The organism is Pseudomonas sp. microsymbiont 2, from assembly GCF_054788395.1.
In genome coordinates this window covers 1,397,501-1,626,428 of the sequence record NZ_CM139112.1, presented here as the reverse complement: position 1 = coordinate 1,626,428, position 228,928 = coordinate 1,397,501, and the positions used below count along the sequence as shown (strand labels likewise).

Genomic DNA, 228,928 nt, shown 5'->3' with positions numbered 1-228,928 from the left:
CGGACGGGCGGAACCCCAGGGTGACCGGCAGGTCGAAATCCGGATCAGCTCCACCAGATCCCGAGGAATTCGAATGAAGCTCAAAGGCAGTTTCGATGCCAAGCGCCTGCGTCAACGCGAGCCAAGCAACTGGGGCGCGCGCATTGCCGCAGCGCTCTCCGTGCTGCTCGCCACCCTGGGCATATTGCTCGCCATGGCCGGTTTCGCCGGCCTGCTGGGCAATTACGCCGCGCTGGCCGAGCTCAATGCCAACCGCCCGCTGTCGGCGATTCTCGTCGTGGTCGGGTTGTTGCTGCTATGGATCGGTGTGCGCGTCTGGCGACGCAGCCGCATCCGACTGCGCCGTGGCCGCGAGTTGAACCTGTCGCCGCACCTGATGAAGAAGCACGACTGACAGATTTACACCTCCCCCTGTAGGAGCGGCCTTGCGTCGCGAAAGGGCTGCGCAGCAGCCCCCCGGTCTCAGCGTCGACGCAACAATCGCCGGGGCCGCTTTGCGGCCCTTTCCGACCGGTCCGACGCCTCGGCAAGGCCGCTCCTACACAAACCGCGCGCAGCTCAGGGCTTCACTCCGACGCGCAGTCGCGTAAACTACGCCGCCCACGTGGAGGCAGCATGCAAGACGACGATTTTTCCCTGTTCAGCGCCGAGGTGCGCGGCGTCAAGCCGATCAAGCACGACCGCGCCGAAGTCGGCAAACCCAAGGCCGACCGCAAGCAGTTGGCCGGCCTGCGCCAGGCGGCGACCGTGCGCAGCGACCAGACACTGGTGATCGACGGTCTTTCCGACCAGTTCGTCATCGACGTCGGTGCCGAGGATGAACTGATGTGGCGCCGCGACGGCGTCCAGGAAACCCAGATCCGCAAGCTCAAGCTCGGCCAGATCGCCTTCGAGGGCAGCCTCGACCTGCACGGCATGAGCGTCGAGAAGGCGCGCGAAACGCTGTGGGACTTCATCGCCGAGGCCACCCGCCTGGAAGTGCGCTGCGTGCGCGTCACCCACGGCAAGGCCGCGCGCCTGGACGGCAAGCGCCCGATGATCAAGAGCCACGTCAACACCTGGCTGCGCCAGCACCCGCAAGTGCTCGGCTTCGCCTCCTGCCAGGCCCGCCACGGCGGCACCGGGGCGGTATACGTGATGCTCAAGCGAACCATGCTCGAAGGTCGCGACGAGTGACATCGCGCTTGCAGCGCCGCCGCCGCCGCCGTACCCTTCGCCTTTGCGAAACTTTCCACAGGTAGATCCATGTCCCTGGAACAGAACTACACCGCGATCCTCAGCCAGATCGGCGAGGACGTCTCCCGCGAGGGCCTGCTCGACACGCCGAAGCGGGCCGCGAAGGCCATGAAGTACCTTTGCCGCGGTTACGAACAGACGCTGGAAGAAGTGACCAACGGCGCACTGTTCACCTCCGACAACAGCGAAATGGTGCTGGTCCGGGACATCGAGCTGTATTCGATGTGCGAGCACCACATGCTGCCGTTCATCGGCAAGGCCCATGTGGCCTACCTGCCCAAGGGCAAGGTGCTGGGCCTGTCGAAGGTCGCGCGGATCGTCGACATGTACGCCCGCCGCCTGCAGATCCAGGAAAACCTCAGCCGCCAGATCGCCGACGCCGTGCAGCAGGTGACCGGCGCCGCAGGCGTGGCGGTGGTCATCGAGGCCAAGCACATGTGCATGATGATGCGTGGTGTCGAGAAACAGAACTCGACCATGCTCACTTCGGTGATGCTCGGTGAGTTCCGCGAGAACGCCGCCACCCGTAGCGAGTTCCTCAGCCTGATCAAGTGATCGGCCTGTACCCCGAGCCGACCCCATGGGGTCGGCTTTTTCATTTCAGGAGTTGCCCATGATCGTCAAAGCCTTGCGAGTCGGCCTCGGCCAGCTCATCGTGTTCGGCGACTGGATCAGCCGTCCGGCCAAGAAAAAGCGCGATGCCTCGGCCCAGGCGCGCGTCGAGCAAGAGGCCAAAGGCCTGGCGCTGTATCAGTTCCATGCCTGCCCGTTCTGCGTGAAAACCCGTCGCGCCCTGCACCGCCTGAACGTGCCGGTGGCGCTGCGCGATGCGAAGAACGATCCGCAGCACCGCCAGGCGCTGCTCGAGGGCGGCGGCCGGGTGAAGGTGCCGTGCCTGCGGATCGAGGAGGACGGCAAGGTGACCTGGATGTATGAGTCCAAGGACATCATTGCCTACCTGGACAAACGCTTCGCGACGGTCTGACAGCACGTACACAACCCCTGTAGGAGCGGCCTTGTGTCGCGAAAGGGCCGCAAAGCGGCCCCGGCGATTTATGCTTCGACGCTGAGATCCTGGGGCTGCTTTGCAGCCCTTTCGCGACGCAAGGCCGCTCCTACACAAGGTGTGATGAGACCGGTCAATCCACCATCGGCACATGCCGAGGATGGCTGGCCACCCGCGCCAGCCAGGCCCGGACCGCCGGGTAATCGGTCAGGTCGAAACCGCCCTGCTGCGCCACGTGGGTATAGGCGTACAACGCCACATCGGCAATCGAGTACTGCTCGCCGACCAGGTAGGGCGTCATTTCCAGCTGCTTGTTCATCACCTTGAGCGCCTTGTAGCCGCCCTTGTGCAACCCCCTGTACTCCTCCAGGCGCTCGTCCGGCAGCCCCAGGTAGAACTGGATGAACCGCGCCACGGCGATGTACGGCTCGTGGCTGTACTGCTCGAAGAACTGCCACTGCAGCACCTGGGTGCGCAGGCGTGGCTCGCTGGGCAGGAACTCGCTGCCATCGGCCAGGAAGTTGAGAATCGCGTTGGACTCCCACAGGCAGGTGCCGTCCTCGAGCTTGAGCACCGGCACCTTGCCGTTGGGGTTCATCGCCAGGAACTCGGGGGTCTCGGTCTCGCCCTTGAGAATATCCACCGGGTGCCACTCGTACGGACGGTCGAGCAGGCTCAGCATCAGCTTGACCTTGTAGCAGTTGCCCGACTGGTAGTCCCCATACACCTTGTACATCGCCCCTCCCCCTTCACGCCGTTGTCGATCCGTGGCCAATAGTTGGGGACTGTACGGCTAAATGCAATGCCCGCTGTATGGCAAGGATCGCGCCGTGGCACGCTAGCCTGAAAAAACTGCTTACACCTGCACAAGGAATTCACCCCATGACCGATGCCACCTCAGCGCGCCTGCGGCCGCTGGCGGACAGCTCACCTTCGGCGGTCGTCGCCGGCTTCATCGCCATGCTCACCGGCTACACCAGCTCGCTGGTGCTGATGTTCCAGGCCGGACAGGCCGCGGGCCTGACCAGCGCGCAGATTTCCTCGTGGATCTGGGCCCTGTCGATCGGCATGGCGGTGTGCAGCATTGGCCTGTCGCTGCGCTACCGCACGCCGATCACCGTGGCCTGGTCCACCCCTGGCGCCGCACTGCTGATCACCAGCCTTGGCGGCGTGAGCTACAGCGAAGCGATCGGCGCCTACATCACCTGCGCCGTGCTGGTGCTGATCTGCGGCCTGACCGGCAGCTTCGAGCGTCTGGTCCGGCGCATCCCTGCCTCGCTCGCCTCTGCCTTGCTGGCCGGCATCCTGTTCAAGATCGGCAGCGAGATCTTCGTCGCCGCGCAGCACCGTAGCGTGCTGGTACTGGGCATGTTCTTCAGCTACCTGCTGGTCAAGCGCCTGTCGCCGCGCTACTGCGTGCTGGCCGCGCTGCTGGTCGGCACCGCGCTGTCCGGCGCCCTCGGGCTGCTGGACTTCAGTGGTTTCCAACTGGAAGTCGCGACCCCGGTGTGGACCACGCCCAGTTTCTCGCTGGCAGCGACCATCAGCATCGGCATTCCGCTGTTCGTGGTGGCCATGACCTCGCAGAACATGCCCGGCGTTGCCGTGCTGCGCGCCGACGGCTACCAAGTGCCCGCCTCGCCGCTGATTTCCGCCACCGGCTTGGCCTCGTTGCTGCTGGCCCCCTTCGGCTCCCATGGCGTCAACCTGGCGGCGATCAGCGCGGCGATCTGCACCGGGCCGCACGCCCACGAAGACCCAGCCAAGCGCTACACGGCGGCGGTCTGGTGCGGGATTTTCTACGGCATCGCCGGCATCTTCGGCGCCACCCTGGCGGCGCTGTTCGGCGCGCTGCCCAAGGAGCTGGTACTGTCGATTGCCGCCCTGGCGCTGTTCGGCTCGATCATGAACGGCCTGAGCGTGGCCATGGGCGAGGCTCGCGAGCGCGAGGCGGCGCTGATCACCTTCATGGTGACCGCGTCGGGGTTCACCTTGTTCTCGATCGGCTCGGCATTCTGGGGGATCGTGGCGGGGGTGCTGACCTTGCTGATCCTCAGCCCACGCAGGGACTGACAACCCTATCGCGGGGCAAGCCCGCTCCCACGCCAAATCCTGCAGCGGGCATGCGTGGGAGCGGGCTTGCCCCGCGATAGGGCCGCCACAGCCGATCACAGGCGGAAATGCCCCACCATGCCCTTCAAATCATGGCCCAGCTGCGCCAGTTCGATACTTGAGCGGGCATTGTCCTGCATCGCCAGCGCCGCCTGGTCGGCGCTGCCGCGAATCTGCGTGACGCTGCGACTGATCTCCTCGGCCACCGAACTCTGCTGCTCGGCCGCCGCGGCGATCTGCTGGTTCATCTGCTGGATCAGCGACACCGCCGCGGCAATGCTGCCCAAGGCGCTCTCGGTCTGCAGCGCGTCGGCCACCGCCAGGCGCACCAGCTCGGTGCTGCCGCGAATCTGCGCCACCGACTGCTGAGCGTTGCCACGCAGGCTGGCGACCAGGCGCTCGATTTCTTCGGTGGACTGCCGGGTACGCCGGGCCAGCGCGCGCACCTCGTCGGCCACCACGGCGAAGCCACGGCCCTGCTCGCCGGCCCGAGCCGCCTCGATGGCCGCGTTGAGCGCCAGCAGGTTGGTTTGCTCGGCCACGCTCTTGATCACCTCCAGCACATCACCGATGGTATGGATCTCACTACTGAGGCTGTCGATACCACTGCTGGCGGTCTCGGCGGCCGCCGCCAACTGCTCGATGCGCTGCATGCCCTGGCGCACCACCTGCTGCCCCGACTCGACCTTGTCGTCGGCATCCTGAGCCGCCTGGGCCGCCTGCTCGGCATTGCGCGCCACGTCGTGAACGGTCGCGGTCATCTGCTGCATGGCGGTGGCCACCTGTTCGGTCTCGTCCTTCTGGCTGCCGACTTCGCGGTTGGTCTGCTCGGTGACCGCCGATAAAGCCTGAGCGCTGCCGGCCAGCTGATCGATGCCCTGCTGCAAGCCGCTGACGATGCCGGACAAGCCTTCGGCCATGTGCTGCATGGCCTGCAGCAGCTGGCCGACTTCGTCGGCACGCGGTGGTTCGGCCTCGATGCCCAGCTCGCCCGCGGCAATGCGCCGGGCACGGCTGATCACGCGCTTGAGCGGCGCGACCACCGCGCGGGTGATCAACCAGGCCGCCAGCACGCCCACCAGCAACGCCAGGGCCGTGGCCGCGGCGATGGCCATGGTGTTGCCCGTCAGTTCCGTCTGCATGGCCTGTTCCTGGGCGGCATAAGCCTGGTCGACCCGTGCCGTGACCTGCTCGGCGCGGTCCTGCAGCTGGCGCTTGATGCCCTGCTCCTGCCCCAGCAGGTCGGTATATTCGTTGAGTTTCTCGGAGAAACTGGCGATATGCCCAGCCACCTCGCCCAGCACGCTCTGGTATCCGGCATCGGCCACGGCGGACTTGAGCTGCTCCACCAGCGTCGCCGCTTCCTGCGTCTGGGCAATGCGCCCCTGGGCAATGGCTTCGTCGCCCTTGCGGCTTTGCTCCAGGCGTACCCTGGCCTCGTCCATGGCCTGCAGCATCAGCCGCGCGACCTGCGCCACCTGCGCGGCCTGCTCGAGAAACTCGCCGCCCTGCTGGCCCTGGGATTGCTTGAGGGTGTAGGTGCCGTCGTCGGCCAGGCCAGCCTGCAACACGTCAAGGTTGTTGGCGACGCTGGACACCGACCAGCTGGCCATGTCCAGCGCCAGCTCCTTGGCCTGCACCGCCTGGACGAACTGATCGAAGGCTTGCCCATAGGCGCCAAGATCGGCCTCGGCCGCCGCCATCGCCGGGACCTCGCGAATACGCTCGGCCAGCCCCTGCAAACCACTGCGCAGCGCATCGGCTTGCTTGACGTCCGAGCGCAGGGCGAACGCCTGCTCGTGCTGGCGCAGCCGCGCCAGGTCGGTGTTGAACTGGGTCATCTGGCGCAGCCCGTCGAAACGCTGACCGATGCCGTTCAAGGCGTACACGCCAATGGCCGCCACCACCAGGGTCAGCAGCAGCACCAGGGCGAACCCCAGCCCCAGCTTGCGCGCCATGCCCAGATTGGCCAGTACACCGTGCTTGGTCACCGCCATCACCGATCCCCCGCCGTCGTCGATCCGGCAAGAGTGACAATGACCCGTACGCCGTCACAAGAGCCCGCCAGGCAAATGGTGTCATTTGGCTATGAACGTGTCGTTTTCAGACCGCCGAGGGTCGCCCTGCGTGGGCGAAGAACGCCTGCGCGCGGGAATCCTGCCCGTAAGCGACATTGATGCGCAGCCAGTCGCAAGCCCGTCCCTGGGGGTCGAACGCACTGCCAGGCGTGAGCAGCACGTCATGCTCCAGCGCCAGCCGCTCCAGCTCGGCAAAGCCGCGCCCCGGCACCCGCGCCCAGACGAACATGCCGCCGAAAGGCTCGCAGAACACCTCCCAACCGCACGCCTCCAACTGCCGGAGCACCTTGGCCATGTGCTGGCCGAGGCGAACTCTCAAGCGCTGCACGCTCTTGCGGTAGCTGCCATTGGCGAGCATCTGCCCGATCACCTGCTCGGCAAAGCGCGAAGTACCGATACCGCTGACCATCTTCAACTCGGCCAGGCGCGCCACCAAGGCCGGCTCCGCCACCAGGTAGCCGACCCGCAGCGAACTGCTGAGGGTCTTGGAAAAGCTCCCCATGTAGATCACCCGCTGCTCGCTATCGAGGGTCGCCAACCGGGTGGCCGGGCCATCCTGGAAATCCGCGTAGAGGTCGTCCTCGACGATCCGCAGGTCATGCTCGCGGGCCAGCTCCAGCAGGCGGTAGGCGACCTTGGGCGTCAGGCTGGTGCCGGTCGGGTTCTGGTACAGACTGTTGATGAACAGGCAGCGCGGACGATGCTCGGCCAGCAACCGTTCGCACGCCATCAGGTCCGGACCGTGGTCGGTGCGCGGCACTTCCAGCATTTGCACACCGTGCTGGCGCAGCAGGTTGTAAAGGTTGTAGTAGCCGGGGCGCTCCACCAGCACCTTGTCACCCGGTGACAGCAGCGTGCGCACCAGCAGGTCGAGGGCATGACTGGCGCCCTGGGTGGTGAGAATCCGCTCGGGCTCGGCGGCGATATCCAGTCGGGCCAGGCCCTTGTGCAGTTGCAGGCGCAGACTGGCCAGGCCCTGGGGCGGGCAGTAGTCGAACAGGGCCTCGGGCGCGCCACGGCTGACCTGGCGAATGGCCTGGGCCAGCTCGGCCTCGGCGCGCCAGGCCACCGGCAACCAGCCACAGCCGAGCTTGAGCAACTCGTCGTGCCCCTCGCGAAACTGCCGCCAGCTGCCGTCGATCCCCTCGCCCCACGGCGTGCCGACATCCGGCTGCAGGCCGCGCTTGCGTTCAGCAACGAAAAAGCCGGCGCCATGGCGCGCTTCCAGCCAACCGCTGGCCACCAGCCGGTCATAGGCTTCGATCACGCACGACGCGCTCACCGCCTGCTCCCGCGCCAGGGCGCGGATCGACGGCAAGCGCGCGCCGGGACGCAGGCGCTGCTGTTCGATCCAGGCTTGTAACTGGCAGGTCAATTGCTCGACCAAAGGCGAGGCGTGGTGGCGATCCAGAGTGAATTGCATGGCAAGTGTTCGCTGATTTCAGGCGAACAGTTAAGCACAAATGCCGCAATAGTGTGTCTTGGCGAGACCGCCCCCGGCGAACGATGCTGCGCGAAACCGACCCGATGGATAGCTTCGATGCCGACTCGTCACGCGCCAGCGCTGCTGGCTTTCGCCCTGTGCCTGATCACCCTGGCGGTGAACCTCCAGGCCCCGCTGTACATCACCTATGCCGACCTGTCCGGACGCGGCGCCGCAGCCACGGCAGTGGCCTTCTCCGGCTATGTGCTCGGCGTGCTGCCGGTGCTGCTGGCCCTTGGCGGACTGGCCGACCGGGTCGGACGACGCCCGCTGATCATCGCCGCCCTGCTCCTGTCGATGGTCGCCACGCTGCTCATGCTGCTGGCGCCAAGCCTCGAGATGCTGGGCGTGGCGCGGCTGTTCCTGGGGCTGGGCACGGGCCTGGCCTCGGCCACCGCCACGGCCTACATGAGCGAGCTGATGGCGCCTGAGGATGGCGGTCGCGCCGCGACCTGGGTCACCGCCAGCACATCGCTCGGTTTCGGCCTGGGCGCGGCGCTGACCAGCCTGTTCCTGTTGCGCGGACCGACCTTGACACCCGCGAGCTTCCATCTGCAACTGGCCCTGGCCGCCCTTGCCCTGTTGCTGGCCTGGCGCCTGCCCGACCCACGGCCGGCCCAGCGCAGCACCATGCTGCGCTTGCCCTTCTACCCGGCAGGCAGCCTGGCCTACGGCCTGGCGATCCTGCTGGCCTGGGCCTGCGTGGGACTGGTCATCGCCCTGCTGCCGGGGATCCTGCGCCAGCACGGCCTTAGCGCCTGGTCAGGGTTTTCGACCTTCTGCGTGATCAGTTGCGGCTTGCTGTTCCAGCCTCTGGCACGGCGCATGGCCAGTACCCAGGCGACCTTGCTGGGCCTGCTGATACTGCCGTGCAGCTACGGGCTGCTGGCCTGGGGCGCCGACAGCGGCAATCTGCCAGGCGTGCTGCTGGGCGCTGTCGCTGCAAGCAGCGCCTGCTATGGCTTCATCTACCTGGGCGGGCTGGCGGCGGTCAACCAGTTGGCCGGCCAGGAGAAAACCCGGGCCAGTGCCGGGTTCTTCCTGCTTGCCTACCTGGGGTTCAGCCTGCCGGTGATCTTCACCGGGCTGCTCAGCGACCAGCTCGGATCGCGCACGGCGCTGGAAGCGTTCGGCGGCGCCCTGCTGGCGGGCTGTGCCGTGGTGGCGCTGATGCTGTGGCTATCCGCGCGGGCCTCTTCGCGGGTGAACCCGCTCCCACAGAGGCAGAATTAGCCGCTCAGATCGCCAGCGCCCCGCCATCGACGGTCAGGCTGTGCCCGGTGGTGAACGCCGCGCCGTCGCTGCACAGGTAGAGCACGGCGCTGGCGATCTCCTCGACCTTGCCGATGCGCCCGACCGGGTGCATCGCCGCGGCGAACTCGGCCTTGCGTGGGTCGGCCTCGTAGGCGCGGCGGAACATGTCGGTGTCGATCACCGCCGGGCACACCGCATTGACCCGAATCCCCTTCTTCGCGTACTCGATGGCCGCCGACTTGGTCAGGCCGATCACCGCATGCTTGGAGGCGGCGTAGATGCTCATCTTCGGCGCCGCCGACAGACCAGCCACCGAGGCGGTGTTGACGATGGCGCCACCGCCCTGGGCCAGCAGCAGTGGCAACTGGTACTTCATGCACAGCCACACACCTTTGACGTTGACCCCCATGATCGCGTCGAACTCCGCTTCGCTGCCTTCGGCCAGGCGGCCCTTCTCGATCTCGATGCCGGCGTTGTTGAAGGCGTAGTCGAGCCGGCCATAGGCCTCGATGACCTGCTCGTGCAGCTGGCGCACATCGCTGTCGCGGGTGACGTCACAGGCGACGAACAGCGCCTGGCCACCGGCCTGTCGAATCAGCGCCACGGTGGCTTCGCCTGCGCTCGCATCCCGGTCGGCCACCACCACCTTGAGCCCCTCGGCGGCAAACGCCTGCGCCGTCGCCCGACCGATACCCGCCGCACCGCCGGTGACCAGGGCGACCTGGCCGGAGAAAGTCATGCTCATCACTGGCTCCTGCAAAAAGGATGGAAAGTCCGCGCTGAGTCTAGTCAGCGCGCCGTCGGGCTGGGCAGCATCATCAGGGGCGCGGTTGGACTACTATCGTTCGCGGTGATCTTGCGTGACGTCGCCCATCCAGCGGGTCGATCATCGTGCCCCTTGCCTCTATCCAGGAGAATCCGCCATGAGCTACACCAATCGCCGCTTCCTGCTCAGCAAACGCCCGGTCGGCGCCGTGCGCCGCGACGACTTCACCTACGAGCAGGTGCCCGCCAGCGAGCCGGGCGCAGGCCAGGTGCTGGTGAAGAACCTCTACCTCTCCCTGGATCCGGCCATGCGCGGCTGGATGAACGAAGGCAAGTCCTATATCCCGCCCGTGGGCCTGGGCCAGGTCATGCGTGCCCTGGGAGTCGGCGAGGTGGTCAGTTCCAATCACCCGGACTACAAGCCCGGCGACCATGTCAGCGGCGCCTTGGGCGTGCAGGACTACTTCACCGGAGAACCCCAGGGCCTGCACAAGATCGACCCCAGGCTCGCCCCCCTGCCCCGCTACCTTTCGGCCCTGGGCATGACCGGCATGACCGCCTACTTCGCCCTGCTCGACGTCGGCCAGCCCAAGGCCGGTGACACCGTGGTGATCTCCGGCGCCGCCGGCGCGGTCGGCAGCATTGCCGGGCAGATCGCCAAGATCAAAGGCTGCCGCGTGGTCGGCATCGCCGGTGGCGCGCAGAAGTGCCAGTACCTGCGCGATGAGCTGGGCTTCGACGGCGTCATCGACTACAAGGCCGAAGAGGTGCTGGCAGGCCTCAAGCGCGAGTGCCCCAATGGCGTGGACCTGTACTTCGACAACGTCGGCGGCGATATCCTCGACGCCGTGCTGTCGCGCCTGAACTTCAAGGCCCGGGTGGTGATCTGCGGCGCCATCAGCCAGTACAACAACAAGGAGGCGGTCGAAGGACCGGCCAACTACCTGTCGCTGCTGGTCAACCGTGCGCGCATGGAAGGCTTCGTGGTGATGGACTACGTCAAGGAGTACGGCAAGGCCGCGCAGGAAATGGCCGGCTGGCTGGCCAGCGGCAAGGTGAAGAGCAAGGAAGATGTGGTGGACGGGCTGGAAACCTTCCCCGAAACGCTGCTCAAGCTGTTCAGCGGCGAGAATTTCGGCAAGCTGGTGCTGAAGGTCTGATCATTGCGTGCTGCGCTCACGCGCAGACAGGTTTTGTGGGAGCGGCGGTGCGGCGCTCCCACAATCCCTCGGATCAGCCGCGGATCTCGGCCACCACTGCCGCCAATGCCTGGGCCGGGTCAGCCGCCTGGCTGATCGGACGCCCGATCACCAGGTAATCGGAACCGGCATCCAGCGCCTGACGCGGGGTGAGGATACGGCGTTGGTCATCCTGGGCACTGCCCGCCGGGCGAATCCCCGGGGTCACCAGTTGCAGCGCCGGATGCGCCGCCTTGAGCGCCGGCGCCTCCAGCGCCGAGCACACCAGGCCGTCCATGCCAGCCTTCTGCGCCAGCGCCGCCAGGCGCAGCACCTGCTCCTGCGGATCGACATCCAGGCCGATACCGGCCAGGTCCTCGCGCTCCATGCTGGTCAGCACGGTCACGCCGATCAGCAACGGCTGCGGGCCGCTGCGCTTGGCCAGCTCTTCGCGGCACGCCGACATCATGCGCAGGCCACCGGAGCAGTGCACGTTGACCATCCATACGCCCATCTCGGCCGCGGCCTTGACCGCCATGGCGGTGGTGTTGGGGATATCGTGGAACTTGAGGTCGAGGAATACTTCGAAGCCCTTGCTGCAGAGCGTCTCGACGATGCCCGAAGCGCTGCTGGTGAACAGCTCCTTGCCGACCTTCACCCGGCACAGCGCCGGATCGAGCTGGTCAGCCAGCTTCAGGGCGGCATCACGGGTGGGGAAATCCAGGGCGACGATCAGGGGCGTCTGGCAGGCGGACATGGGCAGGGTCTCTTGGCAAGTCGTGAACGGCGCGCATTGTAAACGAAGTGGCCAGGGGTTTGGGGGCCACGGGTCATGCAAATTGGCCCGGCCACTGGCGGCGTCTATAATTGAACCTACGTAGACGCAGACCACTCGAACCCTCTGCAAACGATGCTCTCAGGACGACGACAGGAGATACCCTATGCCTTGGTATGCGTGGCTGATACTCATCATAGCCCTAGGCTCGATCGTCGCCGGCCTGATGTTGCTGCGCGACACCGCGAAAAAACTGCCATTGACCGAGGAGCAGTTGAAGAAGGTGCACGAGCGAAACGCCGAAGCGGACGCCAAGGATGCACAGGATCGCTGAAGGCGGGCTTGACCATCGAACCGGTCGGCGCAATGCCGACCGGCGCGGCAACTGACTACTCCACGACCAGCCTGTCCCTGTTGCGCTCCAGCAGCGCATTGCCGATGCCTTTGATTTCCAGCAGTTCATCTACCGACTGGAAAGGCCCATGAGCCTCGCGGTAGGCGACGATGGCTTCAGCCTTGGCCTTGCCGATGCCGTTGAGATTCTGCTGCAGCGTGAGGGCGTCCGCGCTATTGAGATCAGTCTTGACCTGCGACCCAGCAACACCCTCGACCTGGTGAGTGACGCTGAGCGCCGCTGACGCGGCCTGGTTGGCTGGCGCGGCATTGAGCGTGAGCGGCAGGACTGCGAACAACGGCAGCAACAGCCAGGACATAACGATATTAGGCATTTTCAACACTCCTTGAAGTTGCGAATCAAATGCAGCTTTCCTCTAGCTGCAGGTCAACCCTAGTCGCTGATCACGCCCGGAAGAAGATAGGCACATCGGAAAAACGTTACCGAATTGAACAGCGCCAAAAACCTCTCCAGGCAGGCACAGGATTCGGACGCGCCGCACCGAATAGGCCTACCAGGCCCGCGCCAATCATCCGCTGGCCCCCTATGCGGTGGCGGCACTCGCAACCATCGAGTTCGCCACTTTCCAACCCAGGTTTCAGCCACTGGAAACATGAATTACCTGGCAGGCCATTTGGAACAGACAACTCAAGCGACTTAACAAGTTGCTCCGCCCAACTATCAATTGTCGGCAACGAGCGAAGCCCAAGGGATTTTTCCTTCACACGCGGCCAGGTTGCGGCTCCACCGTGCGGCACAGGATAATGCGCGCGCGGATTTTCCATCGAAGTGAGTTGGAGCTCATATGTTCACCCCCGTCATTCTGGCTGGTGGCAGCGGCACCCGGTTATGGCCGCTGTCCCGCCAAAATTACCCCAAACAGTTTCTCGCCCTGGATGGCGAGGGCCTGGGCACGATGTTCCAGCGCACACTTGCACGCCTTGATGGCCTGGAACATTCGCCTGCCCTGGTGGTGAGCAACGAGGAGTACCGCTTCGTCGTGGCCGAGCAACTGCGCCAGGCACGGCGCGACAGCCGCAGGATCATTCTCGAGCCGATGGCGCGCAATACCGCGCCAGCCATTGCGCTCGCCGCGCTGCAGGCGCGGCGCGATGCGCAGGATCCCATACTGCTGGTGCTGGCGGCCGACCACTACATCGAGGATCAGGCCGCCTTTCAGCGCGCCATCGAAGTCGCCCTGCCGCACGCCAGCCTGGGCCGGCTGGTGACATTCGGCATCAAGCCGGTGCGCGCGGAAACGGGTTTCGGCTATATCCAGTACGGCGAGACCTGCATCGAAGGCGGCTACCCACTGCTGGCCTTTCGCGAGAAACCTTCGCAGGACGTGGCCGAGGCCTATGTCGCCAGTGGTCGCCACCTGTGGAACAGCGGCATGTTCATGTTCCGCGCCTCGCGCCTGCTCGACGAACTGCAGCGCCTGCGGCCCGACATTCTCGATTGCTGCCGCAACGCCTTGCTCCACGCTCAGGAGGACAACTATTTCCTGCATGTGCAGGCCGAACAGTTCGCCTGCTGCCCGGCGCAGTCGATCGACCACGCAGTGATGGAACATGTCGACGATGCGCTGGTTGTGCCACTGGATGCAGGCTGGAGCGACCTGGGTAGCTGGGCGTCGATCTGGGAAGCCAGGCCACGCGACGCCGCCGACAACGCCATCGAAGGCGACGTGCTGGCGTTCGCCACCCGCAACAGCCTGATCCAGTCGCACCACCGCCTGGTGACGACGGTCGGCGTGGAGGATCTGGTCGTGATCGAGACCAAGGATGCCGTGCTGGTGGCGCGCAAGGAGGATAGCCAACAGGTCGGCGAGGTCGTCAGGCAGTTGCAGGCGGACCAGCGCAACGAGTATGCCAGCCACTCACTGGTCAACCGCCCCTGGGGCTACTACGACACCATCGACTGCGGCGAGCGCTATCAGGTCAAACGCATCACCGTCGAGCCCGGCGAAAGCCTTTCCCTGCAACTGCACTACCACCGCGCCGAGCATTGGGTGGTCGTCAGCGGCACAGCCAGGGTCGTCTGCAATGACGTCGAGATGATCCTCACCGAGAACCAGTCGACCTACATTCCGCTGGGGGCCAGGCACTCCCTCTCCAACCCGGGCAAAGTACCGCTAGAACTGATCGAAGTGCAGTCCGGGGCGTACCTTGGCGAGGACGATATCGTGCGGTTCGAGGATAAATACCAACGAATTTTCAGAAATCTCTCACAGCAAACCACTCATCGATCCGATTGAACTAATCAGTCATATTGTTGTAGCAATCGCTGGACGAAATGCCATCATTCGAATAGGATGCGCGCTTTAAAATTCAGCGGGGCAGGGTTGTGAGCTGGTTGCAAGGACGCAGAAGTATCTGGCCGATCGTGCAGATATCGTTGGAGCGCGCCCGCCTCGGGCTCAAGTCAGAGTCCACCAGAACCCGCCTGGGTTTTGCCTGGTGGATACTCGAGCCCCTTCTCCTGCTCAGCATCTACTACGTCGTGTTCGGCCACCTGCTGCAAATTCGGGTGGAGAACTTCGCCGTCTTCCTGATCATCGGCGTCACGTTCTGGACCTGGTTCAACAAGAGCGTGATGAACTGCGTCGACTCCATCTACGAGAAAAAGCACATTCTCGAACACTGTCGAATCGACCCTCTGATCTTTCCGTTGACATCGATATTCAAGGATCTGGTCAAGGAAGCGCTGGTCGTCGCCTTGCTCCTGCTGCTCCTGTGCCTGATCGGCGTCACGCCAAGCTGGTCCTGGCTCTACGTACCGCTGATTGCCATGGTGCAACTGGTGCTCACGGCGGCAGTGGGCGTCTTTGTCGCCGGGCTCATTCCCTTCATGCCCGACCTGCGCATCATCATCGCCACCAGCCTGCAGTTCCTGATGTTCGCCTCCGGCGTGTTCTACGACAAAGCCAACATTCCGGCGGAGTTCGGCTGGCTGCTCGACTTCAACCCGCTCGCCGCCCTGATTTCCATGTATCGCGACGCCTTGATGCATGGCCGCGCACCGCTGCCAGGCGACCTGCTGGCACTGCTGGGCGGGGCCGTGCTGCTGTTCGCGCTCGCCACGCTATTCCTGTCACGAAACAAGAACGCCTACGCCATGGCACTGAGCAAATGAGCACCCACGCCGCCCTGACGGCTGAATCCGTATCGCTGACGTTCCGCAATGGCCTGCGCCTGCTGTCGCGCAGCTCGACCACCGTGCTTCATGACCTGTCCTTCGCCATCGCCAAGGGCGAGACGTTTGGCGTGGTCGGCAGCAACGGAGCCGGCAAGAGCACGCTGCTCAAGGTCCTCGCCGGCATCTACCAGCCGACGCGCGGACGCCTGGTGCAGTCGGTCCCCAACGTATCGCTGCTGAATCTGCAGCTGGGCTTCGACGAGAACCTCGATGCCCGGGACAACATCGTCCTCAGTGGCATGTTGATGGGCATGAGCCGCAAGCGCATGCATGAGTTGAGTGACGCGATCCTCGACTACGCCGAACTGCATGCCAGCGCGCAGGTACCGGTGCGCAGCTACTCCACCGGCATGAAGGCGCGCCTGGGCTTTGCCATCTCCATGCACTCGCGCCCGGACGTGATCCTGCTGGACGAGGTGCTCAGTGTCGGCGACGGCCATTTCCGCGACAAGGCCGAGGCCACCATGCGAGACATGATGACGGGCAACCAGACGGTCGTGTTCGTTTCGCATGATTCGCCACGCATCAGGGAGCTGTGCACTCGAGTGTGCTGGCTCAAGGACGGACGGGTGCAGATGATCGGCCCGGCCAGTGACGTCGTAGACGCGTACGACGAGTACCTCGTACGCCAGTGAAGGAGTAGCAGATGCTTAATATTGTCGTTCCCATGGCCGGCGCTGGAAGCCGTTTCGCCAAAGCAGGCTACGCCGACCCGAAACCGCTGATCCCAGTACATTCGGTGCCGATGATCAAGGTGGTCATCGACAACCTGACGCCTGCCTGCGAGCACCGTTTCATCTTCATCTGCCAGGCTGCCCATGTACAAGCCTACGGCCTGAAGGAGAAGCTTGAAAGCTGGGCGCCGGGCTGCGCCATCGTCGAGCTGGACGGCCTCACCGAAGGCGCCGCCTGCACCGTCTATGCGGCCAAGGAACTGATCGACAGCAACGATCCGGTGATGATCGCCAACAGCGACCAGTACGTCGATGTCGACATCAATGACTACCTGCACGCCATGCAGGCGCAGGACGCCGACGGCCTGATCATGACCATGAAGGCCGACGACCCCAAGTGGTCCTTCGTCGGCTTTGCCGAAAATGGTCTCATCAACCGTGTGGTCGAGAAGGAAGTGATTTCCGACGAAGCCACTGTCGGCATCTACAACTTCCGCAGCGGTCGCCAGCTGATCGCAGCCATCGAATCGATGTTCGAGAAAGAGCTGCGCGTCAATGGCGAGTTCTACGTCGCGCCCGCCTACAACGAAATGATCGAGGACCAGGCCCGGGTCATTCACTACAACATCGGTTCCGAGGCCGCAGGCATGTACGGCCTGGGCATCCCGGCGGACCTGAACCTGTTCCTCGAGCTGCCGCTCAGCCAAAAAGCCTGCGCAGGACGCTGAGCCATCATGCAGATCATCAGTCACCGCGGCTACTGGCTGGAAAAGCCCGAGCGCAACCTGAAGGTGGCCTTCCAGCGCTCGTTCGACCTTGGGTTCGGCACCGAAACCGACGTACGTGACGTGGCTGGGCGCCTGGTCATTTCGCACGACATGCCCGATGGCAGTGAAATGTCCCTGGACGAGCTGCTGACCATCATGGCCGGGCGCAACCTGCCACTGGCCATGAACATCAAGGCCGACGGTCTTTGCGCCCCGCTCAAGGCCGCCTTCGAAGCCCACGGTCACAGCAACTGGTTCGTCTTCGACATGGCCGTGCCGGACATGCGCGCCTACCTGGCCAGTGGTGTGCGCACCTACACCCGTCAGAGCGACGTCGAACCCGTGCCGGCCTGGCTGGACGAGGCCGACGGCGTGTGGCTCGACAGTTTCGCCGCCGAGTGGTACTCGCCGGCTCAGCTCGCCGACCTTCTGGGCCTGGGCAAACAGGTCTGCGTCGTGTCCTCGGAGCTGCATGGCCGCGATCACCTGCCGCTGTGGCGACTGCTCGAAGCCTTCCAGGGCTCAGCCAATCTCACGCTGTGCACCGACCTACCTGAAACCGCTCATTCTTACTTCAAGGGACTGACATCATGATCAAAGCCGTTATCTTCGACATGGACGGTGTGCTGATCGAGGCGAAGGACTGGCACTACGAAGCGCTGAACAAGGCACTCAACCTGTTCGGCCATACCATCAGCCGCCACGAGCACCTGACCACCTACGACGGCCTGCCGACCTCGCGCAAGCTGGATATGCTCAGCGTCGAGCGCGACCTGCCAGTGGAGCTGCATGCCTTCATCAACGAGATGAAGCAGATGTACACGATGGAAATCGTCTACGCGCAGTGCAAGCCGACCTTCGTCCACCAGCGCGCCCTGTCGTCGCTCAAAAGCCAGGGCTACAAGCTGGCGGTAGCCTCCAACTCGATCCGCAACACGGTCGAAGTGATGATGGAGAAATCCCGCCTGGACCAGTATCTGGACCTGAAGCTGTCCAACGAGGACGTGGTCAACGCCAAGCCGGCGCCGGATATCTACACCAAGGCCATCGAGTCGTTCGGACTGCTGCCTGAAGAGTGCCTGATCGTGGAAGACAACGAGAACGGCATTCGCGCCGCCCGTGCTTCCGGTGCCCACGTCCTGGTGGTGCAGGATGTCGAGGATGTGAACCTGGACAACATCACCAGCCGCATCCAGGAAATCAATGCCCAAGCCACTCAGCAGGAGAGCCTACTGTGCGCAAGCTGAACATCATCCTGCTCGCCGCCCGTGAAACCAACTCCGTGGCAGTGGAAAGCAGCTACCCGGCCTACCTGGCCGAACGCGACGGCCTGCCGCTGATCGAGCACCTGGTCGAGAGCTGCCTGAAGCTGGAGCCTGCCAGCATCACCTGCATGCTGCCCAAGGCGGACGTTTCCAAGTTCCACCTGCGCAACATGCTGCACCAGATGAGCCCGATCGCCTCGGTGCTGCCGGTTCACGCCCTGACCATGGGCGCGGCTTGCACGGCACTGCTGGCGGCGCAAAGCATCGACAACGACGACGAGCTGCTGATCCTCAGCTGCAACGAACTGCTCGATGCCTCGCTCGAGGACATCGTCGCCCGTTTCCGCGGCGAAGAATGCGACGCCGGCGTGGTGGTTTTCAAATCGCTGCACCCGCGTTACTCGTTCGTGCGCAAGAACAGCGATGGCTGCGTGGTCGAGGCCGCCGAGAAGAACCCGATCAGCAACCACGCCGTCGCCGGCCTGTACTGGTTCGCCAAGGGCAGCGTGTTCGTCGAGGCGGTGAAAGAGATGATCCGCAAGGACGCCAAGGTCAACGATGCCTACTACATCGCGCCTTCGCTCAACGAACTGGTGCTGCTGCACAAGAAGATCGGCACCTTCCGTGTGGACCCTAGCCAGTACCACCCGCTCAAGAACTCTCACCAGCTCCATGCGTTCGAGAATGTAGGCCCACGATGAACTCCGCGAATCTGAAAGACATGGTCAAGGGCTGGTTCGTCGGTGGCTTCACCCCCACCGCCTTCAGCACCCAGGCCTGTGAAGTCGCCGTCAAACCTTACGTCGCGGGCGACGCCGAGGCCGCCCACTACCACAAGATCGCCACCGAGGTGACGCTGATCCTGTCCGGTGAAGTCGAGATGTGCGGCAAGACCTGGGGCGCCGGCGAGATCGTGGTGCTCGAGCCTGGCGACATCACCGCCTTCAAGGCCCTGAGCGACGCCGTGACCGTCGTGGTCAAGGTGCCAGGCGCCCTGAATGACAAGTACGTCGTAGAAGAATGAAGACGATTCAGTTCCAGCATGACCCGAAACTGGGCTACCTGCCGGCGAAGAACCTGCGCCCGATTCCGGCGGACCTGAGCCTGCCTGAAGGTGGCCAGACCCTGTTCTCCTTCCGCCGCTTCAAGCAGGCCGAACCGGCTGTCACCCTCAAGGGCATGCATGCGGCCAAGCGACCGCTGGATATCTACGGCGCTGGCTCGTACTGCTTCTACGGCGTACAGAGCGATTCGCAGCTGAGCCCGCTGTTACTGTGGGATGCCGTGCACTTTCTCGAAGTGGGCCAGAGCCTGACGCTGATCGAGGACGCTCCGTTCGACAGCTACCTGGACCGTGACTACTTCAGCGCCGCGCTGACCTGCGTGGAGCGCGGCGCCAACCGCGTGACCTATCGCAAGACCGGCTTGCTGCCGGCCCAAGGCGATGACGACCTGGACAGCTGGACCTTCGGCATCCCGGTCGGTCCCGAGGACGCCACGGTGCTCAATGCCGTGGTCGAGCGCATTCTCGAGCTGGACATCCCGCACAAGGAGATTCTGCTCTGCGGCACGCCCGGCAAGAACTTCCGCTACTTCGAGCAGGTGCGCATCGTCGGCGAGGACATCACCGCGCCGCCTGTGCAGATCTGCAAGAAGAAGAACCGCCTCGCCGACGAAGCGCGCTACAACAACCTGGTCATTCTCCACGACCGGGTGTTCCTGCCCGCGCACTTCGGTGAAATGGTTCGCCGCTTCGGGCCGCGCTATCCGCTGATGACGCTGCAGAGCATGTTCTTCGACAACGTGCGCAACTTCGGGCCGCGTCGCTATTCGGACTACGCCATGGCCATGGGCTCGATCGCCGAAGGCATGAAAGGCCTGCACCGCCGCGAAGATGCGGTGGTCAGCATCGCCTCGGCATTGTTCGCCGAAGTCGAGCGCACCGGTTTCTGCTTCGCAAGCCCCATGCGCTACACCAAGGATGCCAGCTACCCGACCGGCAGCCTGTATGTGTGCCGCAAGGAAGTGTGGCAAGCCTTCCCGCTGGACGAGTCGCTGCTATGGGCCGAGTTCGAGGATATCGAGCACGGCATTCGCGCCTCCAAGGGCGGCGTGCCGACCCGGGTCAACCCCCACGGCATCACCCAGACGGTCACATCCCGCGCCCTGCTCGGCACCGAAGCACCGGTCGAGTCGCGTAACGGCCGCTACAAGAGCATTGGCCCAGCGCAATTCTCGCCACTGCGCAAGAAGCCGCTGATTCGCATGTCCGCGGAGGATGCACTGATCCGTCTGCAGCGATTCGCCGACAAGTACGTCAAGTCCGACCTGGCACCGCACATCCCGACCGGCCTGAAGAGCATCAGCTCGCGCGCCTGGCTGAAGCTGGTCAATAGCGTGGTGCAAAGCTGCAGCTTCGGCAACGACCTGGAGTCGGTCACGACCTTCATCCGCGATTTCGAGAAGTGGGTATTGCTGGATCAGTTGCCCAATACCGTGGTCGAGTCGATCGCGCTGCAGTTCCTCGCCGATCCGGTCGCGGCGAAGCGCAACCTGGTCTATGGCAGCACAGAGTTCCGTAACATGGTGCGCCAACGTCCGATCCAGAGCTGGTTCTACAAGGACCTGGGCGAGTACTTCCATCCTCGGGCACTGGCGTTGCCGGGCATCGTGCTGTCCGCCTTCAAGCTGTATCGCAACAATGGCGGGATCTTCTACTTCACCAGCTTCCGGGAATGCGTGCGGGCGATCTACAACTCCACCCCTTTCCATCGCTATGTGGCGCGCCAAAAATGAATATTTTCCTGATTTCCCAGGAGGCGGTCCGTGGCCAGCAAGCACAGGTGGCCACCTACCTGTCGCAGGTGCGCCTGCAACCCTCGCTGCTGACCTCGGTGATCGTGATCGACGAGTGCAAGTGGACCACGCCCGAGGCTAGCGCCGCGCCGGCGCTGCGCCAGTTCATGCTGGACGACTTCCTGCATGAAAAGGGCAGCGTCAACAACGGCGCGTTCGTCGCCGACGCCAACGTGATCGGGGAAAAGCTGAGCGCGGCCTCCGAGTCGTGGCTGATCGTCGACTTCGGTCTGCACGAATATCAAATCGCCATGGACTTCATCCGCAAGATGGCAACCTTCACGTTCCTGTTCAAGGACTTGCGCGAGAAGAACATCATCCTGCTGATGCCGCGTCCCTACCTGGGCTTCATGGGGCGTCACGTCAATGGTGCGTTCAACAGCACATCGACTGGCTCCGACAAGGCCTCCGACGCCGATCGCTACCAGATGTTCCTGCTCTCGACGCTGATGGAGAAGCTGTACCTCAGTGGCCCGATCATCGCCTGGCCGGTGTCCAAGGTACGGCAGCTGACGCGCTTCTTCTACGAGCGGATCGTCCGCGTGAGAGCTTGATCGGATGAAGCGCAGAACGTTCGTCGCCGGGCTGTGCGTGCTCACCAGCGGCGTGCTGGGCTACAGACTCGGCCAAAGTTCGCGGGAAGAGCCACTCGATTTCCAGGCGTTGCTGCAAGGCAATCCGGATGTGAAGTTCCATCACATGCCGCCCGAGCTGCTGATCAAGCTGTATTCGCGCAATCTCGCGGAGCAGGACCGCCAGGCGATCCTGCAGCACCTGATCCATCACAACCGCTCCTTGTTCGTGGCCGAGCCCTACGCCCGTAGCCTCGGCACACCCGGCTTCTACAGAGTCATAGGCTGATGTTTGTTGAAACACTGATTATCGGCAATGGCTTTGCCGGACGCTCGGTCGCCCACGGCCTGAAGGGGCCTTGCCTGATCGTCGAGCGCGGCGAGAAGTTCAATATCTTCGAGCGTCGCGCACGCTTCAACGCCATGGAAAAGGCGGATCGACACGATGCGCTGATTCGCCGCTCCTATGAGTCGAAACACGCGTTCAACGTGCCCGAGGAGCTGCCGCCCGACTGCGCTTCGGACTATATCCTGGTCGATGGCGGCTGCTCCAATCACTGGGGCGGCCTGAGCTTTCGCCTGTCCCAGGCAATGTTCGAGCAGAAGGTCGAAGACTTCCGCTGGCCGTTCGACTTCCAGACGATGCAGCCCTACTACCGTGAAGCCGAGCAGCTGCTGCGCATCAGCGCCGATCCGCGCGACCCGGACGAGCGCAATCCGCTCACCGAGATCAAGGGCACCGAGCGCTGGCACGAGGCGCTCTCGCCCTTCTTCCCGCAGGCCTACATCGGCGCGCAGGCACACAACCTGTCCATGGAGCCGGTCGAAGGTCAAGGCCTGTGCATGGGCGCAGGTGACTGCGAGCTGTGTCCGATGGACGCCAAGACCCGATCGCTGCACATCCGCGCCCAGGCCCGCGTGCTCAACGAAGTCCTGGTCGAACGCCTGCGTTTCGAAGGCGGCAAGGCCGTCGAGGCGATCTGCCATACCCCGCGGGGACCACTGAGCATCCGCTTCGATCGCGTGATCATCGCCGCGCACGGTGTCGAGTCGCTGAAGCTGCTGTGGAAAAGCGACCTACCGGCCGAAGTGCCACAGGCGTTCATGGGCCGCTACTGCCAGGACCATGCCGTCGCCGAGCTGGCGTGCCGCCTGCCGCAGGCGAAGATTCCGTTCTTCCAGGTCAATACCGCCGCGCAAGTGGTGATCCCGGAGCTCAGTGGCGAGCTCGACGGCATCGAATACACCACCCTGGGCCTCATGACCCCGGGCAACGACGCCGCCCTGGCCGGTTCGCTGGATCTGGACAAGCTCAACGACTGGGCCATTCGCGAGTCGCTGGAGGACCTGGCCGGCACCCTGAGCCTGTACATCCTGCTCGAAATCCCGCCACAGTGGGATGTCTCGCTGTTCTACGAAGGCGGTGGCGTGCGCATGGATAGCGACGGCTATCACGGCAACAAGCACCGCTACGACGCCGTGATCGAAGCGATCTACACGAAGATGGAAACCCTCGGTGCAATTCCTGTGCGCGCCGCGGAGCAGTTGCATTATCGCGACGCGTTCGGCACCCACCACCTGGTTGGCATGCTGAACATGAGCGCCGGCGACAATGCCGTGGTCGGCGCGGACTTCCGCCTCAAAGGCAGCGACAACGTCTACATCGCAGGCTCCTCGCTGTTCCCGCGCTGCGGCTCGCGCAACCCGACAGTCACCGTGGTCGCCCTGGCCCGGATGCTGGCAGACCAGCTGAACGACCACGCATGAGCATCGCGTGCAGCAGGCTTTCGGTGGTCATCCAGGGTCCCCTGACAGAGGGCGGCCAGGCTATCGCCGAACGTGCCGTTCAAAGTGTGCGCCAATACCTGCCAGGTGCGCAGATCATCCTATCGACCACCGACGATTGCGCCCAATTGGCGCTGGAAGGCGTGCACTGCGTGACCGAGCGCGCAGCCAGGCACTTCGACGATGCCAACGGCAACATCAACAACGTCAACAAGCTCGTGGCCACCGTGAGCAATGGCCTGAGCCTGGCCGAGCGCGAGTACACCCTGAAGCTGCGCAGCGATCACGTGCTGTGCAGCGACGCCGTGCTGGCCTTGATGGGCGACGAGCAGCCCGCGCAATTGCTTGAAGCCAAGCTGGGTGTGTCGAACCTGTTCCTGCGCAACCCGGCACGGCTGTGCTACCTGTTCCACCTGAGCGACACCGTGCAGTTCGGCCGCACCGAAGATCTGCGCAAGCTCTGGAACACCGGCCCACTGACGGCCGACTTCCTGTACCTGGCAAATGGGCCGCGAACCAATCCGCTTGGCACATTCCAGGGCTACACCGAATTTCGCCTGCTGCCCGAACAGGCCATCTTGCTGCGCTTCGTCCAGGCATGCGGCCTGAAGCTGGATCTCGAGCATATCTCGCACACCCGCTTCGACCTGTTCTGCGCCTGGGAAGACCTGCTGCTGGACAACTTCGACGTTCACGACTGGCAGCGCCTCGGCATCGTCCCGCCCGCCCGTTTCCTCAGCGCCCCTTATGCGCCTGGGTCAATCATGACCACCGATGAGCTGCGCGTGATGCGCGCACGACGCGGCAAGGCGCACAGGGTGCGGCGCTACCTGCACGTGCTGCTCAACAAATACGCGTTTTGCTGGTTGCGCCGTCGCTGGCTGGTCTCGGTGGCGTCGCTGCTGCTGTTTTCGTTCTCACCGAACCTCGCCCTTGCGGCACGCGACGCCTACCGTCGCCTGACGGGCGCGCAACGCTCCTGAACCCAGGCGTGCCAAGACTTCCCCACCACCACCACCCGGAGTATCGTTTCATGAACAAGATGTTCTTCGTTGGCGCCGCCCTGCTGGCCCTTGCCGGCTGTGACAAGCCAGCAGCACCAGCGGCCCAGGCCACCGCCCAGGCAGCCAACGTGCCGCAGGAAGATGGCCAGTACCTGCGCTTCATCCAGTTGCCCGACGGTGAGACCCGCCTCGAAGCACATCGGGTCATCGGCAAGGTCTACAAGACGATCAGCGGCTACCCTGGCTTTGCCGTCAAGGCCGGCACCTTTGCCGACGTCAATCCACTGGTGGTGCGCATCAAGGATTGCGGCGTGATCAGCTTCAGCAACGTCGAAGGCAACGCCAAGGTCATGAAGGCCGAACGTACCGAGACCACGGGCTTCAACGCCCAGTGCCCGATCCAGAAGGTCGATGGCCTGTGGACCAAGCTGGCAGTCGACGCCTGATGGTCGCGGGGAAGCATTTGCCGTGAAAGTACTGCACTTCTACAAGACCTTCGGGCCGGAGCAATTCGGGGGGGTGGAGATGTTCATCCGCCACCTGACCCATGCCACATCGGCCCAGGGCTGCGAGAACACGGTGCTGTCCCTGGCCGATGAGCCCCTGCCGCCCCAGCAGACACCCAGCGTGCGGATGTTCCAGGCCAGGCAGAACTTCAATGTCGCCTCGACGGGGTTCTCCTGGTCGGTGTTCGCGGATTTCGCGCGCCTCGCACAAGAGGCCGACGTGATCCACTATCACTTCCCGTGGCCATTCATGGACCTTGTCCATCTGGCCAAGGGCCTGAACAAGCCCAGCGTGGTCACCTACCACTCCGACATCGTGCGCCAGAAGGTGCTGCTGCAGGTCTACCGACCCCTGATGCACGCCTTCCTCGGGCGCGTGGATGCCATCGCCGCGACCAGTCCGAACTATCTGCAGAGCTCCAGCGTGCTGCGCCGTTATCGGCACAAGGCCCAGTCGATCCCCATCGGCCTGGACCAGTCCCTGTACCCGGTCGCGGACGCCGAGCAAGTGGCGCAGCTGCGCAACCGATACGGCGGACGGTTCTTCCTCTTCGTCGGCGTGCAACGTTACTACAAGGGCCTGCACTTCCTGCTCAAGGCCATGCAGTCGGCCCCCTGGCCACTGCTGATCGTTGGTGTCGGCCCCATGGAGCAGGAGCTGATGCGCATGGCCGAGCGTCTCCAGCTGTCCAACGTGCACTTCCTCGGTCGGGTCGATGAGCAGCAGAAGATCAATCTGATGCAGGCCTGCTACTCAGTGGTTTTCCCATCGCACCTGCGCTCGGAAGCCTTCGGCATCGGCCTGCTCGAAGGGGCGATGCTCGGCAAGCCGCTGATCTGCTGCGAGATCGGCACCGGCACCAGCTTCATCAATCAGCACGCATCCACAGGTATCGTGGTTCCACCGATGGATGCCGATGCCTTGCACCGGGCGATGAAGACGCTGTGGGATGATCCCGCGCTGGCGCAGCGTTATGGCGAAGCCGCGCGCGCGCGTTATCTGGATGTGTTCACTGCCCAGGGCCTGGGGCAGGCGTATTCGGCGCTGTACCGTGAGGTGGTTTCACGGCCAAGCGCGTGAACGGGCAGGAGGGCTGCGCCCTCCCCCCTTCTCGGCCTAGCAACTGGAAACGCTGTACCCGGTCTTCTCGACCAGCAGGCCAACCAGTCGCTCGATCGCATGTGGCAACGTGCCGTCGGACAAGCCCCGCTCGATGTCGAAGTACGCCGGCAGAATCGCCTCGAGCCCCTCGAGCGCCTCGGGGCGCAGCCAGAACATGGAACCAGCAGGGAATCTGCCTCGGACGAACTCGAGCCCCAGCAGACGACTCGCATGGGCGATATCGTCGTGGTTGTACTTCATGTTCCAATCGGTGTGCTCTATCAGATACTTGCCCGGTGCGAGCAGGCCCAAAGCAGGGTCCGCCTTGAAGCGCCCCACGGCCTCGAGCACCTTGTCAGTGCTGCCAGCCAGCGCGGAAACGAGTTCGTTGCGAATCTCGTTGCCATCGGATCGATAGGAGCTTTTCTTACCGTGCAGTTTGCAGATCGCCTCGTACCCCAGGCTGCGGATGCTCGATAGCACCTTGATGAACGGAAGTACATCCCGCCCCCGGTTCTCCACCAGCAAAACAGCGGCATCAGGGTAACTCTCACGCACGCGCAAGGCCGCTTCCCGGCTGGTCACGGTGAAGTAGAAATCGCAGCCCACGCGCTGCAGGTTCTGCAGGTAAGGCTCAAGCTCGTCGAACACTTCCACATAATGCACGTGGATGATCGCGGCGATGGCATTCTTCTTCCCAGGCTCCGGCGCGACAACCATGGTCGAGGCCTGATCATAGTCAGACAACACATCGTAGGTAGCCTGCAGGTAGCCATAGCCATACTTGCGATCGGGTTCCAGGTGAGTACCCTCGGCCCACTCGTTCCAGGCATTGACGAACACCAGCTTCTCATCCGCCGCGTACTTCGGATTGCTGTGAGCGTTATTGCAGATGAACGACAACCATTGTTTATAGCGCAGCAGGCTGAAACCATGGAAAGTATGGCTGTTGTTCTGTTTCCTCGCCGTGTTGTCCCAGGACAGCATCGCCGTCCTGAACAATTTGTAATCCGGCTCCGCCGCCCGGACTACGTTGCCGACCACCTGTTCGTAGCTGAAAATGTTGCCTGCGTAATTGGCATTGGTCACCTGCAATTGCTCGTTGATGAGGTGACTCAGCGTGGTATGAGGCGGGAACTCGAGCGCGGCGTCGAAGCCAAACTCCTCCGGATCCTTGATGCCAAAGGTCTGGGCGCAGATCAAATACAGGCCAGGGAAGCCGTGCTTGAGCACTTCCTCGCGCCACAGCACTGCGGTTTCAGCCATCTCCGGAATGATGCTGGCTCGGTAGATGATAAGCACCGGCTTGCCATCGATCTTGATGTAGCGGCTGTCATTGAAGTACTTGATCAGATGCTGGATGAAAGCAAGCGAGTCTTCGGCACTGTGATCCTGGGCAATCAGTACATCGTGCTCCTGCCCGTCCCAGCGTCGCGTCCAGTTCTCGTTCGCCCAGGTCAGGCAGAACGGCATGTCGACATTGGGGTTGTTGAGCATCATCTCCAATGGCGTGTCCATCAGGATCTTGCCGGCGAACCAGTAGAAGTAGTAGTTGAAGCCGTGGATGCCATACTCTTTCGCGAGCCTGGCTTGCTCTTCCATGACCTTCGGCACACGCAGGTCATAGTACCCCGAGTGGATCGGCAGGTGAGGCTGGTAATGCCCCACGTAGTTTGGCGTGGCCTTGGTGACGTTGGACCACTCGGTGAATCCTTTGCCCCACCACTGGTCATTTTCGGCAAACGGGTGGAACTGCGGCAGATAGAACGCAATGAGTTTGACGTCAGGGTGGATAGAAGGATTTTGCTTGTACTCGACAAACCCCTCATTGATCGTTTCGAACTGAATGACCGGAATGTTCGAACGATCGATGGTCGAATCCTTGCCTCGACCGCTCAACGTCCTGGCGATCCCCACTACTCGGCGGGCAACGCCGCTGATCCCCTCGCGGCGATAGAGACCGATGCCATTGCTCAACGTGCCACGAATCCCGCCGCGGGCCCGTAGCGCATTTCTCACGCGCGCCAGAAGGTGCCTCGCTCGTGCGACGTTCTTTCTTGCGGGTGCCACATATTTGCCCGCCCAGCGAAGCGGCTTGGTAACACGCCAGCTGGTCGACTGGCGCATCTCTGCCAGAACCTGGTTTTCCCGAAGCAGACTTTCTTCTCGTTCATCGAGCGAGCGGATCAGATCAGCGATTTCACCATCGCTTTTCACGACATCGCTCTTGATCCGCGCAAGTTCACTTTCAAGATCGAGAATGACTTCACGGGTACGTTCCAGTTCGACCTCGTACTTGGCGGCCGCCGCCTGGTGCTCGACGGCTGCGGCCTCGTGCTCGGCGACGCAGGCGCCCAGTTCCTTGATGAGCATGAAGTCCTCGGTGAAACCTCGGGATTTGAGGTCCAGCAGAGGATTGTCGCAGGTGGCATTGGAATAGTTGGAATAACCGTAAAGGATTCGCTGTTTGTAGGAGGAGCCGTGGGAGGCATCCTTGACAAACACGGCAACGAAATCGTTCCAGGCGCTGGCTGGGTCGCTGTCGATAGTCCCTTCCGCTTTTCCAGCGACAAAGGACTCGAGCAGCGCTGGCTGGTAGCCATTTTTCTCTGCCCAGGCTACCAGGGCAGTCCCTGCATCGGGGTAGAAGCGCCAGCAGTCTACGGGATAGCGGTGAATGTAGCCGTTGCTCGGTGCGTTGAGGTACAGCACGCCCTCCGGCTTCAGGATCCGCATGAGTTCCAGGTAGAGCAACCAGAAAAACTGCGAATGCTCAAATACCGAACTGCAGACGATCACATCGACCGAAGTGTCTTCGAACGGCAGCTTGTACGGGTCGTCGAGGATAACATCGACACCGTCGCCCGCTACAAAATCGACACCAATGTACTCTACCCCCTCAGGGCAGACATCCCGAAGCGAGCCGTTGACATTCTGCGCACCGATATCAACAACCTTCTTGCCATGCACATTGGAAAGATAACTTTTAAAAAAAAGAGAGCCAAGATTTTTAGCGGAGGGATGCATATTCTACCTTTATTCAGGCCACACTAAGGCTTATATTTGTCAGAGGTATTCCGATAATACCTGTGGAAACCGGATCATGGTGAGAGCGTATCACCAGCCCTTCGTGAAACCAATGCAGCTGCCTATGCTCATGCTGGGTACCGTTGGCAACCGCTACTTGTATGATGTAATCGCCCTTGGCCAACCAAGGCATGAAGAACTCGAACTGGGCGGTCAGCCGGGCCCCAGCACGAGCAGCACAGGGCCTGTTCTGGTAGCTGAAGAACGTATTGTCACCGAACAACGTTTGCCCGAGACGGTCCTTGACAAAGAAGCCCACGATGGGTCGGTCAAGATCGACAGCGGTATCCACCTCGATCTTCAGGGCAACTTTCTCGCCCCCGACAACCCAGCTCAAACTGCCCCCCTGCGAGTCTGTCAGGCTGACATCGACAATTCTCGCATCGTTGCCGCCAAACGCGCCCTCTTCATTGGGTTCGAACCTGAATACTTCGATGTCGTTCCTGAGATTGCTGGCATTCACGAACGCAGCGCGCTGGTCTACCCAGTTCAACTCCGGCTCGCCTACTCGCGCGATTTTCTCGACCCGCGGGCCTGGAATATCATCGCTGCTCGACGCCTGATCGGACAGGTTGCTGAAAAGGTCGTTGAGGTAGTACTCACACACGGTCTTGGAGTCGCCCGTGCGGCGCTGCACGCCCCGATCGAGCCACACCACCCGGTCACAAAGGTTGATGATCGACGCGGTATCATGGCTCACAAAGATCAATGACTTCTCTTCACGAAACTTCCGAATGAATCGCATGCACTTCTGAGTGAAGAATGCATCGCCCACCGAAAGGGCCTCGTCAATCACCAGAATGTCCGCATCCACGTGGGCGACCACTGCGAAAGCGAGGCGAACGTACATCCCGCTCGAGTAGGTCTTGACGGGCTGCTCGAGGAAACTGCCGATGTCCGCAAACGCAGCGATATCCTCGAAGCGCGAATCGATCTGCTCTTTCGACAGTCCGTACAGAGAAGCCGCCATATAGACGTTTTCGCGCCCGGTGAACTCCGGATTGAAACCAGCGCCCAGCTCCAGCAGCGCGGCAACCCTGCCATTGACCTCGAGCTCGCCGCGAGTCGGGTTCAAAGTGCCGCAGATCATCTGCAACAAGGTGGACTTGCCGGACCCATTGCGCCCGATGATCCCTATCGTTTCACCCTTTTTGAGCGTGAACTCGACATCCTTGAGTGCCCAGAACTCCTGAAAGAAACTTCGGCGGCCACGGCACATCATCTGCAGCAAACGCTGATGAGGTTTTTCGTAGATGTGGTAGCACTTGCTCAGGCCACTTACCCTGATCGCAATATCAGACGACATCGGCGAACCCCTTTCTAGTTTTCTGGAACCAGGCAAAGCCCAACCAGGCGAATGCAAGGCTTGCCAGAAGAGAGACAAGCCAGTACCCGACTTCCGGTACCGTTCCCCAGACGAGTACGTCGCGGGTCTGCTCGATGAAGTGGGTCAGCGGGTTCAGGTTGATCAAGTAACGATAGCGCTCGGGTATCGCCGCAATCGGGTAGAAGATCGGTGACAGGAACATGAGGGCGGTGATCAGGATACCCACAATCTGCCCCACATCACGAAGAAATACGCCTAGCGAAGCGAGGAACCAGGCCAGACCAAGCACGAAGAAAATCAACGGTAGCAGCACAAACGGAAAGAGCAGGCTGGTGGCATGAGGCAGGCCGAACGAGATGATGTAGAAAACGAGCCAGACGGCCAGACTGATCACCAGATGAAAGAAGGCACCTGCCAGGGTGACGACAGGCAGCACTTCCAGTGGGAAAACGACCTTCTTCACATAGTTGGCATTGCTCACGACCAGGGAGGGCGCCCGGCTGATGCATTCCGAGAAGAAACCAAAAACGATCATCCCGGTGAACAGAATCAAGGCAAACTCTGTCTGCGAGCCGCTTCCGCTTGTTCCCCAACGCGCCTTGAACACGATACTGAAAACGAATGTATAAACAGCCAGCATGAAAATCGGGTTGAACAGCGACCAGAGCATGCCCAGATAAGACCCTCTGTATCTCCCGATGACCTCGCGCTTGGCCAGTGCGTAGACAAGGCCCTTGTTACGCCAGATATCGCCAAACATTGCCATTGGCGACGCAGAGAATCGTTGCATCAGTCATCCACCTTCGCAGCACCCGCCGCCCTGTCATTTTCATTCGCTGAGCCGAGTGTGAATATTCGAGCAACCGTACAATCGCACCAGACCTTCATAGAGCACACCACACCCTTGATTCCTCAGTCGAAAATAGAGATGGCTGAGCGCGCCTCCCCGAGCCAGGCGTCACCAGACGACCTGTGCCGTGCATGGTACTTGGGAGGAGCACCCAGCCTTGACGTACAGAACGATGCACGATCACTCGAACAAATCAGCCTGCGCCAACGTCGAACCGCGGATGTCCTTTTCAGACAGGATGGGTTCGCCCTGCAACTGCCAATCGATGGCAACCTGCGTGTCATTCCAGAGCAGGCAGCGTTCATGCGCCGGTGAATAGTAATCGGTAGTCTTGTACAAAAACTCCGCACTCTGCGAAAGGACATAGAAGCCGTGAGCGAAGCCCTCTGGCACCCACAGTTGTCTTTTGTTCTCGGCGGACAGTATGGCCCCGACCCACTGGCCAAACGTGGGCGATGAGCGCCTCAGATCGACAGCGACATCGAGCACCTCGCCTTGCACGACGCGCACCAGTTTCCCCTGAGCATGCTCGATCTGGTAGTGCAAGCCCCGCAACACACCTTTGGCAGAGCGGGAATGGTTATCCTGGACGAACTGTACCTTCCGGCCGATCTGCTCTTCAAACACTCGGTGATTGAAGCTCTCGAAGAAGAAACCTCGTTGATCACCGAACACCTTCGGCTCGAAGAGCACAACATCGGGTATCGCTAAGCGTGTTCCATTCATCAATAAATCTTCTCTTGCAGAATTCGCTGAAGGTACTGACCGTAACCATTTTTTGCCAACGGCGCCGCCAGCTTTCCGAGCTGCTCAGCAGTGATCCAGCCCTGGCGATAGGCAATCTCTTCCGGGCATGCCACCTTCAAGCCCTGGCGATGCTCTATGGTCGCGATGAACTGACTCGCTTCAAGCAGCGAGTCATGGGTTCCCGTATCGAGCCAGGCATAGCCGCGTCCCATGATTTCGACGGAAAGCTCGCCTCGATCCAGATACACGCGATTCAGATCAGTGATTTCCAGTTCGCCACGAGGAGACGGGCGAATGCTCTTGGCGAAATCGACGACCTGCTGATCATAGAAGTACAGCCCGGTCACAGCGTAATTGGACTTGGGCTGTGCAGGTTTCTCCTCGAGACTCTCTGCTTTGCCGTCTTTGTTGAACTTCACAACACCATATCGCTCCGGATCATTGACATGGTAAGCAAAGACCGAGGCACCGACTTCGCGACTGGCAGCATTGCGTAGCAGGTCCTGGAAGAGATGGCCATAGTAGATATTGTCACCCAAGACCAGCGCGGACAGATCGTTGCCAATGAACGACTCACCAATCAGGAATGCCTGCGCCAGGCCGTCCGGCGAGGGCTGAACCGCGTACGAGAGGTTCAACCCCCACTGCTCGCCAGTCCCTAGCAGTTGCTCGAAGCGAGGCGTGTCCTGAGGCGTCGAGATGATCAGAATATCGCGGATATCCGCCAGCATCAGGGTGCTCAGCGGATAGAAAATCATCGGTTTGTCGTAAACCGGCAGTAACTGCTTGGAAATCGCTAGCGTTGCAGGATGCAGACGCGTGCCCGAACCGCCCGCGAGAATGATTCCTTTACGTTTTTTCATCATTTTTTCTCAATGATTTCCGTGAGCATCCGAGCCACCCCTGCTTGCCATTCCGGCATTCTCAGTGCGAAAGCCTTTTGCAGTTTCTCTGTATTCAGTCGCGAGTTGCCAGGCCGTTGCGCGGCGGTCGGATACTCGTCGGTCCCCACGGCCTTGACCGTGGCGGCTGTCGCCTTGAGGGGCAGCCCGGCGGCGGCGGCCTGGTCGAGCACGTACCGCGCGTAGCGACACCAGGTCGTCTCTCCTGCCGCAGCCACGTGATAGAGGCCGCTCAACTCCGGCTGCCGGCGCACGGCGACAATAGCCAGAGCCGCGACATCGGCCAACAACTCGGCACTGGTCGGCGCCCCGAACTGGTCATCGATCACACTCAGCGTCTCGCGCTCCTGAGCCAGGCGCAGCATCGTCTTGGCAAAGTTATTACCGCGCGCGGCATAGACCCAACTGGTCCGCAGGATGAGATGCGCGCAGCCAGACGCTCGAATAGCCTCTTCACCCGCGAGCTTGGTCTTGCCATAGACGTTCAGCGGATCAACGGTATCGATCTCACGCCACGGGGCGCTCCCATGGCCTGGGTAGACATAATCAGTGGAGTAATGCACCAGGAGGCTTTTGGCCTTGGCCGCCCATTCGGCCATCACCGCGACCGCCTCGGCATTTACGCGCAAGGATTTGTCTGGCTCCGACTCGGCCTTGTCCACCGCCGTATAGGCGGCAGCATTGACGATGACGTCAGGGGCGTAGCGCTGCAAGGTGTCAGCGAGCCCTTCAAGATCGCTAAGGTCACCGCAATAGTCAGTACTGCGCGAGTCCAGTGCGAGCAGCTCGCCCAGCGGTGCCAGGCTGCGCTGCAACTCCCAGCCCACCTGACCATTCTTGCCCAGCAGAAGGATCCTCATGCGCCGCGCCCGTCATAGTTCTGCTGCACCCAGTCACGGTAACTGCCGGACTGCACGTTGCTGACCCACTCTTGATTGTCCAGGTACCACTCCACAGTCTTGCGGATACCGGTCTCGAACGTTTCTGCGGGCTTCCAGCCAAGCTCGCGCTCGAGCTTGCGTGCATCGATGGCATAACGCCGGTCGTGTCCTGGACGGTCCGTGACATAGGCAATCTGGGCACTGTACGCCTTGCCGTCAGCACGAGGCCGCAGCTCGTCCAGCAGCTTGCAAACGTGGTGCACGATGTCCAGATTGGTCTTTTCGTTCCAGCCGCCGACGTTATAGACCTCGCCCACCTGACCGGCTTCCAGCACGCGGCGAATGGCGCTGCAGTGATCTTTCACATACAACCAATCACGCACCTGCAGGCCGTCGCCATAGACCGGCAGGTCTTTACCTGCCAAGGCATTGACGATCATCAATGGAATGAGCTTTTCCGGAAAATGATAGGGTCCGTAGTTGTTCGAACAATTGGTCGTCAATACCGGCAGACCGTAAGTATGATGGTAGGCGCGCACGAGATGATCACTGGCGGCCTTGCTCGCCGAATAGGGGCTGTTAGGTTGATACTGGTGAGTTTCGCTGAACGCAGGCTCGTCGCGATCCAGAGAACCATAGACTTCATCGGTGGAAACATGCAGGAAGCGAAACGCTTTCTGTTCATCCGCGGCAAGAGAGTTCCAGAAGACACGAACGGCCTCAAGTAGCCGGAAAGTGCCAACTATGTTGGTTTGAATAAATTCTTCAGGCCCATGAATAGAGCGATCGACATGCGACTCGGCAGCAAAGTTGATGACGGCCCGTGGCCTGTACTTCTCCAGCAGCCCTTTAATGGCGGCCCCATCAGCGATATCCACATTGACAAAAACATGCTGCGGATTCCCGTCCAGACTGACGATATTTTCCAGATTACCAGCATAAGTCAACTTATCGACATTGATTACCGTCTCACCCGAAGCCGCAACCCAGTCGAGCACGAAGTTCGAACCAATAAAGCCAGCACCGCCAGTTACCAGAATAGTCATAGGGTCAGATCTTTTTCAGTATGATGGCAAAAAGCAATCCGAGATTGCCGAGAACGGTCTGTCGATACAAACCGGCCCTGAACATGTTCAGGACTCGCATAGGTAGACTTTGCAGGCGCGCAGCCTTGAACAGCAGAAGCGTCTTCTGATGCTCGTTGCTCAAACGGTGCCGCATGCCTTCCAGCGCCACGATATTCTGGGCGTTCCATTCATGAAAACGCCCACGCAGCAACATGACCAGGCGACGCACTCGGGCGCGCCAATCGGCATTGCTGCCAATGACATTATCGCCATGCTGCCGATAAAGGACTCTGGGCTCGGGGTCATAGCGAATCACACCACCTGAACCGGAGACGAGTTGATAGCACCACCAATCATGCGCCGGAACCGCCAGGTTCGCCCCTGCCTCCACGATCAAGGCACGCGCGGCCTGATTGAAAACCATGGTATTGCCGCCGGCAATACTCTGCACCAGGGCATTCTTGAAGTGAGGGGGATGGTGAAACCTCGGGGACAAGCCACGGCCCTGTCCATCTTGATCGATGAGCTGAGTACGACCGCAGTACAAAGCGGGCACATCAGCGGGGATGCTCCGCAGCCACTCAACGGAAACTGCGAGTTTCTCGTCACTCCACACGTCATCCTGATCACACCAGGCGAAGAACTCAGCCTGGATATCGGCCTGACAAGTCAATGAAAGAAAGTTCTGTACGAACCCCACGCCAGGACCCGCGATAGTTCTAACTTTATTTCTACCCCATACATCCGCAAACCGCTCAAGTAGCGCATGAGTCTGATCGGTCGACCCATCATCGGACACATGCAATGACCAGTTCTCATGTCGTTGCCGTGCAATCGACTCAAGCTGCTGGGACAGAAAAGCTGCGCCATTATAAGTACACATGAGGATGGCAACGTGCGCGATGCCCGGGACGCTATGCTGTTGTGAATGCGCCCCAGAATCCGACCTATCAACGTCAGGAGGCTGAGAATGCACGGTTACGGACCTCATCATTGGGTTGACTCTCCACATCCGCTTCTATGGTTTTGGGCGGATTCAAAAAAATCAGGCACATCAGAGGCTAGCACACCCCATCGTAAACCAGAAGGGTTCGGCCACTAGGCTGCAGACGCCGGTTTTCCACTATCCGAATGGCACTGCAAGAGTGAGATAGACGTAGCAATCGCCTTGGCTGACATCAAATAAATAGCGATAACGCACAGGCGTCGCCAAGACGAAGGGACTATGGAAAACATAAACCAGCGACAACAAAAATCAACTTTTAAAATCGCGATCCACTGCCGCGAAATAAAAATGTCACTGGAATGGCGGTCCATGCTTTGCTTGGCTAGCTAAGACCGCCATGGGCGGGAGAAGTTCAATGATGATGAAACGCTGGCGAGGGATCACGTCGCGGTTATCGGCCCAGCCCTCGCAGCCAGGCGCGCCCCGCCATGCTCAAGGCTCCTGCCGACGCTGCTGGTGAATCCAGTCGACGATCTCGCCATCCGGCGCATAGCCACTGACCAACTCCCGCAGCAGTTGCCGAACCTGGTTGTAGTCATCTGCGGCAATGGCCTTGAGCAGGCTGCCCAAGCGCTCCTTGAGCCGCTCCCAAGCCAGGTAGTCCTCTTGCGCGCTCATGATCATCGGATGCCGGGTCGACACCACGTTGTCGCCGATCAGCAGCTCTTCGTAGAGTTTCTCCCCCGGCCGCAACCCGCTGAACTCGATGGCAATGTCGCCATGCGGGTTATGCTCCGAACGCACGCTCAGGCCAGACAGGTGAATCATCTTCTCCGCCAGCTCGACGATCCGTACCGGCTCGCCCATGTCGAGCACGAAGACATCGCCGCCCTGCCCCATGGAGCCCGCCTGGATCACCAGTTGCGCCGCCTCGGGGATGGTCATGAAATAACGGGTGATCTTCGGGTGGGTGACCGTCAACGGCCCGCCCGCCTTGATCTGCTGATGGAACAGCGGGATGACCGACCCGGACGAGCCCAGCACATTGCCGAAGCGCACCATGGTGAAACGCGTCTTGTTGACCCGCGAGACATTGGCCGGATCATTGAACAACACCGGCGCCTGCTCACGGCTCAACGCCTGCAGCACCATTTCCGCCAGGCGCTTGGTGCTGCCCATGACATTGGTCGGACGCACCGCCTTGTCGGTGGAAATCAGCACGAAGTTGGACACGCCTGCCTGCAATGCCGCCTGGGCCGCGTTCAGGGTCCCCATGACATTGTTCAGCACACCCTCGGCGACATTGTGCTCGACCAGCGGCACGTGCTTGTACGCCGCCGCGTGATAGACCGTGTCCACCCGCCAGGCGCTCATGACGTCGAACAACTGCGCGGGATTGCGCACGGAGCCAAGGATCGGCAGGATGCGAACTGGCGACGACGTGCGCTGGGCGCAGGCCTCCAGTTCCGAAAGGATGCTGTAAAGGTTGAACTCGCCATGCTCCAGCAGCAGCAACGTGCTGGGCTTGAGCGCGAGGATCTGTCGGCACAGTTCCGAACCGATAGAGCCGCCTGCGCCGGTCACCATGACCGTCTTGCCCTTCACGCAATGCTCGAGGAGGTCGGCCTGGGCCGGCACGGCATCACGCCCCAGCAGGTCGGCGATATCCACCTCCTGGAGGTCGTCGACCTTGACCCGGCCACTGGCCAGGTCCATGAAGCTTGGCACACTGCGCACATGCAGTGGATACCCTTCGAGCAGGCCGAGAATCTCGCGCCGGCGTGTGCGGCTGATCGACGGCACGGCCAGCAGCAACTCCTCGGCACCGGTCTCCTCGATCATCCGCTGGATCTGCCGGGGCTTGTAGACATGCAGGCCAGCGATTACCCGCCCGGCAATGCTGCTGTCATCGTCGATGAAGGCCACTGGGCGCATCATCTTGCCCATGCGCAACGCCGCGACCAGCTGATTGCCCGCCGAGCCCGCACCATAGATAACGACTTTGAGCAGGCCGTCGTCACGATTGCTGAAGGGTATGTGCTGAGCCGCGGCAAACCAGTCGCCGAGAAAGTACTGGCGCATGGCCAGGCGCAGCCCGCCGATCAACACCAGGCTCAGCCACCAGTAGTTGAAGATGACCGAGCGCGGCACGAGATACTGATGATTGGCCGACCAGTAGACAATGAGGCCAAGAATCAACGCCGACAGCGTCACCGCCTTGGCGATGACCATCAGCGCGTCATTGCCGAAGTAACGCATCACCGCTCGGTACATGCCGAAACGGATGAACAGTGGAATCGAGACCAATGGCGCGCAGGCGAACAGCCAGAGATGATCCTGGGCCAGCTCGATGGACTCCGCGAACCCCAGGCGCACCACGAAGGCCAGCCACATGGCCATCCATACCAGCACCACATCGGCCAGTACCTGGATCATTCGTTTCTTGGCCCGCGGCAGCCCTAGCAGAAATGCTCGCATTCTTTCCCAACCCCTTTCGTACACCTTTCCTGTCCCTATCTGAGCAGATCTTTCTTGTTCGTCAGGCCGCACGCCTGCGCGGCCCCAACTGCGCGCATTACTCGACGCCGCCCGCGTTGTAGGCCACCGCCAGCCCTGCCAGCGGCACATAGGCGATGAGCAGCCCGACGAAGCCATCGATGCCGAACAGCATGACGCAGGCCGCCACCGGCAACAACCAGCACATCGTCAGCAACGCCACTGCCAGGGTCACCGGCAAATGCCCACCGACTCGCCGCGAGGCGAACTGATAGGCATGGCTGCGGTGTGCCTCGTAGACCTTGTCGCCACGCAGCAACCGCCGGATCAGGGTGAACGTGGCATCGACCACGAACACTCCCAGTAGAATCAGCCAGCACCAGAACAGCTGTGACGACACCCAGGCCGCCTGCAGGGACAGCAGGCCCAGCGCGATGCCGAGGAATCCGCTGCCGGCGTCGCCCATGAAGATCTTGGCTGGGGGGAAATTCCAATACAGAAAGCCGCCCACCGCCATGATCAGGATCACGGGCAAGACCATCAGTTGCTCGAAACCGCCCATCCAGTACAGCACGCAGGCGCCCAGGCAGACACAGATGGCCTCGACGCTGGCGATGCCATCGATGCCGTCCATGAAATTGTAGAGATTGAGCAGCCAGACGAGATAGACCGCCGCAAGCATCGCGCCCGCCCAGCCAAGATCGATCTCGATACCGAACACCGTCAACGGCGGCAGGCCGCCGAGCCAGAACAGCCCCCAGGCCGCTGCGATGAAATGCCCCAGCAGCCGCCAGCGGGCAGCGATATGCCCGTGATCATCCATGAAGCCGATGATCGCGATCAGGCCACCGGCACCGGCGACAGCGAACACCGTGCGCGAATCCAGCAGACCACTGGCACCGAGCGCCACCAGTGCCAGCAGGAACGAAACCACGATCGCCACGCCTCCGCCACGGGGCGTTGGCACCACATGAGAGCTGCGCGCATTGGGAATGTCGATGATGCTTCGGGCCAGCGCGTAACGGCGCAGGCCCGCGGTCATGAGCAGGGAGATCAGCAGCACCAGCGGTGCCAGCCACCATTGAGTCATTTGTTCATTTGTTCCTGGTAATGGCGGGCGGCTTTCGCCAACGCCCGGTCCACGCTCACCGGCGGCGTCCAACCGAGCAGCGAGCGCGTTTTTTCGATATCGACCTGCAGCGATCCGCACAGGCGCTGCGAGAGCGCGCGTCGACCGAGCAAGGTGGCGCCGAGCGCCAGCAGCGCGGCAGGCACAGGCAGCAGCCTGGCCGGCTTGCCCAGGGCTTTCGCCATGCGCTGCAGCAGGCTGGTGGTGGACAGGTCTTCGCCATCGCTGACCAGGAAGGTCTGGTTGGCGGCGGCCGGATGAGTCGTGCACAGACGCACCAGGTCGACGAGGTTGTCCAGGGCGACCAGGCTGCGACGGTTGTGTATCGCGCCGAACGGCAGGGGCACGCCTTTGTCCAGCCAGCGCATCATGGCCAGGAAGTTGGCCTTGACGCCCGGACCGTAGACCAGCACGGGGCGAATGATCACCACCTCCAGGCCTGTGCGCATGGCCAGCTCGCGCAGCCCTTGCTCCGCTTCCATCTTCGAGATGCCATAAGGATCGGCGGGCGCGGGCTCGTCATCGGCACGGTAGGGTCGCCCCGAAACGGTCCCTTCGCCATTGACCTTGATCGAGCTGATGAAGACGAAACGCCGAGCGCCCGCCGCCACGGCCTGCCGGGCAAGATTGAGCGTGCCCTCGACATTGACCTTGCGAAAAGCAGCCAATGGGTCGGCCTCGGTATCGTTCATCACGTGCACGCGGGCGGCCGAGTGGATGACCACCTCGACACCCTCAAGAGCGGCCCGCCAGTCAGTCTCGGCATCGATCGCAGCGATCGAGAAAGGCGCCGCCTCGAACTCGGCCGGGGCGGCACTACGGATCGCCGCGCGCACCGCATGGCCACGCCCCGCGAGATCCGCCAGCACCGCCTTGCCTACAAAACCGGTGGCGCCGGTCAACAACACAGTTGAACTCATCAGCAACTTGTCCTTCGCAGCGAAGCGTCACGGAACAGGGATTCCAGGCGCGACATCAGTTTTTCCTTGGCATAGCGCTGCTCGTAGTAAGCTCGCCCCGCTCGCCCCATGGCCACCCGCTCTGCCTCACCGGCTTCGGCCAGCGCGCAGGTGATGGCGGCCAGGCCGCCGGCGTCGCCGGAATTGCAGGCAAGCCCGGCGCCGGACTCCTCGATCACCCGCGCGGCCTCTCCATTGATCATGCCGAGCAGCGGCCGACCCGATGCCAGGTAGGCCTGGACCTTACCCGGGATGGTCTTTTCGAACACATCGTTGGTCTTGAGCGACACCAGCAGCGCGTCGGCCTGGGCGAACAGCCCTGGCATGGCCTCGAGTGGATGGCGCCCGAGCAGCTGCACATTGTCGAGCTTGCGCAGGGCGATCTGCGTGGTTATCCACTCGCTCATGCGCCCGTCGCCAACGATCACCCAGCGCACCGCTACCTTGTCACGCAGGGCTTCGGCCGCATCGAGCACGGCGGGAAAGTCCTGGGCCTCGCCCAGGTTGCCGGCGAATACAACGGTGAACAGACCGGGCACGCGCTGGATCAATGCCGGCCCGCAGAGCGACGCCTGTGAAAAGTCGTCCTCCGCCCAGCTCGGGAAATAGACCAGGCGCTCTTCGGCGATCGGGCGGCTGCAATACTGGCGCACGTTGTCGAAAAAGCCATGGGACTGCAGCAGCAGGTAGTCCGTGCGGTTGTAGATCCACGAGACCATCCTGCCCACCAGCCCCAGCAGGCGCGGGTGCTTGACCACACCGACCGCGCGCAGGGTCTCGGGCCACAGATCGAGCACCCAGACGAACACCGGCGCCCGCTTCAGACGGCCGATCACCAGAGCCGGGATCGCCGCCAGAATGGGCGAGACGGCATACACGAACACGGCATCGAAGCGTTGCCCACGCAGCTTGAACGCACCCAGCGTGGAGGCGCTGAGCAGGAACGACAGGTAGTTCAGCACCAGCGTGAAGCTGCGCTTGCCACGCGGGACCAGCGGCACGCGAACCACTTCGGCACCCTCATAGCGTGCGAAGGCCTCCGGATCTCGCCGGAAGCGCTCGAACACCTTGCCTTCCGGGTAGTTCGGCAACCCGGTCAGCACGGTGACTTGGTGTCCCTTGGCCGTCAGATCGCGGACCAGGTCATTGATCCGCATGTTCTCCGGCCAGAAGTACTGGGACACGACCAGTACCTTGAGTGATGTTTCAGCCATGGTTGCTCTATTGGTTCAGTACCGCTTCCAGACGACGCGATTCACGTAGTCGGTGTAACTGTGCAGGATCCGCACGACCTTGTCCGAGACGTTCGGCATGCTGTAGTCCTCGACCAGGCGCAGACTGCGCGTTTCGCCGCGAGCCTGGCTTTCGAGGATGCTCAGCCCTTGCAGCACACGCTCGGTTTCCAGCCCGACCATCATGGCCGCCGCCTCTTCCATGCCTTCCGGGCGCTCATGCGCCTCGCGGATGTTCAGCGCCGGGAAGTTGAGGATCGAGGCCTCTTCGCTGATGGTACCGCTGTCGGACAACACCGCCTTGGCTTCGAGCTGCAGCTTGTTGTAGTCCTTGAAGCCCAGTGGCTTGAGCAGGCGCACGTTGCCATGGAAGGTGACGCCCATGGCGGTCACGCGCTTCTGGGTACGCGGATGGGTGGAAACGATCACCGGCAGGTCGAACCGCTCGGCCACGGTATTGAGCACATCCACCAGCTTGAGGAAGTTGGTGTCCGAATCGACGTTTTCCTCGCGATGGGCGCTGACGACGAAGAACTTGCCAGGCTCCAGCCCGAGACGCTCGAGCACATCGGACGCGTCGATGCCGTCACGGTAGTGATTCAACACCTCGAACATGGGGCTGCCAGTCTTGATCACTCGGTCGGCCGGCAGGCCCTCACGCAGCAGGTAGTCGCGCGCGATAGTGCTGTAGGTGAGGTTGATATCGGCGGTGTGGTCGACGATGCGGCGGTTGATCTCTTCCGGCACGCGCATGTCGAAGCAGCGGTTACCGGCCTCCATGTGGAAGGTCGGAATCTTGCGGCGCTTGGCCGGCAGCACCGCCATGCAGCTGTTGGTATCGCCCAGCACCAGCAGTGCGTCCGGCGCGATCTCTGCCAGCACTCGATCGACGGCGATGATCACGTTGCCAATGGTCTCGGCACCCGTCGCACCCGCCGCGTTGAGGAAATGGTCCGGTTTGCGAATACCGAGATCGCTGAAGAAGATCTCGTTCAGTTCATAGTCATAGTTCTGGCCGGTATGCACCAGGACGTGGTCGCAGTGCAGGTCCAGCGCCGCCATGACGCGCGACAGGCGGATGATTTCAGGGCGCGTGCCCACTACGGTGACGACTTTCAGTTTCTTCATTTCTGACTTCTACCTTGAAACGCCGGCTCAGGCGTGGGTACCCACGGGCCGGGCATATGTATCCGGGTGATCACGATCGAAAATTTCATTGGCCCACAGCATGACGATCATTTCATCGTCACCGACGTTGGTGATGTCGTGCGTCCAGCCCGGGACCGTTTCCACAACCTGCGGCTTGTCGCCAGTGGTGAACAGCTCGTGGAACTCGCCCGAGACCACATGCCTGAAGCGGAAGCACGCCGAGCCCTTGATCACCAGAAACTTCTCGGTCTTGCTGTGGTGATAGTGCCCACCGCGCGTGACACCTGGATGCGCGGTGAAATACGAGAACTGCCCGGAATCCCGGGTTTTCAGCATTTCGACGAAGACACCCCGTGGATCGCCGTACTTGGGCACCTCGTAGGTGAACTTTTCTGGCGGCACGTAACTCAGGTACGTCGAGTACAGCGCACGCACAAGGCCGGTACCGACCGGCTCGGTGATCATGGTCCGGCGGCTGTCGCGAAACGCTTGCAACTGCTCGGCCAGTTGGCCAACCGTGATCGCGTATACCGGCTGAACCTCGACGAACGCGTCTGCGCCGCCCTTGCCGTCCATCAACTCGATGAAGGTAGCGATCACATCATCGACGTAGGTCAGATTGATCTGCGCATCAGGGTCGTTGATGCTGATGGCCAGGTCACGCGCGATATTGTGACAGAAAGTCGCGACCGCCGAGTTGTAGTTGGGCTTCGCCCATTTACCGAACACGTTGGGCAACCGGAAGATGTGCACGGGCACGTCAAGCTCTTCGCGCAGGGCCAGCAGTTCATCTTCCGCGTCACGCTTGCTCTTGCCATAGGGATTGTCGAGCTTGGCCTGGGTGGAGGAGCTGTAGACCACGGGGATCTTGCGACCGCTGGCGCGCACCGCCGCGCACAGCGCACGGGTCAGGTCGGCGTTGCCGACATGGAACTCTTTCGGATCCTGCGGCCTGTTCACACCCGCCAGATGGAAGATGAAGTCGGCCTGCGCGACCATTCCCGGCAACGCGTCCAGCGCATGTTCACGGGTGAATCCCATGACCTCGACATCACTGCGCTCGCCAAGATGCACAAGCAGGTTCTTGCCGACGAAACCATTGATTCCGGTGATCAGGACACGCATGGCTTATTCCTCGGGCGCCGCGTTTTCGCCACGCTTGATGGCACGCATGAAGTCGAGCTTGAGCAGCAGTTCCTGCATGCCGTCGACATCCAGGCGCTCAGTGTTGTGCGAGTTGTAGTCTTCCGTGCGAGAGATCTTGGTTTCCCCTTCCTCGACGAACTTGGCGTAGTTCAGGTCGCGCAGGTCCGGCGGCACACGGAAGTACTCGCCCATGTCTTCGGCGCAGGCCATCTCTTCGCGGCTGAGCAGGGCTTCGAACAGCTTTTCACCGTGACGGGTACCGATCACCTGGATCGGGTGATCCGGCTGCCCAACGAGTCTGGTCAGCGCCTGGGCCAACGTTTCCACGGTCGCCGCCGGCGCTTTCTGCACGAACAGGTCGCCGTTGTTGCCGTGTTCGAACGCGTACAGCACCAGATCAACGGCATCGGCCAGGGTCATCATGAAGCGAGTCATGGTCGGATCGGTGATCGTCAGCGGCTTGCCGGCACGAATCTGGTCGATGAACAACGGAATGACCGAGCCACGCGAAGCCATCACGTTGCCATAGCGGGTGCCACAGATGACGGTCTTCTTCTCGTCCACGTTGCGCGACTTGGCCACCATGACCTTTTCCATCATCGCCTTGGAGATACCCATGGCGTTGATCGGGTAGACGGCCTTGTCGGTGCTCAGGCAGACCACACGCTTCACTTCGTTCTGGATGGCCGCCTCCAGCACGTTCTCCGTGCCAAGGACGTTGGTCTTCACCGCTTCGAGCGGATGGAACTCACAGGAAGGAACCTGTTTAAGCGCCGCGGCATGAAAGATGTAATCGACACCGCGGCTGGCGGCCAGAATACTTTGATAATCACGCACGTCGCCGATATAAAACTTCAGCTTGTCGCTGGCATAGCGCTTGCGCATGTCATCTTGCTTTTTTTCATCGCGGCTGAAAATACGGATCTCGCCAATATCCGTATCGAGGAAGCCTTTAAGCACAGCATTACCAAACGACCCGGTACCGCCTGTGATCAGGAGGGTTTTACCTTTGAAATTCATACTTTCTCGCATGCTGATAAAATGTTGCTGGTAGCAGATTCGACTTTCATTTCCTGCTCATAATAGTGCCGGCCGTTTGACGCGCAGCGCGCCAAAAATACGCTATCCAGGCGCATTTTTTCAAGGGCCTGGCCAAGCGTCACGGGGTCACCGGCCTCTACCCACAAGCCTGCTTTCATGTCATCGACCAGAATACTCCCGAACTCGGTGTATCGATCGATGGAGGCAAGAATCGGCAAGCCCACTTTCAGATAATCAATGGATTTCGAAGGAAAACTCGGCACGGCATGCTGGCCGGACAACGACACGATTCCCACATCACAAACCGCCACCACGTTTTCATACTCGTCACGCGGCACATAATCAATAAACAGAACGTTGTGCAGTCGCTCCTCGAGGGCACGCGCCTTGAGCCGTGGCAGCTCGCTGCCACGGCCGATGAATACGAACTGATACGCGGGATCACCCTTCAGGCTCGCGGCCAGGTCGAGAATATTGTCCAAGCCCTGGACGACGGACATGGCACCACCGTAAATGGATACGAACGCGTCCTGCTCGATAGCGTACTTGGCTCGAATGGCCTTGCGCTGCTCCGATGACATCTCCACTCGGGGCAGCTGCTTGGTCCACAATGGCAACAAGCTGACCCGAGCGGCATCGACTTCATAGTTGCACCGCAGGAATTCGGCACTGCCCTTGGTCATGCAGCCGATGGCATCGAACTTGTTGTACAGACGATTCTCCCAGCGCACGAAGAAGTTGAACAACTTGCTGCGCCCACCGGACCAGAGATCACGCATGTAATAGGGGAAAAAATCCCAGAGAATCAGATACTTCTTGGCTTTCGGCTTGACCCGGAAGAAATCCAGCAGCCCCCATATCACGATGCAGGGCGTGGTGGCCACGATCACATCGGCCTCGAGGATCTTCTGCTTGTAGCGCAACCTGACCAAGAGCGAGAACAAGAAGATCTTCAGCATCGCGCATATGAAGTTTTTCTTGTAGAAAAACTTCCAGAGGCGCTGGCGGTAAACCTTCACGTCATTCAGGTCGATGACCGCGTTGCCACCGTCCGCGTACTCCCAGCTCAAGGCAAGCACGGAAACCTGCTGCCCCTCGCGAGAGAAACACTCGGCCAATTCATTGGTCAGCCACCCCTCTCCCGCACCGCACGGGTACTTGGTCGTCAACAACAAAACCTTACTCATTCGAGCCTCGCCATAGCCTACGCAATTCTTCATGCAATTCGTCCACTCTCTGCGCGCCGGTACTGCGAACCTCGATCCGCTCGGAAAAAAGGCTCTGATAGGGGAAGTAGACCATTGCAAGATGGGTCAAGACAAATTTCCCATACAGGGCGCCACTCACCACGCATACGACACCGCACAACAACGAGCGATTGACCCACGTGGAAAAATCGAAAGCCCGCCATATATAAGCCAATAAAAAAAACAAAAAGAACGCCTGAAATCTCGACAAAAATGTCGGATAAGCCCAAAAGAAAAAACTGATAACCACGGCCATACACGCCAACGCAAACTGAAACTGTTGCTCTGGGGTATACTCGCCCGCGCGCAACTGCATGCGTCGACGATACCCGGCAAGATGAAACAGCGCCAAAAACAGCATGGTAAACAACAACTTGTACAGCACACTGACACTGGGTGTATCCAAGCCTTCGTAGATCACATACTTCTGTAAAAAAGGCAGGGCCGCCAGCACGCTGATCAGGCCGCCAGGCACATTGACCCCGATCAAATAACAGGCCGCCAACCCCCACACGCACCACTTGGACAGCGTGTAATTGATTCCGACCAGGCGGACCGCAAAAAACACCCCGATCGCAAAGATGCTTGAAGTATGAAACATGCTGGCTGCCAGGAAAAACAGGCCGCACGCCAGCCACTTACGCTCAAAACAGTAAACAGCGCCACAGAGAAACAACGCCAGTGCGAGCCCCTGACGCATCAAGGAGAAAGAGTTTATCAAATAGAGATCAGGCACCGTGTAGTAAACAGCTAGCGCCAACAGCGCAAAGGTCTTGAAGAACTTCTTGATGAACACGGCAACCAGAAAAACCTGCAATGCACTGACGAAGAACTGGAACGCTGTAAAGTCCAACGCCCAATATCGAAACAAACCAGCCAACAACCTGAACCCAAGTTCGAACTGATACTTGCCTTCGAGCCGATCGCCCATGACATAGAATTCTTCGTAGGCAGGCCAGTCATAGCCCGTCTCGTAACGCGTTGCGGAAAAAACAATCAACATCAACGAAAGCACGGCAAACACCGCCTTTTCCGCGCGTGGATTCAGCCCTCCGAGAGCCCACGCCCACAGCGCGCCCCCCCATACCGCAAGGAGCACGATCGTATACACATCGAGGAAGCGGCTTGCCAGCTCCATCAAGCTTCTGTCTTGGCTTTCAGCTTCAAGGATCTGACCATCATCAGGATGATGGCCGCCACAAACACTGCACCAACCAGGCCAGTCAGCATCAGGCGCGCGTAGAGTTCCCACTCTTTGATCACGCTATAACCCCCCAAGACAAGCAAGACGCTCGCCGTCAACAGGGCAAAGCGCTTGATGAACGAAACGTTCAGCTTTTCACAGGCGAGATACAACAAGATCCCCGTGTCGAATACTGCCCTGGCCACCCAGACCCATGCGGCCCCGACCACTCCGAACTTGAGCGTGAGCCCCCAAAGCAAGAGCAGGAAAACCGGCACCTCCAACACCTGCAGCAGAGCGACGGCCCTGGCGTTTCCCGCCCCCTGCAGCAATGTGAGGGGCACGTGCGCCATGCAGTTGATCAGGATTGCAAAAGCGAAGATGACCAGAAGCTCCTGACCCTCGCGGGCAAACTCCACCCCGACCCAGAAATCCAACAAGTCGTATGAAAATGTCGCCAGCGTCAACGACAAGGGAGCGATCACGATGAAAATGGCCGCACTCGACAGGTCGAACAGCTTGACGGTGCCGTTTCGAGACGCGGCGGAACTGGAAAGGCCACCGGAAAACATCGGAAACAATACTGCGGTCAATGCCCCCGGAAGAATCCATAGCTTGGTCACCAGTTCGTTGGGGGTCACGTAAAAGGCAACCGCATTGGCCGAAACCAGAGCCCCCAACACGAACCGGTCGGCATAGGCCATGATCGGGCCGACGACACTGGCAACCGACAACCACCCGCCGCTGGCACAGAGTGATTTCACATGACGGCCATCCCATGCCAATGACCGATGCTCGATCGGCGCCACATGCGCGCGAGCGTAGTACCAATAGACGATACAGGCCACAAGCCTGCCAAGCGCAAGCACCGCGGCGATGAGGTCCAGCCGCGGGCCAAAGACGCCACACACCAGCACCGGCCCAATGAACGTATAGATCCCCAAAGGCAAACGCACGGCATTGACCCTGCCGAACGCCTGACGCGCTTCCAGCACGCCCCTGAAGCCGGAGGCCAAAATGATGAACGGCACGGACACAGCCATTATCTGAAAGGCAGCGGTGGTTTCCTGCAGGTCCGTCACGCCCTTCACGAAACCGACGATCTCGCCGCTGAGCACGAACATGCAAGCGCCGACGACGACGCCAACCCCGACCATGAGCGCATAGGCCGTCCCCATGACGGCCCCCAGCTCTTGAGGTGCGGGCTGAGCATCCAGCCTGGCAACCTGCAGCGTCAGCGCCCGCCCAAGACCAAGATCAAAAATTCCCGCATAGCTGACGACGGCCCACATCAATGCGAGCAGGCCAAATTTTTCAGCGCCCAGCAGTTGAATGAGGTAAGGGATGGTGAAAACCGCAACAACCATGGGCAAGCCCAGTCCCGCAAGATTCAGGACCGCGCCTTTTACAACTTTCGACATCGAGCTCATAGGGGTCTATCAAATTGTTCAATCATTTGCGCCGCTACCACGGCTCGAACCCATGCCAGGGACTCATTCTCAAAAGCAGCCGATCCCATGCGGGCTCGAATCGGCGAAACGCAGGATGATACCCGAACGACGGAGTCAAGGCTGAGTTCGTCCGCTTGAGTCGGGCTCGCCTGGCGGCAGGGCACGGATGTCGCGACGGCTATTTTCACCGAAAAGTGCCGAACACTGGGGGACCGTACATGGCAGGGGCGACATGATGGCGCAAAAACTCATCGAGATCACCCTTGCATGGCAAACTATCGCGCCCGCCAGCGAAAAATTGCCCACCCAGGCAACGCCTGACACCGACACCATTGCCCTGGCAGCTCATCTTTCAACGCCGGAACGCTGCACACCGCGCATCAGCAGAACCAGCGCCACCGCCATCACACAACCAATGACAAACCCGAAGAGTACGATCATCGCTTTCTTCGGCTTGATGGCCCTGTCCGGGATCTGCACCTGCCCGTCTTGCCGATACACGCTGATCTTCTCCTCGTCCAAGCGCAACTGCTGGTAGAAAGACAGCAGCTCCTCGCGCTGGCGAAGATCCTCGACAAATGGATCGTCCATCGTCCGTGTGCGCAACGCGCCGATCTGCGCCTCCAGCGCCTTGGTACCGCGCATGTAAGTCAGCAATTCGTCGGCCCCAGCCGCCCCTGCATTCGGCATGACCAACGGGTCCCTCAGACCAATGGACTGGGCCACCGCCAAGGCCTCCGTCAGTCGATGAATCTTGTCTTCACGCTGTTGCCGGGCACCACTACGGGCCGCCCTGATGTCCTGCTCAAGATGCCGGGCCTTCAGCATCACCTCGGACTGGACGTTCTGAATGGCCTCTTCGCGACCAAGCGCCCCAGCCATCGCGGTAAATCGAACGACCCAATCAGCGGCCTGCCTGGCGTCAGGAAGTTCGACACTGACCACATGACGCAGGGCACCATCCCTGGACGCCTTGTCGACAGTAATCCGAGCCCGAAACTGCTCGAACAAGGCGTCCTGCGCATCACCGCGCTGCGCACTCGGCAAACTGGGCAAGTAGATTTCCTGGAAAAACCGGCGACGCAGCGCCTCCGATTGCAAATGACTCAGGTAAATACCGTAGACATCACTGGTGCCAAGCAAGCTAAGCCCGCTTACTTCGCCTCGCACATAGTTCAGCGGCGCAATATCCTTCTGCATCGGCGGCTGAACCCATAGACTGACTTGATACAACGGCGTCGCAAGGAATGCATAGACCAGCGCCATGAGCGTGCTCAACGCTACAATCGAGGCAACTATCAACTTCTTGGCAAGCAAGTACCTCAACCACTCGGAAAGATCAATTTCATCATTACGCTCACGGCACTCATGCTCACGGGGCATCTATTAGAATTTCCTCGGCTGTAACGTTTTTTCGACCACAACGAGTCACACACCCGAAACGAAGTTCAACGTACGGGATCAAGAACGGGAGATCAGTATTGGGCCGCTAGGGGATTTCGACCTCGACCGCCTTGCCGCAGGCGCGATATCGACGCTTCAGCGCATCGGCCAACGCGCGCTTGGCGACATCGTCACCATGCACCAGCACTATCTTGCCCGCAGGCTCGGCCTGTCCCATCGCAAACGTCACGAGTCCGTGCTGGTCCGCGTGCCCGGAGTACCCACTCAAGGTCATCACCTTTGACCGGATCTCGTACCGTTGGCCATCGAGATCGACCCGTACAAGGCCCTCCTCCTCCTCACTGGCCTGGATCACTGCCCCGGGCGTTCCCTTTACCTGGTGCCCGACGAACATCACCTCATGCCGCGGATCTCCCAGCATTGCCTTGAGATAATTGACAATCCGCCCCCCCGAGCACATGCCATTGCCGGCAATCACAATAGCTGGCCGTCCGGTGCTCTTGAGGTAATTGACGACCTGCTGGTGACGGGCATGCGTGTCAATGATGACGAGCTGTCGAAACCCCAGCGGATCACGTCCCTGCGCCAGGCGCTCCCTGGCTTCCTCACGCCAGAACAGGTGCAGCTCGCGATAGGCCTGGGTAATGCGCTGAGCCAGCGGCGAGTCGAGTACTACGGGCAAGCGCGCCCAATCACTGAACCCCTCCGCCGGCGTACCGCCCTCCTGATCCGATAACCCCTTGCGATGCAGGATATCTTCTATTTCATAGAGCAACTCTTGCGTACGCCCCAGGCTGAAGGCAGGTATCAAGATGGTGCCGTGATCCACCAGGGCACGGTCGATTGCTGCTTCGAGCTGCTGTCGGCGCCCGCTGCGATCCGGATGCAGGCGATCGCCATAGGTGCTCTCCATTACCAATACATCAGCACGCTCCAGCGGACTTACCGGACACAACAGGGGATTGTCGGAAGCCCCCAGATCGCCAGAAAAGACTATGCGCGTACAAGCATCAGCCAGTTTCACTTCGCACTCGGCGTAAGCCGAGCCAAGTAGATGCCCGGCACGCTGCAAACGAATAGCGCAACTCAAGCCAGGGCGCTCCACGACCACGTGCCACTGCCCAAACGGTATGGGGAAGATATGGTACTGAAGAAACGTTACATAGCGTGCAAGTTGCCCAGGATCGGCACTGATGGCCAGGCGATAGGCATCCTCGAGCACCAGCGGCAATAACTTTGCGGAAGGCTCGCTGCAGAAGATCCGCCCACGAAAACCGGCAGCAAAAAGATGAGAGATACGACCGACATGATCTAGATGGACGTGGGTAACGATCACGGCGCGAATGCCGCAAACATCGAAGCCCAGTTCGTTCGCCCGCGAGCCAGGCTGACGCTCTGCTCCCTGCTCCAGCCCACAATCGATCAGAAGACTGGTCGCATCATCCAGATGCAGCTGATGGCAGGACCCCGTCACACCACGGACTCCGCCATGGTGATCGATCGCTGGGAATTGCATCTTGCTACCCCTTCGGCTGCCGTTGAGAAAGTGCGTATTACTTCACTTCTCGCACGGCAAAAAAATGGGCATCTTCCCTGCGAACTGTAGGACGCTTCCTTAACTCTCGGAGAAGGCCGCTCGACGGGCAGCAGCGCTGATCTTGCGCTTGCCGCGCATCAGACCATAAGCCCCCAGAAGAGGGCCGATTGCCAAGCCAACAAGCAGCGCAGCCAGCACCAACACCGCCACCGGAATGGCCGGCGCTGTCCAGCCAAACATCATCAGTGACACTGCTTGCTGATTCTCCAGTACGAAGAACAGCACCACTGCCGCCAGCAGCAACACGAACAGCGCCACTACGGCGCGCTTGAGGTTACGCATCGGACTGCTCCTTCAATTGCTCAGCCAGGCTCATGCTCTTCTTCATTGACCCGGTCACGCAGCTCCTTGCCAGGCTTGAAGTGTGGGACATATTTGCCCACGAGACTGACCGACTGCCCGGTCTTGGGATTGCGCCCTACGCGCGGCGCGCGATAGTGCAGCGAGAAACTGCCAAAGCCGCGGATCTCGATGCGATCCCCGGTCGCCAGGCACTGCGACATCTGCTCAAGCATGGTCTTGATGGCTAACTCGACGTCCTTGGACGAGAGCAGCCCCTGATGGGTGACAATACGTTCGATCAGCTCCGACTTCGTCATATTTTTCCCTTCGTTATCAAGCAGCTAGATCATTGCTTAATCAGTTTGTAGCATGCTCCGGCTGATTTGAACAGGCCGGTTCTTGACTAAACAAAAAAATTCAAGATACGGATTTTTTCACGAGCCATGAGAAGCCTCCTAAATCGGCGCAGGGAGCGAATAGCCAAGCGCTGCCGACAAATCGCAGGTACAAAAAAAGGGCGACCCGAGGGTCGCCCTTTTTCACCGATCAAACAGAACTCAGTTCTGCTTGGCCATTGCTTCGCGCAGCAGCGCGGCCATGGTGGTGTCGGCAGCCGCTTCCGGAGCGTTTTTCAGGCTCTGGATGGCTTCGCGCTCTTCAGCATCGTCCTTCGATTTGATGGACAGGCTGATGACGCGGGACTTACGGTCGACGCTGATGATCTTGGCTTCGATCTCTTCGCCTTCCTTCAGCACGTTACGGGCGTCTTCAACGCGGTCACGGCTGATTTCGGAAGCCTTCAGAGTAGCTTCGATGTCGTCGGCCAGGGTCACGATAGCGCCCTTGGCGTCAACTTCCTTGACGATACCTTTTACGATAGCGCCCTTGTCGTTGACAGCAACGAAGTTGGAGAACGGATCGTCTTCCAGCTGCTTGATGCCCAGGGAGATGCGCTCGCGCTCTGGGTCAACCGACAGGATGACGGTTTCCAGCTCGTCGCCCTTCTTGAAGCGACGCACGGCTTCTTCGCCAGCTTCGTTCCAGGAGATGTCGGACAGGTGAACCAGACCGTCGATGCCGCCGTCCAGGCCGATGAAGATACCGAAGTCGGTGATCGACTTGATGGTACCGGTGATCTTGTCACCCTTGTTGAACTGGCCGGAGAAGTCTTCCCATGGGTTCGATTTGCACTGCTTGATACCCAGGGAGATACGACGACGCTCTTCGTCGATGTCCAGAACCATGACTTCCACTTCGTCGCCAACCTGAACGACTTTCGACGGGTGGATGTTCTTGTTGGTCCAGTCCATTTCGGAGACGTGCACCAGGCCTTCAACGCCTTCTTCCAGCTCAGCGAAGCAGCCATAGTCGGTCAGGTTGGTGACGCGAGCCATGACGCGGGTGCTTTCTGGGTAGCGGGCTTTGATAGCAACCCATGGGTCTTCGCCCAGTTGCTTCAGACCCAGCGAAACGCGGTTGCGCTCGCGATCGTACTTCAGGACCTTGACGTCGATCTCGTCACCAACGTTGACGATTTCCGACGGGTGCTTGATACGCTTCCAGGCCATGTCGGTGATGTGCAGCAGACCATCGACGCCGCCCAGGTCAACGAACGCACCGTAGTCGGTGAGGTTCTTGACGATACCTTTGACCTGCTGGCCTTCCTGCAGCGATTCCAGCAGAGCTTCGCGCTCGGCGCTGTTTTCGGCTTCCAGGACGCTGCGACGGGAAACGACAACGTTGTTGCGCTTCTGGTCCAGCTTGATGACCTTGAATTCCAGCTCTTTGCCTTCGAGGTGGGTGGTGTCGCGCACTGGGCGGACATCAACCAGGGAGCCCGGCAGGAACGCACGGATGCCGTTAACGTCGACAGTGAAGCCGCCTTTAACCTTACCGTTGATAACGCCCTTGACCACTTCTTCGGCAGCGAAAGCAGCTTCCAGAACAATCCAGCACTCGGCGCGCTTGGCTTTTTCACGGGACAGCTTGGTTTCGCCAAAGCCGTCTTCGACCGCGTCCAGCGCAACGTGAACTTCGTCACCGACCTTGATGGTCAGCTCGCCAGCTTCGTTGATGAACTGCTCGAGCGGGATGACGCCCTCGGACTTCAGGCCAGCGTGAACGGTAACCCAGTCGCCGTCGATGTCGACAACGATACCGGTGATGATGGCACCCGGCTGAAGATTGAGGGTTTTCAGGCTTTCTTCAAAGAGTTCTGCAAAGCTTTCGCTCATTTTAATTCCTGTAGATTCGGGCGAAACAGACGCCCATAGCCACATTCCAGACAATGTGGGTTTCGTTAAGTAAAGAAGAACTGGCAGGACGTTGACTGGTGCCCCTGCCCGCTCTCCTCTCCATCAGGCCAGGTCGCGCAGGGCGAGCTCGCTTCTGATGCGTTGCAGCACCTGCTCGATGGACAACTCCGTGGAATCCAGCTGAATGGCATCGACCGCCGGCTTGAGCGGGGCCACTGCGCGCTGGGTGTCACGCTCGTCGCGCGCACGGATCTCATCTAGCAGACTTGACAGACTAACATCTTCACCCTTGCCCTTCAACTGCAGGTAGCGGCGACGGGCACGCTCCTCGGCGCTGGCGGTGAGGAACACCTTGAGTGGCGCGTCGGGGAACACCACGGTGCCCATGTCGCGACCGTCGGCGATCAACCCCGGGGCCTCGCGAAAGGCGCGCTGGCGCTGCAGCAGCGCCTCGCGCACGGCCGGCAGCGAAGCGACCATCGAGGCGCCGGCGCCGACGGTCTCGGTACGAATGACATGGCTGACATCCTCACCCTCGAGAATGATCTGCTGCAACTTGCCCGGCTCGGCGGCGATGAACTGCACGTCCAGATGGGCGGCCAGGGCCTTGAGCAGCTCTTCGTTGGTCAGGTCGACACCGTGATTGCTGGCATTGAAGGCAAGCAGGCGGTACAGGGCACCAGAATCGAGCAGTTTCCAACCCAGCTCCCGGGCCAGCATGCCGGCGACCGTGCCCTTGCCCGAGCCACTCGGCCCATCGATGGTGATGACGGGTGCTTGCGAACTCACGACTTGCCCTCTTCGGCGACACGAATGCCAACTTCGGCGCACAGTGCCAGGAAGTTCGGGAACGACGTGGCGACGTTGGCGCAATCATGGATGACGATCGGCGCACTGGCGCGCAGCGACGCGACACTGAAGGCCATGGCAATGCGATGGTCGCCATGGCCATGCACTTCACCTCCGCCGATCTGGCCGCCGTCGATGATGATGCCGTCCGGGGTCGGCTCGCACTTGATGCCCAGGGTGATCAGGCCGTCAGCCATCACCTGGATGCGATCCGACTCCTTGACCCGCAGCTCTTCGGCGCCACGCAGCACGGTACGCCCTTCGGCACAGGCCGCGGCGACGAACAGCACCGGGAACTCGTCGATCGCCAGCGGCACCAGGTGCTCGGGGATCTCGATGCCCTTGAGCTTGGCCCCGCGCACACGCAGGTCGGCCACCGGCTCGCCGCCGACCTCACGCTGGTTTTCCAGGGTGATGTCACCCCCCATCAGGCGCAGGATATCGATCACACCGGTACGAGTCGGGTTGATGCCGACATGCTCGAGCACCAGCTCGGAACCTTCGGCGATGGACGCCGCCACCAGGAAGAACGCCGAGGAGGAAATATCCGCCGGCACCTCGATGCGAGTGGCGGTGAGCTTGCCACCGGACTGCAGGGATGCCACCGGGCCGTTGGACTCGACCGAGTAGCCAAAGCCGCGCAGCATGCGCTCGGTGTGGTCACGGGTCGGTGCCGGCTCAGTGACGGTGGTGGTGCCTTCGGCGTACAGGCCGGCCAGCAGCAGGCAGGATTTGACCTGGGCACTGGCCATCGGCAGCGTGTAATTCAGCGCCTTGAGCTTGTGCCCGCCACGGATGGTCAGCGGCGGACGGCCTTCAGGACCGGTCTCGACCACCGCGCCCATTTCGCGCAGCGGGTTGGCCACGCGATTCATCGGACGCTTGGACAGCGAGGCATCGCCGGTCATGGTGGTGTCGAACGACTGTGCCGCCAGCAGGCCGGACAGCAGGCGCATCGAGGTACCGGAGTTACCGACGTACAGCGGCCCGGGTGGCGGCTTGAGGCCGTGCAGGCCGACGCCATGAATGGTCACGCGGCCATGGTGCGGGCCTTCGATGACCACACCCATGTCGCGGAAGGCCTGCAAGGTGGCCAGGGCGTCCTCGCCCTCGAGGAAACCTTCCACCTCGGTGGTGCCTTCGGCCAGCGAGCCGAGCATGATCGAGCGGTGGGAAATCGACTTGTCGCCAGGTACGCGGATCCGTCCGGACACGCGGCCACCCGGTTGGGCCAGGAAAATCAGATCGTTGGCGTTCATAGCGTCCACATAGGCCCGGCGGGCCAGGATTTTACTGAAATGCTCGCGGGCAACCCGAGCGCGGGTGAACACACCCAGCAGCTGGTGCCCGTCCCCAGCATCGACCGCGTCGCGCAAGGCGTCGAGGTCGCTGCGAAATGTATCGAGAGTGCGCAGGACCGCCTCGCGGTTGGCGAGGAAGATGTCATGCCACATGATCGGGTCGCTGCCGGCGATTCTCGTGAAATCGCGAAAGCCCCCCGCAGCGTACCGGAAGATGTCCAGGTTTTCATTGCGCTTGGCCAGCGAGTCGACCAGGCCGAAGGCCAGCAGGTGCGGCAGGTGGCTGGTGGCGGCCAGGACTTCGTCATGGCGTTCGACCGGCATGTGCTCGACATCGGCGTCCAGCGCGCGCCAGAGGCGATCGACCAGGGCCAGGGCCTGCGGATCGGTTTCCGCCAGCGGCGTGAGGATCACCTTGTGGCGACGGAACAATGCGGCATTGGAGGCTTCCACGCCGCTTTGCTCGGAACCCGCGATAGGGTGCCCCGGCACGAAGCGCGGCAGGCGCTCGGTGAACGCTTCGCGTGCTGCGCGCACGACATTACCCTTGGCGCTGCCCACGTCGGTGATCACCGCGTCACCCAGGTCGAGCTGAGCCAGCCGGGCCAGGACTTTCTCCATGGCCAGGATCGGCACCGCCAGCTGGATGACATCGGCGCCGACACAAGCGACGGCCAGGTCAGCCTCGCAACGGTCGACCACGCCCAGCGCCACGGCCTGCTTGCGCGACTCGGCATCCAGGTCGACGCCGACCACTTCGCGGCACAGGCCGCTTTCACGCAGGCCCTTGGCGAAGGAGCCGCCGATCAGGCCGAGGCCAACCACGACCAAGCGGCCGACAATCGGTGCGGATTTGTTTGTTACAGCATCAACCACGAGTGCGAACCCTGTTCAGAAATCTAGGCAATCTGCGAGACCCGGTGGGGCTGCGTTGCAGCCCATCGCGACGCAAGGCCGCTCCCACGGGACTCAGTACAGCTTCAAGGCCTGCACAATACCTGTGGGAGTGGCCTTGTGTCGCGATGGGGCGCGAAGCGGCCCCGGCGATCTCAAATCAAAGCACCGCCTTCGGATACGAACCCAGCACCTTCAGCGCCACAGCCTCCTGGCTGATCTGCTCCAGCACCGCCCTGATCAGCGGATCGCGGTGATGGCCGACGAAGTCGATGAAGAACACATAGGTCCACTTGCCACTGCGCGACGGCCGGGTCTCGATGCGCGTCAGGTCGATGCCGTTTTCGTGGAACGGCACCAGCAACTCGTGCAGGGCGCCCGGCTTGTTGCTCATGGAGACGATGATCGAAGTCTTGTCGTCGCCAGTCGGCGGCACTTCCTGGTTGCCGATCATGAGGAAACGCGTGGAGTTGTCCGGACGATCCTCGATCTTCTCCGCCAGGCGGGTCAAGCCATACAGGTTGGCCGCCATGTCGCCGGCGATCGCCGCCGAGTTCCACTCGCCCTTGACCCGCTTGGCCGCCTCGGCATTGCTCGATACCGCCACGCGCTCGACGTTCGGGTAGTGGGCGTCCAGCCATTTGCGGCACTGGGCCAGCGACTGGGCGTGGGAGTAGATGCGGGTAATGCTGTCGGTCTTGGTGTTCTCACCCACCAGCAGGTGGTGGTGAATGCGCAACTCGACCTCGCCGCAGATGACCATGTCGTGCTCGAGGAAGCTGTCCAGGGTGTGACTGACCGCACCCTCGGTGGAGTTCTCCACCGGCACCACGCCGAAGTTGACGGCACCGGCCGCCACTTCGCGGAACACCTCGTCGATGGCCGCCATCGGACGACTGACCACGGCGTGGCCGAAGTGCTTCATGGCCGCGGCCTGGGTGAAGGTCCCTTCCGGGCCGAGGTAGGCGACCTTCAACGGCTCTTCGAGCGCCAGGCACGACGACATGATCTCGCGGAACAGACGCGCCATCTCTTCGTTATCCAGCGGCCCGTTGTTGCGCTCCATGACGCGCTTGAGCACCGCAGCTTCACGCTCGGGGCGATAGAACACCGGCGCCTCGCCTTCGGCCAGCGACGCCGTCTTGACCTTGGCCACTTCCTGGGCGCACCGGGCGCGCTCGCTGATCAGCTCGAGGATCTTCTCGTCGAGACTGTCGATGCGCACGCGCAGTGCCTTGAGTTCCTGATCGGACATCATCCATGCTCCTTTTCGAATTCTTCCATGTAGTTGACCAACGCCTCGACGGCCTCCAGGCCCAGGGCGTTGTAGATCGAGGCCCGCATGCCGCCGACCGAGCGGTGCCCCTTGAGATTCAGCAGGCCACGGGCGTCGGCGCCGGCCAGGAAGGCCTTGTCCAGGCGCTCGTCGGCCAGACGGAACGGCACGTTCATCCACGAGCGAGCGTTGTGGCTGATCGGGTTGGTGTAGAACTCGCTGCCATCGATGAAACCGTACAGGCGGTCTTTCTTGGCGCGATTGCGCTGTTCCATGGCCTCGACGCCACCCTGCTCCTTGAGCCACTCGAAGACCAGGCCCGAGAGGTACCAGGAATAGGTAGCCGGGGTGTTGTACATCGAACCGTTGTCGGCCGAGACCTTGTAGTCGAGCATGGTCGGGCAGCTGCTGCGGGCATGACCCAGCAGGTCTTCACGCACGATCACCACCACCAGGCCGCTGGGGCCGATGTTCTTCTGCGCGCCGGCGTAGATCAGGCCGTACTGCGACACGTCGATCGGGCGGGAGAGGATGTCCGAGGACATGTCGACCACCAGCGGCACATCGCCGGTCTCGGGCACCCAGTCGAACTGCAGGCCGCCAATGGTCTCGTTGGACGCATAGTGGACGTAGGCCGCGTTCTTGGTCAGATTCCATTCGTTCTGACCCGGAATGGCCAGGTAGTCGTAAGGCTTGGCGCTGGCGGCGACGTTGACGCTGCCGAAGCGACGTGCTTCCTCGATGGCCTTCTTCGACCAGATGCCGGTCTCGACGTAGTCGGCGGTGCCGTTCTCCGGCAGCAGGTTCAGCGGAATCTCGGCGAACTGCTGGCTGGCGCCGCCCTGCAGGAACAGCACCTTGTAGTTGGAGGGGACGGACAGCAGGTCGCGCAGGTCCTGCTCGGCCTTTTCCGCGATGGCCACATAGTCGTCGCTGCGATGGCTCATTTCCATCACCGACAGGCCCTTGCCACGCCAGTCCAGCATCTCGGCCTGGGCACGCTGCAGGACAGCATCGGGAAGCGCGGCCGGGCCTGCGCAGAAGTTAAAGGCTCGTTTGCTCACATCCACTCTCGCTCTGCCAAATAGAACAAATCGTAACTCACAGACCCCATCGGCTCCTGTAGGAGCGGCCTTGTGTCGCGAAAGGGCTGCGCAGCAGCCCCCGGCATTTTGCAGCGCCGCCGAAACCCTGGGGCCGCTTCGCGCCCCTTTCGCGACACAAGGCCGCTCCTACAGAAAGCGGACGTTGCCTGTTCCAATCAGTCAAACGGGGCGACCTTGGTCGCCCCGTTCGGGTTGTTGCATCGGTTATTCCTGAGGTGCCTCTTCGGCGCCTGCGCCGTCCTCGTCCAACGCATCGAGCGGGGCGCCCTCCTCGTCCGTCTCGATGATGTCATCGAGCTCTTCCTCGGATGGCTCCTGGACCCGTTCGAGCCCCACCAACGTCTCGTCGGCGGCCAGCTTGATCAGCGTGACACCCTGGGTGTTACGGCTCAGGCTGGACACTTCACCGACCCGCGTGCGCACCAGCGTGCCCTGGTCGGAGATCAGCATGATCTCTTCGCCTTCCTGTACCTGGATGGCACCGATCAGCAGGCCATTGCGCCCCTTGGTGCCCATGGCGATCACGCCCTGGCCGCCACGACCGCGACGCGGGAACTTGGACAGCGGAGTACGCTTGCCGAAACCACGCTCGGAGGCGGTGAGGATCTGCGCGCCGGATTCCGGAATCAGCATGGAGATGATCTGCTGCCCTTTGCCCAGTTTCATGCCGCGCACACCACGGGCGTTACGGCCCATTTCGCGCACCACGCTCTCGGCGAAGCGGATCACCTTGCCGGCGTCGGAGAACATCATGACTTCCTTGGCGCCATCGGTGATGGCCGCGGCGATCAGGGTGTCGCCTTCCTTGAGCTTCAGGGCGATCAGGCCGTTGGAACGCGGACGGGCGAACTGCACCAGCGGGGTCTTCTTGACGGTACCGGAAGCGGTGGCCATGAAGATGTAGGCGCCCGTCGGCTCGGCAAGCCACTCAGGGGTATCGCCGTCTTCTTCGTCGATTTCCTCGACCTCGACCACTTCGCCTTCGATCACGGTGTCGTCCGCGTCCTCCAGCTCTTCGTCGGAGCCTGCGCTCTGCTGCAGGGCCTCCAGGTCGATCTGCAGCATGGCGGTGATGCGCTCACCCTCCTCCAGCGGCAGCAGGTTGACCAGCGGGCGGCCGCGGGCGGCGCGAGAGGCCTCGGGGATTTCGTAGGTCTTCTTCCAGTACACCTTGCCCTTGCTGGAGAACAGCAGCAGGGTGGCGTGGCTGTTGGCGACCAGCAGGTGCTCGATGTAGTCCTCGTCCTTGACCCCGGTCGCCGACTTGCCCTTGCCACCACGGCGCTGGGCCTGGTACGCGGACAACGGCTGGGTCTTGGCGTAACCACCGTGGGAGATGGTCACCACGCGCTCTTCTTCCGGGATCATGTCGCCGTAGTTGAGGTCGTGGCTGGCGTTGAGGATCTCGGTGCGACGCGCATCGCCGTACTCGGCACGGATCGCCTCGAGCTCTTCGCGGATCACTTCCATCAGGCGCTCGGCGCTGCTGAGGATGCGGATCAGTTCGCCGATCTGCTCGAGGATTTCCTGGTACTCGGCCAGCAGCTTCTCGTGCTCCAGGCCGGTCAGGCGGTGCAGGCGCAGCTCCAGGATCGCCTGGGCCTGTTCCGGCGACAGGTAGTACTTGCCATCGCGCAGGCCATACTGCTCCGGCAGGTCTTCCGGACGGCAGGATTCAGCGCCGGCACGCTCGACCATGACTTGCACGGCGCTGGACTCCCAGGCGGTGCTGATCAACGCCTCCTTGGCTTCGGACGGCGTCGGCGAAGCCTTGATCAGGGCGATGACCGGATCGATGTTGGACAGCGCGACCGCCTGGCCTTCGAGAATGTGGCCACGCTCGCGGGCCTTGCGCAGCTCGAACACGGTGCGACGGGTCACCACTTCGCGGCGGTGACGGACGAACGCCTCGAGCAGGTCCTTGAGGTTCAGCAGGCGCGGGCGACCGTCGATCAGGGCGACGATGTTGATGCCGAACACGCTTTGCAGCTGGGTCTGCTGATAGAGGTTGTTGAGCACCACCTCCGGCACCTCGCCGCGACGCAGCTCGATGACGATGCGCATGCCGTCCTTGTCGGACTCGTCGCGCAGCTCGGTGATGCCTTCGATCTTCTTCTCCTTGACCAGCTCGGCGATCTTCTCGATCAGACGTGCCTTGTTCAGCTGGTACGGGAGTTCGGTGACGACGATCTGCTGGCGGCCACCGACCTTGTCGATGTCCTCGATCTCGGAACGGGCGCGCATATAGATGCGGCCACGGCCGGTGCGATAGGCCTCGATGATGCCCTGACGACCGTTGATCAGGCCGGCGGTCGGGAAGTCCGGCCCCGGGATGAACTGCATCAGCTCATCGACCGTGATGTCGGAGTTGTCGATCAGCGCCAGGCAGCCATCGATCACTTCGCCGAGGTTGTGCGGCGGGATGTTGGTCGCCATGCCCACGGCGATACCGCTGGAACCGTTGACCAGCAGGTTGGGGATCTTGGTCGGCATGACCGCCGGGATCTGCTCGGTGCCGTCATAGTTCGGCACCCAGTCCACGGTTTCCTTGTGCAGGTCGGCCAGCAGCTCGTGGGCCAGCTTGGCCATGCGCACTTCGGTGTATCGCATGGCCGCGGCGTTGTCGCCGTCCACCGAACCGAAGTTGCCCTGGCCGTCGACCAGCAGGTAGCGCAGCGAGAATGGCTGGGCCATGCGCACGATGGTGTCGTACACGGCGGTGTCGCCGTGCGGGTGGTACTTACCGATCACGTCACCGACCACACGGGCGGATTTCTTGTACGGCTTGTTCCAGTCGTTGCCCAGTTCGCTCATCGCGTACAGCACGCGGCGATGCACGGGCTTCAAGCCGTCGCGCGCATCGGGCAGCGCTCGCCCGACAATCACGCTCATCGCGTAGTCGAGGTAAGACTGTCTCAGTTCGTCTTCGATATTGACCGGTAGGATTTCTTTGGCCAGTTCGCCCATGAGAAGCCTGATTCCTTTTTCTGGTGAAACTTCGCCTGATCCCTCGAAGGACGAACGAAGCTCGCCGCCGCAGCGCAAAGGGGGTGCGACGACTTACGACAAATCAATGAGTTGTGCCATGGATCTGCGCAATGAAGACCGCTGCAACGAGCAGTCTTGGAAACTGCCGGATGTTATCACAATCGCGGGCGGCATGGGAGATATGGCAGGTTGCCTTGCAGCGCCATGCGATTGCATGAAAAAACGCCTCAATGGAGGCGTTTTCGGCACATCAGCTGGGCGATCTTCGCCGTGTCCGGGCGCTCGACCACGCCCTTTTCGGTGACGATCACATCGATCAAGTCCGCCGGGGTCACATCGACCACGGGATTGTACGCCTCGACATCGGCCGTCACCTGGATGCCGGCCACCTCCAGCAACTCCTCCTCGCCACGGACTTCCAGCTCGATGTCCTCGCCCGTGGCCAGGTTCAGGTCGATGCTGCTGCTCGGCGCCACCACCATGAAGCGCAGGCCATGGTGCATGGCCGCCACCGCCATCTGGTAGGTACCGATCTTCGCCGCCACGTCGCCGTTGGCGGCGACACAGTCGGCACCGACCACCACCCAGGTGATGCCCTTGGTCTTCATCAGGTGCCCCATCGCCGCATCGGCGACCACGGTAACCGGCACGCCGTCGGCGGCCAGCTCCCAGGCGGTCAGGCGCGACCCCTGCAGCCAGGGGCGGGATTCGCAGGCATAGACCTGCTCGACCATGCCCTCCAGAGTGGCGGCGCGAATCACCCCCAGGGCGGTGCCGAAACCACCGCTGGCCAGGGCCCCGGCATTGCCATGAGTGAGCAAGGCCTGCTCGCTGCCCTGATGTCGGCGGATCTGCTCGACGCCGAACTGGGCCATGGTCAGGTTGGCCTCACGGTCGCTCTCGTGAATGGCCACCGCTTCGGCTTCCATCGCCGCCAGCACGTCTTCATCCGGGCGCAGGCGCAACAGACGCTCACGCATGCGGTTCAGCGCCCAGAACAGGTTGGCCGGGGTGGGCCGCGCCTCGCCCAGCAGCAGGAAGTCTTCCTCCAGCGCCTCTTCCCAGTCATCGCCTTCGGCCATGCGCCGGCGCAACGCGAGCACCAGGCCGTAGGCGGCACAGATGCCGATCGCCGAGGCGCCGCGCACGACCATCTCGCTGATCGCCTCGGCCACCTCGGCCACCTCGGTACAGCTCAACCAGCACTGCTCGAGCGGCAGCAGGCGCTGGTCGAGCAGATGCAACGCGCCATCGCGCCACTCGATACCCGTCACCGTTTCCGCTGCCATCAGTAGCTCGCGCATCGCCTCTCCCCGTCGCCCTGGCATCAAAAGCCGGCGATTATAGCGACCCTCAGCCACGGACGCTCGGGTATACTGCGGGTTTCGCCGATCCGACCCAGGTATATGCCACGCATGCCCACCGCCCCTCCCCTCCTCGACCTGCTGCTCGTGCCGGACTGGCTGGTCCCCGTGGAGCCGGCCGGCGTGGTGCTCGAAGGCCATGCGCTGGGCATCCGCGAGGGTCGGATCGCCTGGCTCGGGCCGCGCGAACGGGCGCCACAGGCCCTGGAAGTGCGGCAATTGCCCGATTGCCTGCTGACGCCCGGCCTGATCAACGCCCATGGTCACGCCGCCATGTCCCTGTTTCGCGGCCTGGCCGACGACCTGCCGTTGATGACCTGGCTCAAGGAACACATCTGGCCGGCCGAAGGCCGCTGGGTGGACGAAGCGTTCGTGCGCGACGGCACGGACCTGGCCATCGCCGAACAGCTCAAGGGCGGCATCACCTGCTTCGCCGACATGTACTTCTTCCCCCGCGAAGCCTGCGACCGCGTACACCGCAGCGGTATCCGCGCGCAAGTCGCCGTGCCGCTGCTGGACTTCGCCATCCCCGGCGCGCGCACCCCGGAAGAGGGCCTGCACCTGGCCATCGAGCTGTTCGGCGAGCTGCGCCATCATCCGCGCATCACCATCGCCCTCGGCCCGCACGCGCCGTACACGGTCGGCGATGCCACCCTGGAAAAGATCCGGGTAATTGCCGACCAGCTGGACGCGCCGCTGCACATGCACATCCACGAGACCGCCGGCGAAGTGGAACAGGCGCTCAAGGACAGCGGAGAACGACCACTGGCCCGCCTCGCCAGGCTCGGCCTGCTGGGACCGAACCTGCAGGCAGTACACATGACCCAGATCAGCGACGAAGATCTGGCGCTGCTGGTAGAAAGCAACACCAGCGTGATCCACTGCCCCGAATCCAACCTCAAGCTGGCCAGCGGCTTCTGCCCGGTGGAGCGGTTGTGGCAAGCCGGGGTAAACGTGGCGGTGGGCACCGACGGCGCCGCCAGCAACAATGACCTCGACCTGCTCGGCGAAACCCGCACCGCCGCGTTGCTGGCCAAGGCCGTCGCCGGCTCGGCCACCGCCCTGGACGCCCACCGGGCGCTGCGCATGGCCACGCTCAACGGTGCCCGCGCGCTCGGACTGGAGGCGACCATCGGCTCGCTCGAAGTGGACAAGGCCGCCGACCTGGTCGCCTTCGACCTGTCGGGACTGGCGCAGCAACCGGTGCACGATCCGGTCTCGCAACTGATCTACGCCACCGGCCGCGACTGCGTGAAGGATGTCTGGGTCGCCGGCCATGCCCTGGTGCGGGATCGCCGCCTGACCCGAATGGACGAACAGGCCCTGGCCGCCAACGCCCGTGCCTGGGGAGCCCGCGTCCGCGGGCACAACGATTGACCGGCCGGCAGCCACGGCTGCCGGCCTGTGACACATTCATAGAAGCTTCAGAGGACCGTTCAGATGAGCAACGTCGACCACGCCGAAATCGCCAAGTTCGAAGCACTGGCCCACCGTTGGTGGGACCGCGAAAGCGAGTTCAAGCCACTGCACGACATCAACCCGCTGCGGGTCAACTGGATCGACGAGCGCGTCGGCCTTGCCGGCAAGAAGGTGCTGGACGTCGGCTGCGGCGGCGGCATTCTCAGCGAGGCGATGGCCCAGCGTGGCGCCACCGTGACCGGCATCGACATGGGCGAGGCGCCGCTGGCGGTGGCCCAGCTGCACCAGCTGGAGTCCGGCGTGGCGGTGGAGTACCGGCAGATCACCGCCGAGGCCCTGGCCGAGGAAATGCCCGGGCAGTTCGACGTGGTCACCTGCCTGGAGATGCTCGAGCACGTTCCCGATCCGTCGTCGGTGATCCGCGCCTGCTACCGCATGGTCAAGCCGGGCGGCCAGGTGTTCTTCTCCACCATCAACCGCAACCCGAAGGCCTACCTGCTGGCCATCGTCGGCGCCGAGTACGTGCTCAAGATGCTGCCGCGCGGCACCCACGACTTCAAGAAGTTCATCCGCCCCTCCGAGCTGGGGGCCTGGAGCCGCGCCGCCGGCCTCGAGGTCAAGGACATCATCGGCCTGACCTACAACCCGCTGACCAAGCACTACAAGCTGTGCAACGACGTCGACGTCAACTACATGATCCAGACCCTGCGCGAGGAATGAGCATGCGCCTGCGAGCAGTACTCTTCGACATGGACGGTACCCTGCTGGACACGGCGCCGGACTTCATCGCCATCTGCCAGGCGATGCTCGCCGACCGCGGCCTGCCGGCCATCGACGACGCGCGCATCCGCGAGGTGATCTCCGGCGGCGCCCGCGCCATGGTCGCCGCCACCTTCGCCATGGCCCCCGAGGCCGACGGCTTCGAGGCCCTGCGCCTGGAATTCCTCGAGCGCTACCAGCGCGACTGCGCGGTGCACAGCAAGCTGTTCGACGGCATGCCGGAACTGTTGGCCGACATCGAGAAAGGCAACCTGCTGTGGGGCGTGGTCACCAACAAGCCGGTGCGTTTCGCCGAGCCGATCATGCAGCGCCTGGGCCTGGCCGAGCGCTCGGCCTTGCTGATCTGCCCGGACCACGTGAAGAACAGCAAGCCCGACCCCGAGCCGCTGATCCTGGCGTGCAAGACCCTCGACCTGGACCCGGCCAGCGTGCTGTTCGTCGGCGACGACCTGCGCGACATCGAGTCCGGTCGCGACGCCGGTACCCGCACCGCAGCGGTGCGCTATGGCTATATTCATCCAGAGGACAACCCCAACAACTGGGGCGCCGACGTGGTGGTGGACCACCCGCTGGAGCTGCGCAAGGTGATCGACAGCGCGCTGTGCGGTTGCTGATGGACCAACGGTAATTGGATACCCGTGGGAGCGGGCTTGCCCCGCGATGCCGCTCACCCAGGCAACGATGGTGCCGGTACTGACGTCATCGCGGGGCAAGCCCGCTCCCACGCTTAACTACAGGGAACTGGACATGTTCGACTACACCGCCCGTCCCGACCTGCTCAAGGGTCGGGTCATCCTGGTCACCGGCGCCGGCCGCGGCATCGGCGCCGCCGCCGCCAAGGCCTATGCCGCCCTGGGAGCCACCGTGCTGCTGCTGGGCAAGACCGAGGCCAACCTCAACGAGGTCTACGACCAGATCGAAGCCGCCGGTCATCCGCAGCCGGTGGTGATTCCGTTCAACCTGGAAACCGCCCTGCCCCACCAGTACGACGAACTCGCGGCGATGATCGAAGAACAGTTCGGGCGCCTCGACGGCCTGCTGAACAACGCCTCGATCATCGGCCCGCGCACGCCGCTGGAGCAGCTGTCGGGCGACAACTTCATGCGTGTGATGCATATCAACGTCAACGCCACCTTCATGCTCACCAGCACGTTGCTGCCACTGCTCAAGCTATCGGAGGATGCCTCGGTGGTGTTCACCTCCAGCAGCGTCGGACGCAAGGGCCGGGCTTACTGGGGCGCGTATGGGGTATCGAAGTTCGCCACCGAAGGGCTGATGCAGACCCTGGCGGACGAGCTGGAAGGCGTGGGGCCGGTGCGCTCGAACAGCATCAACCCGGGCGCTACGCGCACGGCAATGCGCGCCCAGGCGTATCCCGGCGAAAACCCGCAGAACAATCCGCTGCCGGAGGAGATCATGCCGGTCTACCTGTACCTGATGGGGCCGGACAGCAAGGATGTGAACGGGCAGGCGCTGAACGCGCAGTAAACCTTGATGGACATCGCGGGGCACGCCCGCTCCCACGCCACTGAAACGGTGTGTGGGAGCGGGCGTGCCCCGCGATGGTTTTAACCCGCCGCCAGCGCCGGGCGCGCGCGCCCTTGCTGGCGTCCTTCGAGCTGCATGCAACGTTCCAGGAACAGGAACATGCAGTCGTAGCTCTTGCAAATCGCCCGACGCAGCTCGGTGCGCAGCCCCAGCGTGGGCTTCTCACCCGCCAGGGTGCAGATGATCTCCAGTGCCTCCCAGGGGTGCGCATCATCGTACTGCGCATGCATCTTCAGCCACTTCATGGCCCGCTTGCGGGTGTCCTCGGGGAAGCCCTGGGCGTAGGTATCGTTCGCGCAGACCACCGCCGACCACTCGCCGGTCGCGCCTTCGATGGCATAGTTGGTAGCCGCCATGGCGATGGCCAGCGACTCGGTGGCGCATACCCGCCAGCACCAGTCGTTGAGGCCATTGAGCTCCGGCGGCACCTCCTGCGACTGCAACTCATGCAAGTGAATACCGTGGGCCTGGCACCAGTTCACCCAATAGTCGGCATGGTTGAGTTCGACGCGGATGTTGCGCATCAGCCAGCGTCGCGCCATGTCCTCGCCTGGGTGGCGGGCATAGCGGGTCTTGGTTAGGTTGTGGGCCATGTAGAGGGAGAACTGCTCGACCACCGGCCAGCCACCGATCAGGTACTGGCGGATGGTCGACTGCTTGAGCTGGCCGTCGCGCAGGCGCTGGTAGAACTCATGCTCCACCACCCGACGCTTGCTTTCGCGGCAATCCTCTATCAGTTGTTGGGCCCAATCCGGATAACTGGCCGGATCCATCAATGGTCCGATCCGTACGAACGCGTCGATCACTGTCAGCTCCTTGATTCCCTGTGATTTTCGGGCGTTGTTCAGCGAAAGGTCCCCGGCGCCCGGTGCAAGAGGGGCCTCGCGGCAATCCGTTGACGCTGCAGGCTGTCGCAGGTGAACACCTGCGGGCGCTCGATGAGATAGCCCTGGGCGTAGTCCACGCCGATCTCCTGCAAGGCCTGCTCGATCAATGGCGTTTCGACGAACTCGGCAATGGTCCGCTTGCCCATGACGTGGCCGATGTGATTGATCACCTCGACCATCGCCCGGTTGATCGGATCATCGAGCATGTCCTTGACGAAACTTCCGTCGATCTTCAGGAAGTCTACAGGCAAATGCTTCAAATAGGCGAATGACGACATTCCGGCGCAGAAGTCGTCGAGGGAGAATCTGCAGCCCAATCCTTTCAATTCATTGATGAATCGAATAGCGCTGCCCAGATTGGCGATCGCGCTGGTTTCGGTAATTTCGAAACAGATCAACCGTGGCGGGATATCGAACTCGCCAAACAGCCGCTGCAGGTACTCCAAGAACTTGTCATCGCCGATGCTGGAGCCGGAAAGATTGATCGCGCACATGGCCAAGGGGCCCTCCCGCCCCTCGTCCAGGCACTGACGGATCACCTGGAAGACACTGCGCACCACCCAACGGTCGAGGGCGGTCATCAAGCCATAGCGCTCCGCTGCGGGGATGAAACTGTCGGGCAGGATGGTGCGCCCGCTCTCGTCATGCAGGCGCAGCAGGATTTCGATATGCCCGGGGCCTTCATGGGGCTGCAACGGTGCGATTTCCTGGGCATAGAGGCAGAAGCGGTTTTCTTCCAGCGCCACATGCAGGCGCTGGATCCAGGCCATTTCGCCGAAGCGCATCGACAGCTCGCTGTCGTCCGCGTGGTACACCTGGACGCGATTGCGGCCTTTCTCCTTGGCCATGTAGCAGGCCATGTCCGCAGCCCTCAGGGAAGCCTCCAGGGTGTTGTGGGCCTGGGTCATATGCACCAGGCCGATGCTGACCGTGGTGACGAAAGGCCGTCCCTTCCAGACGAAATGCAGGCTTTGCACGGCCTGGCGCAACTGCTCGGCGATGCGCTCGGCCTGTTCCGAAGGGCAGTTCTCCAGCAACACGCCGAACTCGTCACCACCCAACCGGGCCAGTGTGTCGCCTTCGCGCAGGCCCGATTGCAGCACGGCGCAGATATGCCGCAACAGCTCATCGCCGGCCGCATGGCCACAGGTATCGTTGACCAGCTTGAACTGGTCGAGGTCGAGGAACATCAACGAGTGGCGCCCGGCCTGGCGAGCCAGGCCGTTGAGGGCCTGTTCGAGGCGGTATTCGAACTCGCGACGGTTGGCCAGCCCCGTCAGGGCGTCGTGGGTCGCCTGCCAGGACAGGTTGGCGATGTACTGGCGCTCCTGGGTCATGTCGTGAAGCACCACGACGATGCCACTGACCTGCCGCTCGGTGAGGATCGGCGACCCGACCAGATTGACCGACACCGTGCTGCCATCCAGGCGCTGGATCAGCCGCGCATGTTCGGCGCCCCCCTTGAGACTGCCACTGAGCACCTGTTCGACCAAGGTACGGCTATCGGCCTGGGCATTTTCATCGAGCAGGCTGAACAATGACGCCAAGAGCAGGCCCTGAGCCTGGGCCGCCTGCCAGTGAGTCAGTTGCTCGGCTGCCGGATTCATATAGGTGATGTAACCCTCGACGTCGGCGGTGATCACCGCATCGCCGATCGACGCCAGGGTGATCTGCGCCCGCTCCTTCTCTTCCTGCAGCGCGCTGGCGAAGGCCTGGCGCTGAGCCAGCAACTTGCTCGAACGCCGCCAGGCCATGGCGATGAGAAACAGCGCGGTAGCCAGGTTGGTGAGCATCAGCACTTTCAACAACATGCGCGAGCCTTCGCCCAGAGCATCGCTGAACGCCTTGGCCGCCGGCGTCACGCCATCGTTGATGGCAACGATACGCGCCCGCCAGCTGGCCATCTGTCGCGCATCGACGTTGCCGGCGGCAAACCCCTCGCGCATCTGGCCGGCAAGCACGTCCAGCTGGCGCAGGTAGTCGTCGCCGATGTCCCAGTAGTCGATGGCGGTCTCCATGTAGCTGACATGGCGGAAATTGCGGTAGAACCAAATGATCCGGGCAACGTCGTCGGGATGGTTGCCACCCTGCAGAATGCCCCGGCGCGCGGCTTCCAGATCTGGGACGGGGCGGTCCAGGGCCAAGCGCAGGTCATGGTCTCCCTGGGGCACGAGAATGGCCCGGCGATAACGCTCGTAGGTCTGTGGGTCGCGATCGGCCACGTAGAGGTTGAGGTAATAGATGGCGTCTTTCTGCGCCTTGGACCACAGGCTCTCGCCCGCGACATAGGCACGCATCGCGGACAGGGCGTAAAGGCTCAGGCTGCCCAACAGCACCTGGAACACCACAACGGCGACGAATGGCCAGATGATACCCAGCAACCTCGGCGCTTCGAGAGTCCGTTTTCCCTTCATGTAATCCCTGTCATGACGGCAGATAAGGCACAAATCGACCTAGACAAGCACAGCGTAGGCCATTTGCCATGAAGGAGCGACAAGCCGACGGCTTCAAGCGCCAAGAAAAACCTTCCGCTCGCGTGCCGCTTGCCGCTGCCTGTCTCAGGTCTGCTGCAGGTGCCCGTACAGCTTGGCGTACAAGCCGCCCTCGGCGATCAGTTGCTGATGGCCGCCATCCTCGGCGACGTGCCCGCCGTCGAACACCAGCACCCGGTCCGCCTGCTTCACCGCCGACAAGCGGTGGGCGATGATCAGCGTGGTGCGGCCACTGAGAAAACGGGCCAGGGCCTGGTGCAGGTTGTATTCGGTGGCGGCGTCCAGCGCCGAGGTCGCCTCGTCGAGGATGACCACCTTGGGTTCGGCCAGCACCATGCGGGCGATCGCCAGGCGCTGGCGCTGGCCGCCGGACAGGCGCACGCCGGAACGCCCGACGATGCTGTCGAGCCCCTGCGGCAGCGCGGCGATGGTGGCGTCCAGCTGGGCGATGCGCAGTGCCAGCCAGCAGGACTCGTCACTGCATTCACGGCCCATGGTCAGGTTGGCGCGCACGCTGTCGTTGAACAGCGACGGATGTTGCAACACCACCGCGACGTTTTCACGCAAGGTTTCCAGGCCGATCTCCTGCAGGCTGGCGCCACCGAAGCGGATGGTACCGGCCTGGGCGCCGTACAGCCCCAGCAGTAGTTGCACCAGGGTGCTCTTGCCGCCGCCGCTGGCGCCAACGATGGCCACCTTCTCACCCGGCGCGATGGACAGGTTCAGCTGGTCGAGCACCGGCTCATCGGCATAGGCGAAGCGCAGGTCACGGACCTCGATGCCAACCGTTTCGCGCCCGGCGAATGGGTCACTGGCGGCCGGGTACTGCGGTTCGTCGGCACGCGCCAGCAGCTCGTTCAGACGACTCAGCGCGCCACCCGCCGCGTAGTAGGCATATTGCAGGTTCAGCAACTGCTCCACCGGCCCGATCATGAACCACAGGTAGCTGAACACCGCCAGCATCTGACCGATCGACAAGTCGGAGAACAGCACCGTGAGCATCGCCGCGGCACGGAAGATGTCGATACCGAACTGGAACAGCAGGCCGCTGGCCCGGCCACTGGCATCGCTCTTCCACTGCGAGGCCACCGCATAGTCGCGCACCTCGCGAGCGCGCAGCCCCAGACGGCCGAGGAAGTAGCCCTGGCGGTTGCCGGCACGGATCTCCTGGATCGCGTCGAGGGTCTCGGTCAGTGCCTGAGTGAAGCGCGCGGTGCTGTCGTTCTCGAGCTTCTTCAGGTGCTTGACGCGCTTGCCCAACTGCACGGTGAAATAGATCACCAATGGGTTGAACAGCAGGATCAGCAGCGCCAGCTGCCAATGCATCCAGAGCAGGATGGCGGCGGTGCCGGTCAGCGTGAGCACGGCCACCAGGAAGCGGCTCAAGGTTTCGCCGACGAACTTGTCGAGCGTGTCCAGGTCGGTGACCAGGTGCGTGGTCACCGTGCCGCTGCCCAGGCTCTCGTACTCTTTCAGCGAGATGCGCTTGAGCCGCTCGATCAGGCGGATGCGCAGGCGATAGACGATGTCCTTGGCCAAGCCGGCGAACAGTTTGGCCTGGACCACGTTGAACGCCAGTGCCGCCAGGCGCAGGCCGAGGGTGGCGACCAGCATCAGGCCGATGTAGCCCGCGGCCACCTGCCAGCCCGTCGGCAGGAAGTTGTTCATCCACTTCAGCGCGGCGTCACCGTGGCCCAGCAGCACCTCGTCCACCAGCAACGGCAGCAGCAAGGGGATGGGCACGCTGCACAGCGCGGCGAGCACGGCCACCAGGTTGGCGGTCCACAGGGCTTTCCTGTGATGCAGGGCCAGACGGCGGATTTCCGCCCAGCTCAGGCGATCGGGCACGGCGGGAGACTTCCCTGGCACAGGGTCTGGCGACCCTGGCAGATCAAGCACAGGCGGCCTGCTGCAGCCAGCGGCCAAGCAAGGGCTGCAGGCTGTCCAGGGGCTGATAGCCGTTGGTCAGCAGCGCCAGTTGCCCATTGCGCTCGGCCAGCAACGTGGGGAAGCCGGCGATCCCCAAGTCCTGCACCCAGCCGAAATCGGCGCTGGTGGCGGCCCGGGTATCGTGGCTGGTGAAACGCTGCGAGAACGGCTCGCGGTCGAAACCGGCCTGCTCGGCCAGTTCCACCAGTTGCGGGGCGCGGGTGACATCCAGGCCCTGCTCGTAGAAAGACGTCTGGATCAGCTTGAGCAGGCGCCAGGCCCGTTGCTCGTCCAGCTCACGTGCCGCGACCAGGGCGCGGCACGCAGGCTCGGTGTCGTAGACGAAACCGTCGGGCATCGCGCCGCCGAAGCGAAACGGCTGCCCGGTGGCGTCATGCACGGCCTGCCAGTGCTCGAGGATGTACTTGCGGGTCGAGGCATCCAGGGCGCTGCCACCACTGCGCAGCCCCCCGGGCACCAGGCGGGTGGCGACCCCGGCTTCACGCGCCTGGGTGATCAGTGCCTCGGCCACCGGAGCGAAACCCCAGCACCAGGAGCACATCGGGTCCATCACATAGAGCAGGCGTGCGGACATGCATCAAGCCTCGGCTTTGTAGTTGTAACCGATCGGGTGCGGCTGGTTGCGCGCCTTGGCCAGCTCGATCTGCTTCTGGCGGTCGATGGCGCTGCGCCGGGTCTTCTCGCTCAGGGTATCCCAGCAATGCGGGCAGCTGACGCCTGGCGAATAGTGCTCCGACTCACGGTCCTTCGCATCGATCGGGTGGCGGCAGGCATGGCACTGGTCGTACTCGCCCTCGCTCAGGTCGTGACGCACGGTGACCCGATTGTCGAAGACGAAGCAGTCGCCGTCCCAGAGGCTTTCTTCCTGAGCTACCTCCTCGAAGTATTTCAGGATGCCGCCCTTAAGATGATAGACGGCTTCGAAGCCCTCGCCGAGCATGTAGCTGGAGGCCTTTTCGCAACGGATGCCACCGGTGCAGAACATCGCCACCTTCTTGTGCTTGCTCGGGTCGAAGTTGGCCTTGATGTAGTCGGGGAACTCGCGAAAGCTCTCGGTCTTCGGGTCGATGGCGCCCTTGAAGGTGCCGATGGCCACCTCATAGTCGTTGCGGGTATCGATCAGCAGAACTTCCGGATCGCTGATCAGGGCGTTCCAGTCTTTCGGCTCGACGTAGGTGCCGACCGCCTGGTTCGGGTCCACGCCCGGCACGCCAAGGGTGACGATCTCTTTCTTGAGCTTGACCTTGGTGCGGTAGAACGGCTGCTCGTCGCAGTACGACTCCTTGTGGTCGACATCCACCAGGCGCGGATCATTGCGCAGCCAGGCCAGCAGCGCGTCGATGCCTTCGCGGGTGGCCGAGACGGTGCCGTTGATGCCTTCGTTGGCCAGCAGCAAGGTGCCTTTGACGCCGTTGTCGAGCATGGCCTTGAGCAGCGGCTCGCGCAGTTCGACGTAGTCCTGCAGGGTGACGAACTTGTACAGCGCCGCCACGACGATCGGTTGGGTCATGAATCTGAAACTCCTGGTGGTTGCCCTCGTAAGGGGCGGACCGGGTTTGACATGAAAAAGCATGGGGGCGCCTTGCGCCCCTTTCGCGACACAAGGCCGCTCCTACAGGGGAATGCGTATTCCTGCAGGAGCGGCCTTGTGTCGCGAAAGGGCCGCAAAGCGGCCCCCGGATTTTGCGAGATTGTACCAGAACGACGGAAAGGATTCAGTGCCCGCCGCCGGCGCACACCGGCGAGGCCGGCGCCGCGCCGACCGCCGCCCATTCCTCGGGCGTGTAGGTGTGGATCGCCAGGGCATGGATCTGGCCCATCAGCTCACCCATGGTGGCGTAGACCTTCTGGTGGCGCTTGACGCTGTTCAACCCGGCGAACTGGGCGCTGACCAGCACCGCCTTGTAGTGCGTCTCCTGGCCACGGCTATGCATGTGGCTCTCGTTCAGCACTTCGAGGTGATCGGTGCCCAGCGGCGCCAGTTGCTGTTCGATGCGTTGCTGCATGCTCATCGCGTCGGGCTCACTTCTTCGCCGGGGCGGCCTTGCCGGCGCTCGGGTCGAGTTCCTTGGTCATGTCGTCAAGCAGCTTGTTGACCACCGGCACGGCGGGCTCGAGGCTCTGCTGGGTCAGCTGGGCCGACTGCTGGGTGACTTTCGGCATCTCGCGCAGGACCTTCTTGCCCAGCGGCGACTCGTAGAACTTGACCAGGTCGTTCAGCTCGGCCTCGGTGAAGGTCGCGGTGTACAGATCGACCATCTTCGGCTTGAGCTTCTTCCAGCCGATGGCGTTGTCCAGGGCGGCGTTGGCCTTGGCCTGGTAGCTGTCGAGCACGTTTTTCTTGGCCGCCGGCGCCTTGGTCTGCTCGAAGCGCTGGGCGAACATCTGCTGGACCTGCATGTACACCGGAGTGCCCAGCTTGTCGGCGTTGGCCAAGGTCAGGAATTTCTCGGCGGCGGCATTGTGGCCGGGAGTGGCTGCGAGTACCTGGCCGCTGGCGCAGACCAGGGCGACGGCGGCACAGAGGGCACGGAGACGGGTCATTGCATTTCCTTCAAGAGAGGGAGGCGGATACCTCAGGGTAGAGCATTCTGCGCCGTGATGGCGAAGTGCTCAAGTGGCACGACGAGCAGGGGAACCGCTGCGTCGAATCAGGGCCTAAACTGCGGTTTCGAACTACAAAGGAGTGAGCGCAGCATGAGCCGTATCGAGACAGACAGCCTGGGCCCGGTCGAAGTTCCAGACGACGCCTACTGGGGCGCGCAGACCCAGCGTTCGCTGATCAACTTCGCCATCGGCAAGGAACGCATGCCGCTTGCGGTCCTGCACGCCCTGGCGCTGATCAAGAAAGCCGCTGCCCGGGTCAACGGCCGCAACGGCGATTTGCCCGCCGACATCGCCCGCCTGATCGAGCAGGCCACCGACGAAGTGCTCGAGGGCGAGCATGACGACCAGTTCCCTCTGGTGGTGTGGCAGACCGGCAGCGGCACGCAGAGCAACATGAACGTCAACGAGGTCGTCGCCGGGCGCGCCAACGAACTGGCCGGCAAGGGCCGCGGCGGCAAGGTGCCGGTGCATCCCAACGACCACGTCAACCGCTCGCAGAGCTCCAACGACTGCTTCCCCACCGCCATGCACATCGCCGCCGCCCAGGCCGTACAGGAGCAGCTGCTGCCGGCGATCGCAGAGCTGTCGGACGGGTTGGCCGAGCTGTCGGCGCGGCACGCGCACCTGGTCAAGACCGGGCGCACGCACATGATGGATGCCACGCCGATCACCTTCGGCCAGGAGGTCTCGGCCTTCGTCGCCCAGCTCGGCTACGCCCAGCGCGCCATCCGCGCGACGCTGCCAGCGGTGTGCGAACTGGCCCAGGGCGGCACCGCCGTGGGCACCGGCCTCAACGCCCCGCACGGTTTCGCCGAAGCCATCGCCGCCGAGCTGGCCGCGCTGTCCGGCCTGCCGTTCATCACCGCGCCGAACAAATTCGCCGCCCTCGCCGGCCACGAGCCGCTGACCAGCCTGGCCGGCGCCCTCAAGACCCTGGCCGTGGCCCTGATGAAGATCGCCAACGACCTGCGCCTGCTGGGCTCCGGCCCGCGCGCCGGGATTGCCGAGGTACGCCTGCCGGCCAATGAGCCGGGCAGCTCGATCATGCCTGGCAAGGTCAACCCGACCCAATGCGAAGCACTGTCGATGCTGGCCTGCCAGGTACTGGGCAACGACGCGGCGATCGGCTTTGCCGCAAGCCAGGGGCACCTGCAACTGAACGTGTTCAAGCCGGTGATCATCCACAACCTGCTGCAGTCGATCGAACTGCTGGCCGATGGCTGTCGCAACTTCCAGCAGCATTGCGTGGCCGGGATCGAGCCCGATGCCGGGCAGATGGCCGCGCACCTGGAGCGCGGCCTGATGCTGGTGACGGCGCTGAACCCGCATATCGGCTACGACAAGGCGGCGGAAATCGCCAAGAAGGCCTACAGCGAGGGCAAGACCCTGCGCGAGGCGGCGCTGGAACTGAAGTACCTGACCAACGAGCAGTTCGACCAGTGGGTCCGCCCGGAGAACATGCTGGCGCCCGGCGGCAAGGGCTGATCTGGCGGCCACATCGCGGGGCAAGCCCGCTCCCACGCCACTGACCGCGGCGTGGGAGCGGGCTTGCCCCGCGATGACGTCATCAACCTGTCTGCATCCGACGCGCCTTCCACCCCGCCACCAGCGAAGGCCCCAACGCCACCAGCGCCGACCCCAGCACCACCGTCACCGCCCCGACATACCCCAGGCCATTGATCTGCTCGGCATGCACATAGTCCGGCCACAGCCAGGCCGCCAGCGCCACCGCGACGAAGGTCACCAGCGGCGTCAGCGCCAGTGTTGCGCTCACCCGTGATGCCTCCCAATGCGCCAGTGCCTCGGCGAACGCGCCGTAAGCCACCAGCGTGTTCAGGCAGCAGGCCAACAGCAGCCAGCCCTGCAGCGGACTGAGCTGCAACGCCTCCAGCGGGTGTGCCCAGGGCGTGAGCAACAACGCGCAGCACAGGTAGATCACCATCATCACCTGCTGCGAGTGCCACACCGTCAGCAACTGCTTCTGGCTCAGGGCATAGAACACCCAGATACTGGTCGCCAGGATGATGGTCAGCACGCCAGTGGTGTAGGTACCCAACGAAGTGAGCAGCTCTTCCAGGCGCTGGTTGAAGAACAGCCCGAACCCCGCCAGCAGCACCAGCAGGCCCAGGCCCTGCCCCAGGCTGAAACGCTCCTTGAACACGAACACGCTGGCCACCAGCAGCAGCACTGGCCCCAGCTGCACCACCAGTTGCGCGGTGCCGGGGCTGAGCAGGTTCAGGCCGACCAGGTACAGCACATAGTTGCCGACCAGGCCTGCCACCGCGACGGCCACCAGGCCCTTGCCCTTCATTCCGAGACGGCTGAACGACGGCAGTCGCCGATTGGCCGCCAGCCAGGCGAACAACAGGCCGCCGGAAACGCTCAGGCGATACCAGGTGACCGTCACCGGGTCCATCACCTGCAGCACCTGCTTGAGCTTGATCGGCAGGATACCCCAGAGAAACGCGGTCAACAGCGCCAGCAGCAGGCCTTGGACCCAGCGTCCGGAAGAAATGTGCATGGTGTCCTCGATCGGCGCCTTGGTGGGGAAGGTGCAGTCTACGGGCTTGGCGGGGGGGATGTGGCGGGAAATGTTTTCATCAGGTCATTCCTCGGGGGCATGCCCTGAACAACTGAGCTGGCCTCTTCGCGGGTAAACCCGCTCCACAGAGATCAGCGTTCTCCATGTGGGAGCGGGTTTACCCGCGAAGAGGCCAGCCCGGATTATTTCTTGTCCTTGGCGAACGCCGCCTCCAGCGCCTGGTTGATCGTGCGCAGCACCTTCACCCGCGCCCAGCGCTTGTCGTTGGCCTCCACCAGCGTCCACGGCGCGATCTCGGTGCTGGTGCGGTCCACCATATCGCCCACCGCCTCGCTGTAGACGTCCCACTTGTCGCGGTTGCGCCAGTCTTCCTCGGTGATCTTGTAGCGCTTGAACGGGATCTGCTCGCGCTCCTCGAAGCGCTCCAACTGGGTCTGCTGGTCGATGGCCAGCCAGAACTTGACCAGCACCACCCCGGCATTGCTCAACTGCTCCTCGAAATCGTTGATCTCGCCATAGGCGCGCATCCAGTCCGCCGGGCTGCAGAAGCCCTCGACCCGCTCCACCAGCACCCGGCCATACCAGGAACGGTCGAAGATGGTGAACTTGCCGCGCGCCGGGATATGCCGCCAGAACCGCCACAGATAGGGCTGGGCACGCTCTTCCTCGGTGGGCGCGGCAATCGGCACGATGCGGTACTGGCGCGGATCCAGCGCCGCCGCCACACGGCGGATCGCGCCGCCCTTGCCGGCCGCGTCGTTGCCCTCGAACACCGCCACCAGCGCATGCCGGCGCATGTGCTTGTCACGCAGCAGGCCGGCCAGGCGTGCCTGTTCGGTGACCAACTGCTCCTGGTAGTCGTGCTTGTCCAGGCGCAGCGTCATGTCCAGCGCACCGAGCAGGCTCTTCTGATCGATGCTGCGCCCCAGCGGCGCGACATTGCTCTGGTGCTTGCCCTTGGGATTGTTGGCCAGGGCCGCCTGCAGGCTCTCCAGCAGGATGCGCCCCACCGCCAGGCTGCGGTAGTACGGGTCGACGCCCTCGATCACATGCCAGGGCGCGTAGTCGCGGCTGGTGCGCCGCAGCACCCGCTCGCCGAAGCGCACGAAGCGGTCGTAGGTCTCGGACTGCTGCCAGTCCAGCGGGCTGATGCGCCATTTGCGCAGCGGATCGTCCTTGAGCGCCTTGAGCCGTGCCTTCATCTGCTTCTTGGACAGGTGGAACCAGAACTTGATGATCAGCGCGCCTTCGTCGCAAAGCATCTGCTCCAGCCGCTCGGCACCGGCGATGGCCTGGTCGAGCACGGCGTCCTTGAACTGGCCGTGCACCCGGCCTTCGATCATCTGGCTGTACCAGTTGCCGAAGAACACGCCCATCCGGCCCTTCGGCGGCAGCGCCCGCCAGTAGCGCCAGGCCGGCGGGCGGGCCAGCTCCTCGTCGGTCTGCTGGTCGAAGGTGCGCACCTCGATCAGGCGCGGGTCCATCCATTCGTTGAGCAATTTGACCGTCTCACCCTTGCCGGCGCCCTCGATGCCGTTGATCAGCACGATCACCGGGAAGCGCGCCTGCTGCTTGAGCTCGTACTGGGCTTCGAGCAACGCCTCGCGCAGGGCGGGCACTTCGGCCTCGTAGGTGTCCTTGTCGATGCTGTGACCGATTTCGGCGGATTCGAACATGGAGGGCTCCTTCAATGGATCTGCTACAAGCTACAAGCTTCAAGCTGCAAGAAATAGCAGGTCGTGCCACTATTCGCTTTTTTCTTGCAGCTCGAAGCTTGCAACTTGCGGCTTGAATATGACCATGTCCGACACCACCCTCCCCCAGCACGCCCAGATCGACTGGGACGACCAGGGCCGCCCCCATTCCCGGCAATACGACGATGTGTATTTCGCCATCAACGAAGGCATCGACGAAACCCTGCACGTGTTCATCGAGCAGAACCACCTGCGCCAGCGCTTCGCCGAGCTGGCGCCGGGGGGCTGCCTGGTGATCGGGGAAACGGGCTTCGGCACCGGCATGAACTTCTTCTGTGCCTGGCAGCTGTTCGCCGAACTGGCACACGCCGAGGCGCGCCTGCACTTCGTCAGCGTGGAAAAGTACCCCCTGAGCCGGGATGACCTGGAGCGCGCCATGCAGCTGTGGCCGCAACTGGCGCCTTTCACCCGGCCCCTGCTCGATCAGTACGTGGCGATCCATCCAGGTTTCCAGCAACTGAGCCTCGATGACGGCCGCGTCACCCTCACCCTGATGATCGGCGATGCCCTGGAGCAACTGCCGCAACTGGACGCGCGCATCGACGCCTGGTTCCTGGACGGCTTCGCTCCGGCGAAGAACCCCGACATGTGGACGCCGGAGCTGTTCGCCCAGCTGGCACGCCTGTCGCACCCTGGCACCACCCTCGGCACCTTCACCACCACCGGCTGGGTCCGCCGCGCGCTGATCGAGGCCGGCTTCGCCATGAAGAAGGTGCCCGGTATCGGCAAGAAATGGGAGGTGATGCACGGCGTCTACAGCGGCGCGCCAGCCGCCCCCGTGGCGCCCTGGTACGCCCGCCCGGCGCCCTTGCCGGGGCCATGCGAGGCGCTGGTGATCGGTGCCGGCCTGGCGGGCAGCGCCACGGCGCGCAGCCTGGCGGCCCGGGGTTGGCAGGTCAGCGTGCTGGAGCGCCACGACGGGCCGGCCCAGGAGGCCTCGGGCAACCCCCAGGGCGTGCTGTACCTCAAGCTGTCCGCCCATGGCACCGCCCTGTCGCAGATGATCCTTTCCGGCTTCGGCTACACCCGTCGCTGGCTCGAGCACCTGCAACGCGGCCACGACTGGGACGCCTGCGGCGTGCTGCAACTGGCCTTCGACGACAAGGAAGGCGAGCGCCAGGCCAAGCTGGCAACCGCCTTCGACGACAGCCTGCTGCGCCCGCTCGACCGCGCCCAGGCCGAAGCCGTGGCAGGCGTGGCGCTGGCCAGCGGCGGCCTGTTCTACCCCGAAGGTGGCTGGGTGCATCCGCCGGCGCTGTGCCAGGCCCAGCTGAACCATCCGCGCATCCGCCTGCTCGGCCATGCCAACGTCATCGCGCTGCGCAAGGCCGACGGCCTGTGGCAGGCCTGGGACGGCGAGCGCCTGCTGGCCAGCGCGCCGCTGGTGGTGCTGGCCGGTGCCGCCGATGTCCGTCACTTCCCGGCCTGCGCCGGGCTGCCGCTCAAGCGCATTCGCGGGCAGATCACCCGCTTGCCGGCCACCGTGGCCAGCCGGAAACTGCGCACGGTGGTCTGTGCCGACGGCTACGTGGCGCCACCTCGCGGCGATGAACATACCCTGGGCGCCAGCTTCGACTTCCACAACGAGGACCTGGCGCCGACCGTGGCCGAACACCAGGGCAACCTGGCGCTGCTGGATGATATTTCCGCGGACCTGGCCACCCGCCTGCGCACTACCGAGCTGGATCCGGCGCAACTGCAGGGCCGGGCGGCGTTCCGCTGCACCAGCCCGGACTACCTGCCCATCGTCGGGCCGTTGGCCGATGTCGAGGCGTTCAACCAGGCCTACGCCATGCTGGCCAAGGATGCGCGACAGGTGCCGGATGTGGCCTGCCCGTGGCTGGAGGGGCTGTACGTGAACAGCGGGCATGGCTCGCGCGGGTTGATTACTGCACCGCTGTCCGGGGAGCTGATTGCGGCGTGGGTCAGTGGTGAGCCGTTGCCGGTGGCCAGAGCCGTGGCCGAGGCCTGCCACCCGAACAGGTTCGCGTTGCGCCGGTTGATTCGCGGTAAATAGCCGGATCGCCGGGGGGCTGTGCGGTCCCAGTCCCCGACAACACATATAACAGATTGATCTAAAACTCTCACAACCTACCCCGGTCCCTACCTAAGTGCCCCATTTCGGGCACCTTCCCCAACGGCAAAACCGGTAAGGACTTATGTGCGGATTAGCAGGAGAGTTACGTTTCACCCCCATCGACCAAGCCCCTCGCCCGGCGGATCTCGCCGCGGTGGAGCGCATCACCCACCACCTGGCGCCCCGCGGCCCCGACGCCTGGGGCTTCCATAGCCAGGGCCCAATCGCCCTCGGCCACCGGCGCCTGAAGATCATGGACCTGTCCGACGGTTCGGCCCAGCCCATGGTCGACAGCACCCTAGGTCTGGCGCTGGCATTCAACGGCGCCATCTACAACTTCCCCGAGCTGCGCGAGGAACTGCAGGACCTGGGCTACAGCTTCTGGTCCGACGGCGACACCGAAGTGCTGCTCAAGGGCTATCACGCCTGGGGCGCGGCGTTGCTGCCCAAGCTCAACGGCATGTTCGCCCTGGCCATCTGGGAACGCGACAACCAGCGCCTGTTCCTGGCCCGCGACCGCCTCGGCGTCAAACCGCTGTACCTGTCGCGCGACGGCGAGCGCCTGCGCTTCGCCTCGACCCTGCCGGCGCTGCTCAAGGGTGGCGACATCGACCCGCTGATCGACCCGGTGGCGCTCAACCACTACCTGAATTTCCACGCCGTGGTGCCGGCGCCGCGCACGCTGCTGGCCAACGTGCAAAAGCTCGAGCCCGGCACCTGGATGCGCATCGACCGCCATGGCGAAGTCGAGCGCCAGACCTGGTGGCAACTGCACTATGGCCCGAATCCGGACGAGCGCGAGCTCGACCTGGAGGGCTGGACCAGCCGCGTGCTCGACGCCACCCGCGACGCCGTGGCGATCCGCCAGCGCGCCGCCGTGGACGTCGGCGTACTGCTCTCGGGCGGTGTCGACTCCAGCCTGCTGGTGGGCCTGCTGCGCGAAGCCGGGGTGGACGACCTGTCGACCTTCTCCATCGGCTTCGAGGATGCCGGTGGCGAGCGCGGCGACGAATTCCAGTACTCCGACCTGATCGCCCGCCATTACGGCACCCGTCATCACCAATTGCGCATCGCCGAGCGCGAGATCATCGAGCAATTGCCGGCGGCCTTCCGCGCCATGAGCGAGCCGATGGTCAGCCATGACTGCATCGCCTTCTACCTGCTGTCGCGCGAGGTGGCCAAGCACTGCAAGGGCGTGCAGAGCGGCCAGGGCGCCGACGAGCTGTTCGCCGGCTACCACTGGTACCCGCAGGTGGACGGCGCCGAGGATGCCTTCGCCGCCTACCGCGATGGGTTCTTCGACCGCAGCCACGCCGAGTACCGCGGCACCGTGCAGGCCCCCTGGCTGCTGGAGACCGACGCCGCCGGCGAGTTCGTCCGCGAGCACTTCGCGCGCCCCGGCGCGCCGGAGGCGGTGGACAAGGCCCTGCGCCTGGACAGCACGGTGATGCTGGTGGACGACCCGGTCAAGCGCGTGGACAACATGACCATGGCCTGGGGCCTGGAGGCACGCACGCCGTTCCTGGACTATCGCCTGGTGGAGCTGTCGGCACGCATCCCGGCCCGTTTCAAGCTGCCCGACGGCGGCAAGCAGGTGCTCAAGCAGGCGGCGCGACGCGTCATCCCCCACGAGGTGATCGACCGCAAGAAGGGCTACTTCCCGGTACCTGGCCTCAAGCACTTGCAGGGCGCCACCCTGGACTGGGTGCGCGAGCTGCTGACCGACCCCAGCCAGGATCGTGGCCTGTTCAATCCGGCGATGCTCGACCGCCTGCTGAGCAACCCGCACGGACAGCTCACGCCACTGCGCGGCTCCAAGCTGTGGCAACTGGCGGCCCTGAACCTGTGGCTCAGCGAACAAGGAATCTGACCGATGAAAGCCCATGAAACCGCTTACGGTCAGCGCTTGCTGCGCGGTCAGGCGCCATCCTACGAGCGCCTGCAGGCGCGCCTGGCCGGCGACGGCAGCGAGCCCCACGACAAACCACGCGCGGTGCACTGCGGCTGGGGTCGGCTGCTGATCGGACATACCCACCCCAACCCGGTCAGCCTGGCCGAAGCCCTGCTGGAGGAGCAGACCGGCGAGCGCGACATCGCCTTGTACGTGGCCGCGCCGCAGCAGGTACTGGCGCAGGCCCCGCAGCAACTGTTCCTCGACCCCTCCGACACCCTGCGCCTGTGGTTCACCGACTACCGCCCGGCGCAGCGTGTGTTCCGTGGCTTTCGCATCCGTCGGGCGCAGAGCCAGGCAGACTGGCAGGCGATCAATACCCTGTACCAGGCACGCGGCATGCTGCCGGTCGTTCCCGAGCTGCTGACCCCGCGTCACCTCGGCGGGCCGGTGTACTGGCTGGCCGAGGACGAAGACAGCAACGCGGTGATCGGCAGCGTCATGGGCCTGGATCACCACAAGGCCTTCGACGACCCCGAGCACGGTTGCAGCCTATGGTGCCTGGCGGTGGATCCGCACTGCACGCGACCGGGCGTCGGCGAAGTGCTGGTGCGTCACCTGGTCGAGCACTTCATGAGCCGCGGGCTGGCCTGCCTCGACCTGTCGGTGCTGCACGACAATCGCCAGGCCAAGCGCCTGTACACGAAACTGGGGTTTCGCAACCTGCCGACCTTCGCCGTCAAGCGCAAGAACGGTATCAACCAGCCCTTGTTCCTCGGCCCTGGGCCGCAAGCCGATCTCAATCCCTACGCTCGGATCATCGTCGACGAAGCCTTGCGCCGTGGCATCGACGTGCAGGTGGACGATGCCAGCGCCGGTCTGTTCACCCTCAGTCTGGGTGGACGCCGCATCCGCTGCCGCGAGTCGCTCAGCGACCTGACCAGCGCCGTCACCATGACCCTCTGCCAGGATAAACGCCTGACCCGCCAGGCCTTGCACAACGCTGGCCTGCAGGTGCCCGCGCAGCAACTGGCGGGCAACGCCGACGACAACCTGGCCTTCCTCGACGAGCATGGCGCGGTGGTGGTCAAGCCGGTCGATGGCGAGCAGGGCCAGGGCGTGGCGGTGAACCTGAACTGTATCGACGAAGTCAGCCGCGCTGTCGAACAGGCCCGTCGTTTCGACAGCCGCGTGCTGCTGGAAAGCTTCCACCCCGGCAGCGACCTGCGCATCGTGGTCATCGGCTACGAGGTGGTGGCCGCCGCCATTCGCCACCCGGCGCAGGTGATCGGCGATGGCCGCCACAACATCCACGCGCTGATCGAGGCCCAGAGCCGTCGACGCCAGGCTGCCACGGGAGGCGAAAGCCGCATCCCGCTCGACGAGGAGACCGAGCGCACGCTCAAGGCCGCGGGGCTGGGCTACCACCATGTACTGCCGGCCGGCCAGCGCCTGGCCGTGCGGCGCACGGCCAACCTGCACACCGGTGGCACCCTGGAAGACGTCACCGCGCGCCTGCACCCGGTGCTGGCCGATGCCGCGGTGCGCGCAGCCCGCGCCCTGGAAATCGCGGTGGTGGGCCTGGATTTCATGGTCCGCGATGCCGAACACCCAGACTACGTGATCATCGAAGCCAACGAGCGCGCGGGGCTGGCCAATCATGAACCACAGCCTACGGCTGAGCGTTTCATGGATCTGTTGTTTCCACATAGCCGACCCTTGGCCTGACAGCCCCACGGATCTTTGTAGGAGCGGCCTTGTGTCGCGAAAGGGGTGCGAAGCGCCCCCAGGATTTCAGCTTCGCTGCATCTACTGCCGGGCCCGCGGTGCAGGCCTTTCCGAGCGGTCCGACGCCTCGGCAAGGCCGCTCCCACAAGGACCTTGCCCGCAGCTTGGAAATTTCACCCCGACCGGAGACCTGGACATGTCCGAACGACTCCCCGAACCCGATCTCGACTACCTCAAACGTGTGCTGCTGGAAATGCTCGCCATCCCCAGCCCCACCGGCTTCACCGACACCATCGTGCGCTATGTCGCCGAGCGCCTGGACGAACTGGGCATCCCCTTCGAGCTGACCCGTCGCGGCACTATCCGCGCCACCCTCAAGGGACGCCAGAGCTCGCCCGACCGCGCCGTCTCGGCGCACCTGGACACCATCGGCGCCAGCGTGCGCCAACTTCAGGACAACGGCCGCCTGGCCCTGGCTCCGGTAGGCTGCTGGTCGAGCCGCTTCGCCGAAGGCAGCCGGGTCAGCGTGTTCACCGACACCGGTATCGTGCGCGGCAGCGTGCTGCCGCTGATGGCCAGCGGCCACGCCTTCAACACCGCCATCGACCAGATGCCGATCAGCTGGGAACATGTGGAGGTGCGCCTGGACGCCTACTGCGCCACCCGCGCCGATTGCGAAGCGCTGGGCATCGCCCTGGGTGATTTCGTCGCCTTCGACCCGTTGCCGGAGTTCACCGAGAGTGGCCATGTCAGCGCCCGCCATCTGGACGACAAGGCCGGCGTCGCGGCGTTGCTGACCGCGCTCAAGGCCGTGGTGCAAAGCGGTCGCCAGCCACTGATCGACTGCCACCCGTTGTTCACCATCACCGAAGAGACGGGCTCGGGCGCGGCAGGCGCCCTGCCCTGGGATGTCAGCGAGTTCGTCGGCATCGACATCGCCCCGGTGGCGCCCGGCCAAGCCTCCAGCGAGCATGCGGTGAGCGTGGCGATGCAGGATTCGTCCGGCCCTTATGACTATCATCTGTCGCGCCATCTGCTGAAACTGGCCGGCGACCACGACCTGCCGGTGCGCCGCGACCTGTTCCGCTACTACTTCAGCGACGCGCATTCGGCGGTCACCGCCGGCCACGATATCCGCACCGCGCTGGTGGCATTCGGCTGCGACGCCACCCATGGCTACGAGCGCACCCACATCGACAGCCTGGCGGCGCTCAGCCGCCTGCTCGGCGCCTACCTGCTCAGCCCACCGGTGTTCGCCAGTGACTCGCAACCGGCCAGCGCCTCGCTGGAACGCTTCAGCCACCAGCTGGAGCACGACGCGCAGATGGAAAGCGACACCCGGGTGCCAGCAGTGGACAGCCTGGTGGGCATCAAAGGGTGATCAGGCGGGGCTGCTCAAGTCAGCTCCTACCTCAAGTCATGCGCAACGCCTGTAGGAGCGGCCTTGCGTCGCGAAAGGGCTGCGTAGCAGCCCCAGGATTTCAGTGGCCACGCAACAATCGCCGGGGCTGCCCAGCAGCCCTTTCGCGACGCAAGGCCGCTCCCACAGGGGAATAGCGCGCACCATGTTGCCGATTTCACGTAGCATGCCTCCATTCCCACAACCACCGCCCAGACCATGCTGATCCCCTACGACCAACTCGAAGCCGAAACCCTGACCCGCCTGATCGAAGACTTCGTCACTCGCGACGGCACCGACAATGGTGACGACACCCCCCTGGAGACCCGCGTACTGCGCGTGCGCCAGGCCCTGGCCAAGGGGCAGGCGTTCATCCTGTTCGACCTGGAAAGCCAGCAGTGCCAGTTGCTGGCCAGGCACGAAGTGCCACGGGAGCTGTTCGACTGAGCGCGTGACGTCGCTCAGGCCCGCTCCTTTTCCCGCGCCAGGGCCTTGATCCGCTGGTACACCTCGACCCGATGCACATCCACATCCCGCGGCGCGACGATGCCGAAACGCACCTGGCCATTCTCCACGGCCATCACCTGAATCCTGATGTTCTCGGCGATGACGATGACTTCGCCCACTTCCCGTCCGATTACCAGCATGCTCCGATCCTCACAACTCAAGGGAAAATCGGAGACTGCCTGCTCGGCTTTTGCCTACTCAATCGCTCAACCAAAAAACAGACATGACTGACCGTCAGCGGTAAAAAAACCTACAGCCGCTTCTTTCAGCTTGCAGTCTTGCGGGCCTTTGCCCTCATCTTCACCGCCATGTCCGCCATTTCATCATAGAGCCGCTGCGGCTCCTGGCACTTGAGCTGCCAAGCCTGGCGTCCGGCTTCGTGGGGCAGGATGAGGAACTGGCCGGCGGCGACCTGGGCATGAATGTGTTCGGCGATGTCGGCGGCACTGATCGGCGAGCCCTCCAGCAACTTGCCGACCTGCACCTTCATCGCCGGATCAGGCCCGCGAAACGAGTCGAGCAGGTTGGTCTGGAAGAACGATGGGCAGACCACGTGCACCGCCACCTCCACCTGACGCAGCTCGACCAGCAGGCTTTCGGACAACGCCAGCACGCCGGCCTTGGCCACGTTGTAGTTGCTCATGCCCGGCCCCTGCATCAGCGCGGCCATGGAGGCGATGTTGATGATTCGCCCGCGGCTGCGCTCGAGCAGCGGCAGGAAGGCCTTGCAGCCCTTGACCACGCCCATCAGGTTGATCGCGATCTGCCAGTCCCAGTCCTCCAGCGACAAGTCGGCGAAGAAGCCGCCCGAGGCCACGCCGGCGTTGTTGACGATCACATCCACGCCGCCGAACTTCTCTTCACAGGCCTGCGCCAGCGCCGTCAGCTGGCTGTAGTCACGCACATCGCAGCGCTGGCTGAAACCATCGCCGCCGACCTCGCGCACCCGCGCCAGGGTCTCGCGCAACCCGGACTCATTGACGTCGGCCAGCGCCAGGCGCCAGCCATCCCGGGCCCAGCGCAGGGCAATCTCGCGCCCCAGTCCGGAACCGGCCCCGGTGATCATCATTCGGTTGTGCATGGTGCTGTGCCTTGACCTGTTGGAATGGGCTGGAGTCTAGCCATAACGCCGGCCTGGGCGGTGCGGCATCAGGATGCTGAATAAGGGAGTATCGCCATGTCCGTGACCAGGCCGATGGAATCTTTGCCCAAGCCGCGCAGTCGGAAAAGTAAGCGGCCAGCATTCCGAGCCCCTCGCCTTTCAACCACGCAAGGACTCCGCCATGACCACGATCCTCATCATCATTCTCATCCTGCTGCTGATCGGTGGCCTGCCGGTCTTCCCGCACTCACGCAGCTGGGGCTACGGCCCATCCGGTATCGTCGGCATCGTGCTGGTGGTGCTGTTGATCCTGCTGCTGCTCGGGCGCATCTGAGGCCACTCAGGCCGGCGCTTGCGGCTCCTGGCGCAAGCGCCGCAGCAACACTGCGCCTTCCTGCGGGGCGCTGAAGTAGTCTCCCTGGGCGACTTCACAGCCCATGCGCTGCAAGGCCAGGCATTGCCGGGCGTTGCTGACGCCACTCACGGCCATGGTCACCTGCAGCGCCCGCGCCAGGTTCTGGCAGTGCTCGATGACACTGCGACAACGAGCGTGCTCGGGCACGCCCTGGGCCAGGCGCGCGCTCAGTCGCAAGCGGGTGATCGGTAACTCGCACAGCAACGCGCTGCCGGCCTGATCGCTGCCGAACTCCGCCAAACCGAGCTCGCAGCCCAGCATGTTCAAGCGCAGGAGGTTTTCCAGCCCCTGCACCGGCAAGCGATACAAGCCCCGCCCCGACAACTCGAAACACAGTGAATGAGGCCGGGTCGGCAAGTCCTGGAGCATCTCGAGCAAGCAGGGAAACAGCTGGGGAGAAACCAGTTGCCCGGCGCTCAGGCGCAGGATCATCGGCAGGTTCGGCTCGCCCGCGGCGCGCATGAACGCCAGTGCCTGGCGCAATAGCATCAGCAACAGCTCGTCATGCAAGCCGACGTGCTCGACCATGGCCATGAAGGCATCCGGCTCGACCATGCCGAAGCGCGCGCAACGCCAGGCTGCCAGCACGTGCACGCTTTCCACCTTGTTGCTGCGCAGATCGAAACTTGGCAGGTAGCGAGTCAAGACCGCCCCATCGCGCAAGGCATGGAGCAGGTCGGCCCGTGCGGGCTGTTGCCTGGGCACCGCGCTACCGAGCAACGACCCCATCGCGCCCGTGGCCAGGATGCGTGCCAGAGGCTCGGCCAGCAATGGCTTGGCCAGATCCCCGAGAAAGCCCATGCCCAGGCGCTCGATCACCAGGCGAACGCTGCGCCGCAGGTCCGCCGGCAGCTCGTCGCTGATCAGCACCGCCCTGGCCAGGCCCGCCAGCCCGACTCGATGGATGAACTCCAGGCCATCCATCCCGTCGCTACCGCGCTCGCGCAGGTCGCACACCACCAGATCCGCCGAGCCGACATGCCGCAGCAAGGCCAGTGCCTCGCTGGCGCAGGCGGCCTGCAGCACCTGCCCGCAACCCAGGGAAACGAAGCCTCTTACCGCTATCGTGCGTTGAAAACCATGGTCCTCCAGCACCAGTACACGCATCTCCCGCACAGCCCCCCGTCCGCATCGCCATAGCCCGGTACAGCAGGCCATCCTGCAATGAAGTCGGCAGACATTGAACGAGGAAAATTCCTTAGTGCTCAGACAGAATTTCCCAACAGGCGATGGACCTGATAGCGCCGCAGCCGCACCTCCAGCCACAGCACTTCGCGGATCAGTACCCGCAGACAGCCTTTCACTTCACGCCTGTCCATCGAAGCCTGTCCACAGCAATGCTCCAGGCGCTCGCAGGCTTCGACCAGCGCCCACGCCCTGATGATGCGCACGCCGCCCTTGATCCGATGCGCCAGATTGGCCAACGCTCCCACATCATGGCGCTTGGCGTGATCGCGCAAGCGGCGCAGGTCATCGCGGTTGGCTTGTAGCAAGTCCTGCAGCAGCCCGGCCAGGGCCTCGCTGTTGCCTGCGGTCAGGCGCTCCAGCTCGCCAAGGTCGATGGCGCCGCCATGGCGCGCATCCGGTCCGTGCTCGTGCCACTGCAGCGTTTCACGCAGCTGCGTCAGGGTCATCGGCTTGAGCAGGCACTGGTCCATGCCCGCCGCCAGGCAGCGCTCCAGGCCAAACGTCGTGGAACGCCCCGTGACGCCGATCAGCAGGCAGGGGCGCAGGTGCTGGCGCGACTCGTAGAGACGAATGGCCCTGGCCACTGCATGGCCATCCATCACCGGCATGCCGCAATCGCTGATCACCACATCGAACGATCCGCCCATGCGGGCACGTATCGCCTGGCCGCCGTCCTCCACCGCCTCGACCAGGTGCCCCAGCCGCCGGAGCTGCAGGCATAACAACAGGCGATTGGCCGGATGGTCATCAGCCACCAGTACACGCAGCCTGGGGCTCGAGGTCCGCTCGGGAGCTCGCGGCACGGCGGACACCACTGCCGACAGCGCCGCCGACAAGCGCAGGCGGATATCGATACACCGTCGCCCCGCGCGTAGCTGCCCCCCCATCGACCGGCACAGGGCGCGCCCGATGGACAAGGCCAGGCCATCCTCGTTCATGCCAGTGGCAATCGACTCGATGCGCAGCCTCAGCCGCACCACGGCGCCGCTCGCGCGCACCTTCACCTTCAACCGAACGCGCCCCTGGTGGGTGAACCTGAAGACATGTGCCAGCACGCAGGACAGCAGCTGCTGCACGCGCATCGGGTCAAGTTGCGCGGTGACCTGCGAAGGCCCCTGGTAATCCAGCGAAAGCTGCCAGCCCTCGCTGCGCCCGCGTTGCTCGCACGCCTCGACCAGCCTCGTGAAGTGTTCACGCAACGCGACCGGCTGCACCGCCAGCGAACGCTCGCCGGTCTGCAGCAGCAGCGCGTCGTGGACACTGGCCAGTTGCGCAGAAAGCTCCCGCGACACGCGCGCCGCCTGGTCGATGGACTGCTGCTCGAAGGCGCCTGGCGCGAGTCGAGGCAGTGCCCGCTCGAGCATGCCGAGCACATTCTGCAGCGAGGCGCGCGCTTCCTGGCACAGGCTGCCAAGCAGACGTTCGCCAGCCTCGGCACGACGCAGGCCTTGCCGATACGGCTCGGTGACATCGAGCCAACCGGCGGCAACCCACTGCCCGCATGGCCCCGGCCGCATCCAGTGCTGGCGGCCATCGGCAAGCACCGTGCGGTACTCCTGCGTCCACACCTGCCCGCTGGTCAGCACTTGTTCCCGCGCCTGCCGCCACGCCACCGCCGCGATGCCCCCCAGAGGGCGCCCCGTAACCTGCCCACGGTCGATGTTCTGGGCTTGCAGAAAACTACTGTTGCAATCGACCAGGCGCCCCTCCCGATCGCACAGGTACACGGGATGAGGCAGGCCATCGAGCAACGCCCGCTGCGCTGCCAGCCGGTCCTGCAGTGCCCGCTCTCGGGCACAGCCTCTGCGCTGCTGGCGCAGCCAGCCCAGCGCGCACAGCAGCGCCAGCGACAGCGCGCCTGTCGACCACAACGGCCAAAGGCCGACTTCGGCGCTGCGGGCCGTGCTGCCTGACCAGAGGAACTCAGGCGGCACGGCGGGGGGCTTTCCCAGAGCGTGTGGCCCTCCCCCGTCGAACTCCACCGGACAGTGTTCCGTGGCCATCACCACAGGGGGTAACAGCAAGCAGCAGAACACGACCCACAACAGAGAAATCCCGCGCAAGGTGCTATATCAGCCCATTGCGGCGCGCCATGTCCGCCATGTCGATCACCGAGCTGACCTTGAGCTTTTCGATCAAGCGGGCCTTGTAGGTGCTGATGGTCTTGTTGCTCAGCAGCATCGCGTCGCCAATCGCCTTGTTGCTCAAGCCCCGTGCCAGCTGTTGCAGGATGACCAGTTCGCGATCGCTCAGGCTGGCGATGCATTGCGCTTCACTGTCTTCCAACTCCCGCCGATTCACCGAGCTCAGGGCCACGTCAGGAAAGTAGGTGTAGCCGGAGAGCACGGCCAGCACGGCCTTGCTCAGCGCCTGCAGGTCATCGGTCTTGGACACGAATCCCGCCGCGCCGGCCTTCATGCAGCGCAACGAGAAACTCTCCGCCAGCTGCGAGGTGAGCACGACGATCTTGGCCGGGCGCTCCATGGCCTTGATCCGGCTGATCACCTCCAGACCATCGAGTCCGGGAATGAGCAAGTCGAGAATCACCACATCGGGATTGTATTCACGCACCAGTCGCATGGCCTCGATGCCGTTGTCGGCCTGGCCGACCACATCGAGCTGGTCCTTGCGCAACTGCATGCAGACACTGGCACGGATGAAAGGATGATCGTCGACGACCAGCGCCTTGTGCGAGGGGGCGGCCATGATCAACCACCTATCGTCAGCTCGCGCCGGCTGTCTCCTTCGAGCAGGTCGAACTGGTAGGCCCAGCCCGCCTCCCGTGGGAAACGCCGGACGTGCCCGGGCAGCAGGTGATGTTTGGTCATGGTTTCGCACTGGCGACCATCCACGCTGCAATGGCGGAAACGGTCGAGGATCACCGTGGTGTTGCCATCGTTGCTGATTTTGAGCTGGTCGGGCTGCTCATCGATGGCGGTGCCGTAGCGAGGTTCGAGCGGGCGAATGAACAGCAACGAGCCGTAGCCGGCCAGCAGGTTGACGCCCGCCGTTAGCCCTTCGCGGTACTCCTCGGCTTCGGCCGCGCTGACACCGAACCCATCCTGGGTTTCCGGCAGCACCGGCACGAAGCGCACCCGGAAGTAGCGCTCACGTTCGCGTTCTCCGCGATACAGCAGGCGCACCGCCTGCATGCCCTTGGCCGGCACGATCAGACGTGCGGGGCTGGCCACCACGCCACGTTCGGCCAGCATCAGGCTGTCCTGGTCGACTTCCCGTGGCGCGCTGTTACCGTCATAGACCAGTTCGGCCAGGCTGATCTTGACGAAGGCGGTCGTATCGCCGCCGTTGCGTACCCGCTTGAGCAAGGTGCTCTTGCCTCCCTCCAGATAGTCGTACAGAGCGCCGACGTTGATTTCGGGAGCCGCCAGCGACGGCAATGGTGTCAGCAGCAGCGTCAGGGTCATGAGCCAGCGTGCGTTCATTTCAAGCCTCCTGCGAGAAGTGAGGGATGCCATCAAAGTGATATTGTTCGCCAACGCCACCCGAGGAAGCAGCTGAATGTTTCGTGGGATATTTCTGAAACAACATTTTTTACTCTTTCCTTGTCACATATCTGCATCGAAGACCACCGTGACATCACCCCGGTATGTACTACCTGGGTGATCGAGCATCTCCTTGGCATGCTCGCGCTGCACTTCGAAATGCAGCTGTCCGCTGCGGTTGAACACCGTGCTCATGGCCTCGAACGGCAGCGCTGCTTCCTGCCCAGTGGGTAGACCCAACTGGTTCACCTCTTTGTTGCCTTGTGCCCGGATTCCACCTGGCAAGCTGATGCCTACCTTCACAGGAACCTCATGATTGGCGGCATTGCGAATGCCACAACGATCGCCCACGGGGTATTGGCATATCTTGTAAGCCGTGAAAGGCCCGCTGGACCAGATGCGGAACAGCAGATCGCGATACAGCCGCTGCGGCGGCTGCCCACGGGACAACCATCCCATCCACCCCCCCGGTGGCTCGAGCACGGCACGTTCCGAGCCCGGCGGGAAGTCGATGACGAAGGCATGCTGGACATCCAGCTCGAAGTTCAAAGTCAGGCTGCTGGCATTGAGCGAGGTAACGCCATTGCCGAAGTCGAAATCCATGCCGGGGCCGACCGAATAGGTCTCTCTGCCCGTGTAGATGCCAGGCTTCATGGCCAACGGCGAGGGCATGCTCAATTGGTAGGACACGGCCATTTCGTCCACATCGGTAGTGAACACATCACCGGGTTTGGCTTCCTGGCCGCGTGAATAGCACGGTTGAGGTTGCTGCGGATTCGTGACGTTCCACAGGTACATGGTCCAGCGATTCACCACCGAATAGGTAACCGCGTAGGAACATCCTCCCCGCAGATATCGCGTGAACACCGGATTACTGAAGCTGGGTTCATGCACACGTTGACTCACACCAAGGACCTCGAAAGTCATCGGGTAGCTCTCACCAGAAGTCGGCCCGCTCACATAGACCGTGCGGCGCCCAGGAAGCTTGACGTAGAACTCATCACGCGGATCGCTGGCAAAGGCCTGGGAGGTTTTCGTGTACCGCAGTCCAAGTCCCACCGTCTGCACGCCCGAACAATGCGTCGGCCAACGCCCGCAGAACCCAGCCTGGCGCGTGGTGTTCTCGAAACGACCACTGGCCTCGCCACGGTACTGCGCGGTGAACTTGACATCGATCGCCTGAGCACTCGATAGCACCATCATCCCGAGCAACAGTCCTGTGAACCGGCAAGACCGCGTTGCAATCCACTCACCTACAGCCTGCATGGGCGTATCCTTCTTGGGTTCAACAAACAGACGCCATGGCGCCGGTACAAATACTCGGGGTCTCACTGCCCGAGGCGACATCAACTGTCCCTCCCCTGACTCGCGCCATCAGCCCCTGCCAACCCTTGGGGCAGGCAGCGCATGTCACCGGCCAGCAGCACGTCCGCTTCTCTGGGCAACTGCGCCGGGTCGAGCGTCAGCAGACAGGAGACCGCTCCAGCAGTGCGGATTTCCAGCGTCGGTGTCGACTCGCTCATCTCCACCGCGAAATGCCCATCGGCCTCGCTGACCCCGCGGCTGGCGTGGTTGATCACCATCGCACCGCGCATCGGCTGCCCCTGAGCATCGAGCAGGCGTCCCAGCACCGTGACCGTGCGCAGTACATGCAACTGCCGGTACTCCACGCCGCCACGGTTGAGGTGATAGTCGACGCTCGATGGCTGGATCACCGCCGCAGCGCTGCCGCCATCCTCGAAGTCGAACTGCACATGACCGGACTTGAAGGCGCTGACCGGCACGATATTGCGCCCGGCACGCAGTACCGCGCTGCCGCCATGGTGGTCGTCGGCGCGCAGGCGCAACCCGTCGAGATCGGTATCCACATCGATGATCAGGCCGGCCTGATGAGGCAGGTACTGGCCGCTCATGGCCATTTTGCCGCCGCCCACGGCCATCATGCTTTCCAGGTTCAGGCCGCCACTGACCTCGCCGTTGTAGGAGGACTGCTGGACATAGCTATCGCCGTGCAACCAGCGATTCTCGAAGTTGGCGTGCCCGGTAAAGCCTGCGCCGTAGCGGTCCACGGTGGCGGTGCCGGTGAGCGTGCGCACGGCACCCAGGTCGACATCCTGCTGGTAGGACACCGAGGCGTTGCGGTCGCGCCCACCATCGCGCGAGGTCCGGCTGCCGAGGCTGGCCGACAGACGCTTGCCGGGTGCGCCCAAGCTCATGCTCAGGCTCAGGTTGACGCCCCGACTGCGCGCATCGTCGGTGGCGCGAGTGCCTGGCCGGTCGAACAGCGACAGGCGCCAGGTGGCGTCGGAGCCGCCCAGCTTGCCAAAGTAGGACCACCCCAGGTCGTAGGCCATGCCACTGGCCTCGCCACTGCTGCGGGTAACCCGTACCGTCGCCGTGTTGCGCTGGTCGAGGCGATGATTGAGCGACAGCGAGGTCTGGCTGTTCTGCTGACGTACCGCCCCGTCATCGAATCCACGGACGGACTCGATCCACGAGCGGTTATGGCTGAAGACCAGCGAGCCGAGGTCATAGCTGTACACGCCCTGCACGTCGTAACCGGTGCCGTAGCCCTGGGTCTGGAACAGATTCAGATAAAGGTTGGCGCGCTCGCGCACGGTCCAGTCCAGCGAGGTGCTGTACTGCATGCGTTCGTCGATGCGCTGGCTCGACAGGCCAAGCACGGCTCGCGGATGCAGCAGGTAGTTGGCCATGACACCAGCACTGAGGCTGTCTTCATGTTCCTCTTGCCAATTGTTCAGCAAACTGTCCTGGCGCCCGACATAGAGGTTGTAGCGCCAACGCGAATCGGAAGAACCCCAGTTGCTGGGCTTGTAGATGAATTCCTGGGTGCGTGAGGTAACCTGACCATCCTCCACCAGGCGCACCTCGACCTCATAGATGCCGCCTGGCAGCACGCGGGTATCGAGGGTCTGCAGGCCGGGCTGCACCGGCTGGCTGTTGATCAGCACGCCGTTGCGATAGATTTCCACAACGCCCGGACGATCAGGCGTCACGTAGATGGGGGTGGCGCTGGGCGCGGCACTGTCGATCGCCAGGCTGTCGCTGCTGCCGAGCATCAGGCCCAAGGTCGTATCCGGACTACTGCCGAACACCCGCGGCTGACGCACCAACCCTTGCGCGCCCGGGGTGAAATAGCCCAAGCGAAAGAACAAGTCCTCGCGCAGGCGCTCGCCATAGAGTTGATCGAGGCGATAGCGGGTGCTCTGCTGGCTATCACTGCCGCGATCGAGTTGCGCATCGGCAAAGCCAGTCCAGTTGCCCAGACTGGTCTGCCCCTGCAGGGCATAGCGACCGCTGGTCTCACGTCCGTCACCCACCAGGTTGAGCTGGTTGCGCAACAGCAACCCGTGACTGCCCTGCTCGGGCAGGCGATGATAGCGATGCTCGCCATTGCTGGCTTCGGCTTGACTGGTCAATAGCGAGAGCTGCGAGTTGACCAGGCTGTAGTGCACGGCAAGCAAGCCATCGGAGCACTGACTGCGACAGTCGCCCAGTGCGTGGCCATCGGCCAGGCGTTCCTGCCAACGCCGACGCACGCTCTCCGGCTCCTGGCTTTCCAGGGTTTCGGTGAACTCGAGCAGCTGGACACGCTGGTCGCGCGACAGCACCACCATCGCATCCCCCAGATAACGACCGTCGAGATCGACGCGCACAGCCAATGGCACATCGAAGAAATGCGCTTCGAATTCCCGCGGCAGCCCCTGAGCCTGGCCCAAACCCGGCAGCATGCCACGGTCAGTGTCCGCCCAAGCCGGCAAGGGCACGCACAAAACGCCCACACCGAGCAGGCCACGTAGCGTGGCGATGAAAGTATGCTTGATCATTTTCTTACGCAGGTAGGCTTCCTCCACCACCGGGGAGCTAACCCCGGGGTGAAGGACAGGCGACAACGGATAGGTGCGGTGGGCAGTGCGTTACGGGGTTGGCGCGGCAGTTTCGAACATCATGCTGACCAGACCCTGGTAGTTGCCCGGCACATAACCGCTCGAAGGCGCGGCCTGGGCCGCGATCTCGAAGCCGACAACGGCGCCCGGCGCTGCCTGGGCCTGGGAAATCACCTCGGCCGAGGTGGTGGTCAGCACGGTGTCGGCCACCTTGACGTCCAGGCCGATGCTGTTGGTGCCGCTGGTGATGGCGGCAGGGGACAACAGATAGGCCGAGATCGGACCAACGGTGGACTTGACCTGCAGCTGCTTGCTGATCGACTGCAGCTCACCGCGGAACGAGTTCCAGCCCAGCTCTTGCGGATCGTTCATCCAGTTGCCACCCACCGGTTCCACGTAGAAGGCATCGGTCGGTACCGTGGCGGTCACCTGAACCTGCTTTTCGATGGGATCAGCGGCATGGGCCATGGCGGTGGTCATCAATGCCAGGGGAAGGGCCATGAAAAGACGTTTCACAAGTAAATCTCCTTGAAGGTTTCGTGCCTTACGGCGTTAGTGCAGTTGGCAAGGAGAATTATTAGTGAGCATGGCAGGTGGGCTGAGTAAGACCGTTCCCAGAGGGCGTGAGAAATTTCCCAGGGACTTGCAGCAATGGAGTGTCAGAAGCACCAACGCCCCGGCAAGCCGGGGCGTTGGTGCTTTCCTTCAAGCGCTTAGTGAGAGACCGCGCCGCTGGCCCCGAGGCCGGTCTGCGAACGCACGAACTGCGGGAAGAACAGCGCACGCTCGTCTTCGGCCGCCTTGGACTTGTCGGTGACCGAGAAGAACCAGATGCCGGCGAAGGCGATGATCATCGAGAACAGCGCCGGGTACTCGTACGGGTAGATGGCTTTCTCGTGGCCAAGGATCTGCACCCAGATGGTCGGCCCGAGGATCATCAGGCCCACCGCGCTGACCAGGCCCATCCAGCCACCGATCATGGCGCCGCGGGTGGTCAACTTCTTCCAGTACATCGAAAGCAGCAGCACCGGGAAGTTGCAACTGGCGGCGATGGAGAAGGCCAGGCCAACCATGAAGGCGATGTTCTGCTTCTCGAACAGGATCCCCAGACCGATCGCCAGCACGCCCAGAGCGATGGTGGTGATCTTCGACACGCGGATCTCGTCCTTGTCGTTGGCCTTGCCCTTGCGCCAGACGCTGGCGTACAGGTCATGGGACACCGCCGAGGCACCGGCCAGGGTCAAGCCCGCTACCACCGCCAGGATGGTGGCGAAGGCCACCGCCGAGATGAAGCCGAGGAACACGCTACCACCCACGGCATCGGCCAGGTGCACCGCCGCCATGTTGTTGCCGCCGATCAGGGCGCCGGCGGCGTCCTTGAAGTCAGGGTTGGTGCTGACCAGCAGGATCGCGCCAAAGCCGATGATGAAGGTCAGGATGTAGAAGTAGCCGATGAAACCGGTGGCGTAGAGCACCGACTTGCGTGCTTCCTTGGCGTCGCTGACGGTGAAGAAGCGCATCAGGATGTGCGGCAGGCCCGCGGTGCCGAACATCAGCGCCAGGCCCAGCGAGAAGGCCGAGATCGGATCCTTGACCAAACCGCCCGGGCTCATGATCGCCTCGCCCTTGGCGTGCACCTTGATCGCTTCGGAGAACAGGGTGTTGAAGTCGAAGCCCACGTGCTTCATCACCATCAACGCCATGAAGCTGGCACCGGACAGCAGCAACACCGCCTTGATGATCTGCACCCAGGTGGTGGCCAGCATGCCGCCGAACAGCACGTACAGGCACATCAGGATGCCCACCAGGATCACCGCCACGTGGTAGTCCAGGCCGAACAGCAGCTCGATGAGCTTGCCGGCACCAACCATCTGCGCAATCAGGTAGAAGGCCACCACCACCAGCGAGCCCGAGGCCGACAGGGTGCGGATTTCCTTCTGCCCGAGGCGGTACGAGGCCACGTCGGCGAAAGTGTACTTGCCCAGGTTGCGCAGGCGCTCGGCGATCAGGAACAGGATGATCGGCCAGCCGACCAGGAAGCCGATGGAATAGATCAGGCCGTCATAGCCCGAGGTGAACACCAGTGCCGAAATACCCAGGAACGAGGCCGCCGACATGTAGTCACCGGCGATCGCCAGGCCGTTCTGGAAGCCGGTGATCTTGCCGCCGGCGGCGTAGTAGTCGGCCGCCGACTTGTTGCGTTTGGAGGCCCAGTAGGTAATGCCCAGGGTGAAGGCGACGAAGGCCACGAACATGGCGATCGCCGAGACGTTCAGTGGCTGTTTCTGCACCTCGCCGGTCAGGGCATCGGCGGCCCACACGGCGGGTGCGAAAGCGCCGCAGGCCAGTACGGCCAAGGTCTTGGCGTGGCGAATCATTGTTGCGCCTCCTTCAGGATGGCCTTGTTCAGCTCATCGAACTCTCCGTTGGCACGGCGCACGTAGATGCCGGTCAGTACGAAAGCCGAAATGATCAGGCCGACGCCCAGGGGAATGCCCCAGGTGATCGACGAGTCGGGGCTGAGCTTGGCGCCCAGCACGTGCGGGCCATAGGCGATGAGGAGGATGAAGGCGCAGTAGAGGCCGAGCATGATCGCCGAGAGAATCCAGGCGAAGCGCTCGCGCTTGGTGACCAGCTCCTTGAAGCGCGGGCTGTTCTGTATCGAGAGGTAAATGCTGTCGTTCATTGTTTTTGTCCTAGCAGCACAGATTAGGGAGAACCCGACTCCACTTTATGCTGCCGTTGGACGCCAACCAGACGACCTTAGTCTTAGATGCAACGGTGTATTACAGATTTCGCAACAACCAAAACCCGAGTAGGGGTATTCGCGGGTAAACCCGCTCCCACAGGTAAGCCACAATGTTCAAGTTCGTGGTGATCCTGTGGGAGCGGGTTTACCCGCGAAAGGGTCGCACCGGCCTCTACGGCGAGGTTACTTGCCGGTCCACTCCTTGACCCGCTCCGGATGCTTGGCCACCCAGTCCTTGGCCGCCGCCTCGGGCTTGGCGCCTTCCTGGATCGCCAGCATCACCTCGCCGATCTCGTCCTTGGACTGCCACTGGAACTTCTTGAGGAACTCGGCCACCTCCGGCGCCTTGCTCGCCAGCTCCTTGCTGCCGATGCTGTTGACCGTCTCGGCGGCGCCGTACACGCCTTTGGGGTCCTCGAGGAACTTGAGCTTCCACTTGGCGAACATCCAGTGCGGCACCCAGCCGGTCACGGCGATGGATTGCTGCTTGGCGTAGGAGCGGCCCAGTTCGGCGGTCATCGCCGCACCGGAACTGGCGGTGAGCTTGTAACCGGTCAGGTCGTAGTCCTTGATCGCCTGCTCGGTCTTGAGCATGACCCCGGAGCCGGCGTCGATGCCGACGATCTTCTTCTTGAAGCTGTCATCGGTCTTGAGGTCGGCGATGCTGCTGGCCTTGACGTACTCAGGGACGATCAGGCCGATCTTGGCGTCCTTGAAGTTGGGGCCGTAGTCGACCACGTTGTCCTTGTTCTTGGCCCAGTACTCACCGTGGGTCACCGGTAGCCAGGCCGAGAGCATGGCGTCGAGCTTGCCGGTGGCCACGCCCTGCCACATGATGCCAGTGGCCACGGCCTGTAGCTTCACGTCATAGCCGAGTTTTTGCCTGATTACTTCAGCAGCCACGTTGGTGGTGGCCACGCTATCGGACCAACCATCCACGTAACCGATGCTCACTTCCTTGGCCATGGCCTGCGCAGTGCTCATGGTCAATACCAGGGCGGCGCCCACACTCAGGAAACGTCGTACTCTTGTAAAAGTCGCCATCAAAGCATCCCCTCGTCAGGTCTTGGAGACTGCATCATCGACCCGCCCCAGCGCAGGACCTGCTCTGTCAGCGACCTCCAGCGAACGATCAGCGACAGCACTGTGCCATTAACGCCAAGCCTCCAGCGCGGCCTGCGCGATCCTTGCATGCCAAAGGCTTGGCGCCGGTCATTTGCGGCTATCATCTAGCCCTTTGCGCTTGACGATGGACCGCCCGATGCCCAGTAACACCCGACTGCTCCTGCCTACGTACCTGCTCGCCTGCCTGTTCGCCCTCGTCGGGCTGTGGGCGCTCTGGTACGGCCTCGGCAGACCGGTGCACCTGCCCGATGCGGCGAGCCCGACGCACAAGCTGCAATGCGCGTCCTACACCCCGTTCGACAAGGATCAGTCACCGTTCGACCAGCCGTTTCGCCTGCGTCCGGCGCGCATGGACGCCGACCTGGCATTGCTCAGCGAGCGATTCCAGTGCATCCGTACCTATTCGATGACCGGCCTGGAGGCGATCCCGGCGCTGGCGCGCAAGCACGGCCTGAAGGTGATGCTCGGCGCCTGGGTCAATGCCAACCCGGTGGACACCGACAAGGAAATCGACCTGTTGATCGCCACGGCCAACGCCAACCCCGACGTGGTCAGCGCGGTGATCGTCGGCAACGAGACGCTGCTGCGCAAGGAGGTCACCGGCGAGCGCCTGGCCGGGCTGATCGACAAAGTCAAAAGCCAGGTGAAGGTGCCGGTGACCTACGCCGATGTCTGGGAGTTCTGGCTGCAACATCCGCAGATCGCACCAGCGGTGGATTTCCTGACCATCCACTTGCTGCCCTACTGGGAGGATGACCCGCGTGGCATCGATGCGGCGTTGGCCCACGTGGCCGAAGTTCGCCAGGTGTTCGGCAACCGCTTCGCGCCCAAGGACATCCTGATCGGCGAAACCGGCTGGCCCAGCGAAGGCCGCCAGCGCGAGACGGCGGAGCCGAGTCGGGTCAACGAGGCGCGTTTCATCCGCGGCTTCGTCGCCCTGGCCGAGGCCAACGGCTGGCGCTACAACCTGATCGAGGCGTTCGACCAGCCCTGGAAACGTGCCAGCGAAGGCGCCGTGGGCGGCTATTGGGGACTTTACGACGCCGACCGCCAGGACAAGGGCGTGCTCGAGGGGCCGGTGAGCAACCTGGCGTTGTGGCCACAGTGGTTGCTGGCCAGCGTGTTGCTGATGCTGACCACCCTGGCCCTGGCCGGGCGCCCGGCAAGCCACCGCGCCGCCCTGCTGCTGCCGTTGCTGGCGGCCCTGGGTGCCGGCAGCCTGGGGCTGTGGGGGGAACTGATGCGCACCAATGCCCGCTTTGCCGGGGAATGGCTGTGGGCGGTGGCGCTGGCCGCGTTGAACCTGCTGGTGCTGGCCCATGGCGCCCTGGCCCTGGCTCAACGTGAGGGCTGGCGCCAGCGGCTGTTCGCCTGGCTCGATGCGCACGCGGGTAAGTGGCTGCTGGCGGCGGGGTTCGCGGCGGCGGTGAGCATGCTGGCGATGGTGTTCGACCCGCGTTATCGCAGCTTCCCCAGCGCGGCGTTTCTGCTGCCGGCGGTGGTCTATCTGCTGCGGCCGGTGCCGGCGCGGCGGGCGGAGGTGGCGTTGCTGGCCTTTATCGTGGGCGCTGGAGTGGCACCGCAGTTGTTCCAGGAAGGGTTGGCGAATCGCCAGGCCTGGGGTTGGGCGGTGGTCAGCGTGTTGATGGTCGGAGCGTTGTGGCGAAGCTTGCGCAAAGCCTGATCGCCCATCGCGGGGCAAGCCCGCTCCCACGTTGAGGCCTACGCCTTGTGTGAACGTGGGAGCGGGCTTGCCCCGCGAAAGGCCCTGTCAGGCAACGGATGATCGCCGTACCAGCCGCAACCCCGCCAGCACCACGGCAAACACCGCGATGCTCGCGGTATACAGCACCAACGCCGGAACGCCGAACACCAGCGCCAGCACCGCCAGCCACCATCCGCCACGACCCGGCACCAGCTGGCAGAGCAACGCCAACCCCAATGCCCCCCAGGCGATGACCTGGAAGTGAATCCCCAGCCCCAGCAGCGAACGCGCCTGGCATTGCCAGACCTCCCCCGGCACGCTGCACAGCCCGACCCACCGGGCATCCTCCATCAGCCCATAGCGCACGCCATAGCTGGCCGCCAGCCACAAAGGCAGGAACAGCAACAGGGCAACGGCAGGCCACCAACGCGTCATGCAAATCTCCAATTGCGGTAATCGAAACGTCCCATGATCACCCACGGACCGCGACAAGGCAAAATCATGGCCATGCAGCTATGTTGCACAAGACAAACGTTGTCCGGCGCGGCAACATCTTGTGCGACGAACGACAGGGCAACGGGCAACTTTGCCCCGCCTGCCGTGGTCCTAGCCTGCGTACTGCACGACCTTGCGTTTTCCCTGGGGGACATAAATGCTTCGATCTTTGCGCCTCGCCGCCCTGCTCGGCGGCCTGCTCCTGGCCGCGGCCGCATCGGCGCGGGATATCGACGCGGCGAGCTACGGCTATCCGTTGACCAACCCGTTCGAGGCGACCATCGCCACCACCCCGCCGGAACAGCGCCCGACGCTACCCAGCGACGACGATATCGACCAGGCCGACTACAGCCTCACTCTGCGCCCGGAGCGCGAGTTCACCCTGCCCGACAACTTCTGGTCGGTGAAGAAACTGCGCTACCGCCTGGCCAAGCAGGACCACGAAGCGCCGTTGATCTTCCTGATCGCTGGTACCGGCGCGCCCTATTCCAGCAGCATCAACGAGTACCTGAAGAAGCTGTTCTACCAGGCCGGCTACCACGTGGTGCAACTGTCCTCGCCGACCAGCTGGGACTTCATGAGCGCCGCCTCGCGCTTCGCCACCCCAGGGGTGTCGAGCGAGGACGCCCAGGACCTGTACCGGGTCATGCAGGCGGTGCGCGCCCAGCAGGCACACCTACCGGTCAGCGAGTACTACCTCACCGGCTACAGCCTGGGGGCGCTGGACGCGGCATTCGTCAGCAAGCTCGACGAAACCCGAAAGAGCTTCAACTTCAAGCGCGTGCTGCTGCTCAACCCGCCAGTCAACCTGTACACCTCGATCACCAACCTGGACAAGCTGGTGCAGACCCGGGTCAAGGGCATCGACCGCAGCACCACGTTCTACGAGTTGATGCTGGAAAAACTCACCCGTTACTTCCAGGACAAGGGCTACATCGACCTCAACGAAGCGCTGCTGTATGACTTCCAGAAGTCGCGCCAGCACCTGTCCAATGAACAGATGGCCATGCTCATCGGCACTTCGTTCCGCTTCTCGGCAGCCGACATCGCCTTCACCTCCGACCTGATCAACCGCCGCGGCCTGATCATTCCGCCGAAATTCCCGATCACCGAGGGCAGCAGCCTGGAGCCGTTCTTCAAACGAGCCCTGCAATGCGACTTCGACTGCTACCTGACCGAGCAAGTGATCCCCATGTGGCGGGCGCGCACCGATGGCAACAGCCTGCTGCAACTGGTCGACCAGGTGAGCCTGTACGCGCTGGAAGACTACCTGCGCGCCAGCCCCAAGATCGCTGTGATGCACAACGCCGACGATGTGATCCTCGGCCCGGGCGACATCGGCTTCCTGCGCCGGGTGTTCGGCGAACGGCTGACGCTCTACCCCCATGGCGGCCATTGCGGCAACCTCAACTACCGCGTCAACAGCGACGCCATGCTGGAGTTCTTCCGTGGTTAACAGACTGCTGCTCGTCACCGCCCTGCTCGCCAGCGGCTGCGCCCTGGCCGAGGAAGTCGCGCCGCGTGCCAGCGTGGTCGAGGCCGACAAGACCGAAACCCTCACCGTGGAGGCCGACGGTTTCGTCGATCCGCTGCGTGAGCTCAAGTTCAACCCTGGCCTTGACCAGCGCGAATTCGAACGCTCGACCCTGGCCGCGCTGAACATCTACGACCCGCTGGAGTCGCTGAACCGGCGCATCTACCACTTCAACTACCGCTTCGACCAGTGGGTGTTCCTGCCGGTGGTCGACGGCTACCGCTACGTCACCCCCGGTTTCGTGCGTACCGGGGTGAGCAACTTCTTCAACAACCTGGGCGATGTGCCCAACCTGTTCAACAGCGTGCTACAGCTCAAGCCCAAGCGTTCAGCGGAAATCACCGCGCGGCTGATGTTCAACACCATCATCGGTGTCGGCGGCCTGTGGGACCCGGCGACCAAGATGGGCCTGCCCCGCCAGAGCGAGGACTTCGGCCAGACCCTGGGCTTCTACGGGGTGCCGGACGGGCCATACCTGATGCTGCCGATCCTCGGGCCGTCGAACCTGCGCGATACCACCGGGCTGGTGGTCGACTACGTGGGGGAGAAGGAGATCAACTACCTGAACGTGCCCGACACCGCCAGCGACCACCCGGAGCTCACCGTGCTGCGGGCGGTGGACAAGCGCTACACCACCAACTTCCGCTACGGGCAGACCAACTCGCCGTTCGAGTACGAAAAGCTGCGGTACGTGTATACCCAGGCGCGCAAGTTGCAGATTGCCGAGTAAATGCAACCCTGATCCCTGTAGGAGCGGCCTTGTGTCGCGAAAGGGCTGCGAAGCGGCCCCGGCGATATCAGCGGTGTGGCATAAATCTTGGGGCTGCCCTGCAGCCCTTTCGCGACACAAGGCCGCTCCTACAGGGTCAGCCAGGCAATCCCAGGAACTGACACAATTCCCGCTTCTTGGCCAACGCATCCTTGCGCCCCAGCTCGATCAGCTCGCTGCAATAGCTCGCCTCGAACAGCAGGTAGCTCAGCACCCCCGCCCCGCTGGTCCTGGTCGCCCCGGGCCCGCGCAGGAACAGCCTCAGCGCCGCCGGCAGCTCGCGCCGATGACGGGCGGCGATCTCGTCCAGCGGTTGACTGGGCGCCACCACCAGCACCTCGATCGGCGCCAGCCCCAGGCGCCGGGCGTCCAGGTGCGCTGGCATCAGGTGGCTGAGGTGGTTGAGCCGCTGCAGCAGTTCGATATCGTCCTCGAGACTGTCGATGAAGGTGCTGTTGAGCATATGCCCGCCGATCTGCGCCAGGCTCGGCTGCTGACCGCTGAACATTCGCTGGGGCGGCAAGGGCGACGCGGGCCGTTGCGGGTTGCCGCTGACCCCCACCACCAGCACACGGCTGGCGCCCAGGTGCAGCGCCGGGCTGATCGGCGCCGACTGGCGCACCGCGCCATCGCCGAAGAACTCCTCCCCTAGCCGCACCGGAGCGAACAGCAGCGGAATCGCCGAGCTGGCCAGCAGATGGTCGATGGTCAGCGGCGTGGGCATGCCGATGCGCCGGTGGCGCAGCCAGGGTTCGATGGTGTCGCGGCCTTGGTAGAAGGTCACCGCCTGGCCGGACTCGTAGCCGAAGGCGGTCACGGCAATCGCGCGAAGCTGGTTGGCGGCCAGCGAATGGGCGATGCCGTCCAGGTCCAGGTGTTCGTGCAGCAGGCGACGCAGCGGTCGGCTGTCGAGCAGCGCCACCGGCACCTGCCCGCCGATCCCCAGCAGGCTGTGGCCGACGAAGCGGCTGGCCTGGCGGATCACCCCGGGCCAGTCGCTGCGCAGCACCAGGTGGCTGCGAAAGTTCTGCCAGAAGGCGGTGAGGTGTTGCACCGATTCGGCGAAGCGAGTCGCGCCGCTGGCCAGCTTGACGGCGTTGATGGCGCCGGCGGAGGTGCCGACGATCACCGGGAAGGGATTGGCGGCGCCGGGGGGCAGCAGTTCGGCGATGCCGGCCAGCACGCCAACCTGGTAGGCGGCGCGGGCACCGCCGCCAGAGAGGATCAGGCCGGTGGTTGGGGACATGCTTCCTTCCTGGATCATGGTTGACAGGTCTGGCCTCTTCGCGGGCAAGCCCGCTCCCACAGGGGGTATGTATATGCTAAGGCCGCTGTGGGAGCGGGTTTACCCGCGAAGAGGCCGGCCCTGCAATCACAACAGTCAGCGCTTCTTCTTGTCGTACAGCCGCGGCTCACCCTCTGGCCGTGACTTGAAGCGCCGATGCGCCCACAGGTACTGCTCAGGGCACTCGCGCAAAACGCCCTCGACCCACTGGTTGATGCGCAGGCAGTCGGCCTCTTCGGTCTCGCCCGGGAAATCCTCGAGCGGCGGATGCACCACCAGGCGATAGCCGCTGCCATCCTCCAAACGCCGCTGGGTGAACGGAATCACCCGCGCCTTGCCCAGCCGGGCGAACTTGGTGGTGGCGGTGACGGTGGCCGCGGGGATGCCGAACAGCGGCACGAAGATGCTCTGCTTGGTGCCATAGTCCTGATCCGGCGCGTACCAGATCGCCCGGCCCCGGCGCAGCAGCTTGAGCATGCCGCGCACGTCGTCGCGCTCCACCGCCAGCGAATCGGGGTTGTGGCGCTCGCGGCCACGGCGCTGGATGAAGTCGAATACCGGGTTGCCGTGCTCGCGGTACATGCCGTCGATGGTATGCGCCTGGCCCAGCAGCGCGGCGCCGATCTCCAGGGTGGTGAAATGCACGGCCATCAGGATCGCGCCTTCTCCCTCACGTTGGGCGGCCTGCAGGTGCTCGATGCCCTCGATATGGGCCAGACGCGCCAGCCGTGCCTTTGGCCACCACCAGCTCATGGCCATCTCGAAGAAGGCGATGCCGGTGGAGGCGAAGTTTTCCTTGAGCAGGCGCTGCCGTTCGTCGCCGGACAATGCCGGGAAACACAATTCGAGGTTGCGCGCAGCGATGCGCCGACGCTCGCCGGCAACCCGATACATCACCGCGCCAAGCGCGCGCCCCAGCCCGAGCAGCACGCGGTACGGCAGCTGGGCGACCAGCCACAGCAGGCCCAGGCCCAGCCACAGACCCCAGAATCGCGGGTGAAGGAAAGAGGATCGAAAACGCGGGCGTTCCATTGAAGCTTCCGGCAAGACATGAGCCTGGCATTCTACATCGGTTGCGGGCAATCAGTCTTATCGCTATAAGTCAGGGCACTTTTCTCGCAACAAGCCGTCTATGCAGACCATGAGCCTCAACCAGACACCCGACAACGCCCCCGTGTTCCAGCTCAAGGGCAGCATGCTTGCCATCACCGTGCTGGAACTGGCGCGCAACGACCTCGAATCCCTCGACCGCCAACTGGCGGCGAAGGTGGCGCAGGCGCCGAATTTCTTCAGCAACACGCCGCTGGTGCTGGCCCTGGACAAGCTGCCCCATGACGAAGGCGCCATCGACCTGCCCGGGTTGATGCGCGTGTGCCGCCACCACGGCCTGCGCACCCTGGCGATCCGTGCCAGCCGCATCGAGGACATCGCCGCGGCGATCGCCATCGACCTGCCGGTGCTGCCGCCGTCCGGCGCCCGCGAGCGACCGCTCGAGCCCGAGCCGGAAGTGAAGAAGCCCGAGCCGGTGCCCGTCGCACCGCCGGCACCCGCAGAGCCGGAAGTGCGCCCGACGCGGATCGTCACCTCGACCGTACGCGGTGGCCAGCAGATCTATGCCCAGGGCGGCGACCTGGTGGTCACAGGCTCCGTCAGCCCCGGCGCGGAACTTCTCGCCGATGGCAACATCCATGTGTACGGCGCCATGCGTGGCCGAGCCCTGGCCGGCATCAAGGGTAATACCAAGGCGCGTATCTTCTGCCTGCAGATGACAGCGGAAATGGTCTCCATCGCCGGCCAGTACAAAGTCTGCGAAGACCTGCGTCGCGACCCACTGTGGGGCTCGGGCGTCCAAGTCAGCCTGTCCGGTGACGTGTTGAACATCACCCGTCTTTAACGGATACTTGCCGGCATTTTTAGCGCAACTTTTTTCACGTTGCCGTTTTTTGTATTTGCAGGGACCTGCGTCCCATTTATTTAGGGGTGAAACACCTTGGCCAAGATTCTCGTCGTCACTTCCGGCAAGGGGGGGGTGGGCAAGACCACCACCAGCGCCGCCATCGGTACCGGCCTCGCGTTGCGCGGGCACAAGACTGTCATCGTCGACTTCGACGTAGGCCTGCGTAACCTCGACCTGATCATGGGCTGCGAACGCCGCGTGGTGTACGACTTCGTCAACGTGGTCAACGGCGAAGCCAATCTGCAGCAGGCCCTGATCAAGGACAAGCGCCTGGAGAACCTGTTCGTGCTGGCTGCCAGCCAGACCCGCGACAAGGACGCACTGACCAAGGAAGGCGTCGAGAAGGTGCTGATGGAGCTCAAGGAGCAGTTCGATTTCGTGGTCTGCGACTCGCCTGCCGGTATCGAGAAGGGCGCGCACCTGGCGATGTACTTCGCTGACGAGGCCATCGTCGTGACCAACCCCGAAGTCTCGTCGGTGCGTGACTCCGACCGCATGATCGGCCTGCTGTCCAGCAAGTCGCGTCGCGCCGAGCAGGGCGAAGACCCGATCAAGGAGCACCTGCTGATTACCCGCTACCACCCGGAGCGCGTCGAGAAAGGCGAAATGCTTGGCGTCGAAGACGTCAAGGAAATCCTCTCGGTCGAACTGCTGGGTGTGATTCCCGAATCCCAAGCCGTGCTCAAGGCCTCCAACCAGGGCATCCCGGTCATCCTTGACGACCAGAGCGATGCCGGCCAGGCCTACAGCGACACCGTCGACCGCCTGCTGGGTAAAGACAAGCCATTGCGGTTCATCGAAGTGCCGAAGCAAGGATTCTTCGCGCGCCTGTTTGGAGGCAAATAAACCATGAACCTTCTTGACTTCTTTCGTGGCAGACAGAAACAAAGCAGCGCGTCGGTAGCGAAAGAGCGTCTACAGATCATCGTGGCGCACGAGCGCGGCCAGCGCAGCACCCCGGATTACTTGCCAGCCTTGCAGAAAGAACTGGTGGAAGTCATCCGCAAGTACGTCAACATCGGCAACGACGACGTGCATATCGAGCTGGAGAACCAGGGCAGCTGCTCGATCCTCGAGCTGAACATCACCCTGCCCGAGCGCTGATCCAGCGCCTTCGGGCCGATCCTGGGGCTGCTTTGCAGCCCTTTCGCGACACAAGGCCGCTCCTACAGGGGTTACGCAATTCCCTGTAGGAGCGGCCTTGTGTCGCGAAAGGGCCGCAAAGCGGCCCCAGTGGTTTCCATACGCAAAGAGAACCTGCAATGCCGCTGTCGAACATCCAGATCCTTCACGAAGACGCCGCCATCCTGGTGATCAACAAGCCGACCCTGCTGTTGTCGGTGCCGGGCCGCGCCGAGGACAACAAGGACTGCCTGATCACCCGCCTGCAGGAAAACGGCTATCCGGATGCCCTGATCGTCCACCGCCTGGACTGGGAAACCTCGGGGATCATCCTGCTCGCCCGCGACGCCGACAGCCACCGCGAACTGTCGCGCCAGTTCCACGACCGCGAGACGGAAAAGGCCTACACCGCGCTGTGCTGGGGCCAACCGGCCCTGGACAGCGGCAGCATCGACCTGCCATTGCGCTACGACCCGCCGACCAAGCCTCGCCACGTGGTCGACCACGAGCAGGGCAAGCACGCCCTGACCTTCTGGCGCATCGTCGAGCGTTGCGCCGATCACTGCCGGGTCGAACTGACGCCGATCACCGGGCGCTCGCACCAGTTGCGCGTGCACATGCTGTCGATCGGCCACCCGCTGCTGGGGGACCGGCTGTACGCCAACCCCGAGGCGCTGGCGGCCCATGAGCGGCTGTGCCTGCATGCGTCGATGCTGAGCTTTACCCATCCGGTGTCTGGCGAGCGTCTGAAGTTCGAGTGCCCCGCGCCGTTCTGATCCATCGGTTCTGGATTCTTCGCGGGTAAACCCGCTCCCACAGAGAGGGTGCCTAACCTGAAATCTGCGCGGGCATCTGTGGGAGCGGGCTTGCCCGCGAAGAGGCCGACACAAATTTTCGAGCAATTACGCTAAACTCGCGCCACTGCTGTCTGGAGTGACTTATGCGCGATGCCCTGAACGCCGGCCTGATCGAATTCCTCAAGGCCTCCCCGACGCCCTTCCACGCCACCGCCAGCCTCGCGCAGCGCCTCGAGGCCGCCGGTTACCAGCGCCTGGACGAGCGCGACAGCTGGGCCACGGTGCCTGGCGGTCGCTACTACGTGACCCGCAACGATTCCTCGATCATCGCCATCAAGCTCGGCAAGCATTCGCCGCTGCTGGGCGGCATCCGCATGGTCGGCGCCCATACCGACAGCCCATGCCTGCGCGTAAAGCCACAGCCTGAGCTGCAACGCCAAGGCTTCCTGCAACTGGGCGTGGAAGTGTACGGCGGCGCCCTCCTCGCCCCCTGGTTCGACCGCGACCTGTCGCTGGCCGGCCGGGTCACCTTCCGCCGTGATGGCAAGGTCGAGAGCCAGCTGATCGACTTCAAGCTGCCGATCGCGGTGATCCCGAACCTGGCGATCCACCTCAATCGCACCGCCAACGAAGGCTGGCAGATCAACCCGCAGACCGAGCTGCCGCCGATCCTGGCCCAGGTGGCCGGCGACGAGCGCGTCGACTTCCGCGCCCTGCTCACCGAGCAGCTGGCCCGCGAGCACGATCTCAATGCCGACGTGGTGCTCGACTACGAGCTGAGCTTCTACGACACCCAGGACGCCGCGCTGATCGGCCTGAACGGCGACTTCATCGCCGGTGCCCGGCTGGACAACCTGCTGTCGTGCTACGCCGGCCTGCAGGCGCTGCTGAGCGCCGACAGCGACGAGACCTGCGTGCTGGTGTGCAACGACCACGAGGAAGTCGGTTCCTGCTCGGCCTGTGGCGCCGACGGCCCGATGCTCGAACAGACCCTGCAGCGCCTGCTGCCCGATGGCGACGAGTATGTACGCACCATCCAGCGCTCGCTGCTGGTCTCGGCCGACAACGCCCACGGCGTGCATCCCAACTATGCCGACAAGCACGACGGCAACCATGGTCCCAAGCTCAACGCAGGCCCCGTGATCAAGGTCAACAACAACCAGCGCTACGCCACCAACAGCGAGACCGCTGGCTTCTTCCGCCACCTGTGCATGGCCGAGGAAGTGCCGGTGCAGAGTTTCGTGGTGCGCAGCGACATGGGCTGTGGCTCGACCATCGGCCCGATCACCGCCAGCCACCTGGGCGTGCGTACCGTGGATATCGGCCTGCCGACCTTCGCCATGCACTCGATCCGCGAGCTGTGCGGCAGCCAGGACCTGGCGCACCTGGTGAAGGTGCTCACCGCCTTCTACCGCAGCCGCGAACTGCCCTGAGAGCGAGTCGTCTGCTTCGCGGGCTTGCCCGCGAAGGGGCCGGCACAGGCGATGCGACTGCCCCGGATCAACGCCTGACGCCGGCAACCCGCTATGCTTAAGACATGCCCTCAAAGCAAAAGGATTGCTGTCCATGTCTCCCTTCATCTCTCTGTTCGTGCCGGTGTTCCTGTTCCTGATGCTGCTGACCATCGGCTTCAGCCTGCGCGAGCGCAATATCGGCGTGCTGATGATGTGGATCGGCACCCTGGGCATCTTCGGCCTCACCTGCTGGAAGATCCTGGAGAAACTGCCGTCGTAAACCACTACACTCGGGCAATCGTTTGACCTGAGGTAGATTTCCCGGTGCCAGCCCTCCTGCGTTGCATCACGCTGCTGTTCCTGCTGTTCGTCACCCCGGTGCACGCCGCCGGCCTGCCAGGCCTGCTCGGCTCCAGCGCGCCCGCCCAGCCCGAAGCCAGCGAACCGCTGGGCAAGTCGCTGGACGAGGTGATCAAGAACCTGGAGAACGACCAGCAACGCGCCAAGCTGCTGGCCGACCTGAAAAAGCTGCGCGATGCCAGCAAGCAATCGCAACCCACCGTCGAACAGGGCGTGCTCGGCCTGATCGGCGGCGCCCTGCACGATTTCGAGAAACAGTTCAGCGGCGATGCCAGCCCGTTCAAGCGCTGGTCGCTGGAAATCGACCAGGCGCAGGACGAACTGGCCGCGCTGGTGGTGCCGGTGCACCAGTGGCCGGCGATCCTGTTCGGCTTCGCTGGCGTCATCCTGGTCTGGAGCCTGCTGGCCTACGCCTTCAACTGGATCGGTCACCGCGTGCGCCTGCGCTTCGGCCTGACCGAGGAACTGCCGCAGCATCCACGCACCTGGGACCTGGTGCGCTTCGCCCTGCGCAAGCTGGGACCATGGCTGGTGGCGCTGGTGTTCACCGTGTACCTGAGCTTCGCCCTGCCCTCCTCGCTGGGCAAGTCGATGGCCATGGTGCTGGCCTACGCGCTGGTGGTCGGCACGCTGTTCTCGGCGATCTGCGTGATCGCCTTCTCGCTGCTCGACGGTCCGCACCGCCACCGCGCCCTGTACATCCTGCGCCACCAGGCGTTTCGCCCGCTGTGGCTGATCGGCAGCTTCGCCGCCTTCGGCGAGGCGATGAGCGACCCGCGCATGACCACCGCCCTGGGCGGGCACCTGGCCCACGCCCTGGCAACCTTGGCCAATGTGATCGCCGCGCTGTGCACCGGGCTGTTCATCCTGCGTTTTCGCCGCCCGATCGCCCACCTGATCCGCAACCAGCCGCTGTCCCGACGCCTGACCCGGCGTACCCTGAGCGACACCATCGAACTGCTCGGCAGCTTCTGGTTCGTCCCGGCGCTGATCCTGGTGGCGATCTCGCTGTTCGCCACCTTCGTTTCCGCCGGCGATACCAGCACCGCCCTGCGCCAGTCGCTGATGTGCACCGTGCTGGTGGTGGTGTGCATGGTGCTCAACGGCCTGGTCCGGCGTCACGCCGCCAACCCCAGGCACGCAGGCAAGCGCCAGGCGGTGTACACCGAACGTCTGCGCAACTTCGGCTATGCGCTGGCGCACCTGTTCATCTGGTTGCTGTTCATCGAACTGGGCCTGCGCGTCTGGGGTCATTCGATGATCGGCTTCGCCGAGGGTGACGGCCATGAGATCAGCCTGCGCCTGCTGGGCCTGGCCGGCACGCTGATCGCCGCATGGCTGGTGTGGATCCTCGCCGACACCGCGGTGCACCACGCCCTGGTGCGCTCGCGCCGAGGCATGGCCAACGCCCGGGCGCAGACCATGATGCCGCTGATCCGCAACGTGATGTTCGTGATGATCTTCATCATCGCGGTGATCGTCGCCCTGGCCAACATGGGCATGAACGTCACCCCGCTGCTGGCCGGCGCCGGCGTCATCGGCCTGGCCATCGGCTTCGGCGCCCAGTCGCTGGTGGCCGACCTGATCACCGGGTTGTTCATCATCATCGAGGACTCGCTGGCCATCGACGACTACGTCGATGTCGGCGGGCACCTCGGCACGGTCGAGGGCCTGACCATCCGTACCGTGCGCCTGCGCGACATCGACGGCATCGTGCACACCATTCCGTTCAGCGAGATCAAGAGCATCAAGAACTACTCGCGCGAGTTCGGCTATGCGATCTTCCGCGTGGCCATCCCCCATAACATGAACATCGACCAGGCCATCACGCTGATCCGCGAAGTGGGCCAGAAGCTGCGCAGCGATCCGCTGATGCGGCGCAACATCTGGTCGCCGCTGGAGCTGCAGGGGGTGGAGAGTTTCGAGTCGGGCTCGGCGATCCTGCGGGCACGGTTCAAGACCGCGCCGATCAAGCAGTGGGAGGTGTCGCGTGCGTTCAACCTGGCGCTGAAGCGGCAGTTGGACGAGGCGGGCCTGGACCTGGCGACGCCGCGGTTGTCGGTGCAGGTGGTGACGGCTGGCGGATCTGATCAAATCAAACAGTAGGGACATACGCCCCCTGTAGGAGCGGCCTTGTGTCGCGAAAGGGCTGCGCAGCAGACCCAGGATCTCAGCTACGGGCAGAAATTGCTGGGGCCGCTTTGCGGCCCTTTCGCGACACAAGGCCGCTCCTACAGGGGTAGCGCAGGCTTGAGATGGTCTACCCAGCCTCGGCGCGAATGCGAATTGCATCGTGCCGCCAGTATTCCAGGTCGCAGTCGATCAAATGCCCGTGCTGGTCGCTGTTGACCCGGGTGATGTGCAAGCCCGGACTGCCCACCGAAACCTTCAGCGCCCCCGCCGCCGCCACCGGCAACGCGGTCGGCAGGATCTCGAAGCACACCTGTCCATAGTGAATGGCGTATTCGCGCGCATAGATCTCGGTCAGCGACCGGGCCAGGTCCAGCTCGAGGATCCCGGGAAAGTAGCGCGGATTGAGGTAGTGCTCGGCATACAGCACCGCCCGCCCATCGATGCGCCGCAAGCGGCACACCTGCACCACGCTGGACAGCGCCGGCAGGCGCAGGCGCGCGCAGATCGACGCCGAAGCCGGCTGCAGCCGTGCCGACAGCAACTCGGTACTTGGCACCCGCCCCTGGTCACGCACCATCGCATGGAAGTGACTGCGCTCGATCAGGTCGTAGGTCAGGCGTTCGGGCGCGACGAACCAGCCTCGACGCTCCTCGCGGTAGATCAACCCCAGGGCCTCCAGCTGCACCAGCGCCTCGCGCAGGGTGATGCGTGTGGTGTCGAACACCTCGCTGAGCCGGCGCTCGGCCGGCAACTTGCCGCCGGGAGCCAGCAGGCCGTGTTCGATCTGCTCGCGCAGGGCATGGCAGATGGCTGTTACCGCGCGCGGTGGCGTCGCTTGCATCAAAGGTTACCTATCTGGACTAGTCCAGCCCCAGAACAGGGCATGGAGAGATGAGCACAAGCCTAGGCACGGCTGATGAACATCCTGTGACAAACACGCCGAGAGGGGCTTGCCAGATCCGGGCCAGGCCGCACGATTCGGGGCTTTCGATCTGGTCTACGCTGTATTCCCAGGGCCTTCGGCCTGCCACCAACACCCTCCCCTTACATCAAACTGTCACGCAACAGGCCTACCTTGGCGCAAGGTTTGCTGACCTAGACCAAGGTTTTGCAGGCACGGCTTCTGTTCATAACAACGAATGCAAGGCACCACCAAAGGAGCTTCGGATGAAAAAGTTGTTCATGGCGTCACTGCTCGGTTCGGCCATCGCTTTTTGCACCTCGGCCATGGCCCAGGACCTCAAGGCCCTCGAAGACGCCGCCCGCAAGGAAGGCACCGTCAACAGCGTGGGCATGCCCGATGCCTGGGCCAACTGGAAAGGCACCTGGGACGACCTGGCGAAAAAGTACGGCCTCAAGCACAGCGACACCGACATGAGCTCGGCCCAGGAAATCGCCAAGTTCGACGCCGAGAAGGACAACGCCAGCGCCGATATCGGCGACGTCGGCGCCGCCTTCGGCCCGATCGCGGTCGCCAAGGGCGTCACCCAACCCTACAAGCCGAGCACCTGGGACCAGGTTCCGGCATGGGCCAAGGACCAGGACGGTCACTGGGCGCTGGCCTACACCGGCACCATCGCCTTCATCATCAACAAGGACCTGGTCAAGGAAGGCGAACGCCCCAGCACCTGGCACGACCTGGAAAAGGGCAAGTACAAGGTCGCCATCGGTGACGTCGGCACCGCCGCCCAGGCCGCCAACGGCGTGCTCGCCGCCGCCATCGCCTACAAGGGCGACGAGAGCAACATCGAGCCGGGCCTGCAGCTGTTCACCAAGCTGGCCCAGCAGAAGCGCCTGTCGCTGGCCAACCCGACCATCCAGACCCTGGAGAAGGGCGAGGTGGAAGTCGGTGTGGTGTGGGACTTCAACGGCCTGAGCTACCGCGACCAGATCGACCCGAAACGCTTCGAGGTGCTGATCCCATCGGACGGCTCGATCACCTCGGGCTACACCACCATCATCAACAAGTACGCCAAGCATCCGAACGCAGCCAAGCTGACCCGGGAGTACATCTTCAGCGATGCCGGGCAGACCAACCTGGCCATCGGCCACGCCCGGCCGATCCGCGCCGAACACCTGAAGCTGCCGGCGGACGTGCAGGCCAAGCTGCTGCCCAACGAGCAGTACAAGGCCGCCCAGCCGATCAAGAACGCCGAGGCCTGGGAAGCGACCTCCAAGGCCCTGCCGCAGAAGTGGCAGGAGCAGGTGATCATCGAGATGGAATGAGGCAGCTTCAAGCCGCAAGTTTCAAGCGGCAAGCCAAAGCAGGCAGATGACATGCCCGCTTCATCTTGCAGCTTGAAGCTTGCAGCTTGTAGCTCCATGTAGGAGCCACCATGCAACACAACGTCATCCTGGTCCTGCTCGACGGCCTCAACCACCAGGTCGCGCACCACGCCATGGGCCACCTGCACGCCTACGTCGAGGCCGATCGCGCCGCGCTGTACCGGGTGGAATGCGAGCTGCCGTCGCTGTCGCGACCGCTGTACGAATGCATTCTCACCGGCGTGCCGCCGATCGACAGCGGCATCGTCCATAACAACGTCAACCGCCTGTCCAACCAGCGCAGCGTGTTCCACTACGCCCGCGAGGCCGGCCTGGGCACCGCGGCGGCGGCCTATCACTGGATGAGCGAGCTGTACAACCGCTCGCCCTTCGACCCGCTGCGCGACCGCCACACCCACGCGCCGAAGCTGCCGATCCAGCACGGCCTGTTCTACTACGCCGACCACTACCCCGACTCGCACCTGCTGGCCGACGCCGAATACCTGCGCCGCCGCCATGCGCCGAACTTCCTGCTGGTGCACCCGATGAACATCGACGACGCCGGCCACCGCCACGGCCTGGACAGCAGCCAGTACCGCAACGCCGCGCGCAGCGCCGACATCCTGCTGGCCGACTACCTGCCGCGCTGGCTCGAGGAGGGCTACCAGGTGCTGGTCACCGCCGACCATGGCATGAACAACGACCGCTCGCACAACGGCCTGCTGGCCGAGGAACGCGAAGTACCGCTGTTCGTGTTCGGCGAAGCGTTCAGCCTCGATCCCGCGGCCAAGCCGTTGCAGACCGAGCTGTGCGGCACGATCTGCGAGCTGCTCGGCGCCGCCCACGACAAACCGGTCTGCCGGGAGCTGCTCAAGTGAATGCAAGCCATCGTGGCCGCTACCTGGCCCTGCTCTGCCTGCTGCCGTTCGCCGTGTTCTTCATCATCTTCCAGGTCGCGCCGCTGGCCTGGGTCGCCATCAACAGCCTGCAGAGCGAAAGCGGCTGGGGCCTGGCCAACTTCAGCAAGATCTTCGCCTCGAAGTTCTATCTGCAGGCGCTGCAACGCAGCCTGGAGATCAGCTTCTGGTCGAGCCTGTTCGGCATCGTCATCGCCACCCTGGGCGCCTATTCGCTGCGCCAGGTCGACTCGAAGCTGCGCGACTTCGTCAGCGCCTTCGCCAACATGACCAGCAACTTCGCCGGCGTGCCGCTGGCGTTCGCCTTCATCATCCTGCTCGGCTTCAACGGCGCGCTCACCCTGCTGCTCAAGCAGATGGGCCTGCTCGGCGACTTCAGCATCTATTCCAAGACCGGCCTGATCCTGGTGTACACCTACTTCCAGATCCCCCTCGGTGTGCTGCTGCTCTACCCGGCCTTCGACGCCCTGCGTGAAGACTGGCGCGAATCCGCCGCGCTGCTGGGCGCCAGCCACTGGCAATTCTGGCGGCATATCGGCCTGCCGGTGCTTGCCCCGGCGCTGCTCGGCACCTTCGTCATCCTGCTGGCCAACGCCCTGGGCGCCTACGCCACCGTCTACGCCCTGACCACCGGCAACTTCAACGTGCTGCCGATCCGCATCGCCGGCCTTGTGGCCGGCGACATCAGCCTCGACCCGAACCTGGCCAGCGCCCTGGCGATGGTCCTGGTGGGGTTGATGACGGTGGTCACGGTGGTCCATCAATGGCTGCTCAAGAGGAGCTACCATGCGCGCTGAAAAAACCGCCGGCGGGCTCTACCACCGAGTGGTGGTGTACCTGCTGTTCCTCATCCTGCTGCTGCCGCTGGCCGGCACCCTGCTCTACTCGCTGGCCACCAGCTGGTCGGCGACCCTGCTGCCCAGCGGGCTGACGTTCAAGTGGTACATCGCGCTGTGGAGCGAGCCGCGCTTTCTCGCCGCCTTCGCCCAGTCGCTGCTGGTGTGCGTCGGCGCGCTGCTGCTGTCGGTGGTGCTGATCCTGCCGCTGCTGTTCGTGGTGCACTACCACTTCCCCAAGCTCGACGCGCTGATGAACATCCTGATCCTGCTGCCGTTCGCGGTGCCGCCGGTGGTGTCCGCGGTCGGCCTGCTGCAACTCTACGGCAGTGGACCGATGGCCATGGTCGGCACGCCGTGGATCCTGATCGGCTGCTACTTCACCATCGCCCTGCCGTTCATGTACCGGGCCATCACCAACAACCTGCAGGCCATCAACCTGCGTGACCTGATGGACGCCGCCCAGCTGCTCGGCGCCAGCCCCTGGCAGGCGGCCCTGCTGGTCGTGCTGCCAAACCTGCGCAAGGGCCTGATGGTGGCGCTGCTGCTGTCGTTCTCGTTCCTGTTCGGCGAGTTCGTGTTCGCCAACCTGCTGGTGGGCACCCGCTACGAAACCCTGCAGGTGTACCTGAACAACATGCGCAACAGCAGCGGCCACTTCAACAGCGCCCTGGTGATCTCCTACTTCGCCTTCGTGCTGGTACTGACCTGGGTCGCCAACCGCTTGAACAAGGACAAGACCTGACATGAGCTTCGTCAGCGTGCAGAAACTGCAAAAGAGCTACGCCGGCAGCCCGGTGTTCGAGAACATCGACTGCCAGATCGAGCGCGGCGAATTCGTCACCCTGCTCGGCCCCTCGGGCTGTGGCAAGTCGACACTGCTGCGTTGCATCGCCGGACTCACCCCGGTGGACAAAGGCCAGATCCTGCTCGACGGACAGGACCTCGTGCCGCTCAGCCCACAGAAGCGCGGGATCGGCATGGTGTTCCAGAGCTACGCGCTGTTCCCCAACATGACCGTGGAACAGAACGTCGCCTTCGGCCTGCGCATGCAGAAGGTCAAGGGCGACGAAAGCCAGACGCGGGTGCGCGAGGCGCTGGAGCTGGTGGAGCTGGGCAGCTTCGCCGGGCGCTACCCGCACCAGCTGTCCGGCGGCCAGTGCCAGCGCGTGGCACTGGCCCGCTCGCTGGTCACCCGCCCACGCCTGCTGCTGCTCGACGAGCCGCTGTCGGCACTGGATGCGCGCATCCGCAAGCACCTGCGCGAGCAGATTCGCGCCATTCAGCGCGAACTGGGGCTGACCACCATTTTCGTCACCCACGACCAGGAAGAGGCGCTGACCATGTCGGATCGCATCGTCCTGATGAACCAGGGGCGCATCGTCCAGAGCGGCGATGCCGAGACCCTCTATACCGCGCCGGTGGACCTGTTCGCCGCCGGCTTCATCGGCAACTACAACCTGCTCGACGCGGACAGCGCCAGCCGCCTGTTGCAACGCCCGGTCAGTGGCCGCCTGGCGATCCGCCCAGAATCGATCACCCTGGGCCTGGAGGGCGACATGCAGGGCGAAGTGCGCAGCCACAGCCTGCTGGGCAACGTCATCCGCTACCGGGTGCTGGTACACGGCGTGGAACTGGTGGTGGACGTGCTCAACCGCTGCGCCAGCGATCTGCACACCGACGGGAAGCAGGTATGCTTGTCGATCGACCCCACAGCGCTACGGGAAGTGGCCTAAGGAGATTCAACCCATGGCATTGGCAATTTTCGATCTGGACGAAACCCTGATCCACGGCGACTGCTCGTCGCTGTGGGGCGAGCAGATGGCCCGGCTGGGTTGGGTCGATGGCAAGGCATACCTCAGGCGCGATCATGAACTGATGGAGGCCTACAGCAGAGGTCACCTACGGATGGAGGAGTACATGGCCTTCAGCCTCGAGCCGATTGCCAGGCGCACGCTGGAGGAGGTCGAGCATCTGGTCGAGCCCTGGGTGGAGGATGTGATCGAGCCAATCATCTTTGGCGATGCCTGCCGCTGCATCGCCGAGCACCGCAAGCGCGGGGATCGGATCCTGATCATCTCCGCCTCGGGCAGCCACCTGGTCGGACCGATCGCCGCGCGCCTGGGAGTGGAGGAATACCTGGCCATCGACCTGGAGGCCGTCAACGGGGTGTACACCGGCAGGACCCACGGTGTACTGACCTACCGCGAAGGCAAGATCACCCGGTTGCTGGAGTGGCTGGATCAGGAGCAGGAAAACCTGGAGGGGGCGAGTTTCTATTCCGATTCGCGCAATGACTTGCCGTTGTTGCTGAAAGTGGATCATCCGGTTGCGGTGAATCCGGATGAGGTGTTGCGTGAGCGGGCGCAGAGCGAGGGATGGCCAGTATTGAGCTGGGCTTGAGGGCCATGGGGCCGCAAAGCGGCCCCAGCTATCTCAGACCAAACTCGAATCGATCACCATCACCAACTTGCCCGACACCTGGTTGCTCTCAAGCTCGGCATACGCCGCCTGGGCGAATTCCACCGGATAGGTGTCGACCAACTGCGGCGACAACCGCCCTTCGGCGAACAGCGGCCATACCTGCTGTTGCAGCTCACGCAGCAACTCGCCCTTGAACCCGTCGTCGCGGTTGCGCAAGGTCGACCCGGTGATCTGCAGGCGCTTGCCCAGCACCAGCGCCAGGTCCAGCTCGACCTTGCGCCCGCCCATCAGGCCGATGATCACCCAACGCCCGTCGCGCGCCAGCAACTTGAGGTTCAGCTGACCGTAGCTGGCACCCACCGGGTCGAGGATCACATCGAACGGCCCCATCTGCTCCAGCTCATCGAGGTTGGCGTTGCGCACCACGCCACCCGCCGCGCCGAGACCCTGGCAATAGGCCAGGCGCTCGGCGGAGCCGACGCTGACCCACACCGGGCTGCCGAAGGCCTTGCACAGCTGGATGGCCGCCGAGCCCACGCCACTGGCGCCGGCATGCACCAGCACCTTCTCGCCGGCCTTCAGGCCCCCGAGCTGGAAGATGTTCAACCAGGCCGTGGCATACACCTCCGGCAGCGCCGCCGCCTCGTGCAGGCTCAGACCCTCGGGCACCGGCAGCACATGACGGGCATCGACCACCACCTCCTCGGCCATGGCACCGCTGGGCAGCAGCGCGCACACACGGTCGCCCACGCGCCAGTCGGCGCCAGCGCCGGCTTGCTCGATCACCCCCGCGCACTCCAGGCCCATGTAGGGGCTGGCGCCAGGCGGTGGCGGGTACAGACCCTTCATCTGCAACAGGTCGGCGCGGTTCAGCCCCGCGGCGGCCACACGAATGCGCACTTGCCCCGCATCACAGGCCGGGCGCTCGGCCTCGACCCAGGCCACATGTCCGTCAACGCCTTGCAATGCCTTCACAGTGCCTCCATAGTTGAATCATATGACCGAGCCTGGGCGAGCATTTCCCAGGCTTTTTGCAGTATGCGTCCGGCTCCATGGAACCGGCGAACGGATAAGACGGCCTACTATGCGTGATCAATTGCCTCCACGTCGAATCAGCATGAAGCATTTCCTCCCCAGCACCGCCCTCGCCCTGATGATCGGCCTGGGCAGCCTCACGCTCGGTGGCAATGCGGCCGCCGCCAACAAGTGGGACAGCCTGCAGCCGGACCGTGACGAAGTCGTCGCCAGCCTCAACATCGTCGAGCTGCTCAAGCGCCACCACTACAGCAAGCCGCCGCTGGACGACGCCCGTTCGGTCATCATCTACGACAGCTACATCAAGCTGCTCGACCCGTCGCGCAGCTACTTCACCGCCGCCGACATCGCCGAATTCGACAAATGGAAGACGCAGTTCGACGACTTCCTCAAGAGCGGCAACCTCGACCCCGGCTTCACCATCTACAAGCGCTACCTGGACCGCGTGAAGCAGCGTCTGGACTACGCCCTCGGCGAGCTGAACAAGGGCGTCGACAAGATCGACTTCACCGTCAAGGAAGACCTGCTGGTCGACCGCAAGGACGCGCCCTGGATGAAGAACCAGGCCGAGCTCGACGAACTGTGGCGCAAACGCGTCAAGGACGAAGTGCTGCGCCAGAAGATCGCCGGCAAGGACCTCAAGCAGATCCAGGAAACCCTGGTCAAGCGTTACAAGAACCAGCTGGCGCGCCTGGACCAGACCCGTGCCGAAGACATCTTCCAGGCCTACATCAACACCTTTGCCCAGTCCTACGACCCGCACACCAACTACCTGTCGCCGGACAACGCCGAGAACTTCGACATCAACATGAGCCTGTCGCTCGAGGGCATCGGCGCGGTGTTGCAGAGCGACAACGACCAGGTCAAGATCGTGCGCCTGGTGCCGGCCGGCCCGGCCGCCAAGACCAAGCAGGTGGCCCCGGCCGACAAGATCATCGGTGTCGCCCAGGGCAACAAGGAGATGGTCGACGTGGTCGGCTGGCGCCTGGACGAGGTGGTCAAGCTGATCCGCGGCCCGAAAGGCTCGGTGGTGCGCCTGGAGGTCATTCCGGCCAGCAACGCGCCGAACGACCAGACCAGCAAGATCGTCTCGATCACCCGCGAAGCCGTGAAGCTCGAAGAGCAGGCGGCGAAGAAGTCGGTGCTCAAGCTCAAGCAGGACGGGCGTGACTACAAGCTGGGCATCATCGAGATCCCGGCCTTCTACCTGGACTTCAAGGCCTACCGCGCCGGTGACCCGGACTACAAGAGCACCACCCGCGACGTGAAGAAGCTGCTCACCGAGCTGCAGAAAGAGAAAGTCGACGGCGTGGTCATCGACCTGCGCAACAACGGTGGCGGCTCGCTGCAGGAAGCCACCGAGCTGACCAGCCTGTTCATCGAGAAAGGCCCGACCGTGCTGGTGCGCAACAGCGACGGCCGCGTCGACGTGCTCGAGGACGAAAACCCTGGCGCGTTCTACAAGGGTCCGCTGGCCTTGCTGGTCAACCGCCTGTCCGCCTCGGCCTCGGAGATCTTCGCCGGTGCCATGCAGGACTACCACCGCGCGCTGATCATCGGTGGCCAGACCTTCGGCAAGGGCACGGTGCAAACCATCCAGCCGCTCAATCACGGCGAACTCAAGCTCACCCTGGCCAAGTTCTACCGGGTTTCCGGGCAGAGCACCCAGCACCAGGGCGTGTTGCCGGACATCGACTACCCGTCGATCATCGACACCAAGGAAATCGGTGAGAGCGCCCTGCCCGAGGCCATGCCGTGGGACACCATCCGCCCGGTGGTCAAGCCGGTGGTCGATCCGTTCAAGCCGTTCCTGGCCCAGCTCAAGGCACAGCACGAAGCCCGCAGCGACAAGGATGCCGAGTTCGTCTACATCCGCGACCGCCTGGCGCTGACCCAGAAGCTGATGAACGAGAAGACCGTCAGCCTCAACGAACAGGAACGCCGTGCCCGTCACGACCAGATCGAAGGCAAGCAGCTGGCGCTGGAGAACATCCGTCGCAAGGCCAAGGGCGAGGAACCGCTCAAGGAGCTGAAGAAAGTAGACGAGGACGCGCTGCCCGCCGAGCCGGATGACACCAAACCGGAAGACGACGCCTACCTGTCCGAGACCGGTCGCATACTGCTCGACTACCTGAGCCTGAGCACATCGGTGGCCAAGCACTGAGGTGATGGCGGCCACGGTGAGCCGTCATCGCACCGTCGTGAAATGAAAAGGGTCGGACATGTCAGTGTCCGACCCTTTTTCATGGTAAGTGTCCCGCCCCTTTCGAGGCCTTTGGGTGCGCGGGCTGTTGACCGCGTGACGGCCTCGAGGTGTCCGCCGCAGCGCTAACGGCAAACAGCCTGAAAGGGATTTTCCCATGTAGGCCAGAACGCCACATGAGCGACCCGGTAAGGCCTGAGTGACTCGTCAGGCCTGTTCCGGATAACGGTATTCGAAAACCCGTACCACTTCCGAGGCGTGCCACGACGCCGCCTCCATGCCATCGACAGGTCCGGAGAACCGCCCCAGGCGCTCGACGCACTCGAAAAAGCCGGTGCGCGGCAGACGGCTGGCACCTTGACTGATCACCAGCGAACTGCGCAATGGCTGTTCGGCACGGGCATCGAGCACCGCCAGGTACTCCAAGGCCGCAGTCAGGGTCTGCATGGCAGGGCTGGGAAGCTGAAGCCGCTCAAGCAAGGCGCGGTAGGTGAGCAGATGGCGCTGCCGGCGAGCCAGGTCGAGCTCGGTCAGCAAGCCCTCCCAATGCTGACGGCTGATCCTGACCTGGCTCATGACGGCTCGCTCCAGCCGGCCACGCCCAGGTGCCATGCCAGGCTGCGCAGGATCGCCGCATCCGGACGGCGCTCGCCCGACTCGATCATCGCCAGGTAGGCCGGGCTGATGCCGACACTGCGTGCCAGCTGTTCGGGGGCCAGCCCCTTGGCTTCACGCAACGACGCCAGCTGGCCCAGGGAGCACAGGCTGGCGTCCGGTTGACTGTCTTCGATGTTGGTGGCGGCGGCCGGTGCAGCGGCAGGTGCCTGGCCAGCGGCCGCCAGCAACGCCTGATACTGCTCCCAGGGAACGACTGCGTACTCGGGCTGACCGTCCCGGCTGATGACCTGAATACCCATTGCAACCCCCTCGACATTGGATCACGGCATGTAATCCGTAGGCATAACGCTTATGCCAATTATATTACCAACCGCGAGGGTGTGTGCGGGTACACCGTGAATCAGCTGCCGGGGCGTTCGAGGCGCAAGGCTTCGGGGCTGTCCGGCAAGCGCTCGACCACCTGCAGGCGCTCCGGCGCCTGGCTGGCGCGCCAGGCCTTGAAACGGGCCAGTTCGTCGGCGACGGTCTTGAGCACCCAGCCCAGTACCGCGATATCGTCGAGCAAGCCGACGCCCAGCAGCCAGTCAGGGATGGCATCCAGAGGGCTGACGAAGTACAGCAGCCCAGCCACGATGGTGACCAACGCTCTGGGGCTGACGGCGCGGTACTCGCCGCGCCACCAGGCCAGGCACAAGGCCTGCATCAGGCGCAGGTCATCACGCAACTGGCCCAGCTTCGGCCCCTTGCGGGCCACCGCGAACAGCAGCGCCGGCAGCCGGCCACGGCTGAGCAGGCGCTCGGCCAGAGGCAGGAAACGGGTAAAATTCCAGGGTGCGCTCATGAGACCTCCAGAGGAGCAGGAAGGTTATCCACAATAATTGTGGATAACCTTGTGAACAGGGCCGCCTTGGCACCGCCTGGTGCCCGCCAGGCAAGGGCGGGCGACGGATCGGGCGTTTTTTACACAACCGTTTCAAGCGCGCAAACGTTTTGCGACACAGGTCGGTCGCGTGTCGTCGGGACACTGCTTGCGACAGTGAACGAGCCGGACAGTTCGCGTCAAGCAATGCCCTGAAACGACAACGCCCCGTCGAAACGGGGCGTTGCTGGAGCGCGCCGGGTGTTACTTCGCCGGGGCTGGCTCGGCATCGGCCTTGGTCAGGTCCTTGATGCCCAGCAGTTCCAGGTCGAACACCAGTACCGAGTTGGCCGGGATCAGCGGGCTCGGGCTCTGGGCGCCATAGGCCAGTTCGGCAGGGATGTACAGCTTGTACTTCTCGCCGACGTGCATCAGTTGCAGACCTTCGACCCAACCCGGGATCACACCGCTTACCGGCAGGTCGATCGGGCTGCCGCGCTCGACGGAGCTGTCGAAGACCTTGCCGTCGGTCAGCTTGCCTTCGTAGTGGACGGTCACCACATCGGTCGGCTTGGGCTGAGGGCCATCGGCCTTCTTCACCACTTCGTACTGCAGGCCGGAGGCGGTGGTAATCACGCCAGGTTTCTTGCCGTTCTCCTCGAGGAACTTCTTGCCGGCGCTGGCCGCCTCTTCGCTGGCCTTGGCAAGACGCTCTTCGGCACGTTTCTGCAGCGCGGTGAAGGCTTCGACCAGCTCTTCATCCTTGATGCGCTGCTCTTTCTTGCCGACCGCGTCCTCGATGCCCTGGGCGACGGCCTTGGAGTCGAGATCGTCCATGCCTTCCTGGGCCAGGCTCTTGCCCATGTTCAGGCCGATACCGTAGGAGGCTTTCTGTGCTGGCGTTTTCAGCTCGACGCTGCTGGTCTGGGCGTCGCAACCTGCGAGGACCAGGCCAACCAGGGCAACCGCAGCCGCCAAACGATGTTGTTTCATGCTAGTTCCTTGTTCATGCGCCATGAGGGCAAATCAGGGTAAAGCCGCGAGCTTAGCAGGCGGTCGTTACCAATGGCTACCGGCATAAGAGCGGGTTGCGCGCCGGAAGTTCCTGGATGAAAGGTTGTTCATGCCCAGGCTCGCAGCCATTGGCCAGCATTGTCGCTCGCGCGCCAGACGCAGGCCCCTGCACGTCTAGGGATACTCACCGGCCCGATACGCCTGCGCCACCTCCCGCAGCACCTCGCACAGCCACTGCGCCGGCAGGCTCAGAGGCAGCGCCGCGTTACGACAGATCCCCACCGAACCACCCGGCTCACGCTCGCCCAGATCGAGTTCGGCCAGCTCTGCCCGCCCGAGGTCGATGAGCACCGCATCGCGCGGCGCCACCCAAACCGCGTCGCTGCCCAGCACATAGCGCCGGCTCAAGGCCAGCGACAAAGTTTCCAGTCGCTGCGCCGGCAGCGGGATCGCGCACTGCACGAACAGGCTGTCGGCATGCTTGCGAATGGTCGTCCCCAGGGGCGGCAGCACCAGCGGGTAGTCGCCCACGCGGACCGGGTCGAGCGGTTGGCGCGCCAGCAGCGGATGCCCAGGCCGCACGACCAGGGTCATCGATTCGCTGTACAGGTGCTCGAACGACAGGCCCTGGATCTGCGGGCTGTCGGTCATGCGCCCGACCACCAGCTCCAGCTCGCCCAGATGCAGTTGCCCGAGCAGCTGCGCGCTGACGCCGGTCGCCACGCTGATCACCAGCGCCTCGTGCCGTTGGTGCAGGCGGCACAGCACTTCGGGCATCAGCAGCCCTTCGACCGTGGACAGCACACCGATACGCACCTGCGAAGGCGCCCGCGACTCGCCCCGGACACTGCCCACGCCATCGCGCAGGGCCTGCACGCTGGGCCCTGCGTAGCGCATGAAGCGGGTGCCGGCCGGGGTCAAGGCGACGCCCTGCTGGCTGCGCTCGAACAGACGGGTTTCGAGCAGCGCCTCCAGTTCCTTGAGCGTCTTGGAGATCGCCGGCTGGCTGATCGCGAGCACATCGGCGGCCCTGGCCAGGCTGCCCTGCCGGGCAATCTCCAGGAAGCACAGCAGGTGGCGAAACTTGATGCGGGTATCGAGGTTCATGCCCGGCAGTGTATCCGCGCGCAGCCAAGCTGCAACAGAGCGGCCGCTACGGGCTGGTCGCCAGTTGCACCGCGCCGTCCGCCAGGCGCACGGGCCATACTCGCAAATGCTGTGACGGATCCTCGAGACAGACGCCGCTTTGCAGGCAGAAGTGCTGCTTGTACAGCGGCGCGGCCACCACCAGCGCCCCCTGCACATCGCCCACCAGCCCACGGCCGATGATGTTGGCGCCGGAACGCGGATCACGGTTGCCGACGGCATACAGCTCGCGCCCCTGCCCCGGCAGGTAGAACAACGCCACCTGCTCGCCGTCGTGCCACACCACCACCCCGGAGTCGGCAACCAGATCGCCGGCCTGGCACACCTTCCGCCAGCTGGGTTCATGAGCAACAGCCCTATTGTTGGACGGGTTCATCACACAACCTCCTCGTGAGTGGGGATCAGGTGCAGCGGCGCGGCCGGCCGACGCTGGCCACGCTCGCGGACGAAGTGCACATCCGGGTCGGTCCGCTGATCGTTGACGAAGGTGCGGAAGCGCTTGAGCTTTTCCGGGTCCTTGAGCGCATTGGCCCATTCGCACTCATAGCGCTCGACCACGTGCTGCATCTGCGCTTCCAGTTCGCTGGCCAGCCCCAGGCTGTCGTCGACGATCACCTGCCTGAGGTAGTCCAGCCCGCCCTCCAGGTTCTCGCGCCATACCGAGGTGCGCTGCAACTTGTCGGCGGTGCGGATGTAGAACATCAGTACCCGGTCGATCAGGCGCACCAGGGTCTCGTCGTCCAGATCGGTGGCGAACAGCTCGGCGTGGCGCGGGCGCATGCCGCCATTGCCGCATACGTACAGGTTCCAGCCCTTGTCGGTGGCGATCACGCCGATGTCCTTGCTCTGCGCCTCGGCGCATTCGCGGGTGCAGCCGGACACCGCGAACTTGAGCTTGTGCGGCGCGCGCAGGCCCTTGTAGCGGTCCTCCAGGCGCAAGGCCATGGCCACGCTGTCCTGCACGCCGTAGCGGCACCAGGTACTGCCCACGCAGGACTTCACCGTGCGCGTGGACTTGCCGTAGGCATGCCCGGTCTCGAAGCCGGCGTCGATCAGCTCGCCCCAGATCAACGGCAACTCATGCAGTTGGGCGCCGAACAGATCGATGCGCTGGCCGCCGGTGATCTTGGTGTAGAGGTCGTATTTCTTCGCCACCTGGCCGATCACGATCAGCTTGTCCGGCGTGATTTCTCCACCCGGGATGCGCGGCACCACCGAGTAGGTACCGTTCTTCTGCATGTTGGCCATGAAGGTGTCATTGGTGTCCTGCAGCGGCACCAGGGCCGGGTCCATGATCGGCTGGTTCCAGCATGAGGCGAGGATCGAGCCTATCGTCGGCTTGCAGATATCACAGCCCACGTGCCCCTTGCCGTGACGTTCGAGCAGTTCGCCGAAAGAGCGGATGCCTTCGACCCGCACCAGCCCGTACAGCTCCTGGCGGGTGTAGGCGAAGTGTTCGCACAGGCTCTTGTCGACGGTCACGCCACGGGCGCCGAGTTCGTGCTCGACGACCTGCTTGAGCAGCGCCGCGCAACCGCCACAGCCGCTGGCGGCCTTGGTGCAGGCTTTCACCGCCGCCAGGTCGCCACAGCCGCCGTCGATGGCCGCGCACACCGCGCCCTTGCTGATGTTGTGGCATGAGCAGATGGTCGCGCCGGCGGGCAGAGCGTCGGCGCCCAGGGCCGGCACGCCGCTACCTTGTGGCAGGATCAGCGCGGCCGGGTCGTCCGGCAGCTTGATGCCGTTCTGCGCGTACTGCAGCAAGGTGTCGTAGTAGCTGTTGTCGCCCACCAGCACGGCGCCGAGCACCCGCTTGCCGCTGGCGTCCACCACCAGTCGACGATAGGCCGCGTTGGCCTCGTCGATGAAGCGGTAGCTGCGTGCCCCTGGAGTGGCGCCGTGGGCATCGCCGATGGAGCCGACATCCACGCCCAGCAGCTTGAGCTTGGTCGACATGTCCGCGCCGGTGAATGCGCCCGCCGACTCGCCCGCCAACAGCGCCGCGAGGTTGCGCGCCATGGCGTAGCCCGGGGCGACCAGGCCGAACACGCTGCCGTTCCACGAGGCGCACTCGCCGATGGCGAAGATATGCGGGTCGCTGGTTCTGCAATGATCATCGATCACCACGCCACCCCGGGCGGCGATCTCCAGGCCGCAGGCGCGCCCCAGGGCGTCCTGGGGCCGGATGCCGGCGGAGAACACGATCAGGTCGGTCTCCAGGTGCTCGCCGCCGTCGAAGTTCATGCGATAGCGGTACTGCTCGCCCGCGCTGATCGACTGAGTGGCGCGGGACAGGTGCACGCCCACGCCCAGCGCCTCGATCCGCGCCTTGAGCGCGGCGCCGCCCTCGCCGTCCAGTTGCACTGGCATCAGCCGTGGCGCGAACTCCACCACATGCGCCTCCAGCCCCAGGGACTTGAGCGCGTTGGCCGCCTCCAGGCCCAGCAGGCCGCCACCCACCACGACACCCCGGCGCGCGCCGCTGGCGGCGGCGCGGATCGCATCGAGGTCGTCGAGCGTGCGATAGACCAGGCGGGCATTGCCGCTGGAGCCTTCGATGGGCGGCACGAACGGGTAGGAACCGCAGGCCAGGACCAACTGATCGTAGCCGTAGCGGCCTTCGGCGGTGACCACCTCGCGGCGTTCCCGGTCGATGTCCAGCACCGCCTCGCCCAGGTGCAGATGCACGCCACCCTGGTCGTAGTAGTCAGGCCCGCACAGGGCCAGGGTCTCGGCACAGCTGCCGGTGAAGTACTCCGACAGGTGGACCCGGTCGTAGGCACGCTGGCGCTCTTCGCCGAACACATGCAGCTCGAAGCGCGCCAGGGCGCCGCGCTCGATCAGTTGGGCGGCGCAGTGGTGGCCGACCATGCCATTGCCGACGATGACCAGTCGTGCGCGTTGTGCCTCGTTCGCTGTTGCCTGCATAGCCGATCCTCATCGCTCACGGAAAACGAAAAAGGCGCCTGGAGCGTGTGCTCCAGGCGCCTTTGCCTGTACTCATCGGGGTGCGGCCCCTGATCGATCGCCGTTGATCGGTGGGGCTGTTGTGTTGCAGTCGAAGCAGGGAGCGTGCCAAAAGCATCTTGTGGCGCTGCCTGTACCGGCCTCTTCGCGGGCAAGCCCGCTCCCACAGGGGCCTCACAAGCCTTGTGGGAGCGGGCTTGCCCGCGAAGAGGCCAGCACAAGCGCAACACCCCCTATCTGAAACGCACAATCAAGGTGCGCCCCTCACCAACCCAGGGCACTCAGTACACGTCACGCCGATAGCGCTTGTCCCGCCCCAGCGCCTCGACATAGGCAGCCGCCGCCTCGTCGCTCATGCCACCCTGCTCGGCCACCAGCCGACGCAACGCCGCGTCCACGTCCCTGGCCATGCGCTGGGCATCGCCGCAGACATACACGTACGCTCCCGCTTCCAGCCAGCGCCACAGTTCGGCGCCCTGCTCCCGCATGCGCTGTTGCACGTAGACCTTGTCGGCCTGGTCACGGGAGAACGCCGTGCTCAGGCGCAGATGCCCGCTGGCCTCCCAGGCCTGCAGCTGCTCGCGGTAATAGAAGTCGCACGCCGCCTGCTGTTCGCCGAAGAACAGCCAGTTGCCGCCGACGGCCCGACGCTGCTCGCGCTCCTCGAGAAAGGCCCGGAACGGCGCGATTCCAGTACCAGGACCGATCATGATGATCGGCGTGCGATCATCCTCGGGCAGGCGAAAATGCTTCGACGGTTGCGGCAGGATCGCCACCTCCAGGTCATCCGCGCGATCGGCGAGAAAGCTCGAACAGACGCCCTTGCGTTCGCCATGACGCACCGTGGCAACGGTCAGGTGCACCTGACCGGGATGCGCCCTGGGGCTGGAGCTGATCGAATACAGGCGTGGCTGCAAGGGTTTGAGCAGCGCCAGCCAGCGCTCCAGCGGCAAGCGCTGGGGAAACTCGCGCAGCACGTCCGCCAGCTGGCGCCCCGATGTCCAGGCCTTGAGCTCGCCCTGGCGCTCGGGCACCAGCAGTTCACCCAAGGCGCCCGCCTGCTGGCTGAACGCTTCGAGTTGTCGCACGGTGACCCGGGCGATCTCCAGATGGCGTTCCAGTGCCTGCGACAGCGGCATGGGCGCGTGCCCGTCGAGCTGAACCTGGGTCTGGCCGTCGAGCTGCATCAGCGCCAGCAGTTCGTCGACCAGCGCCGGGCAATTGCGCGGCCAGACCCGCAGCGCATCGCCGGGCTGGTAGTCCAGACCGCTGCCGGCAAGGTCGAACACCAGTTGCCGGGTCTCCTTCGTCGAGCCGGGGTTGTTGAGCAGGCGATTTTCCAGCAAGCGCGCAGGCCAGGGACGCTGTGCGGCAACGGGAACATCGAGGGCGCCAGCGTCAGACGCCTTGCTGCCCAGCGCCGGCAGCAAGGCGTCGAGCCACGCGGCGAACGGCGCGTCGAAATCAGGCTCGCAGTCGACCCGCGCCAGCAGGCGTCGCCCGCCGAGCTCCGCCAGGCGCTGGTCGAGCTTGCGTCCGAAGCCGCAGAACTGAGCGTAGCTCGAATCGCCCAGGGCCAGCACCGCGTAGGGCCAGGCGACAGCGTTCGTCTGCCCTTGCAAGGCCTGCCAGAACGCCGCGCCACAGTCCGGGGCATCGCCGTCGCCGAAGGTGCTGGCGATCAGCAACACGCTGGCGGCATCCTGCAATTGCGCCGGGCTTACCGCCTCCAGGCAGCTGAGTTCGACCGCCAGGCCCGCCTCGCGCAGGCGTTGCGCGCAGCGTTCGGCCAACGCCTCGCCATTGCCGGTCTGCGAAGCCCACAGCACGCGATGACGCGGCACCACGGCGGCAGGCTCGGACGCCGCACGGGCGAACAGACCGGCCAACAGGCCATCGACGAACAGCCGCCGCTCGGGCGCCAGCGGCGCGCAGACCGGCAGGCTCGGCACCCCTTCGCCGCGCGCCTGACCGAGGCCGAGCAGATACCCCTGCAGATAATGGCGCTCCTGTTCCGTCAGCACCGGTGTCGGCAGCGCTTGCAGGCCAAGCAGGCGGGACAGCGTGGCGGTCGGCACGGCGGCGGACTCCTCGGGCATGGCATGGTTGAGGTCGAGGGCGTCGATGCGCGGTCCGGCGACCCGCTCCAGCGCCACGGCACAGTGCTTGAAAGCCGGCTGCAGCGAAGTCGGATCGACCGCGTCACAAGTCACCGCGTTGATCGCCAGGTGCTCGCCATACAGGTCGTTCCAATGAAACGGCGCAAAGCAGCCGCCCGGCAGCACTCGCTCGCTGAGGCGCGCCGGCAGCAGCGCCTGGCCTCGGCGCGAGCGGATGGATACCTGGTCGCGATCGGCGATGCCCAGGCGCCGGGCATCGGCAGGATTGATCTCGACGAAAGGGCCGGGTTCGAGCTTGTTCAGGCTCGCCACCTTGCCGGTCTTGGTCAGGGTGTGCCAGTGGTGTTGCACACGCCCGGTGTTGAGCACGAACGGGAACGCCTGGTCGGGCAGCTCGGTCGGCGGCAGCCAGGGCCGGGCAAGGAACCGCGCCTTGCCGCTGGCGGTGGGGAAGACCAGTGTCGACGGGCTGCCGTCGGTGACATAGCGCAGTGGGCTGCGGTCATTCCCGCGCCCGGGCGCGCACGGCCACTGCCATGGCCCCTGGCGCAGCTCGGCATAGCCGATGCCGCGCAGGTCATAGCCGCTGGCGGGGTTGTGAAAGCGCCGGATCTCGTCGTACACCGCTTCGGCATCGGCGTAGTCGAAGGCCTCGGCATAGCCCATGGCGCAGGCGATACGGGCGATGATGCGCCAGTCCTCCAGACTCTCGCCGGGAGGCGCGACGGCTCGCGGCATCAGGGTGAGGTTGCGCTCGCTGTTGATCATCACGCCCTCGCCCTCGGCCCACAGTGCGGCGGGCAGGAGAATGTCGGCGTAGCGATTGGTCTCGCTGTCCAGGAACGCATCCTGGCTGATCACCAGTTGCGCCTGGCGCAGGCCGTCGATCACCTGCTGACGGTTGGCGACGCTGGCCACGGGGTTGCTGCAGATGATCCAGCAGGCCTTCACCTCGCCGCGCTTGAGCTGCTCGAACAAGGCCACGGTGCCTTCGCCGCCCTCGCTGCGCAGCGTGCCTGCTGGCAGTCGCCACTGCTGTTCGACGAAGGCACGGTCGGCCTCGACCAGGGCCGAGCGCTGCCCCGGCAGGCCCGGCCCCATGTAGCCCATCTCGCGCCCACCCATGGCGTTGGGCTGGCCGGTGAGCGAGAACGGCCCACTGCCGGGGCGGCAGATGGCGCCGGTGGCCAGGTGCAGGTTGCACAGGGCGTTGCTGTGCCAGGTACCGTGGATGCTTTGGTTCAGGCCCATGGTCCAGCAGCTCATCCACTCGCCGGCGCCGCCGATCAGGCGCGCGGCCTCGCGGATATCGGCCTCGGCCAGGCCGGTGATGGCCGCGACCCGTTCGGGATGGTAGTCGTCGAGAAAGGCCGGCAGCGTCTCCCAGTCTTCGGTATGGCGGGCGATGAAATCGCTGTCGATATCGCCGTTGGCGTGCAGCAGGTGCAGCAGGCCGTTGAGCAGCGCCAGGTCGGTGCCCGGACGCACCTGCAAGAACAGGTCGGCCTTGTCGGCGGTGGCCGTGCGCCGGGGATCGACGACGATCAGCTTCGCCCCGGCCTTGAGCCGATCGAGCAGGCGCAGGAACAGGATCGGGTGACAGTCGGCCATGTTCGCGCCGATCACCAGGAACACCTCGGCGCGCTCGAAATCCTGATAGCTGCCCGGCGGCCCGTCGGCGCCCAGCGACTGCTTGTAGCCGCTGCTGGCACTGGCCATGCACAGGCGCGAGTTGGACTCGATATGACGGGTGCGGATAAAGCCCTTGGCCAGCTTGTTCGCCAGGTACTGGGCCTCCAGCGACATCTGCCCGGACACGTACAAAGCCACGGCATCGGCGCCATGCTCATCGATGATCGTGCGCAGGCGCCCGGCCGTCTCGACGATGGCCGCATCCATACCACTGCGCACCGGCTCCTGACTGCGCTGGCGGCGCACGAACGCCTGAACCATACGTCCATTGCCCAGCGGCAGGTGGGCGGTCTGGCCTTTGCTGCACAGGCGCCCGAAATTGCTCGGGTGCTGCTTGTCGCCGCTGACCTTGACCACCTTGCCGTCGCTCACGCTCATGACGATCCCGCATCCGACCCCGCAATACGGACAGACACTGCGCACCTCGCTGCCGCTCATCGACGTACTCCTGCTGCTGGAACGACGAAGGCGCCGGCCACCCCGGCCTGCAAGCGGCAAGCGGGGCGACACGGCGCCTTCGTCGTGACGAGAATGGCCATCGACGTTGATGGCCTGGATGTCTCTGAATCAGCAAATCCCGGGCCAGCTCATCGCGGCCCCCAGGTTCGGCAGCGCGCTGGCGAACCTGGGGGCCTGTTCCATGACAATTCGTGCACCGAGACAGGGATTCGCGCACCAGCGGGTGGCACATCAAGGCCCAAAACCATATGATTCGAATACATTTCGTATACGGATGATATTCCCATGGGCATCGTCAAGATCTCCGACGACCTCCACGAAGACCTGCGCGTGGCCAGCGCCGCCCTGTCGCGCTCGATCAACGCCCAGGCCGAACACTGGATCCGCCTCGGCATGCTCGCCGAGCTGCACCCGCAAGCCACCTACCAGGACCTGCTGCGCCAGTTGCTGCGCCAGGAGCAGGCCAACCTCAAGGAACTGCTGCAATGAGCAAGGTCATCCTCAAGGACGCCGCGCAACTCGAGCTGATGCGTCGCGCCGGCCAGCTGCTGGCCCGGGTATTCGCCGACCTCGATGGTTTCGTCCGCCCAGGGGTGACGACCATGCAGATCAACGATCGCGCCGAGGCGTTCATCGTCGAAACCCTCAAGGCCAGGCCGGCGAGCAAGGGGCAGTACGGTTTTCCCTACGCGCTCAACACCTCGGTGGACCATGTGGTCTGTCACGGCATGCCCAAGGTCGACGAGGTGCTGCGCGAAGGATCGATCGTCAACGTCGACATCACCCTGGAACAAGGCGGCTACATCGCCGATTCATCGAAGATGTACAGCCTCGGGCGGATCAGCGATGACGCCCGGCGGCTGGTCGATACCACCTACGCCGCCCTGTGGAAGGGCATCGAGCAGGTCCGCCCGGGGGCCACGCTCGGCGATATCGGCCATGCCATCCAGAGCCATGCCGAGGCCGCCGGCTACAGCGTCGTGCGAGAGTATTGCGGGCATGGCATCGGCATGCAGATGCATGAAGCGCCGGAAGTCCTGCACTACGGGCAGCCAGGCACCGGCATGAAACTGCAGCCGGGGATGGTGTTTACCATCGAACCCATGATCAACCAAGGAGGGCGAGGGACGCGTAGCCTGCGTGATGGCTGGACGGTGATCACCCGTGATCACGCGCTGTCGGCGCAGTGGGAGCATACGGTGGCAGTGACTGAGACGGGGTATGAAGTGTTGACGTTACGGCGGGAGGAAGGGGCTGGGGGGTCGGGTCTGGGTCTGGAGTTATTGTTTTGAGTTTTTTATTCACATTCGAAGGCGATGGCGACATTTAGTCACCTTTCCGCCTTTACGGCGGCCTACTTTTCTCGTGGGAAAAGTAGGCAAAACCGTTCCGCTCCATTCATCCGGCCCCTACGCTTCGCTTCGGGGTTCCCTCGCTCCGGCCTTGCTCCCGGGAGGACCGCGCTGAACGGCCCATCCTGGGCCGCAGCGCTTGACGGGCATCCATGCCCGTCACCTCCCTCCGCAAGTCCTGCGCTCGGCCTACTGAAGTCGCAATTTGTGGCGCCTGGACTATCGCGCGCTTAGAAGCAAGAGCAAGCGCGCGGCGGGTTTTGAAATTGGGAATCTGACGGCTGGATACATATTGACTGCTCCACCCCACTCCAACAGAAGAGCGATGGACGCTGAAAATATGCACGACCCTGTGGGAGCGGGTTTACCCGCGAATACGGCCCTGAGGCATTCTGGTGCAGGCAGAAACAAAAAAAGCGACCCTAAGGTCGCTTTCTTTGTGGCTTCCGGGTGTTCAGTGGGCCCTGGAAGCTTGAATATGGCGCGGCGGACGGGACTCGAACCCGCGACCCCCGGCGTGACAGGCCGGTATTCTAACCGACTGAACTACCGCCGCGCTATACATCGAGTGGTGGGTGATGACGGGATCGAACCGCCGACCCTCTGCTTGTAAGGCAGATGCTCTCCCGGCTGAGCTAATCACCCTTCGTCTCGGTGTGGCGCGCATTCTACGGAGGACATCCCACCCTGGCAAGCACTTTTTTCAAATTTTTTTTCTGATCTTTCAAAGACCTAGCACACTGCGGGTTCCCTCCCTGCAATAAGACGCTACTGGCCCTCTGACAGGGTTGGCCTGGAACCACCGCTCGGAGAATAATGCCCGCCTTATGCATTAAGGAGAGATTCCCCCTCATGTGGTTCAAGAACCTGCTGACCTATCGCCTGACCCAGGATGTCCCGTTCGAGCCTGAAGCACTGGAAGCCGCCCTGGCCAGCAAGCCGGCCCGCCCCTGCGCCAGCCAGGAACTGACCACCTATGGTTTCGTCGCCCCGTTCGGCAAAGGCGCCGACGCGCCCCTGGTGCATGTCAGCGGCGACTTCCTGCTGATCGCCGCGCGCAAGGAAGAACGCATCCTGCCCAGCAGCGTGGTCAACGATGCGGTCAAGGAAAAGGTCGAAGAGATCGAGACCGAGCAAATGCGCAAGGTCTATAAGAAAGAACGCGACCAGATCAAGGACGAGATCATCCAGGCCTTCCTGCCGCGCGCCTTCATCCGCCGCTCGATGATCTTCGCCGCCATCGCCCCGCGCCTGGGCCTGATCCTGGTCAACTCGGCCAGCGCCAAGCGCGCCGAGGACCTGCTGTCGACCCTGCGCGAAGTCATGGGCTCGCTGCCGGTGCGCCCGGTCACCGTGAAGATCGCCCCGGTCGCGACCATGACCGACTGGGTCAAAGGGCAACAGGCCGCCGAAGGTTTCTATGTGCTGGACGAGTGCGAACTGCGCGATACCGGCGAAGACGGCGGCATCGTGCGCTGCAAGCGCCAGGACCTGACCGGCGAGGAAATCCAGCTGCACCTGAGCACCGGCAAGGTGGTCACCCAGCTGGCCCTGGCCTGGCAGGACAAGCTGTCGTTCGTGCTGGACGACAAGACCGTGATCAAGCGCCTGAAATTCGAGGAACTGCTGCAGGAGCAGGCCGAGCAGGATGGCGGCGACGAGGCTCAGCAACAGTTCGACGCCAGCTTCACCCTGATGATGATGACCTTCACCGAGTTCCTGCCGGCGCTGTTCGAGGCGCTGGGTGGCGAGGAGATCCCGCAGGGGGTCTGAGTCGCATGATCCGCCAGTGCCGACGCCGTCAGTGACGTTGTCGGCACTGGCCTCTTCGCGGGCAAGCCCGCTCCCACAGGGATTGCATTGCCCCTGTGGGAGCGGGCTTGCCCGCGAAGAGGCCAGTGAAAAATCAACCTACAAGAACAAGGACCTGTCCATGCGCGCCCTCGCCGCCCTAAGCCGCTTCGTCGGCAACACCTTCGCTCTCTGGGTGCTGCTGTTCGCCTGCCTGGCGTTCGTCATGCCGCAGTGGTTCGTCGCCCTCAAGGTCGCGATCGTGCCCCTGCTCGGCCTGGTGATGTTCGGCATGGGCCTGACCCTCAAGCTCGACGATTTCGCCGCGGTCGCCCGCCAGCCCTGGCGCGTGGCGCTGGGGGTGGTGGCGCACTTCGTGATCATGCCGGGCATGGCCTGGCTGCTGTGCCAACTGTTCCAGCTGCCGCCCGAGATCGCCGTGGGCGTGATCCTGGTCGGCTGCTGCCCGAGCGGCACGGCTTCCAACGTGATGGTCTGGCTGTCCAGGGGCGACCTGGCGCTGGCGGTGGCCATCGCCGGGGTCACCACCTTGCTGGCGCCGCTGCTCACCCCGGCACTGATCTGGTTCCTGGCCTCGGCCTGGCTGCCGGTCTCGTTCATGGACATGTTCTGGTCGATCCTGCAGCTGGTCATGCTGCCGATCGTGCTCGGCGTGCTGGCCCAGCGCCTGCTCGGCACCCGGGTGCACCTGGCGGTGCAGGTGCTGCCGCTGGTGTCGGTGGTGAGCATCGTGATGATCGTCTGCGCGGTGGTGGCGGCCAGCCAGGCGAAGATCGCCGAATCGGGCTTGCTGATCATGGCCGTGGTGGTGCTGCACAACGGCTTCGGCTTTTTGCTCGGCTACCTGACCGGCAAGCTGTGCAAATTGCCGCTGGCCCAGCGCAAATCGCTGGCACTGGAGGTCGGCATGCAGAATTCGGGGCTGGGCGCGGCCTTGGCGGCGGCGCATTTCTCGCCCTTGGCGGCGGTGCCCAGCGCGCTGTTCAGCGTGTGGCACAACATTTCCGGGGCCTTGCTGTCGACCTGGTTCCGGCGCATGGGTGCCCCGGATGCGGACCAGGCTGCGGTACCGGTCAGGCATTGAGGCTGGCTTCTTCGCGGGCAAGCCCGCTCCCACACGTTGAACCCTGGGGGGCGGGTTTGCCCGCGAAGAGGCCGGCGCCGTGGCCATCCATCCCCCAGGCTTGCCTCCTTTGCGCCAAATGTGCACTATAGTGCGCACTGTGAGGACGACCTTACGACGCAGCGCGTGACCAATCAGGGGACGGCCCCATCATTATTAGATAGCGATGGAGACTCACCATGTCCTGGATCATCCTGTTCTTCGCCGGCCTGTTCGAAGTCGGCTGGGCTGTCGGCCTCAAGTACACCGATGGCTTCACCCGCCCCATGCCCACCATTCTCACTGTCGGCGCCATGGTCATCAGCCTCGGCCTGCTGGGCCTGGCCATGAAGGAGCTGCCGCTGGGCACCGCCTATGCCATCTGGACCGGCGTCGGCGCGGTCGGCACGGTGATCGCCGGGATCATCCTGTTCGGCGAATCCATGGCGCTGATCCGCCTGGCCAGCGTCGCCCTGATCATCACCGGCCTGGTCGGCCTGAAGGTCAGCGCCAGCTGACCCTCACCCCTTCCCCTTCAACGCAAGTCGCCGCGCAGCAGGCTCACCTGTTCGCGCAGCGCCTCGGGCTGCGCCGCCTCCACCGGGATGGCGGCGCCAGCCACCAGGGTCACCCGCGACCACAGGCGCCTGAAAAAGCCCTTGTGCGGATCGCGACTGAAGAAACTGCCCCACAGCCCCTGCAATGCCAGCGGAATCACCGGCACCGGTGTCTCCTGCAAGATTCGGTTCACGCCGCCCTTGAACACGTCGATCTCGCCGTCGCCACTCAACTTGCCCTCGGGGAAGATGCACACCAGCTCGCCATCGGCCAGGTACTGTGCGATACGGGCGAAGGCACGCTCGTAGGTGGCCTCGTCCTCGCCGCGCCCGGCAATGGGAATGGCGCCAGCGGTGCGGAACACGAAATTGAGCACCGGCAGGTTGTAGATCTTGTAGTACATGACGAAACGGATCGGCCGGCGAATCGCGCCGCCGATCAGCAGCGCATCGACGAACGACACGTGGTTGCATACCAGCAACGCCGCGCCCTCGTCGGGAATGCGCTGCAGGTCGCGGTGCTCGACCCGGTACATCGAGTGGCTGAGCAGCCAGATCAGGAAGCGCATGGTGAATTCCGGCACGATGCGGAAGATATAGGCGTTGACCAGGATGTTGAGCAACGAGACCACCAGGAACAGCTGCGGGATGCTCAGCTTGGCCAGGCTCAGCAGGACGATGGTGACGACGGCCGACACCACCATGAACAGCGCATTGAGGATGTTGTTGGCGGCGATCACCCGGGCCCGCTCGCCCTCCGGCGTGCGCGCCTGGATCAGCGCATACAGTGGCACGATGTAGAAACCGCCGAACACACCCAGGCCGACGATCGAGAGCATGATCCACCAGGCCTCGCTCATGCCCAGCAGGGCCAGCCAGTCATGGGGCGCCTGGCCCACCGGCACATCGCCGGAGTGCCACCACCAGAGCAGGCCGAACAGGGTCAGGCCGAACGAGCCGAACGGCACCAGGCCGATCTCCACCTTGCGCCCGCTCAGGCGCTCGCACAGCAGCGAGCCGACGGCGATGCCTACCGAGAACAGGGTCAGCACCAGGGTGACCACGGTCTCGTCGCCATGCAGCCAGTCCTTGGCATACGCCGGGATCTGCGTCAGGTAGATCGCGCCGACGAACCAGAACCACGAGTTGCCGACGATCGAACGGGACACCGCTGGCGTCTGCCCCAGGCCCAGGCGCAGCGTGGCCCAGGACTGCTTGAAGATGTTCCAGTCCAGCTTCATTTGCGGTGCAGTCGCGGCAGCCCGGGGAATCCAGCGGCTGGCCAGGTAACCGAGCACGGCGGTGACGACCACTCCCGTCGCCGCCACCGTGGCATAGCTGGACGAGGACATCATCACCCCGGCGCCGATGGTGCCTGCCAGGATCGCCAGGAAGGTGCCCATCTCGACCAGGCCGTTGCCTCCCACCAGCTCCTCTTCGCGCAGGGCCTGGGGCAGGATCGAGTACTTCACCGGGCCGAACAGCGCCGAATGGGTGCCCATGGCGAACAGCGCCACCAGCATCAGTTCCAGATGATGGGTGACGAAACCGGTCGCGCCGACGGCCATGATGACGATCTCGGCCAGCTTGATCGCCCGGATCAGGCGATCCTTGGCGAACTTCTCGCCGAATTGCCCGGCCAGCGCCGAGAACAGGAAGAACGGCAGGATGAACAGCAAGGCGCACAGATTGACCCAGATCGAGCGATCGCCTTCCAGGCTCAGCTTGTAGAGGATCGCCAGGATCAGCGACTGCTTGAACAGGTTGTCGTTGAAGGCGCCCAGCGACTGGGTGATGAAGAACGGCAGGAAACGCCGCTTGCCGAGCAGGGTGAATTGCGAGGGGTGACTCATCGTCCGTGTACCTGGTTGGGCTTTGTCATTGGAGGCACGCACAGCGCGTAAAGCCACAAATCTGCACGGGAATGCCCTGCGACACAACCGGGCAGCAAGCCGGGATCCGGAGGGAGCAACGGTCGTGCTCAGATTGCTCAACCTGGCGCGATCCCTGTAGGAGATCACACAGCCTTCCGGGCTGCGCTGTCGCGCAGGGAACAAGGTTCCAGCGTGGGAGCGGGCTTGCCCCGCGATCACCGGCGAAGCCGGTGCCAAACGCCGCATCGCGGGGCAAGCCCGCTCCCACGCTGCCCCAGTCAAATCAAAGAATTATGTTTTGTTCCATGAGAGCGGGTTTGTCGGGGCGCCGAACCGCCGCGAACACCGGCAAAGCCGGTGCCAAGCTCCGCGTCGCCTGCTTCGCGGGCAAGCCCGCTCCCACAGGTACGGTGCGTGGCTCGAGGTCGGCGCGGTCTGCTGTGGGAGCGGCTTTAGCCGCGAACACCGGCGCAGCCGGTGCCACACGGCGCGTCGCTTGCTGGGCCCCACGCACGCGCTCAGCGCTGGGCGATGCACGGCGACACGAACAACTCCCCCCGCCAGGCCCCGCGCAAGGTCCGGCTGGCCACCAGCGCCCAGAGCAGCGCCAATGCCACCACCAGCACCTGGCCGAACACCGCGAAGAACCCCAACCCCAGCCAGGCCGCCAGTTTAAAGGTCGCCAGGCAGTACACGCCCAGCGGGAAGGTGAAGCCCCACCATCCCAGGTTGAACGGCATGCCCTGGCGCATGTAGCGCAAGGTGATCAGCACCGCCGTCAGCAACCACCACAACCCGGCGCCCCAGAGCACGATGCCGGCCACCAGGCCAAGCCCCCTGGCCACTTCGCCGAGACTGCCAAGGCCATTGGCGGCGAACACCGCTGGCGCATCGCCGCCCAGCACCAGCATGCCCAGCGCGCCGGTGCCGATCGGCCCGAGCGCCAGCCAGCTGGAGGCGGCCATGTTGGCCGGCGGCAATTTATGCAGCGCCATGCGCAGCATGAGGATGGTGAGAATGCTGAAGGCCACCGGCAACGATACCGCCCACATCACATAGCTGGTGATCACCACCAGGAACTGCCGGTGCGCGTCCACCAGGTGCGGCGCCAGCAGCCCGCCGCTGGCAGCGGCGACCTCGGCCGCCACCACCGGCAGCAGCCAGACGGCGGTCATCTGGTCGATGCTGTGTTCCTGGCGGGTGAACATCAGGTAGGGAATCGCCACGCCGCACAGCAGCGCCAGGCCCACATCCAGCCACCACAAGGCTTCGACCCAGGGCACCAGCGCCTCTCCCCAGCGCGCCAGGCCGAACACCAGCGCACCATTGAGAATGGTGGCCAGGCCCATGGGGATGGTGCCGAAGAACATCGACACCGTGGAATGGGCGAAAATGCGCCGGGCCTCGTCGAAGAACAGCAACCAGCGGGCGCCATACAGGACACAGAACAGGACGAACAGGCCGATGGTCAGCCACCACAAGCCTTCCGCCAGACGGTCCAGGCCGGGCACCTGCAACTGGTGAAACGCCAGCGCCAGCACGCCGGTGCCCATGGTGGCGGCGAACCAGTTGGGGGTGAACTGGCGGATCACCTCGCGGGGATGGGCCAGCTGGCTGAGCGGGCGCCACGAGGCGGCGCGGGTCTGTGGGCATGGCATGGAATGTCTCCTGGCCTTGTGTAAGGTGGATTCATCTTATGCCTGCATCGAATATCTATATAACGGGTAATTTCTCTAACTGTTATCTATTCTTTAGATATAGCAAAGACCCCGTGTGCTGGAATATGCTTGGCGCGGCTTTCCCACGACAAGAATGACAAGGACGTGTCGATGCTCACTGCTCTCAAGGGCTACCCCAAAGCTGTACGCCTGCTGCTGTTCACCACCTTCACCCTGACCATGGCCCGGGCGATCACCCTGCCCTACCTGGTGGTCTACCTGTCCGCGCACATGGGCCTGTCGATCGGCCAGACCGGCCTGCTGGTCGGTGGCGCGATGTTCCTGGCGTCGTTGCTGGGGCTCTATGGCGGCCACCTGGTCGACACCCTGCGCAGCCATACGCTGATCGTCGCCAGCACGCTGGTGTTCGCCCTGGCCTTCGTGGGCATCGTGGCCAGCACCTCGGCCATGCTGTTCTTCTGCTTCCTGGTGGTGGCCAACCTGGCCCAGACCGTGGTGGACATCGCCGCCAAGGCCGGCTTCTGCGCCTTGCTGCCGGAGGACAAGCGCGGCGAAGTCTTCGCCATCAAGTACACCTTCAACAACATCGCCTGGGCCGCTGGACCGATGCTCGGCGTGCTGCTGATCGGCGCCGACGACCACCTGCCGTTCCTGGTCTCGGCCCTGATCGGCGTTGGCCTGAGCCTGACCTACTACCGCCTGGGCCAGCGCGACCTGATGAGCCGTGCCGAGGGCGAGCCGGCGGCAGGCTTCGCCCAGGTCGCCCTGGGCATGGTGCGCGATCGCCGGCTGGTCTGCTTCACCCTCGGCGGCGTGCTCAGTGCCGTGGTGTTCGGGCAGTTCACCGCCTACCTGTCGCAATACCTGGTGGTGGCTATCCAGGACCCCGCCCAGGTGGCGCGGCTGGTGGGCTACCTGGTGACCACCAACGCCGTCACGGTGATCGTCCTGCAGTACGTGATCGGTCGGCGCATCACCCGCCAGCACCTGATGGGCTGGCTGATGGCCGGCATGGCCATGTTCATCGCCGGGCTGCTCGGTTTCTCCGTGGCCGCTTCGGCGCCGGCCTGGTGCCTGGCCATGCTGGTGTTCACCCTGGGCGAGATCATCGTGATCCCGGCCGAGTTCATGTTCATCGACCTGATCGCGCCGGAACATCTGCGCGGGATCTACTACGGCGCACAGAACCTCTCCAACCTGGGCGCCGGGCTGGGACCGATGCTGGTGGGCCTGGCGCTGGGGCACCTGATGCCGGCGGCGGTGTTCTACCTGCTGATCGGCTCGGTGATACTGGCGGGGTGTTTCTATTACCTGGGGACACGCCGTCCGGCATGACGTGGAGGCAACTGCCTTGTGCAACCCCTAATGTACGACCGGAGACATCCTTTAATCTGGCCCGGTCCCCTGTGGGAGCGGGCCTGCCCGCGAACACCGGCGTAGCCGGTGCCAGACTCCGCAGCGCCTGCTTCGCGGGCAAGCCCGCTGCCACAGGGGCATAGCGCATGACTTGAGCTGTGCGAGGCTTTTGCCGGTGCGACCCATTGGCCCTGCGACGACCTGCCACTGCGACCATCGTCGGCGCTGACGAACCGCGCCCTGCGTGCCAGACTGATTGATCGGGACCGCGTTTCTTTTCTTGCTCCGGAGTTTGCATGTCGTTGTCCAGCGGGCTGATCGCCGTGGTCGCCCTGGCCTATATGGCCATCATGTTCGCCATCGCCTTCTATGGCGACCGCCGCAGCACGCCGTTGCCGCCGCGCCTGCGCGCCTGGGTATACAGCCTGTCGCTGGCGGTGTACTGCACCAGCTGGACCTTCTTCGGCGCGGTCGGCCAGGCCGCCGAGCAGCTCTGGGCCTTCCTGCCCATCTATCTGGGCCCCGTGCTGTTGCTGATCTTCGCGCCCTGGGTGCTGCAGAAGATGGTGCTGATCAGCAAGCAGCAGAACATCACGTCCATCGCCGACTTCATCGCCGCCCGCTACGGCAAGTCACAGAGCCTCGCGGTGGTGGTGGCGCTGATCTGCCTGGTCGGCGTGCTGCCCTACATCGCCCTGCAGCTCAAGGGCATCGTGCTCGGCGTGAACCTGCTGATCGGCGCCAATGCCGACGCCACCGGCAGCCGCGTGCAGGACACCGCGCTGGTGGTATCGCTGGTGCTGGCGCTGTTCGCCATCGTCTTCGGCACCCGCAGCCTGGACGTCACCGAGCACCACCGCGGCATGGTCCTGGCCATCGCCTTCGAGTCGCTGGTCAAGCTGCTGGCCTTCCTCGCCGTGGGCGTCTTCGTGGTGTTCAACCTGTACGACGGCTTCGACGACCTGTTCAGCCAGGCGCGCCAGTCGGTACACCTGAGCGAATACTGGAACGAAACCATCAACTGGCCGTCGATGGTGGTGCAGACCGCCGTGGCGATGATGGCGATCATCTGCCTGCCCAGGCAGTTCCACGTCACCGTGGTCGAGAACATCGAGTCCCAGGACATGCGCCTGGCCCGCTGGGTGTTCCCGCTGTACCTGGCCCTGGCAGCGCTGTTCGTGGTGCCGATCGCCCTGGCCGGGCAGATGCTGCTGCCGGGCACGGTGATTTCCGACTCCTTCGTGATCAGCCTGCCACTGGCCGAGGCCCACCCGAGCCTGGCCCTGCTGGCCTTCATCGGCGGCGCCTCGGCCGCCACCGGCATGGTCATCGTCGAGGCCGTGGCGTTGTCGACCATGGTCTCCAACGACATGCTGCTGCCCTGGCTGCTGCGGCGCAACAACGCCGAGCGCCCATTCGAGGTGTTCCGCCACTGGATGCTCTCGGTGCGCCGGGTGACCATCGTGGTCATCCTGCTGCTGGCCTATGTCAGCTATCGCCTGCTCGGCTCCACCGCAAGCCTGGCCACCATCGGCCAGATCGCCTTCGCCGCGGTGACCCAGCTGACCCCGGCCATGCTCGGCGCGCTGTACTGGAAACAGGCCAACCGCCGTGGCGTGTTCGCCGGGCTCGCCGCTGGCATCTTCCTGTGGTTCTACACTCTGGTGCTGCCGATCGCCGCCCACAGCCTGGGCTGGTCGCTGTCGCTATTCCCGGGTCTGGCGTGGCTACACGGCAACCCCCTGAACCTGCCGATCACCCCGCTCACCCAGGGCGTGGTGCTGTCGCTGGCGGGCAACTTCACCCTGTTCGCCTGGGTTTCGCTGCTGTCGCGCACACGGGTGTCCGAGCACTGGCAGGCCGGGCGCTTCATCGGCCAGCAGACCAGCGCGCGCCCGTCCAGCAAGCCACTGCTGGCGGTGCAGATCGACGACCTGCTCAAGCTCGCCGCGCGTTTCGTCGGCGAGGAACGCGCCCGGCAAAGCTTCATCCGCTTCGCCTACCGCCAGGGCAAGGGCTTCAACCCCAACCAGAACGCCGACGGCGACTGGATCGAGCATACCGAACGCCTGCTCGCCGGCGTGCTCGGCACCTCCTCGACCCGTGCGGTGGTCAAGGCGGCCATCGAAGGCCGCGACATGCAGCTGGAAGATGTCGTGCGTATCGCCGACGAAGCCAGCGAAGTGCTCCAATTCAACCGGGCGCTGCTGCAAGGCGCCATCGAGAACATCAACCAGGGCATCAGCGTGGTCGACCAGAACCTGCACCTGGTGGCCTGGAACCGCCGCTACCTCGAGCTGTTCAACTACCCCGACGGGCTGATCAGCGTCGGCCGGCCGATCGCCGACATCATTCGCTACAACGCCGAACGCGGCCTGTGCGGCCCGGGCGAGGCCCAGGTCCATGTGGCGCGACGCCTGCACTGGATGCGCCAGGGCCGTGCGCACTCCTCCGAACGCCTGTTCCCCAATGGCCGGGTGATCGAACTGATCGGCAACCCGATGCCCGGCGGCGGCTTCGTCATGAGTTTCACCGACATCACCCCGTTCCGTGAGGCCGAGCAGGCCTTGCGCGACTCCAACGAAGGGCTGGAGCAGCGGGTCGCCGAACGTACCCACGAGCTGTCGCAGCTCAACCTGGCACTGACCGAGGCCAAGAGCCGCGCCGAAGCGGTCAGCCAGTCCAAGACGCGCTTCCTCGCCGCCGTCAGCCACGACCTGATGCAACCGCTCAACGCCGCCCGGCTGTTCTCCGCCGCCCTGTCGCAGCAGGCCGAAGGCATGAACGACGAGGCCCGCCAGCTGGTGCAGCACATGGACAGCTCGCTGCGTTCGGCCGAAGAGCTGATCAGCGACCTGCTCGACATCTCGCGCCTGGAAAACGGCAAGGTCAGCCCCGACGTCAAGCCATTCGCCCTCAATGAGCTGTTCGACACCCTTGGCGCCGAGTTCAAGGTGCTGGCCGCCGAGAAAGACCTGGAATTCCGCCTGCGCGGCAGCCGCCTGCGGGTGGACAGCGACATGAAACTGCTGCGTCGAGTGCTGCAGAACTTCCTCACCAATGCCCTGCGCTACGGCAAGAGCCCGATCCTGCTGGGCGTGCGACGCCAGGGCGGGCGCCTGTGGCTGGAGGTATGGGACCGTGGCCCAGGCATCGCCGACGACAAGCTGCAAGTGATCTTCCAGGAATTCAAACGCCTGGACAGCCACCGCACCCGCGCCGAGAAGGGCCTGGGCCTGGGCCTGGCGATCGCCGATGGCCTGTGCCGGGTGCTGGGGCATCCGCTGCAAGTGCGCTCCTGGCCGGGCAAGGGCAGCGTGTTCCGCGTCGGCGTGCCGATCGCCCGGAGCCCCGCGCCCGTGGCGGTGGCCCCCGTGGAACAGGTCGGTCAACCCTTGGCCGGCCTGCAGGTGCTGTGCGTGGACAACGAAGACAGCATCCTGATCGGCATGAACAGCCTGCTCAGCCGGTGGGGCTGCCAGGTGTGGACCGCACGCAACCAGGCCGAATGCGAGGCGTTGCTGGGCAAGGGCCTGCGCCCGCACCTGGCGCTGGTGGACTACCACCTGGACGATGGCGAGACCGGCACCGGCCTGATGGGCTGGCTACGGGCGCGCCTGGGCGAGCCGGTGCCGGGCGTGGTGATCAGCGCCGACGGGCGCAACGAGACCATCGCCCTGGTCCACGCCGCCGGTCTCGACTACCTGGCCAAGCCGGTCAAGCCGGCAGCCCTGCGCGCCCTGCTCAATCGGCATCTGAGCCTGGTTCAGTAAGGGCCTCGTCGGTCAGCGCGCGCTCGATCAGCTCGGCCGGCAGGCTCTTGCTGGCCCGGGCGCCGAGCAGCTTGAGCTGCTCGCTGCGGCTGACCAGGTTGCCGCGCCCCTCGCACAGCTTGTTGCGCGCCGCGGCGTAGGCCTTGTCCACCTGGGCAAGGCGCGCGCCCAGCTCGTCCAGATCCTGGATGAACAGCACGAACTTGTCGTAGAGCCAGCCGGCGCGCTCGGCGATCTCGCGGGCATTCTGGCCCTGGCGCTCCTGCTTCCACAGGCTGTCGATCACCCGCAGGGTGGCCAGCAGGGTGGTCGGGCTGACGATCACGATCTGTCGGTCGAAAGCTTCCTGGAACAGGTTGGGCTCGGCTTGCAGGGCGGCCGAGAAAGCCGCCTCGATGGGCACGAACAACAGCACGAAATCGAGGCTGTGCAAGCCCTCCAGACGGTTGTAGTCCTTGCTCGACAGCCCTTTGACGTGACTGCGCAGCGATTGCACATGCTGCTTGAGCGCAGCCTCGTCGTTGTTGCCGACGAACTGCTGGTAGGCCGTGAGGCTGACCTTGGCATCGACCACCACCTGCTTGTCGCCCGGCAGCATGATCAGCACGTCGGGCTGGAAACGCTCACCGTCGGCACTCTTGAGACTGACCTGGGTCTGGTACTCACGCCCCTTCTCCAGGCCCGCATGCTCCAGCACCCGCTCCAGGATCAGCTCGCCCCAGTTGCCCTGGGTCTTCTGGCCCTTGAGCGCCTGGGTGAGATTGGTGGCTTCGTCGGACAGGCGCAGGTTGAGCTGTTGCAGGCGCTCCAGTTCCTTGCCCAGGGAAAAACGCTCGCGCGCCTCTTGCTGGTAGCTTTCCTCGACGCGCTTCTCGAACGCCTGGATGCGCTCCTTGAGCGGGTCGAGCAACTGGCCCAGGTGCTGCTGACTGGTCTGGGCGAAGCGCTGCTCGCGCTCGTCGAAGATCTTGGTGGCCATGTCGGCGAACTGGGCGCGCAGGGTGTCACGGGCTTGCTGCAGGTCCTCCAGGCGTTGCTGGTGGTTTTCCTGTTGCTCGCGCAGTTCCGCCTCCAGGCGCGCGCCCTGGGCCTCCAGGCGCCGCAGTTCGGCCTCGCGGTTGGCGCGCTCGAGGCTCCAGGCATGGGCGGCATCGCGGGCATTGTCGCGGTCGATCTGCAGCAGTTCGAGCTCGCGCCCTTGGGCGGCCAACTGGGTCTGCTTGGCGGTATTGGCCTCGCTGAGGTCGCTGATCTCGTCGCGGCTGGCGTCCAGCTGCGCCTGCAGGCCGGCCTGGGCCAGTTGCGCGGCATTCAGGCGCTCTTGCTGCAGGGCCTGTTCGGCGTTGCGCGCGCCCTGGCCACGCTGCAGGTGCATGATCCAGCCCAGGCAAGGCACGGCCCCCGCCACCAAGCCCAGCAGAATGCTGGTCAGATCCACTGTCATGCTTACCCCGATCGAACGTTGACGAATGCTGCGCAGCTTATCAGCCTGTTGCCAGGGTTGCCTGATCGATGCCCCTGTAGGAGCGGCCTTGTGTCGCGAAAGGGCTGCAAAGCAGCCCCTGGAACTCAGCGTCAAAGCAGAGATCGCCGGGGTCGCTTTGCGGCCCTTTCGCGACACAAGGCCGCTCCTACAGGGGAACGCGTAATCGTGAGCAAGCTGCTTTGGCTAACCGCCGAACCACTGGCGCAACAACCGCCGCGCCTCCTGCGAGCCCTGCCCCGCCGCCAGCTCCAGCCAATAGCGAGACTGCTCCGGCTCCTGGGCCTGGCACAACCGCCCATATTCCAGCTGGGCCCGGCGATCACCGGCACGGGCCGCCTGGCGCAGCAGTTCATGGCCAATACGCCGATCACGGGCATTGCCGCAATCGCGGCACAGCATCTGCCCCAGGCGGCTCTGCGCCACCACCACGCCCTGACGCGCAGGTTGCTTGAGCAGGCGCCCGGCCAAGTGCTTGACGCTGGGCTTGTCGCCCAGGCGCGGGCTGTCGAGCAACCACAAGGCCACTTTCAGCGAAAAGCGCTTGGAGGGAGGCGACGATGGCGAGGTGACAGGACTGGGATGGTGTTTACCGCGAAGCTTCATGACCGACAGCGATGGTGACTCGAAAGGCGCGCCACTCTACTCCTTTTTGCCGGATCTGGCCTGGTCGACTTATGGCTTAGCGAATTTTTTTCGATGTTTTTTTCTTGACGTCGTCGTGGGGAAAATGCCGGTGCCACGCCTGCCGCCCGATTGTCGGACACTTGGTGAAACAGCTGGCACGCCCGTGCTAGAGCAAGCGCCCGGGACAATCCACAGAAGCTGTGGATAACTCGGTGGACAACCATCCCTGACAGCCCGCAAACCCCTGCAAAATGGGGCTTTCAGTCAAACTGACGATTTTTTCACCAGCAAAAATTAGTGTTTTTTTTCATTGACTTACCCCTTGAGTCAAGTCATTGGCGAGCCGTCCACAGGATGTTGCAAGTGGGTTACAGGTCCCCGTGCGAATGTGTACAAGTGCACCATCGCACGGCATGCCGATGCACGAAAACGGTACATGGGGCGTGTCGACGAGGCATCCCACCTCTTCACAGCCAAGCCGATAGGCGACATAATGGCCGGCTCCGCGCAACAAAAGCCAAACACTTGCAATGCCTCTAATGTTCGTGTAGGGTTGCGCCCCGTTAGTACCCAGCTGAAAGTCATTCTGGCCATCACGTCCCTCCAGCCCGACGCTCGAACACGAGCATGCGCTGCCCATCAGGACCGGCCCATTCGATGATTCACTTGGCAATCCTTGCCTGGCACGAATCACGTATCAGATTGATCAGGATCTTCCCCGGCGCCTAGAACCCTGGCCTCGGAGTGCTGCCTGCCTTCTGTCGTACCTACCAGTCAGCCCAGCGCCCACCTATTGCATGCGCCCCTCTGGCTGCCCTGTTCCAGTCAGGTTCTGCGTCTCCTTAATAAAGACGTCACTGGAACGTTTCTATTGTGCACGGATCGAAAACCGTGTCTTACGCAGGAACATCCAACAATATGAGCAACCACCAACAAATCCAGGCTGCCTTCGGCACCCTTTCCCAGGCCTTCGCACCACTGAAGTGCCTGATCGTCGCCCCACGCAAGGGCAGCTTCAGCTTCACCCTGGTCGACGAACATGGCGTCGCCTGCCACAGCGAGCGTCTCTACCCTGAGCAGTACAACCGGGCCGAGCCGCTGCAGGCGGTGATCGAGCGCACGCGGCAGTCGCTGACCGCATGAATGAATGGCGGACGATAAACGCCATGAATACGCCATCGCAGCGCCAGCCTGAAGGTAATTGGCTTAATCGCCAGCGGGCATATACCCCGCGCCTTCGGGCTGCAATCGATTTAAAAACAGCCCTTTACACCACAGTTATCACACTACACTTCAACTCGAGCGGCGCTTGCCGCTTCCGGCGGGCCTGACCACTCACCAGCTGCCAAGCTCCAGCGCCCGTCGGCCTTTTCAGCAGAGGGCATCATGGGCATCGCTGCGAACGAGTTGAGTCGATATGTGATCAGACCCACGCTGATCTACCTGGACCGCCACTGCGCCAGCGCCGAAGCATTGTTGCTGGGTGTTGCCGCCAGCCAGTCGGGCCTGGGCTCCGCCCTGCATGACCGGCGCGGCCATGGTCTGTACCGGATCGGCGAACATCGCCACCGCTGCCTGTGGGACGACTTCCTTGCCCGCGACCCCGAACTGGCCAGCCTGGTCCGCGGACTGGCCAGCCAGCACGCCTTCCTCGGCGGCCCCCACCTCGAACTGACCGTCAATCTGCGCTATGCCACGGCCATCGCCTGGATGCTCATCGAAGAGCAGGCCACGCCCTTGCCGGCAGCCGACGACTTGCTGGGCCTGGCACGTATCTGGCGCCAGACCTTCCACCCCCCGGGACGCCTGCGGGACTTCACCCAGGCCTGGCATCACTGCATCGCCTCGGAATCGGTGATGGCTTCCTGACAACCGTTCGCATTCGCAACATGAAAAAATGGAATTTTGGTCGGATTGTCCTACAAAACCGCTCTATCTCCTGCGTTTCAGCCTATAGCGTGGAGCGGTATTTGTTGGTAGCTTTTCGCCCCGGAGATCCCAAGGAGTTTCTAATAATGAAAAAAGTTATGCTCAAAACCTCTCTCGGCGTTGCCGTTGCCCTCGCTTCCAGTCAATTGCTCGCCAGTGGTTTTGCCCTGAACGAGCAGAGCGTCAGTGGCATGGGGACAGGTTTTGCGGGTCGTTCTTCCGCTGCCGAAGATGCAAGTACCGTGTACGGCAACCCGGCGGGCATGTCCCGCCTGAAGCGCGACCAAATGACCGTCGGCGGTGCCGCGGTCATCGCCAAGTCCGATATTTCCGGGCCTGGCAGCAACAAGGGGGGAGAAACTGACGGTGACATGGTGCCTGTGGTCGGTGTACCGATGGGCTACTACGTCAAGTCGATCGATGACCACTGGAGCGTCGGTTTCGGCGTCTACGTGCCATTCGGCCTGGTCACCGACTACGGTAGCGACGATGCCGCGCGCTACTGGGGCAAGAAGAGCCATGTCGAGGTCGTGACCTTCCAGCCGACCGTGAGCTACGCGTTCAACGACAAGGTCTCGATCGGTTTCGGCCCGACCATCAACCGCATCAAGGGCGAACTGGGCTCGAACCTGGCCAGCGTCTCGCCGCTGCGCCCAGCCGATGGCGAGGTCAAGATCAAGGGCGACGATACCGCCGTTGGCTACAACATCGGCATCCTGGTACAAGCCACCGACCGCACCCGTGTCGGCCTGACCTACCACTCGATGGTCGACTACAAGCTCGAAGGCAAGACCAAGGTCAGCTATCCGCTGCTCCGCCTGGACGGCAACAAGTTCGATGCGTCGCTGAAGATCAAGACGCCCGAGTCGGTGGACTTCTCGGTCACCCACGAGCTGGATGACCAGTGGACCCTGTACGCAGGCAGCACCTGGACCCGCTGGAGCCGCCTGGAGGCGATCACCGTCAACAACGACGTTCCGGCAGGCCCTGCCGGGCAGTTCGCGACCATCTCCGAGGAGCAGAACTGGCACGACACCTGGGCTCACGCCATTGGCGCCTCCTACAAGGTGAACAAGGAGTGGGTTCTGCGCACCGGTTTCTCGGTTGACCAGTCACCGACCAACAACACCAACCGCTCTCCGCGCATCCCCACTGGCGATCGCAAGATCTTCAGCATCGGTGCCGGCTGGAGCCCGACCGACGACATGACCATCGACGTGGCCTACTCCTACCTGTGGGAAGAGGACACCAAGGTCAACAACCAGCCGCACAGCATTGGCGAAGCAGGTCTCAAAGGCAGCTACCAGGCCAAGTACGAGAACAGCGCCCATGGCGTTGCTGCTTCGCTGACCTACCGCTTCTGAGCAATGCCCGCCGCATGAAAAAACCGCCCTCGTGGCGGTTTTTTCATGCCTGGAACACGCGGCGCTCAGGTCAAGGCTGCGAGACGATGGCCTTTTCGATCGCCGCTTTGAACGCTGGATCGTCCGGCTTGGTCAGACTGGAGAAGTTACCGATCACCTTGCCCTTGCGGTCCACCACGTACTTGTAGAAATTCCACTTCGGCGCGCTGCTCTGCCGGGCCAGCTCGACGAACAGCGGGATCGCGTCCTTGCCACGCACCGGCTGGGCCTTGGCCATGGTGAAGGTCACGCCGTAGTTGGCGTAGCAGACCTTGGCGGTCTTCTCGCTGTCGGCGTCCTCCTGCTTGAAGTCATTGGACGGCACGCCGAGCATTTCCAGGCCCTGCTCGTGGTACTCCTGGTACGTCGCCTCCAGCCCTTCGAACTGCGGAGCGAAGCCGCAATAGCTGGCGGTGTTGATCACCACCAACGGCTTGCCGGCGAAGCGCTGGCACAGATCGATCTGCTCCTTGCCGCGCAGCTCCGGCAGGCTACCCTGGAGCAGCGCCGGGCAGTCCGCCGCCCAGCTCGAAGTGGCGGCGGCCAGGGCCAGCAGGGGTAGGGTCAGCCAGCGTGCATGCATGATATCGGTCTCCTGCACATGATTCCTTGAATGTGCAGGGTAGCGCTTAACACAAGCCCATGCCCAACTGCATCAGCGCCAGCCCACCCTTGTGCCAGCCCCACCATACCAACGCCAGCACCAGCAGCGCGCCGACAAGCAGCAGGCCACGCCCCAGCAGGCGGTTCATGCGGCCTGGGCCTGCAGGCGCGCGACCGGGCGCTCGCGCACCGGCCAATTGAGGGCCGCGGCCAACAGGCTGAGCAGGATCGAGATCTGCCACACCAAGTCGTAGCTGCCGGTCTGGTCATACACCACGCCGCCCAGCCAGCCACCGAGGAAGGCGCCCAGCTGGTGGAACAGAAACACGATGCCGCCAAGCATCGACAGGTTGCGCACGCCGAACAGCGTGGCCACGGTGCCATTGGTCAGCGGTACCGTGGACAGCCACAGCAGGCCCATGGCGATGCCGAACAGGTAGGCGCTGAACTGCGTCACCGGTGCCCAGAGGAACAGCACGATGACCACCGCACGCAGCAGGTACAGGCCAGTCAGCAGGCGCGGCTTGGACATGCGCCCACCCAACCAGCCCGCCGTGTAGGTGCCGACGATATTGAACAGGCCGACCAGCGCCAGCACGGTGGTGCCGGTGATCGCTGGCAGGTGCTGGTCGACCAGGTAGGCCGGCAGGTGCACGCCGATGAACACCACCTGGAAGCCACAGACGAAAAAGCCCAGCGCCAGCAGCCAGAAGCCGGAGTGCGAACAGGCCTCGCGCAAGGCCTGGCCGAGGCTCTGCTCGGCGCCCTGGCTGGGCAGCGGACGATCGCGCAGCATGCCCACAAGCGGCACGATCAGCGCCACCATCAGGCCCAGCACCAGCAAGGCCGCCGACCAGCCCAGCCACTGGATCAAGCCCAGGGTGCCGGGCAGCATGGCGAACTGGCCGAAGGAACCCGCCGCGCTGGCGATGCCCATGGCCATGCTGCGTTTCTCCGGCGGCACGGCGCGCCCGACCACGCCGAGGATCACCGAGAACGACGTGCCGGACAGCCCGATGCCGATCAGCAGGCCGGCGCTCAGCGACAGCGACCAGGCCGAATCGGCCATGCCCATCATCACCAGGCCGGCGGTGTAGAGGATGCCGCCGATCACCACCACCTTGGCGGCGCCCAGGCGGTCGGCCAGGGCACCGGTAAAGGGCTGGGCCAGGCCCCAGATCAGGTTCTGCAGGGCGATGGCGAAGGCGAATACCTCGCGGCCCCAGCCGAACTCGGCACTCATCGGCGCCAGGAACAGGCCGAAACCATGTCGCACCCCCAGCGACAGCGCCAGGATCAGCGCCGCCCCCAGAAGTACCCAACCGCTGCTCCGCCAAAGGGAAGTCATTGTCGTTGTCTCCAGCCCATCGCAAGGTTGATACGGGTATATACCCGCTTTCTATCGTAGTCGTTCAGGCAAGCTGCTCCAGCAAGCGCACCAGCTCGTCACGCTGGTCTTCGCCCAGTCGTTCCACCAACTGTGCCTGGGCCTGCTGCCAGGCCGGGTAGGCCGCCTCCAGGCGCGCCCTGCCCGCTTCGCTCAGCAGCACCACGCGGTTGCGCTGGTCGTCGCCGTCGGCCAGGCACACCAGGCCGTCGGCCTCGAGCACCTTGAGGTTGCGGCCCAGGGTGCTGCGCTCCAGGCCCATGGCCTCGGCCAGGCAGGTGATGCTGGGGCGGTCGAGGCGCTGCACATGACGTAGCAGGGAAAACTGGGCGACATTGATGCCGAAGCCGAAAAGGGCCTCGTCGTAATGCCGGCTCACCCCACGGGCGGCACGACGCAGATGGGTACAGATGCATTCACTGGTCAGCATGGATACGTGTATATACCCGCATTATCGATGTTGCAAGAAGTTTCACGGTAGCGCTTCAGCCTGCAACCGTCGGCGGATCGGTTCGAACTCGGCCGTCGCCTTGCGCGGCAAGGGGTCCGGCGCGGCTTGTTCGATGGCCTGCCAATAGCGCCACGGCACCTTCGCCGATCCCAGTTCGTAGTCCATGCCGTCCCAACTGTCCTCGCGGAAGCTATAGAAGGCCCAATGCAAGTGTTGGCGATCCAGCACTGCGAGCACATCGTCCAGGTATTGCCGGCACCCGGGTAGCCGCCGCATGCAGCCGAATTCGCCGACGACCAACCGTGAACGCGGCAATTTCATCGAATCGGCCCAGTCCACCGGTTGCTGCAGGTAGCGGGCGACCTGCTCGGCATCCCACTGCCGGGTCTGCCCGGCAAACGGCACAGGCCCCGGATAGGCAAAGGGTTGCTTGCGGGCAAGATTGGGCGCGCTGGTCGCGGCATAGGGTTCGTACATGTGCACGCTGTACAGCACGCGCTCATCCTCAAGCGCCTTGGGCCAGTAGCCGAAGGCATCGGCGGCGGCGTACCAGCCGGCATCGACCATGATCGGCGTCTTGTCGTCGACTTCGCGGATCGCCGCCACCAACTGCCGATAGAGCGCTGGCAGGTCACGCGCTCCGCCCTGCTCGCGGACGTACCACTGTTTCATCTGGTCGAGGTCGGCGTGCTCGGCCAAACCGCCGTGCTTCTCGGGCGCAGGCTCGTTGATGAGGTTGTAGGCGGCAATAGCCGGGTGATCCTTGAGGGCCTGGGCAACGTCGCGCCAGAAGCGCGCGGACTGGTCCCAGAAGCGCTTGTCTTGCCACAGCCTGTCGTCGAAGTGGTCCTGATTGTTCTGCGCCCAGCGCATGCCAGGGAGCGACAGCGGCGTGATGACCACCTTGAGGCCAGCGGCGTGGGCGTGGTCGAGCACCTCGATGAGCTGCCGCAGGTCGGCACTGGCCAGTCCCTGATAATCGTCGGCATTGCCCAGCAGGAAATCGCGTTGGGCCGGGCGCCACTTATCGTAGGAGAGGCGCACCCAGCTGGAGCCGTAGCCTTTCAGGGCATCGAAGTAGGCCTGGTCCGGGGGCAGGCGGTTGAAACTGTTGCCGCCGTGGCGTGGGGTGTTCCAGAAATCGATCAGGTCGGCGGCGCTGGCGGGTATGGCGGTCAGGGCCAGCAGGCTGGCGAGTATCCAGGGGTGCATGGCGGGGGTTCCTGGTGGTGAAGGAACGGACGAGGATAAGCGCAATTCTTGGGGATAGTTTCCGAGATCTATGCAGGACACATCCTACCCCTGTAGGAGCGGCCTTGTGTCGCGAAAGGGCCGCAAAGCGGCCCCGGCGATATCAGCTTGATGCCCGAATCCAGGGGGCGCTTCGCACCCCTTTCGCGACACAAGGCCGCTCCTAAAGGGGAACGTGTCAGCCTGAAGCTATGCGCGTAGTGCCAGGGTAACCACCACCGTCAGCTCCAGCAGCTCCAGCAACGCCCCGGCCGTATCGCCGGTGGTTCCGCCCAGCCGACGGCACATCAGTCGACGCAGCCATACGAACACCACCAACGCCGCCAGCAGCGGCCACAGCACCGCCCAGCCTCCCAGCGCCAGGCCGGCCAGCGCACAACCCAGCAAGACCCAGCTCGCAGCGCGCCGGGGCAGGTGTTCGGCCAAGGCCGCGCCCAGCCCGCCCGAACGCACGTAGGGGGTGCCGAGGAACAACCCGAGCATCGCCGCCCGCCCCACCACCGGCGCCAGCACCAGCAGGCCGCCAGCGCCCCGCTCGACCAGTACCCAGAGGGCACAGAACTTCAGCAGCAGTACCAGCACCAGCGTGACCACGGCAATCGGCCCGCTGCGCGGGTCCTTCATGATCTGCAAGGTGCGCTCACGATCACCGAAGCCACCCAGCCAGGCATCGGCGCTGTCAGCCAGGCCGTCCAGGTGCAGCGCGCCGCTGAGCAGCACCCACAGCGCCAGCAGCAAGGCCGCGTGCAAGGGCGCCGCGGTGCCTTGCAACAGATGGCTGGCCAACCACAGCATCAGCCCGAACAGCAGCCCTACCAGTGGATAGAACAGCAGCGAGCGCCCCATGTCCTGGGGCGTCGGCATTCCTGGCAAGCGCACCGGCAGACTGCCGAGGAACTGCAAGGCGATCCAGAACGGCAGCATCTCATCGCACCTCGTGCAGCTGGCCGTCGTGATCGAGCATCAGCCGCGCCAGCGCGCCATGCCCAACCTCGACCTGCAGCAATTGCTCGCGTGGCAAGCCACGCGCCCGCGCCAGCAGCAGACGCATCACCCCGCCATGGGTGACCAGCAGCACGCGCTTGCCTGCGTACGCACGGCGCAAACCCTCGACCGCCGCCAGCACCCGTTCGGCAAAGGCCAGCACCGGCTCGCCGCCCGGCGGGGTGAAGGCATACGGGTCACTCCAGAACTGCCCCAGGGCATCGGCGTCGACTTCCATGATCTGCGCGGCGCTTTGCCCTTCCCACTCGCCAAAGTGCAGCTCGCGCGCACCGGCCTCGCGCAGCACCGGCAGGTTCAGACGCGCGCCCAGCTCATCGGCGAACGCCGCGCAGCGCTGCAACGGCGAACTGACCAGCACGTCCCAGGGGCCGGCGTCGGCGACGGCCTGGCGCATCTGCGTCCAACCGGTCTCGGTCAAGGCGTCGTCGAGACTGCCACGCAGGCCGCCACCCAGTTCCGTCTCGCCATGGCGCAGCAGTTCGAGGATCATGCCGGGCGATCCGCCACCGCCGCCTCGGCGAAGGTCGCCATCTGCCCGTGCAGCGCGCAGGCCAGGCGGATCAGCGGTACCGCCAGCGCCGCGCCGCTGCCCTCGCCCAGGCGCAGCCCCAGGGCCAGCAGCGGCTCGGCTTCCAGGGCCGCCAGCAGGGCCTTGTGCCCCGGCTCGGCGCCCTGGTGGGCGAACAGCAGCCAGGGGCGGCACTGCGGATTGAGGCGGACCGCCACCAGGGCGGCGACACTGCAGATGAAGCCATCGACCAGCACCGCCACGCCATGCTGGGCGCACGCCAGGTAGGCACCGGCCAGCGCGGCGATCTCGAAGCCGCCGACACAGGCCAGCGCCTGCAGCGGCTGGTCAGCGCGCAGGCCGTGCAACACCAGGGCACGCTCGATCACTTCGGCCTTGTGCCGCACGCCGGCGCTGTCCAGGCCGGTGCCCGGGCCGCTCAGCTCACGTGCCGGGCAACCCAGCAAGGTGCTGGCCAGCGCCGCGGCGGCGGTGGTGTTGCCGATGCCCATTTCGCCACCGATGAACAGCTGGGCACCGTTGTCGAGTGCGCGTAGGGCACTGTCGCGCCCGGCCCGCAGCGCTGCGGCGAGTTGCTCGTCGGTCATCGCCGGCTGGCGGGCGAAGTTGGCGGTGCCGGGCCCGAGGTTCAGGTGATGGACACCGGGCAGTAGCAGCGTCGGGTCGATGGTACCGAGGTCAACTACCTCAAGGTCGGCCTCCAATTGACGCGCCAGCACGCTGATCGCCGCGCCACCGCCGACGAAGTTGCGCAGCATCTGCCCGGTCACCGCCTGCGGATAGGCGGAGATGCCCTCCTCCACCACGCCATGGTCGCCGGCGAAGATCGTGATGGCGACACGCTCCAGGCTGGGACGCTCGCGCCCTTGCAGGCCGGCCAGGCGTATCGCCAGGCCTTCGAGCTGGCCGAGGGAACCGGCGGGTTTGGTCAGTTGCTGCTGACGGGCGCGGGCCTGGTCCATGGCGGCGGTGTCGAGGGGTTGGCAGGCGTCACGCCACCACATCTGGGTCATAGGGCAGGTCCTTTGAGCATGAGAGGAAGGCCGGCCACGGTCAGCACCACGCGCTGGCAACGTTCGGCCATGGCCTGGTGCAGCGTGCCCGCCAGGTCGACGTAGCGACGGGTCAGTTCACCCATGGGCACCACGCCCAGGCCGGTTTCGTTGCTGACCAGGATAAGGGTGCCCGGCAGCTGTTCCAGGCAATCGAGCAGCGCGTCGCGCTCCTGTGCCAGACGCAGGTCATCCTCGAGCATCAGCAGGTTGGTCAGCCACAGGGTCAGGCAGTCCACCAGCAGGCAGCGCCCTTCGGCGGCTTCGGCGCGCAGCACATCAGCCAGCGCCACCGGCTCCTCCACCAGCCCCCAATGGGCCGGACGGCGCTCGCGGTGCAGACGCACGCGTTCATTCATCTCGCCATCCAGCGGCTGGCTGGTGGCGATGTAGGTCACCGGCAGGCCGCTGGCATCGGCCAGTTGCTCGGCCAGGCGGCTCTTGCCCGAACGGGCGCCGCCGAGGATCAGGTTGCGCACTTCAGGCGACTCCACACAGTTGGCGCAGGCGCGCGGTGTCCAGGTGCTGCTCGACCAGGTCGGCCAGGCGCTCGATATCACGCTCGCGCAGGGCCTCGTAGTCGATGGTCTGCGCATCGGCCAGGCCGGCCCAGCGCAGCAACGCGGCACATGACTGGCTGCCCTCGAACAGGCCATGCAGGTAGGTGGCGAGGATCTGCCCGTCGGCGCTGATGGCGCCGTCGACGCGGCCATCGGCCAGTTGCACCGCCGGACGCTCCAGCGCCGGGCCGCTGGTGACGCCGGCATGAATCTCGTAGCCCGACACGGGGGCCCGTTCGAGCTCGAGCGTGCCCGCCACGTTGCGCAGTTGCTTCTCGGCCTCCAGCACGGTGCCGTACGCCAGCAGGCCCAGCCCTTCGCTGGAGCCGGCTGGCCCTTCCAGGCCCAGAGGGTCATGGACCTGCTCGCCGAGCATCTGCAGGCCGCCACAGATGCCGATGAGCTTGCCGCCGTAGCGCAGGTGCCGGGCAATGGCGGTGTCCCAGCCACGCTCGCGCAGTTGCGCCAGGTCGCCGCGCACGCTCTTCGAGCCAGGCAGGATGATCAGGTCGGCGGGTGGGATCGCCTGGCCCGGGCCGATGAACTGCAGGTCCACCTGCGGATGCAGGCGCAGCGGGTCGAAGTCGGTGTGGTTGCTGATCCGCGGCAGCACCGGGACGATCACCTTGAGCACGCGCTCGCCCTTCGCCCCCTGGCGGGTATCGATACCATCCTCGGCCTCCAGGTGCAGGTCGGTGACGTAGGGCAGCACGCCCAGCACCGGCTTGCCCGTGCGCTGCTCCAGCCAGTCCAGGCCCGGCTGCAGCAAGGCGATGTCGCCACGGAAACGGTTGATGACGAAGCCCTTGACCCGCGCCTGCTCGCTCGCCGACAGCAGCTCCAGGGTGCCGACCAGGTGGGCGAACACACCGCCCCGGTTGATATCGGCCACCAGGATCACCGGGCAATCCACCGCCTCGGCGAAGCCCATGTTGGCGATATCGCCGGCACGCAGGTTGATCTCCGCCGGCGAGCCGGCGCCTTCGACCATCACCACCGGGTAGGCTGCGCTCAGGCGCTCGTGGGATGCCAGCACCGCCTGCATGGCGATGGCCTTGTAGTCGTGGTAGGCGACGGCGTTCATGCTGGTCACCGCGCGGCCATGGACGATCACCTGGGCGCCGGTGTCGCTGTTGGGCTTGAGCAGCACCGGGTTCATGTCGGTGTGCGGCGCCAGCCGGCAGGCCTGGGCCTGCACTGCCTGGGCGCGACCGATCTCGCCGCCGTCGGCGGTCACGGCGCTGTTGAGCGCCATGTTCTGCGGCTTGAACGGCACCACGGCGACGCCCTGGCGCAGCAACCAGCGGCACAGGGCGGTGACCAGCGTGCTCTTGCCGGCATCGGAGGTGGTGCCTTGCACCATGAGGGTGGTCATGCCGATTCCTTCTGGTAGTCCGCCAGGGCCTGGGCCAGGCGTTGTTCGTCCGCCGCCGTGGCGGGCAGGCCGAAACGCAGCGCGAGCGGCTGCTCGAACAGGCGCACCAGGATGCCGCGACGGGCGAGAAAATCATGCAGGTGCGCGGCGCGCTCATCACCCACGTACTGGAACAGGTCGCAGCCGCCGCTGGGTGGCAGGCCTGCGCCGTCGAGCAACGAAGCCAGGCGTTGGCTGGCCTGGGCGCAACGAGCAATCTGCGCCAGGTGCGCTGCCTCGTCGGCGAAACAGGCGTGCCCCAGCACACGGGTCGGGCCGCTGACAGTCCAGGGCCCGAGCGCCTCGGCCAGGCGTCGCAGCACATCGGACTGGGCGACAACAAAGCCCAGCCGCACACCGGCAAGGCCAAAGAACTTGCCGAACGAGCGCAACACGATCAAGCCCGGTTGCCCGGCCTGCTCGACCACGCTGTGTTCGGGCGTGTTGTCCATGAAGGCTTCGTCCACCAGCAGCCAGCCACCGCGCTCGGCCAGACGCGCATGCCAGGCCAGCAGGCGTTCGCGGGTTACCCGGCGGCCAGTGGGGTTGTTAGGGTTGACCAGCACCAGGACGTCGAGGCTGTCGAGCACGTCCTCGACCTTGCTCTCGTCCAGCTCGACCAGCGTGTGCCCTGCCCGTGCCCAGGCATGCGGGTGCTCGGCATAGCACGGCGAGAGGACCCCGACCCGCCCGACCGGGCGCAGGTACGGCAAGGCCTGGATCGCCGCCTGAGAACCGGCCACCGCCAGCAACGGCTGCGCGCCATAGTACTGCCGCGCCGCCGCCTCCAGGCCGTCCTCGGTCTCTGGCAGCCGGGCCCAGGCGTCCAGCGGAATCGACGGTATCGGGTAAGGCCATGGCGCGATACCGCTGGACAGGTCGAGCCACTGTTCCCGAGGGATGGCGTACTGTTTCACCGCCCGCAGCAGGCGGCCACCGTGTTCAAGCATTCAGATAGGCTCCCACACAGATCAACAGCACCCACAGCCACACGCCGCGCTGCACCAGGCTCCAACCGCGCTCGATGGCATCGGCGTCGGCCATCGGCCCTTCACCCAGGCGCGGCCGTTCATGCAGCTCGCCGTGATACACCGCCGGGCCGCCCAGCTCCACGCCCAGCGCGCCGGCACCAGCGGCCATCACCGGGCCGGCGTTGGGGCTGTCCCACAGCGGCGCCTGGCTGCGCCAGCAGGCCAGGGCCAGGCGGGTCTTGCCCAGCAGCGCATAGGTCAGCGCCACCAGCCTGGCGGGAATATAGTTCAGCCCATCGTCGATGCGCGCCGCGCACCAGCCAAAGCGCTCGAAGCGCTCGTTGCGATAGCCCCACATGGCATCCAGGGTATTGCTCAGGCGGTACAGCACCACCCCCGGCGCACCGGCCACGACGAACCAGAACAGCGCGGCGAACACCGCGTCGCTGCCGTTTTCCAGCACTGACTCGGTGGCCGCCCGGGCCACGGCGGGCTCGTCCAGCTCGCGGGTCTCGCGACTGACCAGATAACCGACGCGCCGCCGCGCCTCGGCCAGGTCCCCCTGGCGCAATGCCTGGGCCACCGGCAGCACATGCTCGCCCAGGCTGCGCAGGCCCAGGGCGCAGTACAGCGCCAGCACATCCACCAGCCAGCCGATGTACGGCAGCCAGGACAGGATCAGCGCCAGCAGGGTCAGCGGCACCACCGCCAGGAACCACGCGGTAACGCCATGGCTGCGCCAGCCGCGCCCGCCGGCGTTGAAACGTTGTTCCAGGCGCGAGGCGAAGTTGCCGAAGCCCACCAGCGGATGACGCCGGCGTGGCTCGCCCAGCAGCGCATCCAGGGCCACACCCGCCACGGTCAGCAAGGCCACGCTCATGGACGCTCTCCCCAATGGTTCTCGTACAGCATCTCGCTCAGCGGCCGTTGCTCGGCCCAGTCTTCCAGCACCAGCATCGGCGCCGGATAGAACTCGGTCACCGGCCCCAGGCACAGCACCGCCATGGGCTTCGCACCTGCAGGCATGCCCAGCAGCTCGGCCAGCGCCTCGGGGTCGAACAGCGACACCCAACCCATCCCCAGCCCTTCGGCGCGTGCCGCCAGCCACAGGTTCTGGATGGCGCAGGCCAGCGAAGCCAGATCCATCTCGGGCAGGGTGCGGCGGCCGAAGACGTGCGCCTCGCGCTTGTCCATCAACGCGGCGACCAGCACTTCGGCGCAGTCGTTGATGCCTTCGACCTTGAGCTTCATGAATTCATCGGAGCGTTCGCCCAGGGCCTCGGCGGTGCGCACCCGCTCCTGCTCCACCAGCGCCTGGATCCGCTCGCGCAAGGCACGCTGGCTGATACGGATGAACCGCCACGGTTGCATCAGGCCCACGCTGGGCGCCTGGTGGGCGGCGGCGAGCAGACGCCCGAGCAACTCGGGGGCTACTTCGCCCCCGGCGAAATGGCGCATATCGCGGCGTTCGCCGATGGCCCGGTAGATGGCCTGGCGCTCGGCTTCGCTGTAGGCGTGTCGGCTCATGGTCGCAGCAGCGCCGCCGCCGCATCCGGGTTGGAGGGGAAGTAGAAATGTACGTAGGACGCGGTCAGGCGCCCCAGGCGATAGACCGCCTCGTTGCCGCGGCCGCCATTGGGGCTCAGGCCGCGAGCGATCGGCGCCAGCTCGGTGCTGGTCAGCGAATGGTGGTAGGTGTGACCACGCAGGGTCCCTTCGGGCAGCTCGACCGCCTGCAAGGCCAGGGCCGCCAGGCGCTTCTGCATGGTCGCCTCGCCCGGCAGCAGGCCCAGCAGCGCGGCGCGCTCGCCCGCCACGTCGGTCAGTGCGTCGAGCAGGTAGAGCATGCCGCCGCACTCGGCCAGCAATGGCTTGCCGGCTGCATGATGGGCACGGATCGCTTCCAGCATCGCTGCATTGGCGGCCAGCACCTGGTGATGCAGCTCGGGATAGCCGCCAGGCAGATAAAGGCTATCCACCACGGGCAGCTCGCGGTCGTGCAACGGCGAGAAGAATTCCAGCTGCGCCCCCAGGTCGCGCAGCAAGTGAAGATTGGCGCCGTAGGTGAAGGCAAAGGCTTCGTCGCGCGCCACGCCGATGCGCACTCCGGCCAGCGACGAGGTCACCTTCACCGGCTCAGGCTCGGCAAACCGGACCGGTGGCGGCAACGCGGCATCGCAACTGGCGCCCAGCGCTTCGGCGGCGGCGTCCAGGCGTGCATCCAGGTCATTCAACTCGCTGGCCTGGACCAGACCAAGGTGCCGGCTAGGCAGCTCGATGCCGCGCTCGCGGGACAACCCGCCATACCAGCGCAGGCCCTCGGTCAGGCTGCCTTCGAGCAGTTGCGCATGGCGCAGGCTGCCGACCCGGTTGGCCAGCACCCCGGCGAACGGCAGGTCGGGCTGGTAGCGCGCCAGGCCCAGGGCCAGGGCGCCGAAGGTCTGGGCCATGGCCGTACCATCGATCACCGCCAGCACCGGCACGCCGAAATGGCGAGCCAGATCGGCGCTCGATGGCGTGCCGTCGAACAGCCCCATCACGCCTTCGATCAGGATCAGGTCGGCCTCGCCCGCCGCGTCCCACAGCAGCCGGCGGCTCTCGTCAGCGCCGATCATCCACAGGTCCAGCTGGTAGACCGGCGCGCCGCTGGCACGCTCGAGAATCATCGGGTCGAGAAAGTCAGGCCCGCACTTGAACACCCGCACCTTGCGTCCAAGGTTGCGGTGCAGGCGAGCCAAGGCCGCGGTGACCGTGGTCTTGCCCTGGCCGGAGGCCGGTGCCGCGATCAGCACGGCGGGACAATGGCGCGGCTCGCTCACAGTTCGACGCCCTTCTGCGCGCGAATGCCGGCCTGGAAGGCGTGCTTGAGCATGCCCATCTCGGTGACGGTGTCGGCCAGTTCTATCATTTCCGGCTTGGCGGCACGGCCGGTGACGATCACATGCTGCATCGGCGGTCGGGCCTGGATGTCCGAGAGCACCTGGTCGAGGTCCAGGTAACCATGCTTGAGGGCGATGTTCAGTTCATCGAGCACGACGAACTGGATCGACGGGTCCTGCAGCAACTGGCGGGATACGGCCCAAGCGGCTTCGGCGGCGGCGATGTCGCGCTGACGGTCCTGGGTTTCCCAGGTGAAGCCCTCGCCCATCACGTGATAGCGCACCTGCTCGGGGAAACGGCGGAAGAACAGTTCTTCACCGGTGCTGTTGCGACCCTTGATGAACTGCACCACGCCGCACTGCATGCCATGGCCCAGAGCACGGGCGAGCATGCCGAACGCCGAGCTGCTCTTGCCCTTGCCGTTGCCGGTCAGCACCAGCAGCAGGCCGCATTCATTGGGGGAATTGGCGATGCGCTCGTCGATGATCGCCTTTTTGCGCTGCATGCGCGCCAGGTGACGTTCGTCGCGGTCGGGGGATTCGCTCATCAGGGGTCTCCGCAGGCTGTCGCAGGGGCGGCGACAGATGAAAGGCAGGCAGACGAAGAGCGCGCAGGGGCATGGCACAGGCCATATCGCACCGCGCATCACCCTCCGTGATGCCGTTGGCAGTTACAGGCCGGTCTCCGGGCTCGTGAGCGGGCTTGGCCCGGAACCGCGCGCCTTCCCGGATCGATCACCCAGTGGCCCTGCGCGGCCTTCGACTCACCTACCGTTGCGGGGGCAGCGCCGGAATCGCGCCCTGTCGGCGCCCACCGGCTTCCCAGTTTCACCCTGCCGAACCTTGAGGCTCGCAGGGCACCTGAAACACGCCGCGAAGGTTAGAGGGTTGCACCCTGAGCGTCAATCGAGGGCGGTGGATCACCCCGGACCAATGGCGGGTCCGCCGGCTTGTGCCAAGTGCCCAACAGTGATATCACATAGCCATCACTTCGCTGACCTCGATCACAATGACAAGGAGCGCGCAGCATGCAAGGCCTGATCATCAACAACCCACACCTGGAGTTCGTGCGCCCGGCCCTCGAACGCTGGATGGACTGCATCGATCGCTTCAATCAGTTGCAGGGCGACAACGAGGCGCCTTACTGGCACAACACGGCCACCAACATCGGCCTGCTCGCCGCAGCCGCCTGGCAAGGCGAACTGGTGGCGCTGGAACACCATGCGAGCAAAAAACATCGAGATGAGGGAGAGCGCGACGGACGCTGCGACCTGTCGATCAGCAGCGCCGAGCAATCGCTGTACCTGCACGCCAACCAGCGCTGGCCGCGCATCGCCCGCCTCGACCTGGCGCTGACCCTGCAGGAAACCGCGACCCAGGCCAAGTCGATCGCCTATGGCAGCCAGCTCAAGGCCGGCGCGCTGTTCGTCACGCCATGGAAAGCCGGCCAGCACGCCAGCCCCGAGGAGCTGCAGGACCTGGTGAGCGATCTGGGGAAGCACACGGCGTGTGCGATCGCCTGGTACTTCCCTTATGCCTATCGCAAGCTGCACAACGAACTGGGGCAGTACTACCCTGGTGTGGCGTTACTGCTCAAGCAGGCTTGAGGTCGAGGCAGCCGGGGCCGGAAAGAAGCGTTGCGCCAAGGCCGCTGTTCGGAGCCGCGAGACGAAGCGCGCCCGGTCGAACACCTGGCCAGTGCGCAGATCGTAGACCGCCCCCGACAACGGAGCGACCGTCTGACTCAGCGTGACATGAAGGAAATGGTAGTGCTCGCCGTAAACCTGCTCCAGCTTGTCGATGCGAAAGTAGCTGCCTGGCAGAAACACCGTCTCACCCTCGTCCCAATAAAGAGAGAACGGACTGATAGGCGTCCCACTCTGGTACTGTCCAGCGGGCAGCTCGAAGATGATCGAGCTGTCATCGAACACCCCGACCATGCTGTCCAGTGCCTGTGTTCTGTTGGTGGAGGCAAACTCTCCGACCTTGTAAGGGTTCTCGGTGAAAGATGTGATATCGGTGTTGACCAGCACATCGCCAACACGCAATCGTCGCTGCCGATATGCATCGCCACCGGTACCCCGCGAGCTGTGCCCACCCCGATAGAGTTTTACGGTGTTGTTCCTGGGCAGGCGCTCGAGGCTGTCGGCCAGGTCCTTGATGTAGTCATCCTCATCACCGTAGCGATAGTTACCCGATCGGAACACGTCGTTCACCTTGGACTCGTCGCTGGTGTAGTACTCGATCAGCGAGTTGAAGTATTCCCGGTCGTAGCGATAGGAATAGCTCAGGGTGCCAGCCACCATCACACAGTCCAGGCCATGGCTGTCCAGCGTCGGCACGGCGCCTGGGACAAGTGCTGGCACAGCCCCTTGCCGCTGCAACAGCGCTTTCTGCCTGTGCAACGCGCTGGCGGATGCCACGCTGCTGTGCAGCGAATCCGCCTTCAGGTAGCCGTCCCAGAAACGCGAAGTGGTGTTGGGCACGCCCTCGATTGACGGCGGGCTTCCTCCCAGCAACCGTGGCGGCTCCAGCAATTGCCATGCGCCACTGTCATCCAGGCGCACCGGATGCAGGGGAGCGAAGGCGAAAGGATCGTTGGCGGGCACGATCAACCACACGGCCAAGTCCTGGCTGTAGCGCACACGGTAGGTCAGACCATCCAGGACGATCCAGCAGCCGCCCTGCTCGTCGATGCGTATGCCGCGAAGCCTTCCCGACAGCGCCAGTTCATCGTTCAACACCTGATTGGCTTCATAGCCTTGCAAGGCCGGCGAGACCGACCGCGTGGGTTGCCAGTCAGTGAGCGAGGCACCACGCTCATTGATCGCGGCCTCATAGGTCAAGGAGGCGAAACTGGACTGAAAGCCAAGGTCAGCCATGTTCAGCGCCGCAAACACACTGTCGAAAATGGCATCGCTCAGCGCCGCCCGGCGAGTCTGGTCGTCAACGGCATTGGCAGCCACGTCGACATCGAGCGCCACTTTGGCAACACTGGCCCCCAGCAGGGTCAGGGTCATTGGCCAACCCAGCGGCGCAAAGCCGCCGAACACCCTCAAGAACGCCGCCAGATAGCCACTCCACATCGCTTTGCGCAAATCGGCGTTGTCGAGCATGGCTGCGGCATTCTGCTGCATTTCCTCATGAGCCCGATCACCCAGGTACCTGAACATTTCGCCAGCGATCGGCATGCGCAGGTAAGAAAGCAGCGCCTGGGTCGCCTGATCGGAATGGCTGTCGCCCAAGCTCTTGAGTTTGGCCTTGATCTGCGTCATTCGCTCAGTGTCACGCTCATCGACATGGGCCGCCTGCAAATAGACCGCCAGCGTGTCGGTATCGTGCAACTGGGCGCGTAACCATGCGGCCATGGCCCGCTCCGACTCGAACCCCCTGAGCGCCTCGGCCGCCCACGGGCGGTATAGCACCACCCTGCCATCCTGAGCGGCGAAACTGTAAAGACAGCCCCGATCCACCCGGTCGATCGCATAGCGGCTGGCGACCAGCGGATTCTCCGTGCTGTCGCGCTGCAACTGGTCGAGGGTCGGTACACCGGTAATGCTCAGCTCATTGCTGACCATCGCGCGCAGACGTGTCCAGTCTTCGACGGTGATATGCCCCTCGCGCTTTGCCGCATGCGCCTGGCCCAGCAAGTTGATCTTGGCGAGCACGCGAAACTGCGCACCGTAAGTCGACCAGAAACTCGCCAGCTCGGCTCGATAGGCCACGGCGAAATCCAGCGCCCACAGGTCCTGCTGCACCGCACTGCCGAGCATCGGTAGCTCGTTGCGCTCATTGAACGCCGTGGCGTGGCGTCCTTGACGATAGAAGCCACCATACAGATCCAGTTCGTCCGGTGCCTGCTGGAACCGGGCATCGAAACGCTGGACCACCAGTTCGGCCAAGTGCATGGACTTCTTCGGCACACCACTGTGCTCCCACCCAGTGAAACTGCGGCTGCTGGAGCTGGCGCCGTCGAATTGATGCCACCAGACAAAACGCGGATCCATCGCCTTGCCCGTATGCTTGAGCACGATACGCTGCGCATGCTTGCGGGCCAGCGCGTAAGGATCCGGGTAATCGCGGATGATGCTGCTCACCAGATGAATGATCGGTCGCCCAGCGTCCAATGTGTCGAGACTGCGCTCCACGCGCTCGCTGATAGTGCTCATGCCCCACTCCTGGATGTCGTTTTCGAACGAGCATCCTGACGGCAGGCCACCAACGCGAAGCGGTAGATATCTGTGTGGTCAGGTCGAAACGTGCAAGCGCTTCCGGGGGAGCGCTCAGGCTTCAGGGATTCTGTGCCAGGTGGCCTGGTGGCAGCACACGCTTGGCCTGCAGGTAAGCCTTGGCCCAGTAGCTGTTGGACAGGTAGTCCAGGCGCACGGTCCCGCCTGTGGACGGCGCATGGACGAAGCGCCCTTCGCCCACATAGATGCCGGCATGGCTGACCTGCGAGCCACCACTGGTGGCGAAGAACACCAGGTCGCCGGACTGCAGCGCGTTGACAGCCACGTTGGGCGCACGCATGACGATCATTTCGCGGGTCGAGCGCGGCAGGCTGATTCCAGCAGCGTCACGGTACACATAGCCAATCAGGCCGCTGCAATCGAATCCGGAGTCGGGCGTATTGCCACCCCAGCGGTACGGCGTGCCCACCAGGCCGATGGCACGGAACAGCACATCGTCCGCCGCCGGCGAGGAAGGCGCTGGATTGAACACCATTGGCGACTTGGGGACCGGTGCCGGTGCGGGCGCACGGCTGGAGCAGGCCGCGAGCAGGGCCACCAGGGAAAGGAGTGCGAAGCGCGCCAACATCGCCATGATGCGAACGTCCTGTCGAGAACCCCACGGCCACGGCCGAAGGTAAAAAGAGTTGAGAGTTTAGATTAGACGCTTTCTGTAAATGCGCACGGCGGCGAGCTTTTTCAGCTACGCCGCCGTGCGAGGTTACAGCATTTTGATATCAAATCAATTGCGCGAGATCGTGGTCGGCGCCATGGCGAGGGCGCGCTTGGCCTCGATGAAGGTCTTGCTCCAGTAGCGATCGCCCAGGCTGTCGATGCGCACGCCACCGCTGCGGCGGCTGCTGGAGTGGATGAACTGGTTGTCACCCAGGTAGATCCCGGCATGGCTGACACGGCCACGACCGCTGGTGCTGAAGAACAGCAAGTCGCCCGGCTTGAGCTTGTTGCGCGCGACCTTCGGTGCGTCGACGTTGATCATTTCGCGCGTCGAGCGCGGCAGGTTCATGCCGGCTTCCTCACGGAACAGGTAGCCGATGAAACCGCTGCAATCGAAACCGGACTTCTCGGAGGTGCCGCCGAAGCGATAGCGGGTACCGATCAGCGACATGCCACGCTCGAGAATGCTGTCGGCCAGCACAGGCAGCTGGTACGGTTTGCTGTTGCTGGAAAATGCCTCGAGATCCTCTTCGCTGGCCAGTTCTTCCTCGGTGAATACGGAAGAGACGGAAGCCTTGGCCTTGACCGATTGCTCGGTGGCCACGCGAGAGTCCTGCGAGGGTGCGACCGGGCCGGTGGAGGCGCAGCCGTAAAGAAGGGTGACAAGTGCAAGTGGCACGAGGGGTGCGAAGCGCTTCAGCATGGGCACGACCGTGTCTGTAGTCCTTTAGAAGGGGGAAACTATGCCCTCTATCGGACCCATTTGCAAATTTTATCGAAAAAGATGTGACTTTTCCGTTTTGACGCTCTGGCACCGTGTTTTCAAGGCTACCAGCCGAGGGTTTCCTTGAGGAATGGAATAGTCAGCTTGCGCTGGGCCTGCAGGGAGGCCTGGTCGAGACGTTCGAGCAGGTCGAACAGCGCGCTCATGCTGCGCGTACCGCGGGTGAGGATGAAGTGGCCGACCTCGTCGGTCAGGTGCAGGCCCCGGCGCGAGGCACGCAGTTGCAAGGCGCGCAGCTTGTCTTCGTCGGACATGCCGCGCATCTGGAAAATCAACGCCAGGGTCAGCCGCGACTTGAGGTCGGCCAGTTTGATCGGCAGCTCGCGCGGCGAGCTGGACGCGGCGAGCAACAAGCGCCGGCCACTGTCGCGCAAGCGATTGAACAGATGGAACATGGCCTCTTCCCAATCCGCCTTGCCGGCGATCACATGCAGATCGTCGATGCACACCAGCTCGTATTGTTCGAGATGATCGAGCAGCTCGACGCCGCGATCGAGCAATTGCGCCAGGGGCAGGTAGACGGCGGGTTGACCCAACTGCTGGAAACGCTGGGTGGCAGCCTGCAACAGGTGAGTGCGGCCCACGCCCTGTTTGCCCCACAGGTAGATGAGGCTTTCGGTCCAGCCGGCGTCGGCTTCGCATAGCCGCTCGACGTAACCCAATGCCGCGGCATTGGCGCCCGGATAGTAGTTGATGAAGGTGGCGTCGTCGCGCAGACGCACACCCAGGGGCAACTGGATCGGTTTCATGCTGGCTGGCGGTCGCGAGGACCACAGGGGGCCTTTGGTGAACAGTGTGCAAAGTCTATACCCGCAACGCGGGCGGCACAATCGGCGAAGGAAATAGCGCAAGCAAAATCAAGAAGTTGCGTAATTCTGGCGCGTGCTGGATGGCACCAGCCTTGCTGGTGTTCGCGGGCAAGTCGCATCGGCGCACCGCCGCTCCCACAGGACTGAGGAATCCTATGAGAGCCCGCTTGCCGCGAAGCAGTGCTACAGATCGGGGTCGATATCCTGCGCGTACATGTCCGACTCCTTGTACAGGTCATGCATGTGCCGCAGCACCACCATGATCACCGCCGCCACCGGCAACGCCAGCAGCACGCCGGTGAAACCGAACAGCTCGCCACCGGCGAGGATCGCGAAGATCACCGCCACCGGGTGCAAGCCGATGCGATCGCCCACCAGCAATGGCGTCAGCACCATGCCTTCCAGCGCCTGCCCGACCATGAACACCGCGACGATGCCAAGCATCGGGTACAGCTCGCCACCGAACTGGAACAACCCAGCGACCAGCGCCGCGCCGATGCCGATGATGAAGCCCATGTACGGCACGATCGCCGCCAGCCCGGCCAGCATGCCGATCAACAGGCCCAGTTCCAGCCCCACCAGCATCAGCCCGGTGGAATAGATGACGCCCAGGGCCAGCATCACCAGCAATTGCCCGCGCACGAACGCCCCCAGCACCTCATGGCACTCCCCGGCCAACGCCACCACCTGCGGCTCGCGCTGGCGCGGCAGCAGGCTGCGCAGCTTGGCCATCATCAGGTCCCAGTCACGCAACAGGTAGAAGCCCACCACCGGGATCAGCACCAGGTTGGCCAGCCAGCCGATCAGCGCCAGGCTCGAGGCGGTGGCCTGGGACAGCAGCATGCCGACGATATCGGTGGTCTGGCCCATGTGCTCGCCGATAGCGGCCTTTATCTTGTCGAACTTCCAGAAGCCATCGGCCAATCCCAGGCGACTCTGCACCCAGGGCAAGGCCACATGTTGCAGCCAGTCGAGCATCTGCGGCGCAAGCTCGTACAGGCGCACCAACTGCTTGGCCAGCATCGGCACCAGGATCAGCAGCAACGCCAGGAAGATCAGGGTGAACAGGCTGAACACCACCACCACGCCCCAGGTACGCGACAACCCCAGCCGCTCCAGGCGATCGACCAGTGGATCGGCCAGGTAGGCCAGCAGTATGCCCACCAGGAACGGCGAGAGAATGTTGTGCAGGAAATACAGCAGCACGGCGATCACCAGTGCCACGCCCAGCCAGATCCAGCGACGCATGTCGGTCATCGGCGTCACTCCTTACCAGCGAAAACGCAAGCCGTCGAACGGCTTGGCAACGACAGGGGGCACGGCCCCGGGCTCGGCCTGAGGCGCGGGTGCCGGCGGCTCGACAGGCAGCTCCTGCAGCTTGGCCAGGCCCAACTGCGCGCGCAGTTGCTCGCGATTGCCGGTGACGCGATAGGTCAGCGTGCCGCCGTCGGCCATCTGCAGCCGGCCAGCATAAGGCTCCAGCACGCGGCTGAGCTCGGCGTAGCGCTGCAGGTTCATGCCCTGCACCTGCACCTGCAGATCGCTGCTGGCGCCCGGCCGGGTGACGTAACGCGGCGCCAGGCGGCTGCTCACCGCCAGCAGCACCGCATCGGCCAGGGCCGCCTGATCGGCCGCCTCGGCGCTGCCCTGCTCGCGCTGATCGCCCAGCCACAACTGCCATTTACCTTGCCACTTGCCATCGGCCTCGTGGGCATGCACGGCCAGCAGCGCATCGGCGCCATAGCGCTCGGACGCCTCGCGCAACGGCGCCGGGTCATTGCCTTCGAGCTGCTTGGCGTTGGCCACCAACTGCTCTTGCAGGTCGGCCAATGGCAGGCGCAGCGGCAAGCCCCGGTGCTGGGCGGCACGCCGCAGCGGCTCGGCGGCGCTCTGGCCATCGCCCACCAGGTTGCTGCCTTCGACACTGTCGTTCAGCCACCAGCCCAGGATCGAGGGTCGGTTGCTGCCCCACAAGGCCAGCCCTGCCTGGCGCAAGGCGCGTTCGGTGCTGCCGGGGTCGAACTCGACCAGCACCGACTCGGGCGGCCCGGCCTCGGTCCCGACCTGGTTGATGATCTGCTGCGGATCCTTGCGCAAGGCGGCCAGCGCCGGGTTCTGCGGCGCCTTGGGGTCGCCGGTCAGGCGCAGCACCAGGGTGTCCAGGGCCTTGCCGGTGGCCTGGGCGCGAGCCTCGCTGCCCTGCCCGTCCAGTGGCTCACGGACCTGGTACAGGCCGGAAACGGTTTCGGCCTGCGCGGCGACGGCGACGCAGGCCAGGCAACCCGCAGCGAGGAAATTGAGAAGACGCATTGAGGATTCCTGTCCAGATGACCAAGGGGCGACGCGTATCGATCGTTCGGCTGTGACCGCGCGAGGTGGCAAATTGCTCCCCGTCATCGGTCATTTCCAGTCGTCGCCATGGCTATACCTTATACAGGCCCCGGCGCGCCAACCAGTCACGCACGGAGAAACAGGTTTTTTGCCCGGTTTTGCCGCCTGCCCGTCGGCCTGAGGATGGCCGCTGCGGGGCAATCCTGATAAAATCGCGCGCCTTCGCAGACCAGTGACGTACACCTTGGCCGTCCGGTCGTTTTCCACGAATCCCTCCCTCTTAAAGGCCTGGATCAATGAGCAAGCAACCCTCCCTGAGCTACAAAGACGCCGGTGTAGACATCGACGCCGGCGAAGCACTGGTCGAACGTATCAAGGGCGTCGCCAAGCGCACCGCACGCCCTGAGGTCATGGGTGGCCTGGGTGGCTTCGGCGCCCTCTGCGAGATCCCGGCCGGCTACAAGCAGCCCGTGCTGGTCTCCGGCACCGATGGCGTCGGCACCAAGCTGCGCCTGGCGCTGAACCTGAACAAGCACGACAGCATCGGCCAGGACCTGGTCGCCATGTGCGTCAACGATCTGGTGGTCTGCGGGGCCGAGCCACTGTTCTTCCTCGACTACTACGCCACCGGCAAGCTCAACGTCGACGTGGCCGCCACTGTGGTCACCGGCATCGGCGCCGGTTGCGAACTGGCCGGCTGCTCGCTGGTCGGTGGTGAAACCGCCGAGATGCCCGGCATGTACGAAGGCGAAGACTACGACCTGGCCGGGTTCTGCGTCGGCGTGGTGGAAAAGGCCGAGATCATCGACGGCTCGAAAGTGGTCACCGGCGACGCCCTGATCGCGCTGCCGTCCTCCGGTCCGCACTCCAACGGCTACTCGCTGATCCGCAAGATCCTCGAAGTGTCCGGCACCGACATCGACAACACCCAGCTCGACGGCAAGCCGCTGGCCGACCTGCTGATGGCGCCGACCCGCATCTACGTAAAGCCCCTGCTGCAGCTGATCAAGCAGACCGGCGCGGTCAAGGCCATGGCCCACATCACCGGTGGCGGCCTGCTGGACAACATCCCGCGCGTACTGCCCAAAGGCGCCCAGGCCGTGGTCGACGTGGCCAGCTGGCAGCGTCCGGCGGTATTCGACTTCCTGCAGGAAAAAGGCAACGTCGACGAGCATGAAATGCACCGCGTGCTGAACTGCGGCGTGGGCATGGTCATCTGCGTGGCCCAGGACCAGGTCGACAAAGCCCTGGCCGTGCTGCGCGCCGAAGGCGAGCAACCTTGGGTGATCGGTCGCATCGACGTGGCCGCCGAAGGCGCCGCCCAGGTCGAGCTGCACAACCTCAAGGCACACTGATGCCCTGCAATGTAGTCGTGTTGCTGTCGGGCTCCGGCAGCAACCTGCAGGCACTGATCGACAGCAACAGCGCCAGCGACAGCCCGGCACGCATCGGCGCGGTCATCTCGAACCGTGCCGATGCCTACGGCCTCGAGCGTGCCAAGGCCGCCGACATCGAAACCGCCGTGTTGTCGCACACCGGTTTCGACGGGCGCGAGGCCTTCGACGCAGCGCTGATGGCGCTGATCGACGGCTTCCAACCCGACCTGGTGGTGCTTGCCGGTTTCATGCGCATCCTCAGTGGCGATTTCGTGCGCCACTACCAGGGTCGCCTGCTGAACATCCATCCGTCACTGTTGCCCAGGTATAAAGGCCTGCACACCCACCAGCGCGCGCTGGAGGCGGGCGACGCCGAGCACGGCTGCAGCGTGCACTTCGTCACCGAGGAACTCGATGGCGGGCCTCTGGTCGTACAGGCTGTGGTGCCCGTGGCAACGGATGACACCGCGCAGACGCTCGCCCAGCGCGTGCACCTGCAGGAACACCAGATCTACCCGCTGGCGGTGCGCTGGTTCGCCGAAGGACGCTTGCGTCTGGGCGAACAGGGTGCATTACTGGATGGCCAGCCGCTGGCGGCCAGCGGTCACTTGATTCGATCCTAGGAGAATTTATGCGTCGCGCCCTGCTCTTGGCTCTCGCCGTGCTCGCCCTGCCCCTCCAGGCAGCTGATCTGAAGCCTTTCGCGGCCAGCTACACCGCCGACTGGAAGCAGCTGCCCATGAGCGGCACCGCCGAACGCAGCCTGGTCAAGAATGCCAACGGTACCTGGGACCTTAACTTCAAGGCCTCCATGATGATCGCCAGCCTCACCGAGCAAAGCACCCTGCGCATGGAGAACGACATCCTGCTGCCACAGAAGTACCACTTCGAACGTGGTGGCCTGGGCAAGGCCAAGAAAGTCGACCTGAACTTCGACTGGACCGGCAAGAAGGTCACCGGCAGCGACCGTGGCGACGCCATCAGCCTGCCGCTCAACCGCGGCGTGCTGGACAAGTCGTCCTACCAGCTGGCCCTGCAGCATGACGTGGCAGCCGGCAAGAAAAGCATGACCTATCAGGTGGTCGATGGCGACGAGATCGACACCTACGACTTCCGCGTACTGGGCACTGAAAAAGTCGCCACCAAGACCGGTCAGGTCGATGCGGTCAAGGTCGAGCGCGTGCGCGACCCAAGTCAGAGCAAGCGCATCACCGAGCTGTGGTTCGCCAAGGACTGGGACTACCTGCTGGTGCAGCTGCGTCAGGTCGAAACCGATGGCAAGGAATACGTGATCGTGCTGCAGGACGGCACGGTCGATGGCAAGGCGGTCAAGGGCAACTGATACCGCTGCCTGCAACACCCGAAGCCCCGCCTTGTGCGGGGCTTCTTTTTGCCCAGGCCAAGGTGGTCTCTGTAGGAGCGGCCTTGTGTCGCGAAAGGGCTGCGCAGCAGCCCCGGCAATTTTGCATGATGCCAAGATCCTGGGGCTGCTGCGCAGCCCTTTCGCGACACAAGGCCGCTCCTACAGGGTATGCGTTACCTTTCATGAAACTTGTTTCATCGCCGTTTTATTTACTTAGCCTGCTAACAAATTCTATAAAGGAGTCCTGCGACACAGTGCCGCAGCCAACCAAGAAGTGGAGTTTAACGATGACAGTCCAAGTAACCGAACGCGACGAATCGAAAATGTCCCACGAAAGCCAGGCCGCAGGCCTGCGTATCTGGGAAGTGCGTCAGCAAGGCCAGCTGGTCGGCATGTTCCACGACGAACATCTTGCCCAGAAATACCGCATGGAGCTGGAGTACCTAGAGAGCCAGCGACCGTCGCAATGACCCAGTCTTCCAATGAAAAACCCCGCCAAGGCGGGGTTTTTCAGGTTTACCACATCAGATCGTCCGGGATCTTGTAGGCCGCGTACGGATCGTCCTCGTCCGCCTCCTCGACATGGGTGTTGAGCAGCAGGATACGGTTGGGGTCGCGCTCCTGGATCTTCACCGCCGCTTCCCGCGGGATCACTTCGTACCCCCCGCCATGGGCGACGATCGCCAACGCGCCATTGCTCAGCTTGCTGCGCATCAGGGCGTTGACGGCGATGCGCTTGACCTTCTTGTCATCGACGAAGTTGTAGTAGTCCTCGGTGGTCAGCTTGGGCAGGCGGGTCGCTTCGATCAATTGCTTGATCTGCGCGGCACGGGCCTTCTGCTCGGCCTTCTCCTGGAGCTGGCGATTCAGCTCCTGGTCCTTCTTGGCCTTCTCGGCCATGGCGTCCTTGGCCAGACGCTGCTGGCTGTCGTTCACCTCCACCTGGCCCTTGTGTTCCAGGCGTTTCTGTTTCTTCTCGGCCTTGTTGGTCTGCGAGACTTGTTTCTGGTTGACCAGGCCGGCTTTGAGCAATTGGTCGCGAAGGGAAAGGCTCATGGGGTGTTCACTCACTTATGCATCGGCTCAGCCGCAGCTGGGCAGGTTCTTTTCCTGACGCTTGGCCTCGCCCCACAGGGCGTCCAGCTCGTCGAGGGTACGATCTTGGATGTTCAGGCCCTGCTCGCGCAATGCCTGTTCGATGAATCGGAAACGCCGCTCGAACTTGCGATTGGCCCGGCGCAAGGCGTTTTCCGGGTCGTGCTTGAGATGCCGCGCCAGATTGACGGTGGCGAACAATAGGTCGCCGAGCTCGTCTTCCAGTGCATCGCTGTCGCCATCGGCCATGGCCTGCAGCACTTCGTCGAGCTCCTCGCGGACCTTGTCCAACACCGGCAACGCCTCGGGCCAGTCGAATCCGACCGTGGCGGCGCGCTTCTGCAGCTTGGCGGCGCGAGACAGCGCCGGCAAGGCCGCCGGGACGTCGTCGAGCAATGACAACTGCTCGGGCTCGCTCTTCTCGGCGCGCTCCTCGGCCTTGATCTCTTCCCAGCGCGACTTGACCTGGGCCTCGCTCAGCGCCGGGGTGTCCAGCGGCGCATACAGATCGCCGGTGGGAAACACATGAGGATGGCGGCGGATCAGCTTGCGGGTGATCGAATCGACCACGCCGACGAACTCGAAGCGTCCTTCCTCGCGGGCCAGCTGGCTGTAGTAGACCACCTGGAACAGCAAATCGCCCAGCTCGCCCTGCAAATGCTCGAAATCGCCGCGTTCGATGGTGTCGGCGACCTCGTAGGCTTCTTCGATCGTGTGCGGGACGATGCTGGCGTAGTCCTGCTTGAGGTCCCAGGGGCAGCCATACTGCGGGTCGCGCAGGCGGGCCATGAGATGCAGCAGGTCGTCTAGGGTGTAAGTCATGAGTCGTCCTTACCGGCCTCATCGCGGGGCAAGCCCGCTCCCACGAACCGACCGTCAGGTGGCGTGGGAGCGGGCTTGCCCCGCGATGAAAGTATCAAGGGGTACGATTACGCCGCGTCTCGATGATGTTGGGCAACTGCGAGATCCGCCCCAGCAGACGCCCGAGGGCATCCAGCCCGGGAATCTCGATGGTCAGCGACATCAGCGCGGTGTTGTCTTCCTTGTTCGAGCGGGTGTTGACCGCCAGCACGTTGATCTTCTCGTTGAGCAGCACCTGCGACACGTCACGCAGCAGCCCTGGCCGATCGTAGGCACGGATGACGATATCGACCGGGTAGGTCTGCACCGGGATCGGTCCCCAGCTGACCTGGATCATGCGCTCCGGCTCCTTGCCCGCCAGCTGCAGCACCGAGGCGCAGTCCTGCCGGTGAATGCTCACGCCACGGCCCTGGGTGATATAGCCGACGATGGCGTCGCCCGGCAGCGGCTGGCAGCAACCGGCCATCTGCGTGAGCAGGTTGCCGACCCCCTGGATCTGGATATCGTTGCGCTTGCCGGCACGGATGCCTCGGGCCTGACGCGGAACCAGCTCGACCGGTTCGAGACGCTCGGGCTCCAGCAGTTGCTGGGCGGCGTTGACCATATGCGCCAGGCGCAGGTCGCCGGCGCCAAGGGCGGCGAACATGTCCTCGGCGGTCTTGACGTTGGCCTTCTCGGCCAGGCGCTCGAAGTCCACCTGCGGCAGCCCCAGGCGGGCCAGTTCGCGTTCGAGCAGGGTCTTGCCGGCGGCCACGTTCTGGTCGCGGGCCTGCAGCTTGAACCAGTGGACGATCTTGGCCCTGGCGCGCGAGGTGGTCACATAGCCCAGGTTGGAGTTCAACCAGTCGCGGCTCGGGCTACCGTGCTTGCTGGTGATGATCTCCACCTGCTCGCCGGTCTGCAGGCTGTAGTTCAGCGGCACGATGCGCCCGTTGATCTTGGCGCCACGGCAGTTGTGGCCGATCTCGGTGTGCACGCGGTAGGCGAAATCAAGCGGCGTGGCGCCCTTGGGCAGGTCGATGGCATGTCCGTCGGGGGTGAACACGTAGACCCGGTCAGGCTCGATATCGACCCGCAGCTGTTCGGCCAGGCCGCCGATATCGCCCAGCTCCTCGTGCCACTCGAGCACCTGACGCAGCCAGGAGATCTTCTCTTCGTAGTGGTTGGAGCTGGACTTGACGTCGGTGCCCTTGTAGCGCCAGTGCGCGCAAACGCCGAGTTCGGCTTCCTCGTGCATGGCGTGGGTGCGGATCTGCACCTCCAGCACCTTGCCCTCGGGCCCGATCACCGCAGTGTGCAGCGAGCGATAGCCGTTTTCCTTGGGGTTGGCGATATAGTCGTCGAATTCCTTCGGAATGTGCCGCCACAGGGTGTGCACGATGCCCAGCGCGGTGTAGCAGTCGCGCACTTCGGGCACCAGCACGCGCACCGCGCGCACGTCGTAGATCTGGCTGAACTCCAGGCCCTTGCGCTGCATCTTGCGCCAGATCGAGTAGATGTGTTTCGCCCGACCACTGATGTCGGCCTTCACGCCGGTGGCCAGCAGCTCGTTCTGCAACTGGTTCATCACGTCGCTGATGAAGCGCTCGCGGTCCAGTCGACGTTCGTGCAGCAGCTTGGCGATCTGCTTGTACTGGTCGGGTTCGAGGTAGCGGAACGAAAGGTCTTCCAGCTCCCACTTGATATGACCGATGCCCAGGCGATGGGCCAGCGGTGCATAGATGTCGAACACCTCGCGAGCCACGCGCAGGCGTTTCTCGTCATCGGCGGCCTTCACCGCGCGGATGGCACAGGTACGCTCGGCGAGCTTGATCAGTGCCACGCGCACGTCGTCGACCATGGCCACCAGCATCTTGCGCAGGTTCTCGACCTGCGCCTGGGAGCCCAGCACCAGTGACTGTCGGGGACTGAGACTGGCGCTGATGGCGGCCATGCGCAGCACACCGTCGATCAACTTGGACACCACCGGGCCAAAGCGCTGGCCGACCTCGGCCAGCGTCACCTTGCCCTCACGCACCGACCGGTAGATGACGGCGGCCACCAGCGAATCCTGGTCGAGCTTGAGGTCGGCGAGGATTTCGGCGATCTCCAGCCCCGCCTGGAAACTGGATGTACCGTCGGCCCAGGAATGCTTGGCCGGGTTACCCTTCTTTTCGACCTCATGGGCGAACTCGCAGGCCTCTTTCAAGGCCGGTCGATCGAGCTGCGAATCGACGCTCACCACATGATCGAGCCATGCTTCGAGATTGATACTGCCGTCGTTGTTGACCGGCTGGTGCACTCTCACCTGTACCATCTTTGCTTTACCTTTCCATACAGCGCACCACAAAGGGGCGCTGACTATCACGTGTACGGCCTTCGTTCCCTGAACACCGCACCAAGGGGGCAGCCTGGCTAGCCCGCTTCGAATAACGCCATGGCTTCGACATGCGCCGTCTGAGGAAACATGTCGAGAATCCCGGCCCTTTTTAACCGGTACCCCTGCCCGACCAGCACCTGCGCGTCTCGCGCCAGCGTGGCCGGGTTGCACGATACATAGACCAACCGTTTCGCGCCGAGCCGGGCGATGCCTTGCACCACCTCGAAGGCCCCGTCACGCGGTGGGTCCAAGAGTACCGCAGAAAAGCCCTCGGCGAGCCATCCGGCGCCAGCCAAAGGCTGCGATAAATCGGCCTGAAAAAACCGTGCGTTATGCACATTGTTGTGCCGGGCGTTGGCTTCGGCACGCTCGACCATCGCCTGTACGCCCTCCACCGCCACCACTTCGCGGGCCTGCCGGGCCAGCGGCAGGGCAAAGTTGCCCAGCCCGCAGAACAGGTCGAGCACCCGTTCGTGCGCCTGGGGCGCCAGCCAGGCCAGGGCCTGCTGAATCATCAGCGTGTTGACCTGGGCATTGACCTGAACGAAGTCGCCCGGCCGCCAAGCCAATTCGAGCCCCCACGGCTCCAGGGCAAAGCCCAGCTGCGCCGTGGCATCCAGCGGCGCCGGCTCGCCCTCGCCCTGCAGCCACAACTGGGCGCCGGCTTCGCGGCAGAATGCCTCCAGGCGCGCCAGGTCTTCAGCCGGAAGCGCTGCCACATGACGCACCAGCACAGCCTCGGCAGTGCCGCTGAACAGCTCGACATGCCCAAGCGCCTGCGGCTTGCTCAAGCTGCGCAACACGGTAGGCAGGTGGCGAATGATGTTCTGCAAAGGTTGTACCAGTACCGGGCAGTCGTCGATGGCGACGATGTCCTGGCTGGCCTCGGCGCGCAGCCCGACCTCCAGTTGACGCGCCTTGGCGTCCCAGCGCACCGCCACCCGCGCCCGGCGCCGGTAACCGAATTCCGGCCCGCTCAAGGGCGCGGCCCACTCGTCCGGCTGCAGGCCGGCAACACGCTGCAACTGCTCGGCCAGCAGGCGTTGCTTGAGCGCCAGCTGGCCCTCGTGGGGCAGGTGCTGAAGGTTGCAACCGCCGCAGCGATCGTAATGCCTGCAGGGTGCCTCGCGACGCTCCGGGCTGGGCTGGAAGACGCGCTCCAGTCGCGCATCGACCACCTTGCCGCGTGCGCCGAGCACCCGCGCCTCGACCTCTTCGCCACCAAGCGCACCACTGACGAACCAGGTGCGCCCGTCGACGAAGGCGATGCCACGGCCGTCACCGGCCAGGCGCTCGATCCGCAGGCGCTGCTTCTTGCCCACGGGTACCTGTGGGGCGCGGTTGCCACCGGCCGGCTGGAAGCGCAGGCCGCCGTTGCTTTTCTTTCTGGACATCAGGTCGCGTCGAACAGGCCGGTGGACAGGTAGCGGTCGCCGCGATCGCAGATGATGGCGACCATCACCGCGTTCTCGACCTCACGGGACAGGCGTAGCATCGCCGCCACCGCGCCACCGGAAGAAACGCCACAGAAGATCCCCTCTTCACGGGCCAGGCGGCGCGTGGTGTCCTCGGCCTCCTGCTGGGACATGTCCATCACCCGGTCGACGCGGCTGGCGTCGAAGATCTTCGGCAGGTACTCGTGCGGCCAACGGCGAATGCCGGGGATGGCCGAGCCTTCCATCGGCTGCAGGCCGACGATCTGCACCGCCGGGTTCTGCTCCTTGAGGTACTGCGAGCAGCCCATGATGGTGCCGGTGGTGCCCATGGAACTGATGAAGTGGGTGATGGTGCCCTGGGTCTGTTGCCAGATTTCCGGGCCGGTGCTGTTGTAGTGGGCGATCGGGTTGTCGCCATTGGCGAATTGGTCGAGCACCAGGCCACGGCCTTCGGCCTGCAGTTTTTCGGCGAGGTCGCGCGCGCCTTCCATGCCCTCTTCCTTGGTCACCAGGATCAGCTCGGCGCCGTAGGCGGTCATCGCCGCCTTGCGTTCGGCGGTGGAGTTGTCCGGCATGATCAGGATCATCTTGTAGCCTTTGATCGCCGCGGCCATGGCCAGGGCGATGCCGGTGTTGCCGGAGGTGGCCTCGATCAGGGTGTCGCCCGGTTTGATCTGGCCGCGCAACTCGGCGCGGGCGATCATCGACAGCGCGGGACGATCCTTGACCGAGCCCGCCGGATTGTTGCCTTCGAGCTTGAGCAGCAGGGTGTTGCTGGTGGCCCCGGCAATGCGCTGCAGGCGAACCAGAGGCGTGTGGCCGACGCAATCGGCGATGGTAGGGTACTGCAGGGTCATGGGCGTGTTCGCAATCCGGACGGCAGGGGCGCCTATCATACCGGCAAACCCGGCGCGGCCATATCACGCAATCGTCGGACGTTATAGCGGGTGGCTATAAGAAATGCATACCTGGCGGTGCCTGATATCGGCTACGCCGGTGCTCGCAGCGGTTCGGCGCCCCGGCAAGCCCGCACCCACGGTGCCCGCGCTAACCTCAACTGTGGGAGCGGGTTTACCCGCGAAGCAAGCAACGCCGTACCAGCCCCGCCCCGCGTCTAGACAGATAACGCCGCCGTGCAGCCAGGCTCGCACACCGCCAAGCGCATGCATACCCGCAATCCGCCCGCTCCGTTGACCGCCCACACCCGCCCGCCCTGACGCTCGATGGCGCTGCGGGCAATGCTCAGGCCGAGGCCGAAACCGCCATCTCCCGGACGCGATCCGTCCAATCGTGAGAACGGTGCGAAGATCCGTTCCAGATCGCCCTCGGGCACCCCGCCGCCCTCGTCCTCCAGGTCGATGCGCCAGTATGGGCCGTCGCGCCGTCCGCGCAGCCGGACCGTGCCATTGGCCGGCGAATGGCGGATGGCGTTGCGCAGGATATTCTCCAGTGCCTGGGCCAGGTGATTGAGGTTGCCTTGCAGCCAGCAGTCGGCCGGCAGCTCGCAACGCAGCCGGTCCGCCGCCCAGCCGCTCTCGTAGCAGGCGTTCTCGCTGAGCATGTCCCACAGCGCCAATAGCTGGATCGGCTCGAGGTTCATCGGTGCACGCTCGGCGTCCTGCCAGGCCAACTGCAAGGTGTTCTCCACCAGCTGTTGCATGCCGTCCACCTCCCGGTGCAGGCGCTCACGCAGGCGCGGCAGGTCGGCCTCGCCATCACAGGCCACCCGCAAGCGGCTCAAGGGCGTGCGCATCTCGTGGGACAGGTCACGCAGCAACTGCTGCTGCAACGCTACCGTGCCTTGCAGGCGCTCGGCCATCTGGTCGAAGGCGCGGGCCAGCTCGCCGAGCTCGTCATGGCGCTGGGTCGTGCGCGGATCCAGGCGCGCCGCCAGCTGGTCGACACGCCAGGCATTGGCCTGCTCGCGCAGTTGATTGAGCGGCACGATCAGCATGCGATAGAGGCCGACGCACAGCAGCAAGGTGAACAGGCCCGGAATGATGCCATTGGTCATCACACGCCAGAACAGTCGGTATTGGCCGGGGTTGAAGCGCTCGGGCAGCTCGATGACCAGCATGCCCTGCTCCGGTGAGCCAGGGAACGGCAGACGCAACCAAGGCTGACCGATGCTGCGCCGACTCATGGGCCAGTCGACGCCGCGCAGGCGGGTCAGACGCTGGATCTGCTCGACCGTCAGTTCGCCGCTGCCCAAGGGCTGCAGGTTGCTGTTCAGCACACCCAGCCAACCTCGCTCGCGCGTGCGCATCCCGACCAACCAGGCATCCACGCCCTCACGTCCGCCCTGTAGCCAGGCTTGCTCGGCCTCGGAGGCATAGCCACGCAGGACATGCCGGGCAGGTTCAGAGAGGAAGGCGTCCTGGTTTTCCATATGACGACCCCAGCTGTAACTCAGGCCAATCATCAGCAGGCAGAAACCCACCAGCAGGATCGTCAGTTTCCAGAACAGCGAGTGGCGATCGAGCACGGTTCAGTCACCCTCGCCCGTGCCACAAACATATCCCTTGCCCCAGACGGTGCGGATCTGCCGTTCGTGGTAGCCGATGGCCTTGAGCTTGCGGCGGATCTGGCTGACGTGCATGTCCAGGCTGCGATCATGGCGCGAGTAGCCGCGCTGCAGGACCTGCTGGTAAAGGAAAGGCTTGCTCATCACTTCATCGCAGTTGCGGTGAAGGATATCGAGCAGACGGTACTCGCTTGGCGTCAGCCCGGCCGATGTCCCGGCGAGGCTTACATCCGCGGCCTGCTCGTCGAAATGCAACTGGCCAGGGTCCACCTGGCTCGGTATCAGCGCGCGCCGTTCGAAGGCCACCCGGCGCAGGATCGCCGCGATGCGCACACGCAGTTCAGCGAAACTGAACGGTTTGGGCAGATAATCGTCGGCACCACGCTCGAAGCCACAGATCCGGTCCGCCTCGGCCCCCAGCGCCGACATCAGGATCACTGGCGTGGCACTGTGCCGGCGCAGCCTGGCCAGCGCGTCCAGGCCATTGAGACCTGGCAGCAGGATGTCCATCAACACCAGGTCGAACACTTGTCGCCCGGCGACCTCCAGGCCCTCCAGGCCATCGCGACACCAGGTCACCTGGAAGCCACCCCGTTGCAGCTCTTCATGCAGGTACGCGCCCAGCACGGGATCGTCCTCGATCGCGAGGATGTTGGGGATGTGGATAGCTACGGGATTCATTGGCAACTGCCATCAATTCTCAGTTGCGCGATTATTGGACAGGCAGTCCGGACAAGGCAACCGAACTCCGACTGGCGTGATGTAGGAAAATGCCCGGCAAGGCCGACACGTCGCGTATCGCCGGCAAACAAATGGGTGCAATGCCACCAGGCGCGGAGTAACGTTCCGGCTGAAGCGCGAATCGCGTCCTTAAGCACATGACAGGAGACAGGTGTGCTCGATCGTTTGGGAATCCGCAGCCGGGTGTTGCTGCTGGCATTGCTGCCCGCCAGCCTGATGGCGCTGGTGCTGGGCAGCTACTTCACCTGGTTGCAGCAGAACGAGCTGCGCACGCAGCTGCTGCAACGCGGCAAGATGATCGCCGAACAACTGGCGCCACTGGCGGCACCGGCCCTCGCTCGCCAGGCGCCCGGACAGCTGGAGCGCATCGCCGCGCAGGCACTGGAGCAATCCGACGTGCGCGCCGTGGCATTCCTGGCCGCCGACCGCTCGCGCCTGGCCCACGCCGGCCCGAGCATGCTCAACCAGCCGCCCAGCGGCGGCACCGGCACGCAGCTGCTGCAGCGCACCGGCAACGATGCCACCCGCTACCTGATGCCGGTGTTCGGCCATCACCGCGACCTGGCCACCGACGCCGTGCCCGCCGAGGCCGAACGCCTGCTCGGCTGGGTCGAGATCGAGCTGTCGCACGATGGCACCCTGCTGCGCGGCTATCGCAACCTGTTCACCACCCTCCTGCTGATCTTCGCCTGCCTGAGCCTGACCGCCCTGCTCGCCCTGCGCATGAGCCGCACCATCAACGACCCGATCAACCGCATCAAGCACGCGGTCAACCAACTCAAGGACGGCAACCTCGAGGAACGCCTGCCGGCCATGGGCAGCCACGAGCTGGACGAGCTGGGCGCGGGCATCAACCGCATGGCCGAAACCCTGCACAGCGCCCATGAGGAGCTGCAGCACAGCATCGACCAGGCCACCGAGGACGTGCGCCAGAACCTGGAAACCATCGAGATCCAGAACATCGAGCTGGACATGGCGCGCAAGGAGGCCCTGGAAGCCAGTCGCATCAAGTCCGAATTCCTGGCCAATATGAGCCACGAGATCCGTACCCCGCTCAACGGCATCCTCGGTTTCACCCATCTGCTGCAGAAAAGCGAGCTCACCCCACGCCAGCTCGACTACCTGGGCACCATCGAGAAGTCCGCCGACAACCTGCTGGGCATCATCAACGAGATCCTCGACTTCTCCAAGATCGAGGCCGGCAAGCTGGTGCTCGACAGCATTCCGTTCAACCTGCGCGACCTGATCCAGGACACCCTGACCATCCTCGCCCCGGCTGCCCACGCCAAGCAGCTTGAGCTGCTCAGCCTGGTCTACCGAGACACCCCGCTGTCGCTGGTCGGCGACCCGCTGCGGCTCAAGCAGATCCTCACCAACCTGGTGAGCAACGCCATCAAGTTCACCCGCGAAGGCACGATCGTGGTGCGCGCCATGCTCGAGGACGAGCAGGACGACTGCGTGCAGCTGCGCATCAGTGTCCAGGACACCGGCATCGGCCTTTCACCCCAGGACGTGCGCACCTTGTTCCAGGCCTTCAGCCAGGCCGACAACTCGCTGTCGCGCCAGCCCGGCGGCACCGGCCTGGGGTTGGTGATCTCCAAGCGCCTGATCGAGCAGATGGGCGGCGAGATCGGGGTCGACAGCACGCCGGGTGAAGGTTCGCAGTTCTGGATCAGCCTGAACCTGCCCAAGGCCCACGACGACGTCGACGAGCAACCCCTGCAGGCGCTGCTCGATCGCCGGGTGGCCATCGTCGACGGCCACGACCTGGCGCGCCAGGCCCTGGAGCACCAGCTCGAGGACTGCGGCCTGACGGTCAGCCTGTTCTCATCCTGCGAGCAACTGTTGCAAGCCGTGCAGGCCGCCAGCCTGGCCGGACAGCCCTTCGAATTCGCCGTGCTCGGCGTCAACCTGGGCAGCCTGGGGCCCGAGCAGCTCAACCATTACCTGCAGCAGCTCGAACGCCTGGGCTGCCAGTGCGTGGTGCTGTGCCCGACCACCGAGCAGCCGCTGTACCATCCGTACCTGGCCAACGCCAACTGCCAGCTGCTGGCCAAGCCCACCTGCACGCGCAAGCTGCGTCGCCTGTTGCTGGAGCTGGTGCAACCGCGCCGCCCTCTGGGCGAGCGGCGTGCCAACAGCGGCCAGCGCGTGCCGAAGATCCTCTGTGTCGACGACAACCCGGCCAACCTGCTGCTGGTGCAGACCCTGCTCGAAGACATGGGTGCCGAGGTACTGGCGGTGGACAGTGGCTATGCGGCCGTCCAGGTCGTGCAGGACGAGCCGTTCGACCTGGTGCTGATGGACGTGCAGATGCCTGGAATGGATGGTCGCGCCTGCACCGAACAGATCCGCCAGTGGGAGGCCAGCCAGAGCGGCCCGGCCCTGCCGATCGTCGCCCTGACCGCCCACGCCATGGCCAACGAGAAGCGCGCCCTGCTGCACAGTGGCATGGACGACTACCTCACCAAGCCGATCAGCGAGCGCCAGCTGGCCCAGGTGGTCATGAAATGGACCGGCCTGAGCCTGGACACGCCGCAACAGGAGCGCGCCATCGAACGCCTGCCGGACAGCAGCGAACTGAAGGTGCTCGACCCGGAAGAAGGCCTGCGCCTGGCGGCGGGCAAGCCGGACCTGGCGACGGACATGCTGGCCATGCTGCTCGCCTCGCTGGATTCCGATCGCGAAGCGATCCAGACCGCCCGCGACGCCGCCGACCGCACCGCGATGATCGAGCGGGTACACAGGCTCAATGGTGCCTCGCGCTATTGCGGCGTGCCGCAGCTGCGCGCCGCCTGTCAGCGCAGCGAGACCTTGCTCAAGCAGGACAGCCCGCAGGCCGCGCAGGCGCTGGACGAACTGGACCAGGCCATCGCACGGCTGGCAGAACAGGCGCGCCAGAGCGCATGACATTCTGGCCTCTTCGCGGATAAACCCGCGAAGAGGCCGACACAGGTCATCCCCCCCTGCACCCCACTTGGCTAAACTCTGCCTTCCCGCCCGAGGAGCCCCGCCATGCGCGTCCTGTTGTTCAGCAGCCAGCACTACGACCAGGAAAGCTTCGCCCGCGCCGCCAGCGGCGACGCTCTGGAACTGCACTACCAAGCGGCCAGACTGACCCTCGACACCGCGACCCTGGCCCAGGGCTTCGAGGTGGTCTGCGCCTTCATCAACGACGAGCTGGATGCCCCGGTGCTCGAACGCCTGGCCGCCGGCGGCACCCGCCTGATCGCCCTGCGCTCGGCCGGTTACAACCATGTCGACCTGAGCGCCGCACAGCGCCTGGGCCTCACCGTGGCCCGCGTGCCGGCCTACTCACCCCACGCCGTCGCGGAACATGCCGTGGCCCTGATCCTGGCCCTCAACCGCCGCCTGCCCCGGGCCTACAACCGCACCCGCGAAGGCGACTTCACCCTGCACGGGCTGACCGGCTTCGACCTGCACGGCAAGACCGTCGGCGTGGTCGGCACCGGCCAGATCGGCGCGGCGTTCGCCCGCATCATGGCCGGTTTCGGCTGCCAACTGCTGGCCTACGACCCCTACCCCAACCCCGAACTGCTCGCGCTCGGCGCCCGCTATCTGGAGTTGCCCGAATTGCTCCGCGAGTCCAGGATCGTCAGCCTGCATTGCCCACTGAGCGAAGCGACGAAACACCTGATCAACGCGCGCAGCCTGGCCCAACTGCAGCCCGGCGCCATGCTGATCAACACCGGCCGTGGCGCGCTGGTCGATACCCCTGCGCTGATCGACGCGCTCAAGAGCGGCCAACTGGGTTATCTGGGGCTGGATGTGTACGAGGAGGAAGCACAGCTGTTCTTCGAGGACCGCTCCGACCTGCCGCTGCAGGACGATGTACTGGCGCGGCTGCTGACCTTCCCCAACGTGATCGTCACCGCGCACCAGGCGTTCCTCACCCGCGAGGCACTGGATGCCATCGCCAGCACCACCCTGGACAACATCAACCGCTGGGCGGCAGGCAATGCGCAGAATCTTGTAAACGGTTGATGCTAGGATACGCGGCAATTTTGGAGGACCCATGGTCGAACACGATTTCCGCTACACCCTTTTCAACCCGCAACACACGCTGATCGAGTGCCGCGCGCTGGTACCGGGCCGCTACCAGGTCACCGGCAACGGCGGCTCGATCCAGAGAGGCGATGTGCTGCTGGTCACCCTCAAAGGCAGCAAGAACTTGTCCATGCGCCTGACCGTCGAGACCGTGCGTCACCTGATCAACCCACACGGCCAGTGGGTCGCCGTAGCCCAGGGCCCGGTGTTCAACGAACTGGAAATCCTCAACTGGCAGGTCAAGTGCGACAGCTGTGACGCGGTGCTGGACTTCGAGTTCGCCAACGATGCCAAGCTCGGCAAGAAGGGCCAGGCCCCCGCTGCCAGCGCCCGCATCCAGGAACTGGGCTGGGCCAGCAAGGGCGACCGGCATGTATGCCCACAGTGCCGGGAGCGTGGCTGAGTGAAACATCTGCTGACCGGCGTGCTGATCGCCAGCGGCCTGCTGGGCTGTGCCGCGCCCCCCTCGAAACTGCAGCAGGAGCAGAGCTATCGGCTGGAGTGGATCGGCGAGCGTCCGCTGATCGATTACAGCCACCTGACCCTGACCCTGGCCAGCGATGGCCGTGCCTACGGCAATGGCGGCTGCAACCACTGGTTCGCGCCCTATACCCTGGACGGCGAGCGCATCAGCTTCGGCAAGGTCGGCAAGACCCGCAAGCTGTGCGCGCCGGCATTGATGGATCAGGAACGGCGCTTTCTGCAGGCGCTGGAGACGGTGCAGCGCTGGGACGAGTCGCCGATCGAGCAGATCCGCTTCTGGCCGGCCGAGGGCAAGCCGTTGCGTTTCTGGGCCGAGGAAGGCTGAAGTAGCCTGGGGCCGCTGCGCGGCCCCGGGATCTGTCAGGCGCCGCCTTTCAAAGCCCTGATCTTCGCCTGCAGCCCTTCAAGCGTCTGCTCGCCCATCAGCTGCTCACGCACCTTGCCCTTGTCGTCGATGATGTAGGTCACCGGCAGCGCCTCGCTGCGCGGCAGCTCGTAGCGCTCGGCCGGATCCTGCGCCAGCACCGTGAAGCCGATCCCCAGGGTATCGGAGGCGGCCTTGAGGTCGGCGCCCTGCAGACCGTCGAAGTTCACCCCCACCACCTTGATGCCCTGGGCTTCCCACTGCTTGGCCGCAGCGTTGAGCTCGGGGATTTCCGTGCGGCATGGGCCGCACCATTCGGCCCAGTAGTTGAGCACCAGCCAGTGGCCGTCGATCTGTTCGGCCTTAACCGTATTGCCGTGCTGGTCCACGCCGTAATCCGCACCGCAGCCGCCGAGCAACAGGCTCGCGGTGATGGCCAGTGCAGCTGCCAAACGCCTTGCCATGGGTCAATCCTTCTCGAAGTTTTCAAGCATTGAAGTCGGTCGCTGCGGTTAGAATAGCCGCCACACCCTGCTGGATGCGACCCGTCATGACCGAACTGACCCTCTATCATAACCCGCGCTGCTCGAAATCCCGCGGCGCCCTGGAACTGCTCGAGGCGCGCGGCCTGGCGCCGACCATCGTGCGCTACCTCGAGACCCCGCCGGACGCCGCCACCCTCGAGCAGCTGCTTGGCAAGCTGGGCATCGGCGCACGCCAGCTGCTGCGCACCGGCGAAGACGAATACAAGGCCCTCGACCTGGCCAACCCGGCCCTGAGCGACGCCCAGCTGATCAAGGCCATGGTCGAACATCCCAAGCTGATCGAACGCCCGATCCTGGTCGCCGGAAGCAAGGCGGTGGTCGGCCGCCCACCGGAGAAGGTCCTGGAGATCCTGCCGTGAGCGAACCCTACATCCTGGTGCTGTACTACAGCCGCCACGGCTCGACCAGCGAGATGGCCCGGCACATCGCCCGCGGCGTCGAGCTGGCCGGCCTGGAGGCGCGCCTGCGCACCGTGCCGGCGATCTCCACCGAGTGTGAAGCCGTGGCCCCGGACATCCCGGCCAGCGGCGCGCTGTACGCCACCCTCGACGACCTGCGCCACTGCGCGGGCCTGGCGATGGGCAGCCCGACTCGCTTCGGCAACATGGCCGCACCGCTGAAGTACTTCCTCGACGGCACCAGCAGCCTGTGGCTGGGCGGTGAGCTGGTGGGCAAGCCGGCGGCGGTGTTCACCTCCACCGCCAGCCTGCACGGCGGCCAGGAAACCACCCTGCTGTCGATGCTGCTGCCGCTGATGCACCACGGCATGCTGGTGACCGGCCTGCCCTACAGCGAATCGGCGCTGCTGGAGACCCGTGGCGGCGGCACGCCGTACGGCGCCAGCCACCATGCCGGCGCCGACGGCAAGCGTGAGCTGGACCCGCACGAGATCACCCTGTGCCGCGCGCTCGGGCAGCGCCTGGCCAATACCGCCAAGGCACTGGGTGGCGAACGTGGCTAGGCAGCCGAAGGTATTGCCGCCACTGGACTGGCTGGCACCGCGGGTGCGGATCACCCGCGCCCTGAGCCTGGCCTGCCTGTTCGGCCTGATCGCCCTGCTGGTAGTGAACAACCTATGGTTCGCCGACCTGCACGGGGCGCGGGTCGAGGTGATCATGGCCATCGAGCTGATCCCCCTGCTGCTGGTGCTGCCGGGCATGCTGATGGGCAGTGCCCGGGCGCATGCCTGGACCTGCTTCGTGGTGAACATCTACTTCATCAAGGGCGTGCTGGCGGCGTTCGATCCGGCGCGGGCGCTGTTCGGCTGGGTCGAGGTGCTGGTGAGCCTGGGGTTGTTCGTCAGCGGGTTGCTGTATGTGCGCTGGAAGTTCCAGCTGGAGCGGCGCCTGGCGGGTGAAGGGCGTTAATTTCCGGGGCTGCTCTGCAGCCCTTTCGCGACACAAGGCCGCTCCTACAGGGGTACGCGTACTCCTGTAGGAGCGGCCTTGTGTCGCGAAAGGGCCGCACGGCGGCCCCGGCAATCTCAATGGTTGACAGTATGCGCCAGCATCACCGACAACTGGCACAGCGGCCGGCCACTCTCTGCATGCCACTGGTTGAACGCCTGCTGCACCAGCGCCAGGTCGCGCTGGCTGGTCGGCGGCTTGTCGATGATCTTCTGCGCGATTAGCGCCGCCGCCATGTCATCGGTAGGAATGAAGGTATCCTTGCCGACCATGCGCAGGAACCGCGGCGCCGACAACCCGCCCAACTGGTTGCCATGCTTGGCCAGGTACTTCCACAGCCCGACGATGTCGGTCTCTGGCCAGTCGGCGATGAACGCGCCGAAACTGCCCTTCTCCTTCGCCACGTCGAGGATCATCTGCGCATTGCGCGGCACGCTCTTGAGCTTGCCCAGGTGGCGGATGATGCGCTCGTCGTGCATCAGCCGCTCCAGGTGCTCGGCGCCCATCAGCACCACCTTCTGCGGGTCGAAACCGAAGAACACCTGCTCGAACGCCGGCCACTTGGCGTCCACCAGGCTGTGCTTGAGCCCGGCGCGGAACACGCGCAGGGCCAGGGTCGACAGGTAGCGGTCGTCAGGGATGTCGCGCAGCTGCGCGGGCGTGCGCGGCTGCGGCAGGAAGGCTTCCAGCGCCTGGGCCGAGCCGAAGCGGTTCAGGCAGTACTCGTGCAACCACTGGTAGTCGCGCATGGGCTCAGATGTTCAGCACGTCGAGGAAACGCGGGGTGGCGCTCTCGTCGATCTTCAGGCTGGTGAAGTCGAACAGGTTGCGATCGGCCAGCTGCGACGGCGCGACGTTCTGCAGGGCGCGGAAGATGCTCTCGGTACGGCCCGGGTGCTTGCGCTCCCACTCCACCAGCATGTCCTTGACCACCTGGCGCTGCAGGTTTTCCTGCGAACCGCACAGGTTGCACGGGATGATCGGGAATTCCTTCATGTCCGAGTAGGCCTGGATGTCCTTCTCGCTGCAGTAGGCCAGCGGGCGGATCACCACGTTGCGGCCATCGTCGGCGCGCAGCTTCGGCGGCATACCCTTGAGCGCGCCGTTGAAGAACATGTTGAGGAAGAAGGTCTCGACGATGTCGTCGCGGTGGTGACCCAGGGCCATCTTGGTCGCGCCGATCTCGTCGGCGAAGGTGTACAGGGTACCGCGACGCAGGCGCGAGCACAGCGAACAGGTGGTCTTGCCCTCGGGCACCAGTTCCTTGACCACCGAGTAGGTGTCCTTCTCGACGATGTGGTACTCGACGCCCAGCTCTTTCAGGTAAGCCGGCAGCACGTGCTCGGGGAAGCCCGGCTGCTTCTGGTCCATGTTCACCGCGACGATGTCGAACTTGATCGGCGCCACCTTCTGCAGGTGCAACAGAACGTCGAGCATGGTGTAGCTGTCCTTGCCGCCGGACAGGCAGACCATGACCTTGTCGCCATCCTCGATCATGTTGTAGTCGGTGATGGCTTCGCCGGCGAGACGACGCAGGCGTTTTTGCAGTTTGTTCTGGTTGACCGAGAGGGTGCCCATAGCGCTTGGATCCGCGAGGTGTGACAAAAGCCGACTATTTTACGCACAAAGCGCACGGTGCAGTAGGACATTCCGATAAAGACTTCAAGGGAATCAGTACCGGGCCTGACAGCGCGATTTGCTCTAAAAAGCAGGCTTTATGCCGGGAACGACTTCCTATACTGCGACATAAGGCCACATTGCCGTAATGATCGGTGTTTCCTGGCCTCGGGCCACAGGCGCTCCATCTGGGGGGCGTTTGGCAACGACGATAGGAGTGACCAGTATGATTCATCACGTTGTTGGGCTGTTCACCCACCCTGACCAGGAGTGGCGGGAGATCCGTGGCGAGGAAGAAAGCATCAGCCACATGTACCTGACCCATACGCTGATCCTGGCGGCGATCCCCGCCGTCTCGGCGTTCATCGGCACCACCCAGGTCGGCTGGGTGATCGGCGACCGGCCAGCGGTGATGCTGACCATGGAAAGCGCACTGTGGATGAGCATCATGTCGTACCTGGCGATGCTCGCCGGGGTCGCGGTGATGGGCGCCTTCATCCACTGGATGGCGCGCACCTACGACGCCAACCCGAGCATGGCGCAGTGCATCGCGTTCGCCACCTACACCGCCACCCCGCTGTTCATCGGCGGTCTCGCGGCGCTGTACCCGCACCTGTGGCTGGGCATGCTGATCGGCACGGCGGCGATCTGCTACACGGTGTACCTGCTGTATGTCGGCTTGCCGACCTTCATGAACATACCGTCGGATGAAGGCTTCCTGTTCTCCAGCTCGGTGCTGGCGGTGGGCCTGGTGGTACTGGTGGCGATCATGGCCTCGACCGTGATCATCTGGGGACTGGGCGTGGGGCCCGTCTATACCAACTGACGCATACCTATCAGATCCAACCAACACTGGGGCATCACCCGAGGCCGCCGCAAGGCGGCTTCGTTTCGTGCGCCTGACCGGCGGCTCGGCAGCCGGCCCTCGCCTGCGGCATAATGCCCGGTCAGGAGAACCACCCCGCCATGCCCGAGCTGCTCAGACAACGCGTCGAAACCTGTTACCAGCAAGCCGAAACCTTCTTCAAACGCACCTTCCCGCGCCCGCAAGTCAGCTTCAAGCTGCGCGGACAGAAAGCCGGTGTCGCCCACCTGCACGAGAACCTGCTGCGCTTCAACCTGCAGCTGTACCGCGAGAACCAGGAAGACTTCCTGCGCCAGACCGTGGCTCACGAGGTCGCTCATCTGGTGGCCCACCAATTGTTCGGTGACCGCATCCAGGCCCATGGCGAGGAGTGGCAGCTGATCATGCGCGGGGTATACGAGCTGCCGCCGAACCGTTGCCACAACTATGAAGTGCAGCGGCGGGTGGCGACGCGCTACATCTATCGCTGCCCGTGCCCGCAGAGCGATTTCCCGTTCACCGCCCAGCGGCACAAACTGGTGCGCCAGGGGCGGCGGTACCTGTGCCGGCGCTGCCGGGAAATATTGGTGTACAGCGGCGAGACCCGCGTCGAGTAGATGCCGGTTGTGAAGCCCATACATGCCCTGTAGGAGCGGCCTTGTGTCGCGAAAGGGCCGCGGAGCGGCCCCGGCGATCCTTGCATCAACGCTGAAATCCTGGGGCCGCTTTGCGGCCCTTTCCGACCGGTCCGACGCCTCGGCAAGGCCGCTCCTACAGGGGCGGTAGGCGTCCCCCGGGCATTGTGCAAGTGACACAAAAAAAGGCGACCCGAGGGTCGCCTTTTTCATTTCATACCGCGATCAACGCGCCGGGCCTTCGGCCACGCCCAGGTCGTCGGTCGGACGGGTGTCGATCAGCGGCGAGCCGCCGGACGCCAGCTCCGCCTGCAGGGTGTCGGTGTCCAGCTCCTTGACCCACTTGGCCACGACCACGGTGGCCACGGCGTTGCCGATCAGGTTGGTCAGGGCGCGGGCCTCGGACATGAAGCGGTCGATACCCAGGATCAGTGCCAGGCCCGCCACCGGCAGATGACCGACGGCCGACAGGGTCGCGGCCAGCACGATGAAGCCCGAACCGGTGACGCCGGCAGCACCTTTGGAAGCCACCAGCAGCACCAGCAGCAGGGTGATCTGGTGGGTAATGTCCATGGTGGTGTCGGTGGCCTGGGCGATGAACACCGCGGCCATGGTCAGGTAGATCGAGGTGCCGTCCAGGTTGAACGAGTAGCCTGTCGGGATCACCAGGCCGACCACGGATTTCTTCGCGCCCAGGCGCTCCATCTTGGCCAGCATGCGTGGCAGGGCCGACTCCGAGGACGAGGTGCCCAGCACGATCAGCAGCTCTTCACGGATGTAGCGGATCAGCTTGAGCACGCTGAAGCCGTGGGCACGGCAGATACCGCCCAGCACCACCAGGATGAACAGGATGCAGGTGATGTAGAAGCAGGCCATCAGGTAGCCCAGTTGCACCAGCGAACCCACGCCGTACTGGCCGATGGTGAAGGCCATGGCACCGAAGGCGCCGATCGGGGCCAGCTTCATGATCATGTTGATGATGTTGAACATGACATGGGCGAAGCGGTCGATCAGGTCCAGCACCGGCTTGCCGTAGCTGCCCAGGCGGTGCAGGGCGAAGCCGAACAGCACCGAGAACATCAGCACTTGCAGGATATCGCCGTTGGCGAAGGCGCCGACCACAGTGTTGGGGATGACGTTGAGCAGGAAGCCGACGGTGGTCTGCTGCGCGCCGGCGGCGGCGTAGGCGGCCACGCTGCTGGCGTTCAGGGTGCTGACGTCGACGTGCATGCCGGCGCCGGGCTGGACCACGTTGACCACGACCAGGCCGATGATCAGGGCGATGGTGGAGACGATCTCGAAGTACAGCAGCGCGTAACCGCCGGTCTTGCCGACCGACTTCATGCTCTGCATGCCGGCGATGCCGCTGACCACGGTGCAGAAGATGATCGGGGCGATGACCATCTTGATCAGCTTGACGAAGCCGTCACCCAGGGGTTTGAGGGCTACGCCGGTTTCCGGGTAGTAGTGGCCGAGCAGGATACCGATGGTGATGGCGACGATCACCTGGACATACAGCGATTTGTACAGCGGCTGACGAGTCGTCATGGCTAGTTTTTCCTCAAGTGGGCCGGCGCATCCTTCCCAGGATGTCGGGGCACCTGAATCGCGAACCCTCCTGTACCCGGAGGGATTTGTCGTTGTGTGCGAGTGCCTGGGCAGGCCTCTGCCAGCTGAATAGCAAGGGCGATGCCAAAGTGCCCGCTTGAGGTGCGCAGCCAATGATTACAGGGTGTGAATGCCCCGGGACGGGGCGAAAATGCCGGCAGAAAATGGCGGATTTCCGCCCGATGGCGGAAATCGTACAGGGCAGGTTGGCGGGAATCCGCCTCAGAGGTGTTCAGTGGGAGGGTCGGTGGGAGCGGGCTTGCCCTGCGATGAGGACCGCGCCGGATGGCAGCGGCTTCGCCGGTATCGCGGGGCTAGCCCGCTCCCACGCACCGCCCCCGCACTGGAAAGGCAGAATCAATCGAGTCGGAAAGCGATACGGAACGCAGCCCCGCCCAACGGCGAATCGCCCAGGCTCAGCTCGGCGTCATAGCTGTCGATGATGTCCTTGACCACCGCCAGCCCGATCCCCTGCCCTGGGTGCTGGCGGTCCAGCCGCTCGCCGCGCTCGAGAATCCGTTCGCGTTGATCCGGCGGCACGCCCGGCCCATCGTCCTCGACGCACAGCTCCAGCAGCCCCGGCGACTGATGCAGGCTCACCCGCACTTGCCCCAGGCATAGCCGGTAGGCGTTTTCCAGCAGGTTGCCCAAGAGCTCCAGCAACGCGCCCTGCTCCATCGGCACCCGCGCCAGGGCCGGGATGTCGAGGTCGACCTCCACGCGCTTGTCGCGATAGACCTTGGCCAGGGTGCTGCACAGGCTGTCGAGCAACGGCCTGAGCTCGACCTGGTGGCGCACCAGGCCGCTCTTGCGCAGGCTGGCGCGTTGCAGCTGATAGTCGATCTGCTGGCTCATGCGCTCGATCTGGCTCTGCAGCACCCGCGCCTGCTCTCGATCACCCTGCTCCATGCTTTCGCCCACCCCCTGCAGCACCGCAAGCGGGGTCTTGAGGCTATGCGCAAGATCATCCAGCGAGTCACGATAGCGCTGGCGCTGCTCGCGCTCGCTGCGCAGCAGGCGGTTGAGCGAGCCGGTCAGGCGCAGCAGTTCACGCGGGTGCTCGCGACTGAGCCCGTCCCGCGCCCCGCTTTCCACTTCGTCGAGTTCGGAACTGAGCCGGCGCAGCGAGCGCAACCCCCAGGTCAGGCCGGCCCAGAGCAGGACCATCAGCGCCAGCAATGCCGCGCCGAAGCCGAAGTAGAGCTTCTCGCGCAGGCCGTTAAGGGTGTCCTGGTACTCGCGCACCGGCTGCAGGGCGACGATGCTGAACGCCGCGCTCTTGCCGCCGAGCAGCTTGACCTCGACGTCGTAGACGAAGAATTCCTCGCCGTCGTCCTGGTGGATGCGCGCAAACTCATTGCCGCGCCCGTCATAGCGCGGGTGATAGTTGATGTTGCGATTGCGCGTGGCCCGCGACTGCCAGACCAGCTTGCCCTGGCGGTCGAAGATGTAGCCGAGCAGGCCGGTATAGGGCAGGTTGTAGCGCTCGTCCGGCAGCAGTGCAGGCATCTGCAACTGGCCACGCTCGACCCGCGCCGCGGAAATAAGAGTGGTCACGTCCGAGGCCAGGCGCTGCTCGATCGACTCCTGCAGCGCCAGGCTGAAGGCCTTCTGCAACGCCGGCAGCAACGCCAGCATGAACAGCAGCGCCAGCAACGCCGCGGCCAGCATCAGCCGCACCCGCAGCGAACGGATCATCGGCAGCGCTCGGTGAACAGGTAGCCCAGCCCGCGCACGGTGTCGATAGGCTTGAAGCCGTTGTCCCCCTCAAGCTTGCGGCGCAAACGGCCGATCAGCACCTCGATGACGTTCGGGTCGCGCTCCTCGTCATCCGGGTACAGCTGCTCCATCAGCCGGTCCTTGGCCACCACCTGCTGGTGATGACGCATGAGGTACTCGAGGATGCGGTATTCGTAGGCGGTCAGCGCCAGCGGTTGCTCGTCCAGGGTCGCCTGCTTGCGGTTGAGGTCAAGCACCAGCGGGCCGGCGGCGATGGTCGACTGGGTGAAGCCGCTGGAGCGGCGCAGCAAGGCGTTCAGGCGGGCTTCCAGTTCCTCGAACTGGAACGGCTTGACCACGTAGTCGTCGGCGCCGGCGGCCAGGCCCTCGACCTTGTCCTGCCAGTTGCCGCGGGCGGTGAGGATGAGGATCGGGAAAGTCTGGCCGAGGCTGCGCAACTGGCGGATCAAATCCAGCCCGCTCATGCCCGGCAGACCCAGGTCGATCACCGCCAGGTCGTGGTTGTACTGCTCGGCCTGGTACAAGGCTTCTTCCGCGTTGGCCACCGCCTGCACCACATGACCGCCCTCGCCGAGGCGGGTGAACAGGTGATGACGCAGCAGCGCCTCGTCCTCGACCACCAGCAATTTCATGCGGATCTCCTTTCAATGGGAATGCCCTGTGCCGGCCTCTTCGCGGGTAAACCCGCTCCCACAGGGCTGTGCACCACCTGTGGGAGCGGGTTTACCCGCGAAGAGGCTTGCACAGGATAACAGCGACCTCAGAACTTGTAGGTAGCCGCCAGGTAGGTCTGCGCGCTGCTGGTCAGGCGCAGGGTACCGTCCTTCGGCCCGCCGTGGGCGCCGATCTCGGTGGCGGCGTTGCTGCGCAGGTAACGGTAGCCCAGCTCGACCGAGGCGTTGTCGGTCACTTCCTGGATCACGCCGGCCTGCAGACCGACAGCGTAACCGTAGTCAGTGTCGCGGCTGGCGCCTGGCGAGTCCTGGGTCAGCTTGGTCATGCCCAGGCTGCCGCCACCGAACAGTTTGGTGGTATCGCCCACCGGCAGGAACAGGTCGTAGCTGCCGAGGAGGTTCTCCTGGCGCAGCTTGACGCCGCCATGGTCGCCCGAGACGTTGTCGTAGGTCAGGTAGTAGCGGCCCTGATCGTTGATCTTGCCCAGGCGCGCGCCCCAGGTGCTGTCCTTGCCGATGATGCCGTCGGCGTTCAGGCCGTCGGTGTTGCGCTGCAGCAGGCCGGACTTGCGGACTTTGTCGCTGGTCTGGCCGTAGGTCAGGCTGGCGAAGTTGTCATCGGCCTGGGCAACGCTGGTGAGGCCGGCGGCGCAAACCGCCATGGCGGCGATCAGGGTGTTGAGCGTTTTCATGGTTCAGGTACTCCGGGTTGGATGCGTTGTTGCTGTCTGGGGGCTAGAGTAGGGAGGGCGCCCTGAACCCCCGCTGAACCCGGCCTGAACCTTGGCTGAACGAACCGAAGAAGGAGCTCGACCATGCGTACCCTGCTTGCCCTGGCCTTGTTGTGCAGCGCCAGCCTTGCCCAGGCGGCGGTGCAGACCCGCGAGATTCCCTATCAGGATGCCGACGGCAACCGCCTGGTCGGCTACTACGCCTACGACGACGCCATCGAGGGCAAGCGTCCGGGCGTGGTGGTGGTGCATGAATGGTGGGGCCTGAACGACTACGCCAAGCGCCGCGCTCGCGACCTCGCGGCACTGGGCTACAACGCCCTGGCCATCGACATGTACGGCGACGGCAAGAACACCGAGCACCCCGCCGACGCCCAGGCGTTCATGGCGGCGGCGATGAAGGACCCGGCGGCGGCCGCCCGGCGCTTCGATGCCGGGCTTGAGCTGTTGAAGATCCAGCCCAATACCAACAAGCACCAGCTAGCGGCCATCGGCTACTGCTTTGGCGGCAAGGTGGTGCTGGATGCGGCGCGCCGGGGCGTGAAGCTCGATGGCGTGGTGAGCTTCCATGGCGCGCTGGCGACCCAGACACCGGCCAAGCCTGGGGTGATCCGGGCGAAGATCCTGGTGGAGCACGGCGAGGCCGACAGCATGGTCACCCCGGAGCAGGTGGCGGCGTTCAAGGCGGAGATGGATGTGGCCAAGGCGGACTACAAGTTCGTCGGGATTCCGGGGGCCAAGCATGGGTTTACCAACCCGGATGCGGATCGGTTGGGGCATGGGGGGCATGGCGGGCCGGATATCGGGTATGACAAGGCGGCTGATGAGAGTTCCTGGAAGGATATGCAGGCGTTCTTGAAGAGCGCGTTTGACTGAAGGGCCCATCGCGGGGCAAGCCCGCTCCCACGCCGGAAAACTACGCCATTCGTGGGAGCGGGCTTGCCCCGCGATGACGCTCCGGTGATTTGCGCCGGCTATCGCGACTGGCACAATACCCACCATGAACAGACTCCCCACCTGCTGCGCCCCGCTCCAGCACCACTGGCCCCTGCCCCGCCCGGTCCCCGGCGCGGTGCTGGTCAGCTGCGCCTTCGATCCAGCCCGCCTGGCCGCCGACGACTTCCAGCGCGCCGGCATCGAGCAGACCGCCAGCCTGCAACGCTCGGTGGCCAAGCGCCAAGCCGAGTACCTGGCCGGTCGGGTCTGCGCCCGCGAGGCACTGCAACGCCTGGATGGCCGCGACTATGTTCCGGCCACTCATGAAGACCGCTCGCCGATCTGGCCCGCCGGCATCCACGGCTCAATCACCCATGGCCAAGGCTGGGCTGCCGCCGTTGTCGCAGGCGACGACCGATGCCGCGGCCTGGGCCTGGACCAGGAAACCCTGCTCAGCGAAGAGCGCGCCGAACGCCTGGCCGGGGAAATCCTCACCCCCGCCGAACTGGAGCGCCTGGACCGCAGCCAGCAGGCGCTGGCCGTGACCCTGACCTTCTCGCTCAAGGAAAGCCTGTTCAAGACCCTCTATCCGCTCACCAAACAGCGCTTCTATTTCGAACACGCCGAACTGCTGGCCTGGTCCGCCGACGGCCATGCCCGCCTGCGCCTGCTCACCGACCTATCGGCCGAGTGGCACCACGGCGTCGAACTCGATGGCCAGTTCTGCCTGCAGGACGGCCATCTGCTCAGCTTGATCAGCGTCTAGTCACGAGGCTGCTCGCGCGGCCAGCTCAAACTGAAACACGCCCCGCCCAGCTGCTCGCTGCGCCCGACCAGGGCGCGGCCGCCGTGCCAGTAGATGATCCGCCGCACGATCGACAGCCCCAGCCCATGCCCGCCCGAGGCCCGGGTGCGGCTGTCGTCAAGGCGGGTGAACGGGGTGAAGATGCGATGCCACACCCCTTCGGGAATCCCGGGGCCGTCATCCTCTACATCGATACGGCAACGTTGCTGGCCAATCTGGTAGCTCAGGCGCACTTCGGCTTCGGCATGACGCATGGCATTGCGTACCAGGTTCTGCAGCGCCCGGTGCAGGTAACGCGGCTCGGCCTCGACCTGGGCACCGCCGCCTTCGAGCCCGTGGCACACCCCGCGCACCACCCGTACCTCGGCTCGCAGCGGCGCCAGCTCCTCGATCACCCGCGCCAGCAGCTCGTCCAGATCCACCACCTGGAAATGCAGGGCCGGCGCGCCCTGCTCCAGGCGGGCGTAGGTCAGCATCTCGTCGACCAGCTTGTCCAGGTCCTGGATATCGCCGTCCATGCCGGCCAGGTGCTTGGCCCGGCCCTCGTCGGTGCTGGCGCTCTCGATCATCTCCAGGCCGAAGCGCAGCCGCGCCACCGGCGTGCGCAACTCGTGGGACACCGCCCGCACCAGCTCGCGCTGCATGGTCAACGAGCGTTGCAGGTGCTCGGCCATGCCGTTGAAGGCTTCGGCCAGGCGACCCACCGAGTCGGCGTCGCCGGCCGGCACGCGCGTATCGAGGCTGCCCTCGGCGATGCGCGTGGCCGCCACCTCCAGACCCGACACGCGCCGCTCCAGCTGGCGCACCAGCAGGTAGACCACCAGCCCGATCAGGCACAGCCCGAGGAAGGCGATCAGGATCAGCAACTGCGGCGGATAAGGGTTGAGCTGGTACAGCGGGCCGATCTCCAGCACCCAGGGTGAGCCGGACAGCCCCGAGAACACGCGGATCGAGTCGCCGTCCCTGCCCAGGGCCATCACCGTGTCGCCCTCCTCCACCCGGCGGCGCTGATCGTCGTCCAGGGCGGCGCGCTCGATGCGCTGCAGGGCGATGTCGAAACCGAAGCCCTTGCTCTGGCGCAGCTGCGCCAGGCGCGCCTGCTGCTCGGTCACCGGGTAGCGCACCAGCTCGTCGGCCAATAGATAAAGCGTGGCGCGGGCCAACTGCTCGCTGATCTGCTTGACCTCGGCCACCAGCAGCAGGTCTTCGTGGCCGACCCGGCGCAACACCCGGGCGGCATGCGGGCCGGTCTTCTCCACCACCACCAGGTCGCGGTACAGCCGCGCCCGCTGCCCGCCGTCGAGGGTGAACGCCGACAGCGGCTGCAGGTCCAGCGGCACGCCGAGCAGGCGCTCCCAGATCACCAGCGAACGGGTGCGCTCCACCGCATTCTGTTGCGCCAGGTTGTCGGCCATCAGGCTGAAGGTACCCTGGGCCAGGCGCTCGCGGTGCTGGCCGGCGCGGATCTCGTTGACCAGGTGCAGGCTGAGCACGCCGAGCACGGCCACCAGCACCAGCACCGCGAGCATGCCGCCATAGATACGCAGGAAGATCGAGTTCATGGCGCCTCGCCGACGAACAAATAGCCTTTGCTGCGCAGGGTCTTGATCAGCCGCGGGGTGATCGGGTCATCGCCGATCTTGGGGCGGATCTTGGAAATGCGCACATCGATGGAGCGGTCCTGGCCGTCGTAACCGACGCCACGCAGCGAAGTGAAGATCTCCTCTCGGGACAATACCCGCCCGGCGTTGCTGGCCAGCAGCCAGAGCAGATCGAACTCGGCGCCGGTCAGCTCGATCAGCTGGCCGCTCAGGCGCGCCTCGCGTTGTCGGCTGTCTATATGCAGCGGGCCGAAGCTCAGCTCCTGGCGCCGCTCCGGGGCCTCGCTGCGGCGCAGCAGGGCGTTGATGCGCGCCAGCAGCACGCGCGGGCGCACCGGCTTGCATACATAGTCGTCAGCGCCCAGGTCCAGGCCCTGGATCTGGTCCAGCTCGTCGCTGCGGGCGGTGAGCATCAGGATGGGGCCGGCGTACTGGCCACGCACCCGGCGGCAGATGCTCAGGCCATCCTCGCCGGGCAGCATCAGGTCGAGGATCACCAGGTCCGGCTGACTGTCGATGATCCGCCGAGCGGCACGGCCGCCGTCGCCCTCCACCGCCACTTCGAAGCCGTTGGCCTGCAGGTACTCGGCAGTGAGCTCGGCGAGGCGCTGGTCGTCCTCGACGATGAGGATGCGGTTGATTGGCTGGTCCATGGCCTTACCCTTCTTCTGGTTTTTGTCGGGCCTTGCTGTTGGTTGTAGCGGCCTCATCGCGGGGCAAGCCCGCTCCCACGCTGAATACAGAGCCATGCGTGAAGCACAGAGTCATGCGTGGGAGCGGGCTTGCCCCGCGATGAGGCCAGTACAACCCTTTGATTCCAGCGAAAATCCACCTTCACCAAAGCGCAACATCAGCTCCGGATACTACGTCCCGCCCCCACCCCTGCCAACCACCCAGAACGCCCCACGACTGAACCGTTTTTTGTGATAGGGTGCGCGCCCGAAAAAATCTGCGCGACGGCGTAGCACAGGCAAAAAATAGTGCAAACCTCTTGGGACAAGGCCTACAGCGAATACCCACGGATCACTCACAAAGTACCCACAAGTTATCCACAGACGCTCACCTTGCAAAGCCCCCGATACCGCATTATCTTGTATCCCTATCGCAGCGAACCACTAGATGTTGGGTTTCGCGCAAAATCACAAACACAAGTCGCCAGGCAAATTCAAGCGAATTTACCGACTGAACTTAACGTGATTTCAACAGCCAAACCGCTCCTGCGGAGGGCGACCGAGGCAAGCCGCAGACGGCCTTGTTCGGGTATGAGTGTTGCAGGCAGCGCCTCGCCACTCATCAGCAACAGATTTTGGGTACGCCCAGAACCTTTGACTTCGGCCAGGGAGCGGCAGCTTATTGCCCCTTATTCCTGAGTCTGTCCCGAAGTCGGTAAGCCCGAGCGGGCACATGCGCGTGCATGACGCCTCCCCGCCTGGGCCATCGAGCAAGTGGACGGAACGGTGGGCGCCCCAACAAGGCGCCTGAACAAACTAGAAACTGTGGAGACACCCACCCATGCAAACCGACACGACTCGCGAGAACCCGCAGGCCAAGGCGCCGCAGGCCGCCGATTCCAACCAGGATCTGGCTGCCACCGCCCCTGGCCAACTGCGCGTGATCAAGCGCAACGGCACTGTCGTCCCCTACACCGACGACAAGATCACCGTGGCCATCACCAAGGCGTTCCTCGCAGTTGAAGGCGGCACCGCTGCCGCCTCGTCGCGCATCCACGACACCGTCGCGCGCCTGACCGAGCAGGTCACCGCCACGTTCAAGCGTCGCATGCCATCGGGTGGCACCATCCACATCGAAGAAATCCAGGACCAGGTCGAACTGGCCCTGATGCGTGCCGGCGAGCAGAAAGTCGCCCGCGACTACGTGATCTACCGCGACCAGCGTGCAAAAGAGCGCGCCACCCGCAGCAACGCCGACGCCGTGGTCGAGCCGCACCCAAGCATCCGCATCACCCTCGCCGACGGCAGCCTGGCCCCTCTGGACATGGCCCGCCTGAACACCATCATCAGCGAAGCCTGCGAAGGCCTGGCCGAAGTCGATGGCGACCTGATCCAGCGCGAAACCCTGAAGAACCTGTACGACGGCGTGGCCATCAAGGACGTCAATACCGCCCTGGTGATGACCGCCCGTACCCTGGTGGAGCGTGAGCCGAACTACTCGTTCGTCACCGCCCGCCTGCTGATGGACACCCTGCGCGCCGAAGGCCTGGGCTTCCTGGGCGTGGCCGACAGCGCCACCCACCACGAGATGGCCGACCTGTACGCCAAGGCCCTGCCGGCCTACGTCGAGAAAGGCGTCGAGTTCGAACTGCTCGACCCGGCGCTGAAAGGCTACGACCTGGAGCGCATGGGCAAGGCGATCAACCACGAGCGCGACCAGCAGTTCACCTACCTGGGCCTGCAGACCCTGTACGACCGCTACTTCATCCACAAGGATGGCGTGCGCTTCGAGCTGCCGCAGGTGTTCTTCATGCGCGTGGCCATGGGCCTGGCGCTGGAAGAGAAAGACAAAGAAGCCCGTGCGATCGAGTTCTACAACCTGTTGTCGTCCTTCGACTACATGGCCTCGACCCCGACCCTGTTCAACGCCGGTACCCTGCGCCCGCAGCTGTCCAGCTGCTACCTGACCACCGTGCCGGACGACCTGTCGGGCATCTACCACGCAATCCACGACAACGCCATGCTGTCGAAATTCGCCGGTGGCCTGGGCAACGACTGGACCCCGGTGCGCGCCCTGGGCTCGTACATCAAGGGCACCAACGGCAAGTCGCAAGGCGTCGTGCCGTTCCTGAAAGTGGTCAACGACACCGCCGTCGCCGTCAACCAGGGTGGCAAGCGCAAGGGCGCCGTGTGTGCCTACCTGGAAACCTGGCACCTCGACATCGAAGAATTCATCGAGCTGCGCAAGAACACCGGTGATGACCGTCGTCGTACCCACGACATGAACACCGCCAACTGGATCCCTGACCTGTTCATGAAGCGCGTCTTCGATGACGGCAAGTGGACCCTGTTCTCGCCATCGGAAGTGCCTGATCTGCACGACCTGACCGGCAAGGCCTTCGAAGAGCGCTACGAGTACTACGAAGCCCTGACCGAGTACAACAAGATCAAGGTGTTCAAGACCATCCAGGCCAAAGACCTGTGGCGCAAGATGCTGTCGATGCTGTTCGAGACCGGCCACCCGTGGCTGACCTTCAAGGACCCGTGCAACCTGCGTTCGCCGCAGCAGCACGTGGGCGTGGTCCACAGCTCGAACCTGTGCACCGAGATCACCCTGAACACCAACAAGGACGAGATCGCGGTCTGCAACTTGGGCTCGATCAACCTGCCGAACCACATTGTCGACGGCAAGCTGGACACCGCCAAGCTGCAACGCACCGTGAACACCGCCGTGCGCATGCTCGACAACGTGATCGACATCAACTACTACTCGGTGCCGCAAGCGCGTAACTCGAACTTCAAGCACCGCCCGGTCGGCCTGGGGATCATGGGCTTCCAGGACGCGCTGTACCTGCAGCACATCCCGTACGGCTCCGATGCTGCCGTCGAGTTCGCCGACAAGTCGATGGAGGCAGTCAGCTACTACGCGATCCAGGCTTCCTGCGACCTGGCCGACGAGCGCGGCGCCTACGAGACCTTCCAGGGTTCGCTGTGGTCCAAGGGCATCCTGCCGCTGGACAGCCAGCAGATCCTGATCGAGGCCCGTGGCCAGAAGTACATCGACGTCGACCTGACCGAGAGCCTGGACTGGGCACCGGTGCGCGAGCGCGTGCAAAAAGGTATTCGTAACTCGAACATCATGGCCATCGCGCCGACCGCGACCATCGCCAACATCACCGGCGTGTCGCAGTCCATCGAGCCGACCTACCAGAACCTGTACGTGAAATCGAACCTGTCGGGCGAGTTCACCGTGATCAACCCGTACCTGGTTCGCGACCTGAAGGCCCGCGGCCTGTGGGACTCGGTGATGATCAACGACCTGAAGTACTACGACGGTTCCGTGCAGCAGATCGAGCGTATCCCGCAAGAGCTGAAGGACCTGTACGCCACCGCGTTCGAAGTCGAGACCAAGTGGATCGTCGATGCCGCCTCGCGTCGCCAGAAGTGGATCGACCAGGCCCAGTCGCTGAACCTGTACATCGCCGGCGCTTCGGGCAAGAAGCTGGACGTGACCTATCGCATGGCCTGGTACCGTGGTCTGAAGACCACCTACTACCTCCGTGCCCTGGCCGCGACCAGCACCGAGAAGTCGACCATCAACACCGGCAAGCTCAACGCCGTGTCGAGCGGCGGCGACAGCGCCCCGGTCCAGGCCGCGGGCCCAGCCCCGGTACCGAAGGCCTGCGCCATCGACGAGCCGGATTGCGAAGCCTGCCAATAAGGCCTTCGCAGCGCTGAGCTGAACATGCCGCCTCAATCGCCCTCACGGGTGGCTGAGGCGGCATTTTTTTGCGCCCCGACATCCCCCTGCGGGAGCGGTGCGTGGGAACGGCACGTGGGAGCGGGCTTGCCCCGCGATAGGGCCCCTACAGGCAATACACCCCCTAGGCCATGACCAAGATCAAAACACCATATGTAGCGCCTGATAAAAAAAATCACACTACATATAGGATCTAATCCCATTTAGGGCTAGACTCTTACCCCGTGACGAACCACCGGTATCCAGTGAACGGAAGCACGTAATGCAGGTTGAAAATTTACCGCCCTGCGCCCTCTGCGCCGCCCCGATCCAAAGTGATTTCCGGTATACTTCGCGGCCCCAAAAAGGGATGAGCCAATGATCGACTGCGTGAAGCAAGCCCCCGGGGCCACACCGCAGGTTTTATCGTTGCCGTACAGCTTCCAGGTGCCCTGCCCCCTCGCCCGAGTGCAGGCCAGGCGCCGACCCGAACACCTTCAAACGTGACGAGAGCCCGCTCTCACTGCTTGCCGCAGCGCCCGTTGGCGTCGCGCCGTACAGGCATCACTTCAAAATCCAACCGGTTGCCCCGCGCAACCCTCTAGCAGGAGCCAGGACCATGCTGAGCTGGGACGAATTCGACAAAGAAGACGGTGAAGTCGCCGCCAAAGGCAACACCCCCGCGCAGGCCGCAGCCGCCACCACCCTCGACAAGCTCGACAGCGCCGGCGGTGCCGCCGCCCTGGAAGCTCGCGCCGCCACCGCCGCCGACTCCGACGCCGTCAAGCGCGCCAAGGCTGCGCTGGACGCCCTGGACATCGCCGAAGGCCTGGCCGAGCTGGAAGGCTCCTCGGCCCGTGTCGCCGTTGACGAAAAGCGCATGATCAACTGCCGCGCCGACCTCAACCAGCTGGTACCGTTCAAGTACGACTGGGCCTGGCAGAAGTACCTGGATGGCTGCGCCAACCACTGGATGCCGCAAGAGGTCAACATGACCGCCGACATCGCCCTGTGGAAGAGCATGGACGGCCTGACCGAAGACGAGCGCCGCATCGTCATGCGCAACCTCGGCTTCTTCTCCACCGCCGACTCGCTGGTTGCCAACAACCTGGCCCTGGCCGTGTACCGCCTGATCACCAACCCGGAGTGCCGCCAGTACATCCTGCGCCAGGCCTTCGAAGAGGCGATCCACACCCACGCCTACCAGTACTGCATCGAGTCGCTGGGCATGGATGAAGGCGAGATCTTCAACATGTACCACGAGATCCCGTCGGTCGCGAAAAAAGCCGCCTGGGGCCTGAAGTACACCCGCGCCATCTCGGACCCGGAGTTCAACACCGGCACCGTCGAAACCGACAAAGAGCTGCTGCGCAACCTGATCGCCTACTACTGCGTACTGGAAGGCATCTTCTTCTACTGCGGCTTCACCCAGATCCTGTCCATGGGCCGCCGCAACAAGATGACCGGCGTCGCCGAGCAGTTCCAGTACATCCTGCGCGACGAGTCCATGCACCTGAACTTCGGCATCGACGTGATCAACCAGATCAAGATCGAGAACCCGCACCTGTGGGATGCCGCGATGAAGGAAGAGGCTACCCAGATGATCCTGCAGGGTACCCAGCTGGAGATCGAATACGCCCGTGACACCATGCCACGCGGCGTGCTGGGCATGAACGCGGCGATGATGGAGGACTACCTCAAGTTCATTGCCAACCGTCGACTGACCCAGATTGGTCTGAAGGAAGAGTATCCGGGGACTACCAACCCGTTCCCTTGGATGAGTGAGATCATGGACTTGAAGAAGGAGAAGAACTTCTTTGAGACACGGGTTATCGAGTACCAGACTGGTGGTGCTCTGAGCTGGGATTGATCGTCCCGCCATCCAGAAAGGCTGCCTTCGGGCAGCCTTTTTTTATGCTCGTGTCCCAAGCGCCCATCTGGGCTATGCAACCTCCGCACTCATCAGCTACGAAACGACTGCCCCAGAAATTCGGTAATCAATAAAACGATCTGCCGCTGGATCAGCGCCCGCGGTCGAGCGTTATCGCCATCCCGGCAAATAATGCCATCGCCTGGAGCATCTTCTTCGAGCAACGCCACCGCGCCAGGTTTGCACATCGACAAAAAGCTGAAGTGGCTGGCGTCCTTGATCTCGACATAGCGACTCGTCGCCGGGGGCAACCGCTTGGCCAGGTCGGCGGATTCCAACTGTGCCGGGAGCTCTTCAGAAGGTGCGCCCGCCGCGATCACCAGTGCCGGCACCGGCAACGTCGCCAGGCTTTCAGTGGTCATGCCACGTGACAGGCCCAGGTCCAGGGTGATGATGGCCGTGACACGTCTGTCGCTCAGGTCGCCACCCAGCCGGGACTTCGCAGCCAAGTCGGGATTGATCTGTTTGTAAACGCCACAACTGGCCAGTTGTGGATGGGCCGTGCAGTCCTGGGCAAAGCGCTCGGGATCGAACCGGGACCCGGCGATTTCCAGGGCGGTCCAGCCACCGAGTGAGTGACCTGCCACTGCAATTTTTCCCTTCGCCACTGCCCCAAATCGATCCGGCTGAGCCAGGACCGCATCGATGGCCCGTTGCAGATCGATGGGACGCTGCCACAACTGTGCGGCGGCTTCAGGGTTGCGATTGCGGGTGGTCGTTCCGGGGTGGTTGACCGCCGCCACCATGTAACCCTGCCGCACCAGCGCACTGGCCAGCCATGACTGGTTCCCCCAGTTACCGCGAAAACCATGGGAAAGCACCACCAATGGATGCGCGCCAGAGGCCGGGGGGGCATCGCGTACGGCAAGGTCACCGACAAACACCGGGGTATCCGCGATCAGCTGCGGCGTGGCCGTGGAGGTACTCGGGTACCAGACGACCAGTTCCAGCGGGCGACCATTTTGCTCGTCCGCCAATGTAGAGGTCCGAAAACCGATGGGAATATCGCCCGCGAATGCAGGCAGGTTCAGACAGATAGAGAGCAAGAAGCCGAGCACTGTTTTCATTGTTTTTCTTCCTTGAAGGGATCAGCGCCGATTGGACGTGATCGGGTGCGCGGGAAACATATCAGCCGTCATGGCGACACGCACAGTACATTCGATTGATATGACTGAACTGGAGCTTGCCCGCAAACACTGGCGAAGCAGATGCCATGTACCACGGCACCTGCTTCGCGTGCCTGCTCCCACAGGGTCCTTCAACTGTCCCGAACGTTCCTAGTGGGCTACATCCATGGGCATCCGATACTCGATCACCCCCGGCTTCTCGGCAATCCAGTCATACAACCGCTGCGCAGTCCGGTTGGTCTCCTGGGTATGCCAGTACAGCCGGTCGCACCGCTGCTGCCGGGCCTGGCCCTGGACGAACTCGATCAGTTGCTTGCCGATCATTCGCCCGCGGGCGCTCGGGCACACGTACAGGTCTTCCAGGTAGCAGAAGTCGTTGCGCCCCCAGGTCGAGCGGTGGAACACATAGTGGACGAAGCCGAAGAGCCGTTCGCCGTCGGTGGCCACGGCGCAGTGCATGGGCTCGGCCGGGTCGAAGAAGCGGGCCCAGGTGCGCTCGGTGATGGCTGGGCCCAGGTCTACCTGGTAGAAGGCCTGGTATTGCGCCCAGTAGTCGTGCCAGGGCTGGAGGTCGGTTTGCTTCACCTCGCGGATGAAGACTGGTAGTTGGGTGGTGGTCATTGGTGGAACCCCTTTTGGGCAATGCAGTGTGAATGAGTGAGGGGGCCGGCCTGCCCGTAGCGCTTGCCTTCCTTGGTGGTTGCTTGCGGGCTGGGGTTTTATAGCGGATAAATGGTTGGTTTTTACCTGCCAATTAGTTGGAAATTGCCAGACCATTTTGGGGTTCTGGATAGGGGTAAGGCTTGAGATTGCCGGGGGCGCTTCGCGCCCCTTTCGCGACACAAGGCCGCTCCTACAGGGGTTCGCGGTCGCCTGTGGGAGCGGACCTTGCCGGGGCGCCGGACCGGTCGGAAAGGGCTGCGAAGCGGCCCCGGCGTTGGCAGCCATTAATCAGGTCCATCAGCCAGGGAATCAGGCCAATGTTCAAACACGCGCAGCTGGAATCGGTGAAAGCCTGGATCAACGACCCCGCCCATGGCGCGCTGGCCTTGCATGTGCGTATCCAACGGGCGATCCGTCAGCTGATCCTCGACGGCGCACTGCCGGTGGGCAAGGCGTTGCCCGCCTCGCGCCCGCTGGCCCAGTCCCTGGGCGTGTCGCGCGATACCGTGGAGTCGGCCTACAGCCAGTTGCACGCCGAGGGTTTCATCGAGCGACGCGTAGGTAGCGGCAGCTTCGTGTCGCAACGGGCCCGATGCCTGCCGTCGCGCAAGCGCCAGCGCCCGGCGCATCAGCAGGCCCCCGTGCAGTTGAGCCGCCGAGGTGAAGCGCTGTTGCACAGCGGTGGCGTCCACAACTTCCAGTCGCCCCGCCCCTTCGCCCCGGGCGTGGCCGAAACCCGGCACTTCCCCCTGGCCATCTGGGAGAAGCTGGAACGGCAGGTGTACAAGGAATACGGCACGCGGGCGCTGGAACACAGCGAGCCGCAAGGCATGGCCCCCTTGCGCAGGGCAATCGCCGACTACCTCAACCTCGAGCGCGGGGCCCAGGCATCCGCCGAGCGCATCCTGATCCTCACCAGCTCGCAGCAGGCCCTTGGCCTGTGCGCCCAGGTGCTCATGGACGCAGGCGACCAGGTACTGGTCGAAGACCCGCTGTACCAAGGCACCCGCAAGGCCGTCACCGCCGCCGGCCTGGCATGCGTGCCGGTCCCGGTGGACGCGCACGGCCTGCAGGTGGACGCCATGGCCCGGCTGGCGCCGGATGCCCGGGCGGTATTCCTCACCCCTTCGCACCAATACCCGACCGGCGCGACCCTGGCGCTGGACCGGCGCCTGCTGGCGATCGAATGGGCACGCCAGCAACAGGCCTGGATCATCGAGGACGACTACGACAGCGAGTTCCACTACGCCGGCCGCCCCACCGCCTGCGTGCAGGGCCTGGACCCGCATGAACGCACGCTGTACATCGGTACCTTCACCAAATCGCTGTTCGCCGGCCTGCGCATCGGCTACCTGCTGCTGCCGCCCCAGCTCGTCGCGCCGATGACCGCCGCCCGAACGCTGCAGGACGGACATAACGCCTCCATCGCCCAGTTGACCCTGGCCCGGTTCATGGAAGGCGGGCACTTCAACGCCCATGTGCGGGCCATGCGCGCGCTCTACGCCGAGCGGCGGGATGTGCTGGCGGATCTGCTGCGCAGGCACTTGGGGGCGTTTCTCGTGCCGCAGGTGCCCGCTGGCGGGCTGCAGATGCCCTGCCATTTCGTGCAGGGCCTGTCTGAAGACTCCGTGGTCAGGGCGGCACGCGGGGTGGGGATCGATCTGTTGGGGCTGGGCAGCTTGTACGCGGTGCCGAGGAACGATGCCGGCTTGCTGATGGGGTTTGCGGCACTGACACCCGCGCAGATGAGGGAGGCGGTGGTGAAACTGGAGAAGGTGCTGGCAGGCTTGGCCAGATAGCCACGCTGCGTGCAAGCAGTACGGTCAAAACCCATGCCGAATGCGACCAGAATGCCCGCTCCACGTAATGCCTCGGATTGCAGGCATTAACGGCCAATATCGCAGTCAGCGCCCAGAAATCCAGGCATTGGCGTGAGAGGAGGTGCAAACAGGTGGCTCCAATACCACAAGCCCCGGGGCTGTATTGAAAAACCTCCACCCCCTGTATCTATTGCAGTCCCGCCCTTCCCTCCACCATCCCTTCCACACTCCTCTGGATGGCTGAAGGAACCCGCATCATGGCTGCCCTGCTGCTGCAAATGTCCCCCATTGGCCTGGTAATCGCCCTGATCCTGCTGCTGCGCCGACCACCCGTGCAGGCCGCGCTGGCCGGCGTGGCCGGTGTCCTGCTGCTGTGGGGCCTGGGCGCCGCGCAGCCGCTGTCGGCGGCGGTATCCGGCGCCATTGTGCAAGACACACTGATCCTGTTCCTCAGCACCGCCTGCGTGATCATTCCGGGGCTGGCCTTCGTCATCCTGGTCGAACGCGCCAACGCACCGCAGGCGATCGGTGCCTGGGTGCAGGAGCTGGGCTGGACGCCGCCGATGCAGGTGATCTTCATCGTGCTGGGCCTGGCGCCACTGCTGGAGGCGATGACCGGGTTCGGCGTATCGCTGATCGCCACGGTGCCGCTGCTGATGGGGCTGTTCTCGCGTCAAGTCGGCATGAAGATGGCGCTGGCCGGCATGGTGGTGATGCCCTGGGGCACGCTGGGGCTGGCCACGGTGATCGGCGCGCTGCTGGCCCATGTGCCGGCGCAGGAGCTGGGCAGCCACTCGGCACTGGTCAGCGCCCCGGTGTTCCTCGGCCTGGCCGCCGTGGCGCTGACGTTGGCGCGGGTTCGCGGCGTAAGGGCGTGGCTGGGGCTGGCACTGGTCTCGCTGCTGTTCAGCGCGGTGCTGTATGTGATCAATCGCTGGATCGGCCCGGAAGCCGCTGGCGTACTGGCCGGGCTGACAGTGGTCTGCGTCGGGCTGGGGCTCTCCTGGGCGCGACGCGGGGCGCTGGTGCGCTGGCCGCAGGCGGCGTGGCCGTACCTGGCCCTGCTGGCGGTGATCATCGTCTCGCGGGGGCTGTTCCTGCTGTCGGGATGGGACGGGTTGTGGGTGGTGCATGGCACCAATGTGTCGTGGAAGCCGCTGGCTTCGCCGGGGCTGGCCTTGCTGCTGGTGGTGCTGATGATGGTCGCCCGCCAGGGCGCAGGCTTCCCGTGGCAGGCGCTGGTCAAGCGGGCGCGGTTCCCGGTGGCGACGATCTTCCTGTTTCTGCTGCTCTCCCAGGTGATGGTCAAGGCCGGTTTCCTGGTCGAGGCGCAACGAGCACTGCAAGCATTGTCGGGTGTATCGCTGGCGTCGACGGTGTCGCTGTTGGCGGGGCTGGCCGGTTACGTCACCGGCTCCAATGTCGGCGGCACCACGCTGGTGATGCCGTCCATCGCCGCGTTGTCCAGCGTCCACGGCCCTTGGCTGGCGGCCATGGCCAACAGCGCCGCAGGACATGGCGCGCTGGGCTCGTTGTCGATCCTGTCGCTGATCATCGGGCTGGCTGGAGCCAACCGCGAGGAAGAGCACGGGCTGATCCGCTTCGGCTTTGCCCTGGTGCTGCTGAACATCGTCATCGTGGCTGCAACGGGCACGGTTTTGCTCTACCTTTGCGCAGCCCCCGCCTGACACCACACAAGGCCGCCATGGACCGCAACCCCAAGCCCGACAAACGCTGGCACACCGTCAACGCCTGGCTGCTGCGCCAGATCGACAGCGGCGAATGGCCCAGCGGCACACAGCTACCCTCGGTACGCGAGCTGGCGCGGCTGTTCGACAGCAGCATCGCCACCGTGCAACGGGCCTTGGCGGAGCTGGAGGCCAATGCCTATGTGCAGGCCACGCCGCGGATCGGCTATTTCGTCGCCAAGGGCGCGGCCCAGGTGCAGGGATTCGACCTGGCCAGTGTCACCGTCAACGTCAACCACGCGGTGGTCGCCATGCTCGCCCAGGCGACCAGCACCACCGCGCTGTCATTGAGCTCGGCGGTGCTGCACGACGAGCTCACGCCCCATGTGCTGCTGAACAAGTGCCTGGCGACGCTGGCCGCCAAGGCCGACCAGCCATTGGCTGGCCTGATCGCCCCGCCGGGCCTGGCCTCGCTGCGCCGGCGCATCGCCGGGCTGATGCTGCAACGCGGCGTTGCCTGCGGCCCGGACGAAGTCCTGGTGACCTCCGGCGACACCATCGCCCTCGAACTGGCCCTCGAAGCCGTCGCCCGGCCAGGCGCCACGGTGGCCATCGAAACACCTACCTACTACGGCATCCTGCAGGCCATCGAACGCCTGGGCATGCGCGCCCTGCCCATCCGTACCCACGCCGACAGCGGCATGGACCTCGAACACCTGGAGTGGGCCCTCAAGCGCGGCAAGGTCGATGTGGTGTTCCTCAACCCGACGCTGCAGAACCCACGGGGCTTCATCATGCCCGACGCGGCGCGGGCACGGCTGTCACAGCTGGCGCAGGCGGCGGATGTGCCGATCATCGAGGACGATATCTTCTTCGACCTGGCGGACGAGGCGCAGCGGCCCAAGGCGATCAAGCACTACGACACGACCGGGCAGACAATCTATTGCTCGTCGTTCTCCAAGACCGTGGCGCCGGGGTACCGGGTGGGCTGGTGCGTGGCGGGGCGGTATCGGGATGCGATCCTGGCCCAGCTGTTTTCGCGCAACCTGGCAGTGTCGAGCCTGGCCCAGCGGGTGCTGGATGAGTTTATCGGCCGGGGGTACATGGAGGAGCACTGCGCGAAGCTGCGTGGGCGACTGGCGGCGCAGGCCGAGGTAATGGAGGCGCTGGTGCGCTCGGCGTTTCCGCTGGGAACACGGTACGTGGCGCCGCAGGGCGGGTTTATCCATTGGATAGAATTGCCGGAAGGGACGGACATGGTGGCGCTGCAGCAGCTTGCCGCAGAGCGTGGCTGCAATGTCGGCGGCAGCGGGATGTTCTTTGCCGATGGGGAGTGTGGCACTGGGTTGCGGGTGTGCCTGGGGCGGGTGATTACGCCTGAGGTGATGCGGGGCCTGCAGGTGTTGTCCGAATGTGCAAGACAGGTCCCCTGCAAAGCCCGGGCTGACCAAATGTAGTGCTGACAGGCTTCTACATTGAGGCCGGTTCACCCCCTGTGGGAGCGGGTTCACCCGCGAACACCGGCGCAGTCGGTGCCATGCACCGCGTCGCATTCTTCGCGGGTAAACCCGCTCCCACAGAGATGTGGCGAGCCTCAGGTCAGATGCTCATGTCCGCGCAAATGCTCGGCCAACATATCGATAAAGGTCCGCACCTTGGTCGAGCCATATTTGCTCTCCCGATGCAGGATATGGATCGGCCAGGGCGCTTCCTCGTACTCGGCCAGGATCACCTGCAAGCGCCCGGCCGCCACTTCGTCCGCCACCTGGTACGACAGCAGCCGTGCAATCCCGAGCCCGGCGCTGGCCGCGGCAATGGCGGCGTCGTTGCTGGTCACGGTCAGGCGCGGCTTCATGCGGATCAGCGTCGGGTCGTCGATGGCGCCGAAGCGCCAGTCCGTGCGTGGCGACAGGGTCCCGGCGGCGATGACTTCGTGCTTCTGCAATTCAGAGGGATGGCGCGGCGTGCCGTGGCGTTCGAGGTACTCGGGCGAGGCGCACAGCAACCGGCGCATCCTGCCCACGCGCAACGCCTTGAGGCCCGAATCGGGCAACTGGCCGATGCGCACCGCCACGTCCATGCCCTCCTCCACCAGGTTCACCACGCGGTCGAGAAAGTACGCCGACACATCCACCTCGGGGTACTGCTGCAGGTAACGGACGATGCACGGCATGACGAACTTCTTGCCGAACAGGATCGGCGCGGTCACCGCCAGGTCGCCCTTGGGCGCGGCGTTGATGCCGGCGGCGGCTTCGTTGGCCTCGACGATGCTGGCGAGGATGTGCCGGGTGTCCTCCAGGTAGCGCCCGCCGGCCTCGGTCAGGCGCACGCTGCGGGTGGTGCGCAGCAGCAGCTTGACCCCGAGCTGTTCCTCCAGGGCGCTGACGGCGCGGGTCACCGCTGCCGGCGAGATGGCCAGGCGGCGGGCGGCGGCGGCGAAGCTTTCCAGCTCGCCCACGGCCACGAACACTTTCATCAGGTGGATCTGGTCCATGCCGCGCCCCACGCGTTGTCGTGGGGCGATTATCGCCGTGGTCACGCTAGAGCTCCAGTACCAGGGGCTGCACACCTTCCTCGGCCTGGGCGGGGATGGCGCAGCAGATCAGCACGCTGCCGGGCTCGGGCAATTCGGCGGGCGGGTTCGGGTAGTGGACCTGGCCGCTGACCAATTTGGTCCTGCAGGTACCGCAGGAGCCTCCTCGGCAACTGAAGTCCGGCGACAGGCCACGGCTTTCCGCCAGCTCCAGCAGGGTGCCGCTGTCCGGTGCCCAACGCGCCTCCTTGGCGGAGCTGGCGAAGTACACCGGCACCGGCTCGCTGGCGGGTAGGGGCTGCTGCAGCGTCGGCTGATTGTCGTCGGTGTGGCGGCGCAGGGTCGAGGGGCCGAAGGCTTCGGCATGAATGCGGGCGTCGGGCACATGCACGCCGCGCAGGCCTTCGTACAGGTCCTGGGTGAAGCTGGCCGGGCCGCAGAGGTAGAAGTCGTGGTCGTCCAATGCCAGCGAGGCCTTGATTTGCTCGATGCCCAGGCGGCTGGCGAATTGGTAGTCATGCCCTGGCACGGCCGAGGGCTCGGGCTGGCTCAGGGCACGATGGATGCTCAGCAAGCCATTGGCGTGTTGCTGAAGCGCGGCAAGCTCCTGCTGGAACGGCAAGTCGGCCAGTGTGCGCCCGCCATGGAACAGGTGGATGCGCCGCCCCTGCCCTTTCGCCAGCTGCTCGCGGAGCATGGCGATCAACGGGGTGATGCCGACGCCCGCGCCAATCAGTACAAGTGGCCGGTCGCTCTGCTGATCCAGGGTGAAGCTGCCCATGGGCTGGCGCACCTCCAGCCGATCGCCGACCTTCACCTGTTGGTGCAGATAGCGTGACGCCGGCCCCTGCGCCTTGACGCTGATGCGCAGGAAGCCATCGGACGGCGCGCTGGACAGGCTGTAGGTACGGATTAGCGGCGCCTCCCCATCGATACGCAAACGCACGGGAATATGCTGGCCAGGGGCGAAGGCCACTGCGGCGCCATCCTCGGGTTGCAGATGGAACGAGCGGATATCGCGACTCTCCTGCTCGATGTGCAGTACCCGCCAGGTCAGCCATTGGCGCTGCCGTTCGCGCTGTTGCAGGCGCTGCTCGGCTTCGCGCCAAGTACCGGTCATCAGGCTGGTGGGTGCGTATTCCTGGAAGGCCCAGCGCAGCGACACGGCAGCCCGGCGCAGCACCACCTGCTCGATCTCCAGGGTCCAGATCCGCTCGGCGCCTTCGAAGGCGCTGATCAGCGGGCTGTCGAGAATCACCTCGGTACGCCCGGAAACCTGCAGCACATCGCCCGTGGTGAAGTCGACGAACAGCAGGCCAGCGACCGGGTTCACCAGCAGATTGCCGAGGGTATTGAAATGCAGGTTGCCGGCGTAGTCGGGAATGGTCAGGCGATTGCCCTCGACCCTGACGAAACCGGGCCGGCCACCGCGATGGGACACGTCCACCGAGCGCTGGCCAGCGCCCTGATCGACGTAGCTGGCGACAAAGAAGGTGTCGGCGCTTTCGATCATCGCGCGGGTTGCGGCATCGAGCGCCGCTGAATCCCGTCGCCCCTGCCGCGGCTCGTCGACGCGGGTGTACTCGCGCAGCTGGATGTACTGCGGGCAGTTGCCGAACGACTGCTCGACCACCACCTCCAGCTGGCCGGCGCTGGCCCTGCGGATCAGGCCATTGAGGCGATTGCGCCGCCGCGTGTGCAGCTCGATCCCCAGGAGGCCGATGGCGCCACCCGCCACCAGGCCCGGCGTGGCCGGATCGTCGTTGGCGAGGTCGGCGCCGATCAGCAGTTGCCGTGGATCGGGCGAGCTGACGAAACCTTCCGGGCCTTCGAGCAGCGTCGCCCAGGGTTTGCCTGCCGCGTCCACGGCACCGGCCACCATGAACGGCAGCTGCTGATAGAACGTGCGATGCTGGTCGGGCATGTAGTCACGAATAACCTTTTGCCCGAACACCTCCATGCGCTCTGCAACACCGACGTGCTCCTGCAGCCGTTTTTCACCTGCATGCCAGGGCGATTGCATGGCGGCATTCCTCGGGATTCAGAGGGTGGTCTGCAAACCGATGACCGTACGCGGCATCGGCACGAAGCCCGGCAGCGCCTCGACCCGGGCCAGCCAGGCGCGCACGTTGGGGTAAGGCTCCAGCGACACGTTGCCTTCCGGCGCGTGGGCGATGTACGAGTAGTTGGCGATATCGGCGATGGTCGCCTGGTCACCGACCAGGAACGGGCCCTTGGCCAGTTCGGCGTCGATCACCTTGAGCAGGGTGTGGGCGCGGCCGATGACTTCATCGGTGTTGAACGAGGCGCCGAACACCGTCACCAGGCGTGCCGCCGCCGGGCCGAAGGCCAGGGGACCCGCCGCCACCGACAGCCAGCGCTGCACTCGGGCGGCACCGACCGGATCCGCAGGCAACCAGCGCTCACCGCCGTAGGCCTTGGCCAGGTAGACCAGGATGGCGTTGGAATCGGCGATGATGATGCCGTTGTCATCGATCACCGGCACCTGGCCGAAGGGGTTGATGGCGAGAAATTCTGGCTGCTTGTGTTCGCCCTTGGCCAGGTCGACGAAGACCAGTTCGGTGGGCAGTTCGAGCAGCGACAGCATCAGCTCGATGCGGTGGGCGTGACCGGACTTGGGGAAGTTGTACAGTTTGATCGGGCTTGGCATGTGCGGGGCTCCGGATCAGCGCCGGGAGTGGCGCTGCTGGAGGACATGCTGCACTGGATCGCCCGACAGCAGAATCAGTGCCGGGAGCAATCCAGTATTTCGTCAGATGGAATAATCACACTCGCGGGACAGGCCCGTTCCCACGCGCTCGCGATGGCGATCTCAATGACGGTGCTGTTTCTGGTACTGATACAACCCCCGCGCCGCCTCGACCACCAGCGGCACACAGGCCTGGTGCTCATCGAAGCTCATCGAGTCGAGCAGCTCGAAATTGTCTTCCAACCCATGCAGGGAAATGGCCTTGAGCAGACGATCCTGCTCCGGCGGCAATTCGCTCCACTCGGCCACTTGCGTGCCGCGCATGTAACCGAAGCACCACTCCTCGAGAATGATCGCTGGACCTTCCTCGCCTTCGCTCTCCTCGAACAACGGTTCGAAGTGCTCGAGGTCGTCGGCCAGTTCTTCCGCCACCTGACTGGCGTAACGCAGCATCAACGCGGTGTAGGCCTCTTCATCGGCGGGCTTCTTGAACTTCGGCACCTTGCCGCCAGCGACAACGGGTAGCCACTGCTCGGGGTTGACCTTGGCAGGGGAGCTGGCCAAGGCGGTGAAGAAGCCGTTGAGCTCGGCCAGGTTGAGCACCGAATAATCGTTGCCGTAGGTGATCAGCAGGTCTTCGAGACGGTCGAGTTCTTTTTCGCTGAGTGCGGGGAGCATGGGCGGGTGTCCTGGGGCGGAGATTTGCGTGCACCCTAGCACATGAGGAAAGACATTGAGGGAAATGAAACCAGAACAAAAGCAATCGCGGGTCAAGCCCGCTCCCACAAGGCCTGAGTTGGCTCTGTGGGAGCGGACTTGACCCGCGATTGGTCGTCAGCGTTTAGACCGCCAGCGCGCGCTCACGCAGCTCGCTGTTGAGGATGCGGTCGTTCTCGCTGTAGTCCACCGGGCAGTCGATCACGTGCACGCCAGGAGTCTTGATACAGTGCTCGAGCAGCGGCAGGAAGCCTTCGGCGCTTTCCACTCGGTGGCCATTGGCACCGTAGGCTTCGGCGTACTTGACGAAGTCCGGGTTGCCATAATCCAGGCCGAAATCGGTGAAGCCCATGTTGGCCTGCTTCCAGCGGATCATGCCGTAGCCATCGTCGCGCAGGATCACCACGGTCAGGTGCATGCCCAGACGCACGGCGGTTTCCAGCTCCTGGCTGTTCATCATGAAGCCACCGTCGCCGCAGACCGAGATCACCGGGCGATCCGGATACACCAGGTGCGAGGCCATGGCCGACGGCAGGCCGGCGCCCATGGTCGCCAGGGCGTTGTCCAGCAGCACGGTGTTGGGCTTGTGCGCTTTGTAGTTGCGGGCGAACCAGATCTTGTAGATACCGTTGTCCAGGGCAACGATGCCTTCGGACGGCAGGGCGCGACGGATGTCGGCGACCATGCGCTGCGGGTAGATCGGGAAGCGGTCGTCATCGGCGCCCTCGGCGATCTGCGCTTCGTTCGCTTCGCGGATGGCCATCAGGCGGGTGAAGTCCCAGTGGCTGGTGTCGGTCAGCGCTTCGCTGATCTGCCACACGGCGTTGGCAATGTCGCCGATCACTTCCACCTGCGGGAAGTACACGGCATCCACCTCGGCCGAGCGGAAGCTGACGTGGATCACTTCGGTACCGCCACGAACCATGAAGAACGGTGGCTTCTCGATCACGTCGTGGCCGATGTTGACGATCAGGTCGGCGGCTTCGACGGCGCGATGCACGAAGTCACCGGAGGACAGCGCGGCGTTGCCCAGGAAACGGGGGTGGCGCTCGTCGACCACACCTTTACCCATCTGGGTGGTGATGAACGGGATACCGGTCTTGTCGATCAGTTGCTTGAGGACCTTGGCGGTCATCTTGCGGTTGGCGCCGGCGCCGATCACCAGGATCGGGTTGCGGGCGTTCTGCAGTTTCTGCACGGCGGCTTCGATGGCCACGTGCTCGGCCAGCGGGCGACGGTGCAGGCTGCGCGGGATCGGCAGGGCGTCGGTCTGCTCGGCGGCAATGTCTTCCGGCAGCTCCAGGTGCACGGCGCCCGGCTTCTCTTCCTCGGCCAGGCGGAAAGCTTCACGCATGCGCGCAGGAATGTTGTCGGCCGAGGCGAACTGGTGGGTGTACTTGGTGATGGGGTCCATCATGCCGCACACGTCGATGATCTGGAAACGGCCTTGCTTGGACTTCTTGATCGGCTTCTGGCCGGTGATCATCATCATCGGCATGCCGCCCAGGTAGGCGTAGGCGCTGGCAGTCACCAGGTTGGTCGCGCCGGGGCCGAGGGTCGACAGGCTGACGCCGGTCTTGCCGGTCAGACGGCCATAGGTGGCGGCCATGAAGCCCGCGGATTGCTCGTGGCGGGTCAGCACCAGCTTGATCTTCGATTTGCGCAGAGACTCGAGCAGGTCGAGGTTTTCCTCACCAGGAATGCCGAACACATATTCGACACCTTCGTTTTCCAGGCATTGCACAACGACATCGGCGGCCTTGGCCATCTTGCTTCTAACCTCAAGTAATAGGACGGTGAAAGTCCAGAAATGCGCAGCACGGTACGCTGGCATCGCTCGGTCCGGGTGCCAGGATTGCCCCGAACCTAAGCCTTGACGCAGGGTAGGTACGGGGAAGTCACGTAATTGTGACGGCAATATTGTCGCACCTGTGACGAAGCGATGTGAGGTAGCCGACGAGCAAAGGAAATTTGCGTGATCGTCAGCAAACGGATGCCTGTGTAGGAGCGGCCTTGTGTCGCGAAAGGGCTGCGAAGCAGCCCCGGCGATATCTGCTTGATGCATAAATCCTGGGGCCGCTACGCGCCCCTTTCGCGACACAAGGCCGCTCCTACAGGGGGCGGTTTTGGTTTGGCGGACCCGGAAAAGACAAAACCCCTACCTGCTCGCGCAGATAGGGGTTTTGCGAAATGAATCTTGACGATGACCTACTCTCACATGGGGAAACCCCACACTACCATCGGCGATGCATCGTTTCACTGCTGAGTTCGGGATGGGATCAGGTGGTTCCAATGCTCTATGGTCGTCAAGAAATTCTGTTGCCAGAAGATCCAGATGGATACTCTAGCGAATTCGGATATGTGAATTTGTGGCTCTTTATTTCAAGAGCAGCGAACTTTCGGGTCTTTCGTCTTCACCACCACAATTTGGCTTTCATGCACAAATTGCTTGGGTGTTATATGGTCAAGCCTCACGGGCAATTAGTATTGGTTAGCTCAACGCCTCACAGCGCTTACACACCCAACCTATCAACGTCGTAGTCTTCGACGGCCCTTCAGGGAGCTCAAGGCTCCAGTGAGATCTCATCTTGAGGCAAGTTTCCCGCTTAGATGCTTTCAGCGGTTATCTCTTCCGAACATAGCTACCCGGCAATGCCACTGGCGTGACAACCGGAACACCAGAGGTTCGTCCACTCCGGTCCTCTCGTACTAGGAGCAGCCCCTCTCAAATCTCAAACGTCCACGGCAGATAGGGACCGAACTGTCTCACGACGTTCTAAACCCAGCTCGCGTACCACTTTAAATGGCGAACAGCCATACCCTTGGGACCGGCTTCAGCCCCAGGATGTGATGAGCCGACATCGAGGTGCCAAACACCGCCGTCGATATGAACTCTTGGGCGGTATCAGCCTGTTATCCCCGGAGTACCTTTTATCCGTTGAGCGATGGCCCTTCCATACAGAACCACCGGATCACTAAGACCTACTTTCGTACCTGCTCGACGTGTTTGTCTCGCAGTCAAGCGCGCTTTTGCCTTTATACTCTACGACCGATTTCCGACCGGTCTGAGCGCACCTTCGTACTCCTCCGTTACTCTTTGGGAGGAGACCGCCCCAGTCAAACTACCCACCATACACTGTCCTCGATCCGGATAACGGACCTGAGTTAGAACCTCAAGGTTGCCAGGGTGGTATTTCAAGGATGGCTCCATGAGAACTGGCGTCCCCACTTCAAAGCCTCCCACCTATCCTACACAAGCAAGCTCAAAGTCCAGTGCAAAGCTATAGTAAAGGTTCACGGGGTCTTTCCGTCTAGCCGCGGATACACTGCATCTTCACAGCGATTTCAATTTCACTGAGTCTCGGGTGGAGACAGCGCCGCCATCGTTACGCCATTCGTGCAGGTCGGAACTTACCCGACAAGGAATTTCGCTACCTTAGGACCGTTATAGTTACGGCCGCCGTTTACCGGGGCTTCGATCAAGAGCTTCGCTTGCGCTAACCCCATCAATTAACCTTCCGGCACCGGGCAGGCGTCACACCCTATACGTCCACTTTCGTGTTTGCAGAGTGCTGTGTTTTTAATAAACAGTCGCAGCGGCCTGGTATCTTCGACCGGCATGGGCTTACGGAGCAAGTCCTTCACCCTCGCCGGCGCACCTTCTCCCGAAGTTACGGTGCCATTTTGCCTAGTTCCTTCACCCGAGTTCTCTCAAGCGCCTTGGTATTCTCTACCTAACCACCTGTGTCGGTTTGGGGTACGGTTCCCAGTTATCTGAAGCTTAGGAGCTTTTCTTGGAAGCATGGCATCAACCACTTCGCGCTCTAATGAGCACTCGTCATCAGCTCTCGGCCTTGAGATCCCGGATTTGCCTAAGATCTCAGCCTACCACCTTAAACTTGGACAACCAACGCCAAGCTGGCCTAGCCTTCTCCGTCCCTCCATCGCAATAACTGGAAGTACAGGAATATTAACCTGTTTTCCATCGACTACGCTTTTCAGCCTCGCCTTAGGGACCGACTAACCCTGCGTCGATTAACGTTGCGCAGGAAACCTTGGTCTTTCGGCGTGCGAGTTTTTCACTCGCATTGTCGTTACTCATGTCAGCATTCGCACTTCTGATACCTCCAGCAAGCTTCTCAACTCACCTTCACAGGCTTACAGAACGCTCCTCTACCGCATCACCAGAGGTGATACCCGTAGCTTCGGTGCATGGTTTGAGCCCCGTTACATCTTCCGCGCAGGCCGACTCGACTAGTGAGCTATTACGCTTTCTTTAAAGGATGGCTGCTTCTAAGCCAACCTCCTAGCTGTCTAAGCCTTCCCACATCGTTTCCCACTTAACCATGACTTTGGGACCTTAGCTGACGGTCTGGGTTGTTTCCCTTTTCACGACGGACGTTAGCACCCGCCGTGTGTCTCCCATGCTCGGCACTTGTAGGTATTCGGAGTTTGCATCGGTTTGGTAAGTCGGGATGACCCCCTAGCCGAAACAGTGCTCTACCCCCTACAGTGATACATGAGGCGCTACCTAAATAGCTTTCGAGGAGAACCAGCTATCTCCGAGCTTGATTAGCCTTTCACTCCGATCCACAGGTCATCCGCTAACTTTTCAACGGTAGTCGGTTCGGTCCTCCAGTCAGTGTTACCTAACCTTCAACCTGCCCATGGATAGATCGCCCGGTTTCGGGTCTATACCCAGCGACTAAAGCGCCCTATTAAGACTCGCTTTCGCTACGCCTCCCCTATTCGGTTAAGCTCGCCACTGAATATAAGTCGCTGACCCATTATACAAAAGGTACGCAGTCACCTAACAAAGTAGGCTCCCACTGCTTGTACGCATACGGTTTCAGGTTCTATTTCACTCCCCTCTCCGGGGTTCTTTTCGCCTTTCCCTCACGGTACTGGTTCACTATCGGTCAGTCAGTAGTATTTAGCCTTGGAGGATGGTCCCCCCATGTTCAGACAAAGTTTCTCGTGCTCCGTCCTACTCGATTTCACTGGCAAGAGATTTTCGTGTACGGGGCTATCACCCACTATGGCCGCACTTTCCAGAGCGTTCCACTAATCTCAAACCAGCTTAAGGGCTGGTCCCCGTTCGCTCGCCACTACTAAGGGAATCTCGGTTGATTTCTTTTCCTCAGGGTACTTAGATGTTTCAGTTCCCCTGGTTCGCCTCTTGCACCTATGTATTCAGTACAAGATACTCAGCTTATGCTGAGTGGGTTCCCCCATTCAGAGATCTCTGGATCACAGTCTGTTTGCCGACTCCCCAAAGCTTATCGCAGGCTACCACGTCTTTCATCGCCTCTGACTGCCAAGGCATCCACCGTATGCGCTTCTTCACTTGACCATATAACCCCAAGCAATCTGGTTATACTGTGAAGACGACATTCGCCGAAAATTCGCATTTCGCTCATTGCTGAGCAGAACTCACAAATTTTACCTTAGCCTGAATAACCAGCAGTGAAACTGGCATTCAGTCTATCTATCACATATCCGAATTTTTAAAGAACGATCTGACAAAAGTCAGAAATCAACATTCATCAGCGAATGCTCATTTCTAAGTTCTGATCAACTAGACACTACTGCGAAAGTGGTGGAGCCAAGCGGGATCGAACCGCTGACCTCCTGCGTGCAAGGCAGGCGCTCTCCCAGCTGAGCTATGGCCCCGCATATTGGTAGGTCTGGGCAGATTTGAACTGCCGACCTCACCCTTATCAGGGGTGCGCTCTAAC

Annotated in this window: 199 protein-coding genes, 4 tRNA genes, 2 rRNA genes, 1 pseudogene and 1 riboswitch (1 of these 207 only partly in view); of the genes and pseudogenes, 82 read left to right on the top strand and 124 right to left on the bottom strand. The window is 64.0% G+C overall.

What is annotated here, in order from left to right:
* The first annotated feature begins 73 nt into the window (after positions 1 to 73).
* The 4 genes from ACYUME_RS07385 (at position 74) to ACYUME_RS07370 (ending at position 2,221) form a co-directional block, all read left to right on the top strand.
* On the top strand, positions 74 to 394 hold the full coding sequence (locus ACYUME_RS07385) for a hypothetical protein (protein WP_279886158.1): 321 nt from the start codon (positions 74 to 76) through the stop codon (positions 392 to 394).
* 221 nt (positions 395 to 615) lie between these two features.
* Entirely contained in the window at positions 616 to 1,176 is a 561-nt protein-coding gene (locus ACYUME_RS07380; protein ID WP_279886155.1) for a Smr/MutS family protein, read from the top strand.
* A gap of 69 nt (positions 1,177 to 1,245) precedes the next feature.
* The gene (gene folE / locus ACYUME_RS07375) at positions 1,246 to 1,791 is read left to right on the top strand and encodes a GTP cyclohydrolase I FolE (protein ID WP_279886152.1); all 546 of its coding nucleotides are present in this window, start codon (positions 1,246 to 1,248) and stop codon (positions 1,789 to 1,791) included.
* Positions 1,792 to 1,849: 58 nt separating this feature from the next.
* Positions 1,850 to 2,221: a glutaredoxin family protein gene (locus ACYUME_RS07370; RefSeq protein ID WP_460418452.1), complete on the top strand. Its 372-nt coding sequence runs from the start codon at positions 1,850 to 1,852 to the stop codon at positions 2,219 to 2,221.
* Positions 2,222 to 2,375: 154 nt separating this feature from the next.
* Here the strand turns inward: ACYUME_RS07370 and ACYUME_RS07365 are convergent, their stop codons facing one another.
* Entirely contained in the window at positions 2,376 to 2,978 is a 603-nt protein-coding gene (locus ACYUME_RS07365; RefSeq protein WP_460418451.1) for a glutathione S-transferase family protein, read from the bottom strand.
* Between the two features lie 146 nt (positions 2,979 to 3,124).
* Between ACYUME_RS07365 and ACYUME_RS07360 the strand changes: the two genes are divergently transcribed.
* The gene (locus ACYUME_RS07360) at positions 3,125 to 4,315 is read left to right on the top strand and encodes a benzoate/H(+) symporter BenE family transporter (protein WP_460418450.1); all 1,191 of its coding nucleotides are present in this window, start codon (positions 3,125 to 3,127) and stop codon (positions 4,313 to 4,315) included.
* Between the two features lie 95 nt (positions 4,316 to 4,410).
* On the opposite strand, the gene ACYUME_RS07355 is transcribed toward ACYUME_RS07360, so the two are convergent.
* The 3 genes and pseudogenes from ACYUME_RS07355 to ACYUME_RS07345 form a co-directional block, all read right to left on the bottom strand.
* Complete coding sequence (locus tag ACYUME_RS07355) at positions 4,411 to 5,115, bottom strand: methyl-accepting chemotaxis protein (RefSeq protein WP_460419306.1); 705 nt, start codon at positions 5,113 to 5,115, stop codon at positions 4,411 to 4,413.
* Positions 5,116 to 5,316: 201 nt separating this feature from the next.
* Positions 5,317 to 5,469 (bottom strand): annotated as a pseudogene (locus ACYUME_RS07350) (hypothetical protein); the annotation flags it as partial.
* A 988-nt stretch (positions 5,470 to 6,457) separates the two neighbouring features.
* Positions 6,458 to 7,855 (bottom strand): aminotransferase-like domain-containing protein, encoded by a 1,398-nt coding sequence (locus ACYUME_RS07345; RefSeq protein WP_460418449.1) that lies wholly within the window; start codon positions 7,853 to 7,855, stop codon positions 6,458 to 6,460.
* Between the two features lie 117 nt (positions 7,856 to 7,972).
* Between ACYUME_RS07345 and ACYUME_RS07340 the strand changes: the two genes are divergently transcribed.
* A complete protein-coding gene (locus tag ACYUME_RS07340; RefSeq protein ID WP_460418448.1) occupies positions 7,973 to 9,148 on the top strand; it encodes an MFS transporter in 1,176 nt (391 codons plus the stop codon).
* A 4-nt stretch (positions 9,149 to 9,152) separates the two neighbouring features.
* Here ACYUME_RS07340 and ACYUME_RS07335 read toward each other — a convergent pair whose 3' ends face one another.
* Positions 9,153 to 9,914 (bottom strand): SDR family oxidoreductase, encoded by a 762-nt coding sequence (locus ACYUME_RS07335; protein ID WP_460418447.1) that lies wholly within the window; start codon positions 9,912 to 9,914, stop codon positions 9,153 to 9,155.
* 178 nt (positions 9,915 to 10,092) lie between these two features.
* On the opposite strand from ACYUME_RS07335, the gene ACYUME_RS07330 reads away from it, so the two are divergent.
* The gene (locus ACYUME_RS07330; RefSeq protein ID WP_460418446.1) at positions 10,093 to 11,094 is read left to right on the top strand and encodes an NADP-dependent oxidoreductase; all 1,002 of its coding nucleotides are present in this window, start codon (positions 10,093 to 10,095) and stop codon (positions 11,092 to 11,094) included.
* A 73-nt stretch (positions 11,095 to 11,167) separates the two neighbouring features.
* Here the strand turns inward: ACYUME_RS07330 and pyrF are convergent, their stop codons facing one another.
* Positions 11,168 to 11,869: an orotidine-5'-phosphate decarboxylase gene (pyrF, locus tag ACYUME_RS07325; protein WP_460418445.1), complete on the bottom strand. Its 702-nt coding sequence runs from the start codon at positions 11,867 to 11,869 to the stop codon at positions 11,168 to 11,170.
* Between the two features lie 184 nt (positions 11,870 to 12,053).
* On the opposite strand from pyrF, the gene ACYUME_RS07320 reads away from it, so the two are divergent.
* Positions 12,054 to 12,221: a DUF2897 family protein gene (locus tag ACYUME_RS07320; protein ID WP_279882381.1), complete on the top strand. Its 168-nt coding sequence runs from the start codon at positions 12,054 to 12,056 to the stop codon at positions 12,219 to 12,221.
* Between the two features lie 55 nt (positions 12,222 to 12,276).
* Here the strand turns inward: ACYUME_RS07320 and ACYUME_RS07315 are convergent, their stop codons facing one another.
* A complete protein-coding gene (locus ACYUME_RS07315; protein WP_460418444.1) occupies positions 12,277 to 12,615 on the bottom strand; it encodes a ComEA family DNA-binding protein in 339 nt (112 codons plus the stop codon).
* Positions 12,616 to 13,086: 471 nt separating this feature from the next.
* Between ACYUME_RS07315 and ACYUME_RS07310 the strand changes: the two genes are divergently transcribed.
* The 15 genes from ACYUME_RS07310 to ACYUME_RS07240 all read left to right on the top strand — a co-directional run bounded on the left by ACYUME_RS07310 (position 13,087) and on the right by ACYUME_RS07240 (position 25,989).
* Positions 13,087 to 14,538 carry a mannose-1-phosphate guanylyltransferase/mannose-6-phosphate isomerase gene (locus ACYUME_RS07310; protein WP_460418443.1) on the top strand — a complete coding sequence of 484 codons (1,452 nt, stop codon included), beginning with the start codon at positions 13,087 to 13,089 and terminating at the stop codon, positions 14,536 to 14,538.
* An 89-nt stretch (positions 14,539 to 14,627) separates the two neighbouring features.
* On the top strand, positions 14,628 to 15,416 hold the full coding sequence (locus tag ACYUME_RS07305) for an ABC transporter permease (protein ID WP_279882375.1): 789 nt from the start codon (positions 14,628 to 14,630) through the stop codon (positions 15,414 to 15,416).
* Positions 15,413 to 16,114 carry an ABC transporter ATP-binding protein gene (locus ACYUME_RS07300; RefSeq protein ID WP_279882373.1) on the top strand — a complete coding sequence of 234 codons (702 nt, stop codon included), beginning with the start codon at positions 15,413 to 15,415 and terminating at the stop codon, positions 16,112 to 16,114. The genes ACYUME_RS07305 and ACYUME_RS07300 overlap by 4 nt, the downstream gene beginning before the upstream one ends.
* Before the next feature lie 11 nt (positions 16,115 to 16,125).
* Positions 16,126 to 16,881 carry a glycosyltransferase family 2 protein gene (locus ACYUME_RS07295; RefSeq protein WP_279882371.1) on the top strand — a complete coding sequence of 252 codons (756 nt, stop codon included), beginning with the start codon at positions 16,126 to 16,128 and terminating at the stop codon, positions 16,879 to 16,881.
* Positions 16,882 to 16,887: 6 nt separating this feature from the next.
* The gene (locus ACYUME_RS07290) at positions 16,888 to 17,514 is read left to right on the top strand and encodes a PI-PLC domain-containing protein (protein WP_279882369.1); all 627 of its coding nucleotides are present in this window, start codon (positions 16,888 to 16,890) and stop codon (positions 17,512 to 17,514) included.
* Positions 17,511 to 18,167 (top strand): HAD family hydrolase, encoded by a 657-nt coding sequence (locus tag ACYUME_RS07285; RefSeq protein WP_279882367.1) that lies wholly within the window; start codon positions 17,511 to 17,513, stop codon positions 18,165 to 18,167. Before ACYUME_RS07290 ends, ACYUME_RS07285 begins: the two co-directional genes overlap by 4 nt.
* Complete coding sequence (locus ACYUME_RS07280; RefSeq protein WP_279882365.1) at positions 18,155 to 18,886, top strand: glycosyltransferase family 2 protein; 732 nt, start codon at positions 18,155 to 18,157, stop codon at positions 18,884 to 18,886. Before ACYUME_RS07285 ends, ACYUME_RS07280 begins: the two co-directional genes overlap by 13 nt.
* Positions 18,883 to 19,209: a cupin domain-containing protein gene (locus ACYUME_RS07275; protein WP_161752555.1), complete on the top strand. Its 327-nt coding sequence runs from the start codon at positions 18,883 to 18,885 to the stop codon at positions 19,207 to 19,209. The genes ACYUME_RS07280 and ACYUME_RS07275 overlap by 4 nt, the downstream gene beginning before the upstream one ends.
* The gene (locus ACYUME_RS07270; RefSeq protein WP_279882361.1) at positions 19,206 to 20,981 is read left to right on the top strand and encodes a hypothetical protein; all 1,776 of its coding nucleotides are present in this window, start codon (positions 19,206 to 19,208) and stop codon (positions 20,979 to 20,981) included. The genes ACYUME_RS07275 and ACYUME_RS07270 overlap by 4 nt, the downstream gene beginning before the upstream one ends.
* On the top strand, positions 20,978 to 21,595 hold the full coding sequence (locus tag ACYUME_RS07265) for a hypothetical protein (RefSeq protein WP_279882359.1): 618 nt from the start codon (positions 20,978 to 20,980) through the stop codon (positions 21,593 to 21,595). The genes ACYUME_RS07270 and ACYUME_RS07265 overlap by 4 nt, the downstream gene beginning before the upstream one ends.
* A gap of 4 nt (positions 21,596 to 21,599) precedes the next feature.
* On the top strand, positions 21,600 to 21,902 hold the full coding sequence (locus ACYUME_RS07260) for a hypothetical protein (RefSeq protein WP_279882358.1): 303 nt from the start codon (positions 21,600 to 21,602) through the stop codon (positions 21,900 to 21,902).
* A complete protein-coding gene (locus tag ACYUME_RS07255; protein ID WP_460418442.1) occupies positions 21,902 to 23,380 on the top strand; it encodes a GMC oxidoreductase in 1,479 nt (492 codons plus the stop codon). Before ACYUME_RS07260 ends, ACYUME_RS07255 begins: the two co-directional genes overlap by 1 nt.
* Positions 23,377 to 24,381 carry a WavE lipopolysaccharide synthesis family protein gene (locus ACYUME_RS07250; RefSeq protein WP_460418441.1) on the top strand — a complete coding sequence of 335 codons (1,005 nt, stop codon included), beginning with the start codon at positions 23,377 to 23,379 and terminating at the stop codon, positions 24,379 to 24,381. The genes ACYUME_RS07255 and ACYUME_RS07250 overlap by 4 nt, the downstream gene beginning before the upstream one ends.
* Positions 24,382 to 24,431: 50 nt before the next feature.
* Positions 24,432 to 24,848, top strand: a complete 417-nt coding sequence (locus ACYUME_RS07245; protein WP_460418440.1) for a hypothetical protein — start codon at positions 24,432 to 24,434, stop codon at positions 24,846 to 24,848.
* Between the two features lie 22 nt (positions 24,849 to 24,870).
* Positions 24,871 to 25,989 carry a glycosyltransferase family 4 protein gene (locus ACYUME_RS07240; protein ID WP_279882350.1) on the top strand — a complete coding sequence of 373 codons (1,119 nt, stop codon included), beginning with the start codon at positions 24,871 to 24,873 and terminating at the stop codon, positions 25,987 to 25,989.
* A 36-nt stretch (positions 25,990 to 26,025) separates the two neighbouring features.
* Here ACYUME_RS07240 and ACYUME_RS07235 read toward each other — a convergent pair whose 3' ends face one another.
* From ACYUME_RS07235 to mtnA, 29 genes are all read right to left on the bottom strand, one after another.
* Positions 26,026 to 29,037 carry a glycoside hydrolase family 99-like domain-containing protein gene (locus tag ACYUME_RS07235; protein ID WP_460418439.1) on the bottom strand — a complete coding sequence of 1,004 codons (3,012 nt, stop codon included), beginning with the start codon at positions 29,035 to 29,037 and terminating at the stop codon, positions 26,026 to 26,028.
* 13 nt (positions 29,038 to 29,050) lie between these two features.
* On the bottom strand, positions 29,051 to 30,403 hold the full coding sequence (locus ACYUME_RS07230) for an ABC transporter ATP-binding protein (RefSeq protein ID WP_460418438.1): 1,353 nt from the start codon (positions 30,401 to 30,403) through the stop codon (positions 29,051 to 29,053).
* A complete protein-coding gene (locus ACYUME_RS07225) occupies positions 30,393 to 31,214 on the bottom strand; it encodes an ABC transporter permease (RefSeq protein ID WP_279882344.1) in 822 nt (273 codons plus the stop codon). The genes ACYUME_RS07230 and ACYUME_RS07225 overlap by 11 nt, the downstream gene beginning before the upstream one ends.
* 240 nt (positions 31,215 to 31,454) lie before the next feature.
* Positions 31,455 to 32,000 (bottom strand): dTDP-4-dehydrorhamnose 3,5-epimerase, encoded by a 546-nt coding sequence (gene rfbC / locus ACYUME_RS07220; protein ID WP_279882342.1) that lies wholly within the window; start codon positions 31,998 to 32,000, stop codon positions 31,455 to 31,457.
* Positions 32,000 to 32,884, bottom strand: a complete 885-nt coding sequence (rfbA, locus tag ACYUME_RS07215; protein ID WP_279882340.1) for a glucose-1-phosphate thymidylyltransferase RfbA — start codon at positions 32,882 to 32,884, stop codon at positions 32,000 to 32,002. The genes rfbC and rfbA overlap by 1 nt, the downstream gene beginning before the upstream one ends.
* Complete coding sequence (gene rfbD, locus ACYUME_RS07210; protein ID WP_460418437.1) at positions 32,884 to 33,783, bottom strand: dTDP-4-dehydrorhamnose reductase; 900 nt, start codon at positions 33,781 to 33,783, stop codon at positions 32,884 to 32,886. The genes rfbA and rfbD overlap by 1 nt, the downstream gene beginning before the upstream one ends.
* Positions 33,780 to 34,850 (bottom strand): dTDP-glucose 4,6-dehydratase, encoded by a 1,071-nt coding sequence (gene rfbB / locus ACYUME_RS07205; protein ID WP_460418436.1) that lies wholly within the window; start codon positions 34,848 to 34,850, stop codon positions 33,780 to 33,782. Before rfbB ends, rfbD begins: the two co-directional genes overlap by 4 nt.
* 4 nt (positions 34,851 to 34,854) lie before the next feature.
* The gene (locus tag ACYUME_RS07200) at positions 34,855 to 35,754 is read right to left on the bottom strand and encodes a glycosyltransferase family 2 protein (RefSeq protein WP_460418435.1); all 900 of its coding nucleotides are present in this window, start codon (positions 35,752 to 35,754) and stop codon (positions 34,855 to 34,857) included.
* Positions 35,755 to 36,309: 555 nt separating this feature from the next.
* Positions 36,310 to 38,295, bottom strand: a complete 1,986-nt coding sequence (locus tag ACYUME_RS07195) for a polysaccharide biosynthesis protein (protein WP_279882334.1) — start codon at positions 38,293 to 38,295, stop codon at positions 36,310 to 36,312.
* Positions 38,296 to 38,392: 97 nt separating this feature from the next.
* Positions 38,393 to 39,403: an MraY family glycosyltransferase gene (locus ACYUME_RS07190; RefSeq protein ID WP_279882332.1), complete on the bottom strand. Its 1,011-nt coding sequence runs from the start codon at positions 39,401 to 39,403 to the stop codon at positions 38,393 to 38,395.
* On the bottom strand, positions 39,400 to 40,362 hold the full coding sequence (locus ACYUME_RS07185) for a UDP-glucose 4-epimerase family protein (RefSeq protein WP_460418434.1): 963 nt from the start codon (positions 40,360 to 40,362) through the stop codon (positions 39,400 to 39,402). Before ACYUME_RS07185 ends, ACYUME_RS07190 begins: the two co-directional genes overlap by 4 nt.
* A complete protein-coding gene (locus ACYUME_RS07180) occupies positions 40,362 to 41,615 on the bottom strand; it encodes a glycosyltransferase family 4 protein (protein ID WP_279882328.1) in 1,254 nt (417 codons plus the stop codon). Before ACYUME_RS07180 ends, ACYUME_RS07185 begins: the two co-directional genes overlap by 1 nt.
* Before the next feature lie 15 nt (positions 41,616 to 41,630).
* Positions 41,631 to 42,761, bottom strand: coding sequence for a non-hydrolyzing UDP-N-acetylglucosamine 2-epimerase (wecB, locus tag ACYUME_RS07175; protein ID WP_279882326.1), 1,131 nt, complete (start codon positions 42,759 to 42,761; stop codon positions 41,631 to 41,633).
* A 27-nt stretch (positions 42,762 to 42,788) separates the two neighbouring features.
* Complete coding sequence (gene wbjC / locus ACYUME_RS07170; protein WP_279882324.1) at positions 42,789 to 43,907, bottom strand: UDP-2-acetamido-2,6-beta-L-arabino-hexul-4-ose reductase; 1,119 nt, start codon at positions 43,905 to 43,907, stop codon at positions 42,789 to 42,791.
* Between the two features lie 3 nt (positions 43,908 to 43,910).
* The gene (locus ACYUME_RS07165) at positions 43,911 to 44,948 is read right to left on the bottom strand and encodes a polysaccharide biosynthesis protein (protein ID WP_279882322.1); all 1,038 of its coding nucleotides are present in this window, start codon (positions 44,946 to 44,948) and stop codon (positions 43,911 to 43,913) included.
* Entirely contained in the window at positions 44,945 to 46,156 is a 1,212-nt protein-coding gene (locus tag ACYUME_RS07160) for a glycosyltransferase family 4 protein (RefSeq protein WP_460418433.1), read from the bottom strand. The genes ACYUME_RS07165 and ACYUME_RS07160 overlap by 4 nt, the downstream gene beginning before the upstream one ends.
* Positions 46,149 to 47,354 (bottom strand): EpsG family protein, encoded by a 1,206-nt coding sequence (locus ACYUME_RS07155; protein WP_460418432.1) that lies wholly within the window; start codon positions 47,352 to 47,354, stop codon positions 46,149 to 46,151. Before ACYUME_RS07155 ends, ACYUME_RS07160 begins: the two co-directional genes overlap by 8 nt.
* Positions 47,354 to 48,820 (bottom strand): oligosaccharide flippase family protein, encoded by a 1,467-nt coding sequence (locus tag ACYUME_RS07150; protein WP_460418431.1) that lies wholly within the window; start codon positions 48,818 to 48,820, stop codon positions 47,354 to 47,356. The genes ACYUME_RS07155 and ACYUME_RS07150 overlap by 1 nt, the downstream gene beginning before the upstream one ends.
* Before the next feature lie 375 nt (positions 48,821 to 49,195).
* Positions 49,196 to 50,233, bottom strand: a complete 1,038-nt coding sequence (locus ACYUME_RS07145) for an LPS O-antigen chain length determinant protein WzzB (protein WP_460418430.1) — start codon at positions 50,231 to 50,233, stop codon at positions 49,196 to 49,198.
* A gap of 106 nt (positions 50,234 to 50,339) precedes the next feature.
* Entirely contained in the window at positions 50,340 to 51,770 is a 1,431-nt protein-coding gene (locus tag ACYUME_RS07140; protein WP_460418429.1) for an MBL fold metallo-hydrolase, read from the bottom strand.
* A gap of 99 nt (positions 51,771 to 51,869) precedes the next feature.
* Positions 51,870 to 52,133, bottom strand: coding sequence for a lipopolysaccharide assembly protein LapA domain-containing protein (locus ACYUME_RS07135; protein ID WP_279882311.1), 264 nt, complete (start codon positions 52,131 to 52,133; stop codon positions 51,870 to 51,872).
* 20 nt (positions 52,134 to 52,153) lie between these two features.
* Positions 52,154 to 52,450, bottom strand: coding sequence for an integration host factor subunit beta (gene ihfB, locus ACYUME_RS07130; RefSeq protein ID WP_279882310.1), 297 nt, complete (start codon positions 52,448 to 52,450; stop codon positions 52,154 to 52,156).
* Between the two features lie 240 nt (positions 52,451 to 52,690).
* The gene (gene rpsA, locus ACYUME_RS07125; protein ID WP_028690822.1) at positions 52,691 to 54,367 is read right to left on the bottom strand and encodes a 30S ribosomal protein S1; all 1,677 of its coding nucleotides are present in this window, start codon (positions 54,365 to 54,367) and stop codon (positions 52,691 to 52,693) included.
* Between the two features lie 123 nt (positions 54,368 to 54,490).
* Positions 54,491 to 55,108: a (d)CMP kinase gene (gene cmk / locus ACYUME_RS07120; protein WP_460419304.1), complete on the bottom strand. Its 618-nt coding sequence runs from the start codon at positions 55,106 to 55,108 to the stop codon at positions 54,491 to 54,493.
* A 65-nt stretch (positions 55,109 to 55,173) separates the two neighbouring features.
* A complete protein-coding gene (locus tag ACYUME_RS07115) occupies positions 55,174 to 57,381 on the bottom strand; it encodes a bifunctional prephenate dehydrogenase/3-phosphoshikimate 1-carboxyvinyltransferase (RefSeq protein ID WP_460419303.1) in 2,208 nt (735 codons plus the stop codon).
* A 211-nt stretch (positions 57,382 to 57,592) separates the two neighbouring features.
* Positions 57,593 to 58,687 (bottom strand): prephenate dehydratase, encoded by a 1,095-nt coding sequence (gene pheA / locus ACYUME_RS07110; protein WP_279882304.1) that lies wholly within the window; start codon positions 58,685 to 58,687, stop codon positions 57,593 to 57,595.
* On the bottom strand, positions 58,687 to 59,772 hold the full coding sequence (gene serC / locus ACYUME_RS07105) for a 3-phosphoserine/phosphohydroxythreonine transaminase (protein WP_460418428.1): 1,086 nt from the start codon (positions 59,770 to 59,772) through the stop codon (positions 58,687 to 58,689). Before serC ends, pheA begins: the two co-directional genes overlap by 1 nt.
* 246 nt (positions 59,773 to 60,018) lie before the next feature.
* Positions 60,019 to 62,781 (bottom strand): DNA gyrase subunit A, encoded by a 2,763-nt coding sequence (gene gyrA, locus ACYUME_RS07100; RefSeq protein ID WP_460418427.1) that lies wholly within the window; start codon positions 62,779 to 62,781, stop codon positions 60,019 to 60,021.
* 248 nt (positions 62,782 to 63,029) lie between these two features.
* Entirely contained in the window at positions 63,030 to 64,106 is a 1,077-nt protein-coding gene (mtnA, locus tag ACYUME_RS07095; RefSeq protein ID WP_460418426.1) for an S-methyl-5-thioribose-1-phosphate isomerase, read from the bottom strand.
* 111 nt (positions 64,107 to 64,217) lie between these two features.
* On the opposite strand from mtnA, the gene ACYUME_RS07090 reads away from it, so the two are divergent.
* The 4 genes from ACYUME_RS07090 (at position 64,218) to ACYUME_RS07075 (ending at position 67,853) form a co-directional block, all read left to right on the top strand.
* The gene (locus ACYUME_RS07090) at positions 64,218 to 65,543 is read left to right on the top strand and encodes a TRZ/ATZ family hydrolase (RefSeq protein WP_279882296.1); all 1,326 of its coding nucleotides are present in this window, start codon (positions 64,218 to 64,220) and stop codon (positions 65,541 to 65,543) included.
* Between the two features lie 63 nt (positions 65,544 to 65,606).
* The gene (gene ubiG / locus ACYUME_RS07085; protein ID WP_460418425.1) at positions 65,607 to 66,305 is read left to right on the top strand and encodes a bifunctional 2-polyprenyl-6-hydroxyphenol methylase/3-demethylubiquinol 3-O-methyltransferase UbiG; all 699 of its coding nucleotides are present in this window, start codon (positions 65,607 to 65,609) and stop codon (positions 66,303 to 66,305) included.
* Between the two features lie 2 nt (positions 66,306 to 66,307).
* Positions 66,308 to 66,979: an N-acetylmuramic acid 6-phosphate phosphatase MupP gene (gene mupP, locus ACYUME_RS07080; protein ID WP_279882294.1), complete on the top strand. Its 672-nt coding sequence runs from the start codon at positions 66,308 to 66,310 to the stop codon at positions 66,977 to 66,979.
* Positions 66,980 to 67,112: 133 nt separating this feature from the next.
* Positions 67,113 to 67,853, top strand: coding sequence for a YciK family oxidoreductase (locus tag ACYUME_RS07075; protein WP_279882292.1), 741 nt, complete (start codon positions 67,113 to 67,115; stop codon positions 67,851 to 67,853).
* A gap of 80 nt (positions 67,854 to 67,933) precedes the next feature.
* On the opposite strand, the gene ACYUME_RS07070 is transcribed toward ACYUME_RS07075, so the two are convergent.
* The 7 genes from ACYUME_RS07070 to ACYUME_RS07040 form a co-directional block, all read right to left on the bottom strand.
* On the bottom strand, positions 67,934 to 68,719 hold the full coding sequence (locus tag ACYUME_RS07070) for a TenA family transcriptional regulator (protein ID WP_279882290.1): 786 nt from the start codon (positions 68,717 to 68,719) through the stop codon (positions 67,934 to 67,936).
* Positions 68,720 to 68,757: 38 nt separating this feature from the next.
* Positions 68,758 to 71,214, bottom strand: a complete 2,457-nt coding sequence (locus ACYUME_RS07065; RefSeq protein WP_460418424.1) for an EAL domain-containing protein — start codon at positions 71,212 to 71,214, stop codon at positions 68,758 to 68,760.
* 144 nt (positions 71,215 to 71,358) lie between these two features.
* Entirely contained in the window at positions 71,359 to 73,191 is a 1,833-nt protein-coding gene (locus tag ACYUME_RS07060) for an ABC transporter ATP-binding protein (RefSeq protein WP_460418423.1), read from the bottom strand.
* Positions 73,184 to 73,816 carry a DsbA family protein gene (locus ACYUME_RS07055; protein WP_460418422.1) on the bottom strand — a complete coding sequence of 211 codons (633 nt, stop codon included), beginning with the start codon at positions 73,814 to 73,816 and terminating at the stop codon, positions 73,184 to 73,186. The genes ACYUME_RS07060 and ACYUME_RS07055 overlap by 8 nt, the downstream gene beginning before the upstream one ends.
* 3 nt (positions 73,817 to 73,819) lie before the next feature.
* Positions 73,820 to 74,752 carry an oxygen-dependent tRNA uridine(34) hydroxylase TrhO gene (gene trhO / locus ACYUME_RS07050; RefSeq protein WP_460418421.1) on the bottom strand — a complete coding sequence of 311 codons (933 nt, stop codon included), beginning with the start codon at positions 74,750 to 74,752 and terminating at the stop codon, positions 73,820 to 73,822.
* Positions 74,753 to 74,957: 205 nt separating this feature from the next.
* The gene (locus tag ACYUME_RS07045) at positions 74,958 to 75,254 is read right to left on the bottom strand and encodes a BolA family protein (protein WP_460418420.1); all 297 of its coding nucleotides are present in this window, start codon (positions 75,252 to 75,254) and stop codon (positions 74,958 to 74,960) included.
* Between the two features lie 10 nt (positions 75,255 to 75,264).
* Positions 75,265 to 75,786, bottom strand: a complete 522-nt coding sequence (locus tag ACYUME_RS07040) for a DUF2059 domain-containing protein (RefSeq protein WP_279882279.1) — start codon at positions 75,784 to 75,786, stop codon at positions 75,265 to 75,267.
* A gap of 153 nt (positions 75,787 to 75,939) precedes the next feature.
* Here ACYUME_RS07040 and ACYUME_RS07035 point away from each other — a divergent pair, with 153 nt between their 5' ends.
* Positions 75,940 to 77,334: a class II fumarate hydratase gene (locus tag ACYUME_RS07035; RefSeq protein WP_460418419.1), complete on the top strand. Its 1,395-nt coding sequence runs from the start codon at positions 75,940 to 75,942 to the stop codon at positions 77,332 to 77,334.
* 82 nt (positions 77,335 to 77,416) lie between these two features.
* Here ACYUME_RS07035 and ACYUME_RS07030 read toward each other — a convergent pair whose 3' ends face one another.
* Positions 77,417 to 78,370, bottom strand: coding sequence for a DMT family transporter (locus tag ACYUME_RS07030; protein WP_460418418.1), 954 nt, complete (start codon positions 78,368 to 78,370; stop codon positions 77,417 to 77,419).
* A 203-nt stretch (positions 78,371 to 78,573) separates the two neighbouring features.
* Positions 78,574 to 80,067, bottom strand: coding sequence for a polyphosphate:AMP phosphotransferase (gene pap / locus ACYUME_RS07025; RefSeq protein WP_279883344.1), 1,494 nt, complete (start codon positions 80,065 to 80,067; stop codon positions 78,574 to 78,576).
* 124 nt (positions 80,068 to 80,191) lie between these two features.
* On the opposite strand from pap, the gene mnmC reads away from it, so the two are divergent.
* The 5 genes from mnmC to ACYUME_RS07000 all read left to right on the top strand — a co-directional run bounded on the left by mnmC (position 80,192) and on the right by ACYUME_RS07000 (position 87,687).
* On the top strand, positions 80,192 to 82,162 hold the full coding sequence (gene mnmC / locus ACYUME_RS07020) for a bifunctional tRNA (5-methylaminomethyl-2-thiouridine)(34)-methyltransferase MnmC2/FAD-dependent 5-carboxymethylaminomethyl-2-thiouridine(34) oxidoreductase MnmC1 (RefSeq protein ID WP_460418417.1): 1,971 nt from the start codon (positions 80,192 to 80,194) through the stop codon (positions 82,160 to 82,162).
* A gap of 142 nt (positions 82,163 to 82,304) precedes the next feature.
* Complete coding sequence (locus ACYUME_RS07015) at positions 82,305 to 84,092, top strand: N-acetylglutaminylglutamine amidotransferase (protein ID WP_460418416.1); 1,788 nt, start codon at positions 82,305 to 82,307, stop codon at positions 84,090 to 84,092.
* Between the two features lie 3 nt (positions 84,093 to 84,095).
* Positions 84,096 to 85,841 (top strand): N-acetylglutaminylglutamine synthetase, encoded by a 1,746-nt coding sequence (gene ngg, locus ACYUME_RS07010; RefSeq protein ID WP_460418415.1) that lies wholly within the window; start codon positions 84,096 to 84,098, stop codon positions 85,839 to 85,841.
* 196 nt (positions 85,842 to 86,037) lie between these two features.
* Positions 86,038 to 87,222 (top strand): osmoprotectant NAGGN system M42 family peptidase, encoded by a 1,185-nt coding sequence (locus ACYUME_RS07005; RefSeq protein WP_460418414.1) that lies wholly within the window; start codon positions 86,038 to 86,040, stop codon positions 87,220 to 87,222.
* Positions 87,223 to 87,459: 237 nt separating this feature from the next.
* On the top strand, positions 87,460 to 87,687 hold the full coding sequence (locus tag ACYUME_RS07000) for a YheU family protein (RefSeq protein WP_279883330.1): 228 nt from the start codon (positions 87,460 to 87,462) through the stop codon (positions 87,685 to 87,687).
* 14 nt (positions 87,688 to 87,701) lie between these two features.
* Here ACYUME_RS07000 and ACYUME_RS06995 read toward each other — a convergent pair whose 3' ends face one another.
* The gene (locus ACYUME_RS06995; RefSeq protein ID WP_460418413.1) at positions 87,702 to 87,887 is read right to left on the bottom strand and encodes a carbon storage regulator; all 186 of its coding nucleotides are present in this window, start codon (positions 87,885 to 87,887) and stop codon (positions 87,702 to 87,704) included.
* Between the two features lie 125 nt (positions 87,888 to 88,012).
* Positions 88,013 to 88,828: an SDR family oxidoreductase gene (locus ACYUME_RS06990; RefSeq protein WP_460418412.1), complete on the bottom strand. Its 816-nt coding sequence runs from the start codon at positions 88,826 to 88,828 to the stop codon at positions 88,013 to 88,015.
* Positions 88,829 to 89,030: 202 nt separating this feature from the next.
* Here ACYUME_RS06990 and ACYUME_RS06985 point away from each other — a divergent pair, with 202 nt between their 5' ends.
* Entirely contained in the window at positions 89,031 to 89,183 is a 153-nt protein-coding gene (locus ACYUME_RS06985; RefSeq protein ID WP_460418411.1) for a DUF3309 family protein, read from the top strand.
* Between the two features lie 6 nt (positions 89,184 to 89,189).
* Here ACYUME_RS06985 and ACYUME_RS06980 read toward each other — a convergent pair whose 3' ends face one another.
* The 10 genes from ACYUME_RS06980 to ACYUME_RS06935 all read right to left on the bottom strand — a co-directional run bounded on the left by ACYUME_RS06980 (position 89,190) and on the right by ACYUME_RS06935 (position 101,656).
* Positions 89,190 to 90,371, bottom strand: coding sequence for an EAL domain-containing response regulator (locus tag ACYUME_RS06980; protein WP_460418410.1), 1,182 nt, complete (start codon positions 90,369 to 90,371; stop codon positions 89,190 to 89,192).
* 98 nt (positions 90,372 to 90,469) lie between these two features.
* Complete coding sequence (locus ACYUME_RS06975; protein ID WP_460418409.1) at positions 90,470 to 92,386, bottom strand: response regulator; 1,917 nt, start codon at positions 92,384 to 92,386, stop codon at positions 90,470 to 90,472.
* A 133-nt stretch (positions 92,387 to 92,519) separates the two neighbouring features.
* A complete protein-coding gene (locus ACYUME_RS06970; protein WP_460418408.1) occupies positions 92,520 to 93,158 on the bottom strand; it encodes a response regulator in 639 nt (212 codons plus the stop codon).
* A 2-nt stretch (positions 93,159 to 93,160) separates the two neighbouring features.
* Positions 93,161 to 93,895 (bottom strand): molecular chaperone, encoded by a 735-nt coding sequence (locus ACYUME_RS06965; RefSeq protein WP_460418407.1) that lies wholly within the window; start codon positions 93,893 to 93,895, stop codon positions 93,161 to 93,163.
* A gap of 123 nt (positions 93,896 to 94,018) precedes the next feature.
* Complete coding sequence (locus tag ACYUME_RS06960; protein ID WP_460418406.1) at positions 94,019 to 95,221, bottom strand: hypothetical protein; 1,203 nt, start codon at positions 95,219 to 95,221, stop codon at positions 94,019 to 94,021.
* Between the two features lie 80 nt (positions 95,222 to 95,301).
* The gene (locus tag ACYUME_RS06955; protein WP_460418405.1) at positions 95,302 to 97,803 is read right to left on the bottom strand and encodes a TcfC E-set like domain-containing protein; all 2,502 of its coding nucleotides are present in this window, start codon (positions 97,801 to 97,803) and stop codon (positions 95,302 to 95,304) included.
* Between the two features lie 90 nt (positions 97,804 to 97,893).
* On the bottom strand, positions 97,894 to 98,379 hold the full coding sequence (locus tag ACYUME_RS06950) for a CS1 type fimbrial major subunit (protein ID WP_460418404.1): 486 nt from the start codon (positions 98,377 to 98,379) through the stop codon (positions 97,894 to 97,896).
* A 197-nt stretch (positions 98,380 to 98,576) separates the two neighbouring features.
* Positions 98,577 to 100,241 (bottom strand): cation acetate symporter, encoded by a 1,665-nt coding sequence (locus ACYUME_RS06945; protein ID WP_280081727.1) that lies wholly within the window; start codon positions 100,239 to 100,241, stop codon positions 98,577 to 98,579.
* Positions 100,238 to 100,549 carry a DUF485 domain-containing protein gene (locus ACYUME_RS06940; protein ID WP_279883301.1) on the bottom strand — a complete coding sequence of 104 codons (312 nt, stop codon included), beginning with the start codon at positions 100,547 to 100,549 and terminating at the stop codon, positions 100,238 to 100,240. The genes ACYUME_RS06945 and ACYUME_RS06940 overlap by 4 nt, the downstream gene beginning before the upstream one ends.
* 246 nt (positions 100,550 to 100,795) lie before the next feature.
* Positions 100,796 to 101,656 carry a glycine betaine ABC transporter substrate-binding protein gene (locus ACYUME_RS06935; protein ID WP_460418403.1) on the bottom strand — a complete coding sequence of 287 codons (861 nt, stop codon included), beginning with the start codon at positions 101,654 to 101,656 and terminating at the stop codon, positions 100,796 to 100,798.
* A 205-nt stretch (positions 101,657 to 101,861) separates the two neighbouring features.
* Between ACYUME_RS06935 and ACYUME_RS06930 the strand changes: the two genes are divergently transcribed.
* On the top strand, positions 101,862 to 103,421 hold the full coding sequence (locus ACYUME_RS06930) for a glycoside hydrolase family 17 protein (RefSeq protein WP_460418402.1): 1,560 nt from the start codon (positions 101,862 to 101,864) through the stop codon (positions 103,419 to 103,421).
* Positions 103,422 to 103,508: 87 nt separating this feature from the next.
* Here the strand turns inward: ACYUME_RS06930 and ACYUME_RS06925 are convergent, their stop codons facing one another.
* A complete protein-coding gene (locus ACYUME_RS06925; protein ID WP_460418401.1) occupies positions 103,509 to 103,877 on the bottom strand; it encodes a hypothetical protein in 369 nt (122 codons plus the stop codon).
* Positions 103,878 to 104,094: 217 nt separating this feature from the next.
* Between ACYUME_RS06925 and ACYUME_RS06920 the strand changes: the two genes are divergently transcribed.
* Positions 104,095 to 105,393, top strand: a complete 1,299-nt coding sequence (locus ACYUME_RS06920) for a serine/threonine protein kinase (RefSeq protein ID WP_460418400.1) — start codon at positions 104,095 to 104,097, stop codon at positions 105,391 to 105,393.
* Positions 105,386 to 106,201: an MlaA family lipoprotein gene (locus ACYUME_RS06915; protein ID WP_050704582.1), complete on the top strand. Its 816-nt coding sequence runs from the start codon at positions 105,386 to 105,388 to the stop codon at positions 106,199 to 106,201. Before ACYUME_RS06920 ends, ACYUME_RS06915 begins: the two co-directional genes overlap by 8 nt.
* Before the next feature lie 136 nt (positions 106,202 to 106,337).
* Here the strand turns inward: ACYUME_RS06915 and ACYUME_RS06910 are convergent, their stop codons facing one another.
* Positions 106,338 to 107,486, bottom strand: a complete 1,149-nt coding sequence (locus ACYUME_RS06910) for a patatin-like phospholipase family protein (protein WP_460418399.1) — start codon at positions 107,484 to 107,486, stop codon at positions 106,338 to 106,340.
* Between the two features lie 135 nt (positions 107,487 to 107,621).
* Positions 107,622 to 108,557 (bottom strand): lipid A biosynthesis lauroyl acyltransferase, encoded by a 936-nt coding sequence (locus tag ACYUME_RS06905; protein ID WP_460418398.1) that lies wholly within the window; start codon positions 108,555 to 108,557, stop codon positions 107,622 to 107,624.
* 100 nt (positions 108,558 to 108,657) lie between these two features.
* On the opposite strand from ACYUME_RS06905, the gene minC reads away from it, so the two are divergent.
* The 7 genes from minC to ACYUME_RS06870 all read left to right on the top strand — a co-directional run bounded on the left by minC (position 108,658) and on the right by ACYUME_RS06870 (position 115,321).
* Complete coding sequence (gene minC / locus ACYUME_RS06900) at positions 108,658 to 109,419, top strand: septum site-determining protein MinC (protein WP_460418397.1); 762 nt, start codon at positions 108,658 to 108,660, stop codon at positions 109,417 to 109,419.
* Between the two features lie 96 nt (positions 109,420 to 109,515).
* Entirely contained in the window at positions 109,516 to 110,328 is an 813-nt protein-coding gene (gene minD / locus ACYUME_RS06895; protein WP_277461969.1) for a septum site-determining protein MinD, read from the top strand.
* Between the two features lie 3 nt (positions 110,329 to 110,331).
* The gene (gene minE, locus ACYUME_RS06890) at positions 110,332 to 110,586 is read left to right on the top strand and encodes a cell division topological specificity factor MinE (protein WP_277461970.1); all 255 of its coding nucleotides are present in this window, start codon (positions 110,332 to 110,334) and stop codon (positions 110,584 to 110,586) included.
* Between the two features lie 158 nt (positions 110,587 to 110,744).
* Positions 110,745 to 111,380 (top strand): RluA family pseudouridine synthase, encoded by a 636-nt coding sequence (locus ACYUME_RS06885; protein ID WP_400682785.1) that lies wholly within the window; start codon positions 110,745 to 110,747, stop codon positions 111,378 to 111,380.
* 164 nt (positions 111,381 to 111,544) lie between these two features.
* Positions 111,545 to 112,834, top strand: a complete 1,290-nt coding sequence (locus tag ACYUME_RS06880; RefSeq protein ID WP_279883269.1) for a M18 family aminopeptidase — start codon at positions 111,545 to 111,547, stop codon at positions 112,832 to 112,834.
* A gap of 133 nt (positions 112,835 to 112,967) precedes the next feature.
* Positions 112,968 to 113,135 carry a hypothetical protein gene (locus ACYUME_RS06875; RefSeq protein ID WP_279883267.1) on the top strand — a complete coding sequence of 56 codons (168 nt, stop codon included), beginning with the start codon at positions 112,968 to 112,970 and terminating at the stop codon, positions 113,133 to 113,135.
* Between the two features lie 44 nt (positions 113,136 to 113,179).
* Positions 113,180 to 115,321 carry a mechanosensitive ion channel family protein gene (locus ACYUME_RS06870; protein ID WP_279883265.1) on the top strand — a complete coding sequence of 714 codons (2,142 nt, stop codon included), beginning with the start codon at positions 113,180 to 113,182 and terminating at the stop codon, positions 115,319 to 115,321.
* Between the two features lie 154 nt (positions 115,322 to 115,475).
* On the opposite strand, the gene ACYUME_RS06865 is transcribed toward ACYUME_RS06870, so the two are convergent.
* On the bottom strand, positions 115,476 to 116,189 hold the full coding sequence (locus ACYUME_RS06865) for a UTRA domain-containing protein (RefSeq protein WP_279883263.1): 714 nt from the start codon (positions 116,187 to 116,189) through the stop codon (positions 115,476 to 115,478).
* Positions 116,190 to 116,515: 326 nt separating this feature from the next.
* Between ACYUME_RS06865 and ACYUME_RS06860 the strand changes: the two genes are divergently transcribed.
* The 6 genes from ACYUME_RS06860 to ACYUME_RS06835 all read left to right on the top strand — a co-directional run bounded on the left by ACYUME_RS06860 (position 116,516) and on the right by ACYUME_RS06835 (position 121,769).
* Entirely contained in the window at positions 116,516 to 117,574 is a 1,059-nt protein-coding gene (locus ACYUME_RS06860; RefSeq protein ID WP_279883261.1) for an ABC transporter substrate-binding protein, read from the top strand.
* Between the two features lie 110 nt (positions 117,575 to 117,684).
* Positions 117,685 to 118,491, top strand: coding sequence for an alkaline phosphatase family protein (locus tag ACYUME_RS06855; protein ID WP_203647659.1), 807 nt, complete (start codon positions 117,685 to 117,687; stop codon positions 118,489 to 118,491).
* Positions 118,488 to 119,327: an ABC transporter permease gene (locus ACYUME_RS06850; RefSeq protein ID WP_279883258.1), complete on the top strand. Its 840-nt coding sequence runs from the start codon at positions 118,488 to 118,490 to the stop codon at positions 119,325 to 119,327. The genes ACYUME_RS06855 and ACYUME_RS06850 overlap by 4 nt, the downstream gene beginning before the upstream one ends.
* Positions 119,317 to 120,111 carry an ABC transporter permease gene (locus tag ACYUME_RS06845; protein ID WP_279883256.1) on the top strand — a complete coding sequence of 265 codons (795 nt, stop codon included), beginning with the start codon at positions 119,317 to 119,319 and terminating at the stop codon, positions 120,109 to 120,111. The genes ACYUME_RS06850 and ACYUME_RS06845 overlap by 11 nt, the downstream gene beginning before the upstream one ends.
* Position 120,112: 1 nt before the next feature.
* The gene (locus ACYUME_RS06840; protein WP_460418396.1) at positions 120,113 to 121,102 is read left to right on the top strand and encodes an ABC transporter ATP-binding protein; all 990 of its coding nucleotides are present in this window, start codon (positions 120,113 to 120,115) and stop codon (positions 121,100 to 121,102) included.
* 13 nt (positions 121,103 to 121,115) lie between these two features.
* Positions 121,116 to 121,769, top strand: a complete 654-nt coding sequence (locus ACYUME_RS06835; RefSeq protein WP_460418395.1) for an HAD family hydrolase — start codon at positions 121,116 to 121,118, stop codon at positions 121,767 to 121,769.
* A gap of 33 nt (positions 121,770 to 121,802) precedes the next feature.
* Here the strand turns inward: ACYUME_RS06835 and ACYUME_RS06830 are convergent, their stop codons facing one another.
* Positions 121,803 to 122,765 (bottom strand): NAD(P)H-quinone oxidoreductase, encoded by a 963-nt coding sequence (locus ACYUME_RS06830; protein WP_460418394.1) that lies wholly within the window; start codon positions 122,763 to 122,765, stop codon positions 121,803 to 121,805.
* A gap of 142 nt (positions 122,766 to 122,907) precedes the next feature.
* Between ACYUME_RS06830 and ACYUME_RS06825 the strand changes: the two genes are divergently transcribed.
* On the top strand, positions 122,908 to 124,989 hold the full coding sequence (locus ACYUME_RS06825) for a carboxy terminal-processing peptidase (RefSeq protein WP_460418393.1): 2,082 nt from the start codon (positions 122,908 to 122,910) through the stop codon (positions 124,987 to 124,989).
* Between the two features lie 246 nt (positions 124,990 to 125,235).
* On the opposite strand, the gene ACYUME_RS06820 is transcribed toward ACYUME_RS06825, so the two are convergent.
* The 8 genes from ACYUME_RS06820 to ACYUME_RS06785 form a co-directional block, all read right to left on the bottom strand.
* A complete protein-coding gene (locus ACYUME_RS06820; RefSeq protein ID WP_279883246.1) occupies positions 125,236 to 125,604 on the bottom strand; it encodes a hypothetical protein in 369 nt (122 codons plus the stop codon).
* The gene (locus ACYUME_RS06815; protein WP_460418392.1) at positions 125,601 to 125,945 is read right to left on the bottom strand and encodes a helix-turn-helix domain-containing protein; all 345 of its coding nucleotides are present in this window, start codon (positions 125,943 to 125,945) and stop codon (positions 125,601 to 125,603) included. The genes ACYUME_RS06820 and ACYUME_RS06815 overlap by 4 nt, the downstream gene beginning before the upstream one ends.
* A 101-nt stretch (positions 125,946 to 126,046) precedes the next feature.
* Positions 126,047 to 126,487 carry a YkvA family protein gene (locus ACYUME_RS06810; RefSeq protein ID WP_460418391.1) on the bottom strand — a complete coding sequence of 147 codons (441 nt, stop codon included), beginning with the start codon at positions 126,485 to 126,487 and terminating at the stop codon, positions 126,047 to 126,049.
* A 282-nt stretch (positions 126,488 to 126,769) separates the two neighbouring features.
* Positions 126,770 to 127,498 (bottom strand): FKBP-type peptidyl-prolyl cis-trans isomerase, encoded by a 729-nt coding sequence (locus tag ACYUME_RS06805; RefSeq protein WP_460418390.1) that lies wholly within the window; start codon positions 127,496 to 127,498, stop codon positions 126,770 to 126,772.
* Between the two features lie 195 nt (positions 127,499 to 127,693).
* Positions 127,694 to 128,626 carry a pca operon transcription factor PcaQ gene (pcaQ, locus tag ACYUME_RS06800; RefSeq protein WP_460418389.1) on the bottom strand — a complete coding sequence of 311 codons (933 nt, stop codon included), beginning with the start codon at positions 128,624 to 128,626 and terminating at the stop codon, positions 127,694 to 127,696.
* A gap of 46 nt (positions 128,627 to 128,672) precedes the next feature.
* On the bottom strand, positions 128,673 to 129,041 hold the full coding sequence (gene nirD / locus ACYUME_RS06795; RefSeq protein WP_460418388.1) for a nitrite reductase small subunit NirD: 369 nt from the start codon (positions 129,039 to 129,041) through the stop codon (positions 128,673 to 128,675).
* A complete protein-coding gene (nirB, locus tag ACYUME_RS06790) occupies positions 129,041 to 131,593 on the bottom strand; it encodes a nitrite reductase large subunit NirB (RefSeq protein WP_460418387.1) in 2,553 nt (850 codons plus the stop codon). Before nirB ends, nirD begins: the two co-directional genes overlap by 1 nt.
* Before the next feature lie 320 nt (positions 131,594 to 131,913).
* Complete coding sequence (locus ACYUME_RS06785) at positions 131,914 to 135,882, bottom strand: molybdopterin-dependent oxidoreductase (RefSeq protein ID WP_460418386.1); 3,969 nt, start codon at positions 135,880 to 135,882, stop codon at positions 131,914 to 131,916.
* A 306-nt stretch (positions 135,883 to 136,188) separates the two neighbouring features.
* Between ACYUME_RS06785 and ACYUME_RS06780 the strand changes: the two genes are divergently transcribed.
* Both ACYUME_RS06780 and map read left to right on the top strand, forming a co-directional pair.
* On the top strand, positions 136,189 to 136,392 hold the full coding sequence (locus ACYUME_RS06780; protein ID WP_011532704.1) for a ParD-like family protein: 204 nt from the start codon (positions 136,189 to 136,191) through the stop codon (positions 136,390 to 136,392).
* Positions 136,389 to 137,195, top strand: a complete 807-nt coding sequence (gene map / locus ACYUME_RS06775; RefSeq protein ID WP_460418385.1) for a type I methionyl aminopeptidase — start codon at positions 136,389 to 136,391, stop codon at positions 137,193 to 137,195. Before ACYUME_RS06780 ends, map begins: the two co-directional genes overlap by 4 nt.
* A 539-nt stretch (positions 137,196 to 137,734) precedes the next feature.
* Here map and ACYUME_RS06770 read toward each other — a convergent pair.
* Positions 137,735 to 137,811 (bottom strand) — tRNA-Asp (locus tag ACYUME_RS06770).
* Between the two features lie 13 nt (positions 137,812 to 137,824).
* Positions 137,825 to 137,900 (bottom strand) — tRNA-Val (locus ACYUME_RS06765).
* Positions 137,901 to 138,107: 207 nt separating this feature from the next.
* Between ACYUME_RS06765 and rdgC the strand changes: the two genes are divergently transcribed.
* The 3 genes from rdgC (at position 138,108) to sugE (ending at position 140,687) form a co-directional block, all read left to right on the top strand.
* A complete protein-coding gene (gene rdgC, locus ACYUME_RS06760; protein WP_279886838.1) occupies positions 138,108 to 139,028 on the top strand; it encodes a recombination-associated protein RdgC in 921 nt (306 codons plus the stop codon).
* A gap of 160 nt (positions 139,029 to 139,188) precedes the next feature.
* On the top strand, positions 139,189 to 140,151 hold the full coding sequence (locus ACYUME_RS06755) for a bile acid:sodium symporter family protein (RefSeq protein WP_279886840.1): 963 nt from the start codon (positions 139,189 to 139,191) through the stop codon (positions 140,149 to 140,151).
* A 218-nt stretch (positions 140,152 to 140,369) separates the two neighbouring features.
* Positions 140,370 to 140,687 (top strand): quaternary ammonium compound efflux SMR transporter SugE, encoded by a 318-nt coding sequence (gene sugE / locus ACYUME_RS06750; protein WP_050704569.1) that lies wholly within the window; start codon positions 140,370 to 140,372, stop codon positions 140,685 to 140,687.
* A gap of 17 nt (positions 140,688 to 140,704) precedes the next feature.
* Here sugE and ACYUME_RS06745 read toward each other — a convergent pair whose 3' ends face one another.
* Positions 140,705 to 142,579 (bottom strand): MFS transporter, encoded by a 1,875-nt coding sequence (locus tag ACYUME_RS06745; protein WP_460418384.1) that lies wholly within the window; start codon positions 142,577 to 142,579, stop codon positions 140,705 to 140,707.
* A gap of 539 nt (positions 142,580 to 143,118) precedes the next feature.
* Entirely contained in the window at positions 143,119 to 144,258 is a 1,140-nt protein-coding gene (locus tag ACYUME_RS06740) for a TDT family transporter (RefSeq protein WP_460418383.1), read from the bottom strand.
* Positions 144,259 to 144,429: 171 nt separating this feature from the next.
* On the opposite strand from ACYUME_RS06740, the gene ACYUME_RS06735 reads away from it, so the two are divergent.
* Together ACYUME_RS06735 and ACYUME_RS06730 are read left to right on the top strand one after the other, a co-directional pair.
* Positions 144,430 to 145,614: an MFS transporter gene (locus ACYUME_RS06735; RefSeq protein ID WP_279886844.1), complete on the top strand. Its 1,185-nt coding sequence runs from the start codon at positions 144,430 to 144,432 to the stop codon at positions 145,612 to 145,614.
* A 317-nt stretch (positions 145,615 to 145,931) separates the two neighbouring features.
* Positions 145,932 to 149,408: a hybrid sensor histidine kinase/response regulator gene (locus ACYUME_RS06730; RefSeq protein ID WP_460418382.1), complete on the top strand. Its 3,477-nt coding sequence runs from the start codon at positions 145,932 to 145,934 to the stop codon at positions 149,406 to 149,408.
* Here ACYUME_RS06730 and ACYUME_RS06725 read toward each other — a convergent pair.
* Complete coding sequence (locus ACYUME_RS06725; protein ID WP_460419302.1) at positions 149,380 to 150,783, bottom strand: DNA recombination protein RmuC; 1,404 nt, start codon at positions 150,781 to 150,783, stop codon at positions 149,380 to 149,382. The genes ACYUME_RS06730 and ACYUME_RS06725 overlap by 29 nt on opposite strands.
* Positions 150,784 to 151,077: 294 nt before the next feature.
* A complete protein-coding gene (locus ACYUME_RS06720; protein WP_279886849.1) occupies positions 151,078 to 151,497 on the bottom strand; it encodes a tetratricopeptide repeat protein in 420 nt (139 codons plus the stop codon).
* A gap of 939 nt (positions 151,498 to 152,436) precedes the next feature.
* Between ACYUME_RS06720 and ACYUME_RS06715 the strand changes: the two genes are divergently transcribed.
* The 3 genes from ACYUME_RS06715 (at position 152,437) to ACYUME_RS06705 (ending at position 154,811) form a co-directional block, all read left to right on the top strand.
* The gene (locus ACYUME_RS06715; protein ID WP_279886851.1) at positions 152,437 to 152,661 is read left to right on the top strand and encodes a hypothetical protein; all 225 of its coding nucleotides are present in this window, start codon (positions 152,437 to 152,439) and stop codon (positions 152,659 to 152,661) included.
* 243 nt (positions 152,662 to 152,904) lie between these two features.
* Entirely contained in the window at positions 152,905 to 153,387 is a 483-nt protein-coding gene (locus ACYUME_RS06710; RefSeq protein ID WP_460418381.1) for a hypothetical protein, read from the top strand.
* Between the two features lie 146 nt (positions 153,388 to 153,533).
* Positions 153,534 to 154,811 carry an OmpP1/FadL family transporter gene (locus ACYUME_RS06705; RefSeq protein WP_460418380.1) on the top strand — a complete coding sequence of 426 codons (1,278 nt, stop codon included), beginning with the start codon at positions 153,534 to 153,536 and terminating at the stop codon, positions 154,809 to 154,811.
* 70 nt (positions 154,812 to 154,881) lie between these two features.
* Here ACYUME_RS06705 and ACYUME_RS06700 read toward each other — a convergent pair whose 3' ends face one another.
* From ACYUME_RS06700 to cobO, 15 genes are all read right to left on the bottom strand, one after another.
* Positions 154,882 to 155,433 (bottom strand): glutathione peroxidase, encoded by a 552-nt coding sequence (locus ACYUME_RS06700; protein WP_460418379.1) that lies wholly within the window; start codon positions 155,431 to 155,433, stop codon positions 154,882 to 154,884.
* A gap of 46 nt (positions 155,434 to 155,479) precedes the next feature.
* Positions 155,480 to 155,602: a hypothetical protein gene (locus ACYUME_RS06695; protein ID WP_279886859.1), complete on the bottom strand. Its 123-nt coding sequence runs from the start codon at positions 155,600 to 155,602 to the stop codon at positions 155,480 to 155,482.
* On the bottom strand, positions 155,599 to 156,801 hold the full coding sequence (locus ACYUME_RS06690; protein ID WP_279886861.1) for an MFS transporter: 1,203 nt from the start codon (positions 156,799 to 156,801) through the stop codon (positions 155,599 to 155,601). The genes ACYUME_RS06695 and ACYUME_RS06690 overlap by 4 nt, the downstream gene beginning before the upstream one ends.
* A 64-nt stretch (positions 156,802 to 156,865) precedes the next feature.
* A complete protein-coding gene (locus ACYUME_RS06685) occupies positions 156,866 to 157,270 on the bottom strand; it encodes a MarR family winged helix-turn-helix transcriptional regulator (protein WP_460418378.1) in 405 nt (134 codons plus the stop codon).
* A 42-nt stretch (positions 157,271 to 157,312) separates the two neighbouring features.
* Positions 157,313 to 158,437: a glycoside hydrolase family 5 protein gene (locus ACYUME_RS06680; RefSeq protein WP_460419300.1), complete on the bottom strand. Its 1,125-nt coding sequence runs from the start codon at positions 158,435 to 158,437 to the stop codon at positions 157,313 to 157,315.
* 294 nt (positions 158,438 to 158,731) lie between these two features.
* Positions 158,732 to 159,466: an adenosylcobinamide-GDP ribazoletransferase gene (locus ACYUME_RS06675; protein ID WP_460418377.1), complete on the bottom strand. Its 735-nt coding sequence runs from the start codon at positions 159,464 to 159,466 to the stop codon at positions 158,732 to 158,734.
* Position 159,467: 1 nt separating this feature from the next.
* Positions 159,468 to 160,037: an alpha-ribazole phosphatase family protein gene (gene cobC / locus ACYUME_RS06670; RefSeq protein WP_279887868.1), complete on the bottom strand. Its 570-nt coding sequence runs from the start codon at positions 160,035 to 160,037 to the stop codon at positions 159,468 to 159,470.
* The gene (cobT, locus tag ACYUME_RS06665; protein ID WP_279887870.1) at positions 160,034 to 161,089 is read right to left on the bottom strand and encodes a nicotinate-nucleotide--dimethylbenzimidazole phosphoribosyltransferase; all 1,056 of its coding nucleotides are present in this window, start codon (positions 161,087 to 161,089) and stop codon (positions 160,034 to 160,036) included. Before cobT ends, cobC begins: the two co-directional genes overlap by 4 nt.
* Positions 161,086 to 161,607 (bottom strand): bifunctional adenosylcobinamide kinase/adenosylcobinamide-phosphate guanylyltransferase, encoded by a 522-nt coding sequence (gene cobU / locus ACYUME_RS06660; protein ID WP_279887871.1) that lies wholly within the window; start codon positions 161,605 to 161,607, stop codon positions 161,086 to 161,088. The genes cobT and cobU overlap by 4 nt, the downstream gene beginning before the upstream one ends.
* A 1-nt stretch (position 161,608) precedes the next feature.
* Complete coding sequence (locus tag ACYUME_RS06655) at positions 161,609 to 163,063, bottom strand: cobyric acid synthase (RefSeq protein ID WP_460418376.1); 1,455 nt, start codon at positions 163,061 to 163,063, stop codon at positions 161,609 to 161,611.
* The gene (gene cobD / locus ACYUME_RS06650) at positions 163,060 to 164,052 is read right to left on the bottom strand and encodes a threonine-phosphate decarboxylase CobD (protein ID WP_460418375.1); all 993 of its coding nucleotides are present in this window, start codon (positions 164,050 to 164,052) and stop codon (positions 163,060 to 163,062) included. Before cobD ends, ACYUME_RS06655 begins: the two co-directional genes overlap by 4 nt.
* On the bottom strand, positions 164,045 to 164,953 hold the full coding sequence (cbiB, locus tag ACYUME_RS06645; RefSeq protein WP_203647681.1) for an adenosylcobinamide-phosphate synthase CbiB: 909 nt from the start codon (positions 164,951 to 164,953) through the stop codon (positions 164,045 to 164,047). Before cbiB ends, cobD begins: the two co-directional genes overlap by 8 nt.
* Positions 164,950 to 165,600 (bottom strand): 5,6-dimethylbenzimidazole synthase, encoded by a 651-nt coding sequence (gene bluB / locus ACYUME_RS06640; protein WP_028690901.1) that lies wholly within the window; start codon positions 165,598 to 165,600, stop codon positions 164,950 to 164,952. Before bluB ends, cbiB begins: the two co-directional genes overlap by 4 nt.
* The gene (locus tag ACYUME_RS06635) at positions 165,597 to 166,892 is read right to left on the bottom strand and encodes a cobyrinate a,c-diamide synthase (protein WP_460418374.1); all 1,296 of its coding nucleotides are present in this window, start codon (positions 166,890 to 166,892) and stop codon (positions 165,597 to 165,599) included. Before ACYUME_RS06635 ends, bluB begins: the two co-directional genes overlap by 4 nt.
* Positions 166,889 to 167,500, bottom strand: a complete 612-nt coding sequence (cobO, locus tag ACYUME_RS06630) for a cob(I)yrinic acid a,c-diamide adenosyltransferase (RefSeq protein WP_460418373.1) — start codon at positions 167,498 to 167,500, stop codon at positions 166,889 to 166,891. The genes ACYUME_RS06635 and cobO overlap by 4 nt, the downstream gene beginning before the upstream one ends.
* 111 nt (positions 167,501 to 167,611) lie before the next feature.
* Positions 167,612 to 167,832, bottom strand: a riboswitch (cobalamin riboswitch).
* A 148-nt stretch (positions 167,833 to 167,980) separates the two neighbouring features.
* Between cobO and ACYUME_RS06625 the strand changes: the two genes are divergently transcribed.
* Positions 167,981 to 168,559, top strand: a complete 579-nt coding sequence (locus ACYUME_RS06625; RefSeq protein ID WP_279887885.1) for a hypothetical protein — start codon at positions 167,981 to 167,983, stop codon at positions 168,557 to 168,559.
* Here ACYUME_RS06625 and ACYUME_RS06620 read toward each other — a convergent pair.
* The 6 genes from ACYUME_RS06620 to ACYUME_RS06595 form a co-directional block, all read right to left on the bottom strand.
* Positions 168,539 to 171,121 (bottom strand): dermonecrotic toxin domain-containing protein, encoded by a 2,583-nt coding sequence (locus ACYUME_RS06620; RefSeq protein WP_460418372.1) that lies wholly within the window; start codon positions 171,119 to 171,121, stop codon positions 168,539 to 168,541. The genes ACYUME_RS06625 and ACYUME_RS06620 overlap by 21 nt on opposite strands.
* 121 nt (positions 171,122 to 171,242) lie before the next feature.
* On the bottom strand, positions 171,243 to 171,776 hold the full coding sequence (locus ACYUME_RS06615) for a C40 family peptidase (RefSeq protein WP_279887889.1): 534 nt from the start codon (positions 171,774 to 171,776) through the stop codon (positions 171,243 to 171,245).
* Between the two features lie 147 nt (positions 171,777 to 171,923).
* Positions 171,924 to 172,559 carry a C40 family peptidase gene (locus tag ACYUME_RS06610; protein WP_279887891.1) on the bottom strand — a complete coding sequence of 212 codons (636 nt, stop codon included), beginning with the start codon at positions 172,557 to 172,559 and terminating at the stop codon, positions 171,924 to 171,926.
* Positions 172,560 to 172,684: 125 nt separating this feature from the next.
* Entirely contained in the window at positions 172,685 to 173,389 is a 705-nt protein-coding gene (gene hda / locus ACYUME_RS06605) for a DnaA regulatory inactivator Hda (RefSeq protein ID WP_050704543.1), read from the bottom strand.
* 243 nt (positions 173,390 to 173,632) lie between these two features.
* Positions 173,633 to 174,706 (bottom strand): AI-2E family transporter, encoded by a 1,074-nt coding sequence (locus ACYUME_RS06600; protein ID WP_279887894.1) that lies wholly within the window; start codon positions 174,704 to 174,706, stop codon positions 173,633 to 173,635.
* 12 nt (positions 174,707 to 174,718) lie between these two features.
* A complete protein-coding gene (locus ACYUME_RS06595) occupies positions 174,719 to 175,759 on the bottom strand; it encodes a DUF2066 domain-containing protein (protein ID WP_279887896.1) in 1,041 nt (346 codons plus the stop codon).
* A 317-nt stretch (positions 175,760 to 176,076) separates the two neighbouring features.
* Between ACYUME_RS06595 and purM the strand changes: the two genes are divergently transcribed.
* From purM to ACYUME_RS06575, 4 genes are all read left to right on the top strand, one after another.
* The gene (gene purM / locus ACYUME_RS06590) at positions 176,077 to 177,135 is read left to right on the top strand and encodes a phosphoribosylformylglycinamidine cyclo-ligase (RefSeq protein WP_279887897.1); all 1,059 of its coding nucleotides are present in this window, start codon (positions 176,077 to 176,079) and stop codon (positions 177,133 to 177,135) included.
* Positions 177,135 to 177,779, top strand: coding sequence for a phosphoribosylglycinamide formyltransferase (gene purN, locus ACYUME_RS06585; protein ID WP_279887899.1), 645 nt, complete (start codon positions 177,135 to 177,137; stop codon positions 177,777 to 177,779). Before purM ends, purN begins: the two co-directional genes overlap by 1 nt.
* An 8-nt stretch (positions 177,780 to 177,787) precedes the next feature.
* Positions 177,788 to 178,498 (top strand): DUF3108 domain-containing protein, encoded by a 711-nt coding sequence (locus ACYUME_RS06580; protein ID WP_279887901.1) that lies wholly within the window; start codon positions 177,788 to 177,790, stop codon positions 178,496 to 178,498.
* A gap of 308 nt (positions 178,499 to 178,806) precedes the next feature.
* Complete coding sequence (locus tag ACYUME_RS06575; RefSeq protein WP_460418371.1) at positions 178,807 to 178,989, top strand: hypothetical protein; 183 nt, start codon at positions 178,807 to 178,809, stop codon at positions 178,987 to 178,989.
* A gap of 46 nt (positions 178,990 to 179,035) precedes the next feature.
* Here the strand turns inward: ACYUME_RS06575 and ACYUME_RS06570 are convergent, their stop codons facing one another.
* From ACYUME_RS06570 to ACYUME_RS06540, 7 genes are all read right to left on the bottom strand, one after another.
* A complete protein-coding gene (locus ACYUME_RS06570) occupies positions 179,036 to 179,575 on the bottom strand; it encodes a DUF2058 domain-containing protein (protein WP_279911555.1) in 540 nt (179 codons plus the stop codon).
* A 27-nt stretch (positions 179,576 to 179,602) separates the two neighbouring features.
* A complete protein-coding gene (gene mazG, locus ACYUME_RS06565; RefSeq protein ID WP_460418370.1) occupies positions 179,603 to 180,436 on the bottom strand; it encodes a nucleoside triphosphate pyrophosphohydrolase in 834 nt (277 codons plus the stop codon).
* Positions 180,437 to 180,530: 94 nt separating this feature from the next.
* Positions 180,531 to 182,771: a GTP diphosphokinase gene (gene relA, locus ACYUME_RS06560; RefSeq protein ID WP_279911553.1), complete on the bottom strand. Its 2,241-nt coding sequence runs from the start codon at positions 182,769 to 182,771 to the stop codon at positions 180,531 to 180,533.
* Between the two features lie 98 nt (positions 182,772 to 182,869).
* A complete protein-coding gene (gene rlmD, locus ACYUME_RS06555; protein ID WP_460418369.1) occupies positions 182,870 to 184,228 on the bottom strand; it encodes a 23S rRNA (uracil(1939)-C(5))-methyltransferase RlmD in 1,359 nt (452 codons plus the stop codon).
* The gene (cysM, locus tag ACYUME_RS06550) at positions 184,228 to 185,127 is read right to left on the bottom strand and encodes a cysteine synthase CysM (RefSeq protein WP_460418368.1); all 900 of its coding nucleotides are present in this window, start codon (positions 185,125 to 185,127) and stop codon (positions 184,228 to 184,230) included. Before cysM ends, rlmD begins: the two co-directional genes overlap by 1 nt.
* A gap of 257 nt (positions 185,128 to 185,384) precedes the next feature.
* Positions 185,385 to 186,755 (bottom strand): HAMP domain-containing sensor histidine kinase, encoded by a 1,371-nt coding sequence (locus ACYUME_RS06545; protein ID WP_460418367.1) that lies wholly within the window; start codon positions 186,753 to 186,755, stop codon positions 185,385 to 185,387.
* Positions 186,756 to 186,758: 3 nt separating this feature from the next.
* On the bottom strand, positions 186,759 to 187,475 hold the full coding sequence (locus ACYUME_RS06540) for a response regulator transcription factor (RefSeq protein WP_460418366.1): 717 nt from the start codon (positions 187,473 to 187,475) through the stop codon (positions 186,759 to 186,761).
* 213 nt (positions 187,476 to 187,688) lie between these two features.
* Here ACYUME_RS06540 and ACYUME_RS06535 point away from each other — a divergent pair, with 213 nt between their 5' ends.
* The 4 genes from ACYUME_RS06535 to ACYUME_RS06520 all read left to right on the top strand — a co-directional run bounded on the left by ACYUME_RS06535 (position 187,689) and on the right by ACYUME_RS06520 (position 192,411).
* Positions 187,689 to 190,445 carry a response regulator gene (locus tag ACYUME_RS06535; RefSeq protein ID WP_460418365.1) on the top strand — a complete coding sequence of 919 codons (2,757 nt, stop codon included), beginning with the start codon at positions 187,689 to 187,691 and terminating at the stop codon, positions 190,443 to 190,445.
* A 105-nt stretch (positions 190,446 to 190,550) separates the two neighbouring features.
* Positions 190,551 to 191,540 carry a 2-hydroxyacid dehydrogenase gene (locus tag ACYUME_RS06530; protein WP_460418364.1) on the top strand — a complete coding sequence of 330 codons (990 nt, stop codon included), beginning with the start codon at positions 190,551 to 190,553 and terminating at the stop codon, positions 191,538 to 191,540.
* A gap of 31 nt (positions 191,541 to 191,571) precedes the next feature.
* Positions 191,572 to 192,006 (top strand): hypothetical protein, encoded by a 435-nt coding sequence (locus ACYUME_RS06525; RefSeq protein WP_460418363.1) that lies wholly within the window; start codon positions 191,572 to 191,574, stop codon positions 192,004 to 192,006.
* Positions 192,007 to 192,411 carry an META domain-containing protein gene (locus tag ACYUME_RS06520; RefSeq protein WP_279883872.1) on the top strand — a complete coding sequence of 135 codons (405 nt, stop codon included), beginning with the start codon at positions 192,007 to 192,009 and terminating at the stop codon, positions 192,409 to 192,411. It abuts the gene before it with no gap.
* A gap of 35 nt (positions 192,412 to 192,446) precedes the next feature.
* Here the strand turns inward: ACYUME_RS06520 and ACYUME_RS06515 are convergent, their stop codons facing one another.
* Positions 192,447 to 192,914: a TlpA disulfide reductase family protein gene (locus ACYUME_RS06515; protein WP_460418362.1), complete on the bottom strand. Its 468-nt coding sequence runs from the start codon at positions 192,912 to 192,914 to the stop codon at positions 192,447 to 192,449.
* Positions 192,915 to 193,000: 86 nt separating this feature from the next.
* Here ACYUME_RS06515 and arsC point away from each other — a divergent pair, with 86 nt between their 5' ends.
* From arsC to ACYUME_RS06500, 3 genes are read left to right on the top strand one after another with little or no spacing between them, the layout of a single operon-like run.
* On the top strand, positions 193,001 to 193,354 hold the full coding sequence (arsC, locus tag ACYUME_RS06510) for an arsenate reductase (glutaredoxin) (RefSeq protein ID WP_460418361.1): 354 nt from the start codon (positions 193,001 to 193,003) through the stop codon (positions 193,352 to 193,354).
* Entirely contained in the window at positions 193,351 to 193,956 is a 606-nt protein-coding gene (gene wrbA, locus ACYUME_RS06505) for an NAD(P)H:quinone oxidoreductase (protein ID WP_460418360.1), read from the top strand. The genes arsC and wrbA overlap by 4 nt, the downstream gene beginning before the upstream one ends.
* Complete coding sequence (locus tag ACYUME_RS06500) at positions 193,949 to 194,362, top strand: DUF2069 domain-containing protein (RefSeq protein WP_460418359.1); 414 nt, start codon at positions 193,949 to 193,951, stop codon at positions 194,360 to 194,362. Before wrbA ends, ACYUME_RS06500 begins: the two co-directional genes overlap by 8 nt.
* 116 nt (positions 194,363 to 194,478) lie before the next feature.
* Here the strand turns inward: ACYUME_RS06500 and ACYUME_RS06495 are convergent, their stop codons facing one another.
* Both ACYUME_RS06495 and ttcA read right to left on the bottom strand, forming a co-directional pair.
* Positions 194,479 to 195,150 carry a DNA-3-methyladenine glycosylase I gene (locus tag ACYUME_RS06495; protein ID WP_460418358.1) on the bottom strand — a complete coding sequence of 224 codons (672 nt, stop codon included), beginning with the start codon at positions 195,148 to 195,150 and terminating at the stop codon, positions 194,479 to 194,481.
* 4 nt (positions 195,151 to 195,154) lie between these two features.
* Complete coding sequence (ttcA, locus tag ACYUME_RS06490; RefSeq protein ID WP_011532643.1) at positions 195,155 to 195,979, bottom strand: tRNA 2-thiocytidine(32) synthetase TtcA; 825 nt, start codon at positions 195,977 to 195,979, stop codon at positions 195,155 to 195,157.
* Positions 195,980 to 196,244: 265 nt separating this feature from the next.
* On the opposite strand from ttcA, the gene ACYUME_RS06485 reads away from it, so the two are divergent.
* Both ACYUME_RS06485 and ACYUME_RS06480 read left to right on the top strand, forming a co-directional pair.
* Entirely contained in the window at positions 196,245 to 196,844 is a 600-nt protein-coding gene (locus ACYUME_RS06485) for a Yip1 family protein (RefSeq protein ID WP_279883883.1), read from the top strand.
* Between the two features lie 140 nt (positions 196,845 to 196,984).
* Positions 196,985 to 197,479 (top strand): SprT family zinc-dependent metalloprotease, encoded by a 495-nt coding sequence (locus ACYUME_RS06480; RefSeq protein ID WP_279883884.1) that lies wholly within the window; start codon positions 196,985 to 196,987, stop codon positions 197,477 to 197,479.
* A gap of 243 nt (positions 197,480 to 197,722) precedes the next feature.
* Here the strand turns inward: ACYUME_RS06480 and ACYUME_RS06475 are convergent, their stop codons facing one another.
* From ACYUME_RS06475 to ACYUME_RS06460, 4 genes are all read right to left on the bottom strand, one after another.
* Positions 197,723 to 199,045, bottom strand: coding sequence for a dicarboxylate/amino acid:cation symporter (locus ACYUME_RS06475; RefSeq protein WP_279883885.1), 1,323 nt, complete (start codon positions 199,043 to 199,045; stop codon positions 197,723 to 197,725).
* Between the two features lie 417 nt (positions 199,046 to 199,462).
* Positions 199,463 to 200,803, bottom strand: coding sequence for an ATP-binding protein (locus tag ACYUME_RS06470; RefSeq protein WP_460418357.1), 1,341 nt, complete (start codon positions 200,801 to 200,803; stop codon positions 199,463 to 199,465).
* Entirely contained in the window at positions 200,800 to 201,477 is a 678-nt protein-coding gene (locus ACYUME_RS06465) for a response regulator (RefSeq protein WP_279883887.1), read from the bottom strand. Before ACYUME_RS06465 ends, ACYUME_RS06470 begins: the two co-directional genes overlap by 4 nt.
* Positions 201,478 to 201,605: 128 nt before the next feature.
* Positions 201,606 to 202,211: an outer membrane protein gene (locus ACYUME_RS06460; RefSeq protein WP_460418356.1), complete on the bottom strand. Its 606-nt coding sequence runs from the start codon at positions 202,209 to 202,211 to the stop codon at positions 201,606 to 201,608.
* 123 nt (positions 202,212 to 202,334) lie between these two features.
* Here ACYUME_RS06460 and ACYUME_RS06455 point away from each other — a divergent pair, with 123 nt between their 5' ends.
* Entirely contained in the window at positions 202,335 to 203,126 is a 792-nt protein-coding gene (locus tag ACYUME_RS06455; RefSeq protein ID WP_460418355.1) for a dienelactone hydrolase family protein, read from the top strand.
* Positions 203,127 to 203,250: 124 nt separating this feature from the next.
* Positions 203,251 to 203,952: a 4'-phosphopantetheinyl transferase family protein gene (locus ACYUME_RS06450; protein WP_460418354.1), complete on the top strand. Its 702-nt coding sequence runs from the start codon at positions 203,251 to 203,253 to the stop codon at positions 203,950 to 203,952.
* Here ACYUME_RS06450 and ACYUME_RS06445 read toward each other — a convergent pair.
* Together ACYUME_RS06445 and ACYUME_RS06440 are read right to left on the bottom strand one after the other, a co-directional pair.
* Complete coding sequence (locus ACYUME_RS06445) at positions 203,949 to 205,553, bottom strand: ATP-binding protein (protein WP_460418353.1); 1,605 nt, start codon at positions 205,551 to 205,553, stop codon at positions 203,949 to 203,951. The two genes, ACYUME_RS06450 and ACYUME_RS06445, sit on opposite strands and share 4 nt — an antisense overlap.
* On the bottom strand, positions 205,550 to 206,245 hold the full coding sequence (locus tag ACYUME_RS06440) for a response regulator (RefSeq protein ID WP_186733819.1): 696 nt from the start codon (positions 206,243 to 206,245) through the stop codon (positions 205,550 to 205,552). Before ACYUME_RS06440 ends, ACYUME_RS06445 begins: the two co-directional genes overlap by 4 nt.
* Before the next feature lie 859 nt (positions 206,246 to 207,104).
* Between ACYUME_RS06440 and ACYUME_RS06435 the strand changes: the two genes are divergently transcribed.
* Both ACYUME_RS06435 and ACYUME_RS06430 read left to right on the top strand, forming a co-directional pair.
* Positions 207,105 to 209,984, top strand: coding sequence for a ribonucleoside-diphosphate reductase subunit alpha (locus tag ACYUME_RS06435; protein WP_279883895.1), 2,880 nt, complete (start codon positions 207,105 to 207,107; stop codon positions 209,982 to 209,984).
* Positions 209,985 to 210,621: 637 nt separating this feature from the next.
* Positions 210,622 to 211,872, top strand: coding sequence for a ribonucleotide-diphosphate reductase subunit beta (locus ACYUME_RS06430; RefSeq protein ID WP_050704266.1), 1,251 nt, complete (start codon positions 210,622 to 210,624; stop codon positions 211,870 to 211,872).
* A 92-nt stretch (positions 211,873 to 211,964) separates the two neighbouring features.
* On the opposite strand, the gene ACYUME_RS06425 is transcribed toward ACYUME_RS06430, so the two are convergent.
* Together ACYUME_RS06425 and ACYUME_RS06420 are read right to left on the bottom strand one after the other, a co-directional pair.
* Positions 211,965 to 212,999 carry an alpha/beta hydrolase family protein gene (locus ACYUME_RS06425; protein ID WP_460418352.1) on the bottom strand — a complete coding sequence of 345 codons (1,035 nt, stop codon included), beginning with the start codon at positions 212,997 to 212,999 and terminating at the stop codon, positions 211,965 to 211,967.
* 210 nt (positions 213,000 to 213,209) lie between these two features.
* The gene (locus ACYUME_RS06420) at positions 213,210 to 213,680 is read right to left on the bottom strand and encodes a GNAT family N-acetyltransferase (protein ID WP_460418351.1); all 471 of its coding nucleotides are present in this window, start codon (positions 213,678 to 213,680) and stop codon (positions 213,210 to 213,212) included.
* Positions 213,681 to 214,039: 359 nt separating this feature from the next.
* Here ACYUME_RS06420 and pdxR point away from each other — a divergent pair, with 359 nt between their 5' ends.
* From pdxR to ACYUME_RS06405, 3 genes are all read left to right on the top strand, one after another.
* Positions 214,040 to 215,521 (top strand): MocR-like pyridoxine biosynthesis transcription factor PdxR, encoded by a 1,482-nt coding sequence (pdxR, locus tag ACYUME_RS06415; RefSeq protein WP_460418350.1) that lies wholly within the window; start codon positions 214,040 to 214,042, stop codon positions 215,519 to 215,521.
* 278 nt (positions 215,522 to 215,799) lie between these two features.
* Positions 215,800 to 217,230 carry an L-lactate permease gene (locus ACYUME_RS06410; RefSeq protein WP_460418349.1) on the top strand — a complete coding sequence of 477 codons (1,431 nt, stop codon included), beginning with the start codon at positions 215,800 to 215,802 and terminating at the stop codon, positions 217,228 to 217,230.
* A 17-nt stretch (positions 217,231 to 217,247) separates the two neighbouring features.
* On the top strand, positions 217,248 to 218,687 hold the full coding sequence (locus ACYUME_RS06405) for an aminotransferase-like domain-containing protein (protein ID WP_460418348.1): 1,440 nt from the start codon (positions 217,248 to 217,250) through the stop codon (positions 218,685 to 218,687).
* 137 nt (positions 218,688 to 218,824) lie between these two features.
* On the opposite strand, the gene ACYUME_RS06400 is transcribed toward ACYUME_RS06405, so the two are convergent.
* The 9 genes from ACYUME_RS06400 to ACYUME_RS06360 form a co-directional block, all read right to left on the bottom strand.
* Entirely contained in the window at positions 218,825 to 219,724 is a 900-nt protein-coding gene (locus ACYUME_RS06400) for a LysR family transcriptional regulator (protein WP_460419298.1), read from the bottom strand.
* Positions 219,725 to 219,770: 46 nt separating this feature from the next.
* On the bottom strand, positions 219,771 to 221,786 hold the full coding sequence (locus ACYUME_RS06395; protein ID WP_460418347.1) for a pyridoxamine 5'-phosphate oxidase family protein: 2,016 nt from the start codon (positions 221,784 to 221,786) through the stop codon (positions 219,771 to 219,773).
* Positions 221,787 to 221,804: 18 nt separating this feature from the next.
* Positions 221,805 to 222,434 (bottom strand): glutathione S-transferase family protein, encoded by a 630-nt coding sequence (locus ACYUME_RS06390; RefSeq protein ID WP_460418346.1) that lies wholly within the window; start codon positions 222,432 to 222,434, stop codon positions 221,805 to 221,807.
* Positions 222,435 to 222,596: 162 nt separating this feature from the next.
* Entirely contained in the window at positions 222,597 to 223,151 is a 555-nt protein-coding gene (locus ACYUME_RS06385; protein WP_460418345.1) for a UPF0149 family protein, read from the bottom strand.
* Between the two features lie 163 nt (positions 223,152 to 223,314).
* The gene (locus ACYUME_RS06380) at positions 223,315 to 224,958 is read right to left on the bottom strand and encodes an acetolactate synthase large subunit (protein WP_279883923.1); all 1,644 of its coding nucleotides are present in this window, start codon (positions 224,956 to 224,958) and stop codon (positions 223,315 to 223,317) included.
* A gap of 427 nt (positions 224,959 to 225,385) precedes the next feature.
* Positions 225,386 to 225,501, bottom strand: a 5S ribosomal RNA gene (gene rrf, locus ACYUME_RS06375).
* 149 nt (positions 225,502 to 225,650) lie between these two features.
* Positions 225,651 to 228,543, bottom strand: a 23S ribosomal RNA gene (locus ACYUME_RS06370).
* Positions 228,544 to 228,787: 244 nt separating this feature from the next.
* Positions 228,788 to 228,863, bottom strand: a tRNA-Ala gene (locus ACYUME_RS06365).
* Between the two features lie 6 nt (positions 228,864 to 228,869).
* Positions 228,870 to 228,928: transfer RNA gene (locus tag ACYUME_RS06360), tRNA-Ile, on the bottom strand (it continues 18 nt past the right edge of the window).

Excerpts from the sequence above, each read along its gene's own strand:
- ACYUME_RS07385 (WP_279886158.1), top strand. The coding sequence starts at position 74 with ATGAAGCTCAAAGGCAGTTTCGATGCCAAGCGCCTGCGTCAACGCGAG.
- ACYUME_RS07380 (WP_279886155.1), top strand. The coding sequence starts at position 616 with ATGCAAGACGACGATTTTTCCCTGTTCAGCGCCGAGGTGCGCGGCGTC.
- folE (WP_279886152.1), top strand. The coding sequence starts at position 1,246 with ATGTCCCTGGAACAGAACTACACCGCGATCCTCAGCCAGATCGGCGAG.
- ACYUME_RS07370 (WP_460418452.1), top strand. The coding sequence starts at position 1,850 with ATGATCGTCAAAGCCTTGCGAGTCGGCCTCGGCCAGCTCATCGTGTTC.
- ACYUME_RS07365 (WP_460418451.1), bottom strand. The coding sequence starts at position 2,978 with ATGTACAAGGTGTATGGGGACTACCAGTCGGGCAACTGCTACAAGGTC.
- ACYUME_RS07360 (WP_460418450.1), top strand. The coding sequence starts at position 3,125 with ATGACCGATGCCACCTCAGCGCGCCTGCGGCCGCTGGCGGACAGCTCA.
- ACYUME_RS07355 (WP_460419306.1), bottom strand. The coding sequence starts at position 5,115 with ATGACCGCGACCGTTCACGACGTGGCGCGCAATGCCGAGCAGGCGGCC.
- ACYUME_RS07345 (WP_460418449.1), bottom strand. The coding sequence starts at position 7,855 with ATGCAATTCACTCTGGATCGCCACCACGCCTCGCCTTTGGTCGAGCAA.
- ACYUME_RS07340 (WP_460418448.1), top strand. The coding sequence starts at position 7,973 with ATGCCGACTCGTCACGCGCCAGCGCTGCTGGCTTTCGCCCTGTGCCTG.
- ACYUME_RS07335 (WP_460418447.1), bottom strand. The coding sequence starts at position 9,914 with ATGAGCATGACTTTCTCCGGCCAGGTCGCCCTGGTCACCGGCGGTGCG.
- ACYUME_RS07330 (WP_460418446.1), top strand. The coding sequence starts at position 10,093 with ATGAGCTACACCAATCGCCGCTTCCTGCTCAGCAAACGCCCGGTCGGC.
- pyrF (WP_460418445.1), bottom strand. The coding sequence starts at position 11,869 with ATGTCCGCCTGCCAGACGCCCCTGATCGTCGCCCTGGATTTCCCCACC.
- ACYUME_RS07320 (WP_279882381.1), top strand. The coding sequence starts at position 12,054 with ATGCCTTGGTATGCGTGGCTGATACTCATCATAGCCCTAGGCTCGATC.
- ACYUME_RS07315 (WP_460418444.1), bottom strand. The coding sequence starts at position 12,615 with ATGCCTAATATCGTTATGTCCTGGCTGTTGCTGCCGTTGTTCGCAGTC.
- ACYUME_RS07310 (WP_460418443.1), top strand. The coding sequence starts at position 13,087 with ATGTTCACCCCCGTCATTCTGGCTGGTGGCAGCGGCACCCGGTTATGG.
- ACYUME_RS07300 (WP_279882373.1), top strand. The coding sequence starts at position 15,413 with ATGAGCACCCACGCCGCCCTGACGGCTGAATCCGTATCGCTGACGTTC.
- ACYUME_RS07295 (WP_279882371.1), top strand. The coding sequence starts at position 16,126 with ATGCTTAATATTGTCGTTCCCATGGCCGGCGCTGGAAGCCGTTTCGCC.
- ACYUME_RS07290 (WP_279882369.1), top strand. The coding sequence starts at position 16,888 with ATGCAGATCATCAGTCACCGCGGCTACTGGCTGGAAAAGCCCGAGCGC.
- ACYUME_RS07285 (WP_279882367.1), top strand. The coding sequence starts at position 17,511 with ATGATCAAAGCCGTTATCTTCGACATGGACGGTGTGCTGATCGAGGCG.
- ACYUME_RS07275 (WP_161752555.1), top strand. The coding sequence starts at position 18,883 with ATGAACTCCGCGAATCTGAAAGACATGGTCAAGGGCTGGTTCGTCGGT.
- ACYUME_RS07270 (WP_279882361.1), top strand. The coding sequence starts at position 19,206 with ATGAAGACGATTCAGTTCCAGCATGACCCGAAACTGGGCTACCTGCCG.
- ACYUME_RS07265 (WP_279882359.1), top strand. The coding sequence starts at position 20,978 with ATGAATATTTTCCTGATTTCCCAGGAGGCGGTCCGTGGCCAGCAAGCA.
- ACYUME_RS07260 (WP_279882358.1), top strand. The coding sequence starts at position 21,600 with ATGAAGCGCAGAACGTTCGTCGCCGGGCTGTGCGTGCTCACCAGCGGC.
- ACYUME_RS07255 (WP_460418442.1), top strand. The coding sequence starts at position 21,902 with ATGTTTGTTGAAACACTGATTATCGGCAATGGCTTTGCCGGACGCTCG.
- ACYUME_RS07250 (WP_460418441.1), top strand. The coding sequence starts at position 23,377 with ATGAGCATCGCGTGCAGCAGGCTTTCGGTGGTCATCCAGGGTCCCCTG.
- ACYUME_RS07245 (WP_460418440.1), top strand. The coding sequence starts at position 24,432 with ATGAACAAGATGTTCTTCGTTGGCGCCGCCCTGCTGGCCCTTGCCGGC.
- ACYUME_RS07235 (WP_460418439.1), bottom strand. The coding sequence starts at position 29,037 with ATGCATCCCTCCGCTAAAAATCTTGGCTCTCTTTTTTTTAAAAGTTAT.
- ACYUME_RS07230 (WP_460418438.1), bottom strand. The coding sequence starts at position 30,403 with ATGTCGTCTGATATTGCGATCAGGGTAAGTGGCCTGAGCAAGTGCTAC.
- ACYUME_RS07225 (WP_279882344.1), bottom strand. The coding sequence starts at position 31,214 with ATGCAACGATTCTCTGCGTCGCCAATGGCAATGTTTGGCGATATCTGG.
- rfbC (WP_279882342.1), bottom strand. The coding sequence starts at position 32,000 with ATGAATGGAACACGCTTAGCGATACCCGATGTTGTGCTCTTCGAGCCG.
- rfbA (WP_279882340.1), bottom strand. The coding sequence starts at position 32,884 with ATGAAAAAACGTAAAGGAATCATTCTCGCGGGCGGTTCGGGCACGCGT.
- rfbD (WP_460418437.1), bottom strand. The coding sequence starts at position 33,783 with ATGAGGATCCTTCTGCTGGGCAAGAATGGTCAGGTGGGCTGGGAGTTG.
- rfbB (WP_460418436.1), bottom strand. The coding sequence starts at position 34,850 with ATGACTATTCTGGTAACTGGCGGTGCTGGCTTTATTGGTTCGAACTTC.
- ACYUME_RS07200 (WP_460418435.1), bottom strand. The coding sequence starts at position 35,754 with ATGTGTACTTATAATGGCGCAGCTTTTCTGTCCCAGCAGCTTGAGTCG.
- ACYUME_RS07195 (WP_279882334.1), bottom strand. The coding sequence starts at position 38,295 with ATGCGAGCATTTCTGCTAGGGCTGCCGCGGGCCAAGAAACGAATGATC.
- ACYUME_RS07190 (WP_279882332.1), bottom strand. The coding sequence starts at position 39,403 with ATGACTCAATGGTGGCTGGCACCGCTGGTGCTGCTGATCTCCCTGCTC.
- ACYUME_RS07185 (WP_460418434.1), bottom strand. The coding sequence starts at position 40,362 with ATGAGTTCAACTGTGTTGTTGACCGGCGCCACCGGTTTTGTAGGCAAG.
- ACYUME_RS07180 (WP_279882328.1), bottom strand. The coding sequence starts at position 41,615 with ATGGCTGAAACATCACTCAAGGTACTGGTCGTGTCCCAGTACTTCTGG.
- wecB (WP_279882326.1), bottom strand. The coding sequence starts at position 42,761 with ATGAAGAAACTGAAAGTCGTCACCGTAGTGGGCACGCGCCCTGAAATC.
- wbjC (WP_279882324.1), bottom strand. The coding sequence starts at position 43,907 with ATGCGTGTCCTGATCACCGGAATCAATGGTTTCGTCGGCAAGAACCTG.
- ACYUME_RS07165 (WP_279882322.1), bottom strand. The coding sequence starts at position 44,948 with ATGAATTTCAAAGGTAAAACCCTCCTGATCACAGGCGGTACCGGGTCG.
- ACYUME_RS07160 (WP_460418433.1), bottom strand. The coding sequence starts at position 46,156 with ATGAGTAAGGTTTTGTTGTTGACGACCAAGTACCCGTGCGGTGCGGGA.
- ACYUME_RS07155 (WP_460418432.1), bottom strand. The coding sequence starts at position 47,354 with ATGGAGCTGGCAAGCCGCTTCCTCGATGTGTATACGATCGTGCTCCTT.
- ACYUME_RS07150 (WP_460418431.1), bottom strand. The coding sequence starts at position 48,820 with ATGTCGAAAGTTGTAAAAGGCGCGGTCCTGAATCTTGCGGGACTGGGC.
- ACYUME_RS07145 (WP_460418430.1), bottom strand. The coding sequence starts at position 50,233 with ATGCCCCGTGAGCATGAGTGCCGTGAGCGTAATGATGAAATTGATCTT.
- ACYUME_RS07140 (WP_460418429.1), bottom strand. The coding sequence starts at position 51,770 with ATGCAATTCCCAGCGATCGATCACCATGGCGGAGTCCGTGGTGTGACG.
- ACYUME_RS07135 (WP_279882311.1), bottom strand. The coding sequence starts at position 52,133 with ATGCGTAACCTCAAGCGCGCCGTAGTGGCGCTGTTCGTGTTGCTGCTG.
- ihfB (WP_279882310.1), bottom strand. The coding sequence starts at position 52,450 with ATGACGAAGTCGGAGCTGATCGAACGTATTGTCACCCATCAGGGGCTG.
- rpsA (WP_028690822.1), bottom strand. The coding sequence starts at position 54,367 with ATGAGCGAAAGCTTTGCAGAACTCTTTGAAGAAAGCCTGAAAACCCTC.
- cmk (WP_460419304.1), bottom strand. The coding sequence starts at position 55,108 with ATGCTGGCCCGGGAGCTGGGTTGGAAACTGCTCGATTCTGGTGCCCTG.
- pheA (WP_279882304.1), bottom strand. The coding sequence starts at position 58,687 with ATGTCCGATCAGGAACTCAAGGCACTGCGCGTGCGCATCGACAGTCTC.
- gyrA (WP_460418427.1), bottom strand. The coding sequence starts at position 62,781 with ATGGGCGAACTGGCCAAAGAAATCCTACCGGTCAATATCGAAGACGAA.
- mtnA (WP_460418426.1), bottom strand. The coding sequence starts at position 64,106 with ATGCGCGAGCTACTGATGGCAGCGGAAACGGTGACGGGTATCGAGTGG.
- ACYUME_RS07090 (WP_279882296.1), top strand. The coding sequence starts at position 64,218 with ATGCCCACCGCCCCTCCCCTCCTCGACCTGCTGCTCGTGCCGGACTGG.
- ubiG (WP_460418425.1), top strand. The coding sequence starts at position 65,607 with ATGAGCAACGTCGACCACGCCGAAATCGCCAAGTTCGAAGCACTGGCC.
- mupP (WP_279882294.1), top strand. The coding sequence starts at position 66,308 with ATGCGCCTGCGAGCAGTACTCTTCGACATGGACGGTACCCTGCTGGAC.
- ACYUME_RS07075 (WP_279882292.1), top strand. The coding sequence starts at position 67,113 with ATGTTCGACTACACCGCCCGTCCCGACCTGCTCAAGGGTCGGGTCATC.
- ACYUME_RS07065 (WP_460418424.1), bottom strand. The coding sequence starts at position 71,214 with ATGAAGGGAAAACGGACTCTCGAAGCGCCGAGGTTGCTGGGTATCATC.
- ACYUME_RS07055 (WP_460418422.1), bottom strand. The coding sequence starts at position 73,816 with ATGTCCGCACGCCTGCTCTATGTGATGGACCCGATGTGCTCCTGGTGC.
- trhO (WP_460418421.1), bottom strand. The coding sequence starts at position 74,752 with ATGACCCAACCGATCGTCGTGGCGGCGCTGTACAAGTTCGTCACCCTG.
- ACYUME_RS07045 (WP_460418420.1), bottom strand. The coding sequence starts at position 75,254 with ATGAGCATGCAGCAACGCATCGAACAGCAACTGGCGCCGCTGGGCACC.
- ACYUME_RS07040 (WP_279882279.1), bottom strand. The coding sequence starts at position 75,786 with ATGACCCGTCTCCGTGCCCTCTGTGCCGCCGTCGCCCTGGTCTGCGCC.
- ACYUME_RS07035 (WP_460418419.1), top strand. The coding sequence starts at position 75,940 with ATGAGCCGTATCGAGACAGACAGCCTGGGCCCGGTCGAAGTTCCAGAC.
- ACYUME_RS07030 (WP_460418418.1), bottom strand. The coding sequence starts at position 78,370 with ATGCACATTTCTTCCGGACGCTGGGTCCAAGGCCTGCTGCTGGCGCTG.
- pap (WP_279883344.1), bottom strand. The coding sequence starts at position 80,067 with ATGTTCGAATCCGCCGAAATCGGTCACAGCATCGACAAGGACACCTAC.
- mnmC (WP_460418417.1), top strand. The coding sequence starts at position 80,192 with ATGTCCGACACCACCCTCCCCCAGCACGCCCAGATCGACTGGGACGAC.
- ACYUME_RS07015 (WP_460418416.1), top strand. The coding sequence starts at position 82,305 with ATGTGCGGATTAGCAGGAGAGTTACGTTTCACCCCCATCGACCAAGCC.
- ngg (WP_460418415.1), top strand. The coding sequence starts at position 84,096 with ATGAAAGCCCATGAAACCGCTTACGGTCAGCGCTTGCTGCGCGGTCAG.
- ACYUME_RS07005 (WP_460418414.1), top strand. The coding sequence starts at position 86,038 with ATGTCCGAACGACTCCCCGAACCCGATCTCGACTACCTCAAACGTGTG.
- ACYUME_RS07000 (WP_279883330.1), top strand. The coding sequence starts at position 87,460 with ATGCTGATCCCCTACGACCAACTCGAAGCCGAAACCCTGACCCGCCTG.
- ACYUME_RS06995 (WP_460418413.1), bottom strand. The coding sequence starts at position 87,887 with ATGCTGGTAATCGGACGGGAAGTGGGCGAAGTCATCGTCATCGCCGAG.
- ACYUME_RS06990 (WP_460418412.1), bottom strand. The coding sequence starts at position 88,828 with ATGCACAACCGAATGATGATCACCGGGGCCGGTTCCGGACTGGGGCGC.
- ACYUME_RS06985 (WP_460418411.1), top strand. The coding sequence starts at position 89,031 with ATGACCACGATCCTCATCATCATTCTCATCCTGCTGCTGATCGGTGGC.
- ACYUME_RS06980 (WP_460418410.1), bottom strand. The coding sequence starts at position 90,371 with ATGCGTGTACTGGTGCTGGAGGACCATGGTTTTCAACGCACGATAGCG.
- ACYUME_RS06970 (WP_460418408.1), bottom strand. The coding sequence starts at position 93,158 with ATGGCCGCCCCCTCGCACAAGGCGCTGGTCGTCGACGATCATCCTTTC.
- ACYUME_RS06965 (WP_460418407.1), bottom strand. The coding sequence starts at position 93,895 with ATGAACGCACGCTGGCTCATGACCCTGACGCTGCTGCTGACACCATTG.
- ACYUME_RS06960 (WP_460418406.1), bottom strand. The coding sequence starts at position 95,221 with ATGCAGGCTGTAGGTGAGTGGATTGCAACGCGGTCTTGCCGGTTCACA.
- ACYUME_RS06955 (WP_460418405.1), bottom strand. The coding sequence starts at position 97,803 with ATGATCAAGCATACTTTCATCGCCACGCTACGTGGCCTGCTCGGTGTG.
- ACYUME_RS06945 (WP_280081727.1), bottom strand. The coding sequence starts at position 100,241 with ATGATTCGCCACGCCAAGACCTTGGCCGTACTGGCCTGCGGCGCTTTC.
- ACYUME_RS06940 (WP_279883301.1), bottom strand. The coding sequence starts at position 100,549 with ATGAACGACAGCATTTACCTCTCGATACAGAACAGCCCGCGCTTCAAG.
- ACYUME_RS06935 (WP_460418403.1), bottom strand. The coding sequence starts at position 101,656 with ATGGCGACTTTTACAAGAGTACGACGTTTCCTGAGTGTGGGCGCCGCC.
- ACYUME_RS06930 (WP_460418402.1), top strand. The coding sequence starts at position 101,862 with ATGGACCGCCCGATGCCCAGTAACACCCGACTGCTCCTGCCTACGTAC.
- ACYUME_RS06925 (WP_460418401.1), bottom strand. The coding sequence starts at position 103,877 with ATGACGCGTTGGTGGCCTGCCGTTGCCCTGTTGCTGTTCCTGCCTTTG.
- ACYUME_RS06920 (WP_460418400.1), top strand. The coding sequence starts at position 104,095 with ATGCTTCGATCTTTGCGCCTCGCCGCCCTGCTCGGCGGCCTGCTCCTG.
- ACYUME_RS06910 (WP_460418399.1), bottom strand. The coding sequence starts at position 107,486 with ATGTCCCCAACCACCGGCCTGATCCTCTCTGGCGGCGGTGCCCGCGCC.
- ACYUME_RS06905 (WP_460418398.1), bottom strand. The coding sequence starts at position 108,557 with ATGGAACGCCCGCGTTTTCGATCCTCTTTCCTTCACCCGCGATTCTGG.
- minC (WP_460418397.1), top strand. The coding sequence starts at position 108,658 with ATGCAGACCATGAGCCTCAACCAGACACCCGACAACGCCCCCGTGTTC.
- minE (WP_277461970.1), top strand. The coding sequence starts at position 110,332 with ATGAACCTTCTTGACTTCTTTCGTGGCAGACAGAAACAAAGCAGCGCG.
- ACYUME_RS06885 (WP_400682785.1), top strand. The coding sequence starts at position 110,745 with ATGCCGCTGTCGAACATCCAGATCCTTCACGAAGACGCCGCCATCCTG.
- ACYUME_RS06880 (WP_279883269.1), top strand. The coding sequence starts at position 111,545 with ATGCGCGATGCCCTGAACGCCGGCCTGATCGAATTCCTCAAGGCCTCC.
- ACYUME_RS06875 (WP_279883267.1), top strand. The coding sequence starts at position 112,968 with ATGTCTCCCTTCATCTCTCTGTTCGTGCCGGTGTTCCTGTTCCTGATG.
- ACYUME_RS06865 (WP_279883263.1), bottom strand. The coding sequence starts at position 116,189 with ATGCAAGCGACGCCACCGCGCGCGGTAACAGCCATCTGCCATGCCCTG.
- ACYUME_RS06860 (WP_279883261.1), top strand. The coding sequence starts at position 116,516 with ATGAAAAAGTTGTTCATGGCGTCACTGCTCGGTTCGGCCATCGCTTTT.
- ACYUME_RS06855 (WP_203647659.1), top strand. The coding sequence starts at position 117,685 with ATGCAACACAACGTCATCCTGGTCCTGCTCGACGGCCTCAACCACCAG.
- ACYUME_RS06845 (WP_279883256.1), top strand. The coding sequence starts at position 119,317 with ATGCGCGCTGAAAAAACCGCCGGCGGGCTCTACCACCGAGTGGTGGTG.
- ACYUME_RS06840 (WP_460418396.1), top strand. The coding sequence starts at position 120,113 with ATGAGCTTCGTCAGCGTGCAGAAACTGCAAAAGAGCTACGCCGGCAGC.
- ACYUME_RS06835 (WP_460418395.1), top strand. The coding sequence starts at position 121,116 with ATGGCATTGGCAATTTTCGATCTGGACGAAACCCTGATCCACGGCGAC.
- ACYUME_RS06825 (WP_460418393.1), top strand. The coding sequence starts at position 122,908 with ATGAAGCATTTCCTCCCCAGCACCGCCCTCGCCCTGATGATCGGCCTG.
- ACYUME_RS06820 (WP_279883246.1), bottom strand. The coding sequence starts at position 125,604 with ATGAGCCAGGTCAGGATCAGCCGTCAGCATTGGGAGGGCTTGCTGACC.
- ACYUME_RS06815 (WP_460418392.1), bottom strand. The coding sequence starts at position 125,945 with ATGGGTATTCAGGTCATCAGCCGGGACGGTCAGCCCGAGTACGCAGTC.
- ACYUME_RS06810 (WP_460418391.1), bottom strand. The coding sequence starts at position 126,487 with ATGAGCGCACCCTGGAATTTTACCCGTTTCCTGCCTCTGGCCGAGCGC.
- ACYUME_RS06805 (WP_460418390.1), bottom strand. The coding sequence starts at position 127,498 with ATGAAACAACATCGTTTGGCGGCTGCGGTTGCCCTGGTTGGCCTGGTC.
- pcaQ (WP_460418389.1), bottom strand. The coding sequence starts at position 128,626 with ATGAACCTCGATACCCGCATCAAGTTTCGCCACCTGCTGTGCTTCCTG.
- nirD (WP_460418388.1), bottom strand. The coding sequence starts at position 129,041 with ATGAACCCGTCCAACAATAGGGCTGTTGCTCATGAACCCAGCTGGCGG.
- nirB (WP_460418387.1), bottom strand. The coding sequence starts at position 131,593 with ATGCAGGCAACAGCGAACGAGGCACAACGCGCACGACTGGTCATCGTC.
- ACYUME_RS06785 (WP_460418386.1), bottom strand. The coding sequence starts at position 135,882 with ATGAGCGGCAGCGAGGTGCGCAGTGTCTGTCCGTATTGCGGGGTCGGA.
- ACYUME_RS06780 (WP_011532704.1), top strand. The coding sequence starts at position 136,189 with ATGGGCATCGTCAAGATCTCCGACGACCTCCACGAAGACCTGCGCGTG.
- map (WP_460418385.1), top strand. The coding sequence starts at position 136,389 with ATGAGCAAGGTCATCCTCAAGGACGCCGCGCAACTCGAGCTGATGCGT.
- rdgC (WP_279886838.1), top strand. The coding sequence starts at position 138,108 with ATGTGGTTCAAGAACCTGCTGACCTATCGCCTGACCCAGGATGTCCCG.
- ACYUME_RS06755 (WP_279886840.1), top strand. The coding sequence starts at position 139,189 with ATGCGCGCCCTCGCCGCCCTAAGCCGCTTCGTCGGCAACACCTTCGCT.
- sugE (WP_050704569.1), top strand. The coding sequence starts at position 140,370 with ATGTCCTGGATCATCCTGTTCTTCGCCGGCCTGTTCGAAGTCGGCTGG.
- ACYUME_RS06745 (WP_460418384.1), bottom strand. The coding sequence starts at position 142,579 with ATGAGTCACCCCTCGCAATTCACCCTGCTCGGCAAGCGGCGTTTCCTG.
- ACYUME_RS06740 (WP_460418383.1), bottom strand. The coding sequence starts at position 144,258 with ATGCCATGCCCACAGACCCGCGCCGCCTCGTGGCGCCCGCTCAGCCAG.
- ACYUME_RS06735 (WP_279886844.1), top strand. The coding sequence starts at position 144,430 with ATGCTCACTGCTCTCAAGGGCTACCCCAAAGCTGTACGCCTGCTGCTG.
- ACYUME_RS06730 (WP_460418382.1), top strand. The coding sequence starts at position 145,932 with ATGTCGTTGTCCAGCGGGCTGATCGCCGTGGTCGCCCTGGCCTATATG.
- ACYUME_RS06725 (WP_460419302.1), bottom strand. The coding sequence starts at position 150,783 with ATGCACCTGCAGCGTGGCCAGGGCGCGCGCAACGCCGAACAGGCCCTG.
- ACYUME_RS06720 (WP_279886849.1), bottom strand. The coding sequence starts at position 151,497 with ATGAAGCTTCGCGGTAAACACCATCCCAGTCCTGTCACCTCGCCATCG.
- ACYUME_RS06715 (WP_279886851.1), top strand. The coding sequence starts at position 152,437 with ATGAGCAACCACCAACAAATCCAGGCTGCCTTCGGCACCCTTTCCCAG.
- ACYUME_RS06710 (WP_460418381.1), top strand. The coding sequence starts at position 152,905 with ATGGGCATCGCTGCGAACGAGTTGAGTCGATATGTGATCAGACCCACG.
- ACYUME_RS06705 (WP_460418380.1), top strand. The coding sequence starts at position 153,534 with ATGAAAAAAGTTATGCTCAAAACCTCTCTCGGCGTTGCCGTTGCCCTC.
- ACYUME_RS06700 (WP_460418379.1), bottom strand. The coding sequence starts at position 155,433 with ATGCATGCACGCTGGCTGACCCTACCCCTGCTGGCCCTGGCCGCCGCC.
- ACYUME_RS06695 (WP_279886859.1), bottom strand. The coding sequence starts at position 155,602 with ATGAACCGCCTGCTGGGGCGTGGCCTGCTGCTTGTCGGCGCGCTGCTG.
- ACYUME_RS06690 (WP_279886861.1), bottom strand. The coding sequence starts at position 156,801 with ATGACTTCCCTTTGGCGGAGCAGCGGTTGGGTACTTCTGGGGGCGGCG.
- ACYUME_RS06685 (WP_460418378.1), bottom strand. The coding sequence starts at position 157,270 with ATGCTGACCAGTGAATGCATCTGTACCCATCTGCGTCGTGCCGCCCGT.
- ACYUME_RS06675 (WP_460418377.1), bottom strand. The coding sequence starts at position 159,466 with ATGCTGCCGTTCTGGATCGCCTTGCAGTTCCTCGGCAGTCTGCCGGTG.
- cobC (WP_279887868.1), bottom strand. The coding sequence starts at position 160,037 with ATGATCCTCGAACTGCTGCGCCATGGCGAGACGGAACTGGGTGGCGGC.
- cobT (WP_279887870.1), bottom strand. The coding sequence starts at position 161,089 with ATGACCCAGATGTGGTGGCGTGACGCCTGCCAACCCCTCGACACCGCC.
- ACYUME_RS06655 (WP_460418376.1), bottom strand. The coding sequence starts at position 163,063 with ATGACCACCCTCATGGTGCAAGGCACCACCTCCGATGCCGGCAAGAGC.
- cobD (WP_460418375.1), bottom strand. The coding sequence starts at position 164,052 with ATGCTTGAACACGGTGGCCGCCTGCTGCGGGCGGTGAAACAGTACGCC.
- cbiB (WP_203647681.1), bottom strand. The coding sequence starts at position 164,953 with ATGAGCGTGGCCTTGCTGACCGTGGCGGGTGTGGCCCTGGATGCGCTG.
- bluB (WP_028690901.1), bottom strand. The coding sequence starts at position 165,600 with ATGAGCCGACACGCCTACAGCGAAGCCGAGCGCCAGGCCATCTACCGG.
- cobO (WP_460418373.1), bottom strand. The coding sequence starts at position 167,500 with ATGAGCGAATCCCCCGACCGCGACGAACGTCACCTGGCGCGCATGCAG.
- ACYUME_RS06625 (WP_279887885.1), top strand. The coding sequence starts at position 167,981 with ATGCAAGGCCTGATCATCAACAACCCACACCTGGAGTTCGTGCGCCCG.
- ACYUME_RS06620 (WP_460418372.1), bottom strand. The coding sequence starts at position 171,121 with ATGAGCACTATCAGCGAGCGCGTGGAGCGCAGTCTCGACACATTGGAC.
- ACYUME_RS06615 (WP_279887889.1), bottom strand. The coding sequence starts at position 171,776 with ATGGCGATGTTGGCGCGCTTCGCACTCCTTTCCCTGGTGGCCCTGCTC.
- ACYUME_RS06610 (WP_279887891.1), bottom strand. The coding sequence starts at position 172,559 with ATGCTGAAGCGCTTCGCACCCCTCGTGCCACTTGCACTTGTCACCCTT.
- hda (WP_050704543.1), bottom strand. The coding sequence starts at position 173,389 with ATGAAACCGATCCAGTTGCCCCTGGGTGTGCGTCTGCGCGACGACGCC.
- ACYUME_RS06600 (WP_279887894.1), bottom strand. The coding sequence starts at position 174,706 with ATGACCGACATGCGTCGCTGGATCTGGCTGGGCGTGGCACTGGTGATC.
- ACYUME_RS06595 (WP_279887896.1), bottom strand. The coding sequence starts at position 175,759 with ATGCGTCTTCTCAATTTCCTCGCTGCGGGTTGCCTGGCCTGCGTCGCC.
- purM (WP_279887897.1), top strand. The coding sequence starts at position 176,077 with ATGAGCAAGCAACCCTCCCTGAGCTACAAAGACGCCGGTGTAGACATC.
- purN (WP_279887899.1), top strand. The coding sequence starts at position 177,135 with ATGCCCTGCAATGTAGTCGTGTTGCTGTCGGGCTCCGGCAGCAACCTG.
- ACYUME_RS06580 (WP_279887901.1), top strand. The coding sequence starts at position 177,788 with ATGCGTCGCGCCCTGCTCTTGGCTCTCGCCGTGCTCGCCCTGCCCCTC.
- ACYUME_RS06575 (WP_460418371.1), top strand. The coding sequence starts at position 178,807 with ATGACAGTCCAAGTAACCGAACGCGACGAATCGAAAATGTCCCACGAA.
- ACYUME_RS06570 (WP_279911555.1), bottom strand. The coding sequence starts at position 179,575 with ATGAGCCTTTCCCTTCGCGACCAATTGCTCAAAGCCGGCCTGGTCAAC.
- mazG (WP_460418370.1), bottom strand. The coding sequence starts at position 180,436 with ATGACTTACACCCTAGACGACCTGCTGCATCTCATGGCCCGCCTGCGC.
- relA (WP_279911553.1), bottom strand. The coding sequence starts at position 182,771 with ATGGTACAGGTGAGAGTGCACCAGCCGGTCAACAACGACGGCAGTATC.
- rlmD (WP_460418369.1), bottom strand. The coding sequence starts at position 184,228 with ATGTCCAGAAAGAAAAGCAACGGCGGCCTGCGCTTCCAGCCGGCCGGT.
- cysM (WP_460418368.1), bottom strand. The coding sequence starts at position 185,127 with ATGACCCTGCAGTACCCTACCATCGCCGATTGCGTCGGCCACACGCCT.
- ACYUME_RS06540 (WP_460418366.1), bottom strand. The coding sequence starts at position 187,475 with ATGAATCCCGTAGCTATCCACATCCCCAACATCCTCGCGATCGAGGAC.
- ACYUME_RS06530 (WP_460418364.1), top strand. The coding sequence starts at position 190,551 with ATGCGCGTCCTGTTGTTCAGCAGCCAGCACTACGACCAGGAAAGCTTC.
- ACYUME_RS06525 (WP_460418363.1), top strand. The coding sequence starts at position 191,572 with ATGGTCGAACACGATTTCCGCTACACCCTTTTCAACCCGCAACACACG.
- ACYUME_RS06515 (WP_460418362.1), bottom strand. The coding sequence starts at position 192,914 with ATGGCAAGGCGTTTGGCAGCTGCACTGGCCATCACCGCGAGCCTGTTG.
- arsC (WP_460418361.1), top strand. The coding sequence starts at position 193,001 with ATGACCGAACTGACCCTCTATCATAACCCGCGCTGCTCGAAATCCCGC.
- ACYUME_RS06495 (WP_460418358.1), bottom strand. The coding sequence starts at position 195,150 with ATGCGCGACTACCAGTGGTTGCACGAGTACTGCCTGAACCGCTTCGGC.
- ttcA (WP_011532643.1), bottom strand. The coding sequence starts at position 195,979 with ATGGGCACCCTCTCGGTCAACCAGAACAAACTGCAAAAACGCCTGCGT.
- ACYUME_RS06485 (WP_279883883.1), top strand. The coding sequence starts at position 196,245 with ATGATTCATCACGTTGTTGGGCTGTTCACCCACCCTGACCAGGAGTGG.
- ACYUME_RS06480 (WP_279883884.1), top strand. The coding sequence starts at position 196,985 with ATGCCCGAGCTGCTCAGACAACGCGTCGAAACCTGTTACCAGCAAGCC.
- ACYUME_RS06475 (WP_279883885.1), bottom strand. The coding sequence starts at position 199,045 with ATGACGACTCGTCAGCCGCTGTACAAATCGCTGTATGTCCAGGTGATC.
- ACYUME_RS06470 (WP_460418357.1), bottom strand. The coding sequence starts at position 200,803 with ATGATCCGTTCGCTGCGGGTGCGGCTGATGCTGGCCGCGGCGTTGCTG.
- ACYUME_RS06465 (WP_279883887.1), bottom strand. The coding sequence starts at position 201,477 with ATGAAATTGCTGGTGGTCGAGGACGAGGCGCTGCTGCGTCATCACCTG.
- ACYUME_RS06460 (WP_460418356.1), bottom strand. The coding sequence starts at position 202,211 with ATGAAAACGCTCAACACCCTGATCGCCGCCATGGCGGTTTGCGCCGCC.
- ACYUME_RS06455 (WP_460418355.1), top strand. The coding sequence starts at position 202,335 with ATGCGTACCCTGCTTGCCCTGGCCTTGTTGTGCAGCGCCAGCCTTGCC.
- ACYUME_RS06450 (WP_460418354.1), top strand. The coding sequence starts at position 203,251 with ATGAACAGACTCCCCACCTGCTGCGCCCCGCTCCAGCACCACTGGCCC.
- ACYUME_RS06445 (WP_460418353.1), bottom strand. The coding sequence starts at position 205,553 with ATGAACTCGATCTTCCTGCGTATCTATGGCGGCATGCTCGCGGTGCTG.
- ACYUME_RS06440 (WP_186733819.1), bottom strand. The coding sequence starts at position 206,245 with ATGGACCAGCCAATCAACCGCATCCTCATCGTCGAGGACGACCAGCGC.
- ACYUME_RS06435 (WP_279883895.1), top strand. The coding sequence starts at position 207,105 with ATGCAAACCGACACGACTCGCGAGAACCCGCAGGCCAAGGCGCCGCAG.
- ACYUME_RS06430 (WP_050704266.1), top strand. The coding sequence starts at position 210,622 with ATGCTGAGCTGGGACGAATTCGACAAAGAAGACGGTGAAGTCGCCGCC.
- ACYUME_RS06425 (WP_460418352.1), bottom strand. The coding sequence starts at position 212,999 with ATGAAAACAGTGCTCGGCTTCTTGCTCTCTATCTGTCTGAACCTGCCT.
- ACYUME_RS06420 (WP_460418351.1), bottom strand. The coding sequence starts at position 213,680 with ATGACCACCACCCAACTACCAGTCTTCATCCGCGAGGTGAAGCAAACC.
- pdxR (WP_460418350.1), top strand. The coding sequence starts at position 214,040 with ATGTTCAAACACGCGCAGCTGGAATCGGTGAAAGCCTGGATCAACGAC.
- ACYUME_RS06410 (WP_460418349.1), top strand. The coding sequence starts at position 215,800 with ATGGCTGCCCTGCTGCTGCAAATGTCCCCCATTGGCCTGGTAATCGCC.
- ACYUME_RS06405 (WP_460418348.1), top strand. The coding sequence starts at position 217,248 with ATGGACCGCAACCCCAAGCCCGACAAACGCTGGCACACCGTCAACGCC.
- ACYUME_RS06400 (WP_460419298.1), bottom strand. The coding sequence starts at position 219,724 with ATGGACCAGATCCACCTGATGAAAGTGTTCGTGGCCGTGGGCGAGCTG.
- ACYUME_RS06395 (WP_460418347.1), bottom strand. The coding sequence starts at position 221,786 with ATGCAATCGCCCTGGCATGCAGGTGAAAAACGGCTGCAGGAGCACGTC.
- ACYUME_RS06390 (WP_460418346.1), bottom strand. The coding sequence starts at position 222,434 with ATGCCAAGCCCGATCAAACTGTACAACTTCCCCAAGTCCGGTCACGCC.
- ACYUME_RS06385 (WP_460418345.1), bottom strand. The coding sequence starts at position 223,151 with ATGCTCCCCGCACTCAGCGAAAAAGAACTCGACCGTCTCGAAGACCTG.
- ACYUME_RS06380 (WP_279883923.1), bottom strand. The coding sequence starts at position 224,958 with ATGGCCAAGGCCGCCGATGTCGTTGTGCAATGCCTGGAAAACGAAGGT.